At 71.6% G+C, this 175,505-nt stretch carries 158 protein-coding genes, 1 tRNA gene, 1 pseudogene and 1 riboswitch (1 of these 161 running past the window's edge); of the genes and pseudogenes, 88 read left to right on the top strand and 72 right to left on the bottom strand.

Annotated features, from left to right (window positions below; translation table 11 throughout):
* Positions 1-602 (top strand): serine hydrolase (locus tag ABD978_RS02415; protein ID WP_345347408.1); only part of this gene is annotated, 602 nt, incomplete at its 5' end.
* A 207-nt stretch (positions 603-809) separates the two neighbouring features.
* On the opposite strand, the gene ABD978_RS02410 is transcribed toward ABD978_RS02415, so the two are convergent.
* Positions 810-2,063 carry a DUF1015 family protein gene (locus ABD978_RS02410; protein WP_345347405.1) on the bottom strand — a complete coding sequence of 418 codons (1,254 nt, stop codon included), beginning with the start codon at positions 2,061-2,063 and terminating at the stop codon, positions 810-812.
* Between the two features lie 55 nt (positions 2,064-2,118).
* Between ABD978_RS02410 and ABD978_RS02405 the strand changes: the two genes are divergently transcribed.
* Positions 2,119-2,526, top strand: a complete 408-nt coding sequence (locus tag ABD978_RS02405; RefSeq protein WP_345347402.1) for a tetratricopeptide repeat protein — start codon at positions 2,119-2,121, stop codon at positions 2,524-2,526.
* 1 nt (position 2,527) lies between these two features.
* Positions 2,528-3,508, top strand: a complete 981-nt coding sequence (locus tag ABD978_RS02400; protein WP_345347399.1) for an HAD-IIA family hydrolase — start codon at positions 2,528-2,530, stop codon at positions 3,506-3,508.
* 18 nt (positions 3,509-3,526) lie between these two features.
* Here ABD978_RS02400 and ABD978_RS02395 read toward each other — a convergent pair whose 3' ends face one another.
* Positions 3,527-3,868 (bottom strand): SCP2 sterol-binding domain-containing protein, encoded by a 342-nt coding sequence (locus ABD978_RS02395; protein ID WP_345347396.1) that lies wholly within the window; start codon positions 3,866-3,868, stop codon positions 3,527-3,529.
* 104 nt (positions 3,869-3,972) lie between these two features.
* Here ABD978_RS02395 and ABD978_RS02390 point away from each other — a divergent pair, with 104 nt between their 5' ends.
* The 11 genes from ABD978_RS02390 to ABD978_RS02340 all read left to right on the top strand — a co-directional run bounded on the left by ABD978_RS02390 (position 3,973) and on the right by ABD978_RS02340 (position 15,878).
* Complete coding sequence (locus ABD978_RS02390) at positions 3,973-4,143, top strand: hypothetical protein (RefSeq protein ID WP_345347393.1); 171 nt, start codon at positions 3,973-3,975, stop codon at positions 4,141-4,143.
* Complete coding sequence (locus ABD978_RS02385) at positions 4,140-4,952, top strand: TlyA family RNA methyltransferase (protein ID WP_345347390.1); 813 nt, start codon at positions 4,140-4,142, stop codon at positions 4,950-4,952. Before ABD978_RS02390 ends, ABD978_RS02385 begins: the two co-directional genes overlap by 4 nt.
* Complete coding sequence (locus tag ABD978_RS02380) at positions 4,949-5,848, top strand: NAD kinase (protein ID WP_345347387.1); 900 nt, start codon at positions 4,949-4,951, stop codon at positions 5,846-5,848. The genes ABD978_RS02385 and ABD978_RS02380 overlap by 4 nt, the downstream gene beginning before the upstream one ends.
* Before the next feature lie 269 nt (positions 5,849-6,117).
* Positions 6,118-7,815, top strand: coding sequence for a DNA repair protein RecN (gene recN / locus ABD978_RS02375; protein ID WP_345347476.1), 1,698 nt, complete (start codon positions 6,118-6,120; stop codon positions 7,813-7,815).
* A 100-nt stretch (positions 7,816-7,915) separates the two neighbouring features.
* A complete protein-coding gene (steA, locus tag ABD978_RS02370; RefSeq protein WP_345347384.1) occupies positions 7,916-9,145 on the top strand; it encodes a putative cytokinetic ring protein SteA in 1,230 nt (409 codons plus the stop codon).
* The gene (locus tag ABD978_RS02365) at positions 9,142-10,113 is read left to right on the top strand and encodes a copper transporter (protein ID WP_345347381.1); all 972 of its coding nucleotides are present in this window, start codon (positions 9,142-9,144) and stop codon (positions 10,111-10,113) included. The genes steA and ABD978_RS02365 overlap by 4 nt, the downstream gene beginning before the upstream one ends.
* Positions 10,114-10,119: 6 nt before the next feature.
* Complete coding sequence (locus ABD978_RS02360; protein WP_345347378.1) at positions 10,120-11,016, top strand: hypothetical protein; 897 nt, start codon at positions 10,120-10,122, stop codon at positions 11,014-11,016.
* The gene (gene murJ, locus ABD978_RS02355; RefSeq protein WP_345347375.1) at positions 11,013-12,662 is read left to right on the top strand and encodes a murein biosynthesis integral membrane protein MurJ; all 1,650 of its coding nucleotides are present in this window, start codon (positions 11,013-11,015) and stop codon (positions 12,660-12,662) included. Before ABD978_RS02360 ends, murJ begins: the two co-directional genes overlap by 4 nt.
* Positions 12,662-13,795, top strand: a complete 1,134-nt coding sequence (locus ABD978_RS02350) for a glycosyltransferase (protein WP_345347372.1) — start codon at positions 12,662-12,664, stop codon at positions 13,793-13,795. The genes murJ and ABD978_RS02350 overlap by 1 nt, the downstream gene beginning before the upstream one ends.
* A 190-nt stretch (positions 13,796-13,985) precedes the next feature.
* On the top strand, positions 13,986-15,284 hold the full coding sequence (locus ABD978_RS02345; RefSeq protein WP_345347369.1) for a TerC/Alx family metal homeostasis membrane protein: 1,299 nt from the start codon (positions 13,986-13,988) through the stop codon (positions 15,282-15,284).
* Positions 15,285-15,374: 90 nt separating this feature from the next.
* Positions 15,375-15,878, top strand: a complete 504-nt coding sequence (locus tag ABD978_RS02340; protein WP_345347366.1) for a hypothetical protein — start codon at positions 15,375-15,377, stop codon at positions 15,876-15,878.
* A gap of 56 nt (positions 15,879-15,934) precedes the next feature.
* On the opposite strand, the gene ABD978_RS02335 is transcribed toward ABD978_RS02340, so the two are convergent.
* Both ABD978_RS02335 and ABD978_RS02330 read right to left on the bottom strand, forming a co-directional pair.
* Positions 15,935-16,390, bottom strand: coding sequence for a MarR family winged helix-turn-helix transcriptional regulator (locus tag ABD978_RS02335; protein WP_345347363.1), 456 nt, complete (start codon positions 16,388-16,390; stop codon positions 15,935-15,937).
* Positions 16,391-16,598: 208 nt separating this feature from the next.
* A complete protein-coding gene (locus ABD978_RS02330; protein ID WP_345347360.1) occupies positions 16,599-17,252 on the bottom strand; it encodes an MBL fold metallo-hydrolase in 654 nt (217 codons plus the stop codon).
* A gap of 130 nt (positions 17,253-17,382) precedes the next feature.
* Between ABD978_RS02330 and ABD978_RS02325 the strand changes: the two genes are divergently transcribed.
* The 4 genes from ABD978_RS02325 to ABD978_RS02310 all read left to right on the top strand — a co-directional run bounded on the left by ABD978_RS02325 (position 17,383) and on the right by ABD978_RS02310 (position 22,406).
* Positions 17,383-18,201 carry an MBL fold metallo-hydrolase gene (locus tag ABD978_RS02325; RefSeq protein ID WP_345347357.1) on the top strand — a complete coding sequence of 273 codons (819 nt, stop codon included), beginning with the start codon at positions 17,383-17,385 and terminating at the stop codon, positions 18,199-18,201.
* 187 nt (positions 18,202-18,388) lie between these two features.
* On the top strand, positions 18,389-21,235 hold the full coding sequence (gene uvrA, locus ABD978_RS02320) for an excinuclease ABC subunit UvrA (RefSeq protein ID WP_345347354.1): 2,847 nt from the start codon (positions 18,389-18,391) through the stop codon (positions 21,233-21,235).
* 194 nt (positions 21,236-21,429) lie between these two features.
* The gene (locus tag ABD978_RS02315) at positions 21,430-21,849 is read left to right on the top strand and encodes a Rieske (2Fe-2S) protein (RefSeq protein ID WP_345347351.1); all 420 of its coding nucleotides are present in this window, start codon (positions 21,430-21,432) and stop codon (positions 21,847-21,849) included.
* A gap of 65 nt (positions 21,850-21,914) precedes the next feature.
* Positions 21,915-22,406 carry a Rieske (2Fe-2S) protein gene (locus tag ABD978_RS02310; RefSeq protein WP_345347348.1) on the top strand — a complete coding sequence of 164 codons (492 nt, stop codon included), beginning with the start codon at positions 21,915-21,917 and terminating at the stop codon, positions 22,404-22,406.
* Positions 22,407-22,456: 50 nt separating this feature from the next.
* Here the strand turns inward: ABD978_RS02310 and ABD978_RS02305 are convergent, their stop codons facing one another.
* On the bottom strand, positions 22,457-23,533 hold the full coding sequence (locus ABD978_RS02305) for a mechanosensitive ion channel family protein (RefSeq protein WP_345347473.1): 1,077 nt from the start codon (positions 23,531-23,533) through the stop codon (positions 22,457-22,459).
* Between the two features lie 149 nt (positions 23,534-23,682).
* Between ABD978_RS02305 and uvrC the strand changes: the two genes are divergently transcribed.
* The 12 genes from uvrC to ABD978_RS02245 all read left to right on the top strand — a co-directional run bounded on the left by uvrC (position 23,683) and on the right by ABD978_RS02245 (position 36,220).
* Positions 23,683-25,644: an excinuclease ABC subunit UvrC gene (gene uvrC / locus ABD978_RS02300; RefSeq protein WP_345347345.1), complete on the top strand. Its 1,962-nt coding sequence runs from the start codon at positions 23,683-23,685 to the stop codon at positions 25,642-25,644.
* Positions 25,641-26,543 carry an RNase adapter RapZ gene (gene rapZ, locus ABD978_RS02295; protein ID WP_345347342.1) on the top strand — a complete coding sequence of 301 codons (903 nt, stop codon included), beginning with the start codon at positions 25,641-25,643 and terminating at the stop codon, positions 26,541-26,543. The genes uvrC and rapZ overlap by 4 nt, the downstream gene beginning before the upstream one ends.
* A gap of 6 nt (positions 26,544-26,549) precedes the next feature.
* A complete protein-coding gene (locus tag ABD978_RS02290; protein ID WP_345347339.1) occupies positions 26,550-27,527 on the top strand; it encodes a gluconeogenesis factor YvcK family protein in 978 nt (325 codons plus the stop codon).
* Between the two features lie 33 nt (positions 27,528-27,560).
* Complete coding sequence (whiA, locus tag ABD978_RS02285; RefSeq protein ID WP_345347336.1) at positions 27,561-28,541, top strand: DNA-binding protein WhiA; 981 nt, start codon at positions 27,561-27,563, stop codon at positions 28,539-28,541.
* A 254-nt stretch (positions 28,542-28,795) separates the two neighbouring features.
* Entirely contained in the window at positions 28,796-29,152 is a 357-nt protein-coding gene (locus tag ABD978_RS02280) for a YciI family protein (protein ID WP_345347470.1), read from the top strand.
* Positions 29,149-30,426, top strand: a complete 1,278-nt coding sequence (locus ABD978_RS02275) for an RNA polymerase sigma factor (protein ID WP_345347333.1) — start codon at positions 29,149-29,151, stop codon at positions 30,424-30,426. The genes ABD978_RS02280 and ABD978_RS02275 overlap by 4 nt, the downstream gene beginning before the upstream one ends.
* Positions 30,427-30,797: 371 nt before the next feature.
* A complete protein-coding gene (gene gap / locus ABD978_RS02270) occupies positions 30,798-31,802 on the top strand; it encodes a type I glyceraldehyde-3-phosphate dehydrogenase (RefSeq protein WP_345347330.1) in 1,005 nt (334 codons plus the stop codon).
* Positions 31,803-31,939: 137 nt separating this feature from the next.
* Entirely contained in the window at positions 31,940-33,130 is a 1,191-nt protein-coding gene (locus ABD978_RS02265) for a phosphoglycerate kinase (protein ID WP_345347467.1), read from the top strand.
* Positions 33,127-33,933 carry a triose-phosphate isomerase gene (gene tpiA, locus ABD978_RS02260; protein WP_345347464.1) on the top strand — a complete coding sequence of 269 codons (807 nt, stop codon included), beginning with the start codon at positions 33,127-33,129 and terminating at the stop codon, positions 33,931-33,933. Before ABD978_RS02265 ends, tpiA begins: the two co-directional genes overlap by 4 nt.
* Positions 33,934-34,062: 129 nt before the next feature.
* Positions 34,063-34,305: a preprotein translocase subunit SecG gene (secG, locus tag ABD978_RS02255; protein ID WP_345347327.1), complete on the top strand. Its 243-nt coding sequence runs from the start codon at positions 34,063-34,065 to the stop codon at positions 34,303-34,305.
* A 74-nt stretch (positions 34,306-34,379) separates the two neighbouring features.
* A complete protein-coding gene (locus tag ABD978_RS02250) occupies positions 34,380-34,751 on the top strand; it encodes an RNA polymerase-binding protein RbpA (protein ID WP_345347324.1) in 372 nt (123 codons plus the stop codon).
* A gap of 101 nt (positions 34,752-34,852) precedes the next feature.
* Positions 34,853-34,935: riboswitch (ZMP/ZTP riboswitch) on the top strand.
* A 19-nt stretch (positions 34,936-34,954) separates the two neighbouring features.
* Positions 34,955-36,220 (top strand): serine hydroxymethyltransferase, encoded by a 1,266-nt coding sequence (locus ABD978_RS02245; RefSeq protein ID WP_345347321.1) that lies wholly within the window; start codon positions 34,955-34,957, stop codon positions 36,218-36,220.
* 171 nt (positions 36,221-36,391) lie between these two features.
* On the opposite strand, the gene ABD978_RS02240 is transcribed toward ABD978_RS02245, so the two are convergent.
* The 5 genes from ABD978_RS02240 to ABD978_RS02220 all read right to left on the bottom strand — a co-directional run bounded on the left by ABD978_RS02240 (position 36,392) and on the right by ABD978_RS02220 (position 44,139).
* On the bottom strand, positions 36,392-38,986 hold the full coding sequence (locus ABD978_RS02240; protein WP_345347317.1) for a M20/M25/M40 family metallo-hydrolase: 2,595 nt from the start codon (positions 38,984-38,986) through the stop codon (positions 36,392-36,394).
* Positions 38,987-39,015: 29 nt separating this feature from the next.
* On the bottom strand, positions 39,016-40,290 hold the full coding sequence (locus tag ABD978_RS02235; RefSeq protein ID WP_345347314.1) for an MFS transporter: 1,275 nt from the start codon (positions 40,288-40,290) through the stop codon (positions 39,016-39,018).
* Complete coding sequence (locus tag ABD978_RS02230) at positions 40,287-41,546, bottom strand: ATP-grasp domain-containing protein (protein ID WP_345347311.1); 1,260 nt, start codon at positions 41,544-41,546, stop codon at positions 40,287-40,289. The genes ABD978_RS02235 and ABD978_RS02230 overlap by 4 nt, the downstream gene beginning before the upstream one ends.
* 10 nt (positions 41,547-41,556) lie before the next feature.
* Positions 41,557-42,813 carry an ATP-grasp domain-containing protein gene (locus ABD978_RS02225; RefSeq protein WP_345347308.1) on the bottom strand — a complete coding sequence of 419 codons (1,257 nt, stop codon included), beginning with the start codon at positions 42,811-42,813 and terminating at the stop codon, positions 41,557-41,559.
* Between the two features lie 297 nt (positions 42,814-43,110).
* Positions 43,111-44,139, bottom strand: coding sequence for a methyltransferase domain-containing protein (locus ABD978_RS02220; RefSeq protein WP_345347305.1), 1,029 nt, complete (start codon positions 44,137-44,139; stop codon positions 43,111-43,113).
* Positions 44,140-44,523: 384 nt separating this feature from the next.
* Here ABD978_RS02220 and ABD978_RS02215 point away from each other — a divergent pair, with 384 nt between their 5' ends.
* A complete protein-coding gene (locus ABD978_RS02215) occupies positions 44,524-45,084 on the top strand; it encodes a CGNR zinc finger domain-containing protein (RefSeq protein ID WP_345347302.1) in 561 nt (186 codons plus the stop codon).
* A 55-nt stretch (positions 45,085-45,139) separates the two neighbouring features.
* On the opposite strand, the gene ABD978_RS02210 is transcribed toward ABD978_RS02215, so the two are convergent.
* From ABD978_RS02210 to ABD978_RS02165, 10 genes are all read right to left on the bottom strand, one after another.
* On the bottom strand, positions 45,140-46,609 hold the full coding sequence (locus ABD978_RS02210; protein ID WP_345347299.1) for an aldehyde dehydrogenase family protein: 1,470 nt from the start codon (positions 46,607-46,609) through the stop codon (positions 45,140-45,142).
* 97 nt (positions 46,610-46,706) lie between these two features.
* Positions 46,707-48,023, bottom strand: coding sequence for a hydroxyacid-oxoacid transhydrogenase (locus ABD978_RS02205; RefSeq protein ID WP_345347296.1), 1,317 nt, complete (start codon positions 48,021-48,023; stop codon positions 46,707-46,709).
* Positions 48,020-48,826 carry a hypothetical protein gene (locus tag ABD978_RS02200; protein WP_345347293.1) on the bottom strand — a complete coding sequence of 269 codons (807 nt, stop codon included), beginning with the start codon at positions 48,824-48,826 and terminating at the stop codon, positions 48,020-48,022. Before ABD978_RS02200 ends, ABD978_RS02205 begins: the two co-directional genes overlap by 4 nt.
* 34 nt (positions 48,827-48,860) lie before the next feature.
* Positions 48,861-49,598, bottom strand: a complete 738-nt coding sequence (locus tag ABD978_RS02195; RefSeq protein ID WP_345347290.1) for a hypothetical protein — start codon at positions 49,596-49,598, stop codon at positions 48,861-48,863.
* A gap of 36 nt (positions 49,599-49,634) precedes the next feature.
* Positions 49,635-50,750: a CgnE/CgnB domain-containing protein gene (locus tag ABD978_RS02190; protein ID WP_345347287.1), complete on the bottom strand. Its 1,116-nt coding sequence runs from the start codon at positions 50,748-50,750 to the stop codon at positions 49,635-49,637.
* Positions 50,751-50,989: 239 nt separating this feature from the next.
* On the bottom strand, positions 50,990-52,069 hold the full coding sequence (locus tag ABD978_RS02185) for a hypothetical protein (RefSeq protein WP_345347284.1): 1,080 nt from the start codon (positions 52,067-52,069) through the stop codon (positions 50,990-50,992).
* Between the two features lie 233 nt (positions 52,070-52,302).
* On the bottom strand, positions 52,303-53,532 hold the full coding sequence (locus ABD978_RS02180; protein ID WP_345347281.1) for an amino acid kinase family protein: 1,230 nt from the start codon (positions 53,530-53,532) through the stop codon (positions 52,303-52,305).
* Positions 53,532-54,575: an aspartate-semialdehyde dehydrogenase gene (locus ABD978_RS02175; protein ID WP_345347278.1), complete on the bottom strand. Its 1,044-nt coding sequence runs from the start codon at positions 54,573-54,575 to the stop codon at positions 53,532-53,534. Before ABD978_RS02175 ends, ABD978_RS02180 begins: the two co-directional genes overlap by 1 nt.
* A gap of 321 nt (positions 54,576-54,896) precedes the next feature.
* A complete protein-coding gene (locus ABD978_RS02170; RefSeq protein ID WP_345347275.1) occupies positions 54,897-55,991 on the bottom strand; it encodes a M14 family metallopeptidase in 1,095 nt (364 codons plus the stop codon).
* A 20-nt stretch (positions 55,992-56,011) separates the two neighbouring features.
* Positions 56,012-56,644 carry an RraA family protein gene (locus ABD978_RS02165; RefSeq protein ID WP_345347272.1) on the bottom strand — a complete coding sequence of 211 codons (633 nt, stop codon included), beginning with the start codon at positions 56,642-56,644 and terminating at the stop codon, positions 56,012-56,014.
* A gap of 331 nt (positions 56,645-56,975) precedes the next feature.
* Between ABD978_RS02165 and ABD978_RS02160 the strand changes: the two genes are divergently transcribed.
* The 3 genes from ABD978_RS02160 (at position 56,976) to ABD978_RS02150 (ending at position 59,370) form a co-directional block, all read left to right on the top strand.
* Positions 56,976-57,917 carry a LysR family transcriptional regulator gene (locus tag ABD978_RS02160; protein ID WP_345347269.1) on the top strand — a complete coding sequence of 314 codons (942 nt, stop codon included), beginning with the start codon at positions 56,976-56,978 and terminating at the stop codon, positions 57,915-57,917.
* Positions 57,918-58,050: 133 nt separating this feature from the next.
* Positions 58,051-58,584, top strand: coding sequence for a DinB family protein (locus ABD978_RS02155; RefSeq protein WP_345347266.1), 534 nt, complete (start codon positions 58,051-58,053; stop codon positions 58,582-58,584).
* Positions 58,585-58,731: 147 nt separating this feature from the next.
* Complete coding sequence (locus ABD978_RS02150) at positions 58,732-59,370, top strand: ClpP family protease (protein WP_345347263.1); 639 nt, start codon at positions 58,732-58,734, stop codon at positions 59,368-59,370.
* 143 nt (positions 59,371-59,513) lie between these two features.
* Here ABD978_RS02150 and ABD978_RS02145 read toward each other — a convergent pair whose 3' ends face one another.
* Positions 59,514-60,266: a (2Fe-2S)-binding protein gene (locus tag ABD978_RS02145; RefSeq protein ID WP_345347260.1), complete on the bottom strand. Its 753-nt coding sequence runs from the start codon at positions 60,264-60,266 to the stop codon at positions 59,514-59,516.
* A 6-nt stretch (positions 60,267-60,272) separates the two neighbouring features.
* On the opposite strand from ABD978_RS02145, the gene ABD978_RS02140 reads away from it, so the two are divergent.
* Positions 60,273-61,037, top strand: a complete 765-nt coding sequence (locus ABD978_RS02140; protein WP_345347257.1) for a class I SAM-dependent methyltransferase — start codon at positions 60,273-60,275, stop codon at positions 61,035-61,037.
* A 127-nt stretch (positions 61,038-61,164) separates the two neighbouring features.
* Here the strand turns inward: ABD978_RS02140 and pgl are convergent, their stop codons facing one another.
* From pgl to tkt, 6 genes are all read right to left on the bottom strand, one after another.
* A complete protein-coding gene (gene pgl / locus ABD978_RS02135; protein WP_345347254.1) occupies positions 61,165-61,941 on the bottom strand; it encodes a 6-phosphogluconolactonase in 777 nt (258 codons plus the stop codon).
* Positions 61,938-62,936 (bottom strand): glucose-6-phosphate dehydrogenase assembly protein OpcA, encoded by a 999-nt coding sequence (locus ABD978_RS02130; protein WP_345347251.1) that lies wholly within the window; start codon positions 62,934-62,936, stop codon positions 61,938-61,940. Before ABD978_RS02130 ends, pgl begins: the two co-directional genes overlap by 4 nt.
* Positions 62,937-64,472: a glucose-6-phosphate dehydrogenase gene (gene zwf, locus ABD978_RS02125; protein ID WP_345347248.1), complete on the bottom strand. Its 1,536-nt coding sequence runs from the start codon at positions 64,470-64,472 to the stop codon at positions 62,937-62,939.
* Between the two features lie 381 nt (positions 64,473-64,853).
* Positions 64,854-66,476 carry a glucose-6-phosphate isomerase gene (locus tag ABD978_RS02120; protein ID WP_345347245.1) on the bottom strand — a complete coding sequence of 541 codons (1,623 nt, stop codon included), beginning with the start codon at positions 66,474-66,476 and terminating at the stop codon, positions 64,854-64,856.
* 246 nt (positions 66,477-66,722) lie between these two features.
* A complete protein-coding gene (tal, locus tag ABD978_RS02115) occupies positions 66,723-67,817 on the bottom strand; it encodes a transaldolase (RefSeq protein ID WP_345347242.1) in 1,095 nt (364 codons plus the stop codon).
* An 8-nt stretch (positions 67,818-67,825) separates the two neighbouring features.
* Positions 67,826-69,946: a transketolase gene (tkt, locus tag ABD978_RS02110; protein WP_425550662.1), complete on the bottom strand. Its 2,121-nt coding sequence runs from the start codon at positions 69,944-69,946 to the stop codon at positions 67,826-67,828.
* Positions 69,947-70,304: 358 nt separating this feature from the next.
* Here tkt and ABD978_RS02105 point away from each other — a divergent pair, with 358 nt between their 5' ends.
* The 3 genes from ABD978_RS02105 (at position 70,305) to ABD978_RS02095 (ending at position 76,246) form a co-directional block, all read left to right on the top strand.
* Positions 70,305-71,249, top strand: a complete 945-nt coding sequence (locus tag ABD978_RS02105) for a heme o synthase (RefSeq protein ID WP_425550661.1) — start codon at positions 70,305-70,307, stop codon at positions 71,247-71,249.
* Between the two features lie 16 nt (positions 71,250-71,265).
* Entirely contained in the window at positions 71,266-72,675 is a 1,410-nt protein-coding gene (locus tag ABD978_RS02100; RefSeq protein ID WP_345347236.1) for a PrsW family intramembrane metalloprotease, read from the top strand.
* A 283-nt stretch (positions 72,676-72,958) separates the two neighbouring features.
* The gene (locus ABD978_RS02095; RefSeq protein ID WP_345347233.1) at positions 72,959-76,246 is read left to right on the top strand and encodes a GH92 family glycosyl hydrolase; all 3,288 of its coding nucleotides are present in this window, start codon (positions 72,959-72,961) and stop codon (positions 76,244-76,246) included.
* 92 nt (positions 76,247-76,338) lie between these two features.
* Here ABD978_RS02095 and ABD978_RS02090 read toward each other — a convergent pair whose 3' ends face one another.
* From ABD978_RS02090 to ABD978_RS02075, 4 genes are all read right to left on the bottom strand, one after another.
* Positions 76,339-77,577 (bottom strand): cytochrome P450, encoded by a 1,239-nt coding sequence (locus ABD978_RS02090; protein ID WP_345347230.1) that lies wholly within the window; start codon positions 77,575-77,577, stop codon positions 76,339-76,341.
* Between the two features lie 23 nt (positions 77,578-77,600).
* On the bottom strand, positions 77,601-79,214 hold the full coding sequence (locus tag ABD978_RS02085; protein WP_345347227.1) for an FAD-dependent oxidoreductase: 1,614 nt from the start codon (positions 79,212-79,214) through the stop codon (positions 77,601-77,603).
* 145 nt (positions 79,215-79,359) lie between these two features.
* A complete protein-coding gene (locus tag ABD978_RS02080) occupies positions 79,360-79,953 on the bottom strand; it encodes a carbon-nitrogen hydrolase family protein (RefSeq protein WP_345347224.1) in 594 nt (197 codons plus the stop codon).
* Positions 79,920-80,126 carry a carbon-nitrogen hydrolase family protein gene (locus ABD978_RS02075; RefSeq protein ID WP_345347485.1) on the bottom strand — a complete coding sequence of 69 codons (207 nt, stop codon included), beginning with the start codon at positions 80,124-80,126 and terminating at the stop codon, positions 79,920-79,922. The genes ABD978_RS02080 and ABD978_RS02075 overlap by 34 nt, the downstream gene beginning before the upstream one ends.
* A 101-nt stretch (positions 80,127-80,227) precedes the next feature.
* On the opposite strand from ABD978_RS02075, the gene ABD978_RS02070 reads away from it, so the two are divergent.
* Positions 80,228-81,214 (top strand): RNA-guided endonuclease InsQ/TnpB family protein, encoded by a 987-nt coding sequence (locus ABD978_RS02070; RefSeq protein WP_345347458.1) that lies wholly within the window; start codon positions 80,228-80,230, stop codon positions 81,212-81,214.
* Here ABD978_RS02070 and ABD978_RS02065 read toward each other — a convergent pair.
* Genes ABD978_RS02065 through ABD978_RS02055 form a run of 3 tightly spaced genes read right to left on the bottom strand, consistent with a single transcriptional unit; the run spans position 81,174 to position 84,174 of the window.
* Positions 81,174-81,830 (bottom strand): response regulator, encoded by a 657-nt coding sequence (locus tag ABD978_RS02065; RefSeq protein ID WP_345347221.1) that lies wholly within the window; start codon positions 81,828-81,830, stop codon positions 81,174-81,176. The two genes, ABD978_RS02070 and ABD978_RS02065, sit on opposite strands and share 41 nt — an antisense overlap.
* A complete protein-coding gene (locus ABD978_RS02060; protein ID WP_345347218.1) occupies positions 81,827-82,969 on the bottom strand; it encodes a sensor histidine kinase in 1,143 nt (380 codons plus the stop codon). The genes ABD978_RS02065 and ABD978_RS02060 overlap by 4 nt, the downstream gene beginning before the upstream one ends.
* On the bottom strand, positions 82,969-84,174 hold the full coding sequence (locus ABD978_RS02055; protein ID WP_345347215.1) for a sensor histidine kinase: 1,206 nt from the start codon (positions 84,172-84,174) through the stop codon (positions 82,969-82,971). The genes ABD978_RS02060 and ABD978_RS02055 overlap by 1 nt, the downstream gene beginning before the upstream one ends.
* 134 nt (positions 84,175-84,308) lie before the next feature.
* Here ABD978_RS02055 and ABD978_RS02050 point away from each other — a divergent pair, with 134 nt between their 5' ends.
* Positions 84,309-85,220 (top strand): ABC transporter ATP-binding protein, encoded by a 912-nt coding sequence (locus tag ABD978_RS02050; protein ID WP_345347212.1) that lies wholly within the window; start codon positions 84,309-84,311, stop codon positions 85,218-85,220.
* A complete protein-coding gene (locus tag ABD978_RS02045) occupies positions 85,217-86,068 on the top strand; it encodes a hypothetical protein (protein ID WP_345347209.1) in 852 nt (283 codons plus the stop codon). Before ABD978_RS02050 ends, ABD978_RS02045 begins: the two co-directional genes overlap by 4 nt.
* Positions 86,069-86,328: 260 nt before the next feature.
* On the opposite strand, the gene ABD978_RS02040 is transcribed toward ABD978_RS02045, so the two are convergent.
* The 5 genes from ABD978_RS02040 to pdhA form a co-directional block, all read right to left on the bottom strand.
* On the bottom strand, positions 86,329-86,781 hold the full coding sequence (locus ABD978_RS02040; protein ID WP_345347206.1) for a hypothetical protein: 453 nt from the start codon (positions 86,779-86,781) through the stop codon (positions 86,329-86,331).
* Entirely contained in the window at positions 86,778-87,212 is a 435-nt protein-coding gene (locus ABD978_RS02035) for a MarR family winged helix-turn-helix transcriptional regulator (RefSeq protein ID WP_345347203.1), read from the bottom strand. Before ABD978_RS02035 ends, ABD978_RS02040 begins: the two co-directional genes overlap by 4 nt.
* 313 nt (positions 87,213-87,525) lie before the next feature.
* Complete coding sequence (locus ABD978_RS02030; RefSeq protein WP_345347200.1) at positions 87,526-88,806, bottom strand: dihydrolipoamide acetyltransferase family protein; 1,281 nt, start codon at positions 88,804-88,806, stop codon at positions 87,526-87,528.
* 8 nt (positions 88,807-88,814) lie between these two features.
* Positions 88,815-89,801, bottom strand: a complete 987-nt coding sequence (locus tag ABD978_RS02025) for an alpha-ketoacid dehydrogenase subunit beta (protein WP_345347197.1) — start codon at positions 89,799-89,801, stop codon at positions 88,815-88,817.
* 10 nt (positions 89,802-89,811) lie between these two features.
* Positions 89,812-90,870, bottom strand: a complete 1,059-nt coding sequence (pdhA, locus tag ABD978_RS02020; RefSeq protein WP_345347194.1) for a pyruvate dehydrogenase (acetyl-transferring) E1 component subunit alpha — start codon at positions 90,868-90,870, stop codon at positions 89,812-89,814.
* Between the two features lie 144 nt (positions 90,871-91,014).
* On the opposite strand from pdhA, the gene ABD978_RS02015 reads away from it, so the two are divergent.
* From ABD978_RS02015 to polX, 4 genes are all read left to right on the top strand, one after another.
* Positions 91,015-91,632: a GntR family transcriptional regulator gene (locus tag ABD978_RS02015; RefSeq protein WP_345347191.1), complete on the top strand. Its 618-nt coding sequence runs from the start codon at positions 91,015-91,017 to the stop codon at positions 91,630-91,632.
* A 54-nt stretch (positions 91,633-91,686) separates the two neighbouring features.
* A complete protein-coding gene (locus ABD978_RS02010; protein WP_345347455.1) occupies positions 91,687-92,079 on the top strand; it encodes a ferredoxin reductase domain-containing protein in 393 nt (130 codons plus the stop codon).
* 116 nt (positions 92,080-92,195) lie between these two features.
* Positions 92,196-93,677, top strand: coding sequence for a phytoene desaturase family protein (gene crtI / locus ABD978_RS02005; RefSeq protein WP_345347188.1), 1,482 nt, complete (start codon positions 92,196-92,198; stop codon positions 93,675-93,677).
* A 348-nt stretch (positions 93,678-94,025) separates the two neighbouring features.
* Positions 94,026-95,738, top strand: coding sequence for a DNA polymerase/3'-5' exonuclease PolX (gene polX / locus ABD978_RS02000; protein ID WP_345347185.1), 1,713 nt, complete (start codon positions 94,026-94,028; stop codon positions 95,736-95,738).
* A 75-nt stretch (positions 95,739-95,813) separates the two neighbouring features.
* Here the strand turns inward: polX and ABD978_RS01995 are convergent, their stop codons facing one another.
* Both ABD978_RS01995 and ABD978_RS01990 read right to left on the bottom strand, forming a co-directional pair.
* The gene (locus ABD978_RS01995) at positions 95,814-96,227 is read right to left on the bottom strand and encodes an MmyB family transcriptional regulator (RefSeq protein ID WP_345347182.1); all 414 of its coding nucleotides are present in this window, start codon (positions 96,225-96,227) and stop codon (positions 95,814-95,816) included.
* 11 nt (positions 96,228-96,238) lie between these two features.
* The gene (locus ABD978_RS01990) at positions 96,239-96,391 is read right to left on the bottom strand and encodes a hypothetical protein (protein ID WP_345347179.1); all 153 of its coding nucleotides are present in this window, start codon (positions 96,389-96,391) and stop codon (positions 96,239-96,241) included.
* A gap of 214 nt (positions 96,392-96,605) precedes the next feature.
* On the opposite strand from ABD978_RS01990, the gene ABD978_RS01985 reads away from it, so the two are divergent.
* Positions 96,606-97,673 (top strand): alpha/beta hydrolase, encoded by a 1,068-nt coding sequence (locus ABD978_RS01985; RefSeq protein WP_345347176.1) that lies wholly within the window; start codon positions 96,606-96,608, stop codon positions 97,671-97,673.
* A 133-nt stretch (positions 97,674-97,806) separates the two neighbouring features.
* Here the strand turns inward: ABD978_RS01985 and ABD978_RS01980 are convergent, their stop codons facing one another.
* The 4 genes from ABD978_RS01980 to ABD978_RS01965 are packed head-to-tail and all read right to left on the bottom strand — an operon-like array spanning position 97,807 to position 101,483.
* Positions 97,807-98,814: a COX15/CtaA family protein gene (locus ABD978_RS01980; RefSeq protein ID WP_345347173.1), complete on the bottom strand. Its 1,008-nt coding sequence runs from the start codon at positions 98,812-98,814 to the stop codon at positions 97,807-97,809.
* A 48-nt stretch (positions 98,815-98,862) separates the two neighbouring features.
* Positions 98,863-99,804 (bottom strand): EamA family transporter, encoded by a 942-nt coding sequence (locus ABD978_RS01975; RefSeq protein ID WP_345347170.1) that lies wholly within the window; start codon positions 99,802-99,804, stop codon positions 98,863-98,865.
* 3 nt (positions 99,805-99,807) lie between these two features.
* Positions 99,808-100,524: an ABC transporter permease gene (locus ABD978_RS01970; RefSeq protein WP_345347452.1), complete on the bottom strand. Its 717-nt coding sequence runs from the start codon at positions 100,522-100,524 to the stop codon at positions 99,808-99,810.
* Between the two features lie 47 nt (positions 100,525-100,571).
* A complete protein-coding gene (locus ABD978_RS01965) occupies positions 100,572-101,483 on the bottom strand; it encodes an ABC transporter ATP-binding protein (RefSeq protein WP_345347167.1) in 912 nt (303 codons plus the stop codon).
* A 101-nt stretch (positions 101,484-101,584) separates the two neighbouring features.
* Between ABD978_RS01965 and argF the strand changes: the two genes are divergently transcribed.
* The 11 genes from argF to ABD978_RS01910 all read left to right on the top strand — a co-directional run bounded on the left by argF (position 101,585) and on the right by ABD978_RS01910 (position 111,893).
* Complete coding sequence (gene argF / locus ABD978_RS01960) at positions 101,585-102,601, top strand: ornithine carbamoyltransferase (RefSeq protein WP_425550660.1); 1,017 nt, start codon at positions 101,585-101,587, stop codon at positions 102,599-102,601.
* A 32-nt stretch (positions 102,602-102,633) separates the two neighbouring features.
* On the top strand, positions 102,634-103,941 hold the full coding sequence (locus tag ABD978_RS01955; protein ID WP_345347164.1) for an epoxide hydrolase family protein: 1,308 nt from the start codon (positions 102,634-102,636) through the stop codon (positions 103,939-103,941).
* A 72-nt stretch (positions 103,942-104,013) separates the two neighbouring features.
* The gene (locus ABD978_RS01950) at positions 104,014-105,381 is read left to right on the top strand and encodes an MFS transporter (RefSeq protein WP_345347161.1); all 1,368 of its coding nucleotides are present in this window, start codon (positions 104,014-104,016) and stop codon (positions 105,379-105,381) included.
* A 76-nt stretch (positions 105,382-105,457) separates the two neighbouring features.
* Positions 105,458-106,216, top strand: a complete 759-nt coding sequence (locus ABD978_RS01945) for a helix-turn-helix transcriptional regulator (RefSeq protein WP_345347158.1) — start codon at positions 105,458-105,460, stop codon at positions 106,214-106,216.
* Positions 106,213-107,625 (top strand): Fe-S cluster assembly protein SufB, encoded by a 1,413-nt coding sequence (gene sufB / locus ABD978_RS01940; protein ID WP_345347155.1) that lies wholly within the window; start codon positions 106,213-106,215, stop codon positions 107,623-107,625. Before ABD978_RS01945 ends, sufB begins: the two co-directional genes overlap by 4 nt.
* Before the next feature lie 2 nt (positions 107,626-107,627).
* Entirely contained in the window at positions 107,628-108,746 is a 1,119-nt protein-coding gene (sufD, locus tag ABD978_RS01935) for a Fe-S cluster assembly protein SufD (RefSeq protein ID WP_345347152.1), read from the top strand.
* The gene (locus ABD978_RS01930) at positions 108,743-109,057 is read left to right on the top strand and encodes a non-heme iron oxygenase ferredoxin subunit (protein ID WP_345347149.1); all 315 of its coding nucleotides are present in this window, start codon (positions 108,743-108,745) and stop codon (positions 109,055-109,057) included. The genes sufD and ABD978_RS01930 overlap by 4 nt, the downstream gene beginning before the upstream one ends.
* A 7-nt stretch (positions 109,058-109,064) precedes the next feature.
* Positions 109,065-109,814: a Fe-S cluster assembly ATPase SufC gene (gene sufC / locus ABD978_RS01925; RefSeq protein ID WP_345347146.1), complete on the top strand. Its 750-nt coding sequence runs from the start codon at positions 109,065-109,067 to the stop codon at positions 109,812-109,814.
* Positions 109,811-111,091 carry a cysteine desulfurase gene (locus tag ABD978_RS01920; protein WP_345347143.1) on the top strand — a complete coding sequence of 427 codons (1,281 nt, stop codon included), beginning with the start codon at positions 109,811-109,813 and terminating at the stop codon, positions 111,089-111,091. Before sufC ends, ABD978_RS01920 begins: the two co-directional genes overlap by 4 nt.
* Positions 111,092-111,129: 38 nt before the next feature.
* On the top strand, positions 111,130-111,576 hold the full coding sequence (sufU, locus tag ABD978_RS01915) for a Fe-S cluster assembly sulfur transfer protein SufU (RefSeq protein WP_345347140.1): 447 nt from the start codon (positions 111,130-111,132) through the stop codon (positions 111,574-111,576).
* Positions 111,573-111,893: a metal-sulfur cluster assembly factor gene (locus ABD978_RS01910; RefSeq protein WP_345347137.1), complete on the top strand. Its 321-nt coding sequence runs from the start codon at positions 111,573-111,575 to the stop codon at positions 111,891-111,893. Before sufU ends, ABD978_RS01910 begins: the two co-directional genes overlap by 4 nt.
* A gap of 6 nt (positions 111,894-111,899) precedes the next feature.
* Here the strand turns inward: ABD978_RS01910 and ABD978_RS01905 are convergent, their stop codons facing one another.
* Complete coding sequence (locus ABD978_RS01905; protein ID WP_345347134.1) at positions 111,900-112,412, bottom strand: hypothetical protein; 513 nt, start codon at positions 112,410-112,412, stop codon at positions 111,900-111,902.
* Between the two features lie 96 nt (positions 112,413-112,508).
* Here ABD978_RS01905 and ABD978_RS01900 point away from each other — a divergent pair, with 96 nt between their 5' ends.
* On the top strand, positions 112,509-113,093 hold the full coding sequence (locus tag ABD978_RS01900; protein WP_345347131.1) for an HD domain-containing protein: 585 nt from the start codon (positions 112,509-112,511) through the stop codon (positions 113,091-113,093).
* Between the two features lie 22 nt (positions 113,094-113,115).
* Complete coding sequence (locus ABD978_RS01895; RefSeq protein ID WP_345347128.1) at positions 113,116-113,601, top strand: SRPBCC family protein; 486 nt, start codon at positions 113,116-113,118, stop codon at positions 113,599-113,601.
* Here ABD978_RS01895 and ABD978_RS01890 read toward each other — a convergent pair.
* Together ABD978_RS01890 and ABD978_RS01885 are read right to left on the bottom strand one after the other, a co-directional pair.
* Complete coding sequence (locus tag ABD978_RS01890) at positions 113,596-114,342, bottom strand: SDR family NAD(P)-dependent oxidoreductase (RefSeq protein ID WP_345347125.1); 747 nt, start codon at positions 114,340-114,342, stop codon at positions 113,596-113,598. The two genes, ABD978_RS01895 and ABD978_RS01890, sit on opposite strands and share 6 nt — an antisense overlap.
* An 11-nt stretch (positions 114,343-114,353) precedes the next feature.
* Positions 114,354-115,169: an alpha/beta fold hydrolase gene (locus ABD978_RS01885; protein ID WP_345347122.1), complete on the bottom strand. Its 816-nt coding sequence runs from the start codon at positions 115,167-115,169 to the stop codon at positions 114,354-114,356.
* Positions 115,170-115,264: 95 nt separating this feature from the next.
* Here ABD978_RS01885 and ABD978_RS01880 point away from each other — a divergent pair, with 95 nt between their 5' ends.
* Both ABD978_RS01880 and ABD978_RS01875 read left to right on the top strand, forming a co-directional pair.
* Entirely contained in the window at positions 115,265-116,608 is a 1,344-nt protein-coding gene (locus ABD978_RS01880) for an aminotransferase-like domain-containing protein (RefSeq protein WP_345347119.1), read from the top strand.
* A gap of 95 nt (positions 116,609-116,703) precedes the next feature.
* Entirely contained in the window at positions 116,704-117,936 is a 1,233-nt protein-coding gene (locus ABD978_RS01875) for an alpha/beta hydrolase fold domain-containing protein (RefSeq protein WP_345347116.1), read from the top strand.
* Here the strand turns inward: ABD978_RS01875 and ABD978_RS01870 are convergent.
* From ABD978_RS01870 to ABD978_RS01855, 4 genes are all read right to left on the bottom strand, one after another.
* Positions 117,930-119,066, bottom strand: coding sequence for an EAL domain-containing protein (locus ABD978_RS01870; RefSeq protein WP_345347113.1), 1,137 nt, complete (start codon positions 119,064-119,066; stop codon positions 117,930-117,932). The two genes, ABD978_RS01875 and ABD978_RS01870, sit on opposite strands and share 7 nt — an antisense overlap.
* Positions 119,067-119,248: 182 nt before the next feature.
* Positions 119,249-119,644 carry an ABC transporter permease gene (locus tag ABD978_RS01865; RefSeq protein ID WP_345347110.1) on the bottom strand — a complete coding sequence of 132 codons (396 nt, stop codon included), beginning with the start codon at positions 119,642-119,644 and terminating at the stop codon, positions 119,249-119,251.
* 65 nt (positions 119,645-119,709) lie between these two features.
* Positions 119,710-120,765: a DUF2330 domain-containing protein gene (locus tag ABD978_RS01860; RefSeq protein ID WP_345347107.1), complete on the bottom strand. Its 1,056-nt coding sequence runs from the start codon at positions 120,763-120,765 to the stop codon at positions 119,710-119,712.
* A gap of 347 nt (positions 120,766-121,112) precedes the next feature.
* The gene (locus ABD978_RS01855) at positions 121,113-121,352 is read right to left on the bottom strand and encodes a hypothetical protein (protein ID WP_345347104.1); all 240 of its coding nucleotides are present in this window, start codon (positions 121,350-121,352) and stop codon (positions 121,113-121,115) included.
* Between the two features lie 280 nt (positions 121,353-121,632).
* On the opposite strand from ABD978_RS01855, the gene abc-f reads away from it, so the two are divergent.
* The 5 genes from abc-f (at position 121,633) to ABD978_RS01830 (ending at position 126,643) form a co-directional block, all read left to right on the top strand.
* Positions 121,633-123,231, top strand: coding sequence for a ribosomal protection-like ABC-F family protein (gene abc-f, locus ABD978_RS01850; RefSeq protein ID WP_345347101.1), 1,599 nt, complete (start codon positions 121,633-121,635; stop codon positions 123,229-123,231).
* Between the two features lie 126 nt (positions 123,232-123,357).
* Positions 123,358-123,570: a helix-turn-helix domain-containing protein gene (locus ABD978_RS01845; RefSeq protein ID WP_141961196.1), complete on the top strand. Its 213-nt coding sequence runs from the start codon at positions 123,358-123,360 to the stop codon at positions 123,568-123,570.
* Between the two features lie 121 nt (positions 123,571-123,691).
* Complete coding sequence (locus ABD978_RS01840) at positions 123,692-124,477, top strand: enoyl-CoA hydratase/isomerase family protein (protein ID WP_345347098.1); 786 nt, start codon at positions 123,692-123,694, stop codon at positions 124,475-124,477.
* Positions 124,478-124,641: 164 nt separating this feature from the next.
* Complete coding sequence (bioB, locus tag ABD978_RS01835) at positions 124,642-125,700, top strand: biotin synthase BioB (protein ID WP_345347095.1); 1,059 nt, start codon at positions 124,642-124,644, stop codon at positions 125,698-125,700.
* Between the two features lie 148 nt (positions 125,701-125,848).
* Complete coding sequence (locus ABD978_RS01830) at positions 125,849-126,643, top strand: aldo/keto reductase (protein ID WP_345347446.1); 795 nt, start codon at positions 125,849-125,851, stop codon at positions 126,641-126,643.
* A 50-nt stretch (positions 126,644-126,693) separates the two neighbouring features.
* On the opposite strand, the gene ABD978_RS01825 is transcribed toward ABD978_RS01830, so the two are convergent.
* The gene (locus ABD978_RS01825) at positions 126,694-128,562 is read right to left on the bottom strand and encodes a Xaa-Pro dipeptidyl-peptidase (protein WP_345347092.1); all 1,869 of its coding nucleotides are present in this window, start codon (positions 128,560-128,562) and stop codon (positions 126,694-126,696) included.
* A 268-nt stretch (positions 128,563-128,830) separates the two neighbouring features.
* On the opposite strand from ABD978_RS01825, the gene ABD978_RS01820 reads away from it, so the two are divergent.
* The 4 genes from ABD978_RS01820 (at position 128,831) to ABD978_RS01805 (ending at position 132,175) form a co-directional block, all read left to right on the top strand.
* A complete protein-coding gene (locus ABD978_RS01820) occupies positions 128,831-130,792 on the top strand; it encodes an ABC transporter ATP-binding protein (RefSeq protein WP_345347443.1) in 1,962 nt (653 codons plus the stop codon).
* Between the two features lie 134 nt (positions 130,793-130,926).
* The gene (locus ABD978_RS01815) at positions 130,927-131,109 is read left to right on the top strand and encodes a hypothetical protein (RefSeq protein ID WP_345347089.1); all 183 of its coding nucleotides are present in this window, start codon (positions 130,927-130,929) and stop codon (positions 131,107-131,109) included.
* A gap of 122 nt (positions 131,110-131,231) precedes the next feature.
* Complete coding sequence (locus ABD978_RS01810; RefSeq protein WP_345347086.1) at positions 131,232-131,750, top strand: hypothetical protein; 519 nt, start codon at positions 131,232-131,234, stop codon at positions 131,748-131,750.
* A gap of 26 nt (positions 131,751-131,776) precedes the next feature.
* A complete protein-coding gene (locus tag ABD978_RS01805) occupies positions 131,777-132,175 on the top strand; it encodes a hypothetical protein (protein ID WP_345347083.1) in 399 nt (132 codons plus the stop codon).
* A 311-nt stretch (positions 132,176-132,486) separates the two neighbouring features.
* On the opposite strand, the gene ABD978_RS01800 is transcribed toward ABD978_RS01805, so the two are convergent.
* The 4 genes from ABD978_RS01800 to ABD978_RS01785 form a co-directional block, all read right to left on the bottom strand.
* Positions 132,487-133,389: a sulfotransferase family protein gene (locus ABD978_RS01800; RefSeq protein WP_345347080.1), complete on the bottom strand. Its 903-nt coding sequence runs from the start codon at positions 133,387-133,389 to the stop codon at positions 132,487-132,489.
* 169 nt (positions 133,390-133,558) lie between these two features.
* A complete protein-coding gene (locus ABD978_RS01795) occupies positions 133,559-134,668 on the bottom strand; it encodes a glycoside hydrolase family 3 N-terminal domain-containing protein (protein ID WP_345347077.1) in 1,110 nt (369 codons plus the stop codon).
* 188 nt (positions 134,669-134,856) lie between these two features.
* Positions 134,857-135,612 (bottom strand): SDR family NAD(P)-dependent oxidoreductase, encoded by a 756-nt coding sequence (locus ABD978_RS01790; protein ID WP_345347074.1) that lies wholly within the window; start codon positions 135,610-135,612, stop codon positions 134,857-134,859.
* 42 nt (positions 135,613-135,654) lie between these two features.
* Complete coding sequence (locus ABD978_RS01785) at positions 135,655-136,395, bottom strand: SDR family NAD(P)-dependent oxidoreductase (RefSeq protein WP_345347071.1); 741 nt, start codon at positions 136,393-136,395, stop codon at positions 135,655-135,657.
* Between the two features lie 299 nt (positions 136,396-136,694).
* On the opposite strand from ABD978_RS01785, the gene ABD978_RS01780 reads away from it, so the two are divergent.
* Together ABD978_RS01780 and ABD978_RS01775 are read left to right on the top strand one after the other, a co-directional pair.
* A complete protein-coding gene (locus ABD978_RS01780) occupies positions 136,695-137,651 on the top strand; it encodes a S66 peptidase family protein (RefSeq protein WP_345347068.1) in 957 nt (318 codons plus the stop codon).
* The gene (locus ABD978_RS01775; RefSeq protein ID WP_345347066.1) at positions 137,648-138,511 is read left to right on the top strand and encodes a hypothetical protein; all 864 of its coding nucleotides are present in this window, start codon (positions 137,648-137,650) and stop codon (positions 138,509-138,511) included. The genes ABD978_RS01780 and ABD978_RS01775 overlap by 4 nt, the downstream gene beginning before the upstream one ends.
* A gap of 141 nt (positions 138,512-138,652) precedes the next feature.
* Here the strand turns inward: ABD978_RS01775 and ABD978_RS01770 are convergent, their stop codons facing one another.
* Positions 138,653-140,452 (bottom strand): glycoside hydrolase family 15 protein, encoded by a 1,800-nt coding sequence (locus tag ABD978_RS01770; protein WP_345347064.1) that lies wholly within the window; start codon positions 140,450-140,452, stop codon positions 138,653-138,655.
* Between the two features lie 152 nt (positions 140,453-140,604).
* On the opposite strand from ABD978_RS01770, the gene ABD978_RS01765 reads away from it, so the two are divergent.
* Positions 140,605-142,155 (top strand): MFS transporter, encoded by a 1,551-nt coding sequence (locus ABD978_RS01765; RefSeq protein ID WP_345347062.1) that lies wholly within the window; start codon positions 140,605-140,607, stop codon positions 142,153-142,155.
* A 7-nt stretch (positions 142,156-142,162) separates the two neighbouring features.
* Here ABD978_RS01765 and yczE read toward each other — a convergent pair whose 3' ends face one another.
* Positions 142,163-142,924: a membrane protein YczE gene (yczE, locus tag ABD978_RS01760; protein ID WP_425550659.1), complete on the bottom strand. Its 762-nt coding sequence runs from the start codon at positions 142,922-142,924 to the stop codon at positions 142,163-142,165.
* Positions 142,925-142,976: 52 nt separating this feature from the next.
* On the opposite strand from yczE, the gene yczR reads away from it, so the two are divergent.
* Entirely contained in the window at positions 142,977-144,395 is a 1,419-nt protein-coding gene (gene yczR / locus ABD978_RS01755; RefSeq protein WP_425550658.1) for a MocR-like transcription factor YczR, read from the top strand.
* 101 nt (positions 144,396-144,496) lie between these two features.
* Here yczR and ABD978_RS01750 read toward each other — a convergent pair whose 3' ends face one another.
* Both ABD978_RS01750 and fdhD read right to left on the bottom strand, forming a co-directional pair.
* Positions 144,497-145,390: an alpha/beta fold hydrolase gene (locus tag ABD978_RS01750; protein WP_345347057.1), complete on the bottom strand. Its 894-nt coding sequence runs from the start codon at positions 145,388-145,390 to the stop codon at positions 144,497-144,499.
* 22 nt (positions 145,391-145,412) lie between these two features.
* Positions 145,413-146,222: a formate dehydrogenase accessory sulfurtransferase FdhD gene (gene fdhD, locus ABD978_RS01745; protein WP_345347054.1), complete on the bottom strand. Its 810-nt coding sequence runs from the start codon at positions 146,220-146,222 to the stop codon at positions 145,413-145,415.
* A 95-nt stretch (positions 146,223-146,317) separates the two neighbouring features.
* On the opposite strand from fdhD, the gene ABD978_RS01740 reads away from it, so the two are divergent.
* The 4 genes from ABD978_RS01740 to nrfD all read left to right on the top strand — a co-directional run bounded on the left by ABD978_RS01740 (position 146,318) and on the right by nrfD (position 152,163).
* Positions 146,318-146,944 carry an FMN-dependent NADH-azoreductase gene (locus ABD978_RS01740; RefSeq protein WP_345347051.1) on the top strand — a complete coding sequence of 209 codons (627 nt, stop codon included), beginning with the start codon at positions 146,318-146,320 and terminating at the stop codon, positions 146,942-146,944.
* A 134-nt stretch (positions 146,945-147,078) separates the two neighbouring features.
* Entirely contained in the window at positions 147,079-150,297 is a 3,219-nt protein-coding gene (gene fdh, locus ABD978_RS01735) for a formate dehydrogenase (RefSeq protein WP_345347048.1), read from the top strand.
* 4 nt (positions 150,298-150,301) lie between these two features.
* Complete coding sequence (locus ABD978_RS01730; protein ID WP_345347045.1) at positions 150,302-151,138, top strand: 4Fe-4S dicluster domain-containing protein; 837 nt, start codon at positions 150,302-150,304, stop codon at positions 151,136-151,138.
* The gene (gene nrfD / locus ABD978_RS01725) at positions 151,138-152,163 is read left to right on the top strand and encodes an NrfD/PsrC family molybdoenzyme membrane anchor subunit (RefSeq protein ID WP_345347042.1); all 1,026 of its coding nucleotides are present in this window, start codon (positions 151,138-151,140) and stop codon (positions 152,161-152,163) included. The genes ABD978_RS01730 and nrfD overlap by 1 nt, the downstream gene beginning before the upstream one ends.
* Positions 152,164-152,194: 31 nt before the next feature.
* Here the strand turns inward: nrfD and ABD978_RS01720 are convergent, their stop codons facing one another.
* The 3 genes from ABD978_RS01720 to selD all read right to left on the bottom strand — a co-directional run bounded on the left by ABD978_RS01720 (position 152,195) and on the right by selD (position 154,834).
* A complete protein-coding gene (locus ABD978_RS01720) occupies positions 152,195-152,965 on the bottom strand; it encodes an LppU/SCO3897 family protein (protein ID WP_345347039.1) in 771 nt (256 codons plus the stop codon).
* A 150-nt stretch (positions 152,966-153,115) separates the two neighbouring features.
* Positions 153,116-153,757, bottom strand: coding sequence for a trimeric intracellular cation channel family protein (locus ABD978_RS01715; protein ID WP_345347036.1), 642 nt, complete (start codon positions 153,755-153,757; stop codon positions 153,116-153,118).
* A 69-nt stretch (positions 153,758-153,826) separates the two neighbouring features.
* Positions 153,827-154,834: a selenide, water dikinase SelD gene (gene selD, locus ABD978_RS01710; protein WP_345347033.1), complete on the bottom strand. Its 1,008-nt coding sequence runs from the start codon at positions 154,832-154,834 to the stop codon at positions 153,827-153,829.
* A gap of 213 nt (positions 154,835-155,047) precedes the next feature.
* Between selD and ABD978_RS01705 the strand changes: the two genes are divergently transcribed.
* From ABD978_RS01705 to ABD978_RS01695, 3 genes are all read left to right on the top strand, one after another.
* Positions 155,048-155,314, top strand: a complete 267-nt coding sequence (locus ABD978_RS01705; protein WP_345347030.1) for a DUF6412 domain-containing protein — start codon at positions 155,048-155,050, stop codon at positions 155,312-155,314.
* 131 nt (positions 155,315-155,445) lie between these two features.
* Complete coding sequence (locus ABD978_RS01700; protein ID WP_345347027.1) at positions 155,446-156,150, top strand: YidC/Oxa1 family membrane protein insertase; 705 nt, start codon at positions 155,446-155,448, stop codon at positions 156,148-156,150.
* 14 nt (positions 156,151-156,164) lie between these two features.
* Positions 156,165-156,260, top strand: a tRNA-Sec gene (locus tag ABD978_RS01695).
* 6 nt (positions 156,261-156,266) lie between these two features.
* On the opposite strand, the gene ABD978_RS01690 is transcribed toward ABD978_RS01695, so the two are convergent.
* On the bottom strand, positions 156,267-157,094 hold the full coding sequence (locus tag ABD978_RS01690; RefSeq protein ID WP_345347024.1) for a helix-turn-helix transcriptional regulator: 828 nt from the start codon (positions 157,092-157,094) through the stop codon (positions 156,267-156,269).
* Positions 157,095-157,197: 103 nt separating this feature from the next.
* Here ABD978_RS01690 and ABD978_RS01685 point away from each other — a divergent pair, with 103 nt between their 5' ends.
* The gene (locus ABD978_RS01685) at positions 157,198-158,577 is read left to right on the top strand and encodes a DHA2 family efflux MFS transporter permease subunit (protein WP_345347020.1); all 1,380 of its coding nucleotides are present in this window, start codon (positions 157,198-157,200) and stop codon (positions 158,575-158,577) included.
* A gap of 63 nt (positions 158,578-158,640) precedes the next feature.
* On the opposite strand, the gene ABD978_RS01680 is transcribed toward ABD978_RS01685, so the two are convergent.
* Entirely contained in the window at positions 158,641-159,177 is a 537-nt protein-coding gene (locus tag ABD978_RS01680; RefSeq protein WP_345347017.1) for a hypothetical protein, read from the bottom strand.
* A gap of 423 nt (positions 159,178-159,600) precedes the next feature.
* Here ABD978_RS01680 and ABD978_RS01675 point away from each other — a divergent pair, with 423 nt between their 5' ends.
* The 3 genes and pseudogenes from ABD978_RS01675 to ABD978_RS01665 form a co-directional block, all read left to right on the top strand.
* Positions 159,601-164,211 (top strand): HAMP domain-containing protein, encoded by a 4,611-nt coding sequence (locus ABD978_RS01675; RefSeq protein ID WP_345347014.1) that lies wholly within the window; start codon positions 159,601-159,603, stop codon positions 164,209-164,211.
* Between the two features lie 46 nt (positions 164,212-164,257).
* On the top strand, positions 164,258-166,750 hold the full coding sequence (locus ABD978_RS01670; RefSeq protein WP_345347011.1) for a SpoIIE family protein phosphatase: 2,493 nt from the start codon (positions 164,258-164,260) through the stop codon (positions 166,748-166,750).
* A gap of 96 nt (positions 166,751-166,846) precedes the next feature.
* Positions 166,847-167,344, top strand: a pseudogene (locus tag ABD978_RS01665) (alpha/beta hydrolase domain-containing protein); the annotation flags it as partial.
* 15 nt (positions 167,345-167,359) lie between these two features.
* Here ABD978_RS01665 and ABD978_RS01660 read toward each other — a convergent pair.
* The 4 genes from ABD978_RS01660 to ABD978_RS01645 form a co-directional block, all read right to left on the bottom strand.
* The gene (locus ABD978_RS01660) at positions 167,360-168,598 is read right to left on the bottom strand and encodes a hypothetical protein (protein WP_345347008.1); all 1,239 of its coding nucleotides are present in this window, start codon (positions 168,596-168,598) and stop codon (positions 167,360-167,362) included.
* A gap of 1 nt (position 168,599) precedes the next feature.
* Positions 168,600-169,427 (bottom strand): alpha/beta fold hydrolase, encoded by an 828-nt coding sequence (locus ABD978_RS01655; RefSeq protein WP_345347005.1) that lies wholly within the window; start codon positions 169,425-169,427, stop codon positions 168,600-168,602.
* A gap of 118 nt (positions 169,428-169,545) precedes the next feature.
* Entirely contained in the window at positions 169,546-169,746 is a 201-nt protein-coding gene (locus ABD978_RS01650; protein WP_345347002.1) for a hypothetical protein, read from the bottom strand.
* A 210-nt stretch (positions 169,747-169,956) separates the two neighbouring features.
* Positions 169,957-170,775, bottom strand: coding sequence for an acetate uptake transporter family protein (locus ABD978_RS01645; protein WP_345346999.1), 819 nt, complete (start codon positions 170,773-170,775; stop codon positions 169,957-169,959).
* 357 nt (positions 170,776-171,132) lie between these two features.
* On the opposite strand from ABD978_RS01645, the gene ABD978_RS01640 reads away from it, so the two are divergent.
* Entirely contained in the window at positions 171,133-171,888 is a 756-nt protein-coding gene (locus ABD978_RS01640) for a protein phosphatase 2C domain-containing protein (protein ID WP_345346996.1), read from the top strand.
* A 124-nt stretch (positions 171,889-172,012) separates the two neighbouring features.
* On the opposite strand, the gene ABD978_RS01635 is transcribed toward ABD978_RS01640, so the two are convergent.
* Entirely contained in the window at positions 172,013-173,473 is a 1,461-nt protein-coding gene (locus tag ABD978_RS01635) for an MFS transporter (RefSeq protein ID WP_345346993.1), read from the bottom strand.
* A gap of 86 nt (positions 173,474-173,559) precedes the next feature.
* On the opposite strand from ABD978_RS01635, the gene ABD978_RS01630 reads away from it, so the two are divergent.
* Together ABD978_RS01630 and ABD978_RS01625 are read left to right on the top strand one after the other, a co-directional pair.
* Positions 173,560-173,955, top strand: coding sequence for a MarR family winged helix-turn-helix transcriptional regulator (locus ABD978_RS01630; RefSeq protein WP_345346990.1), 396 nt, complete (start codon positions 173,560-173,562; stop codon positions 173,953-173,955).
* Positions 173,956-174,051: 96 nt separating this feature from the next.
* Entirely contained in the window at positions 174,052-175,038 is a 987-nt protein-coding gene (locus ABD978_RS01625) for a hypothetical protein (RefSeq protein WP_345346987.1), read from the top strand.
* Positions 175,039-175,128: 90 nt separating this feature from the next.
* On the opposite strand, the gene ABD978_RS01620 is transcribed toward ABD978_RS01625, so the two are convergent.
* Positions 175,129-175,505, bottom strand: partial view of a DinB family protein gene (locus ABD978_RS01620; RefSeq protein WP_345346984.1) — the 3' portion only. 148 nt of this gene lie beyond the right edge of the window; 377 of the gene's 525 nt are visible here — the last part of the coding sequence; its start codon lies beyond the right edge, outside the window; its stop codon occupies positions 175,129-175,131.

The raw sequence follows: 175,505 nt of genomic DNA, 5'->3' as shown, positions 1-175,505 counted from the left end.
CGGCCAACGGCGGGCACTGGAGCAACCCGGTCACGATGAGCTCCCTGGACACCGCCAAGCTCCTCACCCTCATCAACGGCGCACCGGGCACGGTGTGGACCGCGCCGAACGGCAAGGCCGTCACCAGCGACGTGCTCAGCCCCTCATCCCGCGCGTTCTTCAAGAAGGAACTCGCCGACCAGGGCATGAACGACGTCCTGTCCACCACGAACTGGTGCGGCGCGGACTACCCGGCCCCCGGCATCCCCCAGCTCGTCCCGTCCCGGTGGATCGCCGCCGACGGCACCGTCACCGTCGACGGGGACGCCTACCAGCACGACGTGCGGCCCTGCAACGCCAACGCCGAGGTGACCTTCGCCCACAAGACGGGCCTGGTCAACAACTCCGGCAGCGACGCGGGCATCGTACGGTCCCTGCCCGGCAAGGACGGCCGCAACTACATCATCGCGGTCTTCTCCAACCTCGGTGACCAGTACCAGGACCCGAACCGCCCGCCGACCGCGCCGGGCGCGCACCCGGTGGCCTACAGCGAGAAGTACGCCCAGCTCGGCCTGACCATCGACAAGTACGAGGCCCGGCACTACCTCGCCTCCCGGCGCTAGCCGACGGATCCCGGGCCGGCCCGACCGGCCCGGGACCACGGTCGCGCCCGCGGCGAGCCGTGGTCGGCAGGCCGATCGCCAGACCGCCCCGGGCGATCGGCCGGGGCACGGTCACCCGGCCCGGGGCCGCCGGGCGGTCCTTCGCCGGGGTTCCCGGCTCCCGCCGTACCGGCTCGGAGCGGAGGTCCGCTCCGGGCCCGTCGTCCGTCAGTCGGCGGCGAAGGTCCGCATGACCAGGCCCGTACGGGGCTTCGGACCGAAGGACGTGGACTTGCGGGGCACCTTCTCGCCGTTGGCCGCGACCGCCAGCACGTCCGGGACCTTGAGCGGGTTCAGGATCACGGCCGTGCCGTCTCCGCGCCGGGCCTTCGCGACCGCGCGCGCGGCGTCGTGGTGGACGATCCGTACGCTGCTCTCGTCGTCCTCGATCCCCCACAGTCGCGGGATGAGCAGCCGATGCAGCACGGCGGTGTCCAGGCGCCGCCACCGCTCGGAGGACCCTTCGGGCATGGAGTGTTCCACCTGCGCCGGATCCGGGTCGGTGAGCAGGAAGAAACCCGCTTCGCCGGCCAGCAGGAAGGCCGTGTCGTCGTGGGCGGCGAGCCGCCGAAGCCCGGCCGCCAGGTCCGGGCCGACCGGTTCGACGCGGAAGGCCGCCTTCGCCCGCCGTACGGCCTCGGCGAGGGGCAGTCCGGGCAGCACCCGGTGGATCGCGCTCAGCCGCGGCGGGTACGCGACGGAGTCCACGAGCAGCGCGAGCCCGTAGTCCCACGGCCCCTGCCCGGCGTAGTGCCCGCGAAGCGCCTGATAGGTGGCGTAGCGGTGGTGGCCGTCGGCGATGAGAGCCTGCCTCCCGCGCAGGTCCTCGGCGATCTTCGCCTGTTCGGCCGGGTCCCGGATCGCCCACAGCCGGTGGCGTACGTCATCGCCCGTGCTCGTCTCCAGGATCGGCGGCAGGGAGGACGCGACCTGGTCGACGACCTGGGCGGCGACGGAGTCGGCGCCGCCCTCGTACAGCAGGAAGATCGGCTCGAGGTTCGCCTCGGTCGCCGTCATCAGGGCCAGCCGGTCCCGCACCGGGCCGGGGTAGACGTGCTCGTGCGGGAGGATCACGCCGGACCCGTCCTCGTGCACGCCGACCGCTCCGATCAGGCCCCGCTGGACGACCGAGCCGGAGACCTCCTCGTAGACGTACAGCGCGGGTTCGTCGTCGACGGTGAGGATGCCGGACGCCAGCCACGAGCGCAGCGTCTCGGCGGCCTCCCGGTAGTCGTCCTGCGGGAGGATCAGCCGGACCACGTTGTGCGGTTCCTCGGCCATGAACCGCGCCAGCGACTCCTCGTCGATGAGGTCGTACGGGGGAGACGTCACCGCGGCGAGCGAGCTCACCTGCGCGGTGTCGTACCGCACGGCTCGGAACGGACGCAGCGCAAGTCCGGGATCAATCGTCACATCGGGCATGTTAGATACCGCGCCGTTGTTGGGACACAAGTGGAGTCGACGAACGGAGTCACACATGGTTCAAGGTGCGGATCGCGGTCCTGATTCCCCGGGTGTCCCGGCCGGCGGCGTTTATGAGTGGTACCAGCGCGGTCTCGAACTCCTCAACGGTGGCAGCCCGGCCGCCGCGATCCAGATCCTTGAGCACGCGGCGGCCGCCGAGCCGTCGTCCCGGAGCGTCCGGGAGGCGCTGGCGCGCGCCCAGTACGGTGCGAAGCGGTACGCCGAGGCCGCCGCGAACTTCCGTATGATCGTCGAGGCCGATCCGGCCGAGGACTACGCGCTGTTCGGCCTGGGCATGGCCCTGACCCGTACGGGCGACCTCGCGGAGGCGGTCGAGCACCTGGCGCTCGCCTGCGCGATGCGCCCGGACAACAAGCACTACGCGACCGCGCTGCGGCACGCGCGAGCCCGGAAGGGATGAGATGCGAGGCAGCGACCGGCCGCTCGCCGAGGTTTACGACGTGGCCGTTCTCGACCTGGACGGCGTGATCTACATCGGCCGCCACCCGGTGCCGGGGGCGGCCGACGCGCTGGCCAAGGCGCGGGCGGAGGGCATGCGCCTGGCGTTCGCGACCAACAACGCGTCACGCACGCCGAGCGCGACGGCCGCCCTCATCACCGAGGTCGGGGTACCCGCCGCGGCCGAGGACGTCGTGACGTCCGCGCAGGCCGCCGCGCGCGTCCTCGCGGAGCGTCTGCCGGCCGGCTCGAAGGTCCTCGTCGTCGGCGGCACCGGCCTGCGGCACGCGCTGCGGGCCGTGGGCCTGCGGCCGGTGTCGACGGCCGCCGAGCGGCCCGCGGCCGTCGTCCAGGGCTTCGCGCCGGGGCTGTCGTACGAGCTGATGGCCGAGGGGGGCCGCGCGGTCGCCGCGGGCGCGCTGTTCGTCGCGTCCAACGCCGACCGCACGATCCCGAGCCCGGGCGGACCGCCGAGGCCGGGCAACGGAGCGATGGTGCAGGTGATCCGTACCGCGACCGGCGTGGATCCCATCGTCACCGGCAAACCCGAGCTGCCGCTGCACCGCGAGACGATCCTGCGCACGGGCGCGCGGCAGCCCCTGATCGTCGGGGACCGCCTGGACACCGACATCGAGGGCGCCAACAACGGCGGGGCCGACAGCCTGCTCGTGCTGACCGGCGTCACCGACGCGCGGGCGCTGCTGGCCGCGCCGCCGCACGAACGCCCGACCTACGTCGCCGACGACCTGGCCGGCCTCCTCGTGCCGCACCCGGAGGTACGGCGCGCCGACGGCTCGTACCACTGCGGAGGCTGGACGGTCGGACCCGGCTTCTCGGTCGAGGGCTCGGGCGACCGCGTCGACGCCCTGCGCGCGCTCTGCGTCGCGGCCTGGGAGTCCGGCGACGCCGCGACCGCGCAGGAGGCCTGGGACCGCCTGTCGTGATCCGACGGCGGCTGCGGACTAGAGGATCTTCCGGAGCCGCAACAGGTCGCCCAGGCTGGCCTCGATCTTGAGCCGGCCCGTCGCCCACGCCTTGGCGACGTGGAGCTCGTCGGTGGCCAGCGCCACCAGGTCGTCGCTGCTGACCGTGAGCCGGACCTGGGCGGAGTCGGCGTCGCCGACGGTCTGGAACTCGTCGAGGCCGCCCTTGTGGATCCGGGTGAGGAAGATCAGTCCGAGATCGGGCACACGGCAGCTGATGGTCCGCTCGACGACGTGCTTGGCGAGGTCGTCGGCGTCCACTTCGGTGAGCCGGGCGGCGATGCGCTCGAGCGCCGAGCGCGCTTCCTGGGCGGTGGCCATCGTCAGGTCAGTTCCCCCGTCATCGTCCTCGACACCGCTGTCGTCAACGGACGGTAGCGTTCTTCTTGAGCCGGACGCGACCGGCGGCGAAGGGAAGGGTACAGGTGAACGGCATCGAAGGGGACACCACGGGCGACGAGCGGGTCGACGCCGCGCTGGCCCGCCTCACCGAACTGGACCAGGCGCCCCTGACCGAGCACCCGGCGGTCTTCGCGGACGTCCACCGGCGGCTGCAGGAGGCCCTGACGGGCCTCGACGAGGCGGCCGCCCCGTGAGCGCCCGCCGGCGGCTGGACAGCGAGCTGGTCCGGCGGGGCCTGGCCCGGTCGCGTGAGCACGCGGTGGACCTGGTCGCCGAGGGGCGCGTCACCGTCGCCGGCCGTCCCGCCGCCAAACCCGCCACCCAGGTCGAGACCTCCGCGGCCATCGTCGTACGGCAGGCGGAGACCGGTCCCGACTACGTCTCGCGCGGCGGCCACAAGCTCGCCGGGGCCCTCAAGTCGTTCACCGACCTGCGGGTCGAGGGCCGGCGCTGCCTCGACGCGGGCGCGTCGACCGGCGGCTTCACCGACGTGCTGCTGCGCGCGGGCGCGGCGCACGTCGTCGCGGTCGACGTGGGTTACGGCCAGATCGCCTGGTCCCTGCGCACGGACGAGCGCGTGACGGTCCTGGAACGCGTCAACATCCGCGACCTGACGCCGGAGCAGGTCGTCTCGGGTGACGGCGAGCCGCCGGACCTGGTGGTGGCGGACCTGTCGTTCATCTCGCTCCGTCTCGTGCTGGCCCCCATCCAGCGCTGCGTCGCCCCCGACGCCGACTACGCGATGATGGTCAAGCCGCAGTTCGAGGTGGGCAAGGAGCGCGTCGGCGCGGGCGGTGTCGTACGGGATCCCGCGCTGCGCGCCGAGGCGGTGCGCGACGTCGCCCGGTACGCCGAGACGCTCGGCCTGGGAGTGCGCGGCGTGACGGCGAGCCCGTTGCCCGGTCCTTCCGGAAACGTCGAATACTTCCTGTGGCTACGGGCGGGCGCCCCGCCCCTCGATGACGTCCTGCTGGACAAGGCCGTGGCAGAAGGGCCCGCATGACAGACAAGAGATCCGTCCTGGTCGTGACGCACACCGGCCGCAGCGCGGCGGTGCGCAGCTCGCAACTGGTGATCAGCCGGTTGAGCGAGGCCGGCATCTGCGTGCGGGTGCTGGACAGCGAGGCCGAGGACCTGCAGTGCGCCGGCGCGGACGTCATGCCGGTCTCCGCGGCGGCCGCCGAGGGCTCCGAGATGGTGATCGTCCTCGGTGGCGACGGCACGATCCTGCGGGCCGCCGACCTGGCCAGGCGGTCCGGCACTCCGCTGCTCGGCGTGAACCTCGGGCACGTCGGCTTCCTCGCGGAGGCGGAGCGGGAGGATCTCGCCGCCACGGTCGACAAGGTCGCCGCGCGCCGGTACGACGTCGAGGAGCGCATGACGATCGACGTGGTCGTCCGGCAGAACGGCACCGTCACGAGCACCGGCTGGGCGCTGAACGAGGCGGCCGTCGAGAAGGCCTCCCGGCAGCGGATGCTGGAGGTCGTCGCCGAGATCGACGGGCGGCCGTTGTCGAGCTGGGGATGTGACGGCGTGGTCTGCGCCACCCCGACCGGGTCGACGGCGTACGCCTTCTCCGCCGGCGGCCCCGTCGTGTGGCCCGAGGTCGAGGCGATGCTGGTCGTGCCGATCAGCGCGCACGCGCTGTTCTCCCGGCCCATGGTGGTCTCGCCCCGGTCCGTCGTCGCGATCGAGCTGATCCCGAAGAGCTCCGGCGGCGTGCTGTGGTGCGACGGCAGCCGGCCGATCGACCTGCCCGCCGGCGCGCGGGTCGAGGTCCGGCGCGGCGAGCGGCCGGTCCGGCTGGCGCGGCTGCACCAGACGCCGTTCACGGACCGGCTCGTCACGAAGTTCGGCCTGCCGGTCGCCGGCTGGCGCGGCCGTGTCCGCGACGAGTGACGCCGCGTCGGACAACCGATGTCATCCTCGCTGACCTGGGATTTCGTGCCGTCGGGAGGCGGACGGCGAGGCGGGGCGACACGCCCGGCGGTTTCCTCCGCGGCGAAGTGCCCTCTACGCTGAGCCGAACACGTGTTCGCCTGGGGAGGTCCGATCACGGTCCCGCACATCGGGGCCGCCGGGCCGCCATGACCGAGTAGCCTCGGGCGCGCCGGGTGTCTGCGGACAGGAGGGCCTTCGTGACCGACGCAACCAGCCGGGTACGGCCCATGGTCGAGGAAGTACGGATTCAGAACCTCGGGGTGATCGAGGAGGCCGTCCTCGAGCTGTCTCCGGGCTTCAACGTGGTCACCGGCGAGACCGGGGCCGGTAAGACGATGGTCGTCACCAGCCTGGGCCTGCTGTTCGGCGGCCGCGCCGACCCGCAGCGGGTCCGGCCCGGGGCCGACCGGGCGACCGTCGAGGGCCGCCTCGTCCTGGACGAGGACGGCAGGGTCGCCGCGCGGGTCGAGGAGGCCGGCGGCGAGCTCGACGACGGCGCGCTGATCCTCACCAGGTCGGTGTCGGCGGAGGGCCGGTCGCGGGCCCACGTCGGCGGCCGGCAGGCGCCGGTCTCGGTGCTGATCAACCTGGCCGACGACCTCGTCGCGGTGCACGGCCAGTCCGACCAGCAGCGGCTCCTGCAGCCCGGCCGCCAGCGGGCGGCCCTGGACCGCTTCGCCGGCGACGACCTGGCCAAGCCGCTGCGCGCCTACACCGCCGCGTACCGGCGGCACCGCGAGGTCTCCGCGCTCCTGGAGGAGCTGACCACCCGGTCCCGGGAGCGGGCGCAGGAGGCCGACCTGCTGCGGTTCGGCCTGGAGGAGATCGAGAAGGCCGACCCGAAGCCGGGGGAGGACGAGCTCCTGGCGGCGGAGGAGGAGCGGCTGGCGCACGCCGACGCGCTCCGTACGGCCGCGACGACCGCCCACGAGGCGCTGCAGGGCGACCCGACGGCCGTCACCGGCGTCGTCGACGCCATCGGGCTGCTGAGCTCGGCCCGCCAGGCCCTCGAGGCCGTCCGCGCCCACGACGAGGCGCTCGCCGGGCAGGCCGACCGGCTGTCCGAGGCCGTGTACGTCGTGTCGGACGTCGCCGCCGAGCTCGCCGGCTACGCCGAGTCGGTCGAGGCCGATCCGGCCCTCCTCGCGAGCGTGCAGGAGCGCCGCGCCGCCCTGGCCGGGCTGACCCGCAAGTACGGCCCGACCATCGCCGAGGTCCTCGAATGGGCGGAGCGGTCCGCCCTGCGCCTGACCGAGCTCGACTCCGACGACGACCGCATCGACGAGTTGCGCGCCGAGCACGAGGACCTCACCCGGCAGCTCGGCGAGCTGTCCGCCGAGCTGACCGCGCTGCGCACGGCCGCCGCCGAACGCCTGTCCGGGGCGGTCACGGCGGAGCTGGCCGCGCTGGCCATGCCGCATGCCAGTGTGGTCGTCGCCGTGACGCCGCAGGAGGAGTTCGGTCCGTACGGCGTGGACGAGGTCGAACTGCGGCTCGCCTCCCACCCCGGGGCGCCGCCGCTGCCGCTGCACAAGGGCGCGTCCGGCGGTGAGCTGTCCCGGGTCATGCTGGCGATCGAGGTCGTCTTCGCCGGTGCCGACCCGGTGCCGACGTTCGTGTTCGACGAGGTCGACGCGGGGGTCGGCGGCAAGGCCGCCGTGGAGGTCGGGCGGCGGCTGGCCCGGCTCGCCCGGTCGGCCCAGGTGATCGTCGTCACTCATCTTCCGCAGGTCGCGGCGTTCGCCGACCAGCATCTGGTGGTGGAGAAGACCAACGACGGGCGCGTGACCCGCAGCGGCGTGACCGCCCTGGACGCCGACGGACGGGTCCGCGAGTTGTCCCGGATGCTCGCGGGCATGGAGGACTCCGAGCTGGGGCGGGCGCACGCCGAAGAGCTGCTGGCCATCGCGGTCGCGGAGCGCTGAACCACGGCGTCGGTACGACCACCGGTGGTGGGCGAACGAACACGCCATAACGGTCGTCGTTACCGATGGCACTGTCCGGGCTCTGGCAGGATTGGCAGCGATGAACGACGTCTCCCCGAAGATCAAGAGCGGCGCCCGGCTGCGGGTGCCGCTTCGGCGTGGGCTGCGCCGTGACCGTCGTGACGGGGAGACCGGGCTCACCGGCGTCGCCCGCCTCGACGGCAGGACCAAGAAGCTGACCAAGCGCCTCGAACCGGGCGACATCGCGATCATCGATCACGTCGATCTCGACCGGGTCAGCGCGGAGGCGCTGGCGTCCTGCCAGGTCGCCGCCGTGATCAATGTGGCGCGCAGCATCTCCGGGCGGTATCCGAACCTCGGCCCGCAGATCCTCGTCGAGGCGGGCATCCCCCTGATCGACGACGTGGGGCCCGACGTGTTCACCAAGGTGCACGAGGGCGACGTCGTCCGCGTCGACGGCGAGGCCGTCTACCTCGGTGAGCAGGTCGCCGCCAAGGGCATCCGGCAGACCGAGGAGTCGGTCGAGGCGGCGATGACCGAGGCCAGGGCGGAGCTGCCCGCCCAGCTCGAGGCGTTCGCCGCCAACACGATGGAGTACCTCAAGCGCGAACGCGACCTGCTGCTCGACGGCGTCGGCGTGCCCGACATCACGACGGACCTGGACGGCCGGCACGTCCTGATCGTCGTGCGGGGCTACCACTACCGCGAGGACATCGCGACCCTGCGGCCCTACATCCGCGAATACCGCCCGGTCCTGATCGGAGTGGACGGCGGGGCCGACGCGCTGATGGAGGCCGGCTACCGGCCGCACATGATCGTCGGCGACATGGACTCCGTGTCGGACGAGGCGCTCACGTCGGGCGCCGAGCTCGTCGTGCACGCCTACCGCGACGGCCGGGCGCCGGGCCTGAGCCGCGTCCACGACCTGGGGCGGGAGGGCGTCGTCTTCCCCGCCACCGGGACCAGCGAGGACATCGCCATGCTGCTCGCCGACGACAAGGGCGCCACGCTGATCGTCGCCGTCGGCACCCACGCGACGCTCGTGGAGTTCCTCGACAAGGGACGCGCCGGCATGGCCAGCACGTTCCTGACGCGGTTGCGGGTGGGCAGCAAGCTGGTCGACGCCAAGGGCGTGAGCCGGCTGTACCGCAGCCGCATCAAGGGGTCCTCGCTGATCCTGCTGATCGCCGCCACGCTCGTCGCGATGGTCGCCGCGATCGTCTCCTCGCCGGCCGGAGAGGCCTTCGAGCCCGCCGTCGCCGACTGGTGGCACCAATTCGTCTACTGGCTAAACGGACTCTTCACGTGATCGATTTCCGGTACCACCTCGTCTCCATCATCGCGGTCTTCCTCGCGCTGGCGCTCGGCCTCGTCGTGGGCGCCTCGGCGCTGCGGGGCCCGCTGGTCGACCAGCTCAAGGACACCTCCAACCGCCTCAAGAACAGCAACGAGGCGCTACGGCGGCAGAACAACGCGGCCGGGCAGGTGAGCACCTACGACAACCAGGTGATCGGCGCGGCCGCCGCCCAGGTCGTCGCCGGCCGGCTCAAGGACCAGAGCGTCGTGTTCGTGGAGGCCCCCGGCGCGGACGACCAGATGCGGGCGCAGACGGCCGACATGGTGAGCAAGGCGGGCGCGCGGATCAGCGGCTACGTCACCCTGCAGAACAAGTACCTCGACCCGAACCAGCAGGCCACGCTGAACGAGCTGACCGACCGGCTCAAGCCGGCCGGCCTGACCTTCTCCGCGGACGCGACGTCGTACGACCGCACCGCCGACGAGCTGGCCTGGGTCCTGGTGACCAAGCAGGCGGCGCGCAACGGCCAGGAGGACCCGGCCGCCGGGCAGGTGCTGTCCGGGTTCAAGGAGGCGGGTTTCCTGACTTACAGCGGGCAGCCCGCGACCCGTGCGACACTCGCCATCGTGATCGCGCCCGCCGCCGCGAGCAGCGACAAGAACGCCGCCGCCGACAACAAGGCGCTCGGCGCGCTGCCCATGGCCCTCTACACCTACGGCGGGGGCACGGTCGTGGTGGGCGATCCGGACTCGGCGACCGAGGGCGGGATGATCAAGGCGCTCCGCGACGACGACGACGTGAAGGGCCACGTCGCCACGGTCGACACGGGGGACATTCCGGCCGGGCGGCTCACGGCCGTCCTGGCGCTGGCCGCCGCGAAACAGGGCAAGGTCGGCGACTACGGCATCGGGTCCAAGGCCGACGGCGCGCTGCCGACCCCGATCCCGACGCCCACGCCGACGATGACGAAGAAGAAGTGAGGCGGCATGCGTAAGGCAGTGGCGGGAGCCGTGCTGGGCGCGGCGGCGGCGCGGGCCGCGTACATCGCGCTGACCCGTCGCCCGCCCGGGGACGAGAAGCTCTGGGTGCGGACCAACCACCGCGATGAGCCGGTGACGCTGCTCGAAGGACCGGCGTTCGCGGTCGGCGCGGTGACCGGGATCGCCGTCGCCCCGGGCGTGCCGGCGCGGATGCGGGCCGCCGCGATCCTCGCGGGCGGTGTCACCGGCGCCCTCGGCGGCTACGACGACCTCGCCGGATCGGGCGACTCCCGTGGCTTCAAGGGGCACCTGTCGGCCCTGGCCCGCGGCGAGGTGACCACCGGCGCGGTGAAGATCCTGGGCATCGGCGCCGTCGGCCTGGCGGCCGCCGTGGTCGCGGGCACCGGCGCTCCGACCCGCCGCGGCGCGGCACTCGACATCCTGATCAACGGCGCGCTCATCGCCGGCACCGCGAACCTGCTCAACCTGTTCGACCTGCGGCCCGGCCGGGCCATCAAGGCCGGGCTGCTGGCGAGCCCGCTGGTGTTCGCCCGGCCGGCGCCCGGAGCGCCGCGCGGCAGATTCGCCGGCCTGCTCAGCGGCTCGGCCGTCGCCGCCGCGCCGCTCGGCGCGGCGCTCGCGCTGCTGCCGGAGGACCTCGGCGAGCGGGCCATGCTCGGCGACGCGGGCGCGAACTCCCTCGGCGCGCTGATCGGCCTGGCCGCGACCGGCCTGAGCCGGCGATCCCGCCTCGGCGTCCTCGCCGGGGTCACGGCGCTGAACGCCGCGAGCGAGTTCGTCAGCTTCACCAAGGTCATCCAGGCGACGCCGCCGCTGAACCGGCTCGACCAGCTGGGCCGCCGACCCGTCGTGCCGGAGGCGCGCCCAGCGGACACCTCGTGACCAGACCTGATGTGACAGAGGAGGCCGAGCCCGCCACCGCCGGCCGGGGCGCGGGCATCGCGGGCGCCGCCGTGCTCATCGGCGTCATCACCGTCTTCGCCCGCGTCGTCGGCTTCTCCCGCAGCCTCGTCCTGTCCCACACGGTCGGCAACGACTGCCTCGCGACGGCGTACTTCACCGGCAACCAGGTGACGAACATCCTGTTCGAGGTCGTGGCCGGCGGAGCGCTCGCCGGTCTCGTCGTGCCCGTGCTGGCCGGACCGGCGGCGCGCGGCGCGCCCGAGGCCCGCCGGATCGCGTCCGCGCTGATGACGTGGACCGTGCTGATCCTCGTGCCGCTCAGCCTGGTCGCCGCGCTGGCGGCCCGCCCGGTGATCACGATGCTGGTCGGCGACCAGGTTCCGGGCTGCTCGCGGGAGCAGGTGGTCGACGCGGGCACCCGGATGCTGGTCGTGTTCGCGCCGCAGATCCTCTTCTACGGGCTCGCCGTCGTGATGTACGGCGTCCTGCAGGCACACCGCCGGTTCCTCGGTCCCGCGCTCGCGCCGCTCGTGTCGAGCCTCGTCGTCATCGGCGCGTACCTGATGTTCCTGTCGACCGGCGCCGCCTACCGGCAGGCCGCGAACCAGCACGACCTGTCCACCGTGACCCGGACGGCGGAGCTGACGCTGTCGGTGGGGACGACACTCGGCGTCGTCGCCCTCGTCGCCACGGTGGTCGGCCCCGCCGCGCGGCTGCGGCTCCGGCTGCGCCCGGCCCTGACCTTCCCGCCCGGCGTCGCCGTACGCATCCGGCGGCTGGCCCTCGCCGGGCTGGCCACCCTCGTCGCCCAGCAGGCGGCCTGGGGCGTGGTGATCCTGCTGGCCAACCGGAAGGGCGGCGGCGGCGCGCTGCCGGTCTACCAGTACGCCTGGGCGCTGTTCCAGCTCCCGTACGCCGTTCTGGCGGTGCCGCTGGCGACCACCGCCTTCCCGCTCCTGTCGGCCCGCGCGAGCGAGGGGGACCACGAGGCGTTCGACCGCACCGCCGCGCGCACGACGCGGGCGATCGTGCTGCTGTCGTGCGCGGGCGCCGCCGTCCTGGCCGCGACCGCGCTCCCCGTCGCCCGGGTGTTCCTGCTCGGCGCCAAGGGGCAGGTGCCGCCCATCGACCTGGCGCGGGCGATCGTGGCGTTCGCGCCCGGCCTGCTCGGCTACGGGCTGATGGCGCATGTCGGCCGCACCCTGTTCGCCGCCGGGAAGGGCCGGGCCTCGGCGGCCGCCCAGGTGACCGGCTGGGCCGCGGTGATCGCGGCCGAGGTGGCGCTGGTGCTGGCGGCCGGACGGCGCGACGCCGTCGCCGCGCTCGGGCTGGGCAACTCGATCGGCATGACGGTCGCCGGCGCCCTCCTGTTGCTGATGCTGGCGCGGACCAGGGGCCGCGCCGCGCTCCGCGGCGTCGGCCGGGCGGCGGCGACGGGGCTGGCCGGTGCGGCGGCCGGATACGCCGCGGGTGCGGGCGTGGTCGCCGTGTTCGGTGCCACCGGCCTGGCCGCCAGCCTGGGCGTGGGCGTGCTCGCCGCCACGGCGGCCGCCGTGGCGTTCGCGGTCGTCGCCTACCTGGGGGATCCGGATGATCTGCGAGGACTGATCAGGCGGAGGCTGTGATGGACGGATTGAAGGTCGCGCTCGTGCTCGCCACCAGCGCCGGCGGCGTGGGACGGCACGTTCGGTCGATGGCCGACGGCCTGCGGGCGCGCGGCGCGAAGGTCGTCGTGCTCGGGCCGGCCTCGGCCGACGCGCTGTTCGGCTACACCGAGTCCGGGGCGGGCTTCGCCCCGGTGGAGATCGCCGACCGCCCGCACCCGGTCGGCGACGTGCGGGCCGTGGCCCGGATCCGGCGCCTGACCCAGGACGCCGACGTCGTCCACGCGCACGGGCTGCGGGCCGGAGGGCTGGCCGCGCTCGCCCGCCTCCGTACCGTGCCGGGTCCGCTGCGCCTCGGCTCGGCGGGCCCGCCGCTCGTCGTCACCCTGCACAACGCGTCGATCGCGGGCGGCCTGACCGGCGCGGCGTACGCGACGCTCGAACGCGTGGTCGCCCGCGGCGCGGCCGAGGTCCTGGGCGTCTCCCCGGACCTGGAGGAGCGGATGCGCGCGCTCGGCGCGCGCTCGGTGGGCCCCGCCCTGGTGCCCGCCCCGGCCATGCCACCCTCCGAGGACCCCGCGGCGCCCAAGCGGATCCGCGCGGAGCTCGCCGCCGGGGACAGCCCGCTGGTCCTCACGGTGGCGCGCCTGGCTGAGCAGAAGGGGCTGCCCACCCTGCTCGACGCCGCCGCCGGGTGGGCCCGGCTCGATCCGCCGGCGCTCGTCGTGATCGCCGGTGACGGCCCCCTGGAGGGGGCACTGCGCGACCGGATCGCGGAGGAGAACCTCCCGGTCCGGCTGCTCGGCCGCCGTACGGACGTCCCGTCCCTCCTCGCCGCGGCCGACGTCGCCGTCCTGCCCAGCGTCTGGGAGGGCCAGCCGCTGATCGTGCAGGAGGTGCTGCGCGCCGGACTGCCGCTCGTCGCCACGAGGGTGGGCGGCGTCCCCGGAATGGTGGACGACGCGGCGCTCCTGGTGCCTCCGGGGGACGCCGGCGAACTCGAACGCGCGGTGCGCCGGGTGCTGGAGGACCGGGCGCTCGCCGATCGGCTCGCGTCCGCCGCGGCCGAGCGGGCATCCCGGCTGCCGACCGAGGACGACGCCGTCGATCAGCTGCTGTCGGTCTACGCCCGCGTGATTCGGACCACCCACTGACGACGTCTCGGGTACGAGAAAGGTTTGCCTATGTATATAGTCAGTCAGCAGGAGGGGAGTATTCCTTCGCGGCAGTGTCGTCACCACGGTCCCAGGAGTGTCATGCGGCCCGGTGCTGTCGGCCCGCACCGATGAGTGAGGGCGGAAGAGACCTCCGGGGCTGCTGCCTGCCACCGGAGGAAAATCTCTCGTGAACGTCACACTTTGGGCCTGGGGCCTCACGCTGCTGGGTCTTCTCGCGTTCATCCTGTTCGACCTGTGGGTGGTCGACCGGGGTAAGCCGCGGGACTTCTCGCTGCGGCAGGCGAGCGCCTGGGTGACGTTCTACGTGCTGTTGGCGATCATCTTCGGCATCGGCCTGTTGTTCGTCGCCGGCGCCGACTACTCGGCTCAGTTCTTCGCCGGTTACCTCACCGAGTACAGCCTCAGCGTCGACAACCTGTTCATCTTCTACGTCGTCATGGCGCGGTTCGCCGTGCCCCGCGCCAACCAGCACAAGGTGCTCCTGATCGGCATCATGATCGCGTTGGTGATGCGGGGCATCTTCATCGCGGTCGGGGCCGCCGCGCTGTCCCGGTTCGAGTGGCTGTTCTACATCTTCGGGGCCTTCCTCATCTGGACGGCCTACGGTCTGGTGCGCGGCGAGCCCGACGAGGACGAGTACGAAGAGAACATCCTGGTCCGCTGGATCTGCCGGGTCGTCCCGACGACCGAGGACTATCACGAGCACCGGATGACCGTCCGCATCGACGGCAAGCGCCTCATGACGCCCATGCTGATCGTGATGGTCGCGATCGGGTCGACCGACCTGCTGTTCGCGCTGGACTCCATCCCGGCGATCTTCGGGCTCACCAAGGAGTCCTATCTGGTCTTCACCGCCAACGCCTTCGCGCTCATGGGGCTGCGGCAGCTCTACTTCCTCCTGCGGGGACTGCTCGACCGGCTCGTGTACCTCAGCAAGGGACTCGCGGTCATCCTGGCGTTCATCGGCGTGAAGCTCGTCATGGAGGCCATGCACACGACCTGGTTCGAGAGCGTCCCGGAGATCTCCACTCTCACCTCTCTCGCCGTCATCGGGGTGACGATGCTCGTCACCACCGTGGCCAGCCTCCTCAAGACCGAACGCCGCGCCGCGCCCGGCGGTCCGGACACCGCCGAGGACCCCGAGACGGGGCAGGCCGGGAGGCCGGACAAGGACGAGGAGCCCGGAGAAGCCGGGCGATCCGGAGAAGCCGGGCCGCCCGAGGAGACCGAGGAGACCGAGGACACCGGGCCGGCCGGAGAGTCCGGGCCGTCCGGGGATGCGGGCTCCGGTGGGCCCGTCGTTCCCGGCCAGGCGCTCCCGGACGCGGCCGGACGCGAGCGGGATCCCGAACCGGACGCCGACCCACATCCGAACGGCAGCCTTCCCCCGGCCCCCGAGACGGAGGCCGACGCGCACGACGCCCAGGCCGACGCCGACACGGGGGCGGGACGTACCCATCGCTGACCGGCGGCCGTGACCTCCGCGCCTTTTCGGGCGGATCACCTCCCGACCCCTGTACCGTGATCACAGGGGATGACTCTGGGGAAGGTTCGCATGCGCTCGCCCTCGGTGGTGCCCGCGGTGACGCGGACGATCTCGATCGTGCTGGCGGTCGCCGCCGTCGGCATCCTGGCGTTCACCGCCCTCGCCGACCGCGACGGCCGGCACGGCGGCCACGGAGCTGCGGCGGCGCGGTCCCGACCCGCGACGCCGGTCGCCGAGTCGACGATGCCCGGCAGCATCGACCTGCCGCCCACCAGCGCACCGGCGACGCCCCGGGTACGCACCGCCGACGCCAGGACCTGGCTCCGGGCACTCGCCGGCAAGTGGACCCAGGACACGGAGAAGAACTACTTCCAGTTCCAGTCCGACGGCACCGGTGAGTGGGTGGCGTTCGGTCAGAAGCTCTGGAGCGGCAAGGCCACCCCGCGCGATGCCACGACGTTCGACCTCTCCGACCGGAGCGGCCAGGGCGCCTCGTACTGGCAGGTCAAGCTCGTCAGCGGCGGAAAGGAACTGTTCTTCGCCGGCACCCAGCGGACCTACCGCAAGGCATAGCGCGGGCCGCCGGGGCGACCGGCGATCCGGCCGTGTGGGCGCCGGGCCCCGCCGGGTCAGTCGCCCGGGCTGGCGGCCAGGCTCTCGAGGACGTCGAGGGCCGCGACCAGTGCCGCGCGCTGCTCGGGCGACAGGGTGCCGAGCCGCTCGACCAGGAACGCCGACCGCTCGGTGCGCAGCCGTTCGAGCTGGCTGCGGCCCTCCGGGGTGATCTCCAGCAGGGTCGCCCGCCGGTCGTCGACGTCGGGAGTGCGACGCAGCAGGGCCTGTGCCTCCAGGGAGGCCACCAACCGGCTCTGCGTGGGCGCGCTGACGCCCTCGTGGGCGGCCAGGTCACCGAGACGCACCGGACCCAGCGCCTCCAGGCTCGACAGGGTCGACGCCTGACTCGACGTCAGGGTCCGGGGGCCGTACTGGCGGACGCGACGGCTCAGCCGGCCCAGCGTCATGCGCAGCCGCGCCGCGAGCTCCACGTCCGTCATGCCCTCGGTCTCGGCCGCCGGCCTGGTCACGCCCGTCATCTGTTCCTTACCCGGCTCGCGTCCCGGACGCGCTGGTCACGCGCGTCTCCTTCCATCATCCCCGCCCCGCGGCGGCCGGCATGCCCGAACGTCCGCGAAACCATCGGGACGAGCGTCGAACACGCCGATCCGCAGAGGTCGGCCGGATGTATCCGGGCAACGTCTCAGGAACGGTGATCGTGGCGCAATGTGATCGGGATCACCATCCCCGGGCGCGCCACTCCGGAAGGTGTGGGCGTTCGCGGCCGAGGGTGGTGTCCTTGCCGTGGCCGGGGTAGACCCACGTCTCGTCCGGGAGCACGCCGAACACGCGCTTCTCCAGATCGTCCATGAGGCGGTTGAACAGCGTCGCGTCTCCCCAGGTGTTCCCCGGTCCGCCGGGGAACAGGCTGTCGCCGGTGAACAGGTGCGGCGTGTCGCCGTCGTCGTACAGCAGCGCGATCGATCCGGGCGTGTGCCCGCGCAGGTGGATCACGGACAGGGTGTGCTGCCCGACCCGGACGGTCTCTCCGTGCCGGACCGGCTCGGTGACCGGCAACGGCAGAGCCTCGGCGTCGTCGGGGTGGGCCACGACCGACGGGTGGGTCGCGTCGACGACCGCGCCGAGCGCGCCCCAGTGGTCCTGGTGCCGATGGGTGGTGACGACCCGGGAGAGCGGGGCGTCGCCGAGGAGCTCGAGCAGGCGCTCCGGCTCGCTGGCGGCGTCGATCAGTACCTGTTCACCGGTGGCCGTGCAGCGCAGAAGGTAGGCGTTGTTGTCGAAGGGCCCGACCGCCAGCTTGGTGACGGTCAGGCCGGGCAGCTCGCGTACGTCGGGCGGGCCACCGACCTCGACGTTGCCTGTGTAGGACACGCACTCTCCTCCCATCGGCGCTCGGGTGCACCGCGCCTGCCTGCCATCCTTTCACTCCCACCGCGCGCCGCGCGCTCGGCGGACCCGGAAGGCGCCGGCCTGCGGGTGCGCCCGGAAGTAGTCTTTGATCATGGAAGACGACCTGCCGATCTGTCGCACCTGCGGGGTGCAGTACGCCGCTCCCCGGCCCGGCTGCCCGATCTGCGAGGACGAGCGGCAGTACGTCGGGTGGGACGGCCAGCGGTGGACGACCCTCGCCGAGCTCCGCGCCGCCGGGCACCGCGGCAGGGTCGCCGAGGAGGGGCCCGGCATCGTCGGAATCGGCGCCGAGCCGCCGACCTCGATCGGCCAGCGCGCGCTGCTGGTGCGGACGCCGTCGGGCAACGTCCTCTGGGACATGATCACCTATCTCGACGAGGACCTTCTCTCGCAGGTCGCCGCACTCGGCGGCGTCGACGCCATCGCGATCAGCCACCCGCATTTCTACGGCTCGATGATCGAATGGGCGCACGCGTTCGACGCGCCCGTCTACGTCCACGCCGCCGACCGGGACTGGGTGGCCCGGCCGGACGACTCGATCGTCTTCTGGGAGGGCGAGACCCGGGAGATCGGCGACGGGCTGACGCTGGTCAACGCGGGCGTGCACTTCGCGGGCGGCCAGGTGCTGCACTGGCGCGACGGCGAGGACGGCGGGGGAGCGCTGCTCACCGGCGACATCTTCACCGTCGTCCCGGACCGCCGGTACGTGAGTTTTATGTACAGTTATCCGAATCTCATCCCCGAGCGCCCCCGGATCATCCGCCGCGCGCTGCGCCGGATGGAGCCGTTCGCGTTCGAGCGCGTGTACGGCGGCTGGTGGGGCCGGGTCGTCGCCGCCGACGGGGCCGCTGCCGTCCGGCGGTCGGCCGCGCGCTACCTCGAGCACGCCCTCGACGACGGGCACCAGTAAAGCCGCTGGTCCGAGTAAAGCCACAGGGGCCTCAGGCGTTTCGGTGGCGATCTGTCTTCGAACACGTGTACGGTTTCGGTGCGACGAGGGACCGCCGTGCGAGGGCTTTCGGAAGAAAACCGGCCTGTCCGCTCGTTAGCCTGAAGCTGACTGCCTCCACCAGGCTCTAGGGGATAGCGAATACGCCGTGGCTGACCGTCTCATCGTGCGCGGAGCGCGTGAACACAACCTCAAAGACGTCTCACTCGATCTTCCGCGCGACGCGCTGATCGTGTTCACCGGCATGTCCGGCTCCGGCAAGTCGAGCCTCGCGTTCGACACGATCTTCGCGGAGGGCCAGCGCCGCTACGTCGAGTCCCTCTCGGCGTACGCCCGTCAGTTCCTCGGCCAGATGGACAAGCCCGACGTCGACTTCATCGAGGGCCTGTCCCCGGCCGTGTCGATCGACCAGAAGTCGACCTCGAAGAACCCGCGCTCGACGGTCGGCACCATCACCGAGGTCTACGACTACCTCCGGCTGCTCTGGGCGCGCATCGGTCACCCGCACTGCCCGGTCTGCGGCCGCACGATCTCCAAGCAGACGCCGCAGCAGATCGTCGACCGGGTCATGGAGTTCGACGAGGGCACCCGGTTCCAGGTGCTCGCCCCGGTGATCCGCGGCCGCAAGGGCGAATACCTCGAGCTGTTCCGCGAGATGCAGACCAAGGGCTTCTCACGCGCCCGCGTCGACGGCCGGATCGTACGCCTCGACGAGGCGCCGAAGCTGAAGAAGTACGAGAAGCACGACATCGAGGTCGTCGTCGACCGGCTGAGCGTCAAGGAGAGCGCCCGCCGCCGGCTCGCCGACTCGATCGAGACGGCGCTCGGGCTCTCCGGGGGCACGGTCATCCTCGACTTCGTCGACCTCCCCGAGGACGACGAGCAGCGCGAGCGGATGTTCTCCGAGCACCTCTACTGCCCGTACGACGACCTGTCCTTCGACGAGCTCGAGCCGCGGTCGTTCTCGTTCAACTCCCCGTACGGCGCCTGTCCCGACTGCACCGGCCTGGGCACCCGCATGGAGGTCGATCCGGAGCTGCTCGTCCCCGACCCGGAGAAGGCCCTCGGCGAGGGCGCGATCTCACCCTGGTCGAACGGCCACATCAGCGACTACTTCCTGCGGCTGCTCGGCGCGCTCGGCGACGCGATGGGCTTCGACCTGGACACGTCCTGGGAGCGGCTTCCCGCCAAGGCCCGCAAAGCGATCCTGCAGGGGCACGACACCCAGGTGCACGTGAGCTACCGCAACCGGTACGGCCGGCAGCGGTCGTACTACACGACGTACGAGGGCGTGATCCCCTACGTCCAGCGGCGGCACTCGGAGGCGGAGAGCGACTCCAGCCGGGAGCGGTTCGAGGGGTACATGCGGGAGATCCCCTGCCCGTCCTGCGAGGGGAAGCGGCTCAAGCCCGTCGTGCTGGCCGTCACGGTCAACGACCGGTCGATCGCCGACGTCGCCGCCATGCCGATCGGGGAGTGCGCGAAGTTCCTGCTCAACATGGAGCTGAGCGAGCGGGAGAAGCACATCGCCGAGGCGGTGCTCAAGGAGATCAACGCCCGGCTCGGCTTCCTCCTCGACGTCGGCCTCGACTACCTCAGCCTCGACCGCGCGTCGGCCACCCTGGCCGGCGGTGAGGCGCAGCGCATCCGCCTGGCCACGCAGATCGGCTCGGGTCTGGTCGGCGTGCTGTACGTCCTGGACGAGCCGTCGATCGGGCTGCACCAGCGCGACAACCACCGCCTGCTGGAGACGCTGATCCGGCTGCGCGACATCGGCAACACCCTCATCGTCGTCGAGCACGACGAGGACACCATCCGGGCCGCCGACTGGGTCGTCGACATCGGCCCTGGGGCGGGCGAGCACGGCGGCCAGGTGGTCGTGAGCGGCCCGGTCGGGGAGCTCCTGGCCCACGAGAGCTCGATGACCGGCGCGTATATCTCCGGTCGCAAGGAGATCGCCGTCCCGGCGAGCCGCCGCAAGCGTCAGCGCGGGCGCGAGCTGGTGGTGAAGGGGGCGCGCGAGCACAACCTGCGCGACATCGACGTGACGTTCCCGCTCGGCATCTTCACCGCCGTCACCGGCGTGTCCGGGTCGGGTAAGTCGACGCTGGTCAACGACATCCTCTACACGTCGCTGGCCAAGCACCTGCACGGCGCGCGCACCGTGCCCGGCCGGCACAAGCGGATCAACGGCGTCGACCAGCTCGACAAGGTCGTGCACGTCGACCAGTCGCCGATCGGCCGCACCCCACGGTCCAACCCGGCGACCTACACGGGCGTGTTCGACCACGTCCGAAAGCTGTTCGCGGCGACCGCCGAGGCGAAGGTGCGCGGCTACCAACCCGGCCGCTTCTCCTTCAACGTCAAGGGCGGCCGCTGCGAGGCGTGCTCCGGCGACGGCACCATCAAGATCGAGATGCAGTTCCTGCCCGACGTGTACGTCCCCTGCGAGGTCTGCCACGGCGCCCGCTACAACCGGGAGACCCTCGACGTCCACTACAAGGGCAAGACGATCTCCGAGGTCCTCGACATGCCGATCGAGGAGGCCCTGGAGTTCTTCGACGCGATCCCGGCGATCCGCCGCCACCTGCAGACGCTCAACGACGTCGGCCTCGGCTACGTCCGGCTCGGCCAGCCCGCGCCGACGCTGTCCGGCGGTGAGGCGCAGCGGGTCAAGCTCGCCTCCGAGCTGCAGCGGCGCTCCACCGGTCGCACGATCTACGTGCTCGACGAGCCCACCACCGGCCTGCACTTCGAGGACATCCGCAAGCTGCTCGGCGTGCTGAACGGCCTGGTCGACAAGGGCAACTCGGTGATCGTGATCGAGCACAACCTCGACGTCATCAAGACCGCCGACTGGATCATCGACATGGGTCCGGAGGGCGGCTCCCGCGGCGGCACCGTGGTCGCGTCCGGCACCCCGGAGGACGTCGCGCGGGTCGGAGAGAGCCACACCGGCCAGTTCCTCGCCAAGATCCTCGATATTCAGCCGTAAGGTCCGGCTGGACGACGCAGCGGCCACCCGGCTCCCCGGCGGGACGACTCGCGTCCCGCCGGAGACTGCCCCGGGCTGCCCGGAACGTCGCCCTCCCGGGGGAAGGGGGCACCCGCTCATCCCCTCCCGAACCGGGCGATAGCATGGAGGAGAAGTACTACAGCGTGTAGTAGATGATCTTTCCGGGGAGATCGATGACTGACGAAGCGGTCGGCTGTTCGCGGCGGCGGTTGCTGGGCACGGCGGGTCTGGCGGGTGCGGGGATGCTCGGCCTCGGCGCGTGCGGAACACGATCGGCGAAGGCCATCGTGCCACCGGGGATCAAGGGCAAGGTGATCGCCCGGACCGGGGAGATCCCCGTCGGCGGCGGCAAGGTCATCGACAAGTGGAAGATCGTCGTGGCGCAGCCGTCGCAGGGGACGTTCAAGGCGTTCACCGCGACCTGTACGCACCAGGGATGCACCGTCGGCAGCCCCGAGAACGGCGTGATCACCTGCCCCTGTCACGGCAGCGAGTTCAACGCGACGGACGGCTCGGTCAAGCAGGGCCCGGCCGGCGCGCCGCTGCAGGAGTTCACGGTACGGCTGCAGGGCGACGGGATAATCGTCGACTAGCGTTGAACCGAACGCATCGCTCCTTCGTGGAACCCGGATGTAGGCCCGAACACGAGGAGGACCACATGTCGTTCGATCCCTCGGCCGCGCCGGCCGACGCCGAAGAGACCGAGACCCGCGTCGAACCCGGGGCGACGCGCCGCGGAATGCTGCTCGGCGTCGGTCTGGTCGGCGTCGCCGGAACACTCGCCGCCTGCGGAGGCTCGTCGGACGACTCCGACGGCTCCGCGCACGGTGGCGGCGGAGCGACGGCCCCGGCGGGCGGCGGCGACGGCGCGCTGGGCAAGGCCGCCGACATCCCCGTGGGCGGCGGAAAGGTCTTCAAGGACCGCAAGGTCGTCGTCACCCAGCCGAAGCAGGGGGAGTTCGCGGCGTTCAGCGCGGTCTGCACCCACCGCGGCTGCACCGTCGGCTCGGTGAGCGGCGGCACCATCAACTGCCCCTGCCACGGCAGCAAGTTCAAGATCAGCGATGGATCCGTCGCGAACGGCCCGGCCGCGACGCCGCTGCCGCGCAAGTCCGTCAAGGTGGAGAACGGCGAGATCAAGCTCGCCTGAACCCGCCCGAGGCCCGGCCGGGCCTGACGCCCCGTCAGGCCCGGCCGAACTCAGGCGTGCGGGGCGGACTGATCGTCCGTCCACGCGGCGTTCTGCGGAAGGGCCCCGGTGTCGGCGCGGAAGCGGGGGAGCGCCGACGGGTACTTCTCCCGGATGTAGGCGATGAGGTGCTCGCGGACGTCGCAGCGCAGGTCGAACGCGCTGGCCGAGTCGTGCGCGCTCATCAGCGCGCGTATCTGGACCAGGCCGTTCGGCAGCACGTCGGTCACCTGCAGCACCCAGTCCTTCTGGTCCCAAAGGGGATGGTCGCGCAGGAACCCGTACAGCTCCGTCCGCAGCTCCTCGACGGGAACGCTCCAGTCCACGTGCAGCAGCACCGTGCCGATCACCCGCGAGGTGTGCCGGGTCCAGTTCTCGAAGGAGTTGTGCACGAAGTACGACACGGGGAGCACGAGCCGCCGTTCGTCCCACAGCCGCAGCACGACGTACGTGAGGGTCAGTTCCTCGATGCGGCCCCATTGGCCCTCCACGACGAGGACGTCGTCGATCCGCAGGGCATCGCTGAAGGCCAGCTGCAGTCCGGCGAAGACGTTGCTCAGCGTCGACTGGGCGGCGATGCCGGCGACGATGCCGGCGATGCCCGCCGAGGCCAGCAGGCCCGCGCCCACCGCCCGTACGGCCGGGAACGTGAACAGCATCGAGGACATCGCGATGATCACGACGACGGCCGCGGAGGTGCGGCGCAGGAGCATCACCTGCGTGCGCACCCGCCGGGCGCGGACGTTCCGGTCGCCTTCGATCTTGGTGAGGTGGTCGAGGGCCACGTCGGTCGTGGCGTAGGCCGCCTGGATGATCAGCCAGGTCAGCGACGCGATGACGAGGAGTGACAGCGCGTGGCGGACGTCGGGCGCGGACCGGCCGAGGACCTCGCGCGGCGGTAGTCCGGCCGTGGCACCGGCCGCGAACGCGAGGGTGAAGCCGGGCTTGACGCAGCGCCGGACGATCGGCGGGGCCAACGGCCAGCGTGAGACCAGCCGGCTCGTGAGCGCACGACGAAGGATCTCCACCACCAGCAGGCCGAGCAGTACGGATCCGATCAGTACGGCCAGCGCGGTGACGGTCGACACGATCAAGGTCCCCCTTCAGATCGACTACTGAACCCTGGGCTCGCCGTGACACCGTCGTTCCCACAAATCATCAATCCGCACAAGTGACCCGAGTCACCACATTTCGTCACAGAAGCCACCCTGTCCGTCGCCCCGACTAGGCTTACGGCGTGGCAGATCCGGCGACCTATCGGCCCGCGCCCGGCTCCGTCCCCGAGTCACCCGGGGTGTACCGCTTCCGCGACGGGACCGGCCGGGTCATCTACGTGGGCAAGGCTAAGAGCCTCCGCGCCCGGCTCAACTCCTACTTCGCCGACTTCGCGGGGCTGCATCCGCGCACCCAGACCATGCTGCAGACCGCCACGGGCGTCGACTGGACGGTCGTGGGCACCGAGGTCGAGGCGCTGCAGCTGGAGTACTCCTGGATCAAGGAGTTCGACCCGCGGTTCAACGTCAAGTACCGCGACGACAAGTCCTATCCGTACCTCGCGGTGACCATGCACGAGGACGTCCCGCGCGTGCAGGTCATGCGCGGCGCGAAGAAGAAGGGCGTCCGCTACTTCGGCCCCTACTCCCACGCGTGGGCGATCCGCGAGACCGTCGACCAGCTGCTGCGGGTCTTCCCGGTGCGCACCTGCTCGGCCGGGGTCTTCCAGCGGCAGCGCCGGATGGACCGGCCGTGCCTGCTCGGCGACATCGGCAAGTGCTCGGCGCCGTGCGTCGGCCGGGTGACCGAGCAGGCCCACCGGGAGCTCGCCGAGGACTTCTGCGACTTCATGGCGGGCGACACGGCCCGGTTCATCAAGGCGCTCGAGAAGGACATGAAGGCGTCCGCGGCCGACCAGGAGTACGAGCGCGCGGCCCGCCTGCGCGACGACATCCGGGCCCTGCAGCGGGCGCTGGAGAAGCAGTCGGTGGTGCTGGGCGACACGACCGACTGCGACGTCGTCGCCTTCGCCGACGACCAGCTCGAGGCCGCCGCCCAGGTCTTCTACGTGCGCGGCGGGCGCATCCGCGGCCAGCGCGGCTGGGTGGTCGACAAGGTCGACGACGTCACGACCGGCGAGCTCGTCGAGCAGTTCCTGCTGCAGATGTACGGTGAGGCCGCGCCGGAGGCGGTGCCCCGCGAGATCCTGGTCCCCGCGCTGCCGCCCGACACCGACGCGGTCGTGGAGCTGCTGGCCGAGCACCGGGGCGGCCGGGTCGACCTGCGCGTGCCCCAGCGGGGCGACAAGAAGACGCTGATGGAGACCGTCGAGCGCAACGCCGTCGAGGCGTTCAAGCAGCACAAGACGCGCCGCGCGACCGACCTGACGACCCGCAGCAAGGGCCTGCAGGAGCTGCAGGACGCCCTCGACCTGGACCAGGCGCCGCTGCGCATGGAGTGCTACGACGTCTCGAACCTCCAGGGCACCAACGTCGTCGCGTCGATGGTGGTCTTCGAGGACGGCCTGGCGCGCAAGAGCGAATACCGGCGATTCTCCATCAAGACGGTCGAGGGCCAGGACGACGTCCGCTCGATCCACGAGGTGATCCGCCGCCGGTTCAAGCGCTACCTGGAGGAGACCGAGAAGACCGGCGAGCTGGACGTCCTGGGCGAGCCGGAGGCCGGCGGGCCGATCGACCCGGAGACGGGCCGGCCCCGCAGGTTCGCCTATCCGCCCAACCTCGTGGTCGTCGACGGCGGCCCGCCGCAGGTCGCGGCCGCCCAGCGGGCGCTCGACGAGCTCGGCATCGACGACGTGGACGTGTGCGGCATCGCCAAGCGCCTGGAGGAGCTCTGGCTGCCCGACGAGGAGGACCCGGTCATCCTGCCGCGCAACAGCGAGGCGATGTACCTCGTTCAGCGGCTGCGGGACCAGGCGCACGACTTCGCCATCCGGTATCACCGGACCAAGCGCAGCAAGGGCATGCTCGTCAGCGAGCTCGACGACGTCCCCGGCCTGGGGCCGGGCCGCCGCAAGGCGCTGATCAAGCACTTCGGATCCGTGAAGATGCTCAAGCAGGCCGGCCCCGACCAGATCGCCGAGGTTCCTGGCATCGGGCGCCGCACGGCTGAGAACATCGTCGCGGCGCTGCACGCCCACGACGGGGCGGTGACCGGCGCGCAGGACGGGGGAGAAGAGACGTGAACCACGCGACAGGGGCCAATCTGCCGGGCGGCCCGCAAGTGCCCGACATTGTGATCATCACCGGGATGTCCGGGGCGGGGCGGAGCACGGCCGCCAAGTCACTGGAGGACCTGGACTGGTTCGTCGTCGACAACCTGCCGCCCGGCCTGCTGGCGACGATGGCCGACCTCGCCGAGCGCGGCCAGGGGGCGGTGCCGCGCATCGCGGTCGTCGTCGACGTGCGCAGCCGGGCCTTCACGACCGACCTGCAGTCGGCCTTCGACGACCTAGAGGCGCGCGGCGCGCACCCCCGGGTGGTCTACCTGGAGGCGTCCGACGACGTCCTCGTCCGCCGTTTCGAGAGCGTACGCCGGCCGCACCCGCTGCAGGGCGACGGCCGGATCGTCGACGGCATCGCCCGCGAGCGCGAGCTGCTGCGCGACGTCCGTGCCGAGGCGGATCTCGTCCTCGACAGCAGCGCGCTGAACGTCCACGAGCTGCGCGCCAAGATCGTGGAGTTCTTCGGCGGCGAGGCGGGGGAGTCGAGCCTGCGTGCGACCGTCGTCTCCTTCGGCTACAAGTACGGCCTGCCCGTCGACGCCGACCTCGTGGTCGACTGCCGGTTCCTGCCGAACCCGCACTGGATCCCCGAGCTGCGCCCGCAGAACGGACGGGACGCGGCGGTGCGCGACTACGTGCTGTCCCGGCCGGGGGCCAAGGAGTTCCTCGACGCCTACACCGAGGTGCTGCGGCTGCTCGCCGAGGGGTACGAGCGCGAGGGCAAGCACTACGTCACGCTCGCCGTCGGCTGTACCGGCGGCAAGCACCGCAGCGTCGCGATGGCCGAGCAGTTCGGCGCCCGGCTGGGCGATGAGGGGCTCGAGGTAAGGGTCGTCCACCGGGATCTGGGACGGGAATAACCACACGTGACTTCCCCCAAGGTCGTCGCCCTCGGCGGAGGGCACGGATTGTTCGCCTCGCTGTCCGCGCTGCGCCGGGTGACCGACCGGCTCACGGCCGTCGTGACCGTCGCCGACGACGGTGGCTCCAGCGGCCGGCTGCGCCGGGAGCTCGGCGTGCTGCCGCCCGGGGACCTGCGCATGGCGCTGGCCGCGCTGTGCCGCGACGACGACTGGGGGCGAACCTGGAGCGAGGTCGTCCAGCATCGCTTCCGCAGCGAGGGCGAGCTGCACGGGCACGCGATGGGCAACCTGCTCATGGTCGCGCTGTGGGAGCTGCTCGACGATCCGGTCGCGGGCCTGGACTGGATGGGACGGCTGCTGGGCGCGCAGGGCCGGGTGCTGCCCATGGCGTCCGTGCCGCTCGACATCGTCGCGGAGGTCCGGGGCGCCGACCCGGAGCGGCCGCAGGAGATCACCCACGTCCAGGGCCAGGTGGCCTGCGCCAAGACGCCGGGACAGGTGCTCAGCGTCTCGTTGGTCCCACCGGACCCGCCCGCGTCCCCGGACGCCCTGCGCGCCATCGAGGAGGCCGACTGGGTCGTCTTCGGGCCCGGCTCCTGGTTCACCAGCGTGCTGCCCCACCTGAAGGTGCCGGAGCTGGCGAGTGCCCTGCTGCGCACGCCGGCCCGGCGGATCGTCGCGCTCAACCTCGAACCCCAGCCCGGCGAGACCGACGACTTCTCGCCGCAGCGGCACCTGGAGGTGCTGCGGGCGCACGCCCCCGACCTCAGGGTCGATATCGTCCTCGCCGACCGGAACGTCGTTGAGGAGCGCGATGTCGTTGAAAAGGCGGCACGTACCCTCGGAGGGACGCTGGTGCTGGCCGACGTGGCGGCGGGAGATGGATCTCCACGGCATGATCCGGCACGGTTGGCCCAAGCGTTCGCACAGATCTTTGTCAGCGGCCACTGTCCCCGGCAAGATTCGGCGAGACTGCCCTGACGGGATGATGGCTACAGGGGGAGGATCACATCCATGGCGATGACCGGCGTGGTGAAGGACGAGCTGAGCAGGCTGTCCGTCATGAAGCCGTGCTGCCGCAAGTCCGAGGTGTCGACGCTGCTGCGCTTCGCCGGAGGGCTGCACATTGTCAGCGGGCGCATCGTGATCGAGGCGGAGCTCGACACCGGAGCCGCGGCGCGACGTCTGCGCAAGGACCTCGCGGAGGTCTTCGGGCACAGCTCCGACGTGGTGGTGCTGGCGCCGAGCGGCCTGCGCAAGGGCAACCGGTACGTCGTCCGAGTGTTCCGCGACGGTGAGTCCCTGGCGCGCCAGACCGGGCTGATCGACAACAACGGCCGCCCGGTCCGCGGCCTGCCCCGGCACGTCGTGTCCGGCGGCGCCTGCGACGCCGAGTCGGCGTGGCGGGGGGCGTTCCTGGCGCACGGCTCGCTGACCGAGCCCGGCCGTTCCATGTCCCTCGAGGTGACCTGCCCCGGGCCCGAGGCGGCCCTGGCGCTGGTCGGCGCGGCGCGGCGACTGAGGATCCACGCCAAGGCGCGCGAGGTGCGGGGCGTGGACCGCGTCGTCGTCCGCGACGGCGACGCGATCTCGGCGCTGCTGACCCGGCTGGGCGCGCACGACTCGGTGCTCGCCTGGGAGGAGCGCCGGATGCGCCGGGAGGTGCGCGCGACCGCGAACCGCCTGGCCAATTTCGACGACGCGAACCTCCGTCGCTCCGCGCGGGCGGCGGTCGCGGCCGGGGCGCGGGTCGCGCGCGCCCTGGAGATCCTCGCCGACGACGCGCCCGAGCACCTCGTGGCCGCCGGCCGGCTGCGGCTGGAGCACAAGCAGGCGTCGCTGGAGGAGCTCGGACAGCTCGCCGACCCGCCGTTGACCAAGGACGCCATCGCCGGCCGGATCCGCCGCCTGCTGGCCATGGCCGACAAGCGCGCCATGGATCAGGGCATCGCCGGCACCGAGGCGAACGTCACCGCCGACATGCTCGCGCCCTGATCGGTCGGGCGGATTCCCATAGCTCACTGACGGGCCCGTGGACGCCCTGATCGGTCGCGCGGGCGGTGCCCGGACCTCGCCGACGGGCCGTGCGCGCCCTGATCCGGCGGATCCGCCGATCCCGGTGATCCGCGTCCGGGATCCGGTGGAGAAATCTCGGCGGAGGATGTCGAGGGCCGCCCGCCGGCCCCGACCACCTGGCGAGAGACGCCCGATGGGGGCGTCCGGAGCGAAGGGCGACGAGCGTGAAGTACATGATCCTGATCTACGGCAACCAGGAGCTGTGGGAGTCGTTCCCGGAGGAGGAGTTCGCCAAGGCCGTCGCGGCGCAGGACGCGTTCAACCGGAAGTACGCCGAGACCGGCGAACTGCTGGGCGCGTACGGCAACGCGGACGCGGCCCAGGCGAAGGTCGTGCGGGTGCGCGACGGCGTGCCGGCGGTGACCGACGGTCCGTACCTGGAGACCAAGGAGTACCTGGCGAGCTGGTACCTGATCGACGTGGACGGGGAGCGGCGCGCGCTGGAGATCGCCGCCGAGCTGCCGTTCGCCTCGACGCGCGCGGTCGAGGTCTGGCCGATCCTGCACGAGGCCGCCGGGAACACTCTGTGACCTTTGCCGGGGCGCCGTCCGACGAGCCGCTCGAGGACCTGCTGCGCCGCCTGGCGCCGCAGGTCCTCGGGGCCCTCATGCGCCGCTACGGCCGCTTCGACGGCTGCGAGGACGCCGTTCAGGAGGCGCTGCTCGCCGCCGCCGCCCAGTGGCCCGCCGAGGGCGTCCCGGACAATCCGTACGGCTGGCTGGCCACCGTCGCCACGAGGCGGTTCACCGACCGGGTCCGCAGCGACGCGGCGCGCCGGCGGCGGGAGGACGCCGACCTCCTCGCCACTCCGCCCGCACTCCTGGTCGCGGCCGCCGCCGACCAGCGGCCTTCGGGCGGGCACGACGACAGCCTGACGCTGCTGTTCCTGTGCTGCCATCCCGCCCTCTCGCCGCCGACGCAGGTCGCGCTGACGCTGCGGGCGGTCGGCGGGCTCGGCACCGCCGAGATCGCCCGCGCCTTCTTCGTCCCCGAGCCGACCATGGCCCAGCGCATCAGCCGGGCCAAGCAGACGATCCGCAAGGCGGGCGCGAGATTCGAGCTCCCGCCGCCGGCCGAACGCCCCGAACGGCTCCGGGCGGTGCTGCACGTCCTGTACCTGATGTTCAACGAGGGCTACACCGTCAGCGCCGGTCCCGATCTGCAGCGGCACGACCTGACCGCCGACGCCCTGCGCCTGACCCGCCTGCTGCGCCGGCTGCTGCCGGACGACGGCGAGGTCGCCGGGCTGCTGGCCCTCATGCTCCTGACCGAGGCCCGCCGTGACGCCCGTACGCGCCCGGACGGCTCGCTCGTCCCCCTGGCCGAGCAGGACCGCGGCCGCTGGGACCGGGGCCTCATCACCGAAGGCGTCGCCCTCATCACCGCGACGCTGTCCCGCACCCGCGAGCTCGGGCCGTACCAGATCCAAGCGGCCATCGCCGCGGTCCATGACGAGGCCGAGCGGGTCGAGGACACCGACTGGCCGCAGGTCCTGGCGCTGTACGAGCTGCTGGAGCGCGTCGCGCCGAACCCGATGACCACCCTGGGCCGGGCGGTCGCCGTCGCCATGGTGCACGGTCCGCGGCACGGCCTGGACCTGGTCGCCGGCCTGGAGGCCGACGACCGCGTGGCGCGCCACCACCGGCTCCATGCCGTACGGGCCCACCTGCTGGAGACCGCGGGCCGCCGGCAGGAGGCCCTGGACGCGTACCGGACCGCCGCCCGGTACGCGACGAGCGTGCCGGAGAAGCGCTATCTCGACGCCCGCGCGGGCCGGCTCGCGTCCGCCGGCCCCGGCGGGTGACCCACGCCGGGTCGGGGCGGTGGTCGTACCGGCGACGTACTCGGCGAGGCACCGCGGTGACGGGCGATCCTCGGCGCCGTGGTGGTCGCCCCCGTCGGCGACGGCCTGGAGTGATGCGAATCACTAGGGGACGTATGGGGCGATCTGTATCGATTTGGTCTAGACCATTAGGTCTAGACCAATTACGCTGGGCATGGTCCGCCGCCCGCCATTCGGATGTTGGCTCCCGGCAGGGCGGCGGACCGGTCGTTCCGGCCCGGTGGTTACAGTCACGTCACGACGGGTTCGGTAGGGTCGACCACGAGAGCACACGTCAGGTTCACAGGCCCCTGGGTGCCTCCGGGGGCGCGAAGCATGAGGAGATCGGTGCCGTGACCATCCGGGTTGGCGTTAACGGCTTCGGCCGCATCGGCCGTAACTTCTGGCGAGCGCTGAACGCCGCCGGTGGCGATGTCGAGATCGTGGCGGTCAACGACCTCACCGACAACGCCACGCTCGCCCACCTGCTGAAGTACGACAGCATCCTCGGCCGGCTGTCCGAAGAGGTGAAGGCCGGCGCGGACGAGATCACCGTGGGCGGCAAGTCCATCAAGGCCTTCGCCGAGCGTGACCCGGCCAAGCTGCCCTGGGGCGACCTGGGCGTCGACATCGTCATCGAGTCGACCGGCCTGTTCACCGACGCCAACAAGGCGAAGGTCCACGTCGAGAACGGCGCGAAGAAGGTCATCATCTCCGCGCCGGCCAAGAACGAGGACGTCACGATCGTGATGGGCGTGAACGACGACGCCTACGACCCGGCGCTCCACACGGTCATCTCGAACGCGTCCTGCACCACCAACTGCCTGGGCCCGATGGCCAAGGTCATCCACGACACGTTCGGCATCGAGCGCGGTCTGATGACCACGATCCACGCCTACACCCAGGACCAGAACCTTCAGGACGGCCCGCACAAGGACCTGCGCCGCGCCCGCGCCGCCGCCCTGAACATCGTCCCGACCAGCACCGGCGCCGCCAAGGCCATCGGCCTCGTGCTGCCGCAGCTCAAGGGCAAGCTCGACGGCTACGCGCTGCGCGTTCCGGTGCCGACCGGCTCGGCCACCGACCTCACCGTCACGGTGGGCCGCGAGACCAGCGTCGAGGAGGTCAACGCGGCGCTGCGCGACGCGGCCGAGGGCCCGCTGCGCGGGATCCTCACCTACACCGAGGACCCGATCGTCTCCAGCGACATCGTCACCGACCCGGCGTCCTGCATCTTCGACTCCGGGCTCACCAAGGTGATCGGCGACCAGGTCAAGGTCGTCGGCTGGTACGACAACGAGTGGGGCTACTCCAACCGCCTCGTCGACATCACCAAGCTGGTGGGCTCCCGTCTCTGAGCCGAGGGCGGCGGGCGCGCGCCGAGTGATCGGCGCGAGTGCGCCGTGAGCCGGTGACGGCGAACCCACGAACGAGCGCAGCAGGTCCCGGACCTGCTGCGCTCGTTCCGACACGACCAGGAGTGCGATCAATGAGCATGTCCACGATCGACGATCTCGGCGACGTGCGCGGTAAGCGGGTGCTGGTCCGTTCGGACCTCAACGTTCCGCTGCAGGACGGCGTGATCGGGGATGACGGCCGGATCCGGGCCAGCGTCCCGACCATCAACAAGCTCGCCGACAAGGGCGCGCGCGTCATCGTCTGCGCCCACCTCGGCCGCCCCAAGGGGCAGGTGAAGCCGGAGTTCTCGCTGGCGCCCGTCGCCGAGCGGCTGGGCGAGCTGCTGGGCCGCGAGGTCCGCTTCGCCACCGACACCGTCGGTGACTCCGCGCGGGCCACCGTCGACGCGCTCCAGGACGGCGAGGTCGCCCTCCTGGAGAACCTCCGCTTCGAGGCCGGTGAGACCAGCAAGGACGACGCCGAGCGCGGCGAGTTCGCCGACCGCCTGGCCGCGCTCGCCGAGCTGTACGTCGGCGACGGCTTCGGCGCCGTGCACCGCAAGCACGCCAGCGTCTACGACGTGCCGCAGCGGCTCCCGCACGCGGCCGGCGGCCTCATCGCCGCCGAGGTCGACGTGCTCCGCCGCCTCACCGGCGACCCCGCCCGGCCGTACGTCGTCGTCCTGGGCGGCGCGAAGGTCTCCGACAAGCTCGGCGTCATCGCCAACCTCCTCGGCAAGGTCGACCGCCTGATCATCGGCGGCGGCATGGCGTACACCTTCCTGAAGGCCCAGGGCCACGAGGTCGGCAAGTCGCTGCTGCAGGAGGACCAGCTCGACCAGGTCCGCGGGTTCATCGAGGAGGCGGCCAAGCGCGACGTCGACCTCGTCCTGCCGGTCGACGTGCTGGCGGCCACCGAGTTCGCCCCCGACGCGGAGCACGAGGCCGTCGAGGCCACCGCGATCCCGGCCGACCGCGAGGGCCTGGACATCGGCCCGCGCACCCGTGAGCTGTTCGCGAGCAAGCTCGCCGACGCGGCCACCGTCTTCTGGAACGGCCCGATGGGCGTGTTCGAGTTCGACGCCTTCGCCGGCGGCACCCGCGCGGTGGCGGAGGCCCTGATCGCCTCGGACGCGTTCACCGTGGTCGGCGGCGGCGACTCGGCCGCGGCCGTGCGCAAGCTCGGCCTCGACGAGGACGGCTTCTCCCACATCTCGACCGGTGGCGGCGCGAGCCTCGAGTACCTCGAGGGCAAGACGCTGCCCGGCCTGTCCGTCCTGGAGGACTGATCGTGGCATCGAAACCCGCCCCGCAGCAGCGGAAGCCGCTCATCGCCGGCAACTGGAAGATGAACCTCACCCACTTCGAGGGCATCGCGCACGTCCAGAAGGTCGCCTTCGGCCTCAAGGACGCCGACTACGAGGCGGTGGACGTCGCGATGCTGCCGCCGTTCACCTTCATCCGCAGCATTCAGATGCTCGTGGACGCCGACAAGCTCAAGCTCGTGTACGGCGCGCAGGACGTCTCGCCGCACGAGAAGGGCGCCTACACCGGCGAGATCTCCGCCGCGATGCTCGCCAAGCTCGGCTGCACGTACGTCCTGGCCGGGCACTCCGAGCGCCGCCAGTACCACCACGAGGACGACACGCTCGTCAACGCCAAGGTGAAGGCGGCCCTCAAGGACGACCTGACGCCGATCCTGTGCGTCGGCGAGGGTCTGGAGGTCCGCAAGGCCGGCGAGCACCTGTCCCACACGCTCGCCCAGGTCGAAGGCGGTCTGCAGAAGGTCCCGGCCGACCAGGCGCAGCGCATCGTGATCGCGTACGAGCCGGTGTGGGCGATCGGCACCGGCGAGGTCGCCACGCCGGAAGACGCGCAGGAGGTCTGCGGCGCGATCCGCACGCGGCTGGCCGAGCTGTACAGTGGAGACCTCGCCGATCAGGTCCGCATCCTCTACGGGGGCTCCGTCAAGGGCGGCAACATCGCCGGCATCATGGCGAAGCCGGACATCGACGGAGCGCTCGTCGGTGGAGCGAGCCTGGACGCGGGGGAGTTCGTCAAGATCTGCAGGTATCGCGAGCTACCCGTGTGATCTTGCGCATCAGACTGCGCGTTTCTGCTGAACCACGCGGTGGAACGTCGTACCCTCGATAGCGGATGACCTGAATACGCGAACATTCCCCGCGAGCAGCGGGGTGAATCACGAAAGCGCTGAACTGCTGTGATCATCACAATCTCCATCGTGCTCATCATCACGAGCGCGCTGATGGTGCTGCTCGTCCTCCTGCACAAGGGGAAGGGCGGTGGGCTGTCGGACCTGTTCGGCGGCGGCATCAGCTCGTCGCTCGGCGGGTCGTCCGTGGTCGAGCGGAACCTCGACCGGTTCACGATCGGCGCGGGCGTGATCTGGTTCGCGTCGATCATCGCGCTGGGTCTGCTGCTCAAGCACGGCCATCACGGCTGAGTACGAGCCAAACCCGCAGTGTGTTGACGGCCGCCGCTTCGCGCAGCGGCGGCAAAGGAAGCGAGGAGTAGTCCGTGGGTAGTGGCAACGCTATTCGGGGTAGCCGAGTCGGTGCTGGCCCGATGGGAGAGGCCGAGCGTGGTGAGGCGGCCCCGCGCGTCTGGGTGAGCTTCTACTGCGCGAACCGGCATGAGTCCCGGCCGAGTTTCGCGACCGACGTCGCGGTTCCCGACCAGTGGGACTGTCCCCGGTGCGGGTTCCCCGCCGGTAAGGACCCCGAGAACCCGCCGGCGCCGCCGCGCAATGAGCCCTACAAGACGCATCTCGCCTACGTGAAGGAGCGGCGCAGCGACGCCGACGGCGAGGCCATCCTCGAGGAGGCGCTGGCCAAGCTGCGCGCCGAGCGCGCCGCCATCCACGCGGCGATGCAGCGCGCTCGCAACTAGCTCCGCGTATCGCAGCACCGTTCGGCCCGGTCCCGCCTCGGCGGAACCGGGCCGAACGCGTCCCGCGCGAAATCCCGATCGACGGCGGAGCCGTCCGTTAGGATGTGATCCGCGACTGGCGCATGAGGTGGAGTTCACCACCGGGGAGCGAACAGATCTGGCACCGCGCGCCTGGGTGCTGGGAGCCCGTATCTGGAGGCCCCATGCACCAGCCGCCCCTGTCCCACCTCACCGCCGCCGATCCCGACGTGGCCGGGCTGATCGAGGCCGAGGCGCAACGGCAGCACGACAAGATCCGCCTCATCGCCTCGGAGAACTACGTCTCGCCCGCCGTGCTGGAGGCGACCGGCTCCGTCCTCACCAACAAGTACTCCGAGGGCTATCCCGGCAAGCGCTACTACGAGGGCCAGCAGGTCGTCGACCCCGTCGAGGAACTGGCCAAGGCGCGTGCCCGCGAGTTGTTCGGCGCCGCCCACGCCAACGTCCAGCCGTACTCCGGCTCGCCTGCCAACCTGGCCGTCCACCTGGCGTTCCTGAACCCGGGCGACACGTTCCTGTCGCTGGAGCTCGCCCACGGCGGTCACCTCACCCACGGGTCGCCCGTGTCGATCACCGGCAAATGGCTGCGGCCGGTGCACTACGGCGTGGGCCGCGAGACCGGCCGGATCGACCTGGACGAGGTACGCGACCTCGCTCGTGCGGAACGCCCGAAGGTCATCCTCTGCGGCGGCACCGCGATCCCGCGGACGATCGACTTCCCAGCGTTCGCCGAGATCGCCCGCGAGGTCGGCGCCGTCCTCGTCGCGGACATCGCGCACATCGCCGGGCTCGTCGCGGGCGGCGCGCACCCGTCGCCGGTCGGGCACGCGGACGTCATCACCACGACGACGCACAAGACCCTGCGCGGCCCGCGCGGCGCCATGATCCTGACGACCGAGGAGCACGCCACCGCGATCGACAAGGCGGTCTTCCCCGGCCTGCAGGGCGGCCCGCACAACCACACGACCGCCGCGATCGCGGTGGCGCTGAAAGAGGCCGCCCAGGAGGATTTCAAGGCGTACTCCCGCCAGATCGTCGCGAACGCCCGGGCCCTTGCCGCCGCGCTGACCGAGCGCGGGTTCGACCTCGTCTCCGGTGGGACCGACAACCACCTCATCCTGATCGACCTCACGAACAAGGAGATCGGCGGCAAGCCGGCGGCCAAGGCGCTCGACCGTGCGGGCATCGAGCTGAACTTCAACACGGTGCCCTTCGACCCGCGCAAGCCGTGGAACCCGTCGGGCATCCGGCTCGGCACCGCCGCGATCACGACTCGCGGCCTCACCGAGGAGCACATGCCGTTCGTCGCGGCGTCGATCGACCAGGCCGTCGCGTCCGCCGACGACGAGGCGGCCCTCGACAAGGTCGCCGCGGAGATCCGCGAGCTGCTCGGGGGTTTCCCCATGCCCGGCTGGGCCGCGACGCCCTGACCCGCGACCGATGAGAAGGACCCGGCAGCCGACGGCACGCCGGGTTCTTCCCTCATGTCCCGAGAGAAGCGCTGATCCCGGCGCCCGTCCCTGCCCCCGCTCCGTCGCGCGGTGAGCCGACGAGCCTGGCGGCGCCGCCGCCAGGCTCGTCCTCGCCGATGGGCCGGTCCGTCAGATCGCGCGGGCCGGCTGGTTCTTGTCGTTCTGGCGGGCCAGCTCGATGAGCAGCAGCACCTGGGCCAGGCAGGCGTTCTCGAAGTCGCCCAGGTGCAGGCTCTCGTCGAGGCCGTGCGCCCGGCAGTCGGGGTCGGAGCCCGCGCTGGTGACGAGGATCGCGGCGTCGGGAAAGGCGTCGGCGAACTCCGCGATGAACGGGATCGTCCCGCCGATCCCGACGTGGACGAGGTCGCCGCCGTACGCCAGGCCGTAGGCGCTGCGGGCCGCCTCGAACGCCGGGCCCGTGGTGTCGACGGCGTACGGCCGGCCGGCCTTGCCCGCGGTGACCTCGACCTCGACGCCCCAGGGAGCACGGTCGCGCAGGTGCTCGATCAGCTTCCGCTGCGCGGCCGGGGCGTCCTCGCCCGGCGCGAGGCGGAGGCTGACCTTGGCGCGGGCCGTCGCGGTGAGCGTGTTGGACGCCTTGGCGACCGGGGTCGCGTCGATGGCCAGCACGGTCAGCGCGGGCTTCGTCCAGATGCGTTCGGCGACGGTGCCGTCGCCCAGCAGCCGGACTCCGTCGAGCAGGCCCGCCTCGGCGCGGAACCGCTCCTCCGGGTAGTCCACCGCGGGCGCGGGCGCCGAGACGAGGCCCTCGACGGCGACCCGGCCCTCGTCGTCGTGGAGGGTGGCCAGCAGGCGGCACAGCGCGGTCAGGGCGTCTGGGGTGGCCCCGCCGTAGATGCCGGAGTGCACGCTGTGCTCCAGTGCCCGTACCTCGACGATGACGTCGGTCATCCCACGGAGGGTCGTCGTGAGGGACGGCGTGCCGACGTCGAGGTTCGTGGAGTCGGCGAGGACGCAGACGTCCGCGGTGAGCTTGTCGCGGTGCCGTTCCAGGAACGCGCCCAGCGTCGGCGAGCCGATCTCCTCCTCACCCTCGACGAAGACCGTGACGCCGACCGGCGGCCGGCCGCCGAAGAACCGGAGCACGGCCAGGTGGGCGGCGATGCCCGCCTTGTCGTCGGCCGAGCCACGGGCGAACAGGCGCCCGTCCCGCTCCTCCGGCTCGAACGGCGGGCTCGTCCAGCCGCCGGGGTCACCGGTCGGCTGGACGTCGTGGTGCGCGTACAGCAGCACGGTCGGCATGTCCGGCGGCGCCGGGAAGTGCGCGACGACCGCGGGGCGGCCGCCCTCGATGTCGTCGAGGATCTCCACGTCGGCCGCGCCCGCCTCCTTCAGCAGCCGCGCGGTCAGCTCCGCCGAACGCCGTACGTCCGCCGCGTGGGCGGGATCGGCGCTGACGGAGGGGATCCGGATCAGGGCGTCGAGGTCGGACCGTACGCCGGGCAGGAGCTTGCTCAGGGTCTGCCGAACGTCGTCGCGCATGGAGGCGTCATCCTTCGCGTTCGATGCGGCCGGGATCGTCCGCATGTCGATCAGGGAGGCGGCGTGCTCGGCGATGTCGGCCGCGGCCCGCCGGTCGGGGCCGGTCGCCAGGACGTACCCGGCTCGTCCCCGGAAGTCGGTGAGGGAGGGCATCACGTCGCCGACCCGGTTCAGCTCGCCGATGCGGACGACGCCGTCGACGGCGGTGGCCTCGTCCAGCCCGGTGATCGCGACGATCCGGCCGGGAGGCGGGGTCAGGAGCCGTACGGCGCACGTCGCGGCCGGCACGTCGAAGGGGGCCGGCAGCCGGTCGTACGCGTAGGCCAGGGCGGTGGCCTCGGCCATGTCGACGCCGACGACCAGCTCGAGCATCTCCCAGTACCGGGCCCCGCCCCAGCGAGGGTTGATCTCGACCACGGTGGCCCGGTCGCCGTCGATCATGACCTCGGTGTTGGTGGGGCCCCACATGTAGCCGATGGCGTCGAGGGCGGCGAACACGGCCTCGGTGGCCGTCTTGACGACCTCGGGCGGGTGCTCACCCGGCATCTGGTGCGCGATCTCGACGAAGTGCGGCGGTCCCGACGTGTGCTTGGCGGGGACGATGAGCGCGCGGTGCCGCCCGCCGGCGCTCATCGTCTCGACGCTGGTCTCCAGCCCGGTGAGGAACTCCTCGGCGAGCACGCCCGCCGTGCGGGACTCGGGCGCGGTGTGCGCCCAGGCGTTCGGGATGTCGTCCGGAGTCCGGACGAGGGCGACGCCCCGGCCCCCGTTGCCGTCGGCCGGCTTCAGGAGGACGCCTCCGGGACAGGTGTCGAGGAACTCGCGTACCTCCTCGACGTCGGTGCAGACGCGGTGGGCGATCGTCTCGACGCCGCGCTCGGCGAGCCGGCGCCGCATCGCCGCCTTGTCCTGCGCGAGCGTCACGGCCTCGACCGGGTTCACCCGGACACCGAGGGCCTCGCCCACGATCGCGGTGGGCAGCAGCGCGTGCTCGGTGGCCGCGATCATCGCGTCGATCGGCCGCCAGGCGTGGATCTCCCGGGCGCAGGCCAGCAGCGCGTCGACGTCGGTGACGTCGGTGCTGAACGTCCGCAGCGCGAGCTTGCGTTCGAAGGTCTCGTCGGTGCCGGTGCGCACGATGGCGGTCAGCGTGACGGGCACACCGAGGAGCTTGCCGATGATCTCGGGACGCGCCCCGACGAACACCAGGTGAGGGAACATCTTCGGTCCGGTCCAATCGTGTCGTGAAGTCAGGGCGTGGTGGTCGTCTCCGCCGCGACGGTCGGCCGCTCGTGCCGGACGCGTTCCCGTTCGGCCCACCGCGAGACCCGCGGGGACACCGCCCCGGCGGCCGCGAGGACGACGCCGAGCACGATCCAGCCCGTACGCCCGGTGGGCAGGACGAGGGCGGTGATGATGAACGGGCCGGTCACGTCGAGGAGCGAGGTCCCGAGGTTGAAGACCGACAGGAAGCGGGTGCGGGACGCCTCGGGGGACAGCAGCAGGGACAACCCCCAGGTGCCGGCCGCCTGCCACATCTCGGCGAAGGTCAGGGCGAGCGTGCCGACCACGAGGACGGCGCCGGCGGTCCAGGGCGCGATCGGCAGGTGACCGTCCGCCGCGACGAGCAGCAGGGCGCAGCAGAGGAGCATCCAGCCCGCGTTGCGCAGCGCCCGCGCCGCTCCGGTCGCGTCGTCGGTCTGCCGGGTCATCCGCACCTGCAGGAGGACGACGAGCACGGTGTTGATCGCGACCAGCACGCTGACCATCGGCTTGGGCACCAGGTGCCGCGAGACGATCCACAGCGGCAGGCCGATCGACAGGATGAACCGGTGCATGCTGAGCACCCCGGTCAGCACCGCCGAGACGAGGAACGCGGGGCGGGTGCGCACGCGGTCGGGCGCCTCGCCCTTCGGCTTGCGCACCGGCTTAGGCGGGTTCTGCAGCACGATGCCGCGCAGCAGCGCCGCGGCGAGGATGAACGACGCGGCGTTGCCGAGGACGACGCACAGCAGCGAGACGCGGCCGGGGGACAGCAGGGCGAGCGACGCGAGCAGCGCGCCGAGCGTGAACCCCGCGTTGCGGATGCTGCGCAGCGCGCCCGCCGTCTTGACCCGGTTCTGTTCTCCCACGGCGGAGGTGACGAACGACAGCAGGATCGGCTGGCTGGCCCGCTCCGCCAGACCCAGGAACACCGCGACCGCGACATATCCGGCGAAGTTGTGGATGAAGGCGTATCCGATGAAGGCCGCCGCCCGCCACAGCTGGATGCTCAGCAGGATCGCCCGCACGCCGATCCGGTCCGCGAGCGAGCCCCACAGCACGGATGAGAAGAGCCCGATGAAGGCGCCCAGCGTCAGGCCGCGTCCGATCTGCGTCGGCGTCAGGTGCAGGACGACGCTGAACAGCACGACCGACGCCGAGGTGAACGCGCCGTTGCCGGTGGAGTCGATGATCGAGACGATCAGCAGGCGCCGGGCGTTCGGGGACGCCCACGCGCCGTCCCCCAGGTTCGGCCGCCTCACCGGACCGTGACCCGGATCAGGCGGGCCGCGCTCTCGACGCGCTCCCACGCCTGGCCGGCGTCGTCGCCCACGGCCATGACGTGGCCGATCCGGTCGCGGGAGGCGCGGGGCGCGGCGACGCGGTCCCCCGGGGCGGCCGTGACCGTGGCGGCCCGCACGCCGGGCGCGGCGGTCGCCTCGTCGAGGCCGGTGACGCCGTCCAGGACACCGGACGTGGCCGTGAGGAACTTCACCGCCGCCGCGCGTACGGGCGTGGCCGGGATCGCGCCGACCGGTCCGTCACGGCCCATCAGCGAGGCGTACGCGCCGAGGAGCGGGAAATCGTACGCGATCCGGACCAAGTCGGTGATGCGGTCGCCCGCCAGCCGCCCGGCGCACTCGATCAGTACCGGGCCGGCCGCGGTGACCATCCACTCGCAGTGCAGGATGCCGAACTCGTACCCCGACGCGTCGACCAGGGTCTGTATCCCGTCGAGCAGGTCCTTCCGCACGGCCGCGCCGACCGGGGCGGGCACCACGTGTCCGATCTCGACCGGATGGCGGCCGGGCAGCACGCGCTTGTCGGTGACGCTGCCGAAGACGACCTTCCCGCCGGCCACGAGGCACTCGACGCTGACCTCCGAGCCGTGCAGGCGTTCCTCGACGAGGTAGCGCGTGAACGGCGGCGGGTCGAACCGTACGCGGCCCTCGGCCGTCGTCGTGTGCCGCCAGGCCTCGGCCAGGTCGTCCCCCGGGTCGAGGAGCACGACGCCCTGGCTGCCGGACCGCCCGGTCGGCTTGAGGACGAGCCCGCCGCCGCCCGGCCCGTCGCCGGCCAGCTCGCCCGCCGCCCTCTCCAGGCCGGCCAGGTCGTGCACCTCGCGCCACCGGGGGTTGGGAATCCCGGCGGCGTGGGCGACCTCGCGCAGCCGCAGCTTGTCCCGGAAGATCTCGGCCGCGTGTACGCCCGCGCCGGGCAGGCCGAGTTCGGCGGCGATGCGGGCCGAAGCCTCGGTCGTCATCTCGTCGATGGCCGGCAGCACCCGCTCGATCACGGTGCCGGCCGGCAGGGAGTCGATCAGGGCGCGGGGCTCGAACGGGCCGATGTAGTCGCAGGGCACGAGCGCCTCGACGGTCGGCAGGCTCTTCGCCTTCTCTCGCAGGCCGCGCTGCTCGATCACCTGCGGATGCTCGATGACCACCATGGTCTCGCCCGGCATCTGCTCCTGCAGGCTGCTGATCAGTTTGACTCCGCAGCCGATTACCAGTGTCGCCACGAGGCCCCTCTCAGCGCTCCGTCACCGGTTCGATGATGAGGCTGCGCTCCAGTTCGCGGATGCGGTGGTAGTCCTTCTCGATGGCGTCCCAGTCGGACGCTCCTTGGACGATCCAGCCCAGGCTCGTGCTCATCCCCGTCGTCTGCGGGACGACCTTGCCGTTCTCCGGCAGGGACATCGCGTAGAACGTCGGCATCTTCCGTACTTCCTCGAAGATGTCGATGTTGCGCAGCTCGCCGTTGCTTTCGGCGGCGAGCCAGACCGTCCGTACCTCCTGCTGCAGCTCGTACCACGGGACGTACTCGCCGTCGGCGTAGTGCCGCACCGTACGGTCGATCTGGTTGTCGCCGGTGGCGAGCGAGCCGGAGATCATCATGCAGCTGCCCGAGTAGCGGGCCGCGAGCTCGATCAGGCGTGGGCCGTCGGGCGTGAGCATGACCTCCGCGTGCGTGGAGCCGTTGCGGATGCCGCAGGCGTGGGCGGCCTGCGCGGTGTACTCCCACAGCGGCCGCACGACCGGGTCGTCCGGGGCGAGGAAGTCGGCGACGTCGTAGATGCCGATCTCGCCGTCCCGCGTGCGCTTCTGGTAGACGCAGACGTCGACCAGGCCGTGCTGCCCGTTCACGGAGTACAGGTCGACGATGTACTCGGTGCCATCCGCGAACTCCTGAATGATCACCTTGTCGTTGACCTGGCCGTAGTGGTTGAGCGTGCCGAGCAGCCGGTCGAAGTACCGCCGCCAGTCGTCTCCCGCCTCGATCAGGCGGACGTCCTCGGCGCCGCTGCTCTTGGGGGGCTTGATGACCAGCGGGCGGCCTTCGAGCCCGGTGCTCTTGAGCCAGTCGGCCACCTCCTCCGGATCGGAGGAGCAGATCGTCCGCAGGTGCGGGACCCCGTCCCTCTCAAGGGACTTGGCCATCAGGGCCTTGTCGCGGTGGACGGGGGACGACCCCGGCACGTTCCCGGTGCCGGGGAGCACGGCGTCGACGAGCTCGCCGGCGAGTTCGACGCCCGGCTCGAGGCCGGGGACGATGCAGATCGGGTCGTATCCCTTCACCGTCGCGACGAGTTTCTCGAAATCGCCGTCGAAGTAGTGGATCGCGGCGAAGTCATCGGGAAACCATCGGGGAAGAAACGTCTCCATCGGTTCCGGAGTGCTCATGACGGCGATCGGCGTGACACCTCGATCCCGAAAAGCACTAGCAAATCCCCGGGAGCTTCCGAATGGGATGTGATAAGCGTCAACGATAATCGCGTAACGGTCCATCGGGATCCTTGTCGTCCGGCCTGGGTGTCCGGCGAGGAGCAGGGCCCGTGTCGGTGACCTCGCCGTTGTAACCACTATGGGAGGTTACATGGCATCCTAGGGATGGAACAGCGCGCATGCCGGATGAATGCCGAAAGTCCGCGATGGAGGCCGGCGTACCGCGTGTCGTGCCCGGTCACCGGGCCGACGGCGGCGTTTCGGCGCCGATCCGCGCGGGTCCCGCGGCCGGTTACGGCCTCGCCGCAGGCGCCGCAGGAAGCGACGCGGCCGGGCGGGACCCGCGCCGTGCGACGCGGATCAGAGTCTGCGGCCGACCCCGACGAGCGCCTTGCGCGGAATCGTCATCCGCCAGGACCGCAGATCGCTGTCGTATTCCAGGGTGCCGCGCAGCGGCTCGCCGTCGCCGTTGTCGTACTGGAATATCTGCTTCGCCCGGTCCAAGGCCCAGCGGAACGCCTCCTGCTCGCCCAGGCTTTCCTGAATCCGGCACAGGCCGTACATGTTCACGAGGTATTCGCCGAGGTTGAGCTCTGCCGTCTCGGGCGTCTCCCCGACCGCGGTGTACGGATCGTCGATCTCCACGACTTCGTACGTGTCGAATCCCGCCTTGATCAGGTATTCCTGGATCTCGTCGGCGGTGAAGTGGGCGAACTCGTGCCCCGTCTGCGAATAGGGGTCGACGACCGTCGTGAACCAGGTGTCCATCGGCGACCCCGCCTCGAAGTCGTGCAGCAGGAACGTTCCGCCCCGCCGGAGCACGCGGTAGGCGTCCTCGGCGACGACGCCACGGTCCTCGGCGGGGATGTGGTGGCTGCCGTAGGCGAGCAGCACCCCGTCGACGGACTCCGTCTGGAAGAGCTGCCGCTCGGCGCGTTGCAGCAGCGCCGGGATTCCCGCGGCCCACGCGGTCTGCACCATGTGCGGGGACGCGTCACAGGTCACGACCTCGACGTCGGGGATGCCGAGCCGGGCACAGACCTGCCGCACCAGGCCGTTGCCGCCCAAGAGGTCGACGATCGTGCGTCGGTCCGCGGTGTCCTGCTCGCCGGGGGCCGGCCGCATCAGCTCCATCAACCGGCCGATCCCGTACGCACGCGCGTCCACATTGAGCACCTGGGCGCGGACATAGCTCGAACCCCTGCCGCCCGCCGTGTCGGCGTCGAAGTCGTCCCGGTGTGCGCCGTTCCGCGCGCGTTCGCATTCCCATGACTCGACGCGGTCCAGGTCGATGCGCCGGTAGACGCCCGGCGAATGGCGGCGCAGCTGTTCGATCTGAGCTCGAAGGTCGTTGCCGGGCACGAAGGCGCCGTTCATTTCAGCGGACATTAGTCCTCCGGTCACCGATTAATTCGGACGCTCGCCTGATGTTATTGAAGGAAGACCGAGTTGACCAGATGTAATTTTCAAAAGAGTTGATCACTGTTAGACGTCTTGTTCGGTCGCCGTCTCTGGGGTATGGCGGCGGTTTCGGGTGAACTTACGTCTTGCCGAATTGGTGCACCATGGGCATTTTCGCGGCCGTCACCTGCGGGAAGGCCGATGAGCGGCGCCGCCGGCGGCGGGAGGCCGGGCTTGGGGGCATATTACCTCTAACGATCTTTCCGTGGGCGGGTCGCGCTGTTTCGAGCGCCTGATGAAGCCATTAGACTTAGCGATGAACGCCTCCGGGGGCCGGGCGTTGCCTAGACTGTGCTTCGGAGCTGATGACAATTGCCGCAGAACAAGTTCGAGTTCAGATTCAGGGGCGGTCGGCTCTGCCTCGATTTCGCCGCCACGCTGGGCGGGCGCTATCGGGAGCCCGTTGAGCGCCTCGCGGCCCCCGCCGACCTCGGGCGCTGGTTCCGGCTGGCGCTGTCCCTGTCGGCCGACGTGCCCGCGCAGGAGAGCGGCCTCGACGACGCCCGTGAGCTGCGCGAGGCCCTCTACCGGCTCGTCCACCCCGGTACCCGCGGCGGGCCGGCGCGCGCCGACGTCGAGCTGGTCAACGCGTGGGCGGGGCGTCCCGACTTCGCGCCCGAGCTGTCGGCGGACGCCCGATCGGTCACGCTGCGCTCGGCCCGCACCGTGGAGGCCGGCCTGGCCACCGTGGCGCGCGACGCCATCGATCTGCTGACCGGCCCCTGGCTCGAACGGGTCCGCGAGTGCGCCTTCTCCGACTGCTCGCTGCTGTTCGTCGACACGTCCCGGCCCGGTCAGCGCCAGTGGTGCGACATGAAGGCGTGCGGCAACCGCCACAAGGTGCGGCAATACCGTAAGGCCCACGCGGGCTAGCGCCGCCTCCAGGCCTTACGGCATTTCCCTGATTCCCGCGATTACCGTGCGGTCCCTACCGCACGGAGTGCGGTGACGGCGGACCGACGCGGATCGCGACGGCCTTGCACTGGGAGTATTCCCGGAGCGCCTCGAAACCCTTCTCCCGGCCGAACCCGGACCGTTTGTAACCGCCGAAGGGGAGTTCGACCCCGCCCGCCGCACTGTAATTGTTGACGAAGACCTGACCCACGCGCAGTTCCCGCGCCAGGTGATGGGCCAGGCCGACGTCGCGGGTCCACACGCCGGCGCTCAGCCCGTACGACGTGCGGTTGGCCAGTTCGACGGCCTCCGCGGCGTCCCGGAAGGGCAGGACGCACAGCACCGGCCCGAAGATCTCCTCCCGCACGGTGCGCGAGTCGGGGGAGATCTCGTCGAAGATGGTGGGCCGCACGAAGAAGCCGCCGGCCAGCTCCGGATCGTCCGGCGGCCCTCCGCCGGTGACGAGACGGCCGTCCTTCTTGCCCTGCTCGATGTAGCCGAGCACGCGTTCGCGCTGTTTGGCGGAGATGAGCGGGCCGAGGTCCGGGTCGGTACGCCCGGGACCGATCGACATGCGCCCGAACGCCGCCGTGAGCGCGGTGATCGTCGCGTCGTACACCGCCTCGTGGACCAGCAGCCGGGATCCGGCCGAGCAGTTCTGGCCCGCGTGCTCGGTGATGGACGAGACGATCAGCGGGATCGCCGAAACCTGGTCGAAGTCGGGGAAGACCAGGTGCGGTGACTTCCCGCCCAGCTCCAGGGTCACCGGGACGATGTTGGCGGCGGCGGCGTTCATCACCAGCGTCCCCACCTCCCGCGACCCGGTGAACGCCAGGTGGTCGACGCCCGGGTGCTCGATCAGCGCCGCCCCGGCCTCCTCGCCGTAGCCCGGCACGACGTTGAACACGCCCGGCGGAAGCCCGGCCTCCAGGGCCAGCTCGGCGATGCGCATCGGCGTCAGCGGGGCGTCCTCCGCCGGCTTGAGCACGCAGGTGTTCCCGGCGGCCAGCGCCGGGGCGATGGTCCGGGCGACGACCTGCATCGGGTAGTTCCACGGGATGATGTGCCCGCAGACGCCGTACGGCTCCAGCAGCGTGTAGGCGACCACGTCGGGCTGGGAGAACAGCGTGTCGCCGAACAGCGCCTCGACGCACCCCGCGTAGAAGTCGAAGTAGCGCGCCGCGGCATCGGCGTCGACGTATGCCTGGGAGATCGGCTTGCCGGTGTCCAGCGTCTCCAACTCGGCGAGTTCGGCGCGGTGCTCGCGGATCGCGGCGGCGATCCGCCGGCAGGCCGTAGCGCGGTCGGCGGGGGAGGCGTGCCGCCACACGGTCTCGAAGGCGTCCCGGGCCGAGGCCACGGCGAGGTCGATCTCCTGCGGACCACCCCGGACCGTGCGCGCGCACACTTCTCCGGTCGAGGGATCCAGAACGTCGATGGTGTCGTCGGTTCCCACCGGTTTACCGCCGATGAGCGCCTGCCGTACCTGGAATGCCACGGGCATGGGCTTGTCTCCAAAGGCCGAGCGTTCGGTACTCACATCAGTCCGACAGATCGACCGGGGTGTCAACCTCCGGCGCGATCTCGTTATGAACCGAAGATCAGTACTTCATCGACGCGTGGAAGATCCGGGTCAGGTCGTCATCGCCGACGTCGCGTGGGCATCCGACGAGCAGGCGCTGCTGCTTGGCCGCGCCGTCGACCAGGAGCGGGATGTCCTTGGCGCCGTACCCGAAGGCGCTCACCCCGCTCGGCCCGCCGGTGTCCCGCATGATGTCCAGGATCGTCTGCGGGAGCAGGTCGGCGCCGTTCCGGATCGTGACCCCGGCCGTGGACGCGCCGAGCAGTTCGGCGGCCCGCAGGTGACGCTCCGGCGCCGCCGGATAGGTGAACTCGAACGCCGCGGGCGCGGTGGCGATCACCGACTCGCCGTGCGGGACCAGCGCGTGGTCCGTGATGTAGTCCCGCGGCCGGTACTCCGTGACCATGCCGGCGATCGGGTAGGCGCAGGCGTGCGGGATGTGGGTGCCGGCGTTGCCGAAGCCCATGCCCGCGTACGCGGCCGCGTGGCTCATCGCGCTGCGCGCCGCCAAGTCCGACGCGTTGAGGACGGAGCGGCGGAAGTACGTTCCGATCAGCGCGAGTGCCTTCTCCGCCCAGACGTCGCTGATCGGATTGGCACCGATGTAGATCGGCCGGCCGGCCGGGGACGGGTACGGCGGGCGGCGGTCGTACGGGCGCGCGGTGTACGACTCGCAGGCGTGCGTCAGGACGTCGTACCCAGAGGAGGCTGCGACCGCCGACGGCATGGTCAGGGTGTTCAGCGGGTCGATGATGGAGGCCGAGGGGCGCAGCCGCAGGTCGCTGATCCCGGTCTTGACCCGCAGGTCGGTGACGCCGAGCGCGACCATCGCGGTGCACTCGCTGCCGCTTCCGGCCGTCGTCGGAATCGCCACCAGCGGCTTGAGCGCGCCGGGAATGGCCCGGCCGGCGCCGATCGGCTTGTTCAGGTAGTCGCGCAGCGGGATGTCCGGATGGCTGTGCAGGAGGTTCAGCACCTTCGCCGTGTCGATCGAGCTCCCGCCGCCGACCGCGACGTACCCGTCCACCGGCCGGTCGGCCAGCTTGCGGGCGGCCTCCTCACAGCCGGAGTCGGACGGTTCGACGTGGACGTCCTCGAAGACCGTCGCCTCGATCCCCTCCCGCTCGACCAGCTCGCGCACGCGCCGTACGGGTCCGACGCGGGCGACATTCGGGTCGGTCACGATCAGCACCGAGCCGACGCCGAGGCGGCTCAGCTCGTACCCGATCTCCTCGGTCGCGCCGGCGCCTATGCGGATCGGCGGCGCCTGCCAGGTGATGACCGTCTCGTGCGGGTATGAGGTGCCGTCCCGAGATGCCGTCCGGTCGTCCATCATGCTCCGTTTCCGTTATCCGCTGGATCGTCGAGCAGAGACCGCGCCAGGCGGACCTCCGGCGTCGCCGGCGTCAGTCCGAAGATCTGGAGGATCGTCGCCGCCGCCTCCGGCGTCGGAACGCCGAGCATGCACAGCATCCGGTCGCCGGGCAGCGTCGTGGCGGCGAAGTAGTCGTTGACCTTCTCTTCGCGCGACTCCGGCAGCCATGGGTAGAGGTCCGCGGGCTCCCCGGCGCCCCGGATGACGCCCGTCGAGGAGGAGAAGCTGTGACCGGGCGCGACGGTCGCGGCCACCCGCTCGGCCCGCCGTACGATGCGCGGGTCCTGCCGCTCGGCGTCGACGTCGGGATAGAACGTCACGCCCGGGACGCGGGTGAAGGACCGCATCGCGCAGTAGACGATCGGGTTGAACGTCTTGAGCACCCACAGGTCGGGGAACTCGGCGGTCTGCCCGTACACGCCCTCCAGGTGACGCCCCCACGTGCCGGCGAACGCGATGCCGTCACCCTGGCGGCGTTCGCCGACGAACTGGGTCATGATGTGCAGGAGCCGGCCGCCGGCCGGTGTGGTGCACCATCGTGACGACAGTGCACCGACCACCGAACGGCCGGAACCCTCGACCGCGAGCGTGATCAGGTCGGCGTCCCTGAACATGTCGCGCCTGAGGTCGAACAGCGACCTCATCCGGAGCGCCGGCAACGCCTCGGTCAGGCCGTCGACGATCCACTCCTCGACATCGGGTGCCAGGCCGCGGCTCGGTGCCAGGTTGCTGAACTCCAGAGTCCCGGTGTCGGCCACGGCCATGGGGCTCACCTTCCGACGGTCGAGGCGATCACGGTCACGCGGGGATGGCCACCGGATCCGGGATCTCGATGGTCGCCTTCTCGTCCACGGTCAGCTTGTAGAGCTCGAGGAAGTACATCTCCCACAGGCGGGCGATGTCCTGAAGGTGCCGCAGCGCCTTGTCCTCGTCCTCGTCGCTCTTGACCATCGTCTCAAGGACGGTCCAGACGAAGTCGTCGTGGTGGTCGTCCAGGTCCGTGCCGACGTGGGCGCGCTGACCCTTGATGTTCTCCCGGCCGAGCCGCTTCTCCAGGTTGTCGAGCCACTGCGGCTGGGTGCGCGTCGTCACGTACTCGACGAAGTAGACGCTCACCAGCAGCGCGAGCGGGGTGCCCTCGTACTCGATGCCGTACTGCAGGTACCCGGTGAGGAGCTTGGTCGACAGGAGCGGCTCGGTTGAGTAGATCTGCTCCTTCGACACGCCGACCTTCTCCAGGTCCGCGGCGAACAGCCGGTCGTGCAGCATCTCGTCGTCGGTGTAGTGCGACCACGCCTTCGCCGCGACCGGGTCGACCTTGGTGAAGTACCGGATGGCGAGCGCGTCGATCGTGCGCTTGCGGCGAAGCCGCAGGATCGTCTCGATGTTGTGCCGCCGGTAGTAGTCGAGGTGGATCTCCTTGCCCTCGAGCTGGTGACGCGCGAAGGGGATCTTCTCGTAGAAGTCCGCGATCGCCGTGTCGAGGAACTTGTCGACACGGGTCCGGAACTCCGGGCGGGTGGTCTTCAGCTGCACGGTGTCCTCCAGTCGTTGAAGATTTCGTTCGATGCCTCAGTGACAGCCGCAGCTGGCGCTCCGGACGCGGTTGACCCGCCGCCGTCCCTGCTCGCCGACCGCGCGGTTTCCCAGGACGCGCGTTCCGGCGTCGTCGACCAGGGAGGCGGCCGGGCAGATGAAGGTCAGCGCGAACTTCGTGAACGGCGTCAGGCCCAGGCCGATGTGCACGACCCCGTCGGCGGCGCCGTAGGTCTCGTTGAGCCCGCAGTTCGCCGGGCTGACCTCCATGCCGGTGTTGATGCCGAAGCCCAGCTCCCAGATCGACCGGTAGCGGGGCTCCTCGGTGAACAGCTCGTCGAACACCGCGACGAGCGCCGCGCCCTCGGCGGTGCCGCCGGCGTCGCGGACGTCGGTGATGCTCCCGTCCTCCACGGTCAGCTTCAGCGGGTTCCTGCGCAGGGGGACGAGCCGCTCGTACAGGTCGGCCTGTTCCGCGTCGAGCGCCCGGTCGTATCCGGCGTGGACGATCGGCCAGCCCCGTAGGACGAGTGTGCCGGACAGCGCCAGGCGCCGGTCCTCGTCGAACTCGGTGATGTCCATCGGGAGCACGCTCAGCTCGCCGGCCGGGGCGATCTGCTGCTCACCGGGGCCGAGGAGGCCCGCCTGCTGGTTCCACACGTAACCGCCGGCGAAGGGGTCGAACCGGCACGATGTCCCGTGTTCCGCGTCGATGATCTGCAGGTGGGAGGCGTTCTTGACGGCCTCGAAGAACCGGTCGGCGACGGCTTCCTGGGCGGTCGGATCGGTGCGCTCGATGACGCGGAGGAAGTAGCGGATCTGGTCCGCGGTCACCGGCGTGGACGCGCAGGGCAGCACGACGATCCGCCGGCCGGCGCCGATGGTCGCCGCGTCGGGCGAGGACAGGAAGGTGTTGCGGCAGATGGCCACGACGTCCGCGGTCGCGGGGACGTCGGTGGACAGCAGTTTGCCGAGGTCGCCGTCCGGCCCGATCGGGACGATCATGCACCGGGTGTACGGGGGGGCGAGGACGATGGAGAAATCGTCGATGAACTCCTCGTCGACGATGATGCAGAAGGTGTCCGCCGGCGTGCCGAACTGACGGAAGGAGCTCGGCTGCACGGTGACCTGAGGTCCATTTTCCGCGTTCATTTCGATCAAATCCATTCTTCGCCGGCGTGTTCCGGAGGAGTACGATGGGAGGGCAGGTGGACCGCTTGCGCCGGTCCACCTGCCCTACCACTGAGCCCGAAGGCTGTTACCGGCATGCTCAGCCGAGCAGCGTGCCCAGGTAGTTGCTGTTCTTGCGGACCTCGATCTTGGTGTCCTTCTCCTCCATTTTGGCACCTCCTCCCGGGGCTCGAAGGGTCACTTGCTAGCCGCGCGCGTGGCTAGGAATTGGGGAAGACGGCCAGGCGGTCCGGGGGGCCACCACCGGGATTTCCGAGGACCACTTCACCGGTGTCGGTGTAGACCGTCGTATCGGGCGAGATGATGTCCAGGTGGTACTGCGTGAACGGGGTGAGTCCGAGGCCCCAGTGCAGGCAGCCGTCGGTCCCGCCGTACACCTCGTTCATCGCGTGGTTGCCGGGAAGAATGTCCAGGCTGGTGTTCAGCGCGTGGCCCATTTCCCAGACGATTCGGTATCGGGAGTCGACCTCGAACATCGTGTTCAGCATGTCGACGGCGGACTGCGCACCGGAATTGTGGGCCCGCAGGCTCGTGATGACGCCCTTCTCGACCGTGGCGATGACGCCGTGCAGGTTCATCGACGAGAGCCGGCTGTGGAGCCGCGCCTGGTCGCGGCGCGAGAAGGAAGGCGTGCCGCTGTGCAGGATGGGGTAGCCGCGGAAGCAGATCTCGCCCTCGATCGGCAGGTGCAGGTCCTCGTGGAACTCGACGATCTGCGTGGGCAGCACGCTGATCTCGCCGGACGGGACGATCTGCTGCTCGCCCCATTCGAGCGCGCCGGCCTGCTGGTTCCACACGAGCCCCGGCTGCAGGTGCTGCAACGTGGCGCGGGTGCCGTGCCGTTCGTCGACGTAGACCAGGTGGTCGGCCCTCTCGAGTTTGTCGAAGAACCCGTTGGAGAAGGCGTCCTGCTCCTCAGGCGAGGTCCGCTGCATCACGTCGATGAAATGCTTGATGGTCTTCATGGTGGTCGGCGTGGAGTTGCACGCCATTCCCATGAGCTTGCGACGCGGGCCCAACTGCTCCGGCATGGGGGATTCGAAGAACGCCGCGGGAGAGATCGCGAGCACGTGCGCCGGCTCGGGGATCCGGTCGGGGAGGACCTCCTCGAAGCGCTCCCCCGTCTTGAAGGGGATCTTCAGGTAGTCCCGGTATCCACCGCTCTCGACGATCGAGATCTCGTCCATGTACTCCGGGTTGGTGACGAGACAGAACACGCTGTCCATCGGATCACCGAACTGACGTAGTTTCGCCGGGTCAACGACAATCGATTCAGTCATGAGATTTCCTCTCCTGGACCCGTTATGGCGGCGATCTCCGTTTGTTTTCGTGTCTTGATACTCCAATCCGGGGATTCGAGAGTCAACCCGGCTCACGATGCCATCAAGGAAAGCAATAACAGAGCCTCTGCTGTTGACATGCCTTTCGCCGCAATATATAGGTCCCGGACGTGCGGAGCGCGGCGCCGTAATCGGCGCCGCGCTCGCGTGTCACGCGTGTGTTTCCCCCGTCATCAGGTCGTCTTCTCGGGCTCCTCCGCGGTGGGGCGCTGGTCGTTGATGAGGAGGGCGCCGCCGGCGGCCGTGATGTTGGCCGGATCGGTGAGGATGCCGCTCAGCGGCGAGCGCGGCTTGGCCCCGCGGTGGTCGTTGACGTCGGGGTAGTGCCGCGCGTGCCGGCGCCGGGTCTCCTCCGCCAGCTGCGACTCCGGCACCAGATGGCGTTCCGGCTCGTGGTCGCCGTGCACCGTCGTGATCAATCGCAGCTCCGGACGGTGTGGCGCGGCGACGCAGACCCGGTGGGCGATCCCGCGCGGGTCGCCGCCGGCGATCGCCAGATGCCGGGTGCCCTCGTAGTCCACGACGACCGGCTCGTTCACCTGGTCGCCGTCCTCCTCTTTTGCCAGCCGCTCCTGCACGTGCTCGAGTTCGGAGACGTCGGGGAAGGCCCAGACGTCGGTCCGCTGGTCGGCGACGATCGCCACCGGCGCGGTGGACCCGGAGATGAGCGTGCCGCGCTTGGCGATCGGAGGACGCGAGCGGCACAGGATCGGCAGGGCGTGGCGTTCGGCCAGCTCGACGGCGAGCGGATGCAGCACCTTCGCGCCGGCGCGCGTCATCCGCAGCGCGGCCCCGTACCCCAGGGAGGACAGCACGCGCGCCTCGGGCAGGAGATAGGGGTCCGCCGTGTAGACGCCGGGCACGTCGGAGAAGATCTCGCAACGGTCGGCGCCGAGCGCGACGGCGGCGGCCACCGCCGACAGGTCCGAGCTGTTGCGCCCGAGCATCACCGGGCGGCTTCCGCGGTCCACCGCCTGGCCGCCGGGGACCACGACCACCTCGCATCCGGCGAGCGCCGACCACAGGGGAGCCGGGTCGATCCTCACCACCTTCGCCCGCTCGGGCGAGCCGGTCGCGTGCAGCCCCTGCTGGTGCGCGTCGATCGCCCGGGCGCGTACGCCGAGCTCGCACAGGGCGGTGGCGAGCAGCAGCGAGCTGACGGTGTCGGCGGTCAGCAACAAGGAGGCCGCCAGCTCGGGGGGCGGATCGGCGTGCAGTTCCCGCTGGGCGTTCTGCAGCGCGCCCGTCGTACCCGACATCGCGCTGACCACCGCGACGACCCGGCGCGATCCGTCCAGCCGCCCGGCGATGTAGCGGGCGACGGTGCGGTAGTCGGGCAGGTCGAGGAAGCAGGCGCCGCCGAACTTGAAGACCGCCGGGCGCTCCGGGGACGGCCCGCCCATCAGCCGAGCCAGCCATGGTCGAGCGCGGTGCGCATGATGTCGACCGCGTTGTACGCGGCACCGACCCAGAGGTTGTCCGCGACCACCCACATGGCCAGCGATCCCGGCTGCGACTCGTCGACACGGACCCGTCCCACGTGGACGAGGGCGCGGTCCGCGCCGGACTCCTCGACCGTGCGCGGAGATGGGCAGGCCGGGTCGTCGCCGGACCGGTAGAGCCGGATGCCGTCCGTGGCGGCGAGGGCGTCCTCGGCCTCGGCGGCCGAGACCGGTCGTTCGAGGTCGACGTGGACGGCCTCGGAGTGACAGTGGAACACCGGGACCCGGACGGCGGTCGCGTCGACCCTCAGGTCGGGCAGGCCCATGATCTTCCGGGGTTCCGACCGCAGCTTGCGCTCCTCGTGGGCCGCGCCGTGGTCGTCGAGCAGGCCGATCTGGGGGACCAGGTCGAACGCGAGCGGCGGGCCGAACCGGCCGGGAGCGAGATCCGCCCGCCCGTCCAGGACCGACCGGCTGTCGTCGGCGAGTTCGGCCAGCCCGCGCAGGCCACCGCCCGACGCGGCCTGGTACGTCGAGACGAACACCCGGCGCAGTGTGGCCAGCCGGTGGATCGGGTGGAGCGCCCGGACCAGCTGGATGGTCGAGCAGTTCGGGTTCGCGATGATGTTGGACTCCGGGCGGTGCCGCAGGCTCTCGGGATTCACCTGAGGAACGGTGAGCGGGACGCCCTCGCGCGCCCGGAACGCCGAACTGTTGTCGATGACCAGGCAGCCGGCCGCCGCGGCCTTCTCCGCGACCTGGCGGCTCACCTCCGCACCGGCCGCGAAGAAGACCAGGTCCATGGTGGCGAAATCAACGTCGTTCAGTGCACGGACCGGTTCGATCTGTGCGTCGAGCCCTATCCGGGCGCCTATGTCAACCCCCGCTGAACGTGCGGACGCGACCGGCGACAGGCGTATGGGAGGCATACCGGGTCGGGTCAACAGGGCGAGGAGTTCACGCCCCACGGCTCCAGTCGCACCCACGACGGCTGTGCGCAGCATCGCGCACCTTCCTTTCCTGGTGGTGAGAGCGGCGACGCGCGTGCGCCACCGAGAGAGGAAGACCGGGACGTGGCCGTTCCCGGCCTAGTGGTGTACCAGGGAGAGCGTAACCGCTATAACTAGTTACATGTCGGCATATAGAAGTGGAAGCCAGGAAATATGAGCAAAGGCGACAGACTGCTACTCCGCACGAGCGGAGGGTCGTTTGTCGCTTTTTTGGTGTCCTGGCTATGCGCGTGCCGTTCTAGGCCTGACATGCGTCACGGCCGGCCGCGCTCTGCGCACGACCGGCCGCGACGAGTTCAGGCGGGCGGACTCCGATCAGCCGACCACGGGGCGGGCGACCGAGAAGGCCTGCCCGAAGATCTCCTTGGCGCGCGACCAGACGGCGCTGCGCCAGTCGCACGCCGACGGGTAGAAGGCGTTCCGGATCTGGAGCTTGATGCTCGCCGCGAGCTCGGGGTCCGGGTCGGCCTGCAGGTGCAGCCAGTTGTCGGCGCGCAGAGCGTCGAGCACCTCGGCGCCGGAGAGGGTGCCGAACTCCAGCGTGATCGCGGTGAGCTCCTGGCCGGGGGAGAGCTCACGGGCGACCAGGCTCGCCGTGTTGCCGATGATCGGCGTCGAGCTCGACGTCCCGTCCTCGGACATCGTGAGCTGGTCGCCGTACCAGGCGCGGGCCCGGTCGAGGGCACCGCTGTCCAGCCCGCCGCGGAAGATCGGCTCGCCGTAGCCCCGTGGACCCAGGCCGGTGTGCAGATCGATGTAGGCGATCCGGGGGAACCCGATCAGGAAGTCGTGGACGATCGTGCGGAGCAGCCGGTGCGACCACGCCGGAGAGGTGCCGCCGTAGAACAGGCCGTCGGGATGACGGTACTGCCCATGGGTGATCGACTCCTGGAGGTAACGCAGCCCGTGCTCCGCGGCGACCTCGGCGAGGAAGCGGTTCGCCTCGGTCTTCTCCGGGCCGGTCCACGAGGCCGGGACCAGCGCGGCGTGCAGTTCGTCGTACGCCGGGTTGTGCGGCGGAGCGTCGTGGTCGACGAAGTTGCGGTTGAGGTCGATATTGTCCTCATTGACTCGCCGCTGGTAGGCGAAGCCGTACGGATTAAGGGCGTGGACCATGAGGACGGCGGTTCCGGTCGGCGCTTTATCAAGGATGGATTCGCGCAAAAATCCGATCTGACAAGCGGAGCCACAGAATCCCTCGACGCCGTGTGTGCCGGAGACGAGTACGAGCACCGATTCGGCGTCGCGAGGGCCGATCCAGGCGACATCCGTGCGCAGTTCGCCGCCGTCGGGCGCTTTCCCGCAGTCATTGAGGAAAGAGGTGATGTCCGCGCCGGCCAGGTCCGCCGCTTCCAGGAACATCTCGCGGGCCTGCGTGTAGGTCTGGGCGAACTGGGCCGTGTAGCTCATCCTGTGACCGCCGTTCCTTCTCAGGGGAGTATGGTGTCCAGCGCTTCGGTGGTCGGACGGCTGACGCTGCGGATCCGATCGAGCAGCCGCTGTTCCGCCGCGGCGATTTGCCGAGCGAGATCGAAGACCTTGTCGGCGTGCTCTCGCGGAAGGAAGACCACGCCATTCGGATCGGCCGCGACGGCGCATCCGGAGATCACCGGGCGGCCCTCGACGACGACGTCGCCCCCCATGCCGGTGAGGGAGAGCCGTCCCCGCATGCTCGCGGGATGGGTGCCGCGGGCGAACGTCGGGAACCCGAGCGCGGCGAGTTGGTCGGCGTCGCGGGTGGCGCCGTTCACCAGGGCGGCGCGCACGCCGAAGCGCAGGGCGGCCGTCGCGAGCAGGGTGCCCCAGCACTGCACGTCCGTTCGCTCGCCCAGGTCGACGAGGACCGCGTCGTCCTCCGTGTCCTCGAAGATCCGGATGAGGGAGGTCAGTCGCGTGCCGCGGCCCGGCCGGAGCGAGACCGTGGTGATCGTGCCGGCGAAGGGAGCGCATCCTGCGTAGACGGGCCTGATCTTTCCCGTGCGGACGCACGGCACACCGAGCTGATCACAGGAGTCGGATATATCGCAGACGGTCGCTACATCAAACAGATCGTCAACGTCCATGTGGTGCCCCCGGGTGGTCGTCAGTTGGCCGGATCCGGTCTGTGTTTCATGCCCTGACACCCGCTGGCCTCCTGATCCGACAAGATGGTCAGTAGTTAACGCCAAGGCCGTATATAACGGAAATTACGATACCAGGACACGTCATCACCTCAGGTGATAACGGCGGCCTGACGAGCCTCTTCATGCCGTAGACGCCGGAAAACGATCAGTGACGTGTTGGAACGAAACAATCGAGCTGACACATAGTCATAAATCGGTACCTCAGAGTGCGTGGACTGTCTGTTGCATAATCGCAGCGGCAGATCATTGGTCCAGTTGTTGGGGAGTTTGCGTGGAACTTCGCCAGCTGCGTTACTTCGTTATCCTCGCTGAGGAACTACACTTCGGACGGGCGGCTCAACGTCACCACATCGGCCAATCCGCACTCAGCCAGCAGCTTCGCCTGCTGGAACGAGAGCTGGGCGTACGCCTTTTGGACCGTAGTACCCACCATGTCAAGCTCACCGGCTGCGGCAAGACCTTCCTCGCCGAGGCCAGGAAGATCCTCGCTCAGGTCGACCGCGCGGTCGCGCTCGCAAGGAGCGAACGGGAACGACCCACTCTGCGCGTCGGCATCCTCGACCCCTCGTACGACTCGATGCCCCTGGTCCTCAACGAGGTCCAGGAGCGCTTCCCGGATCTGAAGATCCACCAGGTCGGGGCCAGTCTTCCCCAGCAGTACCAGTGGCTGAGCGACGGCCGGCTCGACGTGGGCTTCGGCCGCGCCTTCCTGACGCCGCCGGAGATCGCGTCCAAGGTCTTCCGGCTGGACCGCCTCGGAGTGCTGGTCTCGGCCGACCATCGCCTCGCCGGGATGGAGACCGTCCCGGTGAAGATGCTCGCCGACGAACGCGTCATGTTGTCCGACGACGACCAGACGCCCGAGTTCAACCAGCTCGTCATTGAACTGTGCCGGTCGGCCGACGTCGTTCCCACGCCTTACCACGGCAGCAGCGACCACGTCCACGGTGCCCTCCTGCCGGTCAGCCGCGGCCGCTGCGTCTACTGCGTACCCGCGTCGGGCGTGCCTGCCTCGCCGCAGGTGGTGTGGCGGCGGCTGGTCGGGCCCGACGCGGTGTACCCGTGGTCGGTGCTGTGGCGCACCGGCGACAAGTCGTCCCACGTGCGGGCGGTGGTCGAGTGCGCCATGAAGCTCGCCCGGGAACGCGGGTGGCTGCTCGACGGCGCCCGCACCGAACGCCCCCAGCACGTATACGCGCAGGTCGGGATCTGAGGTGCCGGAGCACGGCAGACGGCCCGCTCCGGCCGGTGCTCACGGCGGACCCCGCAGGCCTGCGCCCGAACCGGCCGCTCGCCCGCTCCGTCAGGACCGTTCCAGCCGCGCCTCCGGGGAAACACTCTTAGTCATGGAGACCTGCGCGGAGTGCGGCTTCGAGCCTGCGGAGATCGAGGCGGAGGAGACGCCCGGCCTGATCCGCCGGTTCTCGGCCCTGCACCGGGACCGGCTCGTCGGCCGCGCGGTCGACGAGGGGCGGCGCGCCGAGCTCCGCGTACGTCCGCAGCGGGGAGTGTGGTCGCCACTGGAGTACGCGGGGCATCTGCGGGACGTGTACGCGCTGTTCGACCGGCGCGTGCGGGCCGTGCTCAGCGAGCCCGGAGGCGTGCTGGAGGTGATCGACCACGACGCCGTCGTCGCCAGGGGCGCGTACGACCGGCTCGATCCGGAGGCCCTCGCGGCCGATCTCGGCGCGTGCGCCGACCGGCTCGCGGCGACGCTCACGGGCGTACGCCCGGAGCAGTGGCCGTGGTACGGCGCCCGCGCCGGGGAGAGACGCACGATCGAGGAGATCGCCAAACGAGCCGTACACGAGAGCCGTCACCACCTGATGGACGTCGAGCGCATCCTCGCGTCGAGCCCGGGAGCCTCCGTGGGGTGCTGACCGCGGCGCTGCGTGGCATCACGTCAGGCCCGGAGGAACTCGGTGATCGGCTCGGTCTGTCCGATGATGGCGTGACCCACCTCGGGGAGCGGTCCACGGGTGACGTAGCGGCTATCGTCGTCAGGGAGTCCGCCGAGGAGGTGCCCGATGACGATGCCGTCGTTCCCGCCGGAGTTCCCCGACGATCCGGCCCGCCCGTCTGGACCGTCCTGGCCGGGACGGCCGTTTCCGCCGGGCGGGTCACTCGCGCCGGACGAGGCCGACCCGCTCCGCGACCGGTTGCTGGAGCACCGGATCATCCTGGCCACCGGCCATTTGGACGGCGCACGGGCCGCGGAGCTGTGCGCGAGGCTGGTGACGCTCGACGCGGCAGGGGAGGAGCCGGTCCGGCTTCACCTGCAGACGCCGGACGGGGAGCTCGAGGCGGCGTTCGCCACCGCGGACACGGTGAACGAGGTCACCTGTCCGGTCCAAGTGGTCGTCATCGGCCAGGTCGGCGGGCCGCCGCTCGCCGTGCTCACCGCCGCGCGACGAAGCGAGATGACGCCCCACGCGGTGCTGCGGCTGGCCGAGCCCAGGGCGAGCCTCGCGGGCGGCGGCGCCACGGACGTCGCAGCGCGAGAAGAGGAGTATCGACGCCTCGTCGACACCTTCTACATCCGGCTCGCCGAGACGACCGGTCGCGAGGTCGACGAGATCCGCGAGGACGCCCGGCGCGATCGTCTCCTGACCGCCGAGGAGGCGGTCGCCTACGGTCTGGTGCACGCCGTCGTGGCCCGGCCGTAGGCGAGCTCGGCGTCAGCCTTCCGGCGTGGCCCGGGATTCGCCCACGGCCGTCCAGGTCCTGTCGTCATCCGCGCTGCGCGTGACGGCCTCGCCGGGGCGTTTCGTCTCACCTCGAGCAGCGATCGCCGGTGGTCATGCGTCTCTCACGTCAGGGCGCAGTCGGCGCATTCGCCCCCGCCGGGGACCCGGTAATAGAGGCAGCAACTCCGGCGCCGGAAGCCGTGCGGGCCCCGGTCTCCCGTTCCCCGGAGGGGAGCCGCGCCCAGCAACTCGTCCACGAGGCGCACGGCGATCCCCGAATGCGCGGGGCTGGCCATGGTCAGGACGGTCAGCGCGCCCATGAGGGCTGAGGCGGCGTTGCCCCACAGGAGCCCTTCGGCGACCGGTGTCACCGCGCGGACGGCGCTCACGAGCGGGACCAGGTGGTCGTCCACGATGACGCGGCGCAGGGTGGCCGCGACCGCGGCGAGGGCCGGCGCACCCGGCGCCGCCAGCAGGACCGGGCCGGGAGAGGCGGCCCGCCAGTACGTCCGGGCCGGAACGAGCTCCGGGACGCGGCCGTGGAGGACGGCCGTCGCCAGCGCCGGGGACCACAGGCGGCCCGCGACACCCTGGAGGAACAGGGAGGCCGCGACCCGGTCCTCGGTCGTGCCCAGCCGCAGGCGGACGGCCGCGACCTGGTCGGGCAGCGCCGGGCCGTACAGCGCGGTCAGCGGCCGCCACAGCGGATGGTCGGGGATGCCGGGGTCGGTATCGACGGCGAAGTACGGTCCCACCCGGGCCACGTCGGCCAGGGCGTCGTCCATCGTCGCGTGCGCGGGGCGTTCCATCGCGTCGAGCCTGCCGGGCGCGCCGGACCCGGTCAAACCGCGCCACTCCGTGGGGTCTGGGAGCATGGGGTTGTGATCTACGACCATCCATGGGCGTACGAGCTGGCCTGCTCGTTCCGTGACGTGCGCGGCGAGGTGGACGTGCTGCGGCGCTGGGCCGGTGACGCGCGCGACGTCCTCGAACTCGCGGCGGGTCCCGCCGAGCACGCCCGGGAGTTCGCCCGGCAGGGCGTGGCGGCGACCGCCCTGGACCTCAGCCCGGCGATGTGCGCCTACGCCCGGGAGCGGGGGAGCGGGCTCCCCCTGGAGGTCGTCGAGGCCGACATGACCGACTTCCGGCTCGGTCGCCGCTTCGACCTCGTCATCACCATGCTCGACTCGACGGCGCACCTGATGACGCTGGACGCCTTCGTCGCGTACCTGCGGTGCGTCGCCGCGCACCTCGCCGACGACGGACTGGCGGTGATCGAGATGAGCCACCCGGCCGACCGGCTCGGCGAGACGCCCCGGGTCTCGGCGGCCTGGACGGTGGAGAAGGACGGCGTCAGCGCCCGCGTACGGTGGGGCGAGCCGTCGGACGAGATCGACCCGATCACCCAGATCGTGCGCGACCACGTGACGATCGCCGTCGACGGCGGTGACGTCATCCAGGGTGTGGTGCCCTACCGGTTCTGGACGGCGACCGAGTTGGAGGCCGCCCTCCGCCTCGCCGGCAGGCTGACGGTGGAGGCGCAGTTCGGCGACTTCGACCCGGGCGTGCCGCTGGACTCTCCCGAGGCCTGGCGCATGCTCACGCTGCTGCGCAGGACGCCCGACACCGGACTCTCGTCCGGCTGACGCCGGACGAGAGCCCTACGCGGCGCGAGGCGAGGGCCGGGAGAGCGCGCGGGACCAGGGGCCCGCGCGCGGCGGCAGGGCGCGAGAGCCCCGCACGCCGCTCAGGGAGAGACGAGCCGCACACGGCTCAGGGTGAGGCGATGCGGCCCATCTCGGGCGGCAGCCCGCCCGCCGCCGCCCGGTCGAGCAGGAACAGCGTGCGCTGCCGGCCGCGAGCGCCCGCGCTGGGGACCTGGACCGGACCGGCGTCGGACAGCGCGAGGTGCACCGCGCCGGCCTTCGACTCGCCCGCCGCGACGATCCAGACCTCACGCGCCGTACGGATCGCGGGCAGGGTCAGGCTGATGCGGGTCGGCGGCGGTTTGGGCGCGCCGTGCACGGCGACCACCGGGCGCTCCTCCTCGTACAGCGCCGGCATGCCGGGGAACAGCGAGGCCACATGGGTGTCCGGGCCGAGGCCGAGCATCAGCACGTCGAAGGACGGGACGACCCCGTGGTCCTCCGGCCGGGTCGCGGCCCGCAGCTCGGCGGCGTACTGCTCCGCCGCGTCCTCCGGGCTCAGACCCGAGTCCGAGGAGGGCATCGGGTGCACCCGCTTCGGATCGAGGTCGACGTGGTCGAGCAGGGCCCTGCGGGCCCCGGTCTCGTTGCGCTCCTCGTGACCCGACGGCAGGTAGCGCTCGTCGCCCCACCAGATGTCCAGGTGACCCCAGTCGACGGCGTCCCGCGCCGGGGTCGCCGCGATCTCCTCCAGTACGGCGGTGCCGACGCCGCCGCCGGTGAGGACGAGATGCGCCCCTCCGGCGGCCGCCTGAACGTCGACCAGCCGGGTCACCAGGCGCGCGGCGGCGGCCTTGGCCAGCAGGGACTGGTCGCGGTGGATCAGAACGGACGGAGCGGTCACGACTTCTTGCCCCTGCCCCCGCCGCGCGAAGCCTTGGCCGGAGCGGCCGCGGCCTCGGTGGCCTCGGCGGTCTCCTTCGTCTCCGCGGGCTCGTCGAGTCCCTTGGCGAACCGCAGGACGGCGTCGCGGTAGACCTCGTCCGGGTCGAGGCGGCGCAGCTCCTCCGCCAGCAGCTCGGACGTCGGCCGGCGGTGCAGCGCCACCTGGCGGTCCGGCTGGTCGGGGCGGGACAGCGTCGCCACGCGGCCGTCGGGGCGCGTGATGGCGATGTCGCCGGCGGTCGTGGTGAGGCGGACGCCGGTGATGCCCGGCCCGTGCGACTCGGTCACCGTGCACGGCACCGCGAGGCGTACCGACAGCCACGCGGCGAGCAGCGCGGCGCTCGGGTTCTGCGACTCGGCCTCGACGCGGGCGCGCGTGATGTCGTCGTGCGGCTGGTCGAGGGTCGCGGCCAGCAGCGTGCGCCACCCGGTGATGCGGGTCCAGGCGAAGTCGGTGTCGCCCGGTTCGTACGCCCCGGCCAGCCGGTGCAGGGTGCCGAGGGGGTCGGTGCCGCCCTTGGCGTCCGTGACGCGGCGCTGTGCCAGCGCGCCGAGCGGCTCGTCGGCGGGCTTGCGCGGCGCGACGCCGGGCCACCAGGTCACGACGGGCGTGTCGGGGACCAGCAGCGGCAGGATCACCGAGTCGGCATGGTCGATCAGCTGGCCGTACAGCCGCAGGACCACGGTCTCGCCCGGGCCGGTCTCGCCGACCCGGACCTCCGCGTCGAGCCGGGACTCGCCCTGCGGGCTGCGGGGGATGGCGATGATGATCCGGCAGGGATGCTCGCGGGCGGCCTCGGTCGAGGCGCGCACGGCGTCGTACTGGGCGGCCTCCTCGGTGTAGACGACGAGGGTGAGGACCTTCCCGGTGGCGGGGCCGCCCATCCGGTGCCGGGCCGCGCTGAGCGCGTCCAGCACCTTCCGGGTCGTGGTGTTGGTGAGATCGATGTTCATCTAGAGCCGCCTCCACGCCCGGCCGTCGCGGGCCATCATCTCGTCCGCAGCCTTCGGCCCCCAGCTGCCCGCCTTGTACAGCTCGGGCTTGCCGTGCTTGTCCCAGTACTCCTCGATCGGGTCGAGGATCTCCCAGGAGAGCTCGACCTCCTCCTGCCGGGGGAACAGCGGCGGGTCGCCGATCAGCACGTCGAGCAGCAGCCGCTCGTACGCCTCGGGGGAGGACTCGGTGAACGACTCGCCGTAGTCGAAGTCCATGTTGACGTCCCGGACCTCCATCGAGGTGCCGGGGACCTTCGAGCCGAACCGCATGGTGACGCCCTCGTCCGGCTGCACGCGGATGACCAGGGCGTTCTGGCCGAGCTCCTCGGTGTCCGTCGCGGCGAACGGCAGGTGCGGGGCGCGCTGGAACACCAGCGCGACCTCGGTGGCGCGCCGCGCCAGCCGCTTGCCGGTCCGCAGGTAGAACGGCACGCCCGCCCAGCGGCGCGTGTCGACGTCCACCCGGACGGCGGCGTAGGTGTCGGTACGGGAGTTCGGCGGGATGCCCTCCTCCTCGTGGTAGCCGCGCACCTTGACGCCGCCCTGCCAGCCGGCGGCGTACTGCCCGCGCACGGTGTTGGCGCCCAGGTCCTTGGGCAGCCGCACGGCGGACAGGACCTTGGCCTTCTCCGCGCGGACGGACTCGGCCGCGAACGACACCGGCTCTTCCATCGCGGTCAGCGCCAGAAGCTGCAGCAGGTGGTTCTGGATCACGTCACGCGCGGTGCCGACGCCGTCGAAGTAACCGGCGCGGCCGCCGATGCCGATGTCCTCGGCCATCGTGATCTGCACGTGGTCGACGTAGGAGCGGTTCCAGATCGGCTCGAACAGGTTGTTGGCGAAGCGCAGCGCCAGGATGTTCTGCACCGTCTCCTTGCCGAGGTAATGGTCGATCCGGAAGATCGACTCCTCGGGGAAGACCTCGTGCAGGATGCCGTTGAGCTCCTGCGCGCTGGCCAGGTCGTGGCCGAAGGGCTTCTCGATGACGACCCGGCGCCAGGAGCCCTCCGACGGCTGCGACAGGCCGCTGGCCTGCAGCTGCTGGACGACCTCCTGGAAGAACTTCGGCGGGATCGACAGGTAGAAGGCGTAGTTGCCGCCGGTGCCGCGCTGCTCGTCCAGCTCCTTGACCGCCATCGCGAGCGTCTCGAACGCGCCCGGGTCGTCGAACGTGCCGGGCACGAAGTGGATGCCCTCGGCGAGCTGGTTCCAGACGTCCTCGCGGAACGGCGTGCGGGCGTGCTCCTTCACGGCGTCGTGCGCGAGCTGGCGGAAGTCCTGATGCTCCCAGTCGCGGCGGGCGAAGCCGACCAGCGAGAAGCCCGGCGGCAGCAGGCCGCGATTGGCCAGGTCGTAGATGGCGGGCAGCAGCTTCTTGCGGGACAGATCACCGGTGACGCCGAACAGCACGAGCACGCACGGCCCGGCCACCCGCGGCAGCCGCTTGTCCCGGGGGTCGCGAAGCGGGTTCGGTGGCTGTTGACCCGTGTTCATCGCGTATCTCCGTTTCCGTGGGCTTCATGTGTCCCGGAGGGCCATCTCATGCCCAACTTCCCCGTCCTTCCTAGTGGCGCGCCTGGCGGCGCTCCGGCCGGGCGGTGGGCCGCTCGGCGTTCGTATTCTCTCGTTTCGGGCCGATCATCCGCACGCTGGCGAGGCGACGGCCACCTTCGGTAACCCTCGCACGGTGCGCGATCTTCCCGTCACCGGAGGATCTACACAGTCCGTATTCGGCTCCTCGACTGCTTCATTCTCCGCCGAAGGCTCGGTGAACCGAAATGGCACGATACTTCGATCGTCCCCGGAGACGCCGGAAAGACCCCGATGACCCGGCGAACCCCCGGTAGGTCCCAGGATCGCACGCCGGGCTCCCCGTCAGTCGCCGAGGGCGCTCTCCAACTGGGCGAGGCCCGCGGCGCGGTTCCGTAGGTGCAGGCGTACGGCCGTGCGGCCGCGAGAGCGCAGCGTCCGTAGATCGCCGAACGCCTGGGCGAGCTGCAGGGCCGTCAGCCCGTACGGCCGGCCGGGCACGGGCACGTCCTCCCGCGCCGCGCCGGTGAGCTGCAGGACGACTCCGCCCGGAGGGCCGTCCTTGTGCGCCTGACCGGTCGAGTGCAGGCTCCGGGCGCCCCATCCGAAGCCGACCGGAGCGCCGCGCAGCCGGCGGGCGAGCAGCGGCCGCAGGCGCTCGGCGGCCGCGTCCCCGACGCGGTCCAGGTGGGCGACGACGGCGAGATGGCCTCGGTCGGGGACCGCGCGGATCACCGCGTCGAGAGCGCCGCGCAGGTCCTTGACGCCGTGGAACAGCTCGGCGGCGCCGTGCACCTCGACGTCGCCGTCCACCAGCGCGGGCTCTCCGGCGATCAGAGTGGGGGCGGCGCCGTCCTCCGAACCGCGGAGCAGCGACGCCGCCGCGGCCCGGGACTCGCGCAGCGCCGGCTCGTCGAACGGATCGACGCCGACGACCCGGGCGGCGACGGCCACGGCGAACTGCCAGAGCGCGATCTGCGCGCCGAGCGGGCCGGCCACCGCCAACCCGGCGCCGGCGCTCCGCCCGCCCAGGGTCAGGGACAGCAGATCACCACCCGGGCGGGCCCTCTGCGTGGCCGGACCCTCGACGACGACCGGGACGATGCCCTTGCCGTCCTTGCCCGTCGCCGCGGCGACCAACTGCTCGACCCAACCCGCGAGCCCGGGGATCCCCGAGCCGCCGTCGGTGATGACGAGCTTGTCCCTGCCGCGGGACGCGGCCGCGCCGAGCGCCGCGCCCAGCGTCAGACCCGGGTTGTCGTACGGCAGCCGGAGCGCGGGCACGATCGCCGCGGCCTCGTCGAGCAACCGCTCGACGTCCACGCCGCACAGCGCCGCCGGGAGCAGCCCGGACGCCGACAGCGCCGCGAACCGCCCGTTCACCTCCGGATCGGACAGGACCACCCGGTAGCCGGTCTCCTTGGCCGTGGCCTCCAGCGGCGAGCCCGGGTCGGTGACCACGACGATGCGGTCCGCCGGGTCGGCGCCCGCCGCCTGGAACGCGTGCTCGAAGATCCGCCGGAGCACGTCGGCCTCGAGGGTACGGCCGCTCTTGCTCGACACGACCAGGACCGTGCGGTCCAGCCGGTCGTCCAGCGCGCGGCGCACCTCGTGCGGATCGGTGCCGTCGAGGACGGTCAGGTCGGCGCCGCCCGCGCCGGCGATGAGCTCGGCGGCGCGCGCGGAACCGCCGGTGCCCGCGAGCACGACGTGGTCCAGATCCGCGAACCGGTCCGCGGCCTCGGTCAGCTCGGGGAGCAGGCGGCGGGACGTCTCCGGCGCGTCGACCCATCCGAGCCGCCCGGCCGCCCGGCCCGTCGCGTCGGGCCCCCAGAGGCTGGCGTTCTTGGCCATGAGCGCCGCCGGCACCCCGTCATACGTGAGACGCCCCAGCGCCTCGTCGGTGTGCGCGACGGCGTCGTCCTGGACGGTCACGGACGTGCGTCCGGCGGTCACTCGCAAGGTCACGGCGTCTCCTGGCCCCGATGCGTCCGCCACGCCCCGCGCGGCGGCCGCCCGCCGGTGGGTCGCAGTCCCTCCTGCCGCGTGCGCCGGCGCGCCACGCGGGCCGTGACGTGTCCTGATTCGCTTCTCGCGTCCGGCAATACCCGGCCCGGCGCGTGTCACTCACAGTACGCGCTCATAACGGAACGTGCCCGGCCGGTCACCCGCCGCATGGCGGGGACCGGCCGGGCACGTATCACGTACCGGCGGTCAGGCCTTGTCGCGCAGCTCGCCCTTGATCGTGTCGAGCAGCTCGGTCCAGGACGCCTCGAACTTCTCGACGCCCTCCTCCTCGAGGACCCGGACGACGTCGTCGTAGTCGACGCCGGCCTCCTTGAGCGCGGCCATGTGCGCCCGCGCGTCGTCGTAGGAGTGGATCGTGTCGCCGGTGATCTCGCCGTGGTCGGCGGTGGCGTCGAGCGTCGGCTCGGGCATGGTGTTGACCGTGTCCGGGGCGACGAGCTGGTCGACGTACATCGTGTCGGAGTAGTCCGGGTTCTTCACGCCCGTCGACGCCCACAGGGGACGCTGGACGCGGGCGCCCGCGTCCTTGAGCGCCTTCCACCGGTCGGTGCCGAACTTCTCCTCGTACAGCGCGTACGCCAGCCGGGCGTTGGCGATGCCCGCCTTGCCGGCCAGGTCGGAGCGGCCGGCCTTGTCGAGACGCTTGTCGATCTCGGTGTCGACGCGGCTGACGAAGAACGACGCGACCGACGCGATCTTCGACAGGTCGTGACCGTTGGCCCGGGCCTTCTCCAGACCCTCGAAGAAGGCGTCGATGACCTGGCCGTAGCGCTCCAGCGAGAAGATCAGCGTCACGTTCACGCTGATGCCCTGCGCCAGGGTCTCGGTGATCGCCGGCAGGCCCGCGAGGGTCGCCGGAATCTTGATCATGGTGTTCGGCCGGTCGACCAGCCACCACAGCGCCTTGGCCTCGGCGACGGTCTTCTCGGTCTCGTGCGCCAGGCGCGGGTCCACCTCGATCGACACCCGGCCGTCGAGGCCCTCGGTGCGGTCGTAGACGGGACGCAGCACGTCGGCGGCCCAGCGGATGTCGTACGTCGTGATGGACCGGACGGCCTCCTCGACGTCGACGCCGCGGACGGCCAGATCACGAACCTGCTCGTCGTACGCCGAGCCCTGGCTCAGCGCCTTGGAGAAGATCGTGGGGTTCGAGGTCACGCCCACGACGGACTTGTCGCGGATCAGGGACTCGAGGTTGCCCGTCCGCAGGCGCTCCCGGCTGATGTCGTCCAGCCAGATGGACACGCCCTCGGCAGAGAGCTTCTTCAGGATGTCGCTCATGTCTCTCCTCAGTTGCCGGTCGTCGAACCCCGGCCGCCGGCGTTCGCCTTCGTGAGGCTGGCGCGCGCGGCCGCCACGACCCGGTCGGCGGTGAAGCCGAACTGCTGGTACAGCGTCTTGTAGTCGGCGGAGGCGCCGTAGTGCTCGAGGCTCACGCTCTCGCCGGCCTCGCCGACGTAGCCGCGCCAGCCGAGCGCGATGCCGGCCTCGACGGACACCCGGGCGCGCACGGCCGGGGGCAGCACCTGCTGCTTGTAGGCGTCGTCCTGCTCCTCGAACCACTCGACGCAGGGCATCGAGACGACACGCGTCGGCGTGCCCTCCTCCTCGAGGACCTTGCGGGCCTCGACGGCGATCTGCACCTCGCTGCCGGTGGCGATGAGGATGACCTCCGGCTGCCCGTTCGAGGCGTCGGCCAGGACGTACCCGCCCTTGGCGGTGCCCTCCGCGGAGCCGTACTCCTCGCGGTCGAACGTCGGGACCTTCTGGCGAGTCAGCGCCAGGCCCGCGGGCCGGTCGGTGTGCTCCAGGACCGTCCGCCACGCCACCGCGGTCTCGTTGGCGTCCGCCGGCCGGACGAGGTCGAGGCCGGGGATGGCGCGCAGCGCCCACAGGTGCTCGACGGGCTGGTGGGTCGGGCCGTCCTCGCCCAGGCCGATCGAGTCGTGCGTCCAGACGTAGGTCACCGGCAGCTTCATCAGCGCGGCGAGCCGTACCGACGGGCGCATGTAGTCGCTGAACACCAGGAACGTGCCGCCGTACGGGCGGGTGCCGCCGTGCAGCGCGATGCCGTTCATGATGGCGCCCATGCCGTGCTCACGGATGCCGAAGTGCAGGGTCCGGCCGTAGCGGTCGCCGGGGAACGACTTGGTCTGGTACTCGTCGGGGATGAAGGACGGCTCGCCCTTCATCGTCGTGTTGTTGCTCTCCGCGAGGTCGGCCGAGCCGCCCCACAGCTCCGGCAGCACCGGGCCGATGGCGCTCAGCACCTCGCCGGAGGCGGCGCGGGTCGCCAGGTCCTTGCCCGCCGGGAACTCCGGCAGCTTGGCGGTCCAGCCGTCCGGCAGCCGCCGCGCGCGGATCCGGTCGAACTCCGCGGCGCGCTCGGGGTTGGCCGCCCGCCACGCCTCGTACGGCTTGTCCCACGCGGCGTGCGCCGCGCGACCCCGGTCGACGACCTCGCGGGCGTGCTCGAGCACGTCCTCCGGGACCTCGAAGGTCTGCTCCGGGTCCCAGCCGAGGACCCGCTTGGTGGCGGCGACCTCGTCGGCGCCGAGCGCCGAGCCGTGGATCTTGCCGGTGTTCTGCTTGTTCGGCGCCGGCCAGCCGATGATCGTGCGCAGCGAGATGAACGACGGCCGGTCGGTCACCTCGCGGGCGGCCTCGAGCGCGCGGTACAGCGCCTCGGGGTCCTCCTTGTAGTCGCCGTCCGCGGTCCAGTCGACCTTCTGGACGTGCCAGCCGTACGCCTCGTACCGAGCCGCCACGTCCTCGGACTTGGCGATGTTGGTGTCGTCCTCGATCGAGATGTGGTTGTCGTCGTAGATGACGACGAGGTTGCCCAGCTTCTGGTGGCCCGCGAGCGAGCTGACCTCGTGGCTGATGCCCTCCTCGATGTCACCGTCGGAGACGATCGAGTAGACGTAGTGGTCGAACGGGCTGTCGCCGACTGCCGGCTCCGGGTCGAACAGGCCGCGCTCGCGGCGCGCCGCCATCGCCATGCCGACGGCGTTGCCGAGACCCTGGCCGAGCGGCCCGGTCGTCGTCTCCACGCCGATGGTGTGCCCGTGCTCCGGGTGACCGGGCGTCAGGCTGCCCCACTTGCGCAGGTGCTTCAGGTCGTCCACGGTGAGGCCGTACCCCGACAGGTACAGCTGGATGTAGAGGGTCAGGCTCGAGTGGCCGGCCGACAGGACGAACCTGTCGCGACCGGTCCAGTCGGGGTCGGTCGGGTCATGGCGCATCACCCGCTGGAACAACACATAGGCCGCGGGGGCGAGGCTCATCGCGGTGCCCGGGTGACCGGAACCCGCCTCCTCCACCGCGTCCATGGCCAGCACGCGGATGGTGTCCACCGCTCGCCGGTCCAGGTCGGTCCACTCGAATGACTTATCGGATTGCGTACTCACGAGACGCTCCAGGCTCCTCTCGACTTCTGTCATGTCCCCAGACCCGACCCCAGCCGAAAAGAACCCATGACCAGGCCATGCCGGGGCCCGAATGCGAGCCTATCGCCCGCGCTCCCACCGCTTTGACGGGTGCTCCTCTATCTCAACGCCGCGACCTTGTGCCGAATTTCCCATGGACGCCGCGGTTAATCCGATCTGCCGCGCCTACCCCGGTGACGGGGTACACGGGGACCGGCACTACAGTGATTGCGCGGTGGAGCCCACGTGGCCGGTGCCCGATCAGAGCCGACTGGCGGCAGGAAATCCGAGGATCAGACACAGTGTCCCTTAACGTCGTGAACGCGCAGGTGAACATCCGGTGACGGTGGTCATCAACCGTCCGGCGAGGACTCCTGCGCCGCCCACGTCCGGCCGTCGACCGTTCGGCGCACTCGTGCGCGCCTACGTGGCGCTGACCAAGCCGCGGATCATCGAGCTCCTGCTGATCACGACGATCCCGGTGATGTTCCTGGCGGCCGGCGGACTGCCGCCGCTGTGGCCCGTCGTCGCCACCCTCGTCGGCGGCATGCTCTCGGCGGGCAGCGCCAACGCCCTGAACTGCTACATCGACCGCGACATCGACGCGAAGATGCGGCGGACCCGCCGTCGGCCCCTGCCGATGGTGCAGGTCACGCCGAAGGAGACGCTGGTCTTCGGGATCACCCTCGCCATCGCCTCCACCGTCTTCCTCGCCCTCGCCGTCAACCCGCTGTCCGCCGGCCTGTCGGTGTTCGCGATCCTGTTCTACGTCTTCGTCTACTCGCTGGTGCTGAAACGGCGCACCAAGCAGAACGTCGTCTGGGGCGGGATCGCCGGCTGCATGCCGGTCCTGATCGGCTGGTCCGCCCTCACGAACAGTGTGTCCTGGACCCCGATCGTGCTGTTCCTCGTGGTGTTCTTCTGGACGCCGCCGCACACCTGGACGCTGGCCATGCGCTACCGCGAGGACTACGCGGCCGCCAACGTGCCGATGCTGCCCGTCGTGGCCACCGAGCGCCGTGTCGCCGTCGAGGTCATCGCCTACACCTGGGTCACGGTGGCCTGCTCCCTCGCGCTCTGGCCGATCGCGCACACGACGATCTTCTACCCGATCGCCGCGGCCGTCCTCGGCGCGGCCTGCCTCGTCGAGGCCTACCGCCTTCTCGGCCGGATCCGGGCGGGCATCACCGGCGCGGTGCTCAAGCCGATGCGCTACTTCCACCTGTCCAACGCCTACCTGGCGCTGCTCTTCCTCGCGGTGGCGATCGACCCGCTGCTGCACTGACGGTTAATCTCCCGGCATGGCGCGTGTCGATCCTAAGGCGATCCTCGAAGGACGCATGCCGGGCCGGGCACCGGTCGGGCTGATCATCGGACTGGTCGTCTCGTCGGCCTGTGCGATCGTCGTCCTGGGCCTCGACGCGATGAACGGTGCGCCGTTCATCGTCGGGTTCGTCCTGGCGATCCTGCCCGTTCCGCTGCTGATCGCGCTCGTCCTGACCCTGGACCGGCTCGAGCCCGAGCCGTGGCGGGCCCTGCTGTTCGCCTTCATGTGGGGTGCCGGCGTCGCCGTCCTCGGCGCGCTGATCCTCAACACCGCCGGGTACGAACTGCTCACCAAACCGGTCTTCGGCGAGCGTGGGGAGCTGGTGACGGCCTCCGTCGGCGCGCCCCTGGTCGAGGAGTCGCTGAAGGGCGCGGTGCTCTTCGGGTTCCTGTGGTTCCGGCGCAACGAGCTGGACGGGCTGACCGACGGGATCATCTACGCCGCGATGGTCGCCCTCGGGTTCGCGATGATGGAGAACGTCGGGTACTACATCCGGGCGTTCCACCAGCACAACCTCGAGGCCGTGTTCATCATGCGCGGCGTGGTCTCGCCGTTCGGGCACCCGCTGTTCACCTCGATGACCGGGCTGGGCGTCGCCTACGCCGCGCTGCACCGGGGCGCCGCCCGGGTCGCGGCGCCCGTCGCCGGCCTTTGCACGGCGATGCTGCTGCACGGCGTTTGGAACTTCTCCACCGCGTTCGGTCTCAAGGGCCTGATGATCGCCTACGGCATCGACTTCTGCATCCTCATCGGGCTGATCGTCATCGTCCGCTGGGAGCGCCGCCAGACCGTCCGGCTGATCCAGCGGCACCTGCCGATGTACGCCGGCACGGGGCTGGTCACGCCCCAGGACGTTCACATGCTCGGCAACCTCAAGCTGCGCCGCCGGGCCCGCCAGTGGGCCCGCATGGCCGGCGGCACCGGGGCGAGCCGGGCGATGGCCGACTACCAGCTCGCCGCGACGGAGCTGGCCCTGCTGCACCAGCGGGCCGAGCGGAACGTCGCCGAGCCGGCGTGGTTCTACCGGCGCCGCCAGGACCTGCTGAACCTCATGCACCTGGCCCGGCAGGCGTTCCAGGGGCGGCAGCCGCGCCCTCTCGTCCCACCGTGGACCGGGCAGGGCCAGTCGGGATTCCTCCACCCGGGCGCGTCGTACGGCCCACCGCCGCCGGGCCCGTTCTCGGCACCGGGTCCGTACGCCGGTCCCGCCGGCCCCTACGGCCCGCCGGGCCCATCGGGCCCACCTGGACCACCGGGGCCACCGGCTCCTCCGGGACCTTCCGGTTCGCCGGGCTCCTACGGCCCGCCGGGCCCGTACGGTCCGCACGGCGGCGATGGCACGTCCGGACCGGGGGGACGGCCCTGGGGCCCACCGGGCTCCTGAGGCCCCGAACCGTACCGGGTCGGTGACCGGACCCTGCCGGGCTGCGCACCGGGACGGCGCGGCTTGTCCGCGGTCCACGGCGCGTTCGGCGAGGCTCGCGTTCGGAGTGAGCCGATCAGTGGGCAGCGCGGTCAAGTGACTGGTTGATGCACTTGTGACCGGTTTTGACCATTGACTCCGCAGTGACGGACGTTGACAATGCCGGTAGCCGTGACAACGTTGTCATGGCACTGCGATGGTCCTCCGCCAGCGCGCCCTGTGACCTCCCCCCAGAGGAGCAGCTGTGTTCAGACGCGTCCGCCCTCGATTGGCGAGCCTGCTCGGCCTCGCCTTGACCTCCCTGGCCCTCCCCGCCCTGCCGGCCCACGCGGCGGCCCCCGATCTCGCCTCCTACGTCAATCCGTTCGTCGGGACCCAGGACGGCGGGCCCGACTTCGGGCACGGCGGCGGCGCCGGGATGAACTTCCCCGGCGCCGTCGCGCCGTTCGGGATGATGCAGTGGAGCCCCGACACCGTCCGTTCGTCCGGCGGCGGCTACAAGTACGAGGACAACCGCCTGCGCGGCTTCAGCATGACCCACATCTCCGGGCCGGGCTGTACGGGCGCGCAGGACTTCCCCGTCATCCCGTTCTCCGGGCCGATCAAGAACTCGCCGGCGACCCACGGCACCGACTACGTACAGACCTTCAAGCATGAGAACGAGCAGGCCGCCCCGGGGTCGTACGCCGTGACGCTCGACAGCGGCGTGAAGACGGAGCTGACCGCGACGCAACGGGCCGGCGTCGCACGGTTCACCTTCCCGACGGACAAGGTGGGCACGCTGCTCCTCAACGTGACGGGGTCGATCAACGGCGTGGACGACGCCGAGGCCACCGTCAAGGGCAATACCGTCTCGGGCTGGGCGAAGACCGGGGGGTTCTGCGGCGCGGACACCAAGTACTACGTCTACTTCACCGCGACCTTCGACCGGCCCTTCCAGGCGTACGGCACGTGGAAGGACGACTCGGTCGAGCCCGGCGAGGACGCGGTGCGCGGCAGCGCCCCGGCGAAGGTGCCCCAGCAGACGCGGAAGACCTTCGGGCGGCTCAACAACGGCCCCGAGGGCAGGCCGATGCCGCAGCGCTCCGCGCAGGCCCTGACCGGGGACGTCACCGTCAAGGGCCCAGGATCGGGCGTCTATCTGCAGTTCGACACCAGCAAGGCCAAGCCGGTGCAGATGCGCACCGCGGTGTCGTACGTGAGCATCGACGGCGCGAAGCAGAACCTGAAGAAGGAGATCGGCGGTCGGGGCTTCGACTCCGTACGGTCCGCCGCGCGGGCCGCGTGGAACAAGCGGCTCGGGCAGATCCAGGTCGGCGGCGGCGCCGCCGACCGGCTGCGGACCTTCTACACCGCGCTCTACCACGCCATGCTGCAGCCGTACGTCTTCGACGACGTGGACGGCACCTACACCGGGTTCGACTACCGCACCCACAAGGTCAAGAAGGGCCACCACCAGTACGCGACCTTCTCCGGGTGGGACATCTACCGCAGTGAGGCGCAGCTCATCGCGCTGCTCGCCCCGGACGTCGGCGCGGACATCGCCCAGTCGATGTACAACGACGCGCACTCCGTCGGCGACGTGTGGGACCGCTGGTCGCACCAGAACACCATCACCGGCGTGATGAACGGCGACCCGTACCACTCGATCATCGCGACGATGTACGCCTTCGGCGCCCGGAACTTCGACGCGAACGGCGCGCTGGCCGCCATGGTCAAGGGCGCGAACCGCGTCGGCGAGGACAAGGCCACCGGATACACCGAACGCCCCGGCAACGCCGACTACCTCAAGCTCGGCTACGTGCCGGGCGACCCGGCGACCACGCTGGAGTACGGCATGGCCGACTTCGGCATCGCCCAGCTCGCCCAGCGCCTGGGGGAGAAGGACACCTACCAGGAGTTCATGAAGCGGGCGCACGGCTGGGAGACGATCTACAACCCGTTGAACGACTGGATCCAGCCGCGCTTCGGCGACGGTTCGTTCCTCACGCCGTTCGACCCCGCCGACTCCAACTGGTACGTCGAGGGCAACGGCGCGCAGTACCACTGGATGGTCTACGAGGACGTGGCCGGGCTGTTCAACGCGATGGGCGGCCGGGACCAGGCGGTCAAGCGGCTCGACACGTTCTTCACCAAGCTCAACGCCGGCTCGCACGAGGCGTACGCCTACCTCGGCAACGAGCCGTCCCTGCAGTCCCCGTGGCTGTACGTCTGGGCCGGGCAGCCGTACAAGACCCAGGACGTCGTCGCGCGGGCCCGTACCGAGCTGTTCAAGTCCACCCCGAACGGGCTGGTCGGCAACGACGACCTCGGCACGATGTCGGCGTGGCGGGTGTTCGCCGGACTCGGCATGTACCCGGCGGTCCCGGGCCGCGCCGAGATGGTGCTGAACAGCCCGGAGTTCCCGCAGATCACGATCAAGCGGTCGAGCGGCCAGAAGATCACGATCAACGCGCCGGGAGCCTCCGACACCAACAAGTACGTCCAGTCGCTCAAGGTCGGCGGCAAGGCGACGAGCCGCGCCTGGCTGCCCGAGTCCTTCGTGGCCTCCGGCGGAAAGCTGGACTACACGCTCGGCGCGCAGCCGAACACGAAGTTCGGCAGCGACCCGAAGGACGCGCCGCCGTCCTTCGGCACGGGCGCGCGGCCGTTCCTGTCGGCGCTCCAGCCGGGCACCGCGTCGGTCGAGCCCGGCGGCTCCACCGAGGCCACCCTGCGCGTGCAGGCCGTCGGCGCGGGTGACACCGTCACCTGGACCGCGAAACCGCCGGCGGGCATCACCGTCACGCCGTCCTCCGGCACGCTGAAGGTCGCCGACGCCGGGCACGCCGACCAGAGGGTCACCGTGTCGGTGGCCGCCGACCAGAAGCTGGACTACTACTCGGTGCCGTTCGAGCTGACCGCCTCCGGGCAGTCGGTGGGCACCACCGGCATCTCGCTGAACGTCGCGAAGCGCGGCACGATCGAGTGGTACCAGAACAACGCCGGCATCTCCGACGACGGCAAGGCGGGGACGGCCAACTTCGACGGCGGCGGCTGGAGCTACTCCGCGCAGGCCCTGGCGGCGGCCGGACTCAAGCCGGGGCAGCCGGTGGCGTGGAACGGCTTCACCTTCACCTGGCCGAACCGAACGCCCGGTCAGCTCGACAACGTCCAGGCGAACGGTCAGGTCGTCGGCCTGCCGACCGCCCCGAGCGGCGCGTCGAAGCTCGCCTTCCTCGGCGCGGCCGGCAACGGCGACGCCTCGTCGACGGTGACGATCACCTACACCGACGGGTCGACGGCAACGGCCAAGCTGGAGTTCAGCGACTGGGCGCTCGGCGCCGACGCCTACCCGCCGAAGTTCGGCAACGCGACCGTCGCCAAGACGCCGTACCGGAACACCTCCGACGGCGGCAACCAGAAGATCAACATCTACGTGTTCGCGGCCACGCCGATCGCGCTCGACGCGAGCAAGCAGGTCAAGGGCGTGACCCTCAACACGCCGTCCAGCGGAGGATCGCTGCACGTCTTCGCCTGGGCGTTCGCCTGATCCGATCCGGGTGAGCCCGCCGCGTCGGCGGGCTCACCCGGTCACCCGGACCCGGCTCCCCGTGATGCCCCGGTGCCACGCGTACCGGGGCATCAGCCGTGCTCCGGGTCCGCCACGCCGTCGACGTCGACGAGGAGGTGGCGGGGCCCGCGCAGTTCGGCGCTCGGACGGTACGGCGGCGGGTCGGCCACGACGCGGGGATTCTTCAGCCGCTTCGCCAGCTCGGTGAGGGCGATCTGCGTCTCCAGCCGGGCGAGCGGAGCACCGAAGCAGTAGTGGACGCCGCCGCCGAACCCCAGGTGCTCCGTGTACTGGCGATCCGGGTCGAAACGGTCGGGGTCGGGCACGTGCGCCGGATCGCGGCTCCCCGCCGCGAGCGCCACGGCGATGGGCGAGCCCTTCGGGATGGTGGTCCCGCCGAGCTCGATGTCATCCAGGGCGATCCGTGAGGAGAGGAAGTGCACGGGAGGCTCGTACCGGAGCAGCTCCTCGACCGTGGAGACGGCCAGGCCCGGCTCGTGCCGCAGCCGATCGAGCACCTCCGGGTGACGCAGCAGGGTGAGCATCCCGTTGGTGATCAGATTGACCGTCGTCTCATGGCCGGCGATCAGCAGCAGCGTGGCGGTGGCCACCACCTCGACCGGGGACATCGCCCCCTCCGGGCCCTCGTCGGTGGCGAGGCCGGAGAGCAGGTCGTCCCCGGGCCTCTCGCGGCGCTCATCGGTGATCCCGCCGAGGTATCGATGCAGTTCGCTCACTGCGGCGTGCCGTCGCCGCATCCGCTCCGCCAGACCCTTCTCCCGGGGATCGAGCGACTCCACCACCGCGTCGGCCCACTCGTGGAACCGCGCCTCGTCCTCGCGCGGCACCCCGAGGATCCGGCAGATCACCGTGACCGGGAACGGGTAGGCGATGTCGTCGACGATGTCGATGCGCGCCCGGGACGCGACATCGTCGATCAACTCCGTGACCACGCGGAGCATCTCCGGCCGCAGGCTCTCCACCAGGTGCGGCGAACGCGGCGGGCCGAAGTGACGCATCGCCAGGCGACGGAGCCGGTCGTGCTCGGGCGGGTCGGTGTTGATGAAGGAGGGCGGCAGCACCGCCGCGACGTCCCCCGATCCGGGCTCACCAGGCTGCGGGACGTTCCGGCGGGTCGAGCTGACGCGCGGATCGTGCAGCAGCGCGACGATCTCGTCGTACCCGCTGACGACGTAGAGTCCGTCCTCCTGCCGGGACACCGGGGTCCTGCGCAACTCGGCGTACAGCGGGTACGGGTCGGCGCGGTTGGCCGGATCGAGGATCTGGTCGAAGACGCTGATCGGCGCCACGGCGGCACCTCCTTCTGACTCGTTCACCGGTCGCCGTGCAGCAGCGAGGCGCGGCGTTCGGCCGGATCGTGCCCCGTCACCATGACGGTGACCTGGGTCGCCTCCAGCCGCTCCGGCACCTCGGCCGGGACCGGCCGCCTCTCCTCGGCCCGGTCGGCGGTGCGGAGCTCGGGCGGGAAGGGCGCGGCGCGCTCGATCAGGCGCTGATAGAACTCCAGCCACATGGCCTGGTCGAACGTGACCGCGGCCGTGATCCGGCCCCGGTAGCCGTAGACGGCGACGAACCGGCGTTCCGCGAGGGAACCCTGCGCGATGACCACCTCGTCGGCGAAGGTCGGCACTCCGACGGACTTGATGTTCGTCCCGAACTGGTTGGACCAGAACACCGGCAGGGAAAGGTGCGGCCAGCGGTGCGCCTGGTCGCTGATCATGTTGTGCGCCGCGATCTCGGCCTGGGCGACCGCGTTGCCCCAGTGCTCGAGCGCCATGAACTGGTAGTTGTAGACCGGATGCGGGAAGCGCGCGACATCCCCCGCGACGAAGACGTCATCGGTCACCAGGCCGTTGCTGTCGAAGGCCCGGCAGCCCGCGTCGCAGGCGACCCCCCACACTCCCGCGGCCAGCCCGGAGTCCCGCAGCCACTCGACGTTGCGGATCGCCCCGAGGGCGACCACCACGACGTCGGCCTCCACCGTGCTCCCGTCGGAGAGCCGCGCGGCCCGGACCCGGCCGTCCGCGTCGCCGTCCAGGGCCTCCACCGTCACGCCGCACCGCAGGTCCACGCCGTGCTCCCGCTGCAGGTCGGCCGCGACGGCTCCGATCACCCCGCCCAGCGCGCCGACCAGCGGCGCCGGGCCGCGCTCCACGACGGTCACCGGCAGGTCCAGCGCCCGGCAGACCGACGCGACCTCCGAGCCGGTGAACCCCGCACCGATGACCAGCACCCGGCGCGGGCCGGCCGCGAGGCGCTCCCGCAGCCGGGCCGCCTCGTCCATCCCGCGCAGCGGGAGCACCCCTTCCAGCGCCGCCTCCCGGCGGTTCGGCCACGGCCGGGCCCGCGCGCCCGTCGCGATCAGCAGCCGGTCGAAGGACACCTCCCGGTCGTCGGCGAGCCGTACCCTCCTGGCCGCCAGGTCGAGGCCGGTGGCGGCGATACCGGGCAGCCACTCGGCATCCAGCTCGCGCAGGCGGGGCAGCAGCGTGTGATCCTCCGGAGCGAGGCCCGTCAGCACCTGCTTGGACAGCGGTGGACGGTCGTACGGCTCGTACGGTTCGTCGCCGATCAGGGTGAGCGAGCCGGCGAAGCCGTCCCGGCGGAGGACGCCCGCGGCCCGCGCGCCGGCCAGCGACGCGCCGACGATCACGATCCGTCCCGTCTTCCGGAACCCGTCGCCGGCACCGACCGCCGGGGGAGCGGGACCGGCCCTCGTCCCACGGTGCTGGGTGGCCATTCGGTCGACGTGGATCGCCTGTACCGGGCAGGCCGCGGCCGCCCGCAGGATGTGCTCGCGCTGCGCGTCGTCCGCGTCGGGGTCGTACAGCAGCGCCTCCTGACCGTTCATGGTGAACACGTCCGGCGCGAGGAACGCGCACTGCCCGTACCCTTGGCACCGCGTGAGGTCGACGATCACCCGCATCCGGCGCACCCCCCGTTGCGCGCGGCCGCCCGGCGAACCCGGCCGACGCCGACGCGGCGGCCTTACCCGGCTGTCGGTCGTAGACCTACCCCGCGTTCCGGCCTTTCAGGCAAGGTGAAAGACCGGTACGCGGCATCGACGACGCTCAGAAACGGGTCTTGGCCACGCTGCGGGGGTCGTCGACGCGGCGGGTCTCGTACAGGTCACCCGCACGCGCCCTCGCCCGCCACGGCCGGGCCTTGTGCAACGCCACGTCGAGGGCCGGGTCGCCCCGATCGAGCCGCACGCAGACCAGCCCGGGCCGGCCGTCCCCGGCACAGCTCCCGAGCCGGTACCCGTGGGGCCCGATCACCCCGGACGGCATGGCGGCGCTGCACTGCGCCGGCACGGACACCGAGATCCACAGGCCGGCGGCCGCGTGCGCCCGCGCGAGGACCTCGAAGATCGGGTCCCGCGAGTACGAGGAGAACAGCACGCAGTCGACCCCCGAGGCGGCGTACTCGAGGAACAGCTCCGGGAAGTTGATCTCGATGCAGAGCGCACAGCCGAACCGGAACCCGTCGACGTCGAACACACAGGCGTCGAAGCCGGGGGAGTACCAGTCGCCGATCTCGGTGTGCGAGCACCGCCTCTTGTCGTACCGGCCGACCGGCTCACCCTGGTCGGAGATGACGTACAGGCTGTTGTGCGGCCGGTTCGGGGGTGTCAGACGGTGGTTGCCGCCGACCACCACCCACACAGGCCGAGCTCACCCGCCAACGCGGCGACGCCCTCTAGTTGCTCCCGGACGGCGGCCCAGTCGACGTTCCAGCCGGACAGGGCCTGTTTCGCCGCCCGGTCGCCGGGATAGCCGGAGATCGCGCCTTCGGGGAACTGGACGAGCCGGGCGCCCGCCGCTCTCGCCGCCGTCATCATCTCCCGGACGGCCGTGCCGTCGGCCTCGGGGTCGCAGCCGACCGGGATCTGCGCGGCCGCGACGGTCAGGGCGTCGGCCCACCTGGCGCAAAGCTGGCATCCACGAGGGTTACCGGATCGTCGGCAAACGGGGCAAACACTGGGATGTCCGGCGGCTGTCCCGCAAGACGGGTGAGGTGTGGATCCCGAAGGTCGGCTGGGTGCGGTTCCGTTGGTCCCGCCAAATCCCCGATTCGGCCAAGTCCTTTCGGGTGAACCGGGACCGGGCGGGCCGCTGGCATGTGTGCTTTGCGGTGATTCCGCCATCCATCGACGGCCCCGGCACAGGCGAGGTCGTCGGCGTCGATCGCGGAGTGGCCGTCTCCGCCGCCCTGCCCACCGGCGAAAAGCTGTCTGTACCCGGCCTGCGTAAGACCGAGGCCACCCGCCTGCGGCGCCTGCAACGCAGACTCGCGCGCACCAAGCGCGGGTCGAACCGCCGGGCACGAGTCAAGACCACAATCGCCCGAATCAAGGCGCGGGAGGCCGACCGGCGTAAGGACTGGGTGGAGCAGACCTCCACCCGTCTCGCCGCCGAGTATGACCTGATCCGGGTCGAGGATTTGAAGATCAAGAACATGGTGCGGTCCGCGCGCGGCACCCTCGCCGCGCCGGGCACGAACGTACGGGCCAAGGCCGGGCTCAACCGCTCCATCCACGAGGCCGGCTGGGGCCAACTGGTCACCCGACTGGAGCAGAAGGCACCAGGCCGGGTGGAAAAGATCAGGCCCGCGTACACGTCTCAGACCTGTCATGCCTGCGGGCATCGCGCTGCGGAGAACCGTGAGAGCCAAGCGGTCTTCCGTTGTCGCGCCTGCGGGCATGTCGATCACGCGGATGTGAACGCGGCCAAGAACATCAGAGACCTCGCCGTCGGACGGACGGTGACAGCGCGGGGAGCCCTTCAGCCGCTGGGCGGGGCCATGAACCGCGAACCTCAACCTGTCTTCATCTCCAGGGTAGAGATCGGGTCTGGAATCCCCCATCTTCAGATGGGGGAGGACGTCAATGCGCCGCGGTCACCAGGCCGGTCTCGTAGGCGATGATGACGAGCTGCACCCGGTCGCGGGCGTCCAGCTTGGTCAGCAGCCGGGTCACGTAGGTCTTGACGGTCGCCACGCTGATGACCAGCTCGGCCGCGATCTCGGCGTTGGACAGGCCGCGTCCGACGAGGGTCAGCACCTCGTGCTCGCGTTCGGTGATGCCGTTGAGCGTGCGCCGTCCGGGAACGGGTCCCGGGCGGTCGGCGAACTCCTCGATCAGGCGGCGCGTGACGCTCGGCGCGATCAGACCGTCCCCGGCGGCGACGACGCGGATGGCGGTGAGGATGTCGTCCAGCGCCATGTCCTTGACGAGGAACCCGGCCGCACCGGCGCGCAGGGCACCGTAGACGTAGTCGTCGTCGTCGAACGTGGTGAGGACGACGACGTGCGTCGATCCGCCGTCGGCGGTGATCCGCCGAGTCGCCTCGATCCCGTCCATCCCGGGCATGCGGATGTCCATCACGACGACATCCGGCTCGAGGCTTCCGGCCAGCTCGACCGCCTCGGCGCCGTTTCCGGCCTCTCCGACGACCTCGATGTCGGGTGCGTCGGTGATGACCATCTGCAGTGCGGTGCGCACCAGCGGCTGGTCGTCGGCGAGGACAACGCGGACGGTCATGAAACTCCTGTCGGTAGGGGGAGGCGAGCGGTCACGCGGAACCCGCCTTCGGTCCGTGGTCCGGCGGTGAGGTCACCGTGCAGCAGGGCGGCGCGCTCGCGCATGCCGACCAGGCCGTAGCCGGTGCCGGTCGTGGTGCCGTGGCCGCGGCCGTCGTCGACGACCTCGATCGACACGTCTTCGTCCTGGTAGTCGATGGAGACGGTGCAGGAGGTGGCGTCGGCGTGGCGGACCACGTTGGTGACGGCCTCCTGGATGATCCGGTACGCCGACAGGTCGACCTCCGGGGGCAGCGGGCGGCGTTCCCCTCGCCGGCGGACGTCGACACGGACCCCGGCGGCGGTCGTCGTCGCGGCCAGCCGGTCGACGTCCGCCAGGCCGGGCATCTCGTCGAGCGGCGCGGTCTCGGCCCCCTTCTCCAGTTCCGCCTGGCGGAGGGCGCCGAGCATCCGGCGCAGCCCGGACAGCGTCTCCCGGCTGGCGGTCTCGACCTCGCCGAGCGCCTCGCGCGCCCGTGCGGGCTGCGTGTCGATCACTCGTTTCGCCGCGCCGGCCTGGAGTGCGACGATGCCGATGGTGTGCGCGACCATGTCGTGCATCTCGCGCGCGATCCGGAGCCGCTCGGCGGTGACGGCGTCGGCCACCGCGCGCGTACGCAGCGCCTCCCCGTGCTCGCGGCGCTCGCGGATCAGCCTGCCGACCATGTACGCCGTGGCGAGCGCCAGCAGGGCCATCTCGGCGTTGCTGCCCACGTCCGTTCCGTCGGAGAAGGCCCCGACGGTCAGGAACTGCACAACGAGGGACAGCAGGACGGCGGCGATCGAGACCCGAGAGGTCCGGGTGGCGACGATGAACGCCAGGGCCAGATCCACCGCCAGAAAGGGAAGGAACGGGGCTCGGCCGCTCTGGTGCTGTGGATTCGCCAGCAGGACCACGGCGACGCAGCCGAGGAGCATCATGAACAGCGCGAGCAGCGGGACCCGCCGGAGCACGCCGATGAGCAGGGTCATCGACAACATCGCCGCCACGGCCAGGGCAGGGTTGTAGTACAGCCTGGGGCCCGGCGAGCCCAGTTGTGACCAGGCCAGCGCGAGAGGGAACAGGACGGCTCCGCCCCAGGCCGTGATCGCCCTCCTCATCATCTGACTCCCGCCGGCAGCGGGAAGCGGGCCGCGACGCGGAAGCCGCCTTCGGTCCGTGGTCCGGCGGTGAGGTCGCCGTGCAGCAGGGCGGCGCGCTCGCGCATGCCGACCAGGCCGTAGCCGGTGCCGGGGGTGGTGCCGTGGCCGCGGCCGTCGTCGACGACCTCGATCGACAGCTCATCCTCCAGGCAGTCGATGGACACGACGCATGATCGAGCGTCGGCGTGGCGGACCACGTTGGTGACGGCCTCCTGGATGATCCGGTACGCCGACAGGTCGACCTCCGGGGGCAGCGGGCGGCGTTCCCCCTGCCAGTGGACGTCGATGCGGACCCCGGCGGCGGTCGTCGTCGCGGCCAGCCGGTCGACGTCGGCCAGGCCGGGCATCTCGTCGAGCACCGTCGCCCGTGCTCCGTCCTTCAGCTCGGCCTGGCGGAGGGCGCCGAGCATCCGGCGCAGCCCGGACAGCGTCTCTCTGCTCGCCATCTCCACCTCCCACAGGGCGTCGCGCGCTCCGGTGGGCTGCGTGTCGATGACTCTTCGCGCCGCGCCGGCCTGGAGGGCGACGATGCCGATGGTGTGCGCGACCATGTCGTGCAGTTCGCGCGCGATCCGGAGCCGCTCGGCGGTGACCGCCTCGGCCGCGGTCTGGGCCCGCCTGGCCTCGGCGTGCTCGCGGGCCTGGTGCGTCGAGTTGCCGATGAGCCAGGCGACCAGCGCGGTCATCGCCACGGCCAGCTCCGTCGACGTCCCAATGGTCCAATCGCAGGCCAGCCGGAACGTGAGAAACGCCGTGAGCGTGGCGAAGACCAGACCGGCGGCGGTGAGGGACACCCGGCGTCGCCCGGTGGCCGCGATGAAGTACAGGGCGACGTCGACGGACAGGAACTGCGGCACCGGGATCGCGCCGACGCTCAGCGGGAGCGTCCCGAAGACGGAACCGGCGAGCACCAGGACGAGAGCCGCGATCGGCCACCGCCGCAGCAGGCCGCCACCGAGCAGCGTGAGCGCCGTGGCCAGCGCCAGCGTCGTCCGGCCGTCCCACCGGTGGAAGAGGACCCCAGGGTAGACCGAGGCCACGCTCTCCGCGGGCAGTCTCATCCGGATGAGGAACGTGAACATCGTGCCGGCGCACCAGGCCAGGGCCGTCCACGCGCCCGGCGGTACGCGCTTGAACAGGGGAGAAGGGGGCACGGCGGACATGCCTGGAATCGTAATCGTCTGATCTTCGTGCGGCATCGGACCACGGATGTACGACCACGGTCGGCACCCGCGCCACGCGAATGCCGACGACGGCCCGATGCGCGGCGGACCCGGCGCGCGACACCGTTGGCCCCGTGATCGAAGTGAGCGGACTGACGAAGCGCTACGGCTCGAAGACGGCCGTCAACGGATTGACCTTCAGCGTGCGCCCCGGACACGTCACCGGGTTCCTCGGCCCCAACGGCGCGGGCAAGAGCACCACCCTGCGGATGATCCTCGGGCTGAACGAGCCCACCAGCGGAACCGCCACCGTCGCCGGCCATCCGTTCCGCGACCGCCCGCGCGGGCTCCGTCACGTCGGCGCGCTGCTCGGCGCCCAGGACGTGCACGGCGGCCGCACCGCGTACGCGCACCTGTCCACCCTCGCCCGCGCCAACCGGATCCCGCGCGGCCGGGTGGACGAGGTCCTGCGCGAGGTGGGACTGACGGAGGCGGCGCGCCGTCGCATCGGCGGGTTCTCCCTCGGCATGAGGCAGCGGCTCGGCATCGCGACCGCCCTGCTCGGCGACCCGCCCGTCCTGCTGTTCGACGAGCCGATCAACGGCCTCGATCCCGAGGGCGTGCGGTGGGTCCGCGGCCTGTTCCGCCGCCTGGCCGCCGAGGGCCGGACCGTGTTCGTCTCCAGCCACCTCATGAGCGAGATGGAGCACACCGCCGACCATCTCATCGTCATCGGCCGGGGCGAGCTGATCGCCGACGAGAGCCTGGCCGGGTTCGCGGCCCGCGGCACGCCCCAGAGCGTGATCGTGCGCACGCCCGACACCTCCGCGCTCGCGGCCGTCCTGACCGCCGAGGGCGGGTCCGTGCGACCGGACGGCGACCGGGCGCTCATGGTCACTGGGCTGAGCGCCGCCCGCATCGGCGAACTCGCCTTCCAGCACCGGGTGCTGCTCCACGAACTCGCCCCCCGCACAGCCTCGCTGGAGGAGGCGTTCATGGAACTCACCGCCGACAGCGTCGAATACCTCGCCGGAGACCCCCGATGACCGCACCGACCCGCACCGTCCGCCCCGCCGTCACCGAGCCGCGCGCCCGGTTCCGCGACCTCCTCGCCGCCGAGTGGGCCAAGCTCTGGTCGCTCCGCTCGACCTACTGGACCCTGCTCCTCAGCGGGCTGACCATCATCGGAATCAATATCAACGCGGCCGTCGCCGACTACCACAACTGGCCGCAGTACAACTCCGACATCCGCGCCATCTTCGTCCCCATCTGGGCGATGCGCGACGCGTTCACGCAGATCGCCGGCATGATCGTCATGCTCGCCGCCGGCAGCGTCGGCGCGATCACCATCACGGGCGAGTACGGCACGGGGCTGATCCGAACCACCTTCGCGGCCGTGCCGGCCCGCCGTTCGCTGGTGACCGCCAAGCTGATCGACGTCACGGTGGTCATGCTCGGCTACGGGACGGTCGTCGCCGGAGTCTCCTTCTGGGCCACCCAGGCCATCCTGTCGGGCCGCCACGTCGGCATGTCCATCGGGTACCCCGGAGCGTTCCAGGCGGTGGCGGCATCGGCGCTGCTCGCACCGGTCAGCGCGCTCATCGGCATGGGCCTCGGCGCGATCATCCGGCACGGCGCGGCCACCATGGTGATCACCACGGCGGTGCTCCTGCTGCTGCCCCTCTGCTTCACCGACCACTACCGCTGGACGGCCGACGTCAAGCACGCGCTGCCCGCCAGCGCCTGGGGACGCCTGGTCGACGTCGGCTACGGACGCTTCGACTTCCCCGTCCGCCATCCGACGACGACCACCGAGGCGTGGATCACGCTGGCCCTCTGGGCGCTCGCCGCCGCGGCCGTCTCCATCGCCGTCGTCCACCACCGGGACGTGTGAACCCTGGGCGCCACGCGAGCGCGCGTCGGCGGTCATCCCTGCCGTCTCGCGGAGCTTGCGGGCTCCGGGGCTCGCCCGCTGAGGCGTACCGAATGCTCGGCGACCGCAGCCCGAGAAGGGGACCAAGCTCGCATATTGGCGCCAGGAACGAGGTCTTTCCCGAGTATTCGGTACGTCCCCCGTCCGACCCCACCAGGGAGATGACGCGCCGGCCGGTCTTCACGGCCCGGTGAACCCGTGCGGCCATTGCCCGATCATGGTCATCGTGCCCCTTCGTCTCGGGGTTGCCGCCGGCTCGTGTCCTGCCACGGGAATGGGGCACGGTCGGGTTCGACCCAGCCGGTCCTGGCCTGTGCGGAGGCCAGCGTCGCCGGGTGGTAGAAGCGGGTCAGAAGGCGCTTGTCGAGCAGGGCGGGGTGGTGGTCGGCGAATGCGGTGAAGTCGTCTTCGCCGTGTTCGGCCGCGTGGTGACCGACCAGTTCGACCCAGGCCCGGCTCATGGTCGCGTGGTACTTCTGGGGCACCTTCGCATAGCGGGCGGTGCGCTGGATGCCGTCGCCGACCAGGCCGACCGCCGCGGACACGCCGACCCGTCGAACGGCCAGCCAGGTCAGACGGACATGTTCCCGGTGGCCGAACCGCTCGGCGGTCGCCATCACTTCGGCCATCAACGCATCGAAGTCAGGGGCGCCGTCGGAGGGACGCATGGTCATGAGGGAACCTCCGTCAGGGCTTGCAGGGCGGCGCGCAGGTGGGCGATCGCGTCGTCTGGCAGGCCGCCGAGCGCGCGGTGCTCCAAGTCGGCCATGGCCTGCCGGATCGTCGTGGCGGCCACCTGCCCGGACGAGGTGAGTTCGATGAGTACCGCCCGGCGGTCTCCGGAGCGGGTGCCGCGGGTGATGTGGCCGCGTCGTTCCAGGCGGTCCAGCACGCTGGTCAGTGTGGTGGGGCGGGTGCCCACGGCCGCGCCGAGTTCGGACACGGTCCGCCCTCGGCCGTCGGCCAGGTTCGCCAGCGCGTTCATCTCGGAGGTGGTCAGGCCCAGGTCGACGAGCTCCGCGGAGAGCGCTTGCAGGGTGGCGTGGGTGGCCCGCTGCAACGCGAGCAGAGCCGACCATCCAGATGGTACGGATTCGGACTTCACGATTACGGAATATACGATTTCGTACTGTCTGCTGCAAGCGAGAACGATCGCGCCCCACGTCGTAAGGGCCGGTCGCGAGGTTCTCCCCCGGCGGGGCAGGGCCTGCCGTGGATCAGAACCGGCCGGGCCAGGCAGGTCCTGAGCCCGTAACGCCGAAGACGCCCCGCCATCCTCCTCGAGAGGACGACGGGGCGTCGTCGTATGGTCCCGGTCGAGTAGCACGCGCTCCGTCCTGCCGGACGGGCGGCTCTCGGCTCCGTGGCCGGGGCATTTCCTCCCCCCATTGAAGGCGGAGGAAATGCCCCTTTCCGGGTCAGGCGATGATGCGGAGCGGGTTCTCCAGCAGCCCGGCCAGCTCGCCGAGGAACTTCGCGCCGGTCGCGCCGTCGCAGGCGCGGTGGTCGACGGAGAGCGTCAGCGTGAGCCGGTCCCGGGCGACGAACTCACCGTCGTCGCCGACCACGACGTCCTTGCGGGTCCCGCCGACGGCGAGGATCCCCGCCTCCGGCGGGTTGATGACCGCGGTGAAGGAGTCGACGCCGAACATCCCGAGGTTGCTGACGGTGAACGTGCCGCCGGACATCTCCTGCGGGGTGAGGCGCTGCTCGCGCGCCCGCCCGGCCAGCTCGCGGGTCTCCATGCCGATCTGCGACACGGTCTTACGGTCGGCGTCCCGGATCACCGGGACGACGAGGCCGTCCTCCAGCGCCACGGCCACGCCGACGTTCACCCGCTTGTGCACGAGGAGGTTGTCCTCGGTGAACGACACGTTCAGCACCGGGTTCGCCCGCAGAGCCGTCGCGCACGCCTTGACGATGAGGTCGTTGACGCTCACCTTGGCCGGGGCGAGCGACTCGTTCAGCGTCTTGCGGAAGGCCAGCAGCGCGCCGACGTCGACGATCCGCGTCAGGTAGAAGTGCGGCGTCGTCTGCATGCTCTCGGTGAGTCGGCGGGCGGTGACCTTCCGGATCCGGCTGAGCGGCACCCGCTCGACGTCCGGGTCCTCGGTCGCGGCGGGAGCCGCGGTCGCCGCGGGCGCGGCGGCGACCGCCGGGGCCGGGGCGTTCTTGAGCGCGGCCTCGATGTCGGCCCGGACGATCCGGCCGCCGGGGCCGGAGCCGGTGAGCGTCGCCAGGTCGATGTCGTTCTCGCGCGCCAGCCTGCGCGCGAGCGGGGAGGACGGCGGCCGGGAGCGGGCGCCGTTCGACGCGGCGGCGGCGACGTCCTGCGCCGGAGCCGTGGCGGTCGCGGCGGGGGCCGGCGTGGCGGCGGTCTGCTGCGGCGCGGCCGCCTGGCCGTTCGCGGCGGCGGAGGCCTCCGGCGCGGCGGGGGCCTGCCGGGGCGCGGGTGCGGACTCGCCTTCGGCCAGCAGGACCGCGATCGGCGTGCCGATGCCCGCGGTCTGGCCCTCCGCGACCAGGATCTCGCCGAGGACGCCGTCCTCGTACGCCTCGTACTCCATGAGGGCCTTGTCGGTCTCGATGTCGACCAGGGCCTCCCCGGCGGTGACCTTGTCGCCGGGCTTCTTGTGCCACGCGCTGATGACGCCTTCCTCCATGGTGTCGGACAGGCGCGGCATGAGGATCTCGGGCATGAATCTTCCTAACGGCCGGTCGCGCGTACGGTGTCGCGGACGGCGGTGACGAGCGACTCGGCCGACGGCAGGGCGGCCAGTTCGAGCGGCTTGGAGTAGGGGAGCGGCACCTCGGCCATCGCGACCCGGCGCACCGGCGCGTCGAGCCAGTCGAACGCTCCCTCCTGGATCGTCGCGGCGATCTCGGCGCCGATGCCGTACGTGAGCCAGTCGTCCTCGGCGACGACGGCGCAGCCGGTGCGGCGGACGGACTCGACGACGGTCTCGCGGTCCAGCGGGCGCAGGCTGCGCAGGTCGACGATCTCGGCGTTGATGCCCTCGGTGGCCAGCTTCTCGGCCGCCTCGGCGGCGACGTGGGCCATCCGCGAGTAGGCGACGATCGTCACGTCGGTGCCCGGCCGGGTGACGGCGGCCCGGCCGATCTCGGCGGGCTCCAGGTCGTCGGGCACCTCGCCGCGCGTGTTGTACAGCGCGAGGTTCTCCAGGAACAGCACCGGGTCGTCGTCGCGGATCGCGGCCCGCAGCATCGAGGACGCCTCGGCGGGCGTGCTGGGCGCGAGGACCTTCAGGCCCGGGATGAACGAGTAGAACAGCTCGACGTTCTGCGAGTGCGTGGCGCCGAGCTGCTGGCCGCCGCCACCGGGCGTGCGGATCACCATCGGCACGCTGCACTGCCCGCCGAACATGCCGTAGATCTTGGCGGCGTGGTTGACGATCTGGTCCAGCGCGAGCAGCGAGAAGTTGATCGTCATGATCTCGACGACGGGGCGCAGGCCGAGCATGGCCGCGCCGATCGCGGCGCCGACGAAGCCCTCCTCGGCGATCGGGGTGTCGCGGACGCGCTTGGGCCCGAACTCCTTGAGCAGCCCCTCAGTGATCTTGTACGAGCCCTCGAAGACGCCGATCTCCTCGCCCATGACGAAGACGTTCTCGTCGCGCAGCATCTCGTCGCGCAGGGTGTCCCGGAGGGCCTGGCGGTAGGTCATGGTCGCCATGTGAATCTCCTCAGAAGACCGGGTCGGCCGGCAGGCGGCGGGACTCGCCATGCACGGGCGTGGCGTAGGTGTAGTCGAAGAGCGTGGACACGTCCGGGTGCGGGCTGTCGTCGGCGAACGCGGCCGCGTCGTCGACCTCGGCCTTGACCTCGGCGTCCAGCTTCTCGCGCGCCTCCGCGTCCAGGACGCCGGCCTCCTCCAGCGCGAGCCCGAAGTGGGCGAGCGGGTCGGCGGCCTTGAGCGCGTCCTTCTCCTCCGCCGTGCGGTAGCGGGCCGGGTCGACGACCGAGTGGCCGCGCAGGCGCGGGCTCGTCGTCTCCAGCAGGAACGGCTTGTGCTCGGCCCGGGCCCGCTCGACCGCAGCCCGCGCGGCCTCCCGTACGGCGACGACGTCGGTGCCGTCGACGCGGGCGCCCTCCATGCGGTACGCCGCGGCCCGGCGGTACAGCTCCGGCTCGGCCGAGGAGTTCTCGACCGTGGTGCCCATGCCCAGGCCGTTGTTGACGACCACGAAGACGACCGGCAGGTCCCAGAGGGCGGCCATGTTCAGCGACTCGTGGAACGCGCCGATGTTGGTCGTGCCGTCGCCCATCTGGCACATGACGACCTCGTCGCCGCCCTTGTAGGACACGGCGAGCGCCGCGCCCGTGGCAAGGGGGAGCTGGCCGCCGACGATGCCGTACCCGCCGAGCAGTCGCGACTCCAGGTCGAACATGTGCATCGAGCCGCCCCAGCCCTTGGAGACGCCCGTGCTCCGGCCGTACAGCTCGGCCATGACCCGGCGGGCGTCGATGCCGCGGGCGAGGGCGTAGCCGTGCTCCCGGTAGTTCGTGAACAGGTAGTCACGAGGCTCCAGCGCGGCCATCAGCCCGGTGACCGTCGCCTCCTCACCGAGATTCAGGTGGCAGTAGCCACCGATCTTGGCCTCGGTGTAGGCCCGGGCGGCGCGCTCTTCGAACCTGCGGATCAGCAGCATCTGCCGGTAGTACGCGACCAGCGTCTCCGGCTCGGGCTGTGCCACGCGAGTCTTGGCCCGTCGTGCCGGGGTCCTCGTCTTGGTGTCACCCATCGAGGTCTTCCCTTCGTGTCCGGGCGCTTCGATGGGGTTCCCATGAGCCGCGCCCATACAATCAGGAGGCGATTATCTATGATCGATCATAGATCAGCGATAAGAAGGGTTTTACCACGTAGGGGGCGGCTACCATTGAGTAACATGAACGCGTCTGCCCCGCTGGTGCGCACCGGCCTCGGCGACCAGATCCGCCAGGTCCTGATCGACGGCATCACCTCGGGCCGCTGGGCCCCCGGCGAGCGTATCGTCGAACGCCGCATCGCGGCCGAGCTCGGCGTCAGTCAGGCACCCGTCCGGGAGGCGCTCCGCCATCTCGAGGCGCTCCGCCTGATCGAGACGCTGCCCAACCGGGGCGCGAGAGTGCGCGATTTCACAGACGAGGATCTCGCGGAGGTCTTCCCGGTCCGCGCGGGCCTGGAGGAGACCGCTGCCGACCTCGCCGTGCGCCGGATGGCCGGCCGGGTCGAGGCGCTCGAGGCCCACATCGCGCGCCTGGCCGCCGCCACCGACCGGGACGAGGAGATGCGGCACAGCATCGCGTTCCACCGCGAGATCGTCGAGGCGTCCGGCAACCGCCTGCTGCGGTCGGTGTGGCAGTCGCTGGGCATCGAGGTGTGGACGGCCCTGTCCCTGCGGCGCCGGGGCACCGAGCTGTGCGGCAAGGCCGCCGAGCACACCCACATCACCGAGGCGTTCCGCCGGTGCGACCCCGCCGTCGGCCGCATGGTCCACGCCCACGTGATGAGCTACGCCCCCTGACGCGAGAGGCCGGGTCGCCAACACCGAAAGCCGCCGGGTGAGTCGCCGCTTCTCCTGGCCTCCGCGGGCATCGGCAGCACGCCGATGATCAGCATGCTGGCCCACCTGGCGGCCACCGGGTCCACCCGGCAGGTGATCGCCGTGCACGCCGACCGCTCCCAGCGCACCCATGCCTTCCGCGACGAGCTCGGACTCCTCGTCGACAAGCTGCCGCGTGCCGAGGCGCACATCTGGTACGAGCGACCCGAGGTCGCCTGGCCGGCGGGCCGTACGGGACTGGCCGACCTGTCGGGGATCGACATCCCCGAGGACACCCGCGCCTACCTGTGCGGCCCGGTGCCCTTCATGCGCTCGATCCGGTCCCAGCTCCTGGACCTCGGTGTTCCGGCGGATCGCATCCACTACGAGCTGTTCGGCCCGGACCTGGGGCTCGCGACCGCGGCCTGACCGCGTCGCCGCCGGGACCGCCGGTGCGTGCCGACTCCAAAATCGATGCCAAAACCGCGCCGCGCCCGGTGACGCGGTGCGGTGCGGGGGGACGCATTCGGGGGCGGGAGGGCGCGATGAGGACGGTTGCCGGACCGACGGACAAGGTGATCGTCGTCGGCGCGGGGCTGGGCGGCCTGGCCTGTGCGATCCATCTGGTCGCGGCCGGGCGCGATGTCACCGTGCTGGAGCGGACGAGCGCGCCGGGCGGACGCTGCGGTGAACGCAGGGACGGAGACTTCCGGTTCGACACGGGGCCGACCGTGTTGACGATGCCCGAACTGCTGGACCGTACGATGGCGGCGGTCGGGGAGCGGTCGGCCGACTGGGTGGATCTGGTGCGGCTGGACCCGGCCTACCGGGCGCACTTCCCGGACGGGTCGACCCTCGACGTGCGGGCCGCCACGACGGACACCGCCGCCGAGATCGGACGGCTGTGCGGCCTCCGGGAGGCCGACGGGTTCCTCAGGTTCGTCGACTACGCGAGCCGGCTCTACGACATCTGCTGGGACGCCTTCATCGACCGCAACCTCGACGGCCCGCTCGACCTCGCCGGCCCGAGCCTGGCGCGCCTCACCGCCTCCGGCGGGTTCGGCCGGTTGTCCCGGCGCATCGGCACCTTCTTCGCCGATCCGCGCACCCGGCGGGTGTTCTCCTTCCAGGCGCTCTACGCCGGAGTGCCGCCGCACCGGGCCCGGGCCCTGTACGCGCTGATCTCCTATCTGGACACCGTGGCCGGCGTCTACTATCCGCGCGGCGGCATGCACGCCGTCGCCCGGGCGCTCGCCGCCGTGGCCGCCAAGCACGGTGTCGACATCCGCTATGACCACGAGGTCGCCGGCGTCGACCTGGTCCAGGGCCGGGCCCGCGCGGTACGCCTGGCCGACGGTACCCGGCTGCCCGCCGACGTGGTGGTCCTCAACCCGGACCTTCCGGTGGCCGCCGCCGAGTTGCTGGGGCGGCCACTGCGCCGACGGCTGCGATACTCACCGTCCTGCGTCCTGCTGCACCTCGGCGTCGCCGCCGGCTACCCGCACCTCGCCCACCACAACATCCATTTCGGCCGACGATGGCGCGCGACGTTCGACGAGATCACCCGGCACGGCCGTACGATGAGCGACCCGTCGCTGCTGGTGTGCAACCCGAGCATCACCGAGCCGGCCATGGCGCCGCCCGGAGCGCGGGGCCTCTACGTACTGGCCCCGGCGCCCAACCTCACCGCCGGCATCGACTGGCGCCGCACCGGGCCGCGCTATGTCGAGCACCTGATCGACACGCTGGAGCGACGCGGCTACCGCGGCCTGTCGGGAGCGACCACGGTGCGCAACGTCGTCCTGCCGTCCGACTGGGCGGCGGCGGGCATGGCGGCCGGCACCCCGTTCGCGCTGGCGCACACGGTCGGCCAGACGGGGCCATGGCGCCCCGCGAACCTCGCGCCGCGGCTGGAGAACGTGGTGTTCGTCGGTTCGGGCACGCAGCCGGGGGTCGGCGTGCCCATGGTGCTGGTGTCCGGCCGGTTGGCCGCCGAACGCGTCACCGGACCCGTCCCGCGCCGATAGCCTCTGCGGCGACTGGAGAACACGGACTGCGGGCCCGCGTGAAGGCCGGATCAACTCTCGATCTTCGGGTAGGCCCGGTGATCCGACAAAGGCCTCGCCGAGATCGCCTTCATCGTCGCGTTCGGGGTACTGCTGGACACGCTGGTCGTCCGGTCCCTCCTGGTACCCGCTCTCTTCCGGGACATCGGCGATGCCACCCGGTGGCCGCACACGGTCGCGGCCGAAGCACTGGACCGGGAGGTCGTGAGATCGGCCGAGACCTGGCAGAGCCCGTCTCGTGGGCGCCGGAGAGGTGAACGTACGGGCGTGATCAACCCGGCCGTGACCACAGGCCCTAGCATCGGGTCCATGGGGCGCCCTAATGATGACGTCGCGGCTCTGTTCCAGGAGTTCGCCGACCTGCTGTCGATCACCGGTGAGGCGGCGTACAAGGTGCGCGCCTACGAGAAGGCCGCGCGGGCCATCGGCGGCCACCCCGACGACGTCACGGCGCTCGACCTGAAGGGGCTGCGCACGATCCCGAACGTCGGCGAGGCGATCGCCGAGAAGATCCTCGACTACCAGCAGACCGGCACGATCCGGCAGCTCGAGGCGCTGCGCGAGCGCATCCCCACCGGGGTCCGGGCCCTCACCGCCATCCCGACCCTCGGGCCGAAGAAGGCGATGGTGCTCTACGAGGAGCTCGGGATCTCCTCGGTCGAGGAACTCGCCGAGGCGATCCCGGCCGGCCGGCTGACCGGGCTGAAGGGCTTCGGCGCCAAGACCGAGGAGAACATCCTCCACGGCATCGAGCTGCTGCGGAGCCAGGGGGAGCGGGCGCTCATCGACGTCGCCACCGAGCTCGCCGCGGAGATCGTCGCCGAGTTGTCCCCGCTCGCCGGCCGGTGCGCGGTCGCCGGGTCGCTGCGGCGGTGCCGCGAGACGATCGGCGACATCGACATCCTCGCCACCGCCGACGACTCCGGTCCGCTCATGGCGGCGTTCACCGCGCTCCCACTCGTCACCGAGGTGATCGGCAGCGGCGAGACGAAGACCTCCGTCCGTACGGTCAAGGGGATCCAGGTCGACCTGCGGGTCGTGCCGCCGGAGTCCTGGGGCGCCGCGCTGCAGTACTTCACCGGGTCCAAGGCGCACAACGTCCGCACCCGCGAGATCGCCGTACGGGCCGGGCTGAAGCTCTCGGAGTACGGCCTGTTCTCGGTCGAGACCGGCGAGCTCATCGTCTCCGCCACCGAGGAGGACGTCTACGCCCGGCTCGGGCTCCCGTGGATCCCGCCGCCCCTGCGCGAGGACGAGGGCGAGATCGAGGCGGCCCTCCGCGGGGAGCTGCCCCGCCTCGTCGAGCTCACCGATCTGCGCGGCGACCTGCACACCCACACCGACCTGACCGACGGCGTCGCCTCGCTGGAGGACATGGTCGCCGCCGCGGCCGCGCGCGGCAACGAGTACTACGCGATCACCGACCACGCGCCGAACCTCTTCATGCAGCGCATGACGGACGAGAAGATGCTCGCCCAGCGCGAGGCCGTCCACGCCCTGCAGGAGCGGTACCCGAAGATGGCGCTGCTGCACGGCACCGAGCTGAACATCGACCCCGACGGCGAGGTGGACTGGCCGGCCGAGTTCCTCGCGGGCTTCGACGTGTGCGTCGCGTCCGTGCACTCCCACTTCACCCAGGACCGGGCGGCGATGACCCGCCGGCTCGTCCGCGCGGTGGAGAACCCGCACGTGCACATCATCGGTCACCCCACCGCCCGCAGCATCGGCCGCCGCGCCCCCGTCGACGCCGACTGGGAGGCCGTGTTCGCCGCGTGCGCGCGATCCCGGACGATCCTGGAGATCGACGCCTTCCCCGACCGGCTCGACCTGCCCGCCGACCTGATCCGGCACGCCCGGCGGCACGGCGTGAAGTTCGCGATCGACAGCGACGCGCACGCCCCGGGACACTTCGACAACCTCCGGTACGCCGTCGGCACCGCGCAGCGCGGCTGGCTCACCCCGGACGACGTCGTCAACACCTGGCCGCTCGACCGCCTGCGCGCCTACCTCCGGGGCGACTGAACCCCGAGCGCGCCGGACGGGCCCGACGCGCGGACGGCCGTCGCGGACGGACCTGCTCCGCGCCGTACGAGGCGGCTACCGGCGGTCGGGCTCGGCGGTGCCGGGGGAGCCGGTGCGGACGAGCGAGGCGAGCAGCGCGAGGGCTTCGGCGGACGGGGTGCCGGGATCGGCGTGATAGATCACCAGCAGTAGTCCGTCCGTGCCCGTGACGGCCAGCTTCTCGCGCCGGAGACGCAGATCGCCGACCCTCGGATGGCGGATGAGGCCCGTCCCGCTCGTACCGCGGCGTACGTCATGCCGGGCCCAGAGCGTCCGGAAGCGTTCGCTCGTCCGCGAGAGCTCGCCGACGAGCGCCCTCAGGCGGGCGTCGTCGGAGTCGGCGTCCACCTCGGCGCGCAGTTGGGCGACGACACCGGCCGCGTTCTCGTCCCAATCGGGGTGATACTCCTGCGCCACGGGGTCGGTGAAGAGGGCGCGGAGGCGGTTCACCCCGGGTGTCATCAGGGGCGAGAGGCGGCGTCCAGCCGCAGCACCTCGGCGAGCGCGTCGAGGACCTGGGCCGACCGGGCCTCCCCCCGGGCCGCGAAGAGGGCCGCGGCCGGTGGCGCGACGACACCTTCGCGCCACCGACCGCCGTCCGGCCTCCGGCGCACCGCCGTCGCACCACCGGCCGCCGTCGCGACGGCGGTGCGCGCCGGTGCGGCACCTTCACGTCAGGTGAATGCGGAGTACACGCGGCCGACACCTTCGCTCAAGCCGGAGAGAACCCCCGCCCCTCTACGATCGGCCCGCGACCGCAGCGCGTTGAGCCACCGTTCAGGTGCCATTGCGGTGACGCTCAGTTCGACGCCTTCGGGGAGGCCACGGTTGAGTTTGCTGGGCTGGCCGCTGCTCGTCCTGTCGATCCTGCTGGCACTGGCCGCGCCGGTCGGCTGCGTGCTGCTGTGGGGACGAGCGCGGGGCACGACCGTCCTGCCGATCAGGGCGGCGCTCATCCTGGTCTGCCAGGTCACGGCGGTCCTCCTCGCCGGCGTCGGCCTCAACGACCACTTCCAGTTCTTCGCGTCCTGGAACGACCTGCTCGGCCAGAACGGCGCGGACGCGCCCATCCAGCAGCAGAACGGCGGATCGCAGCCACTCGCCCGCGGGCTTTCCAAGCGGCTGCGCAACGACTTCCGGCCCGACCGATCCGATCAGGCGCTCTCGGCCGACCTGGTCGGCGCCAAGTCGGGTATCCGCAGCAAGATCTGGGTGTGGCTGCCGCCGCAGTACCACCGGCACCCGCAGCAGCGGTTCCCGGTCGTCGAGCTGTTCCCCGGCTTCCCCGGAACCCCGATCACCTGGTTCCACACGATGCAGGGGCCGAAGAAGCTGCAGGAGGCGATGAAGCAGGGCGCCGCGCAGCCGTACATCCTCGTCGCGCCCACCATCACCGTCGTGCCGGGCCACGACACCGAGTGCACCGACGTGCCGGGCGGCCCCAAGGTCGCCACGTGGCTCACCGACGACGTCCGGCGCATCGTCACCGAGAACTTCCGCGCCCTGCCCGGTCGTGACGCCTGGGGGACGATGGGCTACTCGACGGGCGGCTACTGCGCCGCCAAGCTCGCCACGGAACACTCCCATCTGTTCCGGGCGGGGGTCAGCCTCTCCGGTTACTTCGCCGCCTACAGCCCGGCGCTGGCCAGGCTCCCGGGCGCCGACCTCCCCGCGCTGCTGCGGACCAGGCGCCCGGCGGTGGACCTGCTGCTGACCGCGAGCAAGCAGGATCCGGGCACCACGACGGCGGTGAACTCGATGGTCCAGGCGGCCCGCGCGCCCTCGATCGTCTACACGTACGTCGTGCCGCGCGGCGGCCACAACACCGGCGTCTGGACGGCCATGCTCCCCAAGTGCTTCCAGTGGCTCACCACCAAGCTCACCCACGCGGCCTGACCACCGAGCGGCGGCCGGCCGAACCGAACGCTCGGCGAAGAGCCCGCGGGAGCCGGACGTTCCGCCCGGAACCGGGCGCGCGAACCCACGATCGCCGAGCGCCGTGCGCGCCCCGGCCGCCTCCCTCGGCGGATCAGCCGCCGAGGGAGGCGGCCGGGGCGGTGTCGCGCGTCGCCGGTGCGGGCTCGGCGGCCGGGGCCGCCGGCATGCCGCCACGGTCGCGGAGGGCGAACAGGACCCGGAGGGTGGCGATCCACACCAGGGCCGCGCCCAGCACGTGGGCGACGACGAGTGCGCCGGGGACGTTGGTGAAGTACTGCACGTAGCCGATGACGCCCTGCGCCAGCTCCACCACCAGGAGCTCCACCGCGCGCCGTTGGACGTGCTTCGGGGCGTTGGTCAGCCGCAGGCCCAGGAGCAGCGCGAAGGTCAGCCCGACCGTGGCCCAGACGATGTCCGCGTGGAGCTGGGCGACCTGCTCGATCTGGAAGTCATAGCGCCGGGCCTTGGGATCCCCGGCGTGCGGCCCGGTGCCGGTCACCACGGTGCCCGCCACGAGGAGCAGGAAGACCACGCCGGTCAGGGCGCGGCCCAGCCAGACCAGCTCCTGCCGGACGAGGGGCCGGGCGCGGTCGTCGCCCTCGCTCGCGCGCACCCACAGCACCACGGCCGCCGCGAGGATGGCCGGCGACAGCAGGAAGTGCACGGTCACCGAGACCGGGTGCAGGTCGGTGAGCACGACGATCCCGCCGACGATCGCCTGCGCGACCACGCTGAGGGGCTGGATCGCGGCCAGCCGCACCAGGTCCCTGCGCCGGGGGCGCAGCCGCAGCGCCGCGACGAAGACCGCCAGGCCGAGCGCGAGCACCAGGAAGGTCAGCATCCGGTTGCCGAACTCGATCGCCATGTTGACGGCCGAGTGCTGCGGGGTGTGCGTCGGCACCAGGCTGGTGCCGGTGCACTTCGGCCAGGTGGGGCAGCCGAGGCCCGAGCCGCTGACGCGCACGGCCGCGCCCGTCGCCATGATCAGGGCGTTGCCCGCGACGCTCGTGAGGGCCAGCCCGCGCAGGGAGGCGGGCGTGGGACGCCACACGAGATCACGGAGCCGGGCCAGCGGGTTGTCGGATCGCACGCCCTTCATCGTACGAGCGCCCCGCCATGCCCGGGATCCGGGTCCCCGCCCGGGCGGTCAGGCCTCGGGGGCTTCGGGCGGGGAGTCCTGGAAGCGGGTGGCGCCGACACAGGCGGCGATGACGCAGCCGATCGCCAGCCACTCGCGCCACACCAGGACCTCGCCGAGGAAGACGAGGCCGACCAGGGCGGCGACCGCAGGCTCGACGCTCATGAGGATGCCGAACACGCGGGCCGGCATGCGCCGCAACGCCTCGAGCTCCAGGCTGTAGGGGATGACCGACGACAGCAGTCCGACGCCGAGCCCGATCAGGAGAATCTTCGGGTCGAGCAGCGTCGAACCGCCGGTGGCGATCCCGACGGGCATGATGGCGATCGCGCCGACGACGCTCGCGATGGCCAGGCCGGTCGACCCGGAGAACCGCTTGCCCGTCGCGCCGCTCAGCACGATGTACGCCGCCCAGCCCACCGCCGCGAGCAGCCCGAACGCCACCCCGGCCAGCGGGACGTCGCCGCTGCCGTGGGCGAGCATCGCCACTCCGCCCAGCGCCAGGACCGCCCACAGCAGGTCCAGCCGGCGTCGGGACGCGACGATGGCCACGGTGAGGGGTCCCAGGAACTCGATCGTCACCGCGACGCCGAGCGGAATGCGGGCCATCGCCTGGTAGAAGCTGAAGTTCATCCCGGCGAGGGTGAGGCCGAACAGCACGGCGATCCCGATGTCGCGCCAGGAGTGCAGGCGCCGCAGGTCGCGCAGCGCGGACCGGGCCATCACCGAGAGCACGATGGCCGAGGTGGCCAGGCGCAGCATCACGATGGCGTCCGGCGAGATCTGGCCGAAGAGGTTCTTGGCGAGGCCCGCGCCGACCTGCACCGAGACGATGCCCAGCAGGATCAGGGCGGGCGGCGGGACCGAGCCGAGGGACAGCCGGAGACCGGTCGGCCGGGACCGGACCGACCCGGCTCCGTCATACGAGCCGGGGGCGTCGGCGAGCGCCATGCGTCACTCCCAGGAGAAGAATCGTGCGGCGAGAGCGAGGCCGAGCACCGCCCACACGGCGAGGATCACCAGATCGCGGGCGGGGAGCCCGGCACCGTGCTGCAGTACCTGGCGCAGCCCGTCGGCGAGCGCGGAGATCGGTAGCAGTTCGAGGACCGACCGTACGCCCCCGGAGAATCTTGTCAACGGGAATATGACGCCGCCGAGGGCCAGCAGGAGGATGTAGACGAGGTTCGCGGCGGCCAGGGTCGCCTCGGCGCGCAGGGTGCCCGCCATCAGCAGCCCGAACCCGCTGAACGCCGCCGTGCCCAGGAGAATCAGCAGGATCACGGTCGCCGGATTCCCGTGCGGGCTCCAGCCGAGCGCGACCGCCACGACGCAGATCACCAGCGCCTGCAGGACCTCGACGGCCAGCACGGTGAGCGTCTTGGCGATGATCAGCCCGGACCGGGGGAGCGGCGTCGCGCCGAGGCGCTTGAGCACGCCGTACCGGCGCTCGAACCCGGTGCCGATGGCCTGCCCGGTGAACGCCGTGGACATCACGGCCAGCGCCAGCACGCCCGGCGTGAGGAAGTCGACACGCCGGCCCGCGCCCAGGTCGAGCAGCGGCGCGCTGCTGAACAGGAGCAGCAGCGCGACGGGGATGATCAGGATCAGCAGCAGCTGCTCGCCGTTGCGCAGCAGCGTGCGCAGTTCGTACGCCGTCTGCGCCCGGACCATGTGGGACCTCGGCGCCGCACCGGGCGAGGGGGTGAAGGTCAGGTCCGTCACGAGCGGAGCTCCCGTCCGGTCAGTTCGAGGAAGACGTCTTCGAGGGTGCGGCGTTCGATTCGCAGGTCCTCGGTCATGACGCCGTTGGAGGCGCACCAGGCGGTCACGGTGGCCAGCAGCTCGGGGACGAGGTCGCCCTCGATGACGTAGTGGCCGGCCGGGGACTCCTTGGCGATCGTCGCGGGCGGCAGCGCGGACAGCAGCTCGTCCAGGCCGAGCCCGGGACGGGCGCGGAAGCGCAACTGGCGTTCGGCGCCGGTCAGCGAGGACGGCGGGCCCGAGGCGATGACCCGGCCGTGGTCGACGATGACGACCTCGTCGGCGAGCCGTTCGGCCTCGTCCATGTGATGGGTGGTCAGGATGACCGCGACGCCGGCGGCCTTCAGGTCCTCGATGAGCTCCCACGTCGCGTGGCGGGCCTGCGGGTCGAGGCCGGCGGTCGGTTCGTCGAGGAACACCAGCTCGGGGCGGCCGACCACCGCGGCGGCGAGGGCCAGGCGCTGCTGCTGGCCGCCGGACAGGCGGCGGTACGAGGTCCGGGCCGAGGAGGTCAGCCCGAGACGGTCGAGCAGCGCGGCGGGGTCCAGGGGACTGGCGTAGAAGCTCGCGATCAGGCGCAGGAACTCGGCGGCGCGGGCGTTCGTCGGCACGCCCCCCGACTGCAGCATCACGCCGATGCGCGTCTTGAGCTCGGGGTCCCGGGGATCGCGATTGAGCACGCGCACGCTGCCGGAGTCCGCGCGCCGGTAGCCCTCGCAGATCTCGACGGTGGTCGTCTTGCCCGCTCCGTTCGGCCCGAGCAGGGCCGTGACCTCGCCGTATCGGGCGCCGAAGGAGAGGCCGTCGGCCGCGGCCGTCATGCCGTAGCGTTTGACCAGGTCATTGACTGCGACGGCGAGGGGCTCCATGGACCCGAGTCTAGGAGGGACCGCCCGCGAGGGAGGCGGGCACCCCTGACCATCGATCTGAATATTGATTCAGTCGAGCGCATGGCGATACAGTCTTGCCCATGTCTCTGGGAGGTCACATGCTGCGCGGCCGGAGCTTCTGCAAGGAGCTCGACTTCACCGCCGAGGAGTTCCGTTCGCTCGTCGACCTGGCCGGCGAGCTGAAGGCGGCCCGGCGGGCGGGTGCCGAGCGGCCCCGTCTGACCGGCCGCAACATCGCGCTGATCTTCGAGAAGACGTCCACCCGCACGCGCAGCGCGTTCGAGGTGGCGGCGCACGATCAGGGCGCGCACGTGACGTACCTCGACCCGGCCGGCTCGCAGATCGGGCACAAGGAGTCGGTGAAGGACACCGCGCGGGTGCTGGGCCGGATGTTCGACGGCATTCAGTACCGCGGCCGCCGGCAGGAGGACGTCGAGACCCTCGCCGCGTACGCCGGGGTCCCGGTCTGGAACGGTCTCACCGACGAGTGGCATCCGACGCAGAGCCTGTGCGACGCGTTCACCATGGCGGAGTGCGCGGCCAAGCCGATCGAGGAGATCGCCTTCGCCTATCTCGGCGACGCGCGCAACAACATGGGCAACTCCCTCCTCGTCATGGGGGCGCTGCTCGGCATGGACGTCCGCCTCGTCGCGCCCGGCGGCCTGCTGCCGTCCGCCGACGTGCAGGCGGCCGCCCGTGACCTGGCCGAGCGCAGCGGAGCCCGGATCACGCTGACGGACGACGTCGGCGAGGGCGTCCGCGGCGCCGACTTCCTGCACACGGACGTGTGGGTGTCGATGGGCGAGCCCAAGGAGGTCTGGGCCGAGCGCATCGCGCTGCTCACGCCGTACCAGGTCAACGCCAAGGTGCTCGCCGCGACGGGGAACCCGTCGGTGCGGTTCATGCACTGCCTGCCGGCGTTCCACGACCGGGCGACGACGGTCGGCGAAGAAATCTACGCGCAGTTCGGCCTGGAGGAGCTGGAGGTCACCGACGAGGTCTTCGAGTCGGAGGCGTCGATCGTGTTCGACCAGGCCGAGAACCGCCTGCACACCATCAAGGCCGTCCTGGTGGCCACCCTCGCCGGAACGGATTGATCAGGGATTTATATAAGCAACTGATATTGTTCGTGGCGCACCTCAGCACGCCGACCGCCGCGCAGCGGCTCCAGGGGACCACGATGAGCCACGAGACCACTGACATCCGCCCCGCCGGACCGCGCCCGTTCCCGTTGGAACCGGCACCGATCCACGTGCCCGACGACGTGCTCGCCGACCTCCGGCACCGTCTCGAGCTGACGCGCTGGCCGCTCGACGCGGGCAACGAGGACCGGTACTACGGCGTGGACCGTGCCTACCTGCAGGAGCTCGTCGACTACTGGCGCACCGGCTTCGACTGGCGCCGGGCCGAGGCCGCGATCAACGCCTATGAGCACTACCGCGTCGAGGTCGAGGGCGTGCCGGTGCACTTCATGCGTCGGCCCGGCGTCGGCCCGGACCCGACCCCGCTGATCCTCACGCATGGCTGGCCCTGGACGTTCTGGCACTGGTCGAAGGTGATCGACCCCCTCGCCGACCCCGGCGCGTACGGCGGCGACCCGGCCGAGGCGTTCGACGTCATCGTCCCCTCGTTCCCCGGGTTCGGCTTCTCCGGCCCGCTGCCGGACCACCCGGACATGAACTTCTGGAAGGTCGCCGACCTCTGGCACGTCCTCATGACCCGGATCCTCGGCCACGACCGGTACGCCGCCGGGGGCTGCGACGTCGGGGCAATGGTCACCGGCCAGCTCGGGCACAAGTACGCGGCCGAGCTGTACGGCATCCACATCGGCTCCGGCCAGAAGCTCACGCTGTTCAATGGCGACCGGGGCTGGGACCTCAGCGGCGGCCGCCCCATCCCCGACGGCCTGCCCGCCGACATCCGCGCGCAGCTCGTCGCGTTCGAGAAGCGCTTCGCCGTCCACCTCGCGGCGCACGTCCTCGCTCCGAGCACGCTCGCGTACGGGCTGTCGGACTCACCCGCGGGAATGCTCGCCTGGATCCTCGAACGCTGGATGACCTGGAGCGACAACGGCGGCGACATCGAGACCGTCTTCTCCAAGGACGACCTGCTCACCCACGCCATGATCTTCTGGGTGACCAACTCGATCGGCACGTCGATCCGTACCTACGCCAACAACAACCGCTATCCGTGGACCCCGTCCCACGACCGGCAGCCGCCCATCGAGGCGCCCACCGGCATCACCTTCGTCGGCTACGAGAACCCGCCCGGCGTGAGCACCGACCGCCGGGTCGAGCACTTCGCGAACAGCGACCGCGGCCCCTGGTACAACCACGTCAACCTCACCGCCCACGACCACGGCGGTCACTTCATCCCCTGGGAGATCCCCGGCCAGTGGGTCGACGACCTGCGGCGTACGTTCCAGGGCCGCCGATAGGCAGCGGGCCGGCCCCGCCTGGCCGGGGACGCTTCGACGCTCGTTTGAACGATTGCGGGCAAGCATCGGGGCATGCTGACGCTGAGATCCACATCCGAGCCGCGGCAGCGCACCCGAGCGCTGCCGCTGGTCGCCATCTGCCTCGGCTACTTCATGGTGATCATCGACGCCACCGCCGTGAGCCTGTCGCTGCCCGCACTGGGCCGCGACCTCGGCGGCGGCCTCGGTGTGCTCCAGTGGGTGGTCGACGGCTACACCCTGGCATTCGCGACCCTGCTGCTGTCGGCGGGCGCGCTCGGTGACCGGGTGGGACCCCACCGGGTGTTCTGCGCCGGCCTGACGCTCTTCACCGTCGCCTCGGCGGCCTGCGGGCTGGCGCCGACCGCGGGCGCCCTGGTCGTGGCCCGGCTGGTCCAGGGCGCTGCGGCCGCCATCCTCGTCCCGTCCTCGCTGGCGCTGCTGCAGGCGGCGCACCCCGACCCCCGGGCGCAGGCCCGCGCCGTCGGCGTGTGGGGCGGGGTGGCGGGGATCGCGGCCGCCTTCGGCCCGGTGGTCGGCGGGGTGCTGACCGACGCGGCGAGCTGGCGCCTCGTCTTCTTCGTCAACGTGCCGATCGGCCTGGCCGCCCTCCTGCTCACCGTCCGGTACGTCGTACGGCCCGAGGGGCACGGGCGGCGGGGCCTCGACCTCGGGGCGCAGGCCGCCGCGGTCGCCGCGCTGGGCCTGCTGACGTTCGCGCTGATCCAGGCGCGGACCCGCGGCTGGGTCTCGCCCATCGTGCTCGGCGGCCTGGCGGTCGCGGTGCTGTCCGCCGCGGCGTTCGTGGCGGTGGAGCGCCGTTCGGCCGACCCGATGCTGCCGCTCGGCCTCTTCCGGAGCGCGGCGTTCTCCGGCGGCAACGCGGTGGGCCTGCTGATCAACCTCGGCTTCTACGGTCAGCTCTTCGTCGTCAGCCTGTTCTTCCAGGACGTACGGCGGATGAGCCCGACGCCGGCCGGCCTGGCGCTGGTGCCCGAGGGCATCCTGGTGTCACTGGCCTCGTTCCTGTCCGGGCGGATGACGGGCCGGTCCGGCACCCGGCCGACCATGCTGATCGGCCTGGTCACGGGGGCGGCCGGACTGTTCGCGCTGATGGCCGTCGGCCGGAGCACGCCGTACCCCCTGCTCATGATCCCGCTGCTCGCGGCGGGCTTCGGGATGGCGTTCACGATGCCGGCCGCCACGACCACCGTCGTCGGGGCCGCGCCGCCGGAGCGGGCCGGCGTCGCCTCCGGGGCGATCAACGCGGCCCGGCAGGTGGGGAGCACGGTCGGCGTCGCGCTGCTCGGCACGCTCGGGGCCGGGGGTCGCCTGGCCGCGCCGATGGCGGGCGCGGGCGCGGCGTTCCTCGCCGGGGCCGTCGTCGTGGCGATCTTCGTACGGAGCCGTCCGCGCAGGTGAGGCAAGGCTCGCCTAAGTGAGCCAGATAACCGGAGCCGGTTTGTCTTAGGGGAAGGAATTAGGCCACACTGATGTTGTGAAATACGTGACCGAGACGACGAGCAACGACCCGGCGGCCGCCGGCGTGCCCGCGCTCGGTCCGAACCACGCGGAGCGCACCACCCGCGCCCGCGTGGCACGGCTGATTCTTGAACATGGTCCCATCAGCGCCTCGGCGCTCGGACAGCGGCTCGGGCTCACGCCCGCGGCCGTGCGCCGCCACCTCGAGACCCTCCTCGCCGAGGGGATGATCGAGGAGGGGCGGAGCCGTCCGCAGTCGAGGCGCGGGCGCGGCCGTCCGGCGAAGCTGTTCGCCATCACCGACGCCGGGCGCAGCGCCTTCGTGCACGCCTACGACGACTTGGCGGCCAACGCGCTGCGGTTCCTGGCCGACAAGCTCGGCGAGGACGCCGTCGCGGAGTTCGCTCTCCGCCAGGTGGGCGACCTGGAGGCTCGCTACGGCGCGTCGATCCGGGCCGTACCGCCGCAGCAGCGGGTGCGCGCGCTGGCGGAGGCGCTGTCCGCGGACGGCTATGCCGCCTCGGCCAGCACCGCGCCGGCGGGCGGGCAGCAGCTCTGCCAGCACCACTGCCCGGTCGCGCACGTCGCGGCCCGGTTCCCGCAGCTGTGCGAGGCGGAGACGGCGGCGTTCGGGCGGCTGCTCGGCGTTCCCGTCCAGCGGCTGGCCACGATCGCGCACGGCGATGGAATATGCACGACCCACGTGACGTCACGTGAACTGACCGAAAAACCCGAAAAGATCGACAAGCAGGAGTCCGGAGGCACCTCCGTATGACCACGGCAGCCCACCCCGAGCTCGAGGGGCTCGGCAAGTACAAGTTCGGCTGGGCCGACCCCGACGTGGCCGGCGCCTCGGCCCGTCGCGGGCTGTCCGAAGAGGTCGTCCGCGACATCTCGGGGAAGAAGAACGAGCCCGACTGGATGCTCGACCTCCGTCTGAAGGGCCTGCGCCTGTTCGGCAAGAAGCCGATGCCGACGTGGGGCGCCGACCTCTCCGACATCGACTTCGACAACATCAAGTACTTCGTCCGGTCGACGGAGAAGCAGGCCGCGTCGTGGGACGAGCTCCCGGCCGACATCAAGAACACCTACGACAAGCTCGGCATCCCCGAGGCGGAGAAGCAGCGCCTGATCGCCGGCGTCGCGGCCCAGTACGAGTCCGAGGTCGTGTACCACCAGATCCGCGAGGACCTGGAGAAGCAGGGCGTCATCTTCCTCGACACCGACACCGGCCTGCGGGAGCACCCGGAGATCTTCCAGGAGTACTTCGGCTCCGTGATCCCGGTCGGCGACAACAAGTTCGCCGCACTCAACTCGGCGGTGTGGTCGGGCGGGTCGTTCATCTACGTGCCGCCGGGCGTGCACGTCGAGATCCCCCTGCAGGCCTACTTCCGGATCAACACCGAGAACATGGGCCAGTTCGAGCGGACGCTGATCATCGTCGACGAGGGCGCGTACGTTCACTACGTCGAGGGCTGCACCGCGCCGATCTACAAGTCCGACTCGCTGCACTCCGCGGTCGTCGAGATCGTCGTGAAGAAGAACGCGCGCTGCCGCTACACGACCATCCAGAACTGGTCGAACAACGTCTACAACCTCGTCACCAAGCGCGCCGTCTGCTACGAGGGCGGCACGATGGAGTGGATCGACGGCAACATCGGCTCCAAGGTCACGATGAAGTACCCGGCGGTCTACCTCATGGGCGAGCACGCCAAGGGTGAGACGCTGTCCATCGCCTTCGCTGGCGAGGGCCAGCACCAGGACGCCGGCGCCAAGATGGTGCACGCCGCGCCCAACACCTCCTCGACCATCATCTCCAAGTCGGTGGCGCGCGGCGGCGGCCGTACGAGCTACCGCGGCCTGGTCCAGGTGCAGGAGGGCGCCGAGCACTCCAAGTCGACCGTCAAGTGCGACGCACTGCTGGTCGACCAGATCAGCCGGTCCGACACCTACCCCTACGTCGACGTCCGCGAGGACGACGTCGAGATGGGCCACGAGGCCACCGTCTCGAAGGTCTCGGAGAACCAGCTGTTCTACCTCATGAGCCGCGGCCTCACCGAGGACGAGGCGATGGCGATGATCGTGCGCGGCTTCGTCGAGCCGATCGCGCGCGAGCTGCCGATGGAGTACGCGCTCGAGCTGAACCGCCTGATCGAGCTGCAGATGGAAGGAGCGGTGGGCTGATCATGGGTCTGGAGACCAAACCGCTGTCCACCCTCCACGAGCACTCCTCGTACGACGTGACCGACTTCGCCGTCCCGACCGGGCGCGAGGAGGAGTGGCGCTTCACCCCGCTGCGCCGGCTGCGCGACCTGCACAAGGGCGCGGCGGCCGACGGCAAGGTGATCGTGGACGTGTCCGCGGCGCCCGAGGTCACCGTCGAGACGGTGGGCCGCGACGACGAGCGGGTCGGCAAGGCGTACGTCCCGGCGGACCGCGTCAGCGCGCAGGCGTACGCCTCGTTCGCCCACGCGACCGTCGTCACGGTGCGCAAGGAGATCGTGGCCACCGAGCCGACCGTCCTCACGCTGCGCGGCGAGGGCGGCGGCGTCGCGTACGGTCACACGACCGTCATCCTGGAGCCGTTCGCGCAGGCGACGGTCGTGCTGGAGCACACCGGCTCGGCCGCCTACGCCGACAACGTCGAGTTCGTCGTCGGCGACGGCGCCGCGCTCACGGTGTTCAGCCTGCAGAACTGGGCGTCGGACGCCGTGCACCTGTCCCACCAGCACGCGAAGCTGGGCCGGGACGCACGGTTCAAGAGCTTCACCGTCAGCCTGGGCGGCGACGTCGTGCGCATCGCCCCGTCGGTCGCGTACGACGCGCCGGGTGGTGACGCCGAGCTGTACGGCGTGTACTTCGCCGACGGCGGTCAGCACCTCGAGCACCGCCTGCTCGTCGACCACACCCAGCCGAACTGCCGTAGCCGCGTCGACTACCGGGGCGCGCTGCAGGACGAGGACGCGCACGCCGTCTGGATCGGCGACGTGATCATCCGGGCCGAGGCCGAGGGCACGGACACCTACGAGCTGAACCGCAACCTGGTGCTCACCGACGGCACGCGGGTCGACTCGGTCCCCAACCTCGAGATCCTCACCGGCGAGGTCGCCGGCGCGGGCCACGCCTCGGCGTCCGGCCGCCTCGACGACCAGCACCTGTTCTACCTCCAGGCGCGGGGCATCCCGTACGACACCGCCCGGCGGATGGTCGTGCGCGGCTTCCTCGGCCAGCTCGTCGACAAGATCGACGTTCCGGAGCTCAAGGAGCGCGTGCTGGCCGCGATCGACGAGGAGATCGATCGATGAGCTTCACGCGCGCCTGCGCGCTGTCCGAGCTGCCCGCCGAGGGCGCGCTCGCGGTCGAGATCGACGGGACCCCGGTGGCGGTCGTCCGCGCCGGCGAGGACGTCTACGCCCTGCGCGACGTCTGCTCGCACGCCGAGGTCGCGCTCAGCGAGGGCGAGGTCTACAACCACACGATCGAGTGCTGGCTGCACGGCTCGTGTTTCGACCTGCGTACCGGCAAGCCCACCAACCCGCCGGCCACGCAGCCGGTTCCCACGTACCCAGTGAAGATCGAGGGCGACGACGTGTACGTGTCGCTCAAGGAGTCCTGAAACCACCATGGCCACGCTTGAGATTCGCGACCTGCACGTCTCCGTCGAGGACAAGGAGATCCTCCGGGGCGTCGACCTGACCGTTAAGGCGGGCGAGACCCACGCCATCATGGGGCCGAACGGCTCCGGCAAGTCCACCCTCGCCTACGCCATCGCCGGCCACCCGAAGTACACCGTCACCAGCGGCGAGGTCCTCTTGGACGGCGAGAGCGTCCTGGACATGCCCGTCGACGAGCGCGCCCGCGCCGGGCTGTTCCTCGCGATGCAGTACCCCGTCGAGGTGCCGGGCGTGTCGGTGTCGAACTTCCTGCGCACCGCCGTCACCGCGGTGCGAGGCGAGGCGCCTAAGCTGCGCGAGTTCTCCAAGGAGATGCGCTCGGCAATGGCCGAGCTGCAGATCGACCCCGCGTTCGCCCAGCGCAACCTGAACGAGGGCTTCTCCGGCGGTGAGAAGAAGCGCCACGAGATCCTTCAGCTCGAGATGCTCAAGCCGAAGGTCGCGGTGCTCGACGAGACCGACTCCGGCCTCGACATCGACGCGCTCAAGGTCGTCTCCGAGGGCGTGAACCGGTTCCGCTCCGGCGAGACGGGCGTGCTGCTGATCACGCACTACACCCGCATCCTCCGTTACGTGAAGCCGGACTTCGTGCACGTGTTCGCCGCCGGCCGCGTCGTCGAGCAGGGCGGCCCGGAGCTGGCCGAGCTGCTGGAGACCGAGGGCTACGAGAAGTTCACGAAGGCAGGCGCGTCCGCGTGAGCATCGACGTCGAGCGGATCCGGGCGGACTTCCCGATCCTGACCAGGACCGTCCGCGACGGACAGGCCCTGGTCTACCTCGACAGCGCGAACACCTCGCAGAAGCCCCGCCAGGTGATCGGCGCGATCGAGGACTACTACGCCCGGCACAACGCGAACATCCACCGGGCGACGCACCAGCTCGGCGAGGAGGCGACCGAGGCGTACGAAGGCGCCCGGATCAAGGTCGCGAACTTCATCGGCGCGGGCAGCGAGACCGAGGTGGTGTTCACCAAGAACATCTCCGAGGGCATCAACCTCGTCGCGTACGCCATGGGCAACGCGGCCACCGCCGGCCCGGAGGCCGAGCGGTTCCGCGTCGGCCCGGGTGACGAGATCGTCATCACCGAGATGGAGCACCACTCCAACATCGTGCCGTGGCAACTCCTCGCCCAGCGCACCGGCGCGACGCTCCGCTGGTTCCGGGTGACCGACGACGGCCGACTCGACCTGAGCGACATCGACGAGCTCATCAACGAGCGCACGAAGATCGTCGCGGTCGCGCACCAGTCGAACGTCCTCGGCACGATCAACCCGATCCGCCTCATCGCGGACAAGGCGCACGCGGTCGGCGCGCTCGTCCTCGCCGACGGAGCTCAGGCCGTGCCGCACATGCGGGTGAACGTCCAGGAGCTCGGCGTCGACTTCTACGGGTTCACCGCGCACAAGCTGTGCGGCCCGACCGGCATCGGGGTGCTGTGGGGCCGCGCCGAGCTGCTCGAGACGCTGCCGCCGTTCCTCGGCGGCGGCGAGATGATCGAGACCGTGGCGATGGAGGGCTCGACGTTCGCGCCGCCGCCGCACAAGTTCGAGGCCGGCACGATGCCGATCGCCGAGGCCGCCGGGCTCGGCGCCGCGATCGACTACCTCGAGTCCGTGGGCATCGACGACATCGCGGCCCAGCAGCACGAGCTGCTGGCCTACGCCCTCAAGTCGCTCACCGCGGTGGAGGGCGTGCGGATCCTCGGGCCCACCGAGGCCGAGGACCGCGGCACCGCGATCTCCTTCACCCTGGAGGGGCCGGACGGCCGCGAGATCCATCCGCACGACGTCAGTCAGGTGCTGGACGCCCACGGCATCGCCGTGCGCGCCGGTCACCACTGCGCGCGCCCGCTGCACCGGCGCTTCGGGGTGACCGCGAGCACCCGGGCGTCGCTGTACTTCTACAACACCCCGGCCGACGTGGACGCGCTGGTCGAGGGACTGCGGGAGACGCAGAAATTCTTCGGCAGCGCCTGACGTTGCACCCCCCATCGGCCGCCTGAGAAGGGAAGCAGATGCAGCTCGAGTCGATGTACCAGGAGATCATCCTGGACCACTACCGGAACCCGCACCACAAGGGTCTCCGGGAGCCGTACGACGCCGAGGTGCACCATGTGAACCCGACCTGCGGTGACGAGGTGACCCTGCGCGTCCGCCTCGACGGCGACGCGGTCGCCGACGTGTCGTACGACGCGATGGGCTGTTCGATCAGCCAGGCCAGCGCCTCGGTGATGACCGACCTCATCATCGGCAGGCCGGTGAAGGACGCGATGGTGACCGGCGACGAGTTCCTCAAGCTGATGCAGTCGCGCGGGCAGCTCGAGCCCGACGAGGACATCCTCGAGGACGCCGTCGCCTTCACCGGAGTGTCGAAGTACCCCGCCCGTATCAAGTGCGCCCTGCTCGCCTGGATGGCGTGGAAGGACGCGACCGCGAAAGCCATGGAAGGCAGCGACGCATGAGCGACACGAAGGCCGCCGAGGACGACGTCCTCGAGGCGATGAGGGACGTCGTCGACCCCGAACTCGGGATCAACGTGGTCGACCTGGGCCTCGTCTACGGCGTCAACATCGACGACGGCAACGTCGTCACGCTCGACATGACGCTCACGAGCGCGGCCTGCCCGCTCACCGACGTGATCGAGGACCAGACGGCGAGCGCCCTCGAGGGCCTGGCCGAGAAGGTCACGATCAACTGGGTGTGGCTGCCGCCGTGGGGCCCGGACAAGATCACCGAGGACGGCCGCGAGCAACTGCGCGCCCTCGGCTTCAACGTCTGAGCCCTCTCACTCCAACCCGGCATGCCGGCGCCAGCCCGCCGGCTGCTGGGAGTTGGCGATCCACTGGTCCGTGTAGCGCAGGACCGTGGTCAGCGCGTCGAGCGCACCGGCGGGCCCGCCGGTGCGCCACGAGGTCTCCACGATCGGGTGGGGATCGGGGTGCGGGGTCTCACAGCGGCAGGCGATGGTCAGGCTCGCCCCGATCCGGCAGTGGTTCGGGTAGAAGTCGATCGACTCCATCCGGATCGCCACCTCGAGCCAGTCGTCGCCGGCCTCGTACGTGTGGCAGTCGTAGATGCGATGGGCTGGCGGATGCCACATCCATTGACCGGGCCGCGGCCTGTCCCTCGCGCCCTGGGCCGACGGAGCCGGATGGCGGGCCTGCCACTGGCCGGTGAGGGTGAGGAAACGGGCGCGGACCTCCGCGCCGTCCCACGCCGGCCCGAAGACTGCGGCCAGCGGGAGCGCCCGGGGCCATATCCACACCGCGACGGCGTGATCGTCGGGCGGATTTCTCACTGGGCAATCATGCCGCGACCGTACGGTCCGGCGCACGTTCACGGTCGATCGAGACGACCTCGTGACGGTGCCCGGTCACCGGGAGGAGAAGGCAGCGTGGAGACCTTCACGAACTGGCGGACCTGGGAGCAGGCCCGCGCCGCCCTGACGTCGCAGCCCATCGACGTCGAGGCGCTGGACCGGGCCGCCCAGGCCGCGCTGCGCTGGCACGGCGAGCAGCGGCGGCCCACCGGCACGCCGTACGCCGAGCACCTGTTCGAGGCGCTCGAGGTGCTGGTCCGCGGCGCCGGCGTCACCGACACGGACGTGCTCGTGACCGCCCTGCTGCACGACACGGTGGAGGACACGGACGCGACACTGGCCGACGTCGAGGCCGCGTTCGGCCCGGAGGTCGGGGAACTGGTGGACTGGGTGACCAAGCCGCCGGTGGAGGGCAAGGCCGCCAAGCGCGCCGCGAAGGTCGCCTACCTGCGGCGGCTGCGCGACGCGCCCCGCGAGGCGATCCTCGTCAAGCTCGCCGACCGGGTCAGCAACGTCCAGACGCTCGACCGGATGCCGCCGGACTTCCAGCGCCGCTACCACGCCGAGACGGTCACCTACATCGTGCCGCTCGCCGCGAACGAACCCTGGTTCGCCGGCTGGTTCGCGGCCTGGCAGCAGCGATTCGCCCACCTGCGCTGACGGCCTGCGAGATGATCGTCCGATGGAACGCCAGTGGACGGTCGAGGAGAGCGTCGTCATCGACGCGGCGCCGGAACGCGTGTACGAGGCGGTGGCCGACCCGCGCCGGATGGGGGAGTGGAGCCCGGAGGTCTTCGCGGTGTGGGTGCGCGGCCGCCGGGTGGTCCCCGGACTGAGCTTCGTCGGATTCAACCGGATCGGCGCCCGCGTGTGGTTCACCACCTGCCGGGTCACCGAGGCCGTCCCGGGCAGGGCGTTCGCCTTCCGGGTGACGACCTTCGGCGTCCCGGTGGCCGTGTGGGGCTACCGGGTCGAGACGACCGATGACGGCTCGATCCGCCTCACGGAGCACTGGGAGGACCTGCGGCAGGCGGGCCGGGGAGCGGCGTTCGCGTCCCTGCTCGGCCGGGTCTTCACCGGCGTCCCCGCCGACGGACGCGCCGAGGTCAACCGGCAGGGCATGCGCACGACTCTCACCCGGATCAAGACGGCTCTGGAAGCCTCATGACCGGTGGACCTGGAACGCCGCGAAGCTCTGGGCGACGGGCATCAGTTCGATGACGTTGATGTTGACGTGGGCCGGCAGTGACGACGCCCACGATACGGCCTCGGCGATGTCGTCGGGGCCGAGCGGCCGCATCCCCGTGTAGACGGCGTCGGCCCTCTCTCGATCCCCGCCGAAGCGCACGGCGGAGAACTCGGTGCCGCCGCACATGCCGGGTTCGACACAGGTGACGCGGACGCCCGTGCCGTGCAGGTCGCTGCGCAGGTTCTGGCTGAACTGGTGGACGAACGCCTTGGTCGCGCCGTAGACGTTGCCGCCGGGATAGGGATGGGTCCCGGCGACCGAGCCCACGTTGACCACGTGACCCCGGCCGCGCGCCACCATGCCGGGCAGGATCGCGCGGGTGCAGTACATGAGGCCCCGGCAGTTGGTGTCGAGCATCTGGTCCCAGTCGTCCAGGTCGGCGTCCTGCGCGGGCTCCAGCCCCTTGGCGAGGCCGGCGTTGTTGACCAGCAGGTCGATGTCGGCGAACGCGGCGGGCAGGGCGGCGATCGCGTCCTCGACCGCCGACCTGTCCCGGACGTCGAGCTCGAGCGGGTGCACCATGCCCGGGTGGTCGGCCGCCACCTCGGCGAGCAGGCCCGTCCTTCGCGCCGACGCGACGACGCGCGTGCCGCCGGCCGCGAGGCGGCGGGTGATCGCGGTGCCGAACCCGGTGCTCGCACCGGTGACGAATGCGGTCATGGCCATCGGGCTCATCGCTCCCCGGGGATCGAGTCGAGGAACCTGCTCAGCGCCTCGTTGAACACGGCGGGCCGTTCCAGGTTGGGCAGGTGCGCGGTGCCCTCGATCACCACCAGCGTGGAACCGGGGACGACCTCGTGCATGAGCCGCGCGTCGGCGATCGGCGTGTACTCGTCTTCGCTGCCGACGACGATGAGCGTGGGCACGCGGACGCGTGCCAGCGACGCGACGTAGTCGGGGCGCTCCGCGCGGCCGAGCTGCGCGGCGGCGGCTCCGTCCGGGGACGTCCCCCGCATCATCCCGAGAACGTGCTCGGCCACCGCGGGATACCGCCGGATGTTGGCCGGCGCCACCATCTTCGGCAGGACCTCCTCCGCGTAGCCGTCCATGCCCTCCCGGAGCAGCCGATCGGCCATCGCCTCACGGGCCCGCCTGCTCTCCTCGGTCTCCGCTTGGGGAGTCGTGTCGGCGAGGATCAGGCCGCGCAGCCGGTCGGGGAACAGCCGGTGGAACTCCATGACGATCTGGCCGCCCATGGACAGCCCACCGAGAACGATCTCAGCCACGCCGAGACGGTCGAGAAGATCGGCGATGTCCTGAGCGAAGACCTGGAGCGGCGTCTTGCCCGGGACGACCGTGCTCCGTCCGTACCCACGCAGGTCCGAGACGATCACCTGCCGCCCGGTTCGGCCGACGTGCTCCACCTGAGGGGCCCACATCGAGCGGTCGAAGGGGTGGCCGTGCACGAGCACCAGGGGCGGTGTGGTGTCGTCGGAGCGGTGGTCGTCGTAATCGATGGTGACCGGACCTTTGGTGAACGTGCCCACGTCAAAGCTCTCCTTTACGCGCCGGGCTTGACGGCTCGATGCTATGGGGAGCAATATCTCGGTGCAATATAAAAAATTGCTCTCGGAGCAAAGTGGTGAGTGAGGGCGTGATGGACGACTACCGGCGGATCGCCGACGCGGTGGCGGCGCAGATCGCCTCCGGCCGGCTGCGGCCCGGCGACCGGCTGCCGCCGCAGCGGCAGTTCGCCCGCAGGCACGGCATCGCCGGCTCCACGGCGGCGCGGGTGTACGGGGAGCTGATCCGCCGCGGCCTCGCGGTCGGCGAGGTGGGGCGCGGCACGTTCGTCCGCGCCGCGGCGCCGTCGAGCGAGCCGGCCCTCGCCGAGCCGACCCGTGCACGGGTGGATCTCGAGCTGAACTTCTCCGTGCCGCCCGAGCAGCCGGCGCTCCTCGCGGAGAGCCTGGGCGGAATGCTGCGCCCCGACGTGCTGGCGGGTGCGCTGGCCCCCATGGGGGCGGCGGGCACGGCCGCCATGCGGGAGGCGGCGGCCGCGATGCTGTCCCGTCCGGGCTGGACCCCCGACCCGGGACGCCTGCTGCTCGCGGGCAACGGACGGCAGGCGATCGCCGCCGCGCTCGCGGCCCTGGCCCCGGCCGGCGACCGCGTCGGCGTCGAAGAGCTGACCTACCCACTGGTCAAGGGCATCGCCGCCCGCCTCGGCATCACGCTGGTCCCGCTCGCGATGGACGAGTGCGGCGTGCTGCCGGAGGCCATCCGGTCGGCCGGGCCGCTGCGGGCCGTCTACCTCCAGCCGACGCTGCACAACCCGCTCGGCGGCACCATGCCCGAGTCGCGGCGCTCCGAGGTGGCGGCCGCTCTCCGGGACCTCGGGATCTACGCGGTCGAGGACGGCATCTACTCGTTCCTCCGCGACGAGCCCGCGCCGCTGGCCGCGTTCGCGCCGGAACGCGTCATCGTCGTCGACAGCCTGTCGAAGCGGGTGGCCCCGGGCCTGACCGTCGGCTTCGCGGTGACACCGGAGGCGATCGGCGGCCGGGTCGCCTCGGCGCTGCGCTCAGGCGGCTGGACCGCTCCGAGGTTCGCCGTCGAGGCGGCGACGCGATGGCTCACCGACGGCACGGTCGCAGCCCTCGGGGAGATGAAACGCCGCGATGCGATGGCCCGCCAGCGGCTCGTACGCGAGCACCTCGCCGAGTTCGCCGTCGACGCCGATCCGCAGGCCTTCCACTGCTGGTGGCGGCTGCCCGACCCATGGCGGGCCGACACGTTCGTCGCGGCCGCCGCCCGTCGCGGCATCGCGGTCACCCCCGGCGCGGCCTTCACCGTCGTCGTGGCTCAGGCGCCCAATGCCGTACGTCTCGCCCTGTCGGCACCGCCGATCGGCACTCTCGCCGCGGCGCTCGAGACCCTGGCGGCGCTGGCCAGGGGCGCTCCCGACGACGCCGAGATCGAGTAGGGCCGGGGGCCTCCGGGGCGTGTGGCGGCGATCACGTTGTCGGCTCGCCGTCCGTGATGGACCGTAAGAGCCGGTCCACGCCTCGGAGGGACCCCATGCCGTACGTTCTCCTCGCCTCGGGCGTCCTCGCGCTGCTGACGACGGTCAACGCGCTCTGGCCCCGGAAGGGGCTCCTGCTGCTGATCCCGGGGTTCTTCACCGCCTGGCTGACGATCGAGCTGGCCCCCTGGGTGCTGGTCGCCGAGGCGGCCGTCACGGCGCTGATCGCCTGGTTCGGCGGTCTCACCGGCGCGGCGGGCCTGGCCGGGCTTCTCGTCACCGCTCTGGGCTGGGCCGGCCTCGTCGTGGTGATGGCGCGGGCCCGCCGGACCACCGTGACCGTTCAGCGGTGGAGCGCGGAACTCGAGCTCGATCCGGGGGAGCGGGCACCGTCCTTCCCCCGGTCGCACGTCGTCCTCCCGTTCCTCATGACCCGGCGCTCCGGGGTGACGCGCACCCGCGACATCGCGTACGGGGACGGGCCCAGGATGCGGCTCGACGTGTACCGGCCGGCGGAGCCCGGCGAGCGGCGGCCCGGGATCATGCAGGTCCACGGCGGGGCGTGGATGATCGGCAGCAAGCGCGAGCAGGGGATCCCGCTGCTGGGCCACCTGGCCGCCAACGGCTGGGTGGGCGTCAACGTGGACTACCGGCTCAGCCCGCGGGTGAAGTTCCCCGACCACCTGATCGACCTCAAGCGCGCGATCCGGTGGTACCGCGAGCACGCCGAGGAGCACGGCGCCGACCCCGAGTTCCTGTGCGTCACCGGCGGCTCGGCGGGCGGCCACCTCGCCGCCCTCCTCGCGCTCACGCCGAACGTCCCGGAGTACCAGCCCGGATTCGCGGACGTCGACACGACCGTGCGGGCGGCCGTGCCGTTCTACGGGGTCTACGACCTCGGCGCCCTCCTGGACGGCGGCTCGAAGGTCTTCGCCTCCGCCATCGAGCGCCACGTGATGGGCGTGCGCCGGGCGGACGGTTCCGAGGCGTACGACAAGGCGTCACCGGCGCACTGGGTCAACGCGGGCGCCCCGCCGTTCCTGGTGGTGCACGGCAGCCTGGACACGCTGGTGCCCGTCGAGCAGGCGCGCTCCTTCGCGGCGCGGCTGAGGAACGTGTCGGCGGCCCCGGTGCTGTACGCCGAGATGAAGGGCGCCCAGCACGCCTTCGACATCTTCCCGTCCTACCGCACCGCCCGCGTCATCGAGGGCGTCGAGCGCTTCCTCACCTGGGTGCGCCGGGCCGAGCACCCCGCCACGGGCCGCGGTCCGGCGGCCGGATCTCAGTGATCCAGCGCGGACAGGCTGCGGATCAGGTCGCCGACCCGTGCGACGCCGAGGCAGCGCCCGATCTCGTCGATCACCACGAGGTCGTCGTAGACGCGTTCGGCGTCGTCGCCCGCGGCGCGGAGGGCCGCGATCGCGGGCACCGTCCGGGGCACCGAACGGGGCGGATCGGCCAGCCGCGCGGCCGGCTTGTGCGCGTGCAGGGCATGGCCGTACGCGCCGGCCAGCCGGAGCAGGAAGCGGGTGCGGTCGACCGTGTGGCGAGGGCGCTCGGTCCGGTCGACGAGGACGACGCTGCTGGTGCCCGGGTCGGCGTTGAACACCGACAGCACCTCCTCGGCGGTGGCCGTGTCGGGCATCACCGTCGCCGGCATCATGAACTCCGTCACGCGCGGGCCGAGCCGGTCACGCTCGAGATCGCGCGAGCCGACCGGGACGGTCACCGGCATGCCGGGCCGCCAGTCCCGGGGCGCCAGCAGCGGCCCCTGCGCCAGCCGTACGCCGCGTCCCCGCAGATGCGTCAGCTGGTCGTCGGAGGCGACGCCCGGAGCGAGCACGTGCCCGCCGATCCGGCGGCCCAGCGCGACGAACGCCTCGGCGATCGCGGCGCGCCGGGGGTCCGTAGCGGCCCGCCGGGTGACCGCGGAGTCGAGGATGAGCACCGTCGGGGCCATGTCGGCGACGAACCGGGTCGGCAGGTCGCCCGCCTCCAGGGCGAGGAGGTACCCGGCCGAGCGGAGCCCGCCGAGCCGCGCGGCGGCCTCGTCGAGCGGCATTCCGGGGTCGCCCGTCAGCGAGACGATGACGCCGCCGGGACGGCGGCCCAGGTCGGCGAGCGTCCGGTGGAGCCGCTCCATCGGCCGGTCGTAGGCGAGAGTGCTCATTCGCAGGAGCAGTTGGAGGGGGAGCAGCGTCTCCGCGCGGGAGAGGGCGCGGGCCGCCTGGATCGCGCGGTCGACCTCGCCGTCCGGGTCGGGAATCCGCGCGCCGGGCACGGCGGGTGCCACGGCCACGACCGTTCCGGCCTCGAGGTCGACGATGGGGTGGAGGGTGACATGCTCCGGCGACGAGGCGTCCGGACGCCCCGCGAACGCGGGCTGCGGGCCGCCGGGGGCGGCGGCGAAAGCTGTCACGGAACGATTCTGCGACGGTTTCGTGGTGCCGGTAGCCCGCTGACCTCACTATTCATCGGGAATTTCACCAGTTGCCGCCCTTGTGATTTCGGGTGGCCCCTGCGCGACCGAAGGGACTTCCGTAACCCGCGGCCTCCGGTCCGGCGCCGACGCGACGCCCGCCGTCCGTCCGGTGCGGAGGCTCAGTAGGTGCGGTTCAGCATCAGGACGGACAGGAAGTAGGTCACCCCGGCGACGGCGGCCAGGCCGGCGAGCAGACCGATCTCGGCGCCGCGCAGCGCCTGGACCAGCAAGGCCGCGACGATCACGCCGACCAGCACGTCACCGGTCATGGCGGCGGCCCGCAGGTGGATCCCGGAGCGCCGGCCGAGTCCGAACGCCTCATGCACGGTGAGGACCGACTCGCTTCGGCGGTAGGCCAGCAGCGCGCCGTAGCCGAGCAGCACGGCGAGGCCCACCAGCCCGGTCGTCGCGTGCCCCCGTGCGGTCTCGGTCACCCCGATCGCCAGGCCGGCCGCCACGGCGAGCGCCGGTGCGATCCACCGGCCCACGCGTCGGCGTTCGGGAGCGATCCACATGCCGAGATCCTCCCACCGGGCGGCCGTTCCCAAACCGGGGGGTGACAGAGATGTCGATCAGTCGGTCAGGGCGTGGTGCGGATGGACCGCCTCGTCCGTGACCGGCGGGCCACGAGGATCGCCACCAGGGCCACGACGACCACGACGGGCAGCGCGAGGACCCACAGGAAGGCGGGCAGGCCCAGGAAGGTCACGAGCCCGCCCTCCTCGTACTCGACCTGCCGGTAGGACGTGTCGGCCGTGTACCCGAAGCCCAGGTCGTCGGTGAAGTCGGCCGGCGGGATCCCCTGGCGCACGAACTCCGTCATGAACGCCCCGCCGCCCAGCAGCGCGCGCAAGCCGGGGGAGGAGACCTGCGCGGGGCGCACCCGGCCCGCGTACGTGGTGAACAGACCCAGCCCGCGGACGGCGACCCGGTGCGGCGCGAGGACGTACAGGTGCACGGCCTGGGGCGTGCTCGCCAGCCGGGACAGCCGGATCGGGTAGACCGGGGAGGCGGCGGCGAACCTGATGCGCAGCGGGTCCAGCTCGCCGGTGAGCGAACCGCTCTCAGGGGCCAGCCTGACCGCCGTGTACGTCCAGTGCCGTGCCACGTACGGTGCCAGCGCCTGGCTGAGGCGGCCCTTCAGGTGGTAGCCGTGCGACGTGAGCCACGCCGCCAGGGCGTGGGAGTCGCCCGCCGACAGCGTCGTCACCTCGAAGGGGCCGAGCCGCTGCTGGGCGAGCACGCCGACCCGGCCGCCCGCCCTGGGTGCCGAAGCGCCGACCTCGCGGTCCCCGCCGCCGAGATCCGGAAGCCAGTGCCTGCGCCGGATCACTTTCGGCTCGGTGAGCCGGTCGAGCTGGTCGAACCAGCCGCGCTCGCCGAGCGACACCGCGGCGCGGGACGGGGTCGGCATCAGCCAGGCGGCGTCACGGGCGCTGGACCGCACCGAGAGCCGCATGACGATCTCCTCGGACGAGCCGTCGTAGCGGACGATGGACGTCTCGTCGGCGACGTTCACTCCCGAGTCCGTCCTCGTGATGAGCGCCCCGCAGCCGCAGGCCCAGGACGGCCGGACGACTCCGAGCGCCGCGACGGCCACGACGAGGGGGACCAGGATCCGGAAGAGCGTACGCATGCCTGGTCGGACGCGGACGACGTCGGCGCGGTTGCACGCCGACGGTCACGATCAGGACTCGCCCGCGGACGCGGCGTGCCGCGCGCCCGTCCTCGTGGGGGCTCTCGAGAAGGTCAGTAGGGGAGCCGGCGGCCGGAAGGAGTGCGCAGGTCGAGTTCGACGACCGGGGTCGGACGCGGGCGCTTGACCTTGATCTGGATACGACGCATCGGTGAGACCTCATCCTCGACGGGGAAGCGGGGCGGAACGGCCGACATCCACTCTTGTCCCCGGGCGGACACGCGACCACGGGGAGACTCCCCGTTCGGGTACCTGGATCGGGCCGGGCCCGGGCCCCGGCCGAGGTGTCACTCCTTGCCGAGCCGCCGGAGCAGGTCGACGCGTCTGTCCTCCATCCGCCCGAGGATCGCCTCCTGCTCCTCCACGTTCTGCAGCTGTACGGACTGCTCCGCAGGGTCGGTGGGGCCGTACTCCTGCTGCCCGATCTGCCGGCGCAGCTCCTTCAGCGTCGGCCGCAGGGACGCTATGTCGTCCTCGACCACCCGGAGCTCCTCCTCCAGCTCCTCCCTGGAGCGTTCGTCGGCCATCACGCGCCTCCCTCTCGTCGTCGGTCTCACCCGCCCAGGTCGGCGGGCCGGCTCGCCGTACACGCTTCCCCTGATCCCGGCCGTCACACGTGTGCAAGATCACCGAGCTCGGCCGGCGCGGCGACGATGTCAAGATCCAGGGGCGGCGTCCCCTACACTGGGGGCATGCTTGCGAGCTGATCAGGCGCTCCAAGGGCGCGGCCGGGCCATCGGGGCCTCCGGGCGGCGCCCTTTTCGTCGTCTCGCCTCTCCCAGCCCGCCCCCCAGGAGCGTTCTCACTGTGATCACCGCCCGTGACATCGAACTCCGCGCCGGCTCCCGTCTGCTGCTCGAGGGAGCCTCGTTCCGCGTCAACCCCGGCGACCGCGTCGGTCTGGTCGGCCGCAACGGCGCCGGCAAGACCACGCTGACCAAGGTGCTGGCCGGCGAGGGCCTGCCCGCCGCCGGCGAGGTGACGCGGTCCGGCACCGTCGGCTACCTCCCGCAGGATCCGCGCACCGGGGACCTCGAGGTCCTCGCCCGCGACCGCATCCTGTCCGCGCGCGGCCTGGACGAGGTCATCAGCCAGATGCGCGCGGCCGAGCTGAAGATGGCGACCGCCGAGGGCGCCGAACGCGACAAGGCGGTCCGCAAGTACGGCCGCCTCGAGGACCGGCTGCACGTGCTCGGCGGGTACGCCGCCGACGCCGAGGCGGCCTCCATCGCCTCCAGCCTCGCCCTGCCGGACCGGGTGCTCGGCCAGCCGCTGCGCACGCTGTCCGGCGGCCAGCGCCGCCGCGTGGAGCTGGCGCGCATCCTGTTCTCCGGCGCCGACACCCTGCTGCTCGACGAGCCGACCAACCACCTGGACGCCGACTCGATCTCCTGGCTGCGCGACTTCCTCAAGTCGCACCAGGGCGGGCTGATCATGATCAGCCACGATGTCGGCCTGCTCGACGCGGTCGTGAACAAGGTCTTCCACCTCGACGCGAACCGCAACGTCATCGACCTCTACAACGTCGGCTGGAAGACCTACCTCACGCAGCGGGAGACCGACGAGCGGCGCCGCAAGCGCGAGCGCGCCAACGCCGAGCGCCAGGCGAACACCCTGCAGACGCAGGCCGACAAGATGCGCGCGAAGGCGACCAAGGCGAAGGCCGCGCAGCAGATGGAACGCCGTGCGCAGCGCCTCCTGGCCGGGGTCGAGGACGAGCGTCAGGCCGACAAGGTGGCCCGGATTCGGTTCCCCGCGCCGGCTCCGTGTGGCAAAACGCCGCTCATGGCACGAGCTTTGTCCAAATCGTACGGTTCGTTGGAAGTCTTCGCGGATGTCGACCTAGCGGTTGATAGGGGCAGTCGGGTCGTCATCCTGGGCCTCAACGGAGCGGGCAAGACGACGCTGCTGCGCCTCCTCGCGGGCGTCGAAAAGCCCGATACGGGCGAGCGTGTCGACGGGCACGGCCTGCGCCTGGGGTACTACGCGCAGGAGCACGACACCCTCGACGTGGACCGCACCGTGCTGGAGAACATGCGCTCGGCCGCCCCCGACCTCCCGGAGACGGAGGTGCGCAAGATCCTGGGCTCGTTCCTGTTCACCGGCGACGACGTCGACAAGCCCGCCGGCGTGCTGTCCGGAGGCGAGAAGACCCGCCTCGCACTCGCCACTCTCGTGGTCTCCAGCGCCAATGTGCTGCTGCTCGACGAGCCGACGAACAACCTCGATCCGGCGAGCCGCGAGGAGATCCTGGGCGCCCTGCGGACGTACGCCGGGGCGATCGTTCTGGTGACCCACGATGAGGGTGCGGTGGAGGCGCTGCAACCGGAAAGAGTGATCTTGCTTCCGGATGGTGTTGAGGACATCTGGAGTGACGAATTTTCCGATCTCGTGGCACTTGCCTGACCTGCAGCGCAACCTTGACACAACGAAGCAGATCTTTTCTGGCGTAGTGGGTAGCCGATCGCGCGCGAATGTCTGATCATGGCTGGGGATAACGCAGCGGTCACCGCATCACTACGGGAGGTACTCGTGGCCGAGACCCTAAAGAAGGGCACCCGCGTGACCGGTGCCGAGCGAGATAAGTTGGCGGAGCAGTTGAAGAAGCGCTACGACTCCGGCGAGAGCATCCGTGCCCTGGCTGCCGCAACCGGACGGTCGTACGGCTTCATCCACCGCATCCTCACCGAGTCCGGCGTGAACCTGCGCGGACGCGGTGGGGCAACCCGCGGTAAGAAGTCCTGACGGACAGCTACTCCCCCCAGCTCTCGGCGCCGGACCGCATGAGAGGCCACCGTGCCCGACCCGCTAGGGTCGGGCGCGGTGGCGGGCCCGTCCGCCACGACGCACGCGTGGAAGGAGCGTCATGGCGGACCTACCGCTCGACCCTGCCGAGCTTCAGCGAGCAGGCCTGCGCCTCGACGTCGACGGCGCCGTGGCGACGATCAGCCTTGCCCGGCCGGAGCGGCGCAACGCCCTGACCTTCAGCACCTGGCACACGCTCGCCCGCATCGGCGAGACGCTGCCCGAGACCGTCCGTGTCGTCGTCGTACGCGGCGACGGTCCCTCCTTCTCCGCGGGCATCGACCTGCGGCTCTTCAGCCCCGAGGGCGTGCCCGGCGAGGACACCTCCGGCCCCCGTGACGAGGAGTTCATCGCGGGACTGCAAGCGGGCTACCTCTGGCTCCGCCGCCCCGACATCGTCTCGATCGCGGCCGTGCAGGGGCACGCCATCGGCGGCGGCTTCCAGCTCGCGCTCTCCTGTGACCTGCGCGTGGTCGCCGACGACGTGAAGTTCGCCATGAAGGAGCCCGCGCTGGGCATCGTCCCGGACCTCACCGGGACCAAGCCGCTCGTCGACATCGTCGGCGTGCCGCGCGCCCTGGAGATCTGCCTGACGACGCGCACCGTCTTCGCCGAGGAGGCCGCCCGTCTCGGCCTGGCCGAGCTGGTCGTGCCCGCCGCCGAGCTCGACTCCGCGGTCGCCGACCTCGTCGCGGCGATCCTCCAGGTCCCGCCGGCCACCGCTGCCGCGACGAAGCGCCTCATTCGGCAGGCGCCGCACAACACCCTCGAGGAGCAGGCGGCGGCCGAGCGCCGCGAGCAGGTGCCCCTGCTCGGCGACCCGGCCGGCGCGTCGCCGGCCTCCTGACCCTCGGCCGCCGGCGCGTCGATGGTCCCGGTCCGCGGCCGCCGGCGGGCACGGGTCGCTCCGGAGCGCGCTCGCGTCAAGTAGATCGCGCCTACAAGCCACGGTCCGCCCTGTTGTGCCGGTGGCTCCTCCGCGCGTCGACCGGCACACGGCAGACTCGCCCCATGGACGATCTCGTGGATCCGATCGTGGCCAAGGCGATGCGCCGGGAGGCGCTGACCCGGGATGAGGCCCGTACGGTGCTCGCCGTCTCTGACGAGGGCACGCTCGAACTGATCGCGGCAGTCGGACGGGTGCGGCGGGCCTTCTTCGGGAACCGGGTGAAGCTCAACTACCTGGTCAACATGAAGAGCGGCCTGTGCCCGGAGGACTGCTTCTACTGCTCGCAGCGCAAGGGGTCCGACGCCGACATCCTGAAGTACTCCTGGCAGGACACCGAGGAGATGGTCCGCGCCGCCGATCAGGCGGTCGCGCGCGGCGCCCGCCGGGTCTGCCTGGTCGCCAGCGGCCGGGGCCCCGCACAGCGGGACATCGACCGGGTCGGCGCGGCCGTCCGGGAGATCGCCGCGCGCGACGTCGAGGTCTGCGTGTGCCTCGGCCTGCTGAAGCCCGGCCAGGCCGAGCAGCTGCGCGAGGCGGGTGCGTTCGCCTACAACCACAACCTCAACACCAGCGCCGAACGCTACGGCGACATCTGCACGACCCACGGTTTCCAGGACCGGGTCGACACGGTCAACGAGGCGGCGGCCGCCGGGCTGTCGCCGTGCTCGGGAGCGATCTTCGGCATGGGGGAGGGCGACGAGGACGTCATCGACGTCGCGTTCGCGCTGCGCGAGCTGAACCCGGACTCGGTCCCGGTGAACTTCCTCATCCCGTTCGAGGGGACACCGCTCGCGGGGAGGTGGGAGCTGACGCCGCTGCGCTGCCTGCGCGTCCTCGCGCTGTTCCGGCTGGTCTTCCCGGACGTGGAGGTGCGGCTGGCCGGCGGACGGGAGATCCACCTGCGCGGCCTGCAGCCGCTCGCGCTGCACGTCGTGAACTCGATCTTCCTCGGCGACTACCTCACGAGCGAGGGCCAGGCCGGCGACGACGACCTGCGCATGATCGCCGACGCGGGCTTCGTCGTCGAGGGCGCCGAACGGTCCGCCGGGCCGGAGGCCCGGCACGACCTCGTCGTCATCCGGGACCGAGGAATAGGGACGGACACAGAGGGCAATACGTGATGGTCCGCCCCCCCCGGCGGCAAAACGGACCCGGCTGGAGGGGAGTTCCGGCCGGGTCCGTACGCTGCCGGGAGGCGATTACTTCGACGACAATGGAAGGACCCTTGTGTCAAGCGTCCCGACGATCACGCTGAACACCAGTGCCGCCATGCCGCAGCTGGGGTTCGGTGTCTGGCAGGTTCCCGACGAGGAGGCGGCCCCCGCGGTCGGCACCGCAATCGAGGCGGGCTACCGCAGCATCGACACCGCGGCGGCCTACGAGAACGAGGAGGGCGTCGGCAAGGCCATCGCCGACGCCGACGTGCCCCGCGACCAGCTGTTCGTGACCACGAAGCTGTGGAACGGCGACCAGGGGTACGACGCCGCGCTGCGGGCGTTCGACCTGAGCCTCGACAAGCTCGGGCTCGACCACGTCGACCTCTACCTCATCCACTGGCCGCTGCCGGCCAAGGACGCCTACGTGGAGACCTGGAAGGCGTTCGAGAAGGTCTACAAGGAGGGCCGGGCCAAGGCGATCGGCGTCTCGAACTTCCAGATCCCGCACCTGCGGCGGCTGTTCGAGGAGACCGACGTCGTCCCCGCGCTCAACCAGATCGAGCTGCACCCGTACCTCCAGCAGGCGGACCTGCGGGCGTTCCACGCCGAGCACGGCATCGCCACGGAGGCGTGGAGCCCGCTCGCCCAGGGCGGCGGGCTGCTCAAGGACGACACGGTCACCCGGATCGCGTCCGCGCACGGCAAGACCCCGGCGCAGGTCGTCCTGCGCTGGCACGTCCAGATCGGCAACGTGGTGATCCCCAAGTCGGTCACGCCGTCCCGCATCAGGGAGAACATCGACGTCTTCGACTTCGAGCTGAGCGACGACGACCTGGCCGCCATCGCGGGCCTGAACCGGGACGAGCGCACCGGCCCGGACCCGGACACCTTCAACCTCGGCGCCTGAGCGAAGCTCAGGATGGGCGGGCGGCGTCACGCCGCCCGCCCATCGTCGTCTCAGCGCGGGGCGACCGGCAGGTGCAGGGTGCTCACCCCGGGCCGCACTGTCAGCCGCGTTCCGGCCGGATAGCGCAGCGTGTAGTCGTAGTCGGTGGACAGCACCACGACGCCCAGCCGGTGGCCCGCCTTGAAGACGTAGTCGTTCGGCTGGAAGTCCCAGGTGAAGTCGTACGTCTTCCCGGCCTTGAGCGGCTCGGTACGGGCCGGGTCGTGCCGGTTGCGGGCGTCCAGCCAGCCACGCGTCACGATCTTGAACGGCTTGGTCTCGGTGACGTGCGCGGTCCGGGTGGTGCAGCCGTCGTCGCCGGGGACGCCCTCGCCGTAGCAGACCTGTTCGCCCGTGCTCGCGACCACACCGGTCGGCCGGGTGTCGGTGCCGTAGTCGACCAGCAGCGCGGTGAGGTACGGCGAGCGGCCGTCGAGGGAGGCACGCAGCGAGATGCGCGGCGTGCCGCCGACCCGCACCGGCTTGGCGAGTTGCGGGGTCAGGTAGACCAAACGGTTCGGATCCGGCGTCGTCGGGTCGGCCGCGAGTTGCTCGGCCGTCCGGGTGCGGCCCGCGTCGACCATCGACTGCGCCGCGCCGCGCTGCGGCTTCGCGGCCAGGTCACCGGAGGTGTTCAGGTGCAGGTCGACGGTGCGCGTGCCGGGCTCCGGCCAGTCCGCGTGCTGCTCCCACTGCCCGGGCGCCCGCTCGATGTCGACGCGCGGCTCCTGCATGATGCCGTTGTCGATCCCGTACAGCCAGTGGTCGAACCAGTGGTGCGTCTGCCGCAGCCATTCCTCGATCCGCCAGCGGAACGGCGTGTTGTGGTTCGCCTGGTGCAGCCACAGCTTCCGGGGGACGCCGGCGCGCGCCAGCGCGTTCCACCACTGCACCGACTGCTTGGTCTTGACGTTCCAGTCGTTCAGGCCGTGCACGACGAACACGGCGGCGCGCACCTTCCGTGCGTCCTGGACGTAGTTCCGCTCGTCCCAGAACCGGCTGTAGTCGCCGGTGTCGCGGTCCTGCCTCGCCTCGATGTCGGCGATGACCTGCTTGCAGATCTCCCGGTCCGCGCGCGTGTAGACGTACTTGGCCAGGACGTCGAGGTCCTCGCCCTGGAAGCCGCCGGGCGCGAGCACGCCGCCGTTGGCGCGGTAGTAGTCATACCAGGAGGAGATCCCGGCGATCGGCACGATCGCCTTGAGCCCCGGCACACCGGTGGCGGCCGCCATGTTCGGCAGCGTCCCGTCGTAGGACTGACCGATCATGCCGACGTTCCCGGTCGACCAGGTCGCCTTGACCGGGGTGCCGTCGGGGGCCCAGCCGCGCGCGCGGCCGGTCAGCCAGTCGACGGCGGCGCGGGCCCCGGCCTGTTCGTTGCGCGCGCCCGAGGTCGGGCAGCCGGTCGAGCCGCCGGTGCCCAGGCTGTCGAGGTCGGCGACGGCGTAGCCGCGCGGCAGGAAGTAGTTGTCGTAGTAACCGGGGAAGGCGCCGGCGAGGACGTCGGCCGACCGGTTCTGCCGCAGCCCGCGGGCGCTCAGGCCGTCGATGTCGACGTCGTGGTTGGGCACGTCATTGCCGCCGGCCCAGTACGGGCTCGGCTCGACGATGGTCGGGACCTTGAGGCCCTGGTCGGTCTCCTTGGGGCGCATGATCCGCATCTGCACCCGGTCCCGGACGCCGTCGTGGTCGCTGTCGACCGGGACCTCGATGTTCACCGTCTGGGTGATGGCGTCGGCGCGGGAGAAGACCGGCTGGGTCTCCCCACCGGACACCGTGACGTGGGGGGTGGGGGCGGCGTCGGCGGGGCGTGCGGAGATGGCGGGCGCGGCGGTGATCGTGGTGATCGCCAGGACCACGCCGAGCGTGCGTTGTCGCATGAAGGCTCCGTTGGGGGGTTGTCGGGGCTTGTGACATTCCACGCAAGATCGACTTCCGGCACAAGTCCTTGGAAGGGGGACTAGGTCGCGGGTCCGGGGTCCGGTTCGGCCGGACGGCGGATGGCGGGGATCCGTGTGCATGGCGCAGGCTGGGATGGAGGCGAGCGACGAACCGGAAACCCGGGGGAATCAACCAACGATCCGGTACGTTCTTGCCGACGCGCTTACATGATTACGTCGCGAATCCTCGGGAGGGACCGCCGTGGGGATGCCGGACAACGGCTGGATGATGATGGCGTCGTTCCGCCGCGACAGGTCGGTCGTCAAGGAACGGCTCAAGGCCGGGACGGTGCGCCGCATCGCCGGCTACGCCCGCCCGTACATCCGGGAGCTCGTGCTCTTCCTGGCGCTGAACGCCGTGGCCGCCGTCATCGTCGTGGCCAACCCGCTGCTGCTGAAGACCATCATCGATCACGGGATCGTGCCGCACCGGACCGGGGTCGTGATCACACTGGCCTCCGCCGTCGCGGGCCTCGCCCTGGTGGAGGCGCTCATCGGCCTCGGCCAGCGGTGGTACTCCGCGCGCATCGGCGAGGGGCTGATCTACGACCTGCGCACCCAGGTGTTCGACCACGTACAGCGCATGCCGGTCGCCTTCTTCATGCGCGCCCAGACCGGTTCGCTGGTCAGCCGCCTGAACAGCGACGTCATCGGCGCGCAGCGCGCCCTGACCACCACGTTGTCCTCCGTCGTCTCGAACGTGATCAGCCTGATCCTCGTGCTGGTCACGATGCTCGTGCTGTCCTGGCAGGTCACGCTGATCGCCCTGGTGCTGCTACCGATCTTCATCTTCCCCGCCAAATGGGTGGGCCGGCGGCTGCAGAAGATCAGCCGGGAGCAGATGCAGCTCGACGCGGAGATGAGCTCGCTCATGACCGAGCGGTTCAACGTCGCCGGCGCGATGCTCGCCAAGCTGTACGGCCGGCCCGAGGAGGAGTCGGCGGGCTTCGCCGACCGGGCCCGGCGGGTGCGCGACATCGGGGTGACGTCCGCGATGTACGGCCGGGTCTTCTTCACCGCCCTGACGCTGGTGGCCTCGCTGGCGACCGCCATGGTGTACGGGGTCGGCGGTTCGCTCGTCGTCGACGGCAGCTTCCAGCTCGGCACGCTCGTCGCCCTGGCGACGCTGCTCACCCGCATGTACGGTCCGCTGACCGCGCTGTCCAACGTGCACGTCGACGTGATGACCGCACTGGTCAGCTTCGACCGCGTCTTCGAGGTGCTCGACCTCAAGCCGATGATCGACGAGAAGCCCGACGCCCGGCCCCTGCCGGAGCGCTTCTCCGCCTCCCCTCGCCCGGACGACCCCGCCGCGTCCGCCGGGTCCGCGGACGATCTGGACCTGCTCGTGGCGGACGACGCGCCGGCGATCGAGTTCGACGACGTGGTCTTCAGCTACCCGGCGGCCGCCGAGGTCTCGCTGGCCTCCCTGGAGTCGATCGCGCGGACCGACACCGCGCCGAGCCGCGAGGTGCTGCACGGAGTGAGCTTCCGCGCCGCTCCGGGGACGATGACCGCACTGGTCGGGCCCTCCGGCGCCGGTAAGACGACCATCACCCAGCTCGTGTCCCGCCTGTACGACGTGACGGAGGGCGTCGTCCGCATCGGCGGCCAGGACGTACGGGACACGACCCTCGAGTCGCTGCGCGGCACGGTCGGCGTGGTCACCCAGGACGCGCATCTGTTCCACGACTCGATCCGCGCCAACCTCGCGTACGCCCGGCCCGACGCCACCGACGAGGAACTGGCCGAGGCGCTCCGGGCCGCGCAGATCTGGGAGCTCGTCGAGAGCATGCCCGACGGCCTCGACACCGTCGTCGGAGACCGGGGCTACCGGCTGTCCGGCGGGGAGAAGCAGCGCCTGGCCATCGCCCGGCTGCTGCTGAAGGCCCCCTCGGTCGTGGTGCTCGACGAGGCCACCGCCCACCTGGACTCCGAGTCCGAGGCCGCGGTGCAGCGGGCGCTGCGCACCGCCCTGGCCGGCCGCACGTCGATCGTCATCGCCCACCGGCTGTCGACGATCCGCGAGGCCGACCAGATCCTCGTGATCGAGGACGGTCGCGTGGCCGAACGGGGCCGGCATGACGAGCTGCTCGCCGGGGGCGGGCTGTACAGCGAGCTGTACCACACGCAGTTCGCCCGGCAGGAAGTGCCCGACGCGGTGCACTGAGCCGCTCGCGGCGACCGGCGCGGACCTCTTGGGCACCGCGCCGGCAGCCGGGAGGCGGCCCGTCCCGCGTACAACGGCCGTTCGCGGGTAGACGGACTCAGCGAGCATTCGTCCACGAGTGAAGGGAACGGTCGATGGCGATGCCGGGTGACCGCGCCCGTACCCATATCCCGCCGCCGCGTGAGATCTGGCCGAGCAGCGAGCTGTTCCGCGAGGTCGGCCGTATCGCCGCCGAAGAGCTCGAACGCCCGGCATCGGACGCCCGCTCGCGGGATTCGGAGAACACCTCTGGTGAGCAGGGCGCCGACCGGTCATGACGCCGGCGGTCGGTTCCGTTTCGGGCAGCGGGGTGGAATCGGCTTTTTGTTTTTGTGGTGATTTGTCGGCGCTCGGTCAGCGCACAGGAATGAGCCGGTGACGACGAGGGTAGATCCTCGGCGTGAGCTTTCCGTATACCAAGCGGGCACACTGGGTGACCGTCGTCGCGTTGATCGCCTGCGCCGGGGCTCTGCTGCTGACCGGCGCGGGGACCGGTGAGCGGACCGACCCGCCGGGCCCCGACGCTCCGTCTGCGGGTCCGGACCCGGGCGCGCCGTACGCCGACCGCTCTCGTGTCTTCGGCCTGGTCATGGCCGGCCCGACGGCGGAGGTCGTGCTGTTCGCGCCGGCCCGCAAGGTCCAGCCCGGCGGGCCGGAGACGGTGCGCCCGGCGGACGTTGGGCGTTACGTCCCGCTGCGGCTGGCGCCCGGAGCGGTGATCCGGGCGTCCGCCCCGATCGCCAACGACGGCGTCACCGACTGGGTACGCGGAGTCCGGCTCACTCCGGAGGAGTTCCGCGCGCTGCTCGCCAAGCTGCAGGCGCGGCTCCATCCGCTGGTGGACCGGTCGCACATGTTCGAGCTGTGGTTCGACGGCCGGGGCCGGGTCACCCGGATGCAGCACTACTTCAGTCCCTGAGTGGGACGCGGATCGGGGGAGACGAGATGAGACGTTCGCACGCCATGGTGGGCGCGGTCTTAGGAGCCGCGCTGGCGATGACCGGCTGCCGCCAGAGAGTCGAGCCGGTGGACCGGGACGTGAACGTCTCCCATCATCAGACCGCCCGGGCCGGGTCCGCCCACCACCGGCCGCTCCGCGAGGGCCGGCACCACCGGCCGTCGATCGCGGGGATCAGGGCGGGGGTCGTCCGCGACGTCCCGGAGCCTCGCAGAGGGGGCCGGCGGCCGCCCCCGCTGCCGGCGAACGGATGCGCCACCGTCCGCGAACCCGGCCACGGCGTCGCCGTGCGCTGCGTGCAGGGATCCGGCGAGGACTTTGACCGATCGCACGACGCCGTCCTGCGCGGGCCCACCGACGCCCCGGACGACGACAACGAGGACTGAGCCCGCTCCGGCGTTCCGGGCCGGCGCCCTGGGACGCCGGCGTCCTGGGGCACCGGCGCGCCGGCGCCCGTTCGGCGCGGGCCGACACCGCGGACCGTCCGCGGGGTTTCACCTGAGCGCATTCTCATCGCAACGCCGCCGTCGCGCGCTCGGGACAGTGTGGGAGCAGGCGGCGAATCGTCACTGCGGAGTGAGCGCGATGGTGAAGAACAGGCGCGGGATGCGGCGGATCACCGCTCTCCTCGTCGGGTGCGGCGCGGCCGGACTGGCGATCGGCTGGCGGTACGCCGAACGCGGGAGCCCGCCGACGGCTATCCCCGGTCGCTGAGCCGGTAGCCGAGACGGGTCAGCTCGGCCCCGGCGATCTTCTCCACCTGGATGACCTGCTTGGGCGTCAGCCCCTCCTGCCACCGGCCGACGCCTCCGTCGTGGAGGCCGTACAGCGCGGTGCGGGAGACCCGCTGGCCGAGGTAGTCGGACAGGGCGGAGACGACCTCGCGGGGCCGGGCCACGAGTTCCTCGTACCGGATCGTGAGCAGCTGCTCCTCGGGCGTCTGCGCCCGGAGCCGGGCACTGAGCCGGATCGCCCCCCGCCAGCGCAGCGCGCACTTGACCGCGACGCCGGCCTGCGGCCAGCGGGCGCGCTCGGTGACGTCCTCGACCCCGAAGAAGGGGTTCGGGAAGACCTCGTCCAGGTTGGCGAACCCGGGCCGGAACCACGCCAGGCAGCGCTCGTCGGTGAGCATTCCGGCGACGACGTCCCGGCCGTCCCGGATGATCTGGATGAGCTGCGCGTCCGGGAAGGCGTCCAGGATCACGTCCGTGCTGTAGATCAGGTCCGGGGTGGCGTCGGCGAACCGCTGGACGCCGCGCGGGTCCGCGCAGGTGCCGTCGGCCCCGATCCGGCCCAGTCCGCGGCAGTCCGCCGGGCACTCGCCGCAGCCCTCGCGCGTCACCTGCCAGGTGTGCGCGTACGCGTCGCGCAGGACGCGCGCCGCGCCCTGCCCCTGCTCATTGGCGATCGAGGGTCGCCGGGCGAAGGCGTACACCGTGCGGACCACGCCGGGGCGTCCCATCGTGACGTGGAACGCGCCCGAGCGCCTGAGCGCGCGGGCGAGGAGGTCCGTTCCCGAGTGGGGTGCGCCCAGGAGGAAGACCGGGCGGCGGACCTTGGTGCCATTGACCACCAGGATGTGGGGGGACGTCGTGCGCATGGGTCCCATAAGTCTGCCACTCTCGTCAGGTCGACTTCGCCCTGATCGCCACTCATGGGGCCTCTCCCCGGATGCGTCGGCCGTGCCCACGACCGGTTGACGGACACATCGGATGTTAGTGCCAGAAAACTGGATTTTGCCGCAGGCGCGAAGAGCCAAACGCGGGAATTCAGCCGGACCTGTGGCGAAGATCGGAGACCCGGGCCCGTGCGGCGTCGAAGGCGCGCCGGTCCAGCCGTCCGCTCCGCAGGGCGCCGGCCAGGCCGGAGACGACCGCCTGCCCGTCGGCGACCCGCTGGGAGCAGACGAGGATGAGGTCCATCCCGGCCCGCGCGGCCGCGACCGCCCGCTCCGCGTACGTGCCGAAGGCCTCCAGCCCCCCGGCGTTGATCGCGTCGCTCACGGTCACGCCCCGGAACCCGAGCCGGTCGCGGAGCGACCCGAGGACGACCGGGGACAGGCCCGCGGGCCGTGCCGGGTCCAGCGCCGGATAGACCGCCCAGGACGGCATCACGAGCCGCACACCGGCCGCGATCGCCGGAGCGTACGGGGGTTCGTCGACGGTCCGCAGGACCGACCGGGGGACCCGCAACGTGACGGGCCGCAGGTCGGTGTTCTCGTCCGGCCCGGCCGCACCGAGCCCCGGGAAGTGCTTGACGGTCGCCGCGACCCCGGCCCGCTGCTGCGCCGTGACGAAGGCGGCGCCCAGCCGGCCGCAGACGGCCGGATCCGTGCTGTACGAGCGGCCCAGCCGATCGGCGAAGTCGCCTTCCGCCCGATGGACGTCGAGGACCGGCGCGAGGTTGACGTTCATTCCGACGCCCGCGAGCAGCCGCCCGGCCTCCGTGCCGGCCCGGGCCGCCGCCGCGGTGGGATCGGATGCCTGGCCGATCTCCTTCTGCGAGCTGACGGGGCCGCCCGGGAGCCGTCGTATCCTGCCGCCCTCCTGGTCGGTCATCAGCAACAGCGGAGCCGGTACCGGACCCGCCTTCCGCGCGGCCTCCAGCCGGCGGGTCGCCGCGGTGATCTGGTCCAGGCTCGTGACGTTGTCCGCGAAGAAGATGACGCCCGCCGCGGTCCCGGCCTCGATCTGCGCCAGCAGCGCGGGCGGCACGGCGGAGCCGGAGTAGGAGAAGATCACACGCTGCCCGGCCTGCTGCTCCGGCGTCAGGCCGCTCCACGGGCGCGCGAGGGCGGCGGGCGCCGGCGCGAGCGCCGCGACGGTCAGTCCGGCGCGGAGGGCGTCCCGCCGGGTCATCGGCCGGTCCGGGTGTTCCATCGCGTTCCCCCGGGTTCGAGTTCGGAGCCCGCCTCCTCGGCCCGGCGAGCGGCCGCGGGCCCGTGGCCCACGCCGCCCGCGTGCGGGCTCTCCCTTCGATTGTGGAACGCCGCCGTGCCCGGGACCGGACCAGGGCCGGTGGGACGACGGCCCGGGTCACCCCGTGCCGCGATCAGGGCACCGGCGGCTCAGTCGCCCACGATGTCGTCGGTCATGCGCTGGTTGCCCGCCAGCAGCCCGCCGTCCACGGGCAGCGTCGTCCCGCTGATCCACGCGGCCTCGTCGGAGGCCAGGAAGGCCACCGCGGCGGCGACGTCGTCCGGAGTGCCGACGCGGCGCAGCGGATACCAGCCGGCGACGCGGTCCAGGACGCCCGGGCGGTGGCTCTCGCGCTCGTCCCACGCGCTGGTGCGGATCGTGCCCGGCGCGACGGCGTTGCAGCGGATCCCGGCCGGGCCGTAGCGCACCGCGACGCTGCGCGTGAGGCTGAGGACGCCCGCCTTGGCCGCGCTGTAGGCCTCGTTCCCGAGATGGGTGATGCCGTTCACCGAGGCCACGTTCACGATGACGCCCCCGCCCCGCCGCAGCATCGCCGGCAGGACGGCCTGGGTGCACAGGAAGGTTCCCTTCAGGCACAGGTCGACGTCCCGATCCCAGGCCTCCTCGGGCAGTTCCTCGAACGCGGCGTCGACCGCGCCGCCGGCGTTGTTCACCAGGACGTCGACGGGCAGGTCCGCCAGCGCCGCCCGGACACCGGCGCCGTCGGTCACGTCGACGGCGACCGCGCGGGCGCCGGGGATCTCACCCGCCGTACGCTCGGCGCTCGCGGCGTCCAGGTCGGCGACGACGACCTGAGCGCCCTCCGCCCCGAACCGCAGGGCGATCGCCCGCCCGATCCCGGCGCCGGCGCCGGTCACCACCACCGAACGCCCGGAGAATCGCATCCACCGATGATGCATCATCGCCGCGTCGGACGGCCGAGCAGGTCAGCGTCCCGGGAACGCGCCTCCGTTGACGTGGATCACCTGACCGGTGATGTGCCCGGCCGCCGGGGACGCCAGGAAGGCCACGGTCGCCGCGACCTCGGCGGGCGTGGCGACCCGCCCGGTGAACGTCTCGGAGCCCGACCGCGCGCGCCGCTCCTCCGACAGCGTGCCGTTGAAGAACTCGGTGTCCTCGACGAGGCCGGGCGACACGGTGTTCACGGTGATGCCCCGCGGGCCGAGCCGCGCTCCGAGGTCGGCGGCCAGGTTGTGCACCGCCGCCTTGGCGGCGCCGTACGACCCGTTGCCGCGCGCGCCGCCGCCGCGCACGCCCGCGATCGAGCCGACCAGGACGACCCTGCCGTTCGCGGCCAGGCGCGGCGTCAACGCCGTCGTCACCATTACCGCGCTGACGACGTTCTGGTCGTACTGCGCGAGCCACAGTTCGCGCAGGCCCGCCAGGTCGCCGTCGGCCGGCGGGGAAAGGCGGCGCGTGGCGTTGCCGCCGGCGTTGTTGACCAGCACGTCGACCCGCTCGGGCAGCGCCGGGAGCGCCTCCTCGACCGCGACCGGATCGGCGGCGTCGAACGCCACGGCCCGCGCCCCGATCGTGGCGGCGGTCTCCTCGAGCACCTCCTTCCGGCGCCCGGTGATGGTCACGTCGACGTTCTGGGCGATCAGCGCCTCCGCGATCGCCCGGCCGATACCGGTCCCGCCGCCGGTCACCACGGCCGTCCGTGTCATGACACACTCCTCGTTCGAGTCCGAACAGCTCGCCGGCCACACTAGGGCCTGTCCCGCGAAGTCGCCGGAGCCGAGCCCAGGCGGGCCACCGCGTGACCGAGGGGTTTCGGATCGTTAAGGAACGGCAAACACCGTATGATCGGCGTGCCGCGTGATGCGCGAGCCGATCGGGGACGTTCTGACCGCAGGGTGTCAGGGGTGAGCTGACACCGGCGTCTTGGTCACGCGACACCTGACCTCTTCCGCTGCGGGGGTTGTTGGTGCCATGCTCTGACGCAGTACATAACAAGGAGGGGCGGATGCGCGACCCCGGGGGCGGTCAGCCATCGTCACTGCACGCCGGGGATCGAGTCGCCGTCATCGCCCCCAGCGGGCCGGTCGACCCCGACCGTCTCGAGCGCGGTGCCACGGTGCTGCGGAGCCTCGGCCTCGAGGTGACGTTCGGGCGGCACGCCCTCGACATCGCCGCGACCCTGCCCCACCTCGCCGGCACCGACGCCGACCGCGCGGCCGACCTGCAGGCGGCCTGGTGCGACCCGGAGATCGCGGCGGTCCTGTGCGCCCGCGGCGGGTACGGCGCCGCGCGGGTCCTCGACCATCTCGACTGGACCGCGCTCGGCCGCGCGAAACCGAAGCCCCTGCACGGGTCCAGCGACATCACCGCCCTGCACGTCGCGTTCGGACGACGACTCGGGGTGACCACTTCGTTCGGGCCGATGATCGCCTCCCTCATCGCCGACGGCGAGCCGGAGGCGGTCGACCACCTGCGAGCCGCCCTGTTCGACCGGGGAGGGCCCGTCACCGGCACGCACGCGCTGCGCCCGGGCCGCGCGACCGGCTCCCTGACCGGCGGCAACCTCGCTCTCCTGACCTCCCTGCTCGGCACGCCGTACGCCCCGGAGCCGGCCGCCGGCCGCATCGCCTTCCTCGAGGACGTCGGCGAGGCGCCCTACCGCGTCGACCGCATGCTCACCCAACTGCGCCAGGCGGGCTGGTTCGACGGCGTCGCGGGCATCGTGCTCGGCACCTGGACCGGCTGCGGTGACCTCGACGCGGTGTTCGCCGACCGTCTCGGCCCGCTCGGCGTGCCGATCCTCGCGGGGGTGCCGGTCGGGCACGGCCCCCGCCAGCTCACCATCCGGCTGGGCGCTCCGGTCCTGCTCGACGCGGACGCGCTCGTACTTCATCCGGGCGTGCCGGACGCCCGGGGACGGCGGTCCGGACCTCCGGGCGCCTTCGCGGGGGAGACACCATGACGACGTACGAACGCCGCGACCACCGGCCCGCCCCGGCCGGTGGAGACGACCGGGCCCTCGACTCGCTCGTCGTGCTGGTGGCCGAGAGCCACGGGTACGGCTGCCGTCCCGTCCAGAACGACGCGATGCTCCTCGACGGCCCGCAGCGTCTCCACATCGGCATGCGCAACCTGCGCCAACTGGCCCGCCAGGTGCCGCGCGACGACTGGCCCGCACTGGTCGCCGACCACGTCGGCACCATCATCACCGCCATCGAGGAGCCGCTCGACCTGCGCGACTTCGCGCTGGTGCGCGGCCTCCTGCGGGCCCGCGTCTACCCGGCCGAGGCCCGCACCGGACGCCTCATCTGCCGGCCGTTCGCGCCCGGGCTCATCGAGGCGATCGTCGCCGACACCCCCACGACCGTGCGCACGATCGTCACCGACGACGCCATGACGTGGCCGGTGACGGCCGACGAGCTGTTCGCCGTCGGCCGCGAGGGCGTCCGCGCCGATGGCCCGCTGGAGTGCGACGTCATCGACGACACCGGCATCCGCGTGCTGGAGGGACAGACGTTCTACGCCGCGACGCACCTGCTGTGGCTGGACTCCTACCTCGACCCGGGACCGTACGGCGCGCTGGCCGTCGCTCCCACCCGGAGCGCGATCGCCGCCTGCGCCATCCGCAAGAACACCGCGATGATCACGGCTGAGCGCCTGCACGCCTTCGCCAGGAACGCCTACGACGAGGGCCCCGGCTCACTCACCCCGGAGCTGTTCTGGATCCGGAACGGCACCCTCACCCTCCTGGAGTCCCGCACGATCGGCGGCCGCCTGGTGCTCCCCGCCGACTTCATGCACTTCCTCGACACCCTCCCCTGACCCACACTCCGCCGCTGTAGCCGGCGGGCGGAATGCTCGGTGAAGGGGACCCTGAAGGCCGCGATATCGAGCAGGAATCGCCCGGCCGAACGGCGATGACCGAGCGTTTCGCACGCTCAGCAGCAGTGGCTCGCGACGGCCTCAGGCGCGTGCCGTTGCGCGGCGGACGCCGTCGTGGCCTTCCAGGTCGTAGGCGGTGAGGACGAGGGGCACGTGGCTGAACGCCTGCGGGAAGTTGCCGACCTGGCGGCGCAGCCGCGGGTCGTACTCCTCGGCCAGCAGGCCGACGTCGTTGCGCAGGTCCAGCAGCCGCTCGAACAGCTCGCGGGCCTCGTCGACGCGGCCGATCTGCTGGAGCGCGCCGGCCAGCCAGAAGCTGCAGGCGAGGAACGCGCCCTCGCGGCCCGGCAGGCCGTCGACCCCCTCCTCCCGATCGTTCGTCTCGTACCGCTGGACGAAGCCGTCCACGGTGAGCTCCCGCTGGATCGCCTCGACCGTGCCGACGACGCGCGGGTCGTCGGGAGGCAGGAAGCCGACGCGGGGGATGAGCAGCAGTGCGGCGTCGAGCTCCTTGGACCCGTACGACTGGGTGAACGTCCCCCGGTCGGAGTCGAACCCCTTGGCGCACACCTCACGGTGGATCTCGTCGCGCAGCGCCCGCCACTGATCGAGGGGACCCTGCCGGTCGAACGTCTCGATCATGCGAACGGCGCGGTCGACCGCCACCCACGTCATGACCTTCGAGTGGACGAAGTGCCGGCGGGGACCGCGGATCTCCCACAGCCCCTCGTCCGGGTCGCCCCAGTGCTCCTCGAGGAAGCCCGTCAGCGCGCGCTGCAGCGACCAGGCGTGCCGCTCGGGCTGGATGCCGGTGTTCAGCGCGAGGAACAGCGAGTCGGCGACCTCGCCGAAGACGTCGAGCTGCAACTGCTTGGACGCGGAGTTGCCGACACGGACCGGACGGGAGTCCTCATACCCCGGCAGCCACGGCAGTTCGTACTCCTCCAGGCGGCGCTCGCCCGCGACGCCGTACATGATCTGCAGATCCTCGGGGGTGCCGGCCACGGCGTGCATCAGCCAGGACCGCCAGGCCTTGGCCTCGTCGCGGTAGCCGCTGCGCAGCAGGGCCTCCAGCGTCATCGTCGCGTCGCGCAGCCAGCAGAAGCGGTAGTCCCAGTTGCGCACGCCGCCGACGTCCTCGGGCAGCGAGGTGGTCGCGGCGGCGACGATGCCGCCGGTCGGCTCGTAGGTCAGGGCCTTCAGCGTGGCCAGCGAGCGGACGACCGCGTCGCGGTACCGGCCGTCGTAGGTGCAGTGCCGCGCCCACTCGGTCCAGAACCGCTCGGTGCCGTCGAGGGCCTCGTACGGGTCGACGTCACGCGGGGCGGGCAGGTGGGAGGGGTGCCAGGTGCAGACGAACGGCAGCGAGTCGCCCTCGCACACCACGAAGGTCGCGCGGTGGGCGAAGTCGCGGCCCTCCAGTTCGATCGGGCTGCGCAGCCAGACCGAGTCGGGCCCGGCGGTGGCGGTGAGGTGGTCGCCGATTCGGCGCATCCAGGGGACGACCCGGCCGTAGTCGAAGCGGAGCCGCAGGTCGAGGCGCATGGGCACCCGGCCGGACACGCCCTCGATGATGCGGACGACGTCGGCCGCCTCGCCGCGTTCCGGCATGAAGTCGATGACCCGGACGGTGCCCTCCGGGGTGTCCCACTCGGTCTCCAGGATCAGCGTGTCGCCGCGGTAGCGGCGCCGGGTCGCCCGGCCGCCGGAGACCGGGGCGATCTGCCAGCGGCCGTTGTCGGGCGTGCCGAGCAGCCCGGCGAAGCAGGCGGGGGAGTCGAACCGGGGCAGGCACAGCCAGTCGATGGAGCCGTCCAACCCCACGAGCGCGCAACTGAACAGGTCGCCGATGAGTGCGTAGTCCTCGATTCGCGCGGGCAACGCCGCCCCCTCCCGTCTCGAATTTTCCGTCGTACCGTAGCGCGGCACGAGTCCGGTGTGACCGCAGGACGCATGACATCGTTGTTTACCGCCCGGTCACTCGGTTACGTCTCCCCTGTCCCTCGCGAGGGCGCGTGGACCAAGGAGATGACATGCACGAGACCGATGACCCGGCGTCTCCGCCGGACGTCGTTCGCAGCCTGGTACCCGCCCGGATCGACCGGCTTCCCTGGTCGCGGTTCCACACCCGGATGATCGTCGCGCTCGGTGTCGCCTGGGTGCTGGACGGGCTGGAGATCCAGATCGCCAGCATCGTGGGGCCGGTCCTGCAGCATCACGGCACGCTCGGGCTGAGCTCCCGGGCCGTCGGCTTCGCCGCGACGGTCTACCTGCTCGGCGAGGTCGCGGGCGCGCTGATCTTCGGCCGGCTGTCCGACCGGCTCGGCCGCCGCAAGCTGTTCATCGCCACGCTCGGGCTGTACCTGGCGGCCAACGCCCTGACCGCCCTGTCGTTCAACTACGGGATCTTCCTGCTGTTCCGGTTCATCGCCGGGATGGGCATCGGGGGGGAGTACGCCGCGATCCACTCGGCGATCGACGAGCTGATCCCCGCCCGGTACCGGGGCCGGGTCGACCTGGCCGTCAGCGGCACCTACTGGTTCGGCGCGATCCTCGCGTCCCTGGGCGAGTACGTCCTGCTGAACCCGCACCTGCTGCCCCAGAACCTCGGCTGGCGGATCGGCTTCTTGATCGGCCCGGTGATCGGCGTGGCGATCTGGACGCTGCGCAGAACGCTGCCGGAGAGCCCCCGCTGGCAGCTCATGCACGGGCGCGCCGAGGAGGCGGAGGAGACGGTCGCGTACATCGAACGCGAGGTGGAGGCGTCCGGTCACCGGCTGCCGCCCGTCGACGAGAGCCGGTACCTCGACGTCCACCCGCACGAGTCCGTGTCGTTCCTGACCGTCGGGCGCACGCTCTTCCGGGAGTATCCGTCGCGGTCGCTGCTCGGCGCCACGCTGATGATCAGTCAGTCGTTCCTCTACAACGCGATCTTCTTCACGTACGGCCTGGTGCTGAGCCACTTTTACGGGGTGGCCGACCACGACGTGCCGAAGTACTTCTTCGCCTTCGCGGCCGGGAACCTGCTCGGTCCGCTGCTCCTGGGGCCGCTGTTCGACACGATCGGCCGCAAGCGGATGATCTCCGGGACCTACCTGCTGTCCGGCACGTTGCTCGCGGTCAGCGGCTACCTGTTCAAGCTCGGCGAGCTGTCCGCCCTGACCCAGACGATCCTCTGGTCGGTGATCTTCTTCATCGCCTCGGCGGCGGCCAGTTCCGGCTACCTGACCGTCAGCGAGATCTTTCCGCTGGAGCTTCGCGCCCAGGCGATCGCGCTGTTCTTCGCGATCGCCCAGGTGTTCGGCGCCCTCGGCCCGACGATCTTCGGGTCGCTGATCGGCGACAAGGACCACCCGGACCCCGGACGGCTGTTCGTCGCCTACCTGATCGCGGCGGGGATCATGCTCGTCGCCGGAGTGGTCGAGGCGGTCTACGGCGTCCGGGCGGAGCGTGCCTCCCTGGAGGACGTCGCGACGCCGCTGTCGGCGGCGCGCCGGGCGGCCGAACAGGTCGGTCACCGGCTCGATCCGGGCTCCGGGACCGGCCCGGCCGGCACCGGGCCGACCGGGACGGCGGGCGCCTAGGACACGCCTAGCGTGCGTCGCCGCATTCGGCGGGCACCGCGGCGGCCGGGACGGGGGCCCTGCCCTCGCCCTCCGGCCGCTGCCGCGCCGCCGCGCGGCGCGTCTCCTCGCGCGGCGCCTTCTTGATCTCCAGCCTCGGGATGAAGACGTGCGTGAGCGGGCCGATCGCGACCGCGTAGAGCAGCGTGCCGATGCCCACGGTGCCGCCCAGCAGCCAGCCGACGACTAGCACCGTCAGCTCGATGCCGGTGCGGACGACGCGGATGGAGTGGCCGCGGGCCGCCAGGCCGGTGGTCAGGCCGTCCCGCGGTCCCGGTCCCAGCCCGGCCCCGATGTAGCACCCGGTGGCGAACCCGCCGATGAGGATCGCCGCGACCAGGTATGCCCACTGTGCGACGACCGTCCCGGGGTGGGGGAGCGCCCAGAGGAAGAGGTCGGCGAACGCGCCGACGAGGACGGCGTTGCTGATCGTTCCGATGCCGGGCCGCTGGCGGAGCGGGATCCACAGGGCCATCACGGCCACGGCGGCGATGATGATCCACGTGCCGATCGACAGGCCGGTCTGGCGGGCGAGCCCCTGGTGGAGGGTGTCCCATGGGTCGTTGCCGAGCCCGGAGGCCACCTGCAGGGCGATCCCCAGCCCGTAGAGGGCCAATCCAACGTACAACTGGGCCAATCGGCGGACCATCACCGGTCTTCTCCGCTCACGTGCGACTTCTTCCAGCAGGAACACCGACGGATCGGTGCCCGGCTCTCGGACGTGGCTCATTCACCCATGGAAGTGGCTTGCAGATTAATGGCCAATCAGGAAAAGTGGCCATATGACGTCGCGGGTGATCAATGCCACGAGCCTCGCCCGGCTGCTCGGCGGCGCGCCGGAGGGCCGGCCCCGGTACGCGGTGGTGGCCCGGAGCATGCGGGCCCTGGTCCTCGACGGCCGGCTGCCGCTGCGCACGCGGCTGCCCGCCGAGCGCGATCTCGCGGCCGCGCTGGGAGTGAGCCGGACGACGGTGACCTCCGCGTACGACGCCCTGCGCGCCGAGGGATACGTCCAGAGCCGGCAGGGGGCGGGCAGCTGGACCGCACTGCCCGCCGGCAGCCCGAAGGCGGCCCGGCAAAGGCTCGCCGAGGACCGCTCGCTCATCGACCTGGCCTGCGTCACGCCGTCCGCTCCCCGTGGTTTCGAGGACGACGTCGCCGCCGCCGTGGCCGCGCTCCCGCCCTACGCCTGCGGCCCCGGCTACGAGCCGCTCGGACTGGCGCCGCTTCGCGAGGCCGTCGCCGCCCGCTACACCGCGCGCGGCGTGCCGACGCTGCCGGAGCAGATCCTGGTCACGACCGGGGCCCAGCACGGGCTGTGCCTCGTGCTCCAGGCGCTCGTCCGGCCCGGGGACTCCGTGCTCGTCGAGTCGCCGACCTACCCGCACGCCCTCGACGCGCTGCGCCGCGCGGGAGCGCGCCTGGTGCCCGCGGGCGTCAACGCCGGCTGGGATCCCGAACTCATCACGAGCGGCCTGCGGCAGTCCGCCGCCCGGCTGGCGTACCTCATCCCGGACTTCCAGAACCCCACCGGCCTGCTGATGGACGATCGGGTCCGCGCCGCGCTCGTCTCGGCCGCACGGGCCACCGGAGCGTACGTCGTCGGCGACGAGACCTTCGCCGAGCTCGCCGTGGACGACGTCGCGCGGCCGCGTCCGCTGGCCGCCCACGACACCGACGGACGCGTGATCAGCATCGGGTCGGCGTCCAAGGTGCTGTGGGGCGGCCTGCGCATCGGCTGGATCCGGGCGACGCAGGCGCTCGTCCGCAGGCTGGCCGAGGCCCGCGACACCGTCGACCTGGCCAGCCCGGTGCTCGAGCAGCTCATCGTGGCCCGGTTGCTCGGCCGCATCGACGCGGTGGCCGACGAGCGGCGCGCGATGCTGCGGGAGCGCCGCGGGGTCCTCGTCGAGGCCCTGCGCCGCGAGTGCCCCGACTGGACGTTCACCGTCCCGCCGGGCGGCCTGTCACTGTGGGCCCGGCTGCCGGGGACGTCGAGCACGGCGCTCGCGACGGCGGCGGCCCGCTACGGCCTGCACGCCGTGCCGGGGACGGCCTTCGGCGTGGACGGCGTTCTGGACGACCACCTCCGCCTGCCCTACGTGCTCCCGCCGGAGGTGCTGCGCGACGCCGTCTCCCGGCTCGCCGCGGCCGCCCGGGAGGCCGTCGGCGCCCAGCCGCCTCCTCCCGCGTTCGTCTAGCACCCCTGGACCGCGCGCCGGGTGCCCGGAGCGCTCGGCTCGGGTACCACCGGTTCACGGCGCACACCGCGCCGGCGCCTCCCGAGCTCGCGTGCGCGACGTCAGGCGGCGGAGGCCTGCTCGGCGTGCTCGGCGATGAGCCGCGCGAACTCCTCCGGCCGGGTGAGGAGCCCCCAGTGCGACGTGGCGACGGGCCGTACGCGCAGGTGCCCGGTGAACGGGCGCGGCGCCTCGGCCGCCAGCGCCGCGGTGGCGTACGTGTCCTTCGTCGGCACGATGACCTGCGTCGGCACGGTCACCTTCGGGGAGACGCCGGTCCGGCGCGCGCTGCGGGTCCCGCCGAGCATGTTCGCCCGGTAGAGGTTCAGCCCGGCCACGGCGTCCTGGAGGAGCGTCGGCGCGGGGTGCCCGTCGCCGGCCGGCACGCCTTCGAGCCGCTCCAGGCGCCGGCCCCACCGGCCGGCCAGCCCGCGCCTCCAGACGAGTTCCGGAACGACCGGCACCTGGAAGGCGGCGAGGTACCACGACCGCGCCAACTGCCGCGCGACGGCCGGCACGCCGGACGGCCGTCGCGGGCGCGTCCGGAACCAGTGCGAGGCGTGCGCCAGGCAGGGCCCGGAGATGGAGGTGAACGAGGCGAACCGGCCGGGCATCTCCCGGACCGCCTCCCATGACTGGATGGAGCCCCAGTCGTGGCCCACCAGGTGCACCGGCGCGTCGGGGGAGACGGCGTCGAGCACGGCGCGCATGTCGGCCACCAGGTGCTGGAACCCGTACGCCTCCCGCCGCGACGGACGCGAGGACGCGCCCGCGCCCCGCACGTCGTACGCCACGACGTGGAAGCGGTCCGCCAGACGGGCGGCGACCGCGTCCCATACCGCGTGGGTGTCCGGGTAACCGTGCACGAGCAGCACCGTCGGCCCGGAGCCGCGCTCGTACACCGCCAGTTCGACGCCGTCGCCGTGGACCCGGCGGGTGCGCGTGTCGTCCGACATGACGCCTACCGTAGGACTGCGGTCAGTCCTTGATCCGCTCGGCCCCCGTGTAGACGTTCATCGAGGACCCGCGGAGGAAGCCGATGAGCGTCATGCCGGCCTCCTCGGCGAGTTCGGCCGCGAGCGAGGACGGCGCGGACACGGCCGCGAGCGCCGGGATGCCCGCCAGCATGGCCTTCTGCGTGAGCTCGAACGACGCGCGGCCGCTGACCAGGAGCACGTGACCGGTGAGCGGGAGCCGCCCGTCCTTCAGCGCTCGGCCGACCACCTTGTCGACCGCGTTGTGCCGTCCGACGTCCTCGCGGAGCGCGACGAGCGTGCCGTTCGCGTCGAACAGCCCGGCGGCGTGCAGCCCGCCGGTCCGCTCGAAGACCCGCTGCGCCTCGCGGAGCGTGTCCGGCAGGGCGGCCAGGACCTCCGGGTCGAGGACGGTCGTGTCGGACCGGAGGTCGTAGCGCGCCCGCTGCCGGAGGGCGTCGATGCTCGTCTTCCCGCAGACCCCGCACGCGCTCGTCGTGTAGAAGGAGCGCTCCACCGAGACCTCCGGCGGGCCGACCTCCGCGGCGAGCGCGACGTCGACGACGTTGAACGTGTCGGTGTCGGCGCAGTAGCGCATCGCGGCGACGTCCTCCGGCGCCCGAATGACGCCTTCGGCGTACAGGAAGCCGGTCACCAGGTCGAAGTCGTTCCCCGGCGTCCGCATGGTGACCGACAGCGGGCGCCCGGCCAGGCGGATCTCGAGGGGTTCCTCGACGACGAGGGTGTCCGGTCTCGTCCGGCGTCCGCGTTCGTCGATGTGCGAGATCCGCCGCCGCACGGTCACTCGGCCCATGATCCGACCGTACCGCTTGCCGTACCGGACCACAGTCCGGTACGTTCTCCGAAGAGGAATCGGACCATGGTCCGGATATGGAAAGGGTGGCACCGATGAGCCGTCTCCTGCACATCTCCGCGTCTCCGCGCGGGGATCGTTCCGAGTCGCTGAAACTCGCACACGCCTTCCTGGACGCCTACCGGGACGCCGATCCCGGGCGTGTCGTCGACACCTTCGACCTGTGGGATGGCACCCTCCCGGCGTTCGGGCCACCGGCCGCGGCCGCGAAGATGGCGGTCTTCGCGGGCGAGGAGCCGACCGGAGAGGAGGCCGCCGCCTGGCGTGCCGCGAGGGAGACCTTCGAGCGGTTCGACTCCTACGACCGGTACCTCTTCAGCGTCCCGATGTGGAACGCCGGCGTGCCGTACGTACTGAAGCAGTTCATCGACGTCGTCTCCCAGCCCGGCATGGTCTTCGGGTTCGACCCGGAGGAGGGGTACAGCGGCCTCCTGCGCGGCAAGAAGGCGGCGGTCGTCTACACCAGCGCCGTGTACGGCGACGGGCGCGGCCCGGCGTTCGGCGCGGACTTCCAGCAGACCTTCTTCGAGGACTGGCTGCGGTGGGCCGGGATCACCGACATCGAGGCGGTGCGGTTCCGGCCGAACCTCGTCACGGCCGACGCGGACGGCGCCCGCCGTGCGGCGCTCGCCCAAGCACGGGACCTCGGCAAGGCGTTCTGAACCGGGGACGGGGCCCGCCGATCCACGGCGGGCCCGCCGCGTCGTGTGAGAAAACTGCGCCCCTCAGTGTTATAAAGAGGCCGGAAAGGGCAAGCGGACGACGAGATCGACCCGGGGAGGGGGGAAGCACGGGCGTGGGCATCGAGTCCTGGCCGGTGATCCGGCAGCTCACCGGCACCGACCCCCTGGGGCGCGGCCGCTCCGCGCGCTCCTCGCGGACGGACGGCCTGCGGGCCCGGACCGAGCAGGCCGACCGGGTCGTCGACTCCATCTGCCCCTACTGCGCGGTCGGCTGCGGGCAGAAGGTCTACGTGAAGGACGAGAAGGTCGTCCAGATCGAGGGCGACCCGAACTCCCCGATCTCCCGCGGCAGGCTCTGCCCCAAGGGCTCGGCCAGCAAGCAACTCGTCACCTCGCTGAGCCGGCAGACCAAGGTCCTGTACCGCCGGCCGTACGCCACCGAGTGGGAGTCGCTCGACCTCGACGAGGCGATGGACATGATCGCCGACCGGGTCATCGCGGCCCGCCGTGAGGGCTGGCAGGACACCTTCGAGGACAAGCCGGTGCGCCGCACGATGGGCTTCGCGAGCCTCGGCGGCGCCACCCTCGACAACGAGGAGAACTACCTCATCAAGAAGCTCTGGACCGCGCTCGGCGCGATCCAGATCGAGAACCAGGCCCGTATTTGACACTCCGCCACCGTCCCCGGTCTGGGGACCAGTCTCGGACGCGGCGGCGCGACGACGTTCCAGCAGGACCTCGCGAACTCCGACTGCATCGTCATCCAGGGCTCGAACATGGCCGAGTGCCACCCGGTCGGGTTCCAGTGGGTGATGGAGGCGAAGGCCCGCGGGGCGCGGATCTTCCACATCGACCCGCGGTTCACCCGCACGAGCGCGATGGCGCACCGGCACACGCCGATCCGCGCGGGCAGCGACATCGTCCTGCTCGGCGCGCTGATCAACCATGTGCTCAGCGGCGGTCACGACTTCCGTGAGTACGTCCTGCGCTACACCAACGCCTCGGTCATCCTGAGCGACGACTTCCAGGACACCGAGGACCTCGACGGGCTGTTCTCCGGCTACGACGCCGAGTCCTCGTCGTACGACCCGGAGACCTGGGCGTACGCCGGGGGTGAGCAGGAGGCGCCGGCCGCCGGCGCGCGCGACGAGCAGGAGAAGGGCGACGAGGACGGACCGTCGGGCCGCATCACCCAGGAGCACGGACCCGGCGCCACGTACGAGGCCACGCCGTCCCAGACCGGCCACGCCGAGCGGCACGACGAGACGCTGCGGCACCCGCGCTGCGTCTACCAGGTGCTGAAACGGCACTTCGCGCGCTACACCCCGGAGATGGTCGAGCAGGTCTGCGGCATCGCGCCGGACGCCTTCGCCGAGCTAGCCGAGGCGATCGTGGCGAACTCCGGTCCCGACCGGACCACCGCCTGGGTCTACAGCGTGGGCTGGACACAGCACACCGTCGGCGCGCAGTACATCCGCACCGCCTCGATCCTGCAGCTCCTGCTCGGCAACATCGGGCGGCCCGGCGGCGGCATCCTCGCGCTGCGCGGGCACGCGAGCATCCAGGGCTCCACGGACATCCCGACGCTGTTCAACCTGCTGCCCGGCTACCTGCCGATGCCGTACGCCCACCACCACGAGGACCTCGACACGTACCTCGAACGCGCCGCCGGCGACACCGGCTTCTGGGGGCGCAAGCGGTCCTACATGGTCAGCCTCCTCAAGGCGTGGTGGGGTGACGCGGCGACCGCGGACAACGACTTCTGCTTCGACTACCTGCCGCGCCTCACCGGGGACCACGGCACGTACCACACCGTCATGGACCAGATCGAGGGCAAGGTCAAGGGCTACTTCCTGCTGGGCGAGAACCCCGCGGTCGGCTCGGCGGGCGGCCGGCTGCAGCGCCTGGGGCTGGCCGCGCTGGACTGGCTCGTCGTACGGGACCTGCAGCTCATCGAGAGCGCGACGTTCTGGAAGGACTCCCCGGAGATCGAGACCGGTGAGCTGACCTCCGAGGGGATCGGCACGGAGGTGTTCTTCCTGCCCGCCGCCTCCCACGTGGAGAAGGACGGGACGTTCACCAACACCCAGCGGCTGCTGCAGTGGCACCACAAGGCGATCGAACCGCCGGCCGACGCCCGCAGCGACCTGTGGTTCATCTACCACCTCGGCCTGCGGATCCGCGAGCGGCTGGCCGGCTCCGGCGATCCGGTCGACCGGCCGATCCTGGACCTGACCTGGGACTACCCCGAGGAGGGGGAGCACCGCGACCCGTCCGCGGACGCGGTGCTGCGCGAGATCAACGGCCACGACGCCGACGGCGGCCTCCTGGCCGGGTTCACCGCGCTCAAGGACGACGGTTCGACGTCCTGCGGCTGCTGGATCTACTCCGGCTGCTACACCGACGGCGTCAACCAGACCGCCCGCCGCAAGCCGGGTTCGGAGCAGTCCTGGGTGGCGCCCGAGTGGGGCTGGGCCTGGCCGTCGAACCGCCGCATCCTGTACAACCGCGCCTCCGCCGACCCGCAGGGCCGCCCGTGGAGCGAGCGCAAGGCGTACGTCTGGTGGGACGGCGAGCAGTGGACCGGCCACGACGTCCCCGACTTCGAGAAGACCAAGCCGCCGTCCTACGAACCGCCGCCGGACGCGAAGGCCGAGGCCGCCATCGGCGGGACCGACCCGTTCATCATGCAGACCGACGGCAAGGCCTGGCTCTTCGTGCCGCGCGGGCTGGTCGACGGGCCGCTGCCCGCCCACTACGAGCCGCACGAGTCACCGGTGGAGAACCTGCTCTACAAGCAGCAGGGCAATCCCGTACGGCAGACCTACCAGCGCCCGGGGAACCGCTACGACCCCGTCGGCAGCGACGTCTACCCGTACGTCTGCACGACCTACCGGCTCACCGAGCACCACACGGCGGGCGGCATGAGCCGGTTCCTGCCCTACCTGTCCGAGCTGCAGCCGGAGATGTTCTGCGAGGTGTCGCCGGAGCTGGCCGCCGAGCGGGGCCTGGTCCACGGCGACTGGGCGACCGTCATCTCGGCGCGCACGGCGATCGAGGCGCGGGTCCTCGTCACCGACCGCGTCCGGCCGCTGCGGATCCAGGGCCGGGTCATCCACCAGATCGGGCTGCCGTACCACTGGGGGTCGGCCGGCGCCGTCCGCGGCGACTCCGCCAACGACCTGCTGCCGATCGTGCTGGACGCGAACACCCACATCCAGGAGAGCAAGGCGGCGACCTGCGACATCCGACCCGGACGCCGCCCGCAGGGGCCGGCCCTGCGCGCTCTCGTGCGGCGCTACCGCCGAATGGCCGGGATCCCGGAGGACTGACGGAATGAGCAACAGCCTGTACGGCCCCCTCCCGGACGTCGCGGAGGACGCCGGCTACACCGACGCGCCCGAACGCCGGGGGTTCTTCACCGACACCTCGGTGTGCATCGGCTGCAAGGCCTGCGAGGTCGCCTGCAAGGAGTGGAACGCCGTCCCCGACGACGGGTTCGCGCTGACCGGCATGTCGTACGACAACACCGGCGCGCTGGGCGCCAGCACCTGGCGGCACGTCGCGTTCGTCGAGCAGACCCGGCCGCATCAGGTCGGCGAGGGCGCCGACACCCGCTGGCTGATGGCCTCCGACGTGTGCAAGCACTGCACGCACGCCGCCTGTCTCGACGTCTGCCCCACCGGTGCGCTCATCCGCACCGAGTTCGCCACCGTCATCGTCCAGTCGGACGTCTGCAACGGCTGCGCGTACTGCGTGTCCGCCTGCCCCTACGGCGTCATCGACCGTCGCGAGGACGACGGGCGCGCGTGGAAGTGCACGCTCTGCTACGACCGGATCGGCGACGGCCTCGAACCCGCCTGCGCCAAGGCCTGCCCGACCGACTCCATCCAGTACGGCCCGCTCGACGAACTGCGCGAACGCGCCAAGGCCCGGCTGGACACGCTTCATGAGGAGGGGGTGACGGAGGCGCGCCTGTACGGCGAGGACGACGGCGACGGCGTCGGCGGGGCCGGCGCGTTCTTCCTGCTGCTCGACGAGCCGGAGGTGTACGGCCTGCCACCGGACCCGGTCGTCACCACCCGCGACCTGCCGGCCATGTGGAGATGGGCCGGCGGCGCCGCCCTGGCCCTGGCCGGGGGAGTGGCCCTGTCCTTCCTCGGGAGGCGCTGATGCGGCCGGACCGGCATGAAGAAGGGCACGCCGGGGAGCGCGGCGAGGCGCGTGAGCGGCGCGGCGGGCGTCGGGAGCGGCGCGGCGGAGGGGGCTCGGGGGGACGCGAGGAGCGGATGGTCCCGCGCGCGGAATTCCGCTCCTACTACGGCCGCCCGATCCTGAAGAAGCCGCGGTGGAAGGCCCCCCACATGCCCGGCTACCTCTACCTGGGCGGGCTCTCGGGCGCCTCCTCGACGATGGCGGCGCTGGCCGACGCCACCGGACGGCACCGGCTGGCACTGACCGGCAAGATCACGGCGGCGGCCGCGGCTACCGCGGGCGCCGGACTGCTCGTCGCCGAACTGGGCCGCCCGGAGCGGTTCCTCAACATGCTCCGCGTGTTCAAGCCGACCTCGCCGATGAGCGTCGGCTCGTGGATCCTCGCCGGGCAGGGCGGCTTCACGGCGGCGGCCGCCGCCTCCGCCGTCACCGGGATCGCCCCGGGGCCGGGCCGGGTGGCCGGCGCGGCGGCCGCGGTCACCGGTCCCCTCGTCGCGACCTACACGGGCGTCCTGCTGGCCGACACGGCCGTGCCCGCCTGGCATGAGGCCTACCGGCACCTGCCGCTGCTGTTCGCGGGCAGCTCACTGGCGAGCGGTGGAGCGGTCGGCATGATCGCCACGCCACGCGCCGAGGCCGGCCCCGCCCGCCGGATGGCGTTGCTCGGCGCCGGTCTCGAGCTGGCCGTGGCCGGCGCCCTCGAGCGCGGCGTCGGCCTGCGCGAGAGCCCGGAACTCGTTTCCGAGCCCTACCGGACCGGACGGCCGGGCGCGCTCCTGCGCGCCGGGCGTGCGCTGACCGTCGCCGGGGCGGTCGGAACCGTCGCGGCGGGCCGGAGCCGGGCGGCCGGCGTCATCGCCGGCCTGGTGCTCACCGGTGGCGCGCTGTGCACCCGCTTCGCGGTCCTGTACGCCGGGCACACCTCGGCGGAGGACCCGAAGTACACGGTCGTACCGCAGCGCGAACGCCGAACCGTGGCCTGAGCGGCCACCGGTCCGGCGCGCAGCCCCTCGCTCAGAGCTTCTTCATGCAGAGCACGAAGCTCAGGATGGTGATGGTGTTCTTCCGGCGGTACGCCGCCGTGTAGCCGGGCACGCTCTTGCACTTGTCCCAGTCGGACGTGCCGGTGATCCGCTTGAGCACCTTGTAGGTCCCCGAGTGGCACGTCGTCTCCTCCAGGTGCGGGGTCGACTGAGTGCCGGCGTTGCGCACGCAGTCGCCCGGCTGCACCGTCGCCGCCGCGTCCAGGGTCGGGGAGGGCGAGGGGCTGTCGCTCGGGCTCGGCTCGACCGTCGGATAACCCCCCGTGGGCACGCCGGTCGGCAGGCTGTACGACGGGGTGGGCAGCGAGATCGGCTTCTTCGGGTCGTCGCCGCTGCTCAGCGCCCACGCGATCGCGCCGCCACCTCCGAGCACGACCAGCGCCGCCACGATCGCCACCACGATGAGCGGACCGTTGTTCTTGCGCGGCGGCCCCGGCGGTGGGCCCCATCCGCCCGGACCCGGCGGCTCCGACGGGCCGAAGCCGCCGCCTCCGCCTCCGCCCCACGGGGTGTTGGGCGGTGGCTGCTGGCCGCCGCCGTACGGGTCACTGGGGTAGTAGGGCTGCTGCCCGCCCTGGCCCGGGTAGGACTGCTGGCCCCCGCCGCCCTGGCCGGGATAGGGCTGCTGCTGCCCCGGGTAGCCTCCCTGCCCCGGATACGGCTGCTGGGGAGGGTAGCCGCCCTGACCCTGCGGTTGGTTCGAGTACGGCCCCTGGCCGTAGCCCTCAGGTGATTCGTGCACGGACGACCGCCCCTCGTTGCATTACCCCACAAAGTTGTACTAGCCAACTAGTCTGCGGGCCGGTGTGCAAACCGGCCTTAACCTAAGACGTTAGGTTTCGGGTTCCGGATCCCGCCGATCCGTGCCTGACCGAAGCCGGACAGTACCGGATCATGTGCGATCCTCGAGCCCCCGGGCGCGCGGCATCCGCCAGCGCAGCCGGAGCGCCACCAGGCGGACGCCGAACGCCAGGGCGGCTGTGACGAGGGTCACAAGATATCCGCGCGCTCCGAGCAGGTACGCGCCCGTGGCGGTCCCCGCGCCGATGAGGGCGGGGACGATGTACAGCTGCCGGTCGTGGAGGACGTTCGGCACCTCCCGGGCCAGCACGTCGCGCAGGATGCCGCCGCCGATCGCCGTCATCACGCCCAGCGCCGCCGCGGCGGGCGCCCCCAGCCCGTACGTCAGCGCCTTCATCGCGCCGGCCACGCTGAACAGTCCCAGCCCGGCGGCGTCGAGCACCAGCACCGTACGGCGGATGCGCTCCAGGTGCGGATGCCAGGTCGCGGTCAGCGCCGTCGCCACGAGCGGCACCATCGTGTAGCCGACGTCCCGGAACGCCGCCGGCGGCACGGCCCCGATGACGAGGTCGCGCAGCACGCCGCCGCCCAGGGCGGTGATCTCCGCGAGCACCGCCATCCCGACGACGTCGAAGCGCTTCCGAACGGCGACGAGCGCGCCGGTGACCGCGAAGACGAAGATCCCGGCGAGGTCGACGACGTACTCGACCTCGGTGCCGTGGACGGAGCTCACAGCTGGATCATGCCGTGTCCGCCGTCGCGCCGGGCGCGAGGGGTGGCGGCACCGTGGCGTACGGGCGTGTCACCGGACGATCAGGGCGGCGGCCTCACGGGGGATGAGTTCCCCCACCACCGGCGCGCCGGGCAGTTCGCCGGCGACGAGCAGGCCCCCGGACGTCTGGGCGTCCGCCAGGAGCAGGCGGTCCTCCTCCGGCACGCGGCCGAGATCCGCGTGCGGCGTCACCCAGGCCAGGTTGCGGCGGGTGCCCCCCGAGACGTAACCCTCGCGCACGGCGTCGCGCGCGCCGTCGAGATAGGGGACGGCCGCGGCGTCCACCACCGCGGTGACGCCGCTCGCCCGCGCCATCTTGTAGAGGTGGCCCAGCAGCCCGAACCCGGTGACGTCGGTCGCGCAGCGGTGACCGCGCTCCAGCGCGGCCCGGGACGCCTCGGCGTTCAGCGTCGTCATCGCCGCGACGGCGTGCGGGAACACCTCACCCGTCGCCTTGTGCCGCGTGTTCAGCACCCCGACACCGAGCGGTTTGGTCAGGGAGAGCGGCACCCCGGGCCGCCCGGCGTCCAGCCGCAGCAGCCGCGCCGGATCCGCCAGGCCGGTGACCGCCATGCCGTACTTCGGCTCTGGATCGTCCACGCTGTGCCCGCCCGCGACATGGCAACCGGCCGCGCGCGCGACGTCGAGACCGCCGCGCAGCACCTCGCGCGCCAGCTCCATCGGCAACGTGTCCCGGGGCCAGCCCAGGAGGTTCACCGCGACGACCGGCGCGCCGCCGACGGCGTAGACGTCCGACAGCGCGTTCGTCGCGGCGATCCGTCCCCAGTCGTACGGGTCGTCGACGACGGGGGTGAAGAAGTCGGCGGTGGCCACCACCGCCCGGTCACCCTCGATCCGCACCACCGCGGCGTCGTCACCGTCGTCCAGCCCGATCAGCAGGTCGTCCGGGCGGTCGGCGTCGATCAGCCCGGCGACGACCTCCTCCAGCTCCCCGGGCGGGATCTTGCAGGCGCATCCGCCGCCGTGCGCGAACTGCGTCAGGCGATAGGTCGTCCCGAGTGCGTCACCACTGCCCATGACGTGAACCTATCGCGGACGCCGGCCCGGCCCCCCGGTTCGGCCGGGCGCGGCGAGCAGCGCAGATTCGGCGCGGTGCAGCCGATCCGTGCCGGATCGTTGCCAGGGGCTTCCCCCGCGCCGGCGCACCACGATTCCGGCCGGGTTCCCGGACGGCGGACCGGCGATGTCCGCCGGCGGGAACCCGGCGCGCGGCCGGCGCGTCTGTAGGGCATGGTCCGGGTACTCGCCGCCGCCGTCGCGGCGATGATCGCGTGGTGGGATCTCACCGACGCGCTCACCCCGTCCGTCGTCTTCGCCGCGGCGGCGGCCCTCGCGGTCGCCGGACTCATCGTCCTGGTCGCCGGCCGAGCCCCGGTGGCCGTCGCCGCGGGCCCGCGGGTCCGCGCAGCCGCCCTTCGCGACCGCGCGGGCCGGTCCGCCCTCGTACGCCTCCGCGACCCCGACGCCCCCGGCCGTCCTCGAGTGCGCGCCCCCTAGAGCGGGAGTTCGCCGTACCGCCCCTCCCCGCGCCGCGTCCGCCGTCCTCCTGACCGCGCGCCTGCCGGGGACGGGCGGCGTACGGCCGTTCGCCGTTCCCACTCGATCACCTGCCGAAGGGTCCTTCTCCCATGCTCGCCGTCCTCGACGGTCCCGTCCGCGTGGCGTACGACCTCGTCACCGGGCTCACGTCCGCCCTCCACCCGCTCGCCGGCGGCCTCAGCGCCGCCCTCGCGATCGTCGTCTTCACCGCCGGAATCCGCCTCGCCCTCCTTCCGCTCAGCCGCCGCCAGGCGGCCGCGGGGCGGGCCCGCCAACGGCTGGCCCCGCAGGTCGAGGCGCTGCGCCGGCGGCACCGCGACGACCCCGTCCGCGCCCACCAGGAGGTGACCGCGCTGTACCGGGCCGAGGGCACCTCGATGTTCGCCGGCATCGGCCCGGCGCTGCTGCAGATGCCCGTCTTCACCGTCGTCTACCGGCTGTTCCTGTCCCCGGCCGTCGGCGGTCACGCGAACCTGCTGCTGGCGAACACCCTCTTCGGGGTGCCGCTGGGGAGCCGATGGCTGCTGTCGCCCGGTGCCTTCGGCCCGCACGGCCTGGTCTTCCTCGCCCTGTTCATCCTGCTGGCCGTGGTGGCCTGGTGGACGTCACGCCGGATGTACGCCGGTCAGCCGGCCCCGGCCGGACCGCTCGCCAGGGCGATGCGGCTGCTGCCGTTCGGCACCGTCGCGGTCGCCGCGTACGTCCCGCTGGCGGCCGGTCTGTACCTGCTGACGTCGACCGCGTGGAGCACCGCCGAACGCGCCATCCTGTGGCGCGGCGTCACCGCGGGGTGAGTAGGCTCTGCGGCGGAGGCGGGAGGGTGCCTGGTGGCCCTCGTGGTCTTCAAAACCATTGGACGGCGCTCGGCGTCGTCGGCGGGTTCGATTCCCGTGCGCCTCCGCCACCAAATCTAATTTCCCTTTGACCAGAGCCGGACCAGCGCGGCGTGCGAGTCGGAGTCGGGGTCGGCGCTGTAGGCGACCAGCCGCTGCCCTGCGGCGCCCGGGGCGGCCAGTACCGCGTAGTCCAGCGTCAGGCGGCCGACTCGTGGGTGGCGTAGTTCCTTACGTCCGTCGTCCTTCTGACGCAGTTCCCGGGCCGTCCACAGCCGGCGGAAATCGGGACTGACCTCGTGAAGTTCGGTGACGAGCTCGGTGAGTTCGGCGTCGTCGGGGCGATGCCCGCTCGATGCGCGCAGGTGGGCCACCGAGTCCGCGGCGATGTGCGGCCAGTCCACGAACAGCCTCTTGGCCTCCGGGTCGGTGAACACGTACCGGACGTTGTTGGGACGACGCGGACCGTCGACCAGGTGCCCGAACAGCGCGCCCGCGGTGTCGTTCCATGCCAGCACGTCGCTGTTCCTGTTGATCACATAGGCGGCGGTGGGCGGCCGGAGCAGTTCGAGCATCCGGCGGCTTCCTTCCGTGAGCTCCTCCGGCTCCGGTGCCGGGCAGCTCTCACCGGCCAGCGCGAACAGGTGCTCGCGCTCCGGCTGGGACAGCCGCAACGCCCCGGCCAGCGCGCCCAGCACACTCGCCGACGGATGCATCGCGCGGCCCTGCTCCAACCGGACGTAGTAGCCGTCACTCACACCGGCCAGCCGGGCGATCTCCTCCCGGCGCAGTCCGGGCGTACGCCGAGCACCCGTGACCGGCAGGCCCACCTCGTCCGGCGTCAGCAGTGTCCGCCGCGCCCGCAGGAACGCGCCGAGCTCCCGTGCTCTGAGTCGACTGACCAACCCCACCGCTCCTCGTCCTCTCCGGCGTCGCCGGTCAGGGTAGCCCTGTCAGGTACACCCTCGCCGATTGCCCGGCAGGCACGTTGATCAGCAGTCTGGAGCGGTGAACATCGCACTGACCGCTGATCCCCCCGTCGCCGCTGCTTCGCCGAGGGCACGGTGGACTCTGTTCGCCGCCTCGTTCGGGTTCTTGATGGTCAGCCTGGACGCGACGATCGTGAATGTCGCGCTGCCGACGCTGAGCCGCGAACTGGGTGCCGGGCTGACCCAGTTGCAGTGGGTCGTGGACGGTTACACGCTGATGTTCGCCGCGTTCCAGCTGATCGGCGGGTCCCTGAGCGATCGGCTGGGCGCGCGCCGCGCGTTCGTCATCGGCCTCGGCCTGTTCGTGCTCTCCTCATTGGCCTGCGGCCTGGCCACGTCGCCGAGCATGCTCATCGCGGCACGGTTCGTCCAGGGCATCGGCGCTGCCACGCAGCTACCGGCGTCCCTGGCCATGATCCGGTACGCCTACACGGACGCCACGGCACGGACCAGGGCGGTCGGGGTGTGGGCGGCGGCCGGCGGCGCGGCCGTGGCAGCGGGGCCCGTGCTCGGCGGGCTCCTCCTGGTCTGGCTGGGCTGGCGATCGTTGTTCCTGGTCAACCTGGTGATCGGAGCGATCGGCCTGCTGATGACCGCCAAAGCGGACGCCACCCCCTCCGTCGGCAGGCGCCGCCTGGACCCGGTCGGCCAGGTGGCCGTGATGCTGGCACTGTCCGGGCTCACCTTCGGACTGATCGAGGGCGGCACGTTGGGATGGGGTTCGGCGCCGGTGCTGGCGGCGCTGGTGTTGGGCGCGACCGCCGGCATCTTCTTCGTGTGGTGGGAAAGGCGGGTCCCCGAGCCGATGCTGCCGATGCGGCTGTTCGCGCACGCGAAGTTCGCCGCGGCCAGCGTGGCCGGCTTCGTCCAGAACTTCGCCTACTACGGCATCGTCTTCCTGCTGAGCCTGTTCCTCCAGAACCAACGGGGCGATTCGGCGCTGGCCACCGGCCTGATCTTCCTGCCGATGAGCATCGCCGCGATGACGTCCAACATGCTCGGCGGTCGCCTCACCGGACGGGTCGGCCCCAGGCTGCCCATGACGGTCGGTCAGCTCGTCTTCGCGCTCGGCCTGCTCGGGGTACTGGCCGCCGGGCCGGACGCCCCGTACTGGGTGCTCTCGCTGACCACGCTACCGGTCGGCGTCGGCGCCGGAGTCGTGGTCCCGGCCATGACCAGTGCCGTGCTGGAATCGGTCGAGCCGGAGTACGCCGGGGTGGCCTCAGCGCAGCTGAACACCGCCCGGCAGGTCGGCGGCGCGTTCGGTGTCGCGCTCTTCGGCACGCTCGTCGCCGGGTCGTTCATCCCGGGCCTGAGGCTGTCCCTGGTGATCGGGTCCGCCGCATTGGTCATCGGCTCCGCGACGGCGGCCCGCTGGGTCCGTGCCCGCCAGGGCTGAACCCGCGTCATCTCTCGGAGGTCTCCTCCGCCCTGAGCGGCCGGGTGACGGCGTGGGTTCGGTTCAGCGGGGAGTGCCGCCGATCTGAGGGGGATCTTGGCCTCGGACCTTGAAGATCTGAGGTCCGTATTCGTCCTTTATCTCCTCGAAGGTCTGGCGGAATTCCTTGAACCGTTCACGCAGCCGCTGGCCGGAGAGTTCATCCGCCTCGGTGGTGAAGTCGCGCAGTGCCTTCTGGAACCTGACCGCGGCCTGATGAGCGATCTGTGACTGCTCTCGGTCACGGCTGAGGCCCTGCACGTACTGCCCGACGGCCGCGAGGAAGCCCAGCGACGCCGGCACCCACGTCGGTGCCCGAACGGCCACCGCCAGTGTGACCGCGAGCGCCAGCACGCCCGAGGCCAGCGCCACGGCCTTGAACCTGACCGACCGGATCCTCGCTCCCCGGATCACCCAATCGGTGTGGTCTCCCGCCCAGACCACGTACTTCTCTTGAGAAGGAAGCAGGCCGTCGGGAGGCTCGTACCTCGGGAAGGCTCTCGGATCAGGCCTGTACTCCTCGGTCACCGACACTCTGAGCAGCACGACGACCCCGATCACGGCGAGCAGGATCCGGGAGACCGTCCGGCTCAGAGCCCTGCGACGACCCACGAGCATCTCCTTCCGGCGCGGCGATCGTAAGCAACTCGGCGACCACCGAGCCGGTGGTCGCCCGTTGTGATGTCCATCGCCCCGGATACCGGAAACGCAACCCGCTCCCGCCATACCGGTGCCCGTCGGCTGAAGCGCCGCACCCGCGCATGCGACGCCGCCGCCGGCCGTCACCCGGCCGCCGGAGTCGGCCGGCCGGGCATCGGCGAAGACGGCGGGGGCCGGGGTGGCCCCTGGGGAGGCGGCCGCGGCCTTGAGGTACGGTCGGTTCCAACTAGTTGTCATAGGGCAATTTATGGGATCGCGCAGGAAATCAAGAGTTTCTCCTCGTGATCGACATATGCCTGTCCGTTATGAAGCAAGGAAATGGTCATGGTGGATCCCGCAGGCAGGGCAGTGCGCAGTGAGCGTGGGCGGGCGCGGACCCCGGGCAAGGTCGGTGAGGCCGAGCTGCGGCAGCTGCTGGCGGGATTGACGGCCGTCCGTGACGGCGATTTCGGCACGCGCCTGCCCGAGGACGGCGACGGGCTGCTCCATGAGATCGCGACCGTCTTCAACGGGATGGTCGACCAGCTGTCCCTGTTCACCAACGAGGTCACCCGGGTCGCCCGTGAGGTCGGCACCGAGGGGCAGCTGGGCGGCCAGGCGGAGGTTCCCGGAGTGTCGGGCACCTGGAAGGACCTGACCGACTCGGTGAACGCGATGGCCGGGAACCTCACCACCCAGGTTCGGGACATCGCGCAGGTCGCCACCGCGGTCGCCAAGGGTGACCTGTCGCAGAAGATCGACGTCGATGCGCGCGGGGAGATCCTGGAGCTGAAGAACACCGTCAACACGATGGTGGATCAGCTTTCGTCGTTCGCCGACGAGGTGACGCGGGTGGCCCGTGAGGTCGGCAGCGAGGGGCGGCTGGGCGGGCAGGCCAACGTGAAGGGCGTGTCGGGGACCTGGCGGGACCTGACCGACTCGGTGAACTTCATGGCCGGCAACCTGACCGACCAGGTCCGGAACATCGCCCAGGTGACCACGGCGGTCGCGCAGGGCGACCTGACCAAGAAGATCGACGTCGACGCGCGGGGCGAGATCCTGGCGCTGAAGACCACGATCAACACGATGGTGGATCAGCTGTCCTCCTTCGCCGACGAGGTCACGCGGGTGGCCCGCGAGGTCGGCACCGATGGCCGCCTCGGCGGGCAGGCGCAGGTGAGCGGGGTGGCGGGCACCTGGCGGGACCTGACCGACTCGGTGAACTTCATGGCCGGCAACCTGACCGACCAGGTCCGCAACATCTCCCAGGTCGCCACGGCGGTCGCCAGCGGTGACCTCTCGCAGAAGATCACCGTGTCGGCGCGCGGGGAGATCCTGGAGCTGAAGAACACGATCAACACGATGGTGGACCAGCTGTCCTCGTTCGCCGACGAGGTGACGCGGGTGGCGCGTGAGGTCGGCACCGAGGGCCGGCTGGGCGGCCAGGCCGACGTCAAGGGCGTCTCGGGCACGTGGAAGGCGCTGACCGAGTCGGTGAACGTCATGGCCGACAACCTGACCGCCCAGGTCCGGTCGATCGCCCAGGTGACGACGGCGGTGGCCAAGGGCGACCTGTCGCAGAAGATCCGCGTCGACGCGCGCGGGGAGATCCTGGAGCTGAAGGACACCATCAACACGATGGTGGACCAGCTGTCGGCGTTCGCCGACGAGGTCACGCGGGTGGCCCGTGAGGTCGGGACCGAGGGCAACCTCGGCGGCCAGGCCACCGTGCGCGGGGTGTCGGGTACGTGGAAGGACCTGACCGACAACGTCAACGTCATGGCGTCCAATCTGACGGGACAGGTCCGGTCGATCGCGCAGGTGGCCACGGCGGTGGCGAAGGGCGACCTGTCGCAGAAGATCACCGTGGAGGCCAAGGGCGAGGTCGCCGCGCTCGCGCAGACGATCAACACGATGGTGGACAACCTCTCGGCGTTCGCCGACGAGGTCACCCGGGTGGCCCGTGAGGTCGGGACCGAGGGCCAGCTCGGCGGCCAGGCGCGCGTGCCGAACGTCGCCGGGACGTGGAAGGACCTCACCGACAACGTCAACTCGATGGCCAACAACCTGACCAACCAGGTCCGGAACATCGCCCAGGTGACCACGGCCGTGGCGCAGGGCGACCTGACCAAGAAGATCGACGTCGACGCGCGGGGCGAGATCCTGGCGCTGAAGACGACGATCAACACGATGGTGGACCAGTTGTCGGCGTTCGCCGCCGAGGTCACCCGGGTGGCCCGTGAGGTCGGCAGCGAGGGCCGCCTCGGCGGCCAGGCCGAGGTCGAGGGCGTGTCGGGCACCTGGAAGCGGCTCACCGAGAACGTCAACGAGCTGGCCGGCAACCTCACCCGGCAGGTCCGCGCGATCGCCGAGGTCACCAGCGCGGTGACGTCCGGCGACCTGACCCGATCCATCACGGTGGACGCGTCCGGTGAGGTCGCCGAGCTCAAGGACAACATCAACCTGATGGTGAAGTCCCTGCGCGAGACCACCCGGGCCAACCATGAGCAGGACTGGCTCAAGACGAACCTGGCGCGCATCTCCGAGCTGATGCAGGGGCACCGGGACCTGCCGGTGGTCGCCGAGCTGGTCATGGACGAGCTGGCCCCGCTGGTCGACGCCCAGTACGGCGCCTTCTACCTCGCGGAGGACAACGGCCGGCTCGAACTTCGGCTGGTCGGTTCGTACGGCTATCCCGAAGACGACGATCCGGCCGCCCCGGCGCGTCCGGCCCGGTTCCGGCCCGGGCGTTCCCTCGTGGGCCAGGCGGCGCGCAGCCGCCAGACCATCGCGGTCGACGAGGTCCCGCCCGGCTATCTCACCATCTCGTCGGGGCTGGGGGCGAGCAACCCGGCGAGCCTGATCGACCTGCCGATCGTGGCCGAGGACCAGGTTCTGGGCGTGATCGAGCTGGCGTCGCTGAAGCCGTTCAACCCGGTGCAGCGGGACTTCCTGGAGCAGCTGCGCGAGAACATCGGCGTCAACGTCAACACCATCATCGCCAACGCGCGTACCGACGAGCTGCTCGCCGAGTCCCAGCGGCTCGCCGGCGAGCTGCGGGCACGCTCGGAGGAACTCCAGGCCCGCCAGGAGGAGCTGCAGCGCTCCAACGACGAGCTGGAGGAGAAGGCGGAGCTGCTGGCCCAGCAGAACCGCGACATCGAGGCCAAGAACAGCGAGATCGAGCAGGCCCGCCAAGAGCTGGAGAACCGCGCTCAGCAGCTCGCCCTCGCCTCGAAGTACAAGAGCGAGTTCCTGGCGAACATGAGCCATGAGCTGCGCACCCCGCTCAACTCGCTGCTCATCCTCGCCCAGCTGCTGGCCCAGAACCCGACCCGCAACCTCACCCCGAAGCAGGTCGAGTACGCCGGCATCATCCACTCGGCGGGGTCGGACCTGCTGCAGCTCATCAACGACATCCTGGACCTGTCCAAGGTCGAGGCGGGCAAGATGGACATCAGTCCCGAACGAGTCCCGCTGCGCCATCTGGTGGACTACGTGGAGGCCACCTTCCGGCCGCTGACAGCGCAGAAGAACCTGACGTTCCGGATCACCACGGCGCCGGGCTCGCCCACCGACCTGCTGACCGACGACGCCCGGCTGCGGCAGGTGCTGCGCAACCTCCTGTCGAACGCGGTGAAGTTCACCGAGTCCGGGAGCGTCGAACTGCGCATCGAGCCCGTGGACGCGGCCGGGCTGCCGCCCGCCTTCCAGGTGCACGGCCCGGCCCTCGCCCTGCGCGTTGTCGACACCGGCATCGGCATCGCCGAACACCAGCTCGAATCCATCTTCGGGGCCTTCCAGCAGGCCGACGGCACCACCAGCCGCAAGTACGGCGGCACCGGTCTGGGCCTGTCGATCAGCCGGGAGATCGCCTACCTGCTCGGCGGGGTCATCACCGCCGACAGCACGCTCGGGCAGGGCAGCACCTTCACCTTGTACCTGCCGATCACCCGGCCCGACTTCGAGGCGGCGATCGGGGCCGCGCCGGCCGAGGACGATCGGCCGGCCGTCGCCGCCGGCGAGCCGGCGGACCCGGGCCCGGCGGCGGAGCGCTCCCCGGCGGCGGAGGCGGCGTCGCACCTGCCGCAGCGGGACGACTCGGGGCGGCGACGGCTGCTGGTCATCGAGGAGCGGCAGGGCGGGCTGCTGTCCCTCGTCGCCGAGAACGCCGCCGCCGACAGCCACCACATCGGTGATCCGCGCGGCCCGGTCGAGATCGTCACGGTCGTCGGGGCCGACGAGGCGGCGTCCGCCCTGGCCAGCGCACCCTGCCACTGCGTGGTCCTGCAGATGGACATGCCCGACGACGCGGCACTGCGCTTCCTGCAGGCCATGGACGGGGACTCGGCCCTGGAGGGACTGCCGGTCCTGGCGCACAGCGGCCGACGGCGGGACCCGGAACGCGAGCAGCGGTTCACCGAGCAGGTCGCCTCACGCGGCCTGGAGCTGCTGAGCAGCCTGGACGAACTGCGCGAACGCATCACCCTGCACCTGTCGGCCGAGCATCCCGGCGCCATGGTGACGCTCGTCAGCCACGAGGACACCGCCGCGCAGGCCCCGGCCGAGATCGACACCTCCCTCGCCGGGAGGCTCGCGCTCATCGTCGATGACGACCCCCGCAACGTCTACGCGCTGACCGGCATCCTGGAACTCCACGGGATGCGGGTGGTGCACGCCGAGAACGGCCGGGAGGGCATCGAGGCGCTCAGCGTCCATCCGGACGTCGACGTCGTGCTGATGGACGTCATGATGCCGGAGATGGACGGCTACACCGCGACCACCGCGATCCGGGCGATGCCGCAGCACGCCGACCTGCCCATCATCATGGTGACGGCCAAGGCCATGCCCGCGGACCAGGAGAGGAGCCTGGCGTCGGGCGCCAACGCCTACATCACCAAGCCGCTGGACGCCGCCGACCTGATCGCCTGTATCCATCGCTGGCTCGACGCCTGATCCGGCTCGCCCAGTCACGAACACCCGTCGGCAAGGAGAGATCTCAGTGGACAGCGCCCGGCGATCTGGCACGCCCGGTGATCCGACGCCGGTGGACGCGCCCGGCGGCGCCCCCACCGGGGACGGGGGAGCAGCCGGCGCAGCGCTGCCCGAACGCTCCCGCGCCGGCACGAACGGTACGGACCCGGTCGTCAACCGGCTCGCCGCCACCGTCGCACGGCTGCGCCGGCAGGTCGAACAGGCCCAGTTCGACGCCGACGGCCGCAGCGTCATCGAGTTGGCCAAGGGCGTGCTGGTCGAACGGCTGCACTGCGCACCGGCCGAGGCCGCCCGGCAGCTGGAGGACCTGGCCGCCGAGACGGACCTGCCGGTCCTGCACCTGGCCGCCGAGATCATCAACCAGGCCGCCCGTGACCAGGTCGCCGAGGTGACCAAGGCGTTCCTGACGCAGGCGTCCGGCGGCCGGTCGTACGACGATCCGGAGGAGAACAGCGGGACCACGGTCGCCACGCGGCTTCGTACGGCCGAGAGCGGTGTGCTCGCCGCGGCCGACACCCAGGCCGTCGCCGACTCCCTGCTGACACACGCGCTGCGACCGCTGGACGCCGTCTCCGTCGCCGTCTGGGCCGTCGCGCCGGACGGCTCCATGAGCCTCGCCGGAGCGGCCGGCTTCCGCGCCGACGAGGCCGCCCGCTGGCACTACGTGCCCCCCGGCGTCACCACGCCCGCCTACAAGGCCCTGCTCGAGCGGCAGCCGGTCTGGTTGCCCTCGTTCGCCGAGACCGGACTGCCGTCCGTCGGCCGTCACGACACCCCTGACGGCGGCCGGGTCGCCATCCCGACGGGTACGGGCGGGCGCCTCACCGGCGTGCTGGAGATCTGCTGGCCCGGCTCCCTACCGCCGCGGTCGCCGCAGATCGAGCGACAGCTGGAGGCCCTGGCACAGCTGTGCGCGCACACACTGGAGACCCGGCCCGCCGCCGGGCTGCCGGGCCCGGCACTGTCCGACTCCGCCTACCGGGACCTCACCGAGCTCATCGACCTCGTCGACGGTCTGTACGACCCGGCCCTGGTCCTCCGCCCGCAGATAGACGCCGACGGCCACCTGATCGACTTCCGGATCCATCACACCAATCCGCGGTTCGTCGACCCGGTGGGCCGTCCCCGCAGCAGCGTCACCGGGGCGCTCCTGCTCGAGGCCTACCCCCTCGCAGCCGGGCAGAGCGGCCTGTTCGACAAGGTCGAGCGCGTCTACGCGACCGGGGAGCCGTTCCGCGCCGACGACACTCTGCTGACCACCCTGGTGGACCAGGTGCCGCTGACGTCTCCGGCCGACATCAGCATCAGCCGGCACAGCGACAGCGTGCTGCTCATCTGGCGGGTGAAAGACCAGGCCGACCGCCTGGCCAGCCTTCTCCAGCACGCCCAGCGCCTCGGGCGGGTCGGGGGCTTCGAGGAGAACCTCGCGACCGGAGAGATCACCTGGAACGACCAGATGTTCACGTTGTTCGGCCTGCGGCCGACGGCGACTCCGATCCCGCTGACCCAGCTGCCGGCCCATGCCCACGCCGACGACGAGACCGGTATCGGCCGCTTCCTGCGCACCCTGCTGCACCAGCGGCGATCGGCGTCCACCGCGTTCCGCCTGAAACGGCCCGACGGCATCATCCGCCACCTGCGCGTCGTCGCCGAACCGGTCCTGGACGGCACCGGCCACGTGCTGCTCGTCCGTGGGGCGTACCAGGACATCTCGGCTCAGCACTGGACCGAGGTGGCTCTCGCCGCAACGCGCGATCAACTGGCGCACACCGAACAGCAGGCCGCCGAGAACAACCGGCTCACGCTGAAACTCCAGCGCGCGATCATGCCGCCGACCCGCGGCCCCCTCGACGCCGCCGGCCTGCGCGTGGCCGTACGCTACCGGCCCGCCGAGGACGACCACCTGGTCGGCGGTGACTGGTACGACGCGGTCGTGCTGCCGTCCGGACGGGTCCTGCTGTGCGTCGGAGACGTCGCCGGCCACGGGATCGAGGCCGCGACCGGCATGGTCGTGCTGCGCAACGCCCTGCGCGGCCTGGCCACCACCGGCGCCGGCCCCGGCCAGCTGCTGCGCTGGCTCAACCTGGTCGCCCACCACCTCACCGACTACGTCACCGGCACCGCCGTCTGCGGTCTGTACGACCCCGGCACCCGCACGCTGGAATGGGCGCGGGCGGGACACCTGCCCCCGGTGCTCGTCCGTGACGGGCGAGCGACCGCACTGCCCCTGATCGGCGGGATGCTCCTCGGCGGCCCGCCCGACAGCCAGTACGAGGAGGGCCGTCTCACCCTCGAAGCCGACGACGTTCTCCTGCTCTACACCGACGGCCTCGTCGAACGCCGGGACACCTCCATGGGCGACACCCTCGACCGGCTCCTCGTCACCGCCGGGCGGCCGGCTCCGAGCCTGGAGGACCGTCTCGACCACCTCCTCACCCACAGCGACGCCGACACCGACGACGACACCTGCCTCATCGGGATTCACCTCCCCCCTTCATGAGGCAGAGCCGATGACCGGTGATTTACCCGATTCGCGGCCGAGACGGGCGGCCGACACTGTGCTTCCCCGACCCCTGTTCCCGCAGCCCCGCAGCCCGATTGCGCCGCGGGGTCGGCCCCGTACGACGACGGGCCCGGCCACTACGCGATGAACGCCGCGCTGCGCCACCTGACCGACTGGGCGCAGGGCGGAGCCCCGCCGCCGAGCGGACCGGCGCTCGACGTCGACGTGCGCGACCCGAGCACCGGCCTGGCCATCGGCGGGATCCGGCTTCCCGACGTGACGGTGCCGACCCGTACGCTCACCGGGCTGCGGGACACCGGCGGCAGCGGCGTCTTCTGCGGCCTGTACGGCGCCAGGGACCCGTGGAACGACGACGCCGACCCATGGGACCGGCACGACGCCGGCGACCCGTCCGACCCCGCCGCTCCGCCCAACGCCGAACCGGTGCTCAGCCGGCTGTACCCGACGCACGCGGACTATTTGAGCAAGGTGCGGGCGGCCGCGCAGGCATCGGTGAACGCCGGCCATCTCCTGCCGGAGGACGCCACGACCATCGTGACCGCCGCGCGGAACTCCGGCATCGGCGGCTGACCTCCACGCCGTCCCTCACGCGGATGGGACGATCTTCGCGATCACCGAGGGGAGCGGGTCGCCGTCGAGTGCCTCCCGGAGCTCCCGTACCCCCTCGGCCCGCCGTGCCGGACCGAGGGAGAGGTGGTGCTCGATCCGTTGGTTGAACGTGTCCCGGAAGCGCCGGTAGAGCGCGTCGTCCTCGCGGATCCGGCAGGCGATCCGTACGAGGGCCGCGGTGCCGGCGAGGTCGTCATCGGGCACCGGGTGATCCGGCAGGACGTCGGCGAATCGGCCGGCGGTCCGGCCGAAGAGTGTCCCGCTCAGCCGACGGACGGTGAAGACGTGCGCGTAGTGCTGTTCGGGCAGCGCCAGCGGCAGCCGCCCGAGGGCCATCGCCTCGTGCAGCGCCGTCAGACCGGGCGCGAGCAGGTAGTCGGGGACCGCCGCCGCACGTCGCAGCAGGTCGCGCTGGCGCAGGAGACGGCAGTCGGCGCGCCGGCCCGCGACCGTGAACGTCCGCTCACGACCTGGGCCGTACGGTCCGCCGCACACCAGCACCCGCGCGAACCGCGGCCAGTCGCGCAGCAGGTCGGGAATCCACCGGTGCAACAGCCGCAGGTAGTCGTCGGCGGCGTCGAAGTCCAGCAGGAAGTTCTTGAATCCGCCGACGTTGACCAGCAGGTCGCATCCCGGATCGGCGTTCCGCGACGCGCCGCGCACGCCCTCCAGGTCGATGATCGGGCCGGTCAGGTGCATCTCCGGGCCGGTGCCGAGAGAGTCGATCTCGGCCGCGCGTTCGGGGACGCCGGGGAAGTTCTGCACGACGCTGTGCGCGGCGAGCAGATGCGCCGCGACGACGCGCTCGTGCGGGGACAGGTCGGCCAGATGCCGGTCCGCGGCCGCCACGGACGAGAGCGGCAGGCTCGCGCACCGGCGATGGATGGCGGCCAGGGGCCGCCGCAGCAGCCAGAAGCTGAACAGGCTGTCCACCATGACGGCGGGACGCCCCAGGACGGCGGCCCGTATCACCAGGTCGGCGTCCATCACCGAGATCACCAGGTCACCGGACTCGACCAGGCGGTCGATCGACGCGGAGTCGGCCTCCGGGAGCTCGTGCACCTCGTCGAAGGCGTCGGCGTTTCGACGCGCGAACGCGGCGGCCACATCGTCGCCGACGAACACGCGTTCGTGACCGGTCAGCAGCCGGGAGACCGCGACGAGCTCGGCCGCCGGGCCGAAGCCGCAGTCCTGCGCTCCCATGACGATCCGCATGTCATCGCTCCCGGACCGGCGGTGTGCCCGAGGCCTTGGACGTGAGCACCTCGGCGAGCCGATCGGCGAAACCGGCCGGATGCTTGACGTATCCCATGTGCCCGCCGGGAAAGAGCATCGGCCGGTGGCCGAGCCGTTCGGCGAGGGCCACCGCCGGGCGGTGCACGGTGTAGGCGCGCGAGTCTTCGCCGCCTGCCACCACGACCCGGTCCGCGAGGGGTGCCAGGGCGGTGAGGTCGGGCACGTGGCGGGTGAACGGCCGTATGACGTGGGCGAGGAAGAACGCGGTGTTGTCGTGTGCCTGGGGCAGCGTCGGCGCGGGGGTGCCGCCGAAGAAGGCGCTGAACCTCTCCAGCGCGGGTGCGACTCCTTCGCGGTGGAACGTTCCGTGGACGTCGTCGAAGAACGCGTGGTGTGCCGCGGCGTCCGGCAGCAGTGTCATCGCGGGTGGCTCGTGCACGACCACCGTCCGCACCCGGTCCGGTCGGCCGATCGCGAGTTCGAGGGCGACGAGCCCGCCCGAGCAACTGCCGAACACGTGCACCGGCTCCCCGCCGGCGGCCACGTGGTCGATCAGCCGGGCCGCGTCGTCGGCGTGGACGTCGACCCGCTGGTCGACCGGTGGCCCGTGCAGCGCGCTGCGGGAGTTGCCGCGCGGATCGTAGGCGACCACCCGGTGACCGTCGGCGAGAATCGCTGCCAGCCGCCCGAACACGGCCGCGTCCGAAGAGCCCGCGGCGATCAATAAGAGCAGTGGGCCGGTGCCGCGCACCTCGTAATGCAGGGTCGCGCCCGGCACCCTGAGCGTGCCGATCTCGAAGGCGTCCATGACGCTCCAGAGCAGGGAACAGGATCGCCATCATCGCACGAAGTCGCCGAGGCCTCACGGAAAGTGCGCGCGGGGCGAGGCGTGTGCTCCGGGGTCGTACGGAGGTGACGACGCGCGCTCAGACGGCGGTGTGGCCGGTGCAGACGTGCTCTGACCGGGCGTCGGCCTGGAGGAGCACCGTGTCGCATCCGGAGCAGGCCCACACGCCATCGGGGACGACCACACTCCAGGTCGCCGCGTCGTCACGCGCGCAGGCGATGCGGTACGCGCGGAGGGAACGGCGCGTCAGGGATCTATAGAACCTGGCCACACGAGACATGGGGGACTCCCGCTGGACAAACCGTGTCGAATCAGACGTGTTCGTCGAGCGTAGCGGACCATGAGACAGTCCCTGACCAGGGGTTTCCGCTATCGGGCGACCGGGCGGCCGTCACCGGTGAGGTCTCGCCTCTTCGTCCCCGTCCCGGCCGCGCCCCGGGGCGGCGCTGTCCGCGCTGCCCCAGGGGCGACGTCCGCGGTTCCGGAACGGTCACTGGCCGATCTTGACCCCCGGCTGACCGTACTTGTACTCCAGTGGCCGGGTCATCCTCCGGCCCGGGATGTTGGCCGCGGCGCTGTACTTGCCCAGCGGCATCATGGTCCGCCCGAAGCTACCCTCCATCATCATGGCGCCGGCTATGTACAGGGCGGCGGCGGCGGACGCCACGAAGAGCCAGCCCGCCACGATGACCGGCCACGACGCCCCGGAGACGAAGCCGGCGGCGGCGAACCCGGACGCCACGGCCAGCAGGACCAGCATCACCGTCAGTCCCATGTTCTCGGCCGTCGCGGCCATCGCGCAGAGTGCGGTGATCAAGCACAGCGCGATCAGCCAGAAGGCGAACGGCGTATTGGCGACCCCGATCCGCGGTGCCAGGATGATCGGGAAGGTCCCGGCGGCGACCAGCATGAACATGAAGCCGAACGCGAGCCAGAACGCGCCCCATATCCCGTGTACCGCGGTGGCCAGACCGTCTCGAGCGCGATAGGACCACATGCCCGCCAGGAACTGCGCGAGCCCGCCGGCGGTCAGCACGAAGGGGAACAGGATCACCGGGCTCAGCGCGTTCCCGTACCAGCGCGCCATCCACGCGCCGACCATCAGGGTCGCCGTCGCCAACCCGAAGAGCCCCAGGATCGACGGCGCCGCGATGGGCTGCAGGAACACCCGGCTTCTGTCCTGCCAGAAGGAGAATTCCTGCTGTTCGGTCTCCATCTCCCCGCCGGTGGGCGTCGCGCCGACCTCGTGCCCTCGAGCTCCGGCTCCCGTAGGTCTGTTGTAGGAGCCTTGGCCCCTTGACTCGGTCATGGCATCCTCCCCCCTAGCTCACGGATGCCCACCCTGTCCATACCGCGATTTTTTCCGCCAAAAACCTCTTATGGGTAGATATTGGCGTATTGACCCATGAGTATCGTAAGCCCCACAAAGGTCATTTAATTTCGTCGAACACCACCGGACACTTCCGGATATCCGGCGCCGCATTCGTCGATGCCATTGAACGATCTTTTCGGGATGGAGGGCATCGCGGGGCTCGCCCCGTTCCGCCGTGGGCCTCGGTCACGCCGGATACCCGCCCGCGGCCGATCGCCGCTACGGTCAGGGGCGGCGAGCACCGGGCGTCGACGTGGGCGCCCCCGGGATCCCAGGCGAAAGGACGTTCGGTCGGTGCAGATCACCTATGCGACCCAGGCGGCCCCCGGCACCGTCAACGAGGACTGTGTGGTCGCCGGTCCGGACTGGGCGGTCGTGCTGGACGGGGCGACCGCGCCGGCCGGCGTGGACAGCGGATGCGTGCACGACGTCGTGTGGCTGGTGCGGCGGCTCGCGGGGGCGCTCGGCGCCCGGCTGGCCGAGGCCGCCGACTGCTCACTCACCGACCTCGTGGCCGACTCGATCGAGCAGGTCTGCGCGTCGCACGCCGGAACCTGCGATCTGGCCAACCCGGACAGCCCGTCGTCGACCTTGGCGGTGACGCGTCGGCGCGATGGCCGGGTCGAGTGTCTCGTCCTGGCCGACTCGCCCATCGCGGTGCGCGGTCGTGACGGCGCTCTTCACGTGGTGGAGGACGATCGGCTCTCGCACCTGCCGGGCGGGCGCCCGTACACGCTGGAACAGGTCCGGACGCACCGGAACCGGCAGGGCGGGTTCTGGGTGGCGAGCAGTGTCCCGGAGGCGGCCCATCAGGCGGTGACGGCGGTCTTCCCCGCGTCGGAGGTCGACCAGGTGGCGATGTTCACCGACGGGGCGACCCGCTTGATCGAGCATTACGGGTACGACTGGCCGCGGCTCCTCGAGGTCCTGCGCGACGGCGGCCCGGCGCACGTCATCGGCCTTGTCCGGCGGGCGGAACGGGCCCGGCCGATATCCGGGGCGAAACCGCACGACGACGCCACGGCGCTGCTCGCGACCGCGCCGGCCTGAGGGCCGCCGCCGGCACGCCTCGGCGCCGGATCCGTCGCCGACCACCGAATCGGCCTTCGGCCCACGCGCGACGGCCGGATCACCCGGGTCGGACATCCCAGGTGATCCGGCGAGCGGCGGCGGTTCAGCGCTGTGCGCCCTGCCGTGCCGCCCGGCGGCGCAGCAGCGGGACGATCGAGATCAGCAGCCCGCCGAGGGCCACGGCCGTGACGAAGACCAGGCCGGGCCGGTACTGCGCGAGCATCGCGGCGGGGGAGTGGGACCCCGGCCTCGTGTCGTCGCCCGTGATGATCGCGGTGGTGACCGCCAGGACCAGCGCGGCGCCGACCTGGCCGGCCGTCTGAACGAGCCCGGCGGCCAGTCCCTGCTCATCGTCCTCGACGCCCGCCGTGGCCTGCACGTTGATGGACGGGAAGCCGAGGGCGAAGCCGGAACCGAGCAGCAGCGCCGTCGGCAGGATGGCCAGGACGTAGACCGGATGCGTGTCGACGCGCAGGAACAGCAGGTAACCGGCCGACATCGCGGCCAGCCCGCCGACGATGAACCGGGCCGTGCCGAACCGGTCGATCAGCGCGCCGGTGAACGGTGCGCTGAACACCACCAGGAGTCCGGCGGGCAGCAGCGCCAGGGCCATCGTCAGCGGCGCCCAGCCGAGAACGGACTGCAGGTACAGCGTGACGATGAACTGGAACGAGGTGTACGAGCCGAGCAGCGCGACGATCGCCAGGTTGGCGCGTACGAGCGTGCCCTTACGCAGGATGCCCAGCCGGACCAGCGGGTGCGGGACCCGGCGCTCGACGAGGACGAAGGCGCCCAGCAGGACGACGACGGCGCCGAACAGCGCGAGCGTCACCGGGGCGGTCCAGCCGCGGTCCGGGGCGGACACGAGGTCGTACACCAGCAGCAGCATCGCGGCCGTGGACGTGAGGGCTCCGAGGAGGTCGTGGCCGCCGTCGGACGCCGGGCGGTCACGGGGTATCAGCGACAACCCGGCGACCAGCGCGACGAGCGCGATCGGCACGGGCATCAGGAAGGTCCAGCGCCAGCCGAGCCCGGTCATGAGCCCGCCGAAGATCAAGCCGAAGGAGTAGCCGCTGGCGCCGAAGACCGTGTAGATCGAGAGCGCCTTGTTGCGCGCCCGGCCCTCCGCGAACGTGGTGGTGATGATCGACAGGCCGGTGGGCGCCGTGAACGCGGCGCTGACCCCCTTGATGAAGCGGGTGGCGATCAGCAGCGGACCCGAGTCGACCAGACCGCCGAGCAGCGAGGCGACGGCGAACACGGCCAGTGCGATCAGGAACACCCGCCGCCGGCCGAGCAGGTCGGCGGTGCGGCCGCCGAGCAGCAGCAGACCGCCGTAGCCCAGGACGTATCCGCTGACGATCCACTGGAGGCTGGAGGTGGTCAGGTCCAGTGCCCTGCCGATGGACGGGAGCGCCACGCCGACCATCGACACGTCGAGCCCGTCGAGGAAGAGGACCAGGGAGAGAACGGCCAGGATGCCCCACAGTCGGGCGGGCCACCGGTCGCGGACGGCCGGGGGACCGGGAAGCGTGCGTGAGTCGGGGAGTGCTGTCGTGGTCACGGCGAAGAAGTTACATGCACATGCATCAGTTGTCCAAGCATTAAATGCGTTTGCATCTTTGTTTCCCGCGTGTTAAGGTCCGGGCCATGACGGAGACGGGCGAAACCGAGCTCGTGCGCCGCTGGCGCGACGTTCTGGCCTGCTACAGCACGGTCTCCTGCGCTCTCGATCGTGCGCTGCAGGAGACGCATGGGATCGGCATGAGCGAGTTCGAGGTGCTCGATCGGCTGATCGACGCCTCCTGCGAGGACCTCCGCATGCACGATCTCGCGACCTCGATGTACCTCAGCCAGAGCGCGCTGTCGCGGACGGTCGCCCGGCTGGAGCGCGACGGCCTCGTCGAGCGGTCCATGTGCGCCGACGACCGGCGCGCGATCTTCGTGAAGCTCACCGCCGCCGGGCGGGAGCGCCACACGCGGGCGCGGACGACACAGCGCGCCGTCCTCGCCGAGCATCTGATGGCCGAGCCGGCCCGGGCCTGAGCCCGCCTGCGGCCGCGGGCGTAGCATCGGGGGAGACCGACCCCCGACCCCCGAGCCGCGCGCCCCCGGCCGACAGCGGGCGGCGGCAGGAGAGCCGTGCATCACGGATCAGGCCGTTCCCCGGACCCTGTGTTCCGGCCCGTCACCGCCCCCGGACGCGAGCTGCGTGCTCTCGGCTACGCCGAGGACCCCATCGCCCGGCCGCTCACCTATCCCGGCCGGCGGCCGCCCGGATCCGGGCTCCTGGTCGACGGATGCTTCCTCGACCTGCGCGTGACGCCCCCACCGCCCGTCACTCCGCCGCCGGCCCGGCCGCGCGGCCGACCGGTCCCCGTCGCGGCCGACGCCGGCGCGAGTCCGGCGACTCCGCCGGCCCCGCAGCCCCCACCCGGGCACTGGGTCCTCGACGCGTCGGCGGTGCCGCCGCACGTGTTCGGCGGGGCGGAGGTCCCGCTGGACGAGGCGCTGCGCGCCTGTGGCCGCCCGGTCATGGCCGACCGCCGGCCGGTGCTGGCCGTCGGGTCGAACGCCTCACCGGCCCAGATCGCCCGGAAACTGGCGGGGCGGACGCGCCCGGTCGTCCCGATGACGTACGCCCACGTGTCCGGGCTGACCACCGGGGCGTCCGCGCACGTGAGCCGGCCCGGGTACGTGCCGGCCGTCCCGGTGCTGGCACCCGGCGCGAGCACCGAGCTCCTCGTCCTGTGGCTGGACGACGAGCAGCTCACCGCCGTCGATCGTACGGAGCCGAACTACCACCGGGTGCGGCCACCGGCGCCGGTGACCGTCGCACTGCCCGGCCTCGGCCCGCTCGGCTGTCACCTGTACGCCGGGCGGCACGGCTGCCTGACCGACGCGGGCGGCGTCCCGATCCGCCTCGCCGGACAGCCCGACCTGCTGGCCGGGCTCCTCGCGGCGTCTCCCCGCCTGGTCCGGCTGACCGGCGCCCGTACCCCGGAGGAGTTCGTCGCCCGTACCCGCGCCGACGCCCGCCTGCGGGACGACGTACGGCGGCTGTGGCGTCAGGAGGGGATCGTGCTCGACCAGCCGGAGCTCGTTCCGGGGCACCCCACGGCGCCCTGAACAGCGCCCGCGGGCGCCCGGTCAACCGCTAGCGGCACCGCCGGGGTCAACGGCCTGCGCCGCCGCGGTCCAGGACCTGCGGCGCCCGGATCACTCGCCGACCGATCCGTCGATCAGCTCCCGGGCCACGTCGAGTTGCCCGACGTGCCGCGCGTACTCCTGCAGCAGGTGGAACAGGATCCGGCCCAGCGTCGGCCGGACGGCCGGCGGCGTGAACCGGCCCGATCCGGACGCCACATCGGAGAGTCGCGCCACCGCGACGATCTCCCGCGACCGCCGGCACTGCTCGAGAAAGAACGCCGTGACCTCCTCGGCGCTCTCGCCGTCGGCGACGTGCCACCGGCCATCCGGTCCGTCGTCGCCCCAGGGCTCCCGGACCGGCTCCCCGGCGAAGCCCCAGCACAGCCATCGCCGCTCGACGTGGGCCAGGTGTTTCAGCAGTTCCAGAGGCGTCCACCCGCTGGGCA

It is taken from the genome of Actinoallomurus liliacearum, assembly GCF_039542035.1.
In the GTDB taxonomy this organism is placed as follows: domain Bacteria; phylum Actinomycetota; class Actinomycetes; order Streptosporangiales; family Streptosporangiaceae; genus Actinoallomurus; species Actinoallomurus liliacearum.
Note: the sequence above shows the minus strand (reverse complement) of the source record. Positions and strands in the feature narration are given on the sequence as shown.

What these genes read in the sequence shown, in the direction of transcription:
- ABD978_RS02130 (WP_345347251.1), bottom strand. Translation starts at nt 62,936, where the DNA reads ATGAACATCGATCTCACCAACACCACGACCCGGAAGGTGCTGGACGCG.
- ABD978_RS02210 (WP_345347299.1), bottom strand. Translation starts at nt 46,609, where the DNA reads ATGCCCGTGGCATTCCAGGTACGGCAGGCGCTCATCGGCGGTAAACCG.
- ABD978_RS01825 (WP_345347092.1), bottom strand. Translation starts at nt 128,562, where the DNA reads ATGCGACAACGCACGCTCGGCGTGGTCCTGGCGATCACCACGATCACC.
- ABD978_RS02410 (WP_345347405.1), bottom strand. Translation starts at nt 2,063, where the DNA reads ATGCCCGATGTGACGATTGATCCCGGACTTGCGCTGCGTCCGTTCCGA.
- ABD978_RS01910 (WP_345347137.1), top strand. Translation starts at nt 111,573, where the DNA reads ATGAGCGACACGAAGGCCGCCGAGGACGACGTCCTCGAGGCGATGAGG.
- ABD978_RS02225 (WP_345347308.1), bottom strand. Translation starts at nt 42,813, where the DNA reads ATGGACCGTTACGCGATTATCGTTGACGCTTATCACATCCCATTCGGA.
- ABD978_RS02265 (WP_345347467.1), top strand. Translation starts at nt 31,940, where the DNA reads ATGTCCACGATCGACGATCTCGGCGACGTGCGCGGTAAGCGGGTGCTG.
- ABD978_RS01890 (WP_345347125.1), bottom strand. Translation starts at nt 114,342, where the DNA reads ATGACCGCATTCGTCACCGGTGCGAGCACCGGGTTCGGCACCGCGATC.
- ABD978_RS02015 (WP_345347191.1), top strand. Translation starts at nt 91,015, where the DNA reads ATGAACGCGTCTGCCCCGCTGGTGCGCACCGGCCTCGGCGACCAGATC.
- ABD978_RS01950 (WP_345347161.1), top strand. Translation starts at nt 104,014, where the DNA reads ATGCTGACGCTGAGATCCACATCCGAGCCGCGGCAGCGCACCCGAGCG.
- ABD978_RS01765 (WP_345347062.1), top strand. Translation starts at nt 140,605, where the DNA reads ATGCACGAGACCGATGACCCGGCGTCTCCGCCGGACGTCGTTCGCAGC.
- pdhA (WP_345347194.1), bottom strand. Translation starts at nt 90,870, where the DNA reads ATGGGTGACACCAAGACGAGGACCCCGGCACGACGGGCCAAGACTCGC.
- ABD978_RS01790 (WP_345347074.1), bottom strand. Translation starts at nt 135,612, where the DNA reads ATGCGATTCTCCGGGCGTTCGGTGGTGGTGACCGGCGCCGGCGCCGGG.
- ABD978_RS02200 (WP_345347293.1), bottom strand. Translation starts at nt 48,826, where the DNA reads ATGGCCGTGGCCGACACCGGGACTCTGGAGTTCAGCAACCTGGCACCG.
- ABD978_RS01700 (WP_345347027.1), top strand. Translation starts at nt 155,446, where the DNA reads ATGCTCGCCGTCCTCGACGGTCCCGTCCGCGTGGCGTACGACCTCGTC.
- ABD978_RS02170 (WP_345347275.1), bottom strand. Translation starts at nt 55,991, where the DNA reads ATGAGCTACACGGCCCAGTTCGCCCAGACCTACACGCAGGCCCGCGAG.
- sufC (WP_345347146.1), top strand. Translation starts at nt 109,065, where the DNA reads ATGGCCACGCTTGAGATTCGCGACCTGCACGTCTCCGTCGAGGACAAG.
- sufB (WP_345347155.1), top strand. Translation starts at nt 106,213, where the DNA reads ATGACCACGGCAGCCCACCCCGAGCTCGAGGGGCTCGGCAAGTACAAG.
- ABD978_RS02065 (WP_345347221.1), bottom strand. Translation starts at nt 81,830, where the DNA reads ATGACCGTCCGCGTTGTCCTCGCCGACGACCAGCCGCTGGTGCGCACC.
- ABD978_RS02155 (WP_345347266.1), top strand. Translation starts at nt 58,051, where the DNA reads ATGGAGACCTGCGCGGAGTGCGGCTTCGAGCCTGCGGAGATCGAGGCG.
- ABD978_RS02380 (WP_345347387.1), top strand. Translation starts at nt 4,949, where the DNA reads ATGACAGACAAGAGATCCGTCCTGGTCGTGACGCACACCGGCCGCAGC.
- ABD978_RS01630 (WP_345346990.1), top strand. Translation starts at nt 173,560, where the DNA reads ATGACGGAGACGGGCGAAACCGAGCTCGTGCGCCGCTGGCGCGACGTT.
- ABD978_RS01875 (WP_345347116.1), top strand. Translation starts at nt 116,704, where the DNA reads ATGCCGTACGTTCTCCTCGCCTCGGGCGTCCTCGCGCTGCTGACGACG.
- ABD978_RS01820 (WP_345347443.1), top strand. Translation starts at nt 128,831, where the DNA reads ATGCCGGACAACGGCTGGATGATGATGGCGTCGTTCCGCCGCGACAGG.
- ABD978_RS02190 (WP_345347287.1), bottom strand. Translation starts at nt 50,750, where the DNA reads ATGAACGCGGAAAATGGACCTCAGGTCACCGTGCAGCCGAGCTCCTTC.
- ABD978_RS02165 (WP_345347272.1), bottom strand. Translation starts at nt 56,644, where the DNA reads ATGGACGTTGACGATCTGTTTGATGTAGCGACCGTCTGCGATATATCC.
- whiA (WP_345347336.1), top strand. Translation starts at nt 27,561, where the DNA reads ATGGCGATGACCGGCGTGGTGAAGGACGAGCTGAGCAGGCTGTCCGTC.
- ABD978_RS01705 (WP_345347030.1), top strand. Translation starts at nt 155,048, where the DNA reads ATGGTCCGGGTACTCGCCGCCGCCGTCGCGGCGATGATCGCGTGGTGG.
- ABD978_RS01750 (WP_345347057.1), bottom strand. Translation starts at nt 145,390, where the DNA reads ATGTCGGACGACACGCGCACCCGCCGGGTCCACGGCGACGGCGTCGAA.
- ABD978_RS02315 (WP_345347351.1), top strand. Translation starts at nt 21,430, where the DNA reads ATGACTGACGAAGCGGTCGGCTGTTCGCGGCGGCGGTTGCTGGGCACG.
- ABD978_RS02360 (WP_345347378.1), top strand. Translation starts at nt 10,120, where the DNA reads ATGCGTAAGGCAGTGGCGGGAGCCGTGCTGGGCGCGGCGGCGGCGCGG.
- selD (WP_345347033.1), bottom strand. Translation starts at nt 154,834, where the DNA reads ATGGGCAGTGGTGACGCACTCGGGACGACCTATCGCCTGACGCAGTTC.
- ABD978_RS02055 (WP_345347215.1), bottom strand. Translation starts at nt 84,174, where the DNA reads ATGTCCGCCGTGCCCCCTTCTCCCCTGTTCAAGCGCGTACCGCCGGGC.
- ABD978_RS02245 (WP_345347321.1), top strand. Translation starts at nt 34,955, where the DNA reads ATGCACCAGCCGCCCCTGTCCCACCTCACCGCCGCCGATCCCGACGTG.
- ABD978_RS01830 (WP_345347446.1), top strand. Translation starts at nt 125,849, where the DNA reads ATGCCGCAGCTGGGGTTCGGTGTCTGGCAGGTTCCCGACGAGGAGGCG.
- ABD978_RS01660 (WP_345347008.1), bottom strand. Translation starts at nt 168,598, where the DNA reads ATGCGGATCGTCATGGGAGCGCAGGACTGCGGCTTCGGCCCGGCGGCC.
- ABD978_RS02220 (WP_345347305.1), bottom strand. Translation starts at nt 44,139, where the DNA reads ATGTCCGCTGAAATGAACGGCGCCTTCGTGCCCGGCAACGACCTTCGA.
- ABD978_RS02280 (WP_345347470.1), top strand. Translation starts at nt 28,796, where the DNA reads ATGATCCTGATCTACGGCAACCAGGAGCTGTGGGAGTCGTTCCCGGAG.
- zwf (WP_345347248.1), bottom strand. Translation starts at nt 64,472, where the DNA reads ATGAACACGGGTCAACAGCCACCGAACCCGCTTCGCGACCCCCGGGAC.
- ABD978_RS02180 (WP_345347281.1), bottom strand. Translation starts at nt 53,532, where the DNA reads ATGGGCGGGCCGTCCCCGGAGCGCCCGGCGGTCTTCAAGTTCGGCGGC.
- ABD978_RS02400 (WP_345347399.1), top strand. Translation starts at nt 2,528, where the DNA reads ATGCGAGGCAGCGACCGGCCGCTCGCCGAGGTTTACGACGTGGCCGTT.
- recN (WP_345347476.1), top strand. Translation starts at nt 6,118, where the DNA reads ATGGTCGAGGAAGTACGGATTCAGAACCTCGGGGTGATCGAGGAGGCC.
- ABD978_RS02340 (WP_345347366.1), top strand. Translation starts at nt 15,375, where the DNA reads ATGCGCTCGCCCTCGGTGGTGCCCGCGGTGACGCGGACGATCTCGATC.
- ABD978_RS01815 (WP_345347089.1), top strand. Translation starts at nt 130,927, where the DNA reads ATGGCGATGCCGGGTGACCGCGCCCGTACCCATATCCCGCCGCCGCGT.
- ABD978_RS01795 (WP_345347077.1), bottom strand. Translation starts at nt 134,668, where the DNA reads ATGGAACACCCGGACCGGCCGATGACCCGGCGGGACGCCCTCCGCGCC.
- ABD978_RS02150 (WP_345347263.1), top strand. Translation starts at nt 58,732, where the DNA reads ATGACGATGCCGTCGTTCCCGCCGGAGTTCCCCGACGATCCGGCCCGC.
- ABD978_RS02395 (WP_345347396.1), bottom strand. Translation starts at nt 3,868, where the DNA reads ATGGCCACCGCCCAGGAAGCGCGCTCGGCGCTCGAGCGCATCGCCGCC.
- ABD978_RS01895 (WP_345347128.1), top strand. Translation starts at nt 113,116, where the DNA reads ATGGAACGCCAGTGGACGGTCGAGGAGAGCGTCGTCATCGACGCGGCG.
- polX (WP_345347185.1), top strand. Translation starts at nt 94,026, where the DNA reads ATGGGGCGCCCTAATGATGACGTCGCGGCTCTGTTCCAGGAGTTCGCC.
- ABD978_RS02040 (WP_345347206.1), bottom strand. Translation starts at nt 86,781, where the DNA reads ATGACCATGCGTCCCTCCGACGGCGCCCCTGACTTCGATGCGTTGATG.
- ABD978_RS02030 (WP_345347200.1), bottom strand. Translation starts at nt 88,806, where the DNA reads ATGCCCGAGATCCTCATGCCGCGCCTGTCCGACACCATGGAGGAAGGC.
- ABD978_RS01800 (WP_345347080.1), bottom strand. Translation starts at nt 133,389, where the DNA reads ATGCGCACGACGTCCCCCCACATCCTGGTGGTCAATGGCACCAAGGTC.
- fdhD (WP_345347054.1), bottom strand. Translation starts at nt 146,222, where the DNA reads ATGGGCCGAGTGACCGTGCGGCGGCGGATCTCGCACATCGACGAACGC.
- ABD978_RS01730 (WP_345347045.1), top strand. Translation starts at nt 150,302, where the DNA reads ATGAGCAACAGCCTGTACGGCCCCCTCCCGGACGTCGCGGAGGACGCC.
- ABD978_RS01970 (WP_345347452.1), bottom strand. Translation starts at nt 100,524, where the DNA reads ATGGTCCGGGCGCAGACGGCGTACGAACTGCGCACGCTGCTGCGCAAC.
- ABD978_RS02205 (WP_345347296.1), bottom strand. Translation starts at nt 48,023, where the DNA reads ATGATGGACGACCGGACGGCATCTCGGGACGGCACCTCATACCCGCAC.
- ABD978_RS01740 (WP_345347051.1), top strand. Translation starts at nt 146,318, where the DNA reads ATGAGCCGTCTCCTGCACATCTCCGCGTCTCCGCGCGGGGATCGTTCC.
- ABD978_RS02045 (WP_345347209.1), top strand. Translation starts at nt 85,217, where the DNA reads ATGACCGCACCGACCCGCACCGTCCGCCCCGCCGTCACCGAGCCGCGC.
- yczR (WP_425550658.1), top strand. Translation starts at nt 142,977, where the DNA reads ATGACGTCGCGGGTGATCAATGCCACGAGCCTCGCCCGGCTGCTCGGC.
- crtI (WP_345347188.1), top strand. Translation starts at nt 92,196, where the DNA reads ATGAGGACGGTTGCCGGACCGACGGACAAGGTGATCGTCGTCGGCGCG.
- nrfD (WP_345347042.1), top strand. Translation starts at nt 151,138, where the DNA reads ATGCGGCCGGACCGGCATGAAGAAGGGCACGCCGGGGAGCGCGGCGAG.
- ABD978_RS01675 (WP_345347014.1), top strand. Translation starts at nt 159,601, where the DNA reads ATGGTGGATCCCGCAGGCAGGGCAGTGCGCAGTGAGCGTGGGCGGGCG.
- ABD978_RS01650 (WP_345347002.1), bottom strand. Translation starts at nt 169,746, where the DNA reads ATGTCTCGTGTGGCCAGGTTCTATAGATCCCTGACGCGCCGTTCCCTC.
- tal (WP_345347242.1), bottom strand. Translation starts at nt 67,817, where the DNA reads ATGAGCGACATCCTGAAGAAGCTCTCTGCCGAGGGCGTGTCCATCTGG.
- yczE (WP_425550659.1), bottom strand. Translation starts at nt 142,924, where the DNA reads ATGAGCCACGTCCGAGAGCCGGGCACCGATCCGTCGGTGTTCCTGCTG.
- ABD978_RS01865 (WP_345347110.1), bottom strand. Translation starts at nt 119,644, where the DNA reads ATGTGGATCGCTCCCGAACGCCGACGCGTGGGCCGGTGGATCGCACCG.
- argF (WP_425550660.1), top strand. Translation starts at nt 101,585, where the DNA reads ATGTCTCTGGGAGGTCACATGCTGCGCGGCCGGAGCTTCTGCAAGGAG.
- ABD978_RS02060 (WP_345347218.1), bottom strand. Translation starts at nt 82,969, where the DNA reads ATGAGGAGGGCGATCACGGCCTGGGGCGGAGCCGTCCTGTTCCCTCTC.
- ABD978_RS01930 (WP_345347149.1), top strand. Translation starts at nt 108,743, where the DNA reads ATGAGCTTCACGCGCGCCTGCGCGCTGTCCGAGCTGCCCGCCGAGGGC.
- sufU (WP_345347140.1), top strand. Translation starts at nt 111,130, where the DNA reads ATGCAGCTCGAGTCGATGTACCAGGAGATCATCCTGGACCACTACCGG.
- ABD978_RS01860 (WP_345347107.1), bottom strand. Translation starts at nt 120,765, where the DNA reads ATGCGTACGCTCTTCCGGATCCTGGTCCCCCTCGTCGTGGCCGTCGCG.
- ABD978_RS02350 (WP_345347372.1), top strand. Translation starts at nt 12,662, where the DNA reads ATGGACGGATTGAAGGTCGCGCTCGTGCTCGCCACCAGCGCCGGCGGC.
- ABD978_RS01975 (WP_345347170.1), bottom strand. Translation starts at nt 99,804, where the DNA reads ATGGCGCTCGCCGACGCCCCCGGCTCGTATGACGGAGCCGGGTCGGTC.
- ABD978_RS01805 (WP_345347083.1), top strand. Translation starts at nt 131,777, where the DNA reads ATGAGACGTTCGCACGCCATGGTGGGCGCGGTCTTAGGAGCCGCGCTG.
- ABD978_RS02310 (WP_345347348.1), top strand. Translation starts at nt 21,915, where the DNA reads ATGTCGTTCGATCCCTCGGCCGCGCCGGCCGACGCCGAAGAGACCGAG.
- ABD978_RS01855 (WP_345347104.1), bottom strand. Translation starts at nt 121,352, where the DNA reads ATGGCCGACGAACGCTCCAGGGAGGAGCTGGAGGAGGAGCTCCGGGTG.
- ABD978_RS01840 (WP_345347098.1), top strand. Translation starts at nt 123,692, where the DNA reads ATGGCGGACCTACCGCTCGACCCTGCCGAGCTTCAGCGAGCAGGCCTG.
- ABD978_RS01965 (WP_345347167.1), bottom strand. Translation starts at nt 101,483, where the DNA reads ATGGAGCCCCTCGCCGTCGCAGTCAATGACCTGGTCAAACGCTACGGC.
- ABD978_RS02175 (WP_345347278.1), bottom strand. Translation starts at nt 54,575, where the DNA reads ATGCTGCGCACAGCCGTCGTGGGTGCGACTGGAGCCGTGGGGCGTGAA.
- ABD978_RS02185 (WP_345347284.1), bottom strand. Translation starts at nt 52,069, where the DNA reads ATGACTGAATCGATTGTCGTTGACCCGGCGAAACTACGTCAGTTCGGT.
- ABD978_RS02145 (WP_345347260.1), bottom strand. Translation starts at nt 60,266, where the DNA reads ATGCTCCCAGACCCCACGGAGTGGCGCGGTTTGACCGGGTCCGGCGCG.
- ABD978_RS01655 (WP_345347005.1), bottom strand. Translation starts at nt 169,427, where the DNA reads ATGGACGCCTTCGAGATCGGCACGCTCAGGGTGCCGGGCGCGACCCTG.
- sufD (WP_345347152.1), top strand. Translation starts at nt 107,628, where the DNA reads ATGGGTCTGGAGACCAAACCGCTGTCCACCCTCCACGAGCACTCCTCG.
- ABD978_RS01775 (WP_345347066.1), top strand. Translation starts at nt 137,648, where the DNA reads ATGACGACGTACGAACGCCGCGACCACCGGCCCGCCCCGGCCGGTGGA.
- ABD978_RS02100 (WP_345347236.1), top strand. Translation starts at nt 71,266, where the DNA reads ATGGCGCGTGTCGATCCTAAGGCGATCCTCGAAGGACGCATGCCGGGC.
- ABD978_RS01980 (WP_345347173.1), bottom strand. Translation starts at nt 98,814, where the DNA reads ATGAAGGGCGTGCGATCCGACAACCCGCTGGCCCGGCTCCGTGATCTC.
- ABD978_RS01780 (WP_345347068.1), top strand. Translation starts at nt 136,695, where the DNA reads ATGCGCGACCCCGGGGGCGGTCAGCCATCGTCACTGCACGCCGGGGAT.
- ABD978_RS02075 (WP_345347485.1), bottom strand. Translation starts at nt 80,126, where the DNA reads ATGACGGCGGCGAGAGCGGCGGGCGCCCGGCTCGTCCAGTTCCCCGAA.
- ABD978_RS02405 (WP_345347402.1), top strand. Translation starts at nt 2,119, where the DNA reads ATGGTTCAAGGTGCGGATCGCGGTCCTGATTCCCCGGGTGTCCCGGCC.
- ABD978_RS02085 (WP_345347227.1), bottom strand. Translation starts at nt 79,214, where the DNA reads ATGCGGGTGATCGTCGACCTCACGCGGTGCCAAGGGTACGGGCAGTGC.
- ABD978_RS01785 (WP_345347071.1), bottom strand. Translation starts at nt 136,395, where the DNA reads ATGACACGGACGGCCGTGGTGACCGGCGGCGGGACCGGTATCGGCCGG.
- ABD978_RS02325 (WP_345347357.1), top strand. Translation starts at nt 17,383, where the DNA reads ATGGAAGACGACCTGCCGATCTGTCGCACCTGCGGGGTGCAGTACGCC.
- ABD978_RS02025 (WP_345347197.1), bottom strand. Translation starts at nt 89,801, where the DNA reads ATGGCGACCATGACCTACCGCCAGGCCCTCCGGGACACCCTGCGCGAC.
- ABD978_RS01645 (WP_345346999.1), bottom strand. Translation starts at nt 170,775, where the DNA reads ATGACCGAGTCAAGGGGCCAAGGCTCCTACAACAGACCTACGGGAGCC.
- ABD978_RS02240 (WP_345347317.1), bottom strand. Translation starts at nt 38,986, where the DNA reads ATGTTCCCTCACCTGGTGTTCGTCGGGGCGCGTCCCGAGATCATCGGC.
- steA (WP_345347384.1), top strand. Translation starts at nt 7,916, where the DNA reads ATGAACGACGTCTCCCCGAAGATCAAGAGCGGCGCCCGGCTGCGGGTG.
- bioB (WP_345347095.1), top strand. Translation starts at nt 124,642, where the DNA reads ATGGACGATCTCGTGGATCCGATCGTGGCCAAGGCGATGCGCCGGGAG.